Raw genomic sequence first — 228,762 nt, 5'->3', positions numbered from 1 at the left:
GGACCCCGCCGACCTGCCGGCGGACGTCGACCACTTCACCTCCCTGGCACGGGAGCAGGCAGGTGCGAACACCGAGGTCCTGCGCACCGAGCACCTGAGGGACAAGGGCGAGTACCGGCTGCGGGCCTGCGAGGTCGAGCCCGGTGTGGTGCTGGTCAGCGCCGCGCCCATGGACGACATCGAGGACACCGTCGGCCAGCTGGTCACCATCCAGGCCGTCACCTTCGGGCTCGCGCTGCTGGCCCTCGTGGTGCTGGGTCGGGGGATGCTGCGGCGGGGCCTGAAGCCGCTCAGCGAGATGGCGCACACCGCCCGCGGCATCACCTCGCACGACCTGACCGACTCGGGGCGCCTGCCGGTACGGCACGACGGGCGCGGCGGCGGGCCCGAGGTGGAGGAGCTGCGCACCGCGTTCAACACGATGCTGGAGCACATCGACGACTCCCTCGCGGTGCGCGCGGAGGCGGAACAGCGGCTGCGCCGCTTCGTGGCGGACGCCTCGCACGAGCTGCGGACGCCGCTGATGTCGGTCCGCGGGTACGCGGACCTCTTCCAGTACGCCGCCGCCAACGCCCCCGAGGAACGCGACAAGCACCTGGCCCGCCTGCGCGCCGAGGCCGCGCGCATGGGGTTCCTCCTGGACGACCTGCTGCTGCTCGCCCGGCTGGACGCCGCCGAGGTCGAGACGCCTCTGCGCCCGCAGGAGGCGGACCTGGTCGAACTGGTCGAGCAGGCGGCGGACGCGTTCCGGGTCACGCACGGCGACCATCCCCTGACGGTGGCCCCCGGACCCGGCTCCCTGAAGCTGCGCCTGGACCCCCAGCGCATCCGCCAGGTCCTCGACAACCTCCTGACCAACGCGGCGATGCACACCCCGGCCGGCACCACGGTGTCCGTGGCGGTGCCGGTGGCCAACGACACCGCCCAGGTCCGGATCGCCGACGCCGGTCCCGGCATCCCGGCGGCCGACCGGGAGCGCGTCTTCGACCGCTTCTACCGCGTCGACAAGGCCCGCAGCCGGGACCGGGGCGGCAGCGGACTGGGGCTCGCGGTCGCGCAGTCGCTGGTCCGGGCCCACGGCGGCCGGATCGACCTGACGAGCGAGCCGGGGGCGACCGTGTTCACGCTGACGATCCCGCTGGTGGCCGGAGCCCTTACGAACCCATGACGTGTCCGGCGGCGAGCGGCCTCAACGCCCCCTCGCGGCCCTAGCGTGAACGCATGCGCGTACTGGTCACCGGCGGTGCCGGCTTCATCGGATCCCATGTCGTCGAGGCGCTCGCCGCGCACGGGCACGAACCCGTCGTGTACGACATCCGCGCCGACCCCGAGTCGGACGTACGGCACGCCGCCGCCGTCCGCCAGGCCCTGACCGGTGTCGACGCCGTGTGCCACCAGGCCGCGATGGTCGGACTCGGTGCCGGTTTCTCCGATGCCGCGGAGTACGTCTCCCGCAACGACCTCGGCACGGCCGTGCTGCTCACCGCGATGGCGGAGTCGGGTGTACGGCGGCTGGTGCTGGCCGGGTCGATGGTGGTGTACGGGGAGGGGCGCTACCGGTGCGAGCGGCACGGCGTCGTACGGCCGGGCCCGCGTGCCGTCGCCGATCTGGAGGCGGGCCGGTTCGAGCCGCCCTGCCCGCAGTGCGGCGCCGACCTCTCGCCCGGACTGGTCGCGGAGGACGCCCCGGCCGATCCGCGCAACGTCTACGCGACGACCAAGCTCGCCCAGGAACACCTCGCGGCGGCATGGGCGCGTGCGACCGGCGGCACCGCGGTGTCGCTGCGCTACCACAACGTGTACGGGCCGGGCATGCCCCGCGACACCCCCTACGCCGGCGTCGCCTCCTTCTTCCGCTCGGCCCTGGCACGGGGTGAGGCGCCGCGGGTCTTCGAGGACGGGCGCCAGCGGCGGGACTTCGTCCATGTACGGGACGTGGCCGCCGCCAACGTGGCGGCGCTCGGGGCGAGTTCGACGGTCGTGGCGCAGGGCGCGCTCACCGCGTACAACACCGGCAGCGGCGACCTGCACACCGTCGGCGAGATGGCCCACGCGCTCGCGGCGGCGTACGGCGGCCCGGAGCCGGTCGTGACCGGCGAGTACCGGCTCGGCGACGTACGGCACATCACGGCCGACTCCTCGCGGCTGCGGGCGGAGTCGGGGTGGAAGGCGGAGGTCGGCTTCGAGGAGGGAATGCGGGAGTTCGCCGAAGCCGGCATGCGAACGGCGTAGTGTGCCCGGGATCGGTGGTGCTGCCCGCGTTCAGGAAGCGGCGGCGGGCAGCACCACCTCGAAGCGGCAGCCGCCGGGAACGTTGCGTACGGTGGCCCGCCCCTGGTGCGCCTCCACGATGCCCCGCACGATGGCGAGGCCGAGCCCGGCGCCCGCCGGGGGTGTACGGGCGTGCGTACCGCGCCAGCCGGTGTCGAAGACGCGGGGGAGGTCCTCCTCGGGAATGCCTCCGCAGCTGTCGGTCACGGACAGCACCACACCGTCGGGCGAGCGTTCGGCGGCCACGGCGACCGTGCCGTCGGCCGGGGTCCGCCGGATGGCGTTGACCAGCAGGTTGCCCAGGACGCGGCTCATCTCCCTGCCGTCCACCTCCACCGGCACCCCCTCGACCCGTTCGCCGACCAGCCGGACGCCGTGCTCGCGGGCCAGCGCGTCCGCTCCCGAGAGGGCGTCGCCGACGAGGTCGTACAGGGACATCCGGGCGAGCGAGAGCGTGAGGGTGCCGGCGTGTATGCGGGAGAGCTCGAACAGGTCGCCGACCATGCCGTTGAGGCGCTCGACCTCCATACGGATCTGCTTGAGGTAGCGGTCCGGGTCGGCGGCCACCCCGTCCTCCAGGGCCTCCGCCATCGCGCGCAGGCCGGCCAGTGGGGTGCGCAGATCGTGGGAGATCCAGGCGACGAGTTCGCGCCGGGAGGTCTCCAGGGCCCGCTCGCGCTCGCGGGACTCGGCGAGTTTCACGCTGGTCGCCTCCAACTCGCGGCTCAGTGCCGAGAGTTCGGCGGTGGCGGGGCCGTCGGGCGAGGTGAAGCCGCCGCCGTCACCGAAGGAACGGGCGGCGAGCGCGATGGCGTGGCTGCGGGCGACGACCCAGCGGCCGAGCAGCAGGGCGGTGGCCAGGGAGACCACGGCGGCCATGGCGACGACGGTCGTGACGACGCTCAGGTCGTGCCCGGACAGGAACATCGCCTGGGCGACCGCGAGCGTGCCCGCGAGCATGGCGGTGACACCGACGCCCGCGACCACGGTGAGGTGCGCGATCAGTGAGCGGCGCCGGATCATCAGCAGCGCGCACGCGCCGAGTACGCCCGCCGCGGCGGCGCCGAGGAAGGCGAAGAGGGCGATGAGGAGGGTGTCGCGCACGGTCAGGCCTCCGGGTCGGGGGAGGGGCCGGCGCTGTCGAAGCGGTAGCCGACGCCCCACACGGTCTGGATCAGCCGCGGCCTGGCCGGGTCGTCCTCGACCTTTCCGCGCAGGCGGCGGACATGGACCGTCACGGTCGACAGATCGCCGAAGTCCCAGCCCCACACCTCACGCATCAGGTCTTCGCGGCTGAAGGCCCGCCCGGGGTGGCGCAGGAAGAAGGCGAGGAGGTCGAACTCACGGATGGTGAGGGCGAGTTCGGCATCGTCCTTGAGGGCGCGGCGGGCCGCCGGGTCGACCGAGAGCCCGGCCGCGCGGAGCGTGCCCGCCGGGTGGGCCACGGGAGTGCCGCCCGCGCGAGCGGGGAGGGTGCGGCGCAGTACCGACTGGACGCGCAGGACGAGTTCACGCGGGCTGAAGGGCTTGGTGACGTAGTCGTCGGCGCCGACCTCCAGGCCGAGGATGCGGTCGTCCTCGTCGCCGCGCGCGGTGAGCATGATGACCGGGACGGGGGCCTCGCCGCGGATCCGCCGGCACACCTCCAGGCCGTCCATGCCGGGCAGCATCAGGTCCAGGACGACGAGGTCCGGCCGGTGCGCGGCGGCGCGGGCGAGGGCGTCGGGGCCGTCGCCGGCCCGGTCCACGACGTAGCCGGCGCGGTCGAGGTAACCGGAGACGACCTCGGCGACGGTGGGGTCGTCGTCGACGACCAGGACCCGGGCACCTGCCTGCGGGTACGGCTGTTGCTGCTGCTCCATGCCGCCAGCCTCGCACCCCGCGCGCGCGTGTGCGGCGGCCGGCTCCCGACGTCCGTGTTTCGTAAGGAGCCATGGACCGATATGTCCGTTCCTCGTTCGTAGGGTGAAAGCCGTGACGACCCCATCCGCAGATACGAACGCACCGTTCACGGCGTCCGTCGACGTCGTGCTTCCCTGTCTCGACGAGGCCGAGGCACTGCCCTGGGTGCTGGAACGCATCCCGCCCGGCTGGCGGGCGCTCGTGGTGGACAACGGCTCCACGGACGGTTCGGCCGCCGTCGCAACCGCGCTCGGGGCGACCGTCGTCCATGAGGAGCGGCGCGGGTTCGGCGCCGCCTGCCACGCGGGACTGACCGCCGCGACGGCCGACATCGTCTGCTTCTGCGACTGCGACGCCACACTCGACCCCGGCGATCTGGTGCCCTTCGTCCGGCGGATCGCCGCGGGCGAGGCCGACCTGGTCCTGGGCCGGCGACGACCCGGCACCCGTGCCGCATGGCCGCCGCACGCCCGAGCCGGCAACCTCGCCCTCACCCGCCTCCTCCGCCGCCGCACCGGTCTGCGCCTGCACGACCTCGGCCCGCTGCGCGCCGCCCGCCGCGAGCCCCTGCTCGCCCTCGAACTGACGGACCGGCGCAGCGGCTACCCGCTCCAGATGGTCGTCCGCGCCGCGGACGCGGGCTGGCGCATCGCCGAGTACGAGGTGCCGTATCTGCCCCGCACCGGCGCGTCGAAGGTGACGGGCACCTGGCGGGGGACGTGGCAGGCGGTGCGCGACATGAGCCGGGTGCTGGCCGAGGGCGGGGGCGGCGCCCCTCGTACGGAGCTCGCCGGTCGCCCGGGTGCCCGGCCGGTCACCCCCGCGCGGAAGGGAACCCGCCCGTGACCACGCTTCTTGTCATCGCCAAGGAGCCCCGGCCGGGCCGGGTGAAGACCAGACTGACGCCGCCCTTCACGCCCGAGGAGGCGGCCACGCTCGCCGAGGCGTCCCTCGCGGACACGCTGGACGTCGTGGCCCGGACACCCGCGCGGCGCCGGGTGCTGGTGCTGGAGGGGACGCCGGGCCCCTGGCTGCCGGCCGGCTTCGAGGTCGTACCGCAGTGCGGGGGCGGCCTCGACGAACGGCTGGCCGAGGCGTTCGCGGGCTGCGACGGCCCGACGCTGCTCATCGGCATGGACACCCCGCAGGTGACGCCGGAGCTGCTGACGGTGGACTGGGCCGGGTGCGACGCCTGCTTCGGCCCCGCCGAGGACGGCGGCTTCTGGGCGCTGGGCCTGGCCGAACCCGACCCGGCCCGCCTGCGGGGCGTCCCGATGTCGACGGCGCGGACCGGCGCCGTACAGCGGGCCCGGCTCGCGGATCTGCGGGTGCGGGACCTGCCGCGCCTGAGAGACGTCGACACGGCGTACGACGCCGATCTGGTCGCCGGGGTGGCACCGGGCGGACGCTTCGCGAAGGCCCTGGCGTCCCTGGCCCCGGCGGCGCAACGATGAGCGGGCTGCGGGAGCTGACGGCGGCGCTGATCGCCCGCCAGGCGGGCCCGCTGGACTCCGGCACTCGTCCAGCGGCACCGGTCGGCACCGGCCTCCGCCCCTCCGGCACCCGCCCCACGACCGACCGCACCTGGTCCGCCGACCCCTACTCCCACGCCCTGCGCACCGGCCATGGGCCGCTGTTCCTGCGCCGGACCGACGGCTGGCTGCTGCCGCTGGAGGTGGAGCGCTGGTGTGCGGACGCCGACGCCGCCGATCTGGAGGTGCTGCGGCGCTGCGAGGGCGTGGTGCTCGACGTCGGGTGCGGGCCGGGGCGGCTCGTGGCGGAGCTCGGCCGGCAGGGGCGACGGGTGCTCGGCGTCGACGTCAGCGCGGCGGCCGTGGCCCGCACCCAGCGGCTCGGGGGACCGGCGCTGCGTCGCTCCGTCTTCGAACCGCTCCCCGGCGAGGGCCGCTGGGGCACCGCGCTGCTGATCGACGGCAATGTCGGCATCGGCGGCGACCCTGCGACCCTGCTCGCCCGGATGGCCCAACTCCTCGCCCCCGGCGGCCTGTTGATCGCCGAGACGGTGCCCGGACCGGACCTCGACGAGCGTGTCCGGGTCCATGTCACCGACGCCCGCGGCACCACCGGCACCCCCTTCCCCTGGGCCCGCCTCGGCACCCCCGCCCTGCTGCGGTACGCGGAACGCGCCGGCTGGAGTGCCGCCGAACTGTGGACGACCCACGGCCGTTCCTTCGCCGCCCTGCGGACCGGCTGAGAATCGACGGACCCACAGGTCGGTCCCGGTGTACGCGTCACACACCGACAGGAGCCCCGCAACACAAGCGGTCTAGACTCGGGCGTCAACGGCCCGGGCCCGTGGTCGAAAGCGGGCGAAATCTGCCAGACCCGAAGGGTATTCGGCGTTTTGATACGGATAGATTCAGTCACCAAGCGGTACCCGGACGGCACGGTGGCGGTCGACCAACTCTCGTTGGAGATACCCGACCGCTCCATCACCGTTCTCGTGGGGCCCTCGGGCTGTGGCAAGACGACCACGTTGCGGATGATCAACCGGATGGTCGAGCCCAGCGAGGGCACGATCCTCCTCGACGGCGTGGACATCCAGCAGCAGCCCGTCAACACCCTGCGCCGGTCCATGGGATACGTCATCCAGAACGCCGGTCTCTTCCAGCACCGCACGATCCTCGACAACATCGCCACCGTGCCCCGGATGCTGGGCTGGGGCAAGGAGAAGTCGCGGGCACGGGCGCGGGAGCTGATGGAGCGGGTGGGCCTGGACGGGGCGCTCGCCAAGCGGTACCCGTACCAGCTCTCCGGCGGTCAGCAGCAGCGCGTCGGCGTGGCACGCGCGCTCGCGGCGGATCCGCCGGTGCTGCTGATGGACGAGCCGTTCTCGGCCGTCGACCCCGTGGTCCGCAAGGGACTCCAGGACGAACTCCTGCGCATCCAGGAGGAGCTGGGCAAGACCATCGTCTTCGTCACCCATGACATCGACGAGGCCGTCAAGCTCGGCACGATGGTCGCGGTGATGCGAACCGGCGGTCACCTCGCCCAGTTCGCCCCGCCCGCCGAGCTGCTCTCCCACCCCGCCGACGCGTTCGTGGAGGACTTCCTCGGCGCCGACCGCGGCATCCGGCGGCTGTCCTTCTTCGCCTCCGCCGGACTGGAGCTGCTGACCGAGCCGATCGTCGCCGTGGACGCCACCGCCGAGCAGATGACGGACGCGAGCGCGGGCGACGTCCCCTATCTCCTCGTCACCGACCCGGACGGCAAGCCCCTCGGCTGGAGCGAGCCACGGGAACTGGTCGCGGGCGAGATCGAGACGGGCCGACTGCTGTCGTACGGGCGGCCGTTCGTCGCCGGTACCGACTCGCTGCGGGCGGCCCTCGACTGTGCCGTGCTCTCGCCCACCGGATGGGCCGTGGCCGTGGACGCCGACGGCCGGGCCGCCGGCGTCGTCTCGCAGCAGACCATCGGCGAGGCCATCCGCGGCGCGCACGCCGAGGGGCACGGGGACGGCGGACGCCCTGAGGGCCGTACGGACGTGAAGGTCGCCGGATGAACTGGGACCGCTTCTTCGACATACCCAGCGACCTCCAGCACAGCTGGCTCGGCCTGATCGGGCTGCATCTGCGCGAGGCCCTGCTGCCGGTGCTGGCCGGACTGGTGGTCTCGCTGCCGCTGGCCCAGCTGTGCGTGCGGTTCCGCTGGCTGTACCCGCCGGTGCTGTGGGTGACGACCGTGCTGTACGCCGTCCCCTCGCTGGCCTTCTTCGTCCTCCTCATCGACTACACCGGCCAGACCGAGCTCACGGTGATGATCCCGCTCACCGTCTACAGCCTCGTCGTCCTGGTCCCGGCGATCGTCGACGGCGTCCGCTCGGTCCCGCAGGAGACCCTCGCCGCCGCGACGGCCATGGGCTTCGGTCCCGTACGCCGTTACGTCCAGGTGCAGTTGCCGATCGCCGTACCCGCGATCATCGCCGGGCTGCGGGTGGCGACGGTGTCCAGCATCAGCCTCGTCAGCGTCGGCGCCCTGATCGGCAACCAGGGCGCGCTCGGCAATCTGATCAACGACGCCAACATCTACAACCGGCCCGAGCTCGCGATGAACGCCGTGCTCACCATGGCCGTCCTCGCGATCCTCGCCGACGGTCTGCTGGTCGCCGTACGCCTGCTGCTGACGCCCTGGATGCCGCGCCGGGCGCGCACGAAACCGAAGGCCGACCGGCCCGATCCGGCCGCCGCAGCCCTGGAGGACGCAGCCCGGTGAACCTGCTCAGCTTCATCAGTGACTTCTTCCGCGACAGCGCGCACTGGCAGGGCTACGACAGCATCCCCACCCGCCTGGGCGAGCACATCCAGTACACCCTCCAGGCGCTCGGCATCGCCGCCCTGATCGCCCTGCCGGTCGGCCTGGTCACCGGCCACTACGGACGCGGCGGCAACGCCCTCGCCTTCATCGCGGTCGCCGGGCGGGCCCTGCCCACCTTCGGCCTGCTGGTGCTGATGACCCTGCTGGTCGGCTTCGGCATGGTGAACGTGATGACCCCGCTGGTCGTCCTCGCCGTCCCGCCGATCCTGGTCACCACCTACGAGGCGATGCGCTCCGTCGACCCGTCCCCGGTGGACGCCGCGCGAGGCATGGGCATGAGCGAGTTCGGAGTCCTCTTCCAGGTCGAGGTCCCGGCGGCGCTCCCCCTGATCCTCAGCGGCCTGCGCTCCGCGGCCATTCAGATCGTCTCGACGGCCACCATCGCCGCGTACGTCGCCCTGGGCGGGCTCGGTAGGTACATCGTCGATGGGCTCTACCAGCGCGACTACGAGAAGGTCGTCGGCGGCGCCACCCTGGTGGCGGGGCTGGCACTGGTGACGCTGGGGGTGTTCTGGGCGGCGGGGCGGTACGCGGTGTCGCCGGGGGTGCGAGGGCGGGTCTGAGTGCGCCGTTGAGGGTGCCGCAGTGTGTCGTACGGCGTCTGCGGGCTCGTCGGGGCTGGTCGCGCAGTTCCCCGCGCCCCTGGCGGCGCTGCTGGAACCGCACCTGAATCAGCCCTCCGTACGGGCCAGCGCCAGTTCCAGTACGACCAGCAGCGCGTCCCGTACCGAGCCGCGTTCCCGGGCGTCGAAGACGACGACCGGGACGCCCTCGGTGACGTCGAGGGCCCAGCGGATCTCCTCCAGGGTGTGCTCGACCTCGCCGTCGAAGGCGTTGGCGGCCACCGCGAAGGGGATTCCCTTGTGCTCGAAGTAGTCGACGGCGGCGTAGCAGTCGTCCAGGCGCCGGGTGTCGACGATGACGAGGCCGCCGACCGCGCCCTCCACGATGTCGTCCCACATGAACCCGAACCGCTCCTGGCCGGGCGTGCCGAACAGATACAGCTTCAGCGTCGGGTCGATGGTGAGGCAGCCGAAGTCCATGGCCACGGTGGTCGTGGTCTTGCGCGGGGTGTGCGTGAGGTCGTCCACGCCCGCCGCGACCTCGGTGATGGCGGCCTCGGTGGTCAGCGGCTCGATCTCCGATATCGAGCCCACGGCGGTGGTCTTGCCCACGCCGAAGCCACCCGAGATCACCATCTTGACCGGCAACGGCGGTCGTACGGTCGCCGGTTCAGTCGCTGTCACTGAGTATCCCTTGTGCGTCGGGGATGGCGCGCAGGCCGTCGATGACCCTGCGCAGGACGGATGCGTCTTGGACGACGCCGGAGTCGGGCACGTGCACCGTCAACTGGCCGGCGGCGCGCAGGTCCTCGGCGAGGACGCGCACCACGTTCAGGTGCAGCCGCAGCCGGGCCGCGACCTCCGCGAGGGACTGCGGCAGCCGGCACACGGCGACGATGTCGCGCTGCTCGAAGGAGAGCCGGTCGAGCGCGTCGATCCCCTCGGCCGTGGCCACCACCTGGGTCTCGACGGGCAGCGACGGGCCGTCGCCGCCGTCCGCCACCCGGCCGGCGGTGAGCAAAAACGGCCGTACGGCGGACGCGAAGCCGACCGGGTCCGGGCCGCTCGGTTCCGATGGTGGAGTGCCGTCCGCCATGGCCATGTCCGTTCCCGGGTCAGCGACCCGACGTGGCGCCGACGCTGTTCTTCAGCTCCAGCACGAGCTGCGGGCTGAGCGCGCTACCGGCGCGGTTGGCGAACACGGTCATCTCGTAGGCGATGTTGCCCAGCTTGGCCTCCTTGTCGGTGACCACGCCGAGCACGGCGCCGCTGCCGATCGCGGAGACCAGGACATGGCCGCCGTCCAGGTCGATGATGACCTTGTTCAGGCCGCCGAGGCCGTAGTTGCCGGAGGCTCCGGCGGCGAGGCTGGTGATGCCGGAGACGATGGCGGCGAGCCGCTCGGAGTCGGCCTGCTCACGCAGCTCGGACACGGCGATGAGCAGTCCGTCGGACGAGACGGCGATGGCGTCCACGACGCCCGCGGTCTCGGTCGCGAAGCGGTTGAGCAGCCAGGTGAAGTCGGCTGCGGCGGCCTTCAGTTCGGCCGGCGTGGCGCTTTCCGCCGGGGTGCCACCTGTCGACGTGCTCACTGCTGCGCTCCTTCCGGGAGGTCGTTCTGGTCGTGCGAGTGGGGGGTCGCGGGTGCGGCGGACCGTTCTCCGTCGCCGGGTCGGCTGTCGCGGTGTGCGCGTTCCACAGCCGCCTCGAATTCGTCGAGCGCCGCCCGCACCGCCTCCGCGTCGAGGGCCGGCACGCTCTGCGGCGCAACCGCCTGCCGTTCGGCGGCGTGGGGCGTGCGCAGGGTCGCACCACGGACACGGCGACGCAGGGGACGGGCTGCGGGAGCCTCATCGGTGGCCGCGGGAACGGTGGGCTTCCCGGCGGGCCGGGTCGCGGTCGACGGCGCCGGCCGGTCGGCCCGGGAGTGGTCTGCGGGGGCGGGGTCTGCGGGGGACGAGTCGCGGGCGTGGACCTCGGGGGCCTGCGGCTGCGCGTCCGACGCGGACCCGCGCTGTGCGACCCGGCGCGGGAGCGACCGCAGCCCGTCCTCGTCCGCCCCTACGGCGTCCTCCTGCGCGGCGGGCGACGGCACCGGGCCGGTGGCCCCGGCGGCATGGGCACTGTCGTCCGCCCCCGGCGTCCCCGAACGGCCGGCGATCGCGGCCAGCGCCGCCGTCGTCGTGGACCCCGTGGTGCTCCCTGTGACCAGCAGCGACGCCGGCACCGTCACCTCGGCCGTCACACCGCCGCCCGGCGTCCGCGACAGCGTGACCGCGATCTCCCAGCGGCGCGCCAGGGTGCCGACCACGAACAGGCCCAGCACCTTCGTCGGTACGACGTCCAGCCGCTCACGGCGGATCAGACGGGCGTTCTCCTCGTCGAGCCGCTCGGGGCTCATGCCCAGGCCGTGGTCGGCGACGACGATCACCGCGTCGTCCCCGGCGGCCGACACCGCCACCTCCACCGGACTGCCCTCCGGCGAGAACGACACCGCGTTCTCCAGGAGTTCGGCCATCATCAGCGTCAGGTCGCCGATGACCTCCGGCTCCACCACGGCCTCGGTCCGCGCGCGCAGCTCCACGCGCCGGTAGCCCTCGATCTGGCCGAGCGCGGCGCGTACGACGTTGGTGAGCGAGGTGGGACCGGCGTCCAGGTAGGCCTCGTGGATACCGGCGAGCAGCATCAGGCTGTCGGCGTTGCGGCGCAGCCGGACCGCGATGTGGTCGATGGAGTAGAGACGCTCCAGCAGCGCGGGGTCCGTCTCGCCCCGCTCCACCGCGTCGATCAACGCGAGCTGACGTGTCGTCAGGTTGCTGACCCGGCGGCCCACGTTGCCGAACATCTCGGCGACGTTGCGCCGGCTGAGCACCTGCCGCTCCAGCAGCGCGGCCGCCGTGGTCTGCACCTGGTTGAACGCCTCGGCGAGTTCGCCGATCTCGTCGCGTGCCGTCACCGGCATCTCGCGCAGCCTCGGCGGACCGTCGTCCTCGGCGTCGTCGTCGGCCACCCGTGCCAGTTCCCGCTCGGCGACGACGGCGACCTGCCGCGCGGCACCCGTGAGGGCCGTGACCGGGCGCACCACCGAGCGGCGCACCAGCATCGCCAGCACCAGCCAGAGGGTGAAGCCGAACACGGCGCACCCCAGCAGCAGGACCGCCCGCCATGCCGCCGTGTCGGAGGCGCTGTCCGCCTGGTCGGCGATCTGGTGGATGAGCGAGGTGGTGATCGCCAGCCGTGTCTTCGCCTGGTCGCGGTAGGCGCCGTAGGAGTCGAGCGCAGCCGCGAGCGACTGACGGATCTCCGCGGGCGAGTCGGCCTGCACGGAGCCGGGGTCGATCTGGAGGTCGGCGTACTGCCGGCTGATGACGCTCTGTGCCGCGGTGTACTTGATCCCGGCGAGCTGGGCGGCCTGCGCCTCGCTCGCGAACCTGGCGAAACGTTCGGCCTGACGGCTGTACTCCTCGTAGGAGCCGATCGCGCCGATGAACTCGAGGAGTGCGTTGGAGTCACCGGTCGACGCGGAGAAGACGCTGGTCTCGAAGGCGCTGTGGGCGGCGCCCGCGCGCAGCAGCGAGTCGAGCAGATTGCCGGTGAAGGTGGTCGCGAGATCGGGGTTGCGGTCCAGGCCCAGGCCGTCGATCAGCAGCTGGGCGGCGTGGGTGTAGGCGGGGTCGATGTTGCTGGCGGGCAGATAGTCCTGCTCGACGGTGTCCCGCAGGCTGCTCAGGCCCTCGACGCCCTTGAGCGCCTGCTCCTCGGTCTCCGGCAGCCGGTCCTCGAAGGCGTCGCGCACCCGCTGGACCTGGGCGTTCACCATGGACTGCGAGGTGCGGTAGGCGGCGGTCGAGGGCTCGTGGCCGGCCGCGGACTCATGCCGTACGGAGAGCAGGACGGCCTGCTGGTGCTCGGCGGCCAGCCGGTCTACGAGGGTGGCGACCTCTCCGCTCTCCCGCACCAACTGCGCGGCGTCCGCCGCGTCGCGCGACTGCGCGGTCTGGTCGGATATGAGGTAGGCGAGCAGGAGCGCGACCACGGCCAGCGGCACCCGGACGAGGAGATTGAGCTTGCGCCGGAAAGGCCAGCGGTCGGCGAAATCGCGTATGCGACGCGGGCGGGGCGCGCTCTCCTCGTTCGTGGACACCGAGTGGCCTCCTTCTTGGCGTCGCACGGTGCGCAAGGTCTCACGTGACCGTTGTTGTTCGGGTATGGAACGACTTCGTCCGGGGGACAGTACCGCCGTTTGAACGCGGTGACCGGAACTGTACGTCAAGAATCCGTTACAGCCCCCTGCACCCCAACCGTCCCGCCTTCACGCCGGAAGCAACTGTCCGTTACCTTCCGATTTTTGAGGCCAATCGGTGACCTGACCGGTCTTGACTGACCGAGAACCGGCTGGATTGGATCAGTGGAAGAGCTCTCCCACCCCCCTGAATCCAGATCGGGAACCGTGACTTCCACCCCTTCACGCAGCAGGTCCCTCAGGAACCATCCCGGCGCGGCCGCCGTCGCGCTCGCCGCCACGGCGGCGCTGCTGGCGGGATGTTCCTCCTCCGACGACAAGTCCGACCCTCTGGCCGGGGACGGGGCGAGCGGCGACACCGTCGTCGTGGGCTCCAACAACTTCGCCGAGAGCATCCTCCTCGCCGACATCTACGGTGAGGCTCTGAAGGCCAAGGGCATCAAGGTCACCTACAAGCCCAACATCGGCAGCCGCGAGACGACGTACGGTCTGCTCAAGAACGGCTCCATCACCGTCCTGCCGGAGTACAACGGGTCGCTGCTCGCCTACCTCGACTCGAAGGCGGAGCAGAAGTCGGCCGACGCCGTGAACGCAGCGGTGAAGGGCAAGCTGGACGCCAAGCTGACGCTGCTGGAGTCCTCGCCGGCCGAGGACAAGGACTCCGTCAGCGTCAACGCCGAGACGGCGAAGAAGTACAAGCTGACCGCGGACTCGAGCCTTGAGGACCTCAAGGACGCCGCACCCGACCTGGTGATCGGCGGTTCGCCGGAGTTCCAGACCCGGCACCAGGGCCTGACGGGCCTGGAGTCCGAGTACGGCCTGAAGTTCAAGTCGTTCAAGGCGTTGGACGCGGGCGGTCCGCTGACCCAGGCGGCGCTGACGAAGAACACCGTGCAGGCCGCGGACATCTTCACCACGGACCCGACCATCACCAAGGAGGGCTTCGTCGTCCTGAAGGACCCGAAGAACCTCTTCGGCTTCGCCAACGTGACCCCGCTCGTCTACAAGAGCGGTCTCTCGCAGGAGGGCGTGGAAGCGCTCGACGCGGTTTCGGCCAAGCTGGACACCAAGACGCTCCTCGACCTGGACTCGCAGGTCCAGCTGGAGAACAAGGACCCGCTCGACGTGGCCAAGGCCTGGCTGAAGTCGGCCGGTCTGGGCTGACGTACGACAGGCCTTCTCGCGGGGTTGTGACGGGTGCCCGTCACAACCCCGCTGTGCTTTTCAGTGGCCGACCTGGAAGGTGGCGTCCTGGCGCTCGGTGCTCGTGGAGACCGGATCGATGCGCAGGGCGTAGTCCGCGTGCCGGATGTAGCGCGTGGGGTTGTTGTACGAACGGAACGACGCCCAGGCGGCGTCGGCGAGCCCGGCCGTCCGGTAGTAGGTGGCGTCGGCGGCGAACGTCGACGTGCCGTCGTTCTCGTCGAGGCGCAGCGCGTAGTTGTAGTGCCGCAGATACCGGGTCGGGTAGTTGACCGACTGGAACGAGACGCCGGAGGAGTCGGCGAGCCCCGGCACCAGCTTCCACTGCGAGTCGGGGAACGGGTCGAAGGGGTACGCGTCGATCCGGCCGGCGAAGCCGCTGTGCCGGACATAGCGCGCCGGGTAGTTGTACGACTTGAGCCGGTTCCAGGCGGGGGTGCCCCACTTGGCCGTCAGGTTGCTGTACTCGCCCGACGTGATCGGGTGGATGCCGCAATGCTTGGAGTTGAGGGGCTGGGTGTACAGCTTCTGGTCCAGGGGCGTCCAGGTCCCGGAAGCCAGGTCGCTCGTCTGCCAGACGTAGAAGACACCGTTCGGTGTGTACGTGTCTCCCCAGAGGTACCACGTGTTTGCGGTCAGGGACTTGACCACCGTGGGGGCCTCGGTGCCGCCGTGGTTCACCGCCGTGCTGAACGGGGTGAAGCTGCCCGGGTTCAGGCTCGTCGAGCGGGCGCCCACCAGGGTGCCCTCGCGCTTGAAGTAGAGGTAGTTGACGCCGTTCACACCGACGGTGAGGTTGCCGTCGATGACGTCGTACCCGGGGTCGAAGAAGACCTGGGGGCCGGTCGTCGTACGGAAGTCGGTCGTGTAGCTGACCATGATGACGTTGTGGCCGCTGCTGTTCACCGACGAGTAGAGGATGCCGTACTGACCGCGTGAGGCGTCCCAGAAGGCCTCCGGCGCCCAGCTGTGCGTGGAGGTCATGTCGTGCAGCTTCAGCAGCCGGTAGCCGGTGAAGGTGCGCAGGTCGGTGGAGTCCCAGACGTGGATGTAGACGCTGGTGCGGGTCCAGTCCGTGCCGCTCAGGTCGGTCGCGAGGACGACGAACGTGCCGTCCTGCTTGCGCAGCAGGAACGGGTCGCGCAGACCGCCGGCGCCGAGGGTCGGGGTGGCGACGGGGTTGTTCTGGTTGAGCGGCGTCCAGCGCAGACCGTCGGTGCTGACGGCGAGGTGGAGGTTGTAGTTCGCCTCCAGCATGGTGTTGGACTCGGTGAAGTAGACCATCGCGTACGCCGAGTCGGCGGCATGGGCGGTCCCCGAGCCGAGGGTCAGGGCGCCGGTGGCCGCGAGGGGGACGCTCGCGGCCATGCCGAGGAAGTGTCTGCGGGAGGGGTGCGTCATGCGGCTCTCCAAGGGGTGCGGGGGGCTTTCCGTGCGGCTCTTTGGTCGATATGCCGAACGGAGTTCGGTGAATCGACCAGAAAGTAGGAGAGTGTTGATGGCGCGTCAATCACATGGTCACCCTTGGCGGATTCCCGCCACCCGGTCCACCAGGGGCCCCAGTTCCGCACGTGCGCGTGCCGCCGCCCCGATCGCCACCGCGTCGGCGCCGAGCCCGGTCGGCAGCACGCGGACAGGATGGCCGCTGACGGGCGGCTCGGCCGTCAGCACGGCCTGGACCGCGCGCTCCAGCAGGGCCCAGGAGCGACTCACACCGCCACCGACCACCACCGTGGTGACGTCCAGCAGACCCGCCGTGACGAGCAGGGCGCGGGCCACGGCGGCACCCGCCTCCTGGTACACGGCGCCCGCGTTCCCGTCGCCGACGACGCGGAGGCCGACCTGCGCACCCGTATCCGTGAGGTCATCGGCCCGGACGTCCTCGTGTCGACGTCCATGGACCTGCACGGCAACGTCTCCCGGCCGCTCGTCCACCTCAGCGACCTGATCACCTGCTACCGCATGGCCCCGCACGAGGACGCCATGGAGACCAAGGAGCGGGCCGCGCGCAACCTGGTGGACCTCCTGGCGAGCGGCGCGCCCCGCCCGGTCAAGGCGTGGGTCCCGGTGCCGGTGCTGCTGGCCGGGGAGCAGACCTCCACCCGGATCGAACCGGCGAGGAGCGTGTACGCGGCCGTGGCGGAGGTGGAGGCGGCCGACGGCGTGACCGACGCCGCGATCTGGGTCGGGTACGCCTGGGCGGACGAGCCCCGCAACCGCGCCGCGGTCGTGGTCACCGGGCCCGAAGAGGCCGCCGTCGCCGCGGGTGCCGAGGCGGCTCGCGCGCGGATTCTGCGACGCCCGGCACGACTTCGCCTTCGTCGCCCCGACCGGCACCCTCGACGACTGCCTCGACGAGGCCCTCGTCGCCGGCGCCCGCCGCCCCTACTTCATCAGCGACACCGGCGACAATCCGACGGCGGGCGGAGCCGGTGATGTCACCTGGGGGCTCCAACACGTCCTGAACCGCCCCGAGTTCAAGGATCCCTCCGGCCCGGTCGTCGTCTACGCCTCGCTGCCGGGGCCATCCGCCGTCGACGCGGCGGTGCGGGCCGGCGTCGGTGCGAGGGTCACCGTCACCGCGGGCGCCGAGGTGGACGACCGGCACGCCGGGCCGCTCACGATGACGGGCGTGGTGCACTCGGTCCGGCACGGCGACCGGGACGCGGAGACGGAGGCCGTGCTGCGGGTCGGGAGCGTGCATGTGATCCTGACCCGGCTGCGCAAGCCGTACCACCTCGAACGCGACTTCACCGACCTGGAGTTGGACCCGCGTGGGGCCGACGTCGTGATCGTGAAGATCGGCTACCTGGAGCCCGAGCTCTTCGCCATGGCCGCCGACTGGAAGATGGCGCTCACCCCGGGCGGTGTCGACCAGGACCTCGTCCGGCTCGGCCACCGTCGCATCCGCCGGCCGATGTTCCCCTTCGACCCCGCGATGCCCGCCCCGGACCTCACGGCCCGGATCGTCGCGCCCGCGAACCGGCCGCCGGCTCAGCTCGCCTGACGGGCGTCCGCGATCAGCTGGTCGATCAGGGCGATCAGCACGTCCCGGCACGACTCGCGCTCCCGCGCGTCGCACAACAGCACCCGCACATGCTCCGGCAGGGCGAGGGCGTCCCGGATGTCCTCGGCCGAGTAGGGGTGTTCACCGTGGAAGCCGTTGACGCCGACGACGAAGGGGATCTCCCGGCGCTCGAAGAAGTCGATCGCCGCGAAGCTGGACTCCGGCCGGCGGACGTCGACCAGCACGACCGCGCCCAGCGCGCCGATCGCCAGGTCGTTCCACATGAACCAGAACCGCTGCTGTCCGGGCGTACCGAACAGATACAGCACCAGCTCGCGGCTGATGGTGATCCGGCCGAAGTCCAGCGCCACGGTCGTGGCGCGCTTCTGCTCGATGCCGTCGAGGTCGTCGATGCCCAGGCCCGCGGTGGTCAACGGCTCCTCGGTACGCAGCGGGGCGATCTCGCTGACCGACCCGACCATGGTGGTCTTGCCGACGCCGAAGCCGCCGGCTATGAGGATCTTGACCGTGTCGGGCGGCGCGACCGCCTCCACGGTGGTGTCAGAGCCGGCCAAGGCCGTCCCTCACTTTCTGCAGCAGGTCCAGGTCCGGGGTGCGGGGGGTGACGGGATGCGGTGGGTGGACGCTGATCAGGCCCGCCTCCAGCAGATCGCAGAGCATGATGGCGACCACGCTCACCGGCAGGTCGAGATGGGCCGCGAGCTCCGCGACCGCGATCGGCCGGGCGCAGCGCCGCAGGATCCGCGTCTGCTCGGGCTGGGGGCGGGGCGCCCGCTCCGGCGGCGGATCCACCGCCGTCACCGTCGTGATCAGCGTGAAGTCGGTGCGACTGGGCCGGGTCCGGCCCCCGGTCAGGGTGAAGGGACGGACCAGCCGACCCGCCGTATCGTCTCCGCCCACCTCACGCGCCAGGGCCGACATGGGCCCGCGGTGCCGCCGAGAGGTGCTCGCCGATCTTCTTCACCAGCATGTTCATCTGGTACGCCACGACCCCTACGTCCGCGCCCTGATTGGTGAGGACGACGAGGTGGGCGCCGGGTCCGGCGGAGGTGAGGATCAGATAGCTGTTGGCCATCTCGATGAGCGCCTGGCGCACCGGTCCGCCCCGGAAGTCCATGCTGACGCCCTTGCTGAGGCTCATCAGACCGGACGCGGTCGCCGCGAGCCGCTCGGCGTCGTCACGCAGGAACCCGATGGACTTGCTCACCACCAGCCCGTCCTCGGAGAGCACCACCGCGTGGTTGACGTCGGCGACCCGCTCCACGAGGCCGGTGAGCAACTGGTCGAGCTGGGTGTCCGTGGCTGGGGTGGGGCGTGTCATGGCGATGTCCTTCATGAGCGGTCGGCGGGCGGAGTGGAGGACGTGGGAGCGGCGGCCGGGGAGGAGGCGTCAGTGCCGGGCGGCTCGTCGGGGGCGGCGTCGTCACGCGCCCGGCGCGCGGCCGGAACTCGCTGGTCCCTGGCCACGGGCGCGTCCGCGGCCGGGTCGTCGGCGTCGTCGCGGGCCTGGAGTGTGCCGCGCTGGAATCGGGCGAGGGCCGGGTCCTGGTGGTCCGCGGTGTCGAGCGGGTCCCGTGTCTCGTCGTCGGCGTCGTCGCGGGCCCGGAGTGTGCCGCGCTGGAAGCCCGCAAGGGAGGACGCGGCCTGCTCCGCGGTGAAGTCGTCGGTGTGGCCGTTCTGTTCGGCAGGCGGGGACTCCTCGCGCAGCTCGGCCGCGAGGCTGGTCTGCGGCACCCGGCGCGGCAACGGGGAGAGACCTCCCGCACCTTCGGCTCCGCCGGAGCCGGAGGCCCCCGATCGGCCGGCGGTGGGCGCGGGGGCCGGGTCGGTCGCGGTACGGGCCGGCACGACAGGGCGGGACTCCCGTACCGGCTCGTCCGGTTCGGCGGCCCCGGCGTGCTCCACCGACTCGTCCCGGTCCGGCGCGGGCACGTCCCGTACCACCACGTCGTGGGGGATCAGCACGATCGCCGTCGTGCCGCCGTACGGCGACGAACGCAGCGTGACCGCGATGCCGTGCCGCCGGGCGAGCCGGCCGATCACGAACATGCCGAGCCGCAGGTCGTCGGCGAGGGCCACCACGTCGAACTGCGGGGGCTCGGCCAACTGGGCGTTGAACGAGGCGTAGTCCTCCTCGGACATGCCGAGGCCACGGTCCTCGACCTCCACGGCCAGCCCCTTGGCCACCATCGCGGCCCGCACCCCGACCGGCGCCGGAGCGGGGGAGTACAGCGTGGCGTTCTCGATCAGCTCGGCCAGCAGATGGATGACGTCGGCCACCGCGGGCGGCGCGAGATGTACCTCCTCCTCGGTGTGCACCTCCACCCGCCGGTACTCGGCGACCTCGCCGACGGCACTGCGCAGGATGTCGATCAGCGCGACCGGCTCGCTCCAGCTGCGGCCCGGCCGCTCACCGCTGATGATGACGAGGTTCTCCTCGTAGCGGCGCAACTGGCTGGCGGTGGAGTCCAGTTCGTACAGGCCCTTGAGGACCTCGGGGTCCTGGTGCGCGCGCTCGAGCGCGTCCAGCTTGGTGAGCTGCAGATTGACCAGGTTCTGGCTCTGCCGCGCGATGCCCAGGATGATCTTCTGGAAGCCGCGCCGGGTGTCGGCGAGCTCGACGGCGGTGTGCACGGCGGTGCGCTGCGCGGTGTTGAACGCCTTGGCCACCTGGCCGAGTTCGTCATGGCCGTAGTCCAGCGGCGGCGTCGCCAGCTCCACATCGACCTTCTCGCCCCGCTCCAGCCGGGCCACCACATCGGGCAGCCGCTCCTGGGCGAGACCGAGGGTGGCCTCGCGCAGGCCGCGCAGCCGCCGGGACAGCGAGCGGGTGATCCGCCAGGACATCCCGACGCACAGCAGCAGGGCGATCAGCCCGCCCGCGCTCAGGGAGGCGGCCGTGATCAGCAGATTGCGCGCGTTGTCGGCGCTGCGCTGCAGCAGTCCGTTCGTCTGCTGCCGGATCAGCACCTCGTACTCGTCGGAGACCTTGACCAGCGCGGCCCGCCACTCCTTCTGCGCGTCCGGAACAGTGATCTTCCCGTTCCCGCGGGCCCCGGCCCGGGCCGCGAGCACCTGGTCCTCGACGGTCTCCAGGGTCTGCCACTGCGCACTGCCCAGGATCCGCTCGGTCTCCGCCTTCGCGCTCCCCGCGAGCGCGGGCAGGATCTGGTCCTCGACCAGCCAGCGGCGGGTGTTCACCAGCTCCGCGAACTCGTTCCAGGTCTTCTCGTCCATCTTCCGCGCGGGGGAGGCCAGCGTCAGCAGCGCGTCCTCCCGCGACACCAGTTCCGCCGCGTGCTCCAGCGAGACGAGCGGACCGGCCTGCGAGGTCAGGTCGCCGTCGTCGACCTGGGACAGCTCCTGGAAGGCGTGGATCTGGTCGTCGATGATCGACGTGTACTGGCCGAGTGCCTGTACGGCGGAGATGTCGGTGGGGTTGTCCACCTGGCCCCGGTAGTACTCCAGGCTGCTCGCGGACGCGACGACCGAGTACAGCCGGTCCTTGATCCGGGAAGGGGCCCGCTGGATCGCGTCCGACTGGGCGAGCAGCTTGGCGACCGCCTTGTCGGTCTTGGTGCGCTGCGCGTCGAGCGCCGTGCGGGCGGCCTCCTGACGTGTGGCGAGCCATACGGCGGAGTAGCTGCGCTCCTGCTGGAGTGCGAGCGTGGCCTCGGTGCCCATGGCCCCGGTCGACCTGCTCAGCCCGGTCTGCGACCGCAGCCCCAGGCCCTCCGAGAACATCTGGATCGTCGTCACGCTCCAGACGGCGGCGAGCGTGACGCCGGGCACCAGCGCCAGCAGGATCAGGGAGAGACGGATGGAGCCGAGGCGGCGCCGGGGACCTGTCCGTGGAGACATTGTCGTCCTAGGGCGATCAGCGGAGGGCGGGCGGGATCAGCGCGGAGGGGGAAAGGAGCGGGGGACGAACGCCAGGGGTGACTGCGTGTCCGGTACGTCACAGGGGGTGCGCAGGATGCTATCCGTACAAGTGAGCGTACGCGTCATGCGTGACCGAATCTTTGGCGACACCGTGGAGAGAACTGTCCGGTCAGCGGGTTCCGTTGGCGGCGAACCGCGCGACCGAGGCGACGTTCGCCTTCGTGACGAACGCGGGCCCGGTGAGCACGGGGGCCTCGCCGCCGCCGAGGGTGTTGCCGTTCTTCCGGTAGAGCCAGAGCGAGTCCACCGCGAGGTAGCCCTGGAGATACGGCTGCTGGTCCACGGCGAACTGCACATCCCCGTCCTGGACCGCCTTGACCAGGTCCTTGTTGAGATCGAAGGTCGCGACATGGGCCTTGGCGCGGGCCTGCTCGACCGACTTCACGGCGGCCAGCGCGAACTGCGCGCCGTTGGTGACGACTTCGTCGATGGCCGGGTTCTGCGTCAGCCGCGCGGCGACGGTCGCGGTCACCGCGTCCATGTCGGTGCCGTCCACGTAGAGGTTGTCCGTCTCGCCGCCGAACGCCTTCTTCACGCCCGCGCAGCGCGCCTCCAGGGCGACGTTGCCGCGCTCGTGGATCACGCACAGCGTGTGCTTGGCCTTGAGGTCGTCCAGCTTGTCGCCGACGGCACGGCCCGCGACGCTCTCGTCCTGCCCGAAGTACTCGAGGAGTCCGGCGGGCCGCCAGTCGTCTATACCTGAGTTGATGCCGACCACCGGTATACCGGCCGCGCGTGCCTCGGTGACGGGACCGGCCATCGCCGTCGGCTTGGCCAGGGTCACCGCGATGCCGTCGACTTTCTGCCGGATCGCGTCCCGCATCAGCCCGGCCTGACCCGCCGGGTCGTCGTCGTCGGCGTAGGTCAGATCGATGTCGTCCTTGGCGGCCGCGACCTGGGCGCCCTTCTGTACCAGCTCCCAGAAGGCGTCGCCCTCGCCGCCGTGGGTGATCAGGGCGACCTTCAGCCGTGCGCCGCCCGCCGTGTCCGCGCCGGACGCGTCGTCCTTCGCACCGAGGCCGGAACAGCCGGCCAGCAGCAGACAGCCGGCGGTCGCGAGGACCGCGACGCGAGTGTGGGCGGAGGAGGGGGGTGGAGTCTTCATGAGGGTGCGGCACCTCGCTGTGCGGCCGAGCCTGAGGAACGAACGAGAGTACGGCCGGCGCCGAACGGGGGAGTTCGCCGAGCTGGTGAACTCTCGCTCTGGCGGAGCCAATCGCGTGTGACCATCGGTAGTCAAGTGTGCAACCACAAGGGGTGAGTTGTTGCTGCCACATCGTGATGAACCGCTGGCGGGAGGGCAGACCGGCGTCCAGCCGGCCCAGACCGATTGCGCGCGCAAACCACGTCAACTCGGCTTGCGTGCGACCGCCCCGTACATCGCTATGTCCTCGTCCCGGATGACCTCGGTGCCCGTGCCGTCCGGACGCCACCTGTGCACCTGGACGATGCCCGGCTCGACGAGGTCCAGACCGGTGAAGAATTCCTCGGCCTCACCCCTGGTGCGCAGCCGCATCGGCATGCCCCGCGCCGCGTACTCCCGCGCCACCCGGCCGACCTCGTCCGGCGCGAACTCGGCGGTGCCGATGGACATCGCCAGGTAGCTGCCCGCGGGCAGCGGTTCGAGCAGCCGCCGTACGATCCCCACGGCGTCGTGCTCGTCCAGCATGAAGTGCACGATCGCGATCACCGCGAGCGCGACCGGCCGACCGAGATCGAGGGTCTCGCGGAACGCCGGGGCGTCGAGAATGCTCGCCGGCTCGCGCATATCGGCCTCGATGTACGCCGTCCTGCCCTCGGGTGTGCCGGACATCAGCCCCTGGGACAGATCGAGCACGAGCGGGTCGTTGTCGACGTACACGACCCGGGACGCGGGGGCGACCGACTGGGCGATCTCATGGATGTTGGGCGACGTGGGAATCCCGGTCCCGATGTCGAGGAACTGCCGCATCCCGGCCTCCGCGGCGAGATACCGCACGGCCCGGTTCATGAAGTCCCGGTTGGCCCGCATGTGCACGGGCAGCGCGGGCCACTCACGCACCATGGCGTCGGCGGCTTCCCGGTCGGCCGGGTAGTGGTCCTTGCCGCCGATGATGTAGTCGTAGATGCGGGCGGAGTGGGGGTGTCCGGTGTCGATGTCGTCGGCGGGCATGGGGCCTCCTGGGGGCGGCGTCGGCGTCGCCAACTACACACGTTCACCGGGTAGTTGGCGTTCACGGTGCCAACCTATTAGGGGCGCGGGGCTGTATCTACATGCGGCTTCGCCGCGCGGGCGCGACCAGCCCCGCCCAACCCGCACCCGCCGAACACCTTCAAGCCCCTACGGCGCGGTCGCTGCTTCCTTCCTCCGCTCACGCCGACGCCGCCGAGGCTCCTGATCAGGCAGCCACCCGAAGGCGAGACAACTCCCCACCACGCCCAGCAGCAACCCCACGAAGAACCCGCCGAGGTTCGACGTGAGCCAGGTCCCCAACGAGACCAGCACCCCGGTGATCGAGTAGAAGAGCCGCTGCGCCGGATTGACCAGGACCAGCAACCCGAGCAGCAGCATCAGCGCCGGCAGCAGATACCCCGCCAGCCCCTGCATGCCGACATGCAGAATGACCTTCAGCGAGGCCTTCATGGTGAGCAGAATCCACGCCCCGCCCAGCGCGAGCAGCAGCCCGCCCCAGAACGGCCGGTCGGCCCGCCAACGACGGAAGGCCGACCGGAATCCATCCAGGCCGCTCATCAGCACCCCGTGCTGCTGAAGCTGAGTTTCAGCCCGGGCAGCTTGAACACCCCGGCGGTCGTCGCGTAGTTGGTCTGCCGCAGATTGGCGATGCGCACGGTGTCCGCCTGCTGGCTGAAGACGCCGATCGGCCCCTTCACGCCGGCCTTGGTCAGGGTGCTCGCGTCGTTGCCGATCTCGATGTTGTTGAACGACGCGTCACCCGACAGCTCGGTCGAGTCGGTGGTGAGATCGCTCGCGGTCACCTTCTCCGCGCCGCTGCCCGCGGTGATCAGCAGATTCGTGCCGCCGAGGTCGACGCTCTGGCACAGCTTGGTGAGCGTCGCGTTCTTGATCGCGGACGTGATGACCAGGACCTGGCCGCCGGTGTCCCCCTCGTTGGGGCTGCCCGGCGCCATTTGGTCGAGGCCGCCGAACTGCTCGAAGCCGGTGCCGTTGAGCTCGGTGGCGGTGACCGTGAAGGGCATGCCGGAGATGGCGAACTGCACGCCCAGCGCACCCTCGGCGGTCAGCACCGCGAGGGCGCCGGCGACCAGGGTGGCCGGCACCGCCATCACGGCCGCGCGACGCGCCCGGACCCGCCCGCGTCTCGCGGGACCGTCTGGGGTTTCGGACGCTTCGGACAGGGAACCGCTTTCCGGGTTCTCAGGGGTGTTGCCGGCGGACGGGGTGACGTCCGGGGACGAGGCCATAACTGCTCCCAGGTACAGAAAAAGTGCGGGTAGGGCATCAGTGGCACGTTGTCCTGGCGCGGACAGCGCCCACGGCGCACGTCTCCTCGCAACTCCCGGCGGATGCAAGGGCTTTCTCGTACTCCGCAGTAGCCAAGCCCGGAAGTTACCGGGGGTTACAGCCGAGGGTCAAGATGGTTGTGTAAAAAGAGTGTCGGTTGTGTGTCACCTGTGGGTCATGAGCATCCAAGGATCTCGAAATCCTTCCGCGTCGACATCAACTCCCTTGTGATGCCTTGACGTTGACTGACTCTCAGGTCTACAACTCTCCCTGGTTCCCCCCTTGGATCCGTGGCGCCGGATCCGCCGCCGCGTGGCCTCTGCCCGCGTTCCCGGCCTTGATGTCCTTCACATTTCCTTTTCGCGAGATCACACCACGGCGCCGTCACGGTCGCTTCCCCCTCGGTCCGTGCCGGCCGCACCCCCGACCGGTCCGTCCGGAGCCCTCCCCACGGGCTCCGGCAGGACACCGGCCGGGCTGCCGTTGCCGGTCCGTGCCGTACGGAGAAGGCGTCACGGACCGGCGACGGCGCACGCCGACTCGCGCCTCAACAACCCCCACTCACACCCCCGCAACGAAAGCCGAGGTACACCCGCATGCGTGCACGCACCCTCCTCACCCTCGCCGGCACCGTCGCCGCCCTCACCCTCCCCATGGCCGTCCCGGCGTCCGCGGCCGACGGCGCCGTCCTGACCACCGGCTCCGTCGGCGGTACGGCGGTGGCGGCCGGCGAGGTCCTCACCGCGCCGCTGGCCAGCGGCACCGCCGCCACGTTCTACTCCAGCGCGACCGGCACCAGCGGCATCTCCTGCACCTCTTCGCAGTTCACGGCAGCCGTTACGGACAACCCGAGCGCGCCCGGGACCGCGACGGAGTCGGTCTCCGCGCACACCTTCGACGCCGCCAGCTGCACCACCAACGTGGTCGGCGTGCTCGGCGTCACCAGCATCACGGTCAACAACCTGCCGTACAGCGCCGCCGTGTCCTCGGACGGCACCGTCAACGTCACCCCGGCCGCGGGCTCGACCATCCAGACGACGGTCGTGCTGCGCACCCTGCTGGGCAGCATCAACTGCGTCTACCAGGCCCCCAGCCTGGCCGGCACGGCGAGCAATGACGACAACAGCATCAACTTCACCAGGGCGCAGTTCGCCAAGGTCTCCGGCTCGTCCCTCTGCTTCGCCAACGGCTACTTCACCGCCAAGTACGCCCCGGTGACCGGCAGCGGCGAGGCGGTCTACGTCAACTAACCCTCAGAGCACCGGAGTTCACCTCCGACGCAGCCGCAGCGCCAGGGCGGCGCCCCCGGTGAGCAGCAGCACCGCGGCGGCGCCGCCCGCCAGCAACGGCGTGGACGGTCCGGTGTCGGCGACCCCGGTGGATGCCACCGGAGTGCTGTCGTCCTTGGCGCGCGGGTTCTCCGCGCCGGTCGGCGCGGACGGCGTGGGCGAGGCGGTCGCGGGCTGCTCGCTCGCCCGCGGCTTGTCGCTCGGCGAAGGGGCGGCGGTCGTACGGCCGTTGCCGCGCTCCTTGTTCGCAGGCGCGGACGCCGTGCTCCCGCCGCCACCGCTCTCGGCACTCGCGCTTGCGGGGAACACCACGTCCGAGCACGAGTAGTACGTGTCCGGCGTGCTGCTGTTCTGCCAGATCGTGAACAGCACATGCCGCCCGGAGCGATCGGAGGGCAGTGTCCCCCTGATCCGGTACGCCCCGTCGGTCAGCGCCGGGTCCTTCACCTCGGCGAACGGCCGCTCCGGGAGATCGGACCAGGTGAGCGGCTTCGTGGGGTCGTAGCCGGGCTTGGTGAGGTAGAGCCGGAACGTGCCGGTGTGCGGGATCGTCGAGACGTACCGCATGGTCAGGGCGGCACCCGGGCTCAGCCGGGTCGACGGCCAGTCGGCGCGGGCGAGGTCGAGGCCGCGGTAGGCGGGCAGCCCTCCGCTGCACAGCCGGCCGTCGGGGACGACCTGCCGGTCGCGGCCGTTCACGTTCGCGATCCGCAGATTGTCCCAGGCCGTGAAGGGCGCGCCGTTCGAGGCGACCGCCGCGCGGCACGCCGCCGACCTCGAGGCGCTGCCGCCGTCGGGCGAGCAGGCGTACACCCTGCTCGTCGGATCCGTCGGAGCGCCGTGCGCACGGGCCGGGCCGGCCGCCCACACCGTGAGCAGCAAGGGCGTGACGGCGGCGGCCGCCAGGGCGGAGCGGTGCGATCTCATCCAGGGCATCCGGGACATCCGGAACGTCTCCTCGGCCGACGGGGGAAGGGTCCTCGTCCAGTACGGGGGAGAGGCCCGGCGCGTTCACTGCGCGACGAACCGGGCAGAGCCCGTCATTACCGGTCAACCAGCCGACGTAGAGGGTGGGTTTCCGGCCGGATCGAGGGTTTCCCCTGTATCCCGATGACCTTTTCTTTGCCTATCGTTCGACCACAGCCGACCCACAGGTAACCCCGAACGGGTCGGCGACCGCGCCCGGCCGGCCACAGCGCCCCCGCACTTTCGAAATACCCCCCGCCGCTTCGAGGACGAAGCGAAAACGTCCGCCGCTCCGCGCTGCCCGGAGAACGGCCGGCCCCGAAAGGCACTCCCCATGCGTACCTCCACACCCCTCAGACGGAAGCTGATATCCGTCGCCGCGGTCTCCGCCGCGTTGTTCACGGCCGCCACCACCGTCGCCGTGGCCGAGGAGACCGCTTCCCAGGAAGCCGCCGTACCCGCGGCACAGGCCGAGGCCGCACCCGGCACCCCGGCCGAGCGGCTGATCGTCGGCTACAAGTCCGGCGCCGCCGAGGCCAAGTCGAACAAGGCCGCCGAGGCCGACGCCGCCGCCAAGGGCAAGGAGGCCGGCGAGGACCTCGACTTCCGGCGCCGCCTCGGCTCCGGCGCCGCCCTCGTCGACCTCGGCGCTCACCTGACCAGGACGGACGTCGCCGACGTCGTCGCGGAGTACCAGGCGGACCCGCAGGTCGCCTACGTCGTACCGGACCGGCTGAACAAGCCGCTGGCCACCCCCAACGACACCGAGTACACCAAGCAGTGGGACCTCTTCGAGACCACCGCGGGTATGAACGTGCCGGGCGCCTGGGACGTCGCCACCGGCAGCGGCGTGACCGTGGCCGTCATCGACACCGGTTACGTCACCCACTCCGATGTCGCCGCCAACATCGTCGGGGGCTACGACTTCATCTCCGACGCCACCGTGGCCAACGACGGCAACGGCCGCGACAGCAACCCGGCCGACCCGGGCGACTGGACCGCCGCCAACGAGTGCCAGTCGGGCGACCCGGCGTACGGCTCCTCCTGGCACGGCACCCACGTCGCGGGCACGATCGCCGCCGCCACCAACAACGGCAAGGGTGTCGCGGGCATCGCGTACGGTGCGAAGGTCTCCCCGCTGCGGGTGCTCGGCAAGTGCGGCGGTTACGACTCCGACATCATCGACGCCATCACCTGGGCGTCCGGCGGTACGGTCTCCGGCGTCCCGGCCAACACCAATGTCGCCAAGGTCATCAACATGAGCCTCGGCGGTGGCGGCGCCTGCACCAGCGCCACGCAGAGCGCGATCAACGCCGCCGTGGGCCGTGGCACCACGGTCGTCGTCGCGGCGGGCAACAGCAACGCCAACGCGGCCGACTACTCGCCGGCCAGCTGCGGCAACGTCATCAGCGTGGCGGCCGCCGACCGCCAGGGGAACCGCTCCTACTACTCCAACTACGGCTCGGTCGTCGACATCGCAGCGCCCGGCGGCGAGACCAACTCCGTGACGGCCAACGGCATCCTGTCCACGCTGAACTCCGGCGCGCAGGGTCCGTCCTCGGAGAGCTACGAGTACTACCAGGGCACCAGCATGGCCGCCCCGCACGTCGCGGGTCTGGTCGCGTTGATGAAGTCGGCGAACTCCGCGCTGACCCCGGCCCAGATCGAGTCCGCGATCAAGACCAACTCGCGTACTGTGCCCGGTACTTGCTCGGGCGGCTGCGGTGCGGGCCTCGCGGACGCGACCAAGACGGTGCAGGCGGTGAGCGGCTCCGGCGGCTCCACGGGGGGCACCACCTTCACCAGCACCACCGCGGTCTCCGTCCCGGACAACGGCTCCGCGATCGAGTCCCCGATCACGGTCAGCGGCCGCACCGGCAACGCCCCCTCGGCCCTCCAGGTCGGCGTGGACATCACCCACACCTACCGCGGTGACCTGGTCGTCGATCTGGTCGCCCCGGACGGCTCGACGTACCGCCTGAAGGCCGCCAGCTCCTCGGACTCCGCGGACAACGTCAACACCACCTACACGGTGAACGCCTCCAGCGAGACCGCCAACGGCACCTGGAAGCTGCGCGTGCAGGATACGGCGGCCCAGGACACGGGCCGGCTCAACAGCTGGAAGCTGACCTTCTGAGCGCGGCCGACCACTGAACACGCGCCCTGCACGGGTGCGTACCACAAGCGGGCGGGCCGGCCGGTGCGGATGGGGCATCGGCCGGCCCGCCGTTCGTTGCGATCATCGACCGGAGTGGCGGAAACCGTCACTCCGGTCGGTGATCGTTCACTCAGCGTAGGGACAGGTCCATGTCGGCCTGGTCGACACCGGCTTCCTCGATGGCCGCCAGTACGCGTAGCCCTCGGTCCGGTTCCCGGTCGATGTCGGTGAGCAGGGCCGGCACCGCGATGCTCGGCAGAAGGTGTCCCCACAGGACCGAGATCCGCTCCGCCAGATCGCTCCGGTCGGTCAGCGCCCTGGACATCAGCTGGATGCCCGCGAAGGCGCCGACCAGTAGCTCAATCGTCTGCCGCGGCTCCACGGTGGGCAGTAACTCGCCCTGGTCACGGGCCTGTTCCAGCACCCCGACCAGATGGTCCGCCCACTGCCGGAACGGTCCGGAGTGGTCGACGCCGGGCGGCGCGCACTGATCCACCGCCAGCCGCACACTGCCCTTGAGCAGGGAGTTGGTGAGCAGTCGCCACCCGAACACGAAGGTGACGTCGACCAGTTCCTGGAGCTTGCAGGGCTGCGGTGGCACGGCGCCGAGCGACAACTGCTCGTCCAGCACGGCCTGGGCGAGAGACTCCTTCGAGGGGAAGTGGAAATACAGGGCGCCCTTGGTAACATCGGCGCGCTCGAGGACCATCGCGATGGTGGTCGAGGTGTATCCGTGCTCGTCGAAGACCGCGCCCGCGGCCTCCAGGATCACCTTCCGCGTTCTGATGGCGCGCTCCTGCCTCGCCATGACAGCCCCTCCGTATTTCCGCCGCGCCGAGTCGATCCGTGCGCCCGGCGTGCGCCGGAGCGGTTCCGGCCATGGCCGAGCAAGCCTCGCGACCGCATTGAAAACAAACCGGTCGGCTCGTACTCTAACGCTCGCGGCACGGGCACCTCGCCGTCTGTCAGCGCACATACGGGGGACCCAGGGAGGGGACATGTCTGATCCGTGGCGGCCCGCCACGAGCCCGCTCGCCGAAACCCCCGAGGCGCCACAGGACCTGACGGCCACCGTACCGCGCCAACTGGTGCACCGAGCTTCGGTGGCGGAAACGTTTCTGACCGGTGTGACCAGCACTGACACCCACCAGTTCACGGTCTTTGCCGAGTGGCCGCGCGCCCACCAGTTACACGTGTCGTCAGACCGGTCGGCGTACGAACCGCTGCTCGTCGCGGAGACCGTCCGCCAGGCCGGCGCACTTCTCGCGCACACCGCCTACGAGGTCCCGCTGGGCCACCAGTTCGTGCTCAGGGAACTCGCAATCACCACGTATCCAGGGCAGTTGGCCCTCGGCGCGACTCCTGCCGAGCCGGTACTGCACCTCACCGTCACCGACATCGATCACCGTGGCGGCCGTCCCGCCGGATTCCGCTACGCGGCCGATGTACGGCTCGACGGCGCGCGCGTCGCGACCGCGCACCTGGCCGTCACCTGGACCGACGCGGCCGTCTACCACCGGCTGCGCGGCGGCCGTACCGCCGCCTCCGTGTCCGCGCTGCCGGCTCCGCCCGGTCTGCCGCCCGCCGTCGTGGACCGCGCCCTGCCCGCGGATGTGGTGCTGAGTCCAACCGGCCACTCGGACCGCTGGCGGCTGCGAGTCGATACCGCACATGCCGTTTTCTTCGATCATCCGCTGGACCATGTGCCCGGCATGCTGCTGCTGGAAGCCGCCCGCCAGGCCGTGCGCGCACGAACGCGGAACGGCCGGCGAACACCGGTCTCCTTCCATGCCGTCTTCCACCGGTACACCGAACTCGACCTGCCCGCCTGGATAGAGACGGTCGATCGACCGGGTGCGGACGGAGCCGACGTACAAGTCGTGGGACGGCAGGGAAAGTCGACTGTCTTCGAGTGCGTGGTGGGCACCGTGGACGGGTGAGTTATCGTGTACAGGGAGTAAGAAACAAACGGCACGACCCGTTCTTTTCCCGGTCCCAGGAGAGTCCAGCCGATGGCGAGGCAGTTACGCGCGGAACACACGCGCACCACGATCCTCACGGCCGCCGCCGAGTTGTTCGACCGTCACGGCTATGAGTCGACCAGCCTCAGCGACATCGTCGAGCACGCCCAGGTCACCAAGGGCGCGCTGTATTTCCACTTCGCCGCCAAGGAGGACCTGGCCCAGGCGATCATGGAGCTGCAGTCCAGAGCGTCCCGGCAGATGGCGAGCGAGATGGAGGCCCGGGGCCACACCTCGCTGGAGGCGCTGATACGCACGACGTTCGGCATCACGCGCCTCGCCGTCGAGGGCCCGATCACCCGGGCCGGCCTGCGCCTGGCCACCGGGTCGGTGATGATACGGCCGCCGCTGCGGCACCCCTTCACCGAGCTGCTGGACATCGCCAACCGCAAACTCCACGCCGCCGCCAAGGAGTCCGACATCCACCCGGACATCGACGCCGAGGCCGCGGCCCACGCCCTGGTCTGCTTCTACGTCGGCACCCGCGTCGTCGGCCGATCCCTCGAACCCGTCGCGCGCCAGCCCCGCAGAGTGGCCGAGATGTGGCACATCATGATCCGCGGTCTGGTCCCGGTGCCCCGCCGGGCCCGATATCTCGCCCTCGCGACACAGCTGGAGCGGGAGATCAAAGCCATATGACGCGGGCGGTACGGTGAGGCGCATGCCCGAGAGGTCCGACATCCCGCCCGCGCCCGTGCTGCTCGGGAACGAACCCGGCTCGTTCCCGCACAGCGTGCTCGCCGAACGGCATCCCGCGATCATCCGACAGGTGCGGGAGTCCTTCCCGTACGACCCGGAGCGGCAGCGCGCCCTGGACGCACTCCTCGCGAGCTGCGCCGAGGGCGTGATCGAGCCGCTCCCCGCCGACGCGCACGACGCGCACCGCTGGACGGAGTGGGGCGCCGAGGCGTACACCGGCAGATCCTGGTTCGACGTACCGTGGCTGTGGTCGGAGAGCTATTTCTACCGCCAACTGCTCCAAGCCGTCGGCTACTTCACCCCCGGCCCCTGGCAGGGCATCGACCCCTTCCGCCCGTCCAAGCTGGCCGAACTCGACGCGCCGGAGACCGACGAGGAGCTGTCCGCCCTCGACGACCTCGCGCACCGGGCGGCCGACGAACAGGACCGGGCGCTGCTGCACGGCTCCCTGTGGGGCAACCGCGCCGACCTCGGCTTCCGGCTGTCGGCCGAGCACGACGAGACCGCCACGGACACCCCGCCGCTGGTCGCCGACGACAGTGAGACCCTCTGGTCCCTGCTCCCGCCCACCGGCTCGGCCACCCTGTGCCTCATCGCCGACAACGCCGGCCGTGAACTCGTCCCCGACCTGCTCCTCATCGCCCACCTCCTCACCCAGGGGCGGATCGGACGGGCCGTCCTGCACGTCAAGCCGTATCCGTACTACGTCTCCGACGCCACGCACGCCGATGTGCTCGACGCCCTGCGCCGGCTGACCTCGGCACCGGGCGCGGCCACGGCATACGGCCGTACTCTCTGGTCGGCGATGTCGGACGGCCGCCTCACCGTCCGTGCCCATCCCTTCTCCGGCGGGCCCCTGCCCTATGCGGCGATGCCCGCCGACCTCCGCGAGGAGCTGGCCGCCGCCACCCTCACCGTCGTCAAGGGCGACCTGAACTACCGGCGCCTCGTGGGCGACCGGCTCTGGCCGCCGACCACACCGTTCACCGACGTCACCGCCTACTTCCCCGGCCCGGTCGCCGCGCTGCGCACCCTGAAGTCCGATGTGATCACCGGCTTGGACGCCCGTACGGAGGAGGCGCTGGTGGCGGCGGAGGGCCAGAAGTGGCGGACGGGCGGGACGCATGCGCTGATCCAGGTGCGGACCTGACGGCTCGTCCCGCTCAAGGGAGGCGCATCGGCAGCGACTTGAGCCCGTTGATGAAGTTCGACACCAGCCGCTTCGGCGGCCTTGCCGGATGCAGTGCGGGCAGCGCGCGCAGGGTCTCCCGGTAGAGCACCCGCAGCTGGAGCCGCGCGAAGTGCGCGCCCAGGCAGACGTGCGGGCCGTCCCCGAAGGACACATGCGGGTTGGGCGCACGGGACAGGTCCAGGCGGTCCGGGTCGGCGAAGACCCGTTCGTCGCGGTTGGCCGAGGCGTGGAAGACGACCACCTTGTCGCCGGCGTGGAGGCGCCGCCCGGCCAGCTCGGTGTCTTCGGCCGCGGTCCGGCGGAAGGTGAGGACCGGCGGGTGCCAGCGCAGCAACTCGTCCACGGCGCAGGAGAGTTGCACCCGGCCTTCGCGGAGGCGCGCGTACTCCTCCGGGTGCTCGGCGAGGGCGAGGAGTCCGCCCGGCGCGGCGCTGCGGACGGTGTCGTTGCCCGCGACGGTGAGCAGGAAGAAGAACATCTCCAGCTCGGGACCGGCGAGTTCGGCGTCATGGGCGAGCGTGGTCATCACGTCGTCCTGGGGGAACCGCCTTTTGTGTGCGGCGAGTTGGCGGGCGTAGTCGAACATGTCCCGCAGCATCGCGGGCGACCGCGGATTGACCGGCCTGCCCTGGGCGTCCCGCACCTGGGGACCTGCCTCGTCCGGGTCCTGGTAGCCGATGACCCGCTGCGTCCAGTGCAGCAGCAGCTTGCGGTCCGCCTCCGGCACACCGAGCAGGTCGGCGAGGTTGAGCAGGGCGTAGTCGTCGGTCACGGCCGTGACCAGATCCACGGTGCCGTCCGCCGCGCGGGCCGTGTCCCGGGCGCGGGCGAGCAGCGTACGGGCTCGCTCCTCCGCCACCCTGGCGAAACGGTCGACCCGGCCGGGCGTGAAGGCCCTGCTGACCAGCCGCCGCAACCGACCGTGCCCCGGGGGATCCTGATTGAGCATCATGCGCCGGATGAACGGCAGGTCCTCCGGATCGGGATCGCGGATCTGGGTCGCGCCGATGTACGAGGAGTAGGTCGCCGAGTCCTTGAGCACCCGCACGACGTCCGCGTGCCGGGTCACCGCCCAGAATCCGGGCCCGGCCGGCCAGTCCAGCACCTCGTGCTCGTCCTGCCGGACGACGGGGTGGTGGTCGCGCAGGACGCGGTAGGCGCTGTAGGGCACGCCCGCGGCGTACTGCCGGGGGTCGAACACGTCGGGGACGGGGGGAGCGGCGTGGGTCCCCGGGCGCCCGGTCACGCCTGCTCGCTCTTGCCGTCGACGTCGAGCCGGTGCGGGTGGATGGAGGAAGTCATGTGACCAAGGTGACGTATGTCGGTGAAGACGGACAGACGGAATCGTCCGGCGCGTGTGCTGACCGTCCGCGTCATCCACTGGTCCTGCTCGGCGCCCTCGGCTTCGTCCTCAACACCGCCCTGCTGGCCGCCGAGAAGCGGCTCGTCGGCCGAGGGAGGACGACGACCGTATGACCCCTACAGACCCCATCACCTCCGCCCAGGGACAGCCATGCTCCGCCTAGACGCGGTCGGCCGGCACTACGGCGACCACCAGGTCCTGCACGACATCACCCTCACCGTCCCGGACGGCCAACTCCTGTGCGTCGTGGGTCCATCCGGCTGCGGCAAGTCCACCCTGCTGCGCACCATCGCGGGACTGCTGCCGGTCCACGACGGCACGATCACCCTGGACGGCACGCCGGTACGGGGTGTCCCCGACCACCTGGCCGTGGTCTTCCAGGACTACGCCCGCTCCCTGTACCCCTGGCTCACGGTCCGCGAGAACGTGGCCCTTCCGCTGCGCCGCAGGGGACTGCCGAGAGCGGAACGCCGGGCCGAGGCCGACCGCATCCTGCACCGGGTCGGCCTCACCGACACGGCCCGCCGCCACCCCTGGCAGCTCTCGGGCGGCATGCAGCAACGCGTGGCGATCGCCCGCGCCCTGGTCTGCCGCCCCTCCCTGCTCCTCATGGACGAACCCTTCGGCTCCCTGGACGCCCAGACCCGCGAGGACCTGGAGGACCTCCTCCTGGAGGTCCACAACACGGACGGCACGACGATCGTCTTCGTCACCCACGACATCGACGAGAGCGTGTACCTGGGCGACCGCGTCGTAGTCCTCTCCCCGGGCCCCGGCGCCGAGGTCGTCCTGGACCTCCCGGTCGAACTCCCGGGCACCCGCGACCAGATCACCACCCGGGGTCTGGCGGAGTTCGTGGCGCTGAGGTCGCAGGTGGGGCGGGCGGTGCGCAAGCGGTAGCGCGGGTTACCAGGAGGGTGTGGCCACGGCCGGTTCAGCCCACCCGCACGTCCTGCCACACCATCCGGTGATCCGACGTCGGCACGGTCGTCCCGTCACCCACCAGCCGGTACAGCGGATCGTTCGACGTCGGCCAGAAGACACCGTTCCCACCCGGTGTCAGCCCCTTGGACGGCAGTACATAGTCGACCCGCAGATTCCCGGGCGCGCTGTCCCCGAAGTCGGACGTGTCGTACGCCGGGTCCCCGAGATGCGAGGCATTGGCGCCACCCTGGAGCCGCGCCGCCTCCACACCCCCCGCACTGGCCGGAGGAGCGGCCGGCAGCCTCACCGCCGGGTGGTCGAGCAGCTGCAGGATGGCGTGGTCGTAGCTGTCCCCGTCGTACGGGTCGGCATTGTTGTCCCCCGCGATCACGAACCGGGCCCCGGCCCGCAACCCTCCCCGCCGCCCCTTGTCGTCGTACAGATAGGAACTGCGCCGACGCCCACCGACGTAGTCGGCCCACAGCCGGATCTCGTCGTGATTGCGCCGCCCGTTGCGGTCCTCGGTGCCGTCGAAGGTGGGCGGCGTCGGGTGCGAGACCAGGAAGTGCACGGTGTCGTGCCCGATGCACACCGGCACGTCCCAGTGACTCTTCGACGACAGCCGCAGGATCGCGCTCGCCTCGTCGCTGTAGTAACCCGGCGGCATGAAGTGGCCCGGCATGTCCTTCCACAGAAAGCGCTGGAAGGTGCGCACCGCGCGCGTGTCGATCGGGAACTTCGACAGGACGAGCATGCCGTACTGCCCCGGGAACCAGCCGTATCCGTACGCGTCCTGGCCGTACGCGTCCGAACCGGGCGTCGTGACCGCGCCGTTCTTGCCGTCGAGGTCCACACCGGTGGCGACGCCCGTGTTCACCGGACCGGTGAAGTGGTACGGGAAGCGGACCGGCTCGGCGCCGCGCTGTCCCACGGCCAGGTAGTTGCGCAGGAACAGACGGGCCGCTCTGCCCTGGTCGTCGTAGTCGAACTCGTTGATGAGCAGGACGTCCGGGTCGACCCGCTGGATGGTCTCGGCGACATTGCGCGCCTGGGCGTTGTCCGGCGTGGACAGATCGGTGATCAGCGCGCCCTGCGTGGAGCGGTTCAGGGAGGCGTTGAAGGTGGCGAACCGCACGGACCGGCGGCCGTGCCGCTCGGTCGCCGAGGCCGGGAGCGCCGCGGTCGTGGCCAGCGCAGCTCCCGCGAGGGAGACCAGCGCGGTGCGGCGGGAGAGGGATCCGGTGTGGTTCATCGCGACTCCGGTGCGGGAGGGGACACGGGCAGAGACATGGAGCTGGAAAAGTCTGCGCGCGTAGAGATGAACGCCACAAGGCCCGGCGAGAACTCCCGGATTCACCCCTGATTCACGCGATGGTGTGATCATGTCCCGCGCGGCGGATGCCCGTTGAAGGCCGGGGGTAGGGCCCGGCCATGACGCAGCAGCCCTTCGAACTCCCGCACTTCTACATGCCGTATCCCGCGCGGCTGAACCCACATGTCGACGAGGCGCGTGCCCACTCGACCGAGTGGGCACGCGAGATGGGCATGCTTGAGGGATCCGGGATCTGGGAGCAGGCCGACCTCGACGCGCACGACTACGGCCTGCTCTGCGCCTACACCCACCCCGAGTGCGACGGCCCCGCGCTGTCCCTGATCACCGACTGGTACGTGTGGGTCTTCTTCTTCGACGACCACTTCCTGGAGATCTTCAAGCGCACCCAGGACCGCGCCGGTGGCAAGGCCTACCTGGACCGGCTGCCCCTGTTCATGCCGATGGACCTCTCGACGCCGATGCCCGAGCCGCAGAACCCGGTCGAGGCGGGCCTCGCCGACCTGTGGACGCGCACGGTGCCCAAGATGTCCGCCGACTGGCGCCGACGCTTCTCCGTGGCGACCGAGCACCTCCTCAACGAGTCCCTCTGGGAGCTCTCCAACATCAACGAGGGCCGCGTCGCCAACCCCGTCGAGTACATCGAGATGCGCCGCAAGGTCGGCGGCGCGCCCTGGTCGTCGGGCCTGGTGGAGTACGCGAGGGCCGAAGTCCCCGCGTCCGTCGCCGAGTCGAGGCCGCTCAGGGTGCTGATGGAGACTTTCTCCGACGCGGTGCACCTGCGCAACGACCTGTTCTCCTATCAACGCGAGGTCGAGGACGAGGGCGAACTCAGCAACGGCGTCCTGGTGCTGGAGACCTTCTTCGGCTGCACCACCCAGGAAGCCGCCGACACCGTCAACGACGTCCTCACCTCCCGGCTCCACCAGTTCGAGCACACCGCCCTCACCGAAGTGCCCGCCGTGGCACTGGAGAACGGGCTCACGCCCGACGAGGTCGCCGCGGTCGCCGCGTACACCCAGGGACTGCAGGACTGGCAGTCCGGCGGCCACGAATGGCACATGCGCTCCAGCCGGTACATGAACGCGCGCGCCGAACGCACCACGCCCTGGGACGGCCTGACCGGTCGCGGCACCTCCGCCGCCGACATCGGCGCGCTGCTCGCGGCGGCCGGCGCCGAGCGCCGGCGTGCCTACACGCATGTGCCGTACCAGAAGGTCGGCCCGTCCCTGCTGCCCGACTTCCACATGCCCTTCGCGGTCGAGCTCAGCCCGCACCTGGCCGCCACCCGCGGGCGCCTGACCGAGTGGATGCACCGCATGGGCATGCTTCAGGAGGGCGTCTGGGACGAGGACAAGCTCGCCGCCTACGACCTCCCGCTGTGTTCGGCGGGCCTGGACCCCGACGCCACACCCGAGGCCCTCGACCTCAGCGCCCAGTGGCTCGCCTGGGGCACCTACGGCGACGACTACTACCCCCTCGTCTTCGGACAGCGCCGCGACCTGGCGGCCGCCCGGCTCACCACCCTTCGCCTGTCGGACTGCATGCCCGTCGACGGCGGGCCGGCGCTGGTCCCCGTGAACGGTATGGAACGCGGCCTGATCGATCTGTGGGCGCGCACGACGGCGGAGATGACGCCCGACGAGCGCCGCACGCTGAGGGACTCGGTCGACGTCATGACCGAGAGCTGGGTGTGGGAGCTGTCCAACCAGCTTCAGAACCGCATCCCCGACCCGGTCGACTACCTGGAGATGCGTCGCGCCACCTTCGGCTCCGACCTCACCCTCGGCCTGTGCCGCATGGGCCACGGCCCCGCCGTACCGCCGGAGGTATACCGCAGCGGGCCCGTCCGCTCGCTGGAGAACGCCGCCATCGACTACGCCTGCCTGGTCAACGACGTCTTCTCGTACCAGAAGGAGATCGAGTACGAGGGCGAGATCCACAACGCGATCCTCGTCGTCCAGAACTTCTTCGGCATCGACTACCCCACCGCGCTCAATGTCGTCCACGACCTGATGACCCAGCGCATGCAGCAGTTCGAGCACGTCGCCGCTCATGAACTGCCCGTCGTGTACGAGGACTTCGACCTCTCGGAAGAGGGCAGGGAAGTCATGCGGAACTATGTGCTCGACCTGCAGAACTGGCTTGCGGGCATCCTGAACTGGCACCAGAGGGTGGACCGCTACAAGGCCGGGTACCTGGCCCGCCGCGCCCACGGCTTCCTGCCGGACCGCGGGCCCGCCGTGCCCGTTCTCAGCTGACCTTCCGCACCCGCGCCGCGGTCTCCTCGGCGAGCTCCCGGACGCCTCTCGCGGCGTTCTCCGAGAGTTCGCCGAGTATCGCGTCGGCGGACGCGAGGAGTGCGGACGCTTCCTTCGGCCGGTCCGCGTCGGCCAGGGCGCCGGTGAGCAGATAGTGCTCCTCGGCGATGAAACGCCCCAGGTTCACCTGCTGCCAGTGGTGCAGCGAGTTGTCACCGGGGGCCAGGGCGTCCCGCACGGCGGCCAGAGCCCTTGCGGCGTCGGACAGCCGACCCGCTTCCCGTTCGAGCCGGGCCTGGGTGTGCCGTGCCGAGACCCGGTCCCATGCCGTCTCCTGAAGCGCGGCGTACAGCCGCTGGGCGCGCAGCGCCTGGGGCAGGTCGCCCAGTTCCTCGAAGTCACGGGCCAAGGCGCGCAAGGGGGCCGTGGTCAGCGTGCGCGGTGCGTCGGGGCGGCGGAGTCTGCTCTGGTCCATGACGATCTCGTCGAGTTCGCGGATCAGCGTCACCCGGGCGAGCTCGGTCATGCCCTGGTCGCGGGCCAGGTCGGTCCAGGTGCTCACGGGCTCGTCCGAGGGGTCCGTGCCGAACAGCGAGTCGTCGAGCTCTCGCGCCCACTCCCGCAACTCCTGCGCGCTCGCCCCGGGCTCCGGTATGCCGCCGAGGCCGCACGCGGTGTCGAAGTCCGTCTCCCGCACCTCGTGCAGCAGCGGCAGGTCCGCCGTGTCCCCGCGCGACCCCACCAGCACGGCGGCCAGCCGCAGTTCGTCCGTCATCGAGGACCGCGTCTCGTGCCGCAGCAGATGCCGCAACAGCTCCAGATCGCCCTCGGAGCGGTCGAACTGCGCGGCCCGCAGCGTGAGCCGACGCCGTACGGCGTCCTCGGCGACCTCCTCCCACGCCGTGCGGTCGCCTGCCCGCAGCAGGGCGAGGTCGGCGCGACCGCTCGCGAGCACCGGCTCCCACAGGGGCGGGCGCGGATAGGTGTCGAGCAGCTGATAGGCGTTGTGCTCCCCGTCGTTCAGCAGGACGAAGTCGGGCTCGGTGCGCAGCAGCGCGGCTCGGAGCATGGCTTCGAGCTCCGCCCGAGAGCGGTCCGGAAAGCCGAGCGCGGCGCGCAGTTCGCCCCGCGCCTGCTCGAGTTCTTCCTGCTGCTCGGGCTCCTCCTCGTCGTCCTCGGCTTCCGCCAGACCGATCCTGATCTCGAGCGCCTCGTCGACGCTGGAGCCGATGATCCCGGCCGAGCCCTCCGAGTCGGCGTACAGCATGGAGCCGTCCGCGCACACGAAGTACGTACCCCCGGTGGCGTCCCCCGCCACTATGCCGAGCGGGCCGCCCGAGGCGAGGCGGACCTCCTCCACATGGCCGTGGGCCGCGCGGTCGATGTCGAAGTCGAAGGCGAAGGCCGCCAGTTCGGCCAGGCGGCGGTTCTCTCGGAGCGCCCGCAGCGCTTGATCGGTCATGTCACAGAACGTAACAGCCACCACTGACAACGGACTTCCCGCCTCCGGATGCCGTTTCCGAAACTTTCCGTGCGGAACGGGATATTCAGGGAACTTCGCCGGTGTGCAGAGAGTCTTCTGGGGTGAGGGGAACAGACAGACAACGAGAACACGGGGGTGTTCGACCTTGACCGACATCATCGAGAGGCTCACGGACAGCGACAGGAAGACCGAGACGGGGGAACAGCGCCTCGACGCCGGCGAACTCACGCCCTACGCGGCCCCGCTGCCCGTCCCTCCCGTCCTGCGCCCGGCCTCCGACGACGTCCTGCGCGAGACCGAGATCGCCTTACGCCCGACCTGGGTGCGCCTGCACCCGCAACTGCCGCCGACCCTGATGTGGGGGTACGACGGCCAGGTACCGGGCCCGACCATCGAGGTGCGGCGCGGACAGCGCGTGCGCATCGCCTGGACCAACCGCATTCCCAAGGACAGCGAGTACCCGGTGACCTCGGTGGAGGTGCCGCTGCGTACCGACGGCCGCCCGCAGTCCACCACCGAGCCCGGCCGCGAGGGCGTCGAGCCCGACAAGGACGTCGCCGCCCTGCCCGCCTGGTCGGTGACCCATCTGCACGGCGCCCAGACGGGCGGCGGCAACGACGGCTGGGCGGACAACGCGGTCGGCTTCGGCGACGCCCAGCTCTCCGAGTACCCGAACGACCACCAGGCGGTGCAGTGGTGGTACCACGACCACGCGATGAACATCACCCGGTGGAATGTGATGACGGGCCTGTACGGCACCTACCTCGTCCATGACGACGAGGAGGACGCCCTTCATCTGCCCTGCGGGGAGCGGGAGATCCCGCTGCTGCTCGCCGACCGCAACCTCGACACCGACGAGGACGGCAGGCTCAACGGCCGGCTGCTGCACAAGACGGTGATCGTCCAGGAGAAGAACCCGGAGACGGGCAAGCCGGTCTCCATCCCGTTCACCGGCCCGTACACCACGGTCAACGGCCGTATCTGGCCCTACGCCGACGTGGACGACGCCTGGTACCGCTTCCGGCTGGTCAACGCGTCCAACGCGCGCATCTACGACCTCGTCCTGGTCGACGAGGACGACAACCCGGTCCCGGGCGTCGTCCACCAGATCGGCAGTGACGGCGGGCTGCTGCCGCGGCCGGTCCCGGTCGACTTCGACGGCGCGCTGCCCACGCTGACCGCGGCGCCGGCCGAGCGTTTCGATCTGCTCGTGGACTTCCGCGGTCTCGGGGGCAGGCGACTGCGCCTGGTCAACAAGGGCCGCAACCAGCCGCCCGGGGTGTCCGACCCGGCGGGTGACGTGCGCTATCCGGCGGTCATGGAGTTCCGGATCCGGGAGAGCTGCGAGACGGACACCTTCGAACTGCCCGAGGTGCTCTCCGGCTCCTTCCGCCGGCTCACGCACGACATCGAGCACGGCCACCGGCTGATCGTCCTCACCCCGCCCGCCACCAAGGGCGGCGGTGGTCACCCGGAGATCTGGGAGATGACGGAGGTCGAGGACGCGGGTGACATCCAGGTCCCCACCGAGGGCGTCATCCAGGTCACCGGTCCGGACGGGAAGACCAAGACCTACCGGCGCACGGCCCGCACGTTCAACGACGGCCTGGGCTTCACCATCGCCGAGGGCAGCCACGAGCAGTGGAGCTTCCTCAACCTCGCGCCGATCGTGCACCCCATGCACATCCACCTGGCCGACTTCCAGTTGCTCGGCCGGGACGCCTACGACGTCTCCGGCTTCGACCCGGCGGTCGGCGGCACCCGCAGCCCGATCCGCCACAACGCCGGCAGCACGATCCCGCTCGCTCCCAACGAGCGTGGCTACAAGGACGTCTTCCGGGTCCCGGGGAACCAGCTGCTGCGCGTGATGGGCAAGTTCGACGGCGCGTACGGACGGTTCATGTACCACTGCCACCTTCTCGAGCACGAGGACATGGGCATGATGCGGCCCTTCGTCGTCATGCCCGCGGAGGCCCTGAAGTTCGACCACGGCGGTGGGCACGGCGGCCATGGGGAGGGACACACCGGCTGAGGTACGCGCGCGTGGCGGCTTGCGCGCGTCACGCGCGTGCGTCGGCCTTCCGCGTCGCGTGCTCCACCGCGGCTCTCGCCAGCGCCCGCACGAGGGGGTGCGGGCGTGAGCCGTCGCCGGACAGCTCGGGCTGGAAGAGCGAGGCCAGGAAGAAGGGATGGCCGGGCAGTTCGGCGATCCGCACGTGAGCGTCCTCGTCGTGCCCGGTGAAGCGCAGTCCGCGGGCACGCAGGATGTCGAGGTGACGCGAGGGTCCGTAGGCACAGAAGTACCGCTCGACGGTCCGCTCCGAGCCGATCGCGGCCTGGGCGAGCGAACCGGGCTCGATCCGGACGACCGCCTCGTGACCGACCAGTGAGCAGGCGAGGGGTTCGATGAGGAAGTCGTCGGCGCCGGGGTCGTTCTCGGCGTGGGCGACCTCGGTCAGCCCGCACACATGGCGCGCGTACTCGAGGAGTGCGTGCTGGAAGCCGCCGCAGGTGCCGAGGAACGGGATCCCGTTCTCGCGCGCGACGCGGATGGCCGACAGCACACCCGCCTCGCTGCGGTACGGGCTGCCCGGCAGCACCCACACGGCGTCGAAGCCGCGCACCGCGTCGTCGGCCTCCGCGTCCTGCGAGGGGATCCAGTAGGCGTCGAGGACGAGCCGGTCGCGTTCGGCTAGGGCCTCCAGCAGAAGCGGCACGCGCGTGTGCGAAGCGACGTTGGGGGAGCGGTCCCCGACCAGGGCGAGCTTGGCCGTCCGAGCGGCGGTGTTGGTCATGGGCTCATCCTGGGCGCGGCTTCGAGTTCACGTCCAACGATGATTTCTGCACGCTCGATAAGCACGGCTGATGCGGTGCGGGATGCTGCAGCCCATGGACCCGCATCTGCTGCGCACCTATGTCACCGTCGCCCGTCTCGCCTCCTTCTCCGAGGCAGCGCGCGAACTGGGCTACACCCAGTCGGCGGTGTCCCAGCACATCGCCGCGCTCGAACAGGACCTCGGCGCGCCCCTGCTCACCCGCCGCCCCGTGGCGCCCACGGCGGCCGGTGAGCGGCTCCTGGAACACGCGGGTCCGTTGCTGCTGCGTCTGGAGGCGGCCCGCGCGGACGTCGTCCGGATGGCGGCCGCGCCCGGCCACGGACTGACGCTCGCGACCGCGCCGACCGCGCTCGGCCCCCAAGTCCTCGCCGCGCTCCCGGCATCCGGGGTGACGCTGCGCGTGCTTCCCCGCGCCGAGGTCCCCGCGGCCGTCGCCGCCGGCACCGCGGACCTCGGCCTCGTCGACGGACTGGCCGCCCCCAGTGACCCCCTGCGTCTGCCCGACGTGGCACCGCTGACCACCCATGGCGTGGCGGAGGAGCCGGTCCGCGTACTCCTGCCCGCCACCCATCCGCTCGCCCGGCGCTCCGGTCTGCGCCTCGGTGATCTGGCCGACGCCCGGTGGCTCGACGCCCCCGACACAGGGCTGCCGCTCGCCCACCTCCGCGCCGCGAACGGCGGCCACGGCTTCCGCGCCGCCCTGCGCTACGACGGCACCGACGTCCGCACCCTCACCGCCCTCGCGGCCGCCGGCCACGGCCTGACCCTGCTGCCGCACTCGGCGGCCACCGGAGTGCCCGGCACGGTCGCGGTACCGGTCACGGAACCGCGTGTCGTGCACCGCACCGAACTGGTGTACGCGGGGGCGCCCGGGGGAGCGGCGGCGGTCGTCGCGGGGGCGCTGGCCGGGCGGGCGTGAGGCGGGCCGGGAATCCTCTGCGACGTGGTGTTCTCGCCGTGACGGCGATGGCTTCCCGCTCCTGACCGCCGGTCAGTCTCACTCGTTCGTGGCTCGTTGTGCGCCGGTGCGCAGGGTAGTCACCAGCCGGAGGCGATCCGATGGAACAGACCGCGTTGCGACCCAAGCCCATGCCTGGTCAGGGGCCAGGTGACGAGGCCACGTCCGGCCCCGGCGCACGGCGTCCGCACGCCGCGCCCCGGCGGCGCGGCCGGCGGCTGGCGACCCTGCTGTGCGCCCTGCTGGCCGCGCTGGTCCTGGTTCTGACCGGGGTCGGACTCGGCACACTGGGCGCCACGGTGATCGGCATGAGCAGACTCGCCGAGATGCAGCGGCAGGCCGGACAGGGCGCCCCCGGCGGCCCCGCGAAGTCGACACTCCCGGAGTCCCCGACCTCGGCCCCCTCCCCGTCGCCCGCCCTCGTCGCGACCCTCGGGGTGGAGGCCGTGGACGCCGAGGAGTCGGGTGCCCGGGTCGTCGGCGTCCACGTCCCGGGCCCGGGGTACACGGCCGGGCTGGTCCGGGGCGACGTGCTCCTCGCGTTCGGCCGGACCCGCATCGACTCGGCCGCCGACCTCGCGCGAGCCGTGGCCGGATCCCGTCCGGGCGACGAGGTCACCCTGACGGTGCGCCACCGCGGCGGCGGCCACCAGCGGCTGACGGTGGTCCCCGGCGTCGTCACCTGAAGCGCCCCGCAGCCCTGAGGGCGTCCGCGAAAACCACTGGTCACCTTCCGCGGACCGGGCCACGATGACCCCATGCCGACCACGCTCTTCGCCTTCCTGGGTGCCTGCACCCTCGTCGCCGCCTCGCCCGGCCCGAGCACCGTGCTGATCATCAAGCAGTCCCTGCACAGCAGACGGTCCGGCTTCCTGACCGTGCTGGGCAACGAGACCGGTGTCTTCGTCTGGGGCCTCGTCGCGGCATTCGGCCTGACCGCGCTGCTGACGGCCTCCGAGGTGGCGTACGACGTGATCCGCATCGTGGGCGCGGTCGTGCTCGTCGGCTTCGGCATCCAGGCCCTGCGGCAGGCGCGCCGCGCCAAGGGCGCCGAGGAGGGCGCATGGGAGGCCACCCACAAGAGCGGCTGGGCCTCCTACCGCGGCGGACTGCTCCTCAACCTCGCCAACCCCAAGGCCGCCGTCTTCGCCATGTCCTTCCTGCCGCAGTTCGTGCCGGAGGGCGCCCCGCACCTGCCGGCCATGGTCGGCCTGGCCGCGCTCTGGGCGGTCTACGAAGTCGGCTACTACGGCCTGTACGTCTGGTTCGTCGGCCGGCTGAAGTCCGTGCTGTCCCGCGCGGGTGTGCGCCGGCGCCTGGAACAGGTGTCCGGAGGGGTGCTGCTGCTCCTGGGCGTCCGCATGGCGCTGGAGGGCTGAGCCGTGCCGGAGCCGTCCGAAAGACCCGCCGATCGGCTCGCGCCGCCCCCTCCGTCCGGGCAGGATGCTGCCCGTAGTCCTTTCACGCGCCCAGGGAGGCCCGGATGACCGGCACCGCACCCGCGCCCTTCACCGCCGACGACTACCGGGCCCGTATGGAGCGTGCCGCGCGGACCGCCGCCGACGCGGGCCTGGCCGGACTTCTGGTGGCACCCGGCCCGGACCTGGTCTGGCTCACCGGCTACGCACCCAGCGCCGAGACCGAGCGGCTCACCCTGCTGGTCCTCGTCCCCGGCAGGGACCCCGTGCTCGTGGTCCCCGCTCTGGAGGCCCCGGACGCCGCGAAGGCCACCGGCGCGCCCGGACTGACCCTGCGCGACTGGATCGACGGCAAGGACCCCTATGCCGCCACCGCCGCCCTCCTCGACGGCAGCGGCCGCTTCGGCATCAGCGACAACGCCTGGGCGATGCACCTGCTGGCCCTGCAGAAGGCGCTGCCCGGGACCTCGTACGCCTCCCTCACCGACGCCCTGCCGATGCTGCGTGCCGTCAAGGACACCGCCGAGCTGGAGCTGCTGACGGCCGCGGGCGCGGCCGCCGACGCGACGTTCGAGGAGATCCGCAACGTTCCCTTCGGCGGCCGCCGAGAGTCCGAGGTCGCCGCCGACCTCGCCCATCTGCTGCGCCGCTTCGGACACTCCCAGGTCGACTTCACCATCGTCGCCTCCGGCCCGAACGGCGCAAATCCGCACCACGAGGTCGGCGACCGGGTGATCGAACGCGGCGACATGGTCGTCCTCGACTTCGGCGGCCTCAAGGACGGCTACGGCTCCGACACCTCCCGCACGGTCCACGTCGGCGAACCCACCGACGAGGAGCGCCGGGTCCACGACCTGGTGCGCGAGGCCCAAGAGGCGGGGTTCCGCGCCGTACGGCCCGGCGTCGCGTGTCAGGAGGTCGACCGGGCGGCCCGCGCGATCATCGCGGACGCCGGGTTCGGCGAGTACTTCATCCACCGCACCGGGCACGGCATCGGCGTCACCACGCACGAGCCGCCGTACATGATCGAAGGCGAGGAGCAGCCCCTTGTGCCCGGCATGTGCTTCTCCGTGGAGCCCGGCGTCTATCTGCCCGGCCGTTTCGGTGTGCGGATCGAGGACATCGTGACCGTCACCGAGGACGGCGGCAGGCGCCTGAACGACACGACCCGCGAGCTGGTCATAGTCGACTGACCGCTCACCGACCCGGCGCAAGGAGCCCTCGCAGACCCCGACGCAGACCCCCGAGTGACAACGGCGCGACCATGACCCAGGCACCGACACCCACCGCGGACACCGTCCGCCGACTGGTCCGTTCCCTGCTCAAGGACGGCGTGGCCGACTCGGCCGGACCCGAGGTCAGGCCCGCCGCCCCGGGTGCCGACCCCGCCACCTGGTGGGTCGGCGCCCGCCATGTGCTGCGCCTGGCCCCCGACCGCGAGGCCGCCGCCCGCCAGCGCCGCGAACTGCGCCTGCGCGACCTCGTCCGGACGCACGTCCCGGTCGCGGTGCCGACGAGCGTGGCGTACGGCGAGTGGGCGCCGGGGCTGACCTACACCCTGGACACCAAGGTCCCCGGCGGATCGGGCGCGCAGCACGACGTCTCCGCCGTCGGCGAGGCAGACGTGGCCGGACTGCTCTCAGGGCTGCGCGAGGTCCCGGTACGGCAGGCCGAGACCCTCGGCGTGCCGCGCGCCGCCCCGCGCTCCCTCGAAGCCCTGCGCCGGACCGCCGAGAGTGCCGCCGCCCGCCTCGCCGACGCGGACGAGTTCGACGCCGCCCGGCTGCGCCAGCTCACCCAGCCGGCCGCCGTCCAGCTCGCGGCCCAGCCCGGCACCGCCGTCCTCGTGCACCACGGCCTCACCGCCGATCACCTCGTGGTCAGCGCCGACGGCCGGGTGCGCGGCGTCCTCGGCTGGGCCGACACCGTCGTCGGCGACCCCGCCGAGGACATCGCCGGCCTCGCCCGTGCCGTCGGCTCCCCGGCCGCCGTCCGGGCCGCCACCCTCGCCGGCTACGGCGCCCGCCCCTGTCTGCGCGGCCTCTGGCTCGCCCGCTGCGACGCGCTCATCCACCTCGCGGACCGCCTCGACGGCGAGGGCGGGACGCCGCTTCCGGCACTGAGAGGACAGCTCCGCCACGCGTGGGAGGCGATCCTGCTGGAGCGCGTGACGGAACTGAGGGAGCACGACGAGGACGGGGACGAGGAACTCCCATAGCTCCCCACGTCACTCCTGGGCTCCCGCCGTCACCCTTGGGCTCCGCGGATCTCACCCCTGCAAGAGCACCACAGCCGACTCCCCGGGCACCTGCAGCACCCCGTCGGCCCCCGGCGACTCCACGGGCTCCCACGCCGCCAGTACGGCCGCCTTGCGCGGCCCCAGCGGGATCGACGCCGGTTCCCCGGCGAGGTTGACGGCCACGCGTACGTCGCCGCGGCGGAAGGCGAGCCAGCGCTCCCGCTCGTCGTAGGCCACCTTGGTGTCGGCGAGGTCGGGATCGGTGAGGTCGGGCTGCTCGTGCCGCAGGGCGATGAGGCGGCGGTACCAGGCGAGCACGCGCGCGTGGGGCTCGCCGTCGAGCTCGGTCCAGTCGAGACAGGAGCGGTCCCGGGTCGCCGGGTCCTGCGGGTCGGGCACATCCTCCTCGGCCCAGCCGTGCGCCGCGAACTCCCGCCGTCTGCCCCGCCGTACCGCGTCGGCCAGCTCCGGGTCGGTGTGGTCGGTGAAGAACTGCCAGGGCGTGCCCGCGGCCCACTCCTCGCCCATGAACAGCATCGGTGTGAAGGGGGCGGTCAGCATCAGCGTGGCCGCGCAGGCCAGCAGACCGGGGGAGAGGGTGGCCGCGAGCCGGTCGCCCTGGGCCCGGTTGCCCACCTGATCGTGGGTCTGGCCGTACCCGAGGAGGCGGTGCGCCGCCACGCGCGTACGGTCCAGGGGGCGCCCGTGGCTTCGGCCCCGGAAGGTCGCGTACGTGCCGTCGTGGAAGTAGCCGCCGGTGAGGGTCTTGGCGAGGCCCGCCATGGGGGCGCGCGCGAAGTCGGCGTAGTAGCCCTGGGACTCGCCGGTCAGCGCGGTGTGCAGGGTGTGGTGGAAGTCGTCGTTCCACTGCGCGTGCACACCGAGGCCGCCCTCCGCGCGCGCGGTGATGAGCCGAGGGTCGTTCAGGTCCGACTCCGCGATCAGGGACAGCGGCCGGCCGAGCTCGGCGGAGAGGGCGTCGACGGCCGTCGACAGCTCCTCCAGGAAGTGGCACGCGCGCGTGTCCACCAGAGCGTGCACAGCGTCCAGGCGCAGGCCGTCGATCCGGTAGTCCCGCAGCCAGGCCAGCGAGCTCTGCACGAGAAACGCGCGGACCTCGTCCGAGCCGGGCGCGTCCAGGTTGACGGCGGCACCCCAGGGCGTCTGATGCGTGTCCGTGAGATAGGGGCCGAAGGCCGGCAGATAGTTCCCGGAGGGACCGAAGTGGTTGTGCACCACGTCGAGGACCACGCCCAGGCCCAGCTCGTGCGCCCGGCCGACGAAGCGTTTCAGCGCCTCGGGCCCGCCGTACGGCTCGTGCACGGCCCACAGCGAGACGCCCTCGTACCCCCAGCCGTGCCGCCCCGGGAAGGGGTTCACGGGCATCAACTCGACGTGAGTGACCCCCAGTTCGGCCAGATGCCCGAGCCGCTCGGCGGCCGCGTCCAGCGTGCCCTCACGCGTGTACGTGCCCACGTGCAGCTCGTACAGCACCGCACCGGGCAGCGGCCTGCCCGCCCACTCCGTACGCCACTCGTGGCTCCCGTGGTCGACGACCGCGCTCAGCCCGTCCGGGCCGTCCGGTTGCCGGCGCGAGCGCGGATCGGGCAGCACGGGGCCGTCGTCGAGCGCGAAGCCGTACCGGGTGCCGTCGCGCGCCTCCGCCTCCCCCCACCACCATCCCGCGCGATCGCGATCGCGCTCCAACGCGCGCGTGGCGCCCTCGCAATGGAGCGTCACACGGTCGGCCTGCGGTGCCCACACCTCGAACTGCACGGACGGTTCCCCTTCGTCTGCTCACCGTGATGTAGCCCGTCCATGGTGCGTCAAACGAGATCAATCCGCTTTTGAATCTTCCCTTTTGCGGCGGGTGTCGCCGGGAGTTCCGTCGATCACGTGCGCGTGGTGGCCGTTCCGCCGTTTTCTGGACACCCGGGGTCCACTGACCGACAATCAGCACCGTGACGTCGTCCTTCGAGTTCAACACGTACCCCGCGCGGCTCTCCGACGCGGAGCGCGACAAGGCGCTGAAGGTGCTGCGTGACGGCGTCGCCATGGGCCGGCTGTCACACGACACGTTCGTGCGCCGCATGGAACTCGCCCTCATCGCCCGCCGCGCGGACGAGCTCGCCGTCCTCACCGCCGACCTGCCCTCCGAGAGCAGGCTGTCGCGTGTGGTGTTCGGCACCGTCGAGGCGGTCTCCGGCTTCACCGTACGGCTGCGCAGGGCGTGGCAGGCCGAGCGGCTGCCCAAGCTGCTGCTGCCGCATCCCGCGTCCGGGCATCCGCTGCGCATAGGCCGCGACCCCGCCAACGGGCTGCGGCTGACCCACGAGACGGTGTCCCGGGTGCATGCCGAGCTCAGTCACCAGGCCGGTCTGTGGGTCCTGCGCGACCTCGGCTCCACCAACGGCACCACGGTGAACGGCCGACGCGTCGTCGGCGCCGTCGTGGTCCGCGAGGGCGACCAGGTCGGCTTCGGCCGGATGTCGTTCCGGCTCGCCGCGCACTGAACCGAATCCCGGATTCCGCCCCGGCCTTATGTGAAAGGCCGGCGCAAGTCCCTTTGCCTTTCGCGGTGTTGACGTACTGGTCAACTCGTGACTGACTGTGCGTACACCATGCACACCAGGTGAATCGACGGCACCACATTGTGGAGGTGTGCCCTGCCGCCACTCCTCCGCTATCCGACCGTCGACGAGCTGGGCGCCCGGGCGGCCGCGCTCGTCGCCCGCCGCCCCCGCGAGACTCGACTGCGCCGTGTCGGGACGTCCCGCGCGGGTACGCCCCTGTGGCTGCTGTCCATCGGTCACGGCAGCCGCCAGGCCCTCGTCGTGGCCGGCCCGCACGCCAACGAGCCGGTGGGCGGCGGCACCGTGCTGCGGCTGGCCGAGCGGGTGCTCGCCGACCCGCGTCTGCACGAGGGCGCCGACGCCACCTGGAACCTGCTGCTGTGCCTCGACCCCGACGGCCTGCGCCGCAACGAGGGCTGGCTGCGCGGCCCGTACGCCCTCGGCGGCTACTTCCGGCACTTCTTCCGGCCCGGCTTCCTGGAACAGCCCGAATGGCTGCCCGACGGCGCGGACGCGGCCACGCTGCCCGAGACCCGGGCGCTGCTCGAACTCCAGGACGAACTGCGGCCCTTTCTCCAGTGCTCCCTGCACGGCGTCGACGTCGGCGGCGGCTTCGTCGAGCTGACCCACGACCTGCCCGGCCTCGCCCAGCGTGTCGCGCACTCCGCCGCCCGCCTCGGCATCCCGCGCGAACTCGGCCCCTACGACACCCTGTACTGGCCGGAACTGGGGCCCGCCGTCTACCGGATCCCCAGGCCGCGCAGGGGCGACCTGGCCGCCGCCATCACCGAGGCGGCCGTCGAGTCGACCTGGTTCCATCCGCACCGGCACGGCACGGTCACGGCGGTCGTCGAGGCGCCCATGTGGGGTGTGGCGGCCGTGGAGGACGCTGCCCGGCACCCAGATGAGGAAACGGTCCTGCGCAGGGTGAGCCACACCCTGCGGCACGACGCCCGCCTCCTGGAACGGCTGCTGGAGCGCCTGCGGCCACACCTTCCCGCCGGACCGGAGACGGCCCGGCTGCTCGCCCCGGTCGACGACTATTTACTGGTCTGCCCTGGGCTCGCCGACACCTGGGACCCCGATGTCGAGGACCCCGTCGGTGCCCACCTCCTCCCTCCGCTCAGCACCGCCCACCTGGCCGCCCTGCGGATAGCCGGACGGCGTCTCGCCCTGCGGACCGCCGGCCTGCTCCATCAGCTCGTGACCACCGACGGGCGCGATCCGGCCGGGGTGCTGCCGGAGCTGGACCGTCGGCTCGACGAGTGGTGCGACGACTACCGCGACGGCTGCGGGGCCCGCTGGATCCCGGTCGCGCGTCAGGTGGAGTACCAGGCGCGGGTGGTGCTCGCCGCGTTCGAACTCGCCGGACGGCACGCGCCCGCGTGCTCCCGTTCGGGTGAGTCGGGGTGGAATGCCGGTGCCGCCGTGCCGATACACCGGGAATGACCCGACGCATCACAACGGTACGAGGGGGCCTGCTAGCGGCGACCGCCGTCCTCGCCCTCGGCATGACCACGCCCTCGGCGACGGCACACGACCCCGACCCCGCCAACTGGCTCTTCGTCACGGTCACCCGCGGCGACGGCGAGCGCACCGAAGCGCCCGGCAGACTGCTGCTGTGCGACCCGCCGACGGGCCACACCAAGGCGGCCGAGGCCTGCGCGGACCTCGACCGGGTGGGCGGTGACATCAGCCGGCTCCAGCGGAAGGACGCCTTCTGCCCGATGGTCTACGCGCCGGTGACCGCCCACGCGCGCGGGGAGTGGAACGGCCACCCGGTCGAGTACCGGGAGACGTTCTCCAACGGGTGCGGGATGGCGGCACGGACGGGAGCGGTGTTCGCGCTGGACGGCTGATGCCGTGCGGCAGACACACGGTTCACGCCACGCGGCCGTACGCGCGGGTGCATCTCATGAGGTGCACCCGCGCGTACGGCCGCGCCGGCTCAGGCCGCCCGTTCGCGTGCGTGCAGCGCCGCCGCGACCACCGTGCGGGACTGGTGCTCGACCTGGTGCTCCAGAGGCACCCAGCGGGCGCGGAAGCGTTCGGCGAAGGCGTCGCTCCAGGTCGCCACGAGGTGTTCGAGGCGCGGGGCCCCGCGGTCCTCGGTCTCCCGCAGGACGCGCAGCAGCATGGCCGCGGCCCGCAGCGGCAGTCGGCGCCCGAAGGCGTCCACGCTCCCGACGTAGGCCATGGTGTTGTCGGCCGGCGGCGTGTGCGTCCAGTCGGCGGCCAGCCCCGGCACCACCTCCAGCGCCCACTTCGCGGCCCGCAGCAGGGGCCCGTCGACGCCGTCCAGCCGGGGGAGCGCCTCGGTGAGCACCCGCTCCACCTCCAGCGCGTCCCGCAGCAGCCTGGCCCCCAGCCGTCGCATCGCCCTGGCCGGGTCCGGATGCGGAGCCGGATCGTCCACCAGGTCGCTCGCCCACATCGGCACCTCGACGACCGCGGTCAGACCGCCGTACCGGTGCGCGTGGTACCAGGTGCTGCTGCGCGCGTCGTCCGGCATGCTCGGATACGCCGCTCCCGCGCCCGGTGCCGGCATCACATGCACCCCGGGTCCCGACGCGGGCCAGCCCGCCGCGTCCGAGGCGCCGGTCTCCACCGGGATGTGCAGCTCGGCCGCGGACTTCGCGAACGGTTCGGCGAGTCCGGGGACGTCCTTCGTCAACTGCACCCAGCTGCCGCCCAGATCGGTGCCGTGCAGGGTCACCTGCAGGTAGGGGCGCACCTCGTCGATGACCCGGGTCAGCGCGCGTGTCTCGGGCGGCAGCCGGTCCGGCGGCAGCGCGGCAGGTGCCCACTCGGGCTGCTCGGGGGCGGCGGGCCGGAAGAAGCCGAGGTGGTAGTCGAGCAGGCTGCGGGGCGCCGGGGTGACATGCAGGCTCGCCCCGTCGGGGTCCGCGCACAGCAGGAAGTGCCAGGAGATGTCGGCCCGTAACTCCCGCCCGCGCAGAACCCTTTCGGCGACCGCGAGGAGGGTGGACCCGCCCGTCGGCTCGTTGGAGTGCGCGCCCGCGACCACCAGGACGGCCCTTCGGGCGTGGCCGATGGACAGCAGGTGGAGGGGTCTGCCCGCCCGGGAGGCGCCCACCTGTCTCAGTGTGCACAGTCCGGGTCGGTGAGCCGCCAGCGCACGGGCGGACAGCACCAGTTCGGCAAGGGTGGGGTAGCGCAGCTCCGGCAGAAGACTCACCCCCGTCACATCCGCCCGGCTTCGCAATCCGCAGTACCCCATGCTCTCGTTGACGTGTCAAGGACTTGGCGGGGGAGGCTCCCGGGGGCGCCCAGGTGCATTGACCGCAGGCCGGTCGCCGCGGTCGGCACCGGCCGGGGGGCCGGGCCGGTCCTGCCGGGGCACCGCACGCCGTTGTCCTGCGCCGATGGACCCCGGAAGACCAGGGCCCGAAGCGGACCGGGCCGCTCGTCACCACGCGCCGGCCGTCGTGCACGAGCCCCGGGAGCGTGCGCGGGTCCGAGCCGGTCGCGGGCGTGACCGGACGGCGCGCGGGAAGGCCGCGGGCGCCGGGAGCGCGCTCGGCTCACCCCGCTTCCGCCCCGCCGACCCGCTCCAGCAACACCACCGGCAGCCGCGCGAAGAGCTCCTCCACACGCGCATGGCCGGTGAACTCCCGCTCCGGAGCGAGCACATCGGCCCACCGCCCCGGCGGCAGCGGCAACAGCGTCCCGCGCCAGCCGCCCGCCCGCGCCAGCCGCAGCGACAGCCGCGTCACGGCGGTCACCACCTCCCCGGACCGCACGAAGGCCACACAGTGGGCGCCCGCGGGACCCGCGGCGGTCAAGGGCGTGTACGACGCCGAGTCGCCGAACACCTCGGGCCGCCGCCTGCGCAGCCGCAGCGCCGCCGCCGTCAGCGCCCCCTTCTCGCCCGGGTCCGGGTGCGGGAGGCCCACCACCCGGCGGTTGTCCGGGTCCACCAGCGCGCGGTACTCGCCCTCCGTGCCCTGATAGACGTCCGGTACGCCCGGCATGGTCAGCTGGGCCAGGGCCATGCCCAGCACGTTGGCCCGGATGTGCGGCTCCAGACCGCCCCGGAAGGCGGCCACCCGCTCACCCGGCGCCCCGCACGGCCCCGCGGCGACGAACGCCGCCACCGCCTCCTCGTACGGCGGCTCCTGCTCGGTCCAGCCGGTGAACAGCCCGGCCTCGCGGATGTGCTTCAGCAGGGCCCCCTGGACGCGCTCCACGTCCGCTTCGCCCAGCCCGAACACCGTCTGCCAGGCGGCCCACGCCAGTTGCGCGTCCGGTACGCCCTCGCCGTCGAGGGTCGCCTCGGCCAGGACGTCGGCCCAGCGCTCCGGGCACTCGGTCAGCACGGCCAGCGCGGCCCGTACGTCGGCACTGCGTTTGGTGTCGTGCGTCGACGCGACCGTGCCGCTCGCGGGCCAGTCGCGCTGCACGCGCGCGCAGTACGCGTGGAAGTCGTCCGGCGAGATCGCGGGGCTCCCCGGATTCCCGCCCACCTCGGTCGCCGACAGCAGCGGCACATAGCGGTAGAACGCCGTGTCCTCCACCGACTTGGCCCGCAGCGCCGACGCGGTCTGCGCGAACCGGGTCCGGAACTCCACATGTTCCGGCCCGTCCCCGGCTCGCCCGAGCACCAGCGCGCGCACCACGTCGACCGCACCGGCCTCCTCGGGCACCGCGAAGGCGAGCCGGGCCTGGGCCGCGGCGTCCTCGGTGACCACGCGGGCCGCGTCACCGGAGGCGTACGGCCGGTAGACCTCCAGTCGGACGAGGAGTTCCTGGAGCGCCGTGCGCAGCGCCCAGGGGGCCCGGTCACGCAGCGCGGGCTCCGGGGACGTGGCGCACACGCGGCTCGCGACCCGCGTCAGCCGGTCGGTCTCCGCGGCCAGCTCGTGGGTGAGCACCTTGTACGCCGCCCGCCGCACCGTCGCCTCCCAGTCGCCGCCCCGGTCCGTCTGCGGGGCCGCGAACCGCCGGTACTGGCCGAGGAGTTCGCCGAATCCCGCCGGGTCGGTGAAGAGGCCGTCGATGTGCCGCAGGGCGTCGTAGCCGGTGGTGCCCGCGACGGGCCAGGAGGCCGGCAGATGCTCCCCGTCCGACAGGATCTTCTCCACGACCGTCCAGCGCCCCCCGGTCGCCTCATGGAGGCGTTGGAGATAGCCGTCGGGGTCGGCGAGGCCGTCGGGATGGTCGACGCGCAGCCCGTCGATCACACCCTCGTGGAGAAGCCGGAGGATCTTCGCGTGCGTGGCCTCGAACACCTCCGGGTCCTCGACCCGCAGGCCGATCAGCTCCGAGATGCTGAAGAACCGCCGGTAGTTGAGTTCCGTACGGGCCAGCCGCCACCACACCGGCCGGTACCACTGCGCGTCCAGGAGCTGCGGCAGCGGCAGTTCCCCGGTTCCCTCGCGCAGCGGGAAGACATGGTCGTAGTAGCGCAGGACGTCGCCGTCCACCTCCAGGCCGCCGAGCTCCTCGCCCAGCGGGCCCCCGAGCACCGGCAGCAGCACCTGGCCGCCCTGCGCCTCCCAGTCGATGTCGAACCAGCGCGCGTACGGCGACTTGGGGCCCTCGCGCAGCACGTCCCACAGGGCGCGGTTGTGGCGCGGGGCCATGGCCATGTGGTTCGGCACGATGTCCACCACCAGACCCAGACCGTGCTCCCGCGCGGTGCGCGCCAGCGCGCGCAGCCCCTCCTCGCCGCCCAGTTCCTCACGCACGCGCGCGTGATCCACGACGTCATAGCCATGGCCCGATCCTGGAACCGCCTCCAGGACGGGGGACAGATGCAGATGCGAGACGCCGAGCGAGGCCAGGTACGGCACGGCCGCCGCGGCGGCCCCGAACGGGAACGCGGGCTGCAGCTGGAGTCGGTAGGTGGCGGTCGGCACCATCGGGTCGGGTCGCTCAGGTGTCATGGAAACCTACGTACCCGCCACGGCGTCCTTCGTGTCATCGTCCCCTCCACGTGGGCCCACGCGCGCGCCTAGCTTCGAGCGATGAGGAAGAGGGGGACCACGGCACGACGCGGCGCGTCGGCGACCTACCGCGAGGTCATCGGCCTGACCGGGCCGCTGCTGCCGGTCATGTCCTTCCTGGCGCGGCTGCCGACCGCCACGATCCAGTTCGGCAGCCTGCTGCTGGTCGCGCGGACCAGTGGCTCGCTCACGGCGGCCGGGCTGACCGGCGGCGCGCTCGCCCTCGGGCAGGTGGCCTGCGGCCCGCTGGTGGGCCGACTCGCCGACCGCCGTGGCCAGCGGGCGGTCGTGCTCGTCTTCTGTCTCGCCAACGCCCTTGCGATCGCCGGGCTGGTGGCGGGGGCGCTCGCGGGGCTGCCGACGCCGGCGCTGGCCGTGCTCGGGGCGTCGGCCGGAGCCACCGTGCCGCAGATCGGGCCCATGGCACGGGCACGGCTGGTCGCTCTCTCCCGCCGGGCGGGTGCTCGCGAGAGCACGGTGGGCGCCGCGCTCTCCTTCGAGGGCACCCTGGACGAGATCTCCTTCGTCCTGGGACCGGCGCTGGTCGGCCTTGCGGCGGTGACGGCGCATCCGGGGTACGCCCTGGGCGGTGCGGCGGTACTGGTCGCCGTGTGCGGAACCGGCTTCGCGCTGCATCGAACCGGTGCGGTCCCGACGACGGAGCAGCAACGACGATCCGCCCGCGGCCCGGCGTCGCAGGAACGACACGCCACACCCGCCCCGACCTGCATGCCCCGCGCCGTCCACCCCCTGAGAGCCGCCCTCGCCCTCCAGGGCGCCATGTTCGGTGCCTGTCAGGCCGGGATCACCGCCCTGACCGAGCGACTCGGACAGCCGGACCAGGCGGGGCTCGTCTACGCCGCCATGGGAGTGATGAGCGCCGTCGCGGGCCTCTCCATGGCCGCCCTGCCGACCCGCCTCGGACTGACCTCACGCTGGCGGGCGGCCACCGCCGCCGCGTTCGCGCTGTCCCTGCCCCTGCTGTGGACCGACGGCCTCCCCGCCCTCTACGCCACCGTCACCGTCCTCGGCGTCGCCTACGCCCCGCACCTCATCACGGTGTTCGGGCTCACCGAGCGCGTGGTGCCGCCCGCGCGGCTCGCCGAGGCGATGGCGGTGGCCACGAGCGCGCTGGTCGGCGGACAGGCGCTGGGGGTCGCCGGCACCGGCCGCCTCGCCGAGTCCTACGGCCCGGCGGCGGCCTTCGGGGCGGCGAGCCTCGCCGCGGCGCTCGCCTGTCTGATCGCGCTGACGGCGCGCCCGGAGTCGTACACCGGACGCGCCGCCGAAAGCCACCGTCACGCGCGGGTGCCCGAGCAGCCACCCAGCCCGTCGCGTTAGACCGGCCGTTGCAGCACCGTCATGCTCCGGTCCACCAGCGTCAGCCGGTCTCCGCCGGTCACCTTCTGGCCCTCGCCGGGCGGTACGCCGTCCGCGCGGGCGGTGTCGACCACGACCTGCCACTGCCGTCCGTGGTTGACGGGCACCACGAAGTCCAGTGTCTTCGGCGAGGCGTTGAACATCAGCAGGAACGAGTCGTCGCTGATCCGCTCCCCGCGCGCGCCCGGTTCGGAGATCGCGTTGCCGTTGAGGAACACGGTCAGGGCCGAAGCCCGCGCCGAGTCCCAGTCGTCCTGGATCATCTCAAGGCCCTCCGGAGTGAACCAGGAGATGTCCGACAGCTCGTCGTGGGTGCCCTCCACGGGCCGTCCGTGGAAGAAGCGGCGCCTGCGGAAGACGGGATGGTCCTTGCGCAGCCACACCATCGCGCGTGCGAAGGCCGGCAGCCCGCCGTCGTCCGCGTCGGCGGCCGGCCAGTTCACCCAGGCGAGTTCGTTGTCCTGGCAGTACGCGTTGTTGTTGCCGCGCTGGGTGCGCGCGAACTCGTCGCCGTGGCTGATCATCGGCACGCCCTGGGACAGCATCAGCGTGGCGACGAAGTTACGCATCTGGCGGGCGCGCAGCTCCAGAATGTCCGGGTCCTCGGTCTCGCCCTCCGCGCCGCAGTTCCAGGACCGGTTGTGGCTCTCGCCGTCGCGGTTGTCCTCGCCGTTGGCGTGATTGCGCTTGTCGTTGTACGACACCAGGTCGTGCAGGGTGAACCCGTCGTGGCAGGTGACGAAGTTGATGGAGGCGAGCGGGCGCCGCCCGTCGTCCTGGTACAGGTCGGACGAGCCGGTCAGCCGGGAGGCGAACTCCGCCAGCGCGCGCGGCTCGCCGCGCCACAGATCCCGCACGGTGTCGCGGTACTTGCCGTTCCACTCGGTCCACAGCGGTGGGAAGTTGCCCACCTGGTAGCCGCCCTCGCCCACGTCCCACGGCTCGGCGATCAGCTTCACCTGGGAGACCACCGGATCCTGCTGCACCAGGTCGAAGAACGACGACAGCCGGTCCACCTCGTGGAACTGCCGGGCCAGGGTGGCCGCGAGGTCGAAGCGGAACCCGTCGACGTGCATCTCGGTGACCCAGTACCGCAGCGAGTCCATGATCAGCTGGAGGACGTGCGGGGACCGCATCAGCAGCGAGTTGCCGGTCCCGGTGGTGTCCATGTAGTAGCGGGGGTCGTCCGTGAGGCGGTAGTACTGCGCGTTGTCCAGGCCCCGGAAGGACAGCGTGGGGCCCAGGTGGTTGCCCTCGGCGGTGTGGTTGTAGACCACGTCGAGGATGACCTCGATGCCGGCCTCGTGCAGCGCCCGCACCGCCGACTTGAACTCCAGGACCTGCTGGCCGCGGTCGCCCCAGGAGGCGTAGGCGTTGTGCGGGGCGAAGAAGCCGATGGTGTTGTAGCCCCAGTAGTTGTTCAGGCCCATGTCGACCAGGCGGTGGTCGTTGACGAACTGGTGGACCGGCATCAGCTCCAGTGCCGTCACGCCCAGCTCGGTGAGGTGCTCGATGATCGCCGGGTGGGCGAGGGCCGCGTACGTGCCGCGCAGTTCCTCGGGCAGCCCCGGATGCCGCATCGTCAGGCCCTTCACATGGGCCTCGTAGATCACCGTGTGGTGGTACTCGGTGCGCGGTCGCCGGTCGTCGCCCCAGTCGAAGTACGGGTTGACCACGACCGACGACATCGTGTGCGGTGCCGAGTCGAGGTCGTTGCGCCGGTCGGGTTCGTCGAAGTGGTAGCCGTACACCTCCTCGCCCCAGTGGATCGAGCCGCTGATCGCCTTGGCGTACGGGTCGAGCAGCAGCTTCGCGGAGTTGCAGCGCGGCCCGCGCTCGGGGGTGTACGGGCCGTGCACCCGGAAGCCGTAGCGCTGTCCCGGCATGACACCCGGCACATACGCGTGCCGCACGAAGGCGTCGCTCTCACGCAGTTCCACCGCCGTCTCCGAGCCGTCGTCGTGCAGCAGACACAGCTCTACTCGGTCCGCGGCCTCCGAGAAGACCGCGAAATTGGTGCCGGCGCCGTCGTAGGTGGCACCGAGTGGATATGCCTCTCCAGGCCAGACCTGCATGGACACGACTCTTTCAGCTGGAGCGCGCCGCCGGGGGCGCCTTGGAGTCGAGTCTCCCCGAAAGTGATGGAACCACCTATGACTTACGTCCCTCTTAGGGGTCGACCAGTGCATACGCGGTATGCCGAAACCAGTGGGGCCAACACGTACTCCCGGGGACATACGGGGAGTAGGGGGAAGATGTGCGCAAGATAGTGCACCGCCATCTGGGCAAGGTGGTGGCCGGTGCGGCCATCGCGGTGGCAGGAACGGCCGTGATGGTCGGGATCACCCTGCCGGGGACGGCGGGGGCCGACGAAGCAGGGGGCAACGGCAGCGGTCAGTCGGCCCAGCAGGCGGGCCAGGGGCAGGGGGCCGGCGCGGTGCCGCCGGGCGTCGTCGAGCAGGCCCCGAGCGAGGGGGACAAGGGCACGGGCAACGACCCGCTGACCGACGACGAGATGGACCGGGCCGCCAAGCTCGCGGCGAGCCCGCAGATGCGCAGCGCCGGCGAGGACGTCGACGGCGACCGCGGCCCGCAGCGCGTCAGTGTCGACTTCGCCGAGCCGGAGTCCGGCGAGCTGGACGACCCGAGCGCGCCGCGCCGCGCCGAGGTGACGTTCTACGACTACAAGACCGACGCGCTCGTCAGCAGGACCGTGAACCTGGACACCGGCAAGGTCGAGCAGACCACCACCGAGAACGGCGTCCAGCCGCCGCTGAGCCGCGCCGAGTACGCGGAGGCGGCGAAGATCCTGATCGCCGACCCGCTCGGCGCGGACATGAAGGCGGACTTCAAGGACGCCACCGCCAAGGAGCTCACCTCCCCGGACCAGCTGCTGCTCAACGGCGCCGTGTACCGGGCAGCTCCGGGCGCCCAGCCCGCCGTGCTCGACAAGTGCGGTGAACACCGGTGCGTGCGGCTGTTCCCGAAGGTCAAGAACGGGCCCTGGATCGATGCCCGGTCCTTCGTGATCGACCTGAGTGCCCGCAAGGTCGCCAAGCTCGACATGGGCTGAGCCGCCGGCCGTTCCGGCTGAGCCGCGGTCCGTTCACTTTTCCAACCCGTACTTCTCGTACCTGGACCTCACGTACCTGCATCTCCTGTAAGGGAGTCACTTCTTCATGCGCGTGAACAGAAACAGCCGTGCCCGCAGGGGTGCCGCCGTCGGCCTGTCCGTGGCCGCGCTGGCCGCCGGGGCGACGACCGGCGCGGGCCCCGCCTCCGCCCAGCCGAAGAACGCCCCGGCGCCGGCCGCGGAGTGCAGCGCGGCCTACCGCATCGAGCAGAAGCTCACCGGCGGCACCACCTGGCGGATGTGCTGGCGCTACGACGGCAAGGCCGGGCTCGTCCTGGAGAACATCTCCTACCAGCCCAAGGGCGAGACCAAGCCGATCAAGGTCCTCAACAGCGCCCGCCTCGGCCAGATCCACGTCCCGTACGACGACGGAAGCGTCGAGTACGACGACCTGACGGGCTTCGGCTTCGCCCAGGGGCTGATGAACCTCGCGCCCAGCGAGTGCCCCGGCGGCACCATCAAGACCGTCAAGGTCCCGGAGGCCTGGCAGGACCCGAACGTCAAGGGCCTGTGCACCACGACCCGCTCGCGCGGACACGCCTACCGCATGCAGGGCGACACCGCGAACAAGGTCTACCAGGCCCAGAGCAAGGACCTGCTCGTCTACTCGGTCAACCAGGTCGGCTGGTACGAGTACATGACCGAGTGGCGCTTCCAGGACGACGGCACGGTCACCATGAACGTCGGTGCGACCGGAAGCCTGTCGTACGACGACTACGACGCCGGTGACGGCCGCGGCTGGCCCATCGGCAAGGGCGACCGGGCCAAGGCCACCAGCCACAGCCACAACGTCTTCTGGCGCCTCGACTTCGGCCTGGACGGCTCCACCAAGAACCGTGTCGAGCAGTACGACTCGACCGTGACCGCGCCCGCCGCCGGTGACCGCGCCCCGAAGACCAAGACCAGCGTCACCAAGGTCGGCAAGGAGCTCTCCGGCGACGCCAAGGCCTACCGCTGGTGGCGCATGGTCAGCGCGACCGGCAAGAACAAGGACGGCCACGCGCGCTCGTACGAGATCGTCCCCGGCGCCACCACCAAGTACCCGGGCCGCAGCTTCACCAAGCACGACGTGTACTTCACCGAGTACAACAAGTGCGAGAAGTTCGCCAACAACAACCCCGGTTGCGGCAACGGCCACCCGAAGACGGTCGACAAGTGGGTCGGCGGCCAGAACCTCACGCACCCGATCACCTGGGTGAACGTGGGCTTCCACCACATAGCCCGGGACGAGGACCAGCAGCCCATGCCGGTCCACTGGCAGGGATTCTCCATCGTCCCGCGGGATGTGACGGCTATGAATCCGCTCACTCCGAGTGAGCTCGCCTGGCAGAACGGGCACTGGAATCCGCGCAGTTGAGAAACGACCCGTCCATCCGGCTGCACCGCCCGCCGCTCCCGGAGTACCCTTCCTTGATCGTTGGGACGGGGAGTGCTCGGGGGAGCGGAAGGCGGTGCGCGGGTGGGCTCGGGAGGGCTGGAGCTGCCCCCTGGTGACGAGGGTCACGAGGGGAACTCCACAGAGGTCCCGCCCGGCACGGTGTCCCTGGCGAGGCCGATGGAGACCAACTCCATCGGCCCGGAGCTGGACTGGGACACCGACGCCTGGCGCGAGGTGCGTACGCGCGCCCAACGAGCCGGACGGGCCTACATCTGGCTGAACCTGGTCGAACAGCGGCTGCGCGCGGTCGTGGCCGCTGTGCTGCGCCCCATCTACGAACCCGTCCACGGCGACGAGTGGGTGGTCGCGGCGGCCGGGCCGGCCGGCCAGGAGTGGGTGCAGCGCGCGGTCGCCGTACGCGAAGTGAGCCGCCGCAAGGGCTACTTGCTGGACCCCGCCGACGACAACGTCCTCAGCTTCCTGACGCTGCCGCAGCTGCGCGAGCTGATGGTGCAGCACTGGCCGTGCTTCGAGCCCTACTTCGACGACCGCCGTGACGTCGAACTCGCCCTGGACGAGCTCGAGGTGACCCGGAACGTCGTCTCGCGCAACCGGGCCCTGTCCGAGGCCGTCCTCAACCAGGCCGAACGGGCCTCCGCACGCCTGCTGGAGATCCTCGGCACGGGCGGCGACGTACCGTCGGCGCGCCGGCTGCCCATCGACGCCGTCGAGGACCTGGTCGGCGACCGCTACGCCGACGTGGTCGCCGTGCACCCCGACCGGGTACGGCTGCTGCGCCAGTTCCCGGCCGAGGACATCTTCGGCGGCGCACGCCGGCTCGACGCCATCGGCATCGGGCTCAACCTGCTGGTGCAGAACTTCTCCGGGCGGCGCCTGGTGCGCCTCGCCGAATCCGGGTGCCGGGTGCGGCTGCTGTTCCTGAACCCGGCCTCCAGCGCGGTCAAGCGGCGCGAACGCGAACTCGGCATCAAGCGGGGCGAGCTGAGCCGCGCGGTCGAGATGAACATCCTGCACATGCGGCGGGTGCGGTCCCGGCTGCGCGATCCCGGCGCCTTCGAGATCCAGGTCTTCGACGAGACTCCCCGCTTCACGGCGTATCTGGTGGACGGCGACGGCGCGGACGGCATCGCGGTCATACAGACCTATCTGCGGCGGATGCGAGGTCTGGAGGCGCCGGTCCTGGTGCTGCGCAACGGCAGCAAGGTGGTCAAGTCGGACGAGATCGACGAGAGCGGGCTGTTCCCGACGTATCGCGAGGAGTTCGAGCTGATGTGGGCGGATTCGCGGCCGGTGTCCTGAACCGTCCAATGAGGTAAGCGGAATGCGGTCCTCTGATTGTCAGTGGCCCATGGGAAGGTGGAGACCACTGGGGGAACGCACCACAAGAAGGGGGACCGCCCATGGGCTGGCACCGTGAGCTGCTGATCGGCTTCGACCTGGAGACGACCGGCACCGATCCGCGCGAGGCGCGCATCGTGACGGGGGCCGTGATCGAGGTCAGGGACGGGCAGCCCATAGGGCACAAGGAGTGGCTGGCGGATCCCGGCGTGGAGATCCCGGCGGACGCGGTCGCGGTCCATGGCATCAGCAACGAGCGCGCGGCCGCCGAAGGCCGCCCGGCCGATCAAGTGGCGGACGCCATCGCGGACGTCCTCGTCGGCTACTGGAAGACGGGCGTGCCGGTCGTCGCCTACAACGCGGCCTTCGACCTGAGCCTGCTCTCCGCAGAACTGCGGCGCCACGGACTGCCGTCGCTGCGCGACCGCCTCGGCGGCTCGGAACCCGCTCCGGTCATCGACCCGTACACCATCGACCGCTGGGCCGACCGCTACCGCCGCGGCAAGCGCAACCTCGAAGCGGTCTGCCGGGAGTACGGCATCGTCCTCGACTCCGCGCACGACGCCTCCGCCGACGCCCTCGCCGCCGCCCGGCTCGCGGGCGCGATAGCCGCCCGCCACCCCAAGATCGCGGCCCTCGGCCCGGCGGAGCTGCACCGCCGTCAGATCGAGTGGTACGCCGAGTGGGCGGCGGACTTCCAGAACTTCCTGCGCCGCAAGGGCGACGCGACGGCGGTGGTCGACGGGACGTGGCCGCTCAGGGAGCCCGCGGGGGAGACGGTGGCGGGCGAGACGGTCTGAGGCCGGCGAGGTCCGCCGAGCCCTGCGTCACACCTGCGCCGGCGCCGCGATGCCCTCGATCCGCGGCTTCGCCAGCCGTTCGTAGTCGGCGCCCGAGACGAGCAGCGAGCGGTCGAGCCGGGCGGCGTTGAAGTACAGCTTCGACTGGGCCACGACGTCCGGATCGGCGACGACTTCGAGGTCGGGATCAAAGCTGAAGGGCAGGACGGTGCCGGGGACGGACCGGGCCAGCCGCTCGGCGGTCTCCGCGTCGCTGAAGCCGGCATAGCGCGCGTCGAACAGCGCCCGGACGGCGTCCAGGTCGACCCGCCGGTCCCCGGGGACGACCGCGAGGACGTGGCGTGTGATGCGGCGGTCCACCTTGACCCGCAGCACGATGCACTTCGCGGCCTCGGAGGCCGGGTGGCCGCGCAGGGCGCAGACGGCTTCCGTGCTGCCCTCGGGTTCGTGGTCGATGAGGCGGTAGTCGACGGAGGAGGAGTCGAGCAGGGAGATCAGCCGCTCGTAAGTGTCGTGGGTGCCGTCGGTGTGGTCTGACATGCGGGGTCCTTAATGAGGGCGGGCGTTGCGGCGTGGGCCTCGGCATGGACTGAGGGGAGTGGGAGTTCTGGTGTGCTGCGATGCGCCCGCTCCACCGCCTGCCCCCAGTAGGTGCCGGCGACAATAAGGGCCGCCCCGAGGCCGGTGAGCGGGGTGAGGTGCTCGCCGCCGAGGGCCACGCCCACCGCGACGGCCCACACCGGTTCGGTGCCCAGCAGCAGGCTGGCCCGGCTGGCGGAGGTGCGCTGCACGGCCCAGGTCTGGGCCAGGAAGGCGAACACGCTGCAGAACAGGGCGAGATAGAGGAGCTGGGCCCAGGTCGCCGGGTCCGCACGGACCAGCGTCGGCAGGTCGAGGGCCGCGACCGGCAGGAACAGGACGGTGCCGACGAGGGTCTGCACGGTCGTCAGATGCAGCGGCCGGATCGCCCGCCCCGAGGTGAAGCGGCCGACGAGGGCGACATGCACGGCACGGATCAGCGCGGCGCCGAGCATCAGCAGGTCGCCGAGCCGGGGCGCGTGGAAGCCGTTGCCGGACATCAGCAGTCCGACGGCCAGGACGCACACACCGGTCGCGGCGAAGAAGGAGGGAGGCAGCGTGCCGCGGTGGCCGCCGCGGTCGAGGAACGGAGTGAGGACGATGGTCAGGCTGATGATGAGGCCGGCGTTGGCGGCGCTGGTGTGGGCGACGCCGGAGGTCTCCACGACCAGGACCGCGGCCTGCGTCAGTCCGAGGGGCACACCGGTCCGTAGTTCGTCACGCGTCCACAACCGCGTACCGCGCCGCCGGGACGCGATCAGGCCGAGGCAGGCGACAGCCGACAGGGCGTAGCGGGCGAACAGCACGAGCAGGACGGGCAGCGCGGCCGTGGCCGTCTGGGCGGACAGATAGCTGGAACCCCAGACGAGCGCGACAAGGAGGAGTACCGCATCGGTACGGCGGACGTCGGACACACGCCTACGGTGCACCTAAGGGGTTCATGAAGCCCAGTACCACTTTCTAAAACGATCATTTAGCGAAGCTACATCGTCCCTACACTGGGGGAATGGACGAACGCCAGCTGAGGATCCTGCGGGAGCTCGGCGAACTGGGCAGCGTCACGGCGGTCGCCGAGGCGCTGCTGGTGACGCCGTCGGCGATCTCCCAGCAGCTACGGCTGCTCCAGCGCGCGATCCCGGTGCCGCTCACCGAGCGCCAGGGCCGCCGGCTGGTGCTCACCGACGCCGGTCAGGCGCTGGCAGGCGCGGCGGTCGAGGTGGAGACGGCGCTGGCCCGCGCACGGCACACCGTGGAGGAATTCGTCGAGCGGCCGGACGGGGAGGTGTCGGTGGCGGCCTTCCACAGCGCGGGCGCCGCGTTCTTCCCGCTGCTGCTGCGCGCGCTGGCGGTCCCGGGCAGACCACTGCCGAGGCTGGCCGACGAGGACGTACCGCAGGATGACTTCCCCCGGCTCACCCGGGAGTACGACATCGTCCTCGCCCACCGCCTGGAGCACGCCCCGCCGTGGCCGGACACGGTGGCCGCGACGACCCTGTTGCGCGAGCCGCTGGACGTGGCGATGCCCGCCGACCACCCGTTGGCCGCGAAGCGCCGCGTCACCCCGCGCGACGTGGCCGGCGAGCCATGGATCACCGTGCACGACGGCTTCCCGGTCCTGGCGGTCATCGAGGCCATCGCCGCGGCGGCCGGGCGTCGCCTCCGACTGACGCACCGCATCAACGAGTTCGCGGTGGTCGCCGAGGTGGTGGCGGCCGGCGGTGGCATCGCCCTGATGCCCCGCCTGACGATGCGCCCGCATCCGGCGCTGGTCCTCCGGCCGCTCAGCGGAGTGCAGGCACGACGTCACATCGATGCCCTCTACCGCCCCGAGCGGACGGCCAGGGCGGCGGTTCGCACGGTCCTGACCGAGCTGCGCAGGGCCGCGAGAACGATTCAGGAACGGGACGTCGACGACCCGGGGACGTGGGGCACCGCGCGCCCGGACACCTGACCCCCGCAGCCGCCGTGCCCCCACGCGGCCCCCTGTGAGCGGGCGTTCAGAACGAGTACCACCGTACGGTCTCGTCCCCGTCCCGCAAGGACGCCACCCTGCGCTCGAACTCCGCCAACGCCTTCGGATTGCTTGCCGCGTGCTGGGAGACCCAGGCACAACTGGCGGTCTCCCGGGCCCCCCGCAGCACCGAACACCCCTCCCACTCCCGCACATCCCAGCCGTACGCCTCGACGAACGACCGGTAGGCCGCCGCCGGCACCCCGTACCGATCCCGGGAAAGCACCATCACCACCAGATCGTGCTCCCGCAGATCGAAGGAGAAGGTCTCCAGATCGACCAGCACCGGCCCATCCGCCCCCACATGGACATTGCGCGGCAGCGCATCCCCATGAATCGGCCCCGGCGCCAGGCGCGGCGTCAGCCCGGCCGCGGTCGCGGCGAACCCGTCCCGCCGCTCCCGCAGATACGCCGCGTCCGCCGGATCGATCGCGTCCCCCGCCAGCCGCAGCCACCGCTCCACCCCGCCCAGCAACTCCCGCGGCGGCAACTCGAAGGAGGGCGCGGGCAGGGCGTGCACGACCCGTAGCAGTTCGGCCAAATCCCGGGGCTCGGCAGGCCGTAGTGAATCCGGCAGCCGGTGCCACACGGTCACCGGGTGCCCCTGAACCAGCCGTGCCTCGGGCTCGGCCGCCCGCACCGCCGGCACGCCCGCTTCGGCCAGCCACACGGCGATGTCGAGTTCGCGTCGCGCCCGGTCGAAGAGCTCCGCGTCCCGGCCCACCTTGACGACCAGGTCACCGGCGGCGAACACCGCGTTCTCGCCCAGGGCGAGCAGTCGGGCGTCCCGTGCCGGTCCGGGCAGTACCCCCGCCGCGGCCAGTACGTCCCGCGCCCGTGCCTCGTCCATCGTCCGCCTCCGTGTGGTCGTACGCCTCCATGAACGGCGTCGGATTCCCGCCATCGCCGCTCAGTCTCGCATTTCCACAGGTCGGACCGCGTGCGCGCGGTCTTGACGGGGTACGGCGCCTTCACGACCATGACGAGGCCCACCCGAGCCGCGCAAAGGGGCTGATTCCGTGACAACGGTGACCGAGGCGCAGCGGCCGGTGAAGCCCGCGCCGGGCGGCAAGGGGCGACGGCGCGTCACGGATCACGGCGCCTGGTTCCTCGTACTCCCCGCGCTGATCCCCATCCTGATCCTGAGCGTCGGACCGCTGCTCTACGGCACCCTGCTGGCCTTCACCGACGCCCAGTCCGGACGGACCCGGCCCACCCAGTGGATCGGCGCCCTCAACTTCCGGGATCTGCTGCACGACACGCTGTTCTGGGAGTCGTTCCGGATCGGTCTGGTCTGGGCCGTCGGCGTCACCGTGCCGCAGTTCCTGCTCGCGCTGGGTCTCGCCCTGCTGCTCAACCAGGACCTGCGGCTGCGCTGGCTGGCCCGTGCCCTCGCGATCGTCCCGTGGGCCATGCCCGAGGTCGTCGTCGGTGTCATGTGGCGTCTGGTCTACAACCCCGACGCGGGCATCCTCAACGAGACCCTCCGCGACCTGGGCCTCGGCGACGGCCGCGACTGGCTCAGCGGGCTGGGCACGGCCCTGCCCGCCGTGATCGTCGTGGGCATCTGGGCGGGGATGCCGACGACGACGGTCGCCCTGCTCGCGGGCCTGCAGAACACCCCGCGCGAACTGCACGAGGCGGCGGCCGTGGACGGCGCCGGCGCCTGGCGCCGCTTCCGCACGGTCACCTGGCCCGCGCTCAGACCGGTGGCGCTCTCCATCACGGCACTCAACCTGATCTGGAACTTCAACTCCTTCGCCCTGGTCTACGTGCTCACCAGCGGCGGGCCGGGCGGCCGTACCCGGCTGCCGATGCTCTTCGCCTACGAAGAGGCCTTCCGCTACGGCCAGTTCGGCTATGCGGCGGCGATGGGATGTGTGATGGTCGCGGTGATCTCGATACTCCTCGCCGTGTTCCTGGTCGGCCGTCTCAAGGGAGGTGACGAGCGTTGAGGACCAGCCGAACCGGCCGCGCCGGACAGTACCTCGCCCTGCTCGCCTACCTCCTCTTCCTCGCGTTCCCCTTCCTGTGGCTGCTCTCCACCGCCTTCAAACCCCCGCGCGAACTGGGCAGTCTGCACCCCACCTGGATCCCGAAGGACCCCACCCTCGCCAACTTCCGCCAGGCCTTCGACGAGCAGCCCCTGCTGCACGCCGCGCTCAACTCCCTGATCGCCGCGCTCGGCGCCGCCCTGATCGCCGTACTCCTCGCGACCCCGATGGCGTACGCCATGGCCCGCCGCCACCGCACCCCGCTCGCGCGGGCGGCGACCGGGTGGGTGGTCGTCAGCCAGGCGTTCCCGCTGGTGCTGGTGATCATCCCGCTGTTCCTGGTGCTCAAGAACCTGGGGCTGATCAACTCGATGCCGGGGCTGATCATGGTGTACGTGGTGTGGGCGCTGCCGTTCGCGCTGTGGATGCTGGTCGGATACGTCCGTGCGGTGCCGCCCGAGCTGGAGGAGGCCGCGGCGGTCGACGGGGCCGGGCGGGTGCGGACGCTGGTGTCGGTGACCGCGCCGCTGCTGGCGCCGGGGATCGTGGCGACGGCACTGTTCGCGTTCGTCACGGCGTGGAACGAGTTCTTCTTCGCGCTCGTACTGCTGAAGACCCCCGAGAAACAGACCCTGCCGGTCGTCCTCACGCACTTCATCGGCGCGGAAGGGGTCGCGGACCTGGGCCCGCTGGCCGCCGCCGCGTTCCTCGCGACACTGCCCTCGCTGGTCGTGTTCGCGGTCCTCCAGCGACGGATCACGGGCGGCATGCTCGCCGGGGCGGTGAAGAGCTGATGCGTACGAGACTGCTGTCGGCCCCGGTCCTGGCCCTCGCCCTGCTGCTCGCCGGATGCAGCGGCGACGAGGGTGACACCGCGGACGGCCGGATCACCCTGCGCTTTGAGTCCCTGGCCTGGCAGGAGGAGTCGGTCGAGGCCAACAAGGAGCTGGTGAAGGAGTGGAACGCGGCCCATCGGGACGTCAAGGTCGAGTATGTCCAGGGCAGTTGGGACGGCGTCCACGACCAGTTGCTCACCTCCTTCGAGGGCGGTGAGGCGCCGGACATCATCCATGACGCCTCGGACGACCTCGCGGACTTCGCCTACGGCGGCTACCTCGCCGATCTGACCGACCTGCTGCCCGGGCGCCTCAAGTCGGACATACCGCGGCGCAGTTGGGAGACGACGACCTTCGGGGACGGGATCTACGGCGTCCCCTTCCTCCAGGAGCCGCGCGTGCTCATCGCCAACGCGAAGTGGCTGAAGGAGGCCGGCGTACGGATCCCCACCCCCGAACGGCCCTGGAGCTGGGCGGAGTTCCGGGAGATCACCGAGCGGCTGAGCGGTGACGGGAAGTACGGCGTCGCCTGGCCGCTCAAGGAACCCGTCTCCGCCACGCTCAACCTGTCGCTGTCGTCCGGCGGACAGCTCTTCCACCGGGGCGCCGACGGCAAGGTGACCGTCCGCTTCGAGGCGGCCGACGAGGTCATGCCGCGCACCGTCCACGACCAGGTCAACGCCGACGACAGCGCATCGCCCACGACCCTGGGCAGCGGCGGCTCGGACACCCTGCCGGGCTTCTTCGGCGGCCGGTACGCGATGGTCCCGCTCGGCTTCTCGTACCGCCAGCAGATCGTGCAGCAGGCGCCGAAGGGCTTCGACTGGCAGGTGCTGCCGGCCCCGGCGGGCGCCGACGGTCTCGCCCAGGGCGTCAGCCCGCAGACCTTGTCCATCGCCGAGGACAGCCCGCACCAGCGGGAGGCGGCCCGGTTCATCGACTTCCTGCTCCGCCCCGAGAACATGGTGCGCCTGGCGCTCGGTGACTGGATGCTGCCCACCGGGGCCGAGGCGCTGAGGGACCCGGCCCTGCACACCGCCGAGAACGACTGGGCCACCGGCACCGCCCTCGCCGAACACCTGCGCTCGGCGCCCGCGCAGTTGGTACGCGGCTACCCGGAATGGAAGGACAAGGTCGCCACGCCGGCCTTCCAGGAGTACTACAGCGGCGCCATCGACGGCGACGAGCTGCGCGAGCGTCTGGAGGAGGACGGGAACCTGGTGCTCGCCCGCTACCAGCGCTGACGTAATCCGGTTGTCCGCGTCGCCCGGCCACGCCTAACGTGCCGTCCGTGGCAGCGAACAACGCGATCATCATCTCCGGTCTCGGCCGGGGCTACGCGCACTCCGTACGGAGACGCCGCGGCCCCGGAGCCCTGACCGGCCCGGGGAGCCACGCCCGCTGATCCGTCGCGGACCCGCATCTCCTTTCTCCTCCTGTCTTCCGGTCAGGGCCTTCGTCTGCCCTCTCCCTCTCCACGGAAGACAAGGACCGCAGGCCATGGCCCGCCCCAGTCGCGCATCCCGCGCGCTCTCGCAGAACTTCCTCGCCGACCGCGCAGCCGCCGGACGGCTCGCCCGCCTCGCCGTACCGCAGGGACTCAGGGCGCCCCTGCTGCTCGAAGTCGGCGCCGGGAAAGGCGCGTTGACCGAGCTGCTCGCCCCGCACTGTCAGCACCTCCTCGCCTACGAGATCGACCTCCGGCTCATCCCCGCGCTGCGCTCACGCTTCTCGGACACACCCGGGGTCCGGGTCGTGGGCGAGGACTTCCTCACCGCCCGGCCGCCGTGCACGCCGTTCTCGGTCGCCGGGAACGTGCCCTTCTCCCGCACCGCGGCCATCGTCGACTGGTGCCTGCGGGCACCCGCCCTCACCGACGCCACCCTCCTCACTCAGCTCGAGTACGCCCGCAAACGCACCGGCCACTACGGCCGTTGGACGCGGCTGACGATCCTGACCTGGCCCCGCCACGAGTGGCGGCTGGTGGGCCGGGTCGGGCGGCACAGCTTCCGGCCGGTGCCACGGGTGGACGCGGGGATCGTACGGATCGAGCGACGCCGCACCCCACTCACCGCCGGTGCCCGTGACAGCTGGCGGGACCTGATCGAGCTCGGCTTCACCGGGGTCGGCGGCTCGCTGCACGCCTCGCTTTGCCGGGCGCACGCGCGACGGCGGGTCGACGCGGCTTTCCGCGCGGCGCGCCTCGACACACGGGTCCTCGTGGGCGAGGTGCCGCCGGAGGCTTGGCTGAAGCTGCACGAGGTGCTGACATCATGAAACCGAGTTGTACGAGACGTATCGTCTCGATTAGGTTCTTCGGCATGACCAGTCCCGCTCACATCGCCATGTTCTCCATCGCCGCCCACGGCCACGTGAACCCCAGCCTCGAGGTGATCCGCGAGCTGGTGGCACGCGGGCACCGGGTCACGTACGCGATTCCGCCGGCCTTCGCCGAGAAGGTGGCCGCGACGGGCGCCGAGCCCAAGCTCTGGAACTCCACGCTGCCCGGGCCGGACGCAGACCCGGAAGCCTGGGGGAGCACCCTGCTGGACAACGTAGAGCCGTTCCTTGCTGACGCGATCCAGGCCCTCCCCCAGCTCATCGAGGCGTACGAGGGAGACGAGCCGGACCTCGTCCTGCACGACATCACCTCGTACCCGGCACGCGTCCTCGCCCACCGATGGGGCGTGCCCGCGATCTCGCTCTCGCCGAACCTCGTCGCCTGGGAGGGGTACGAGGAGGAGGTCGCCGAGCCGATGTGGGCGGAGCCGAAGCAGACCGAGCGCGGGCAGGCCTACTACCGCCGCTTCCACACATGGCTGGAGGAGAACGGCATCACCCAGCACCCGGACCCGTTCGCCGGCCGGCCCGACCGCTCGCTCGTCCTCATCCCGCGGGCCTTGCAGCCCAACGCCGACCGCGTCGACGAGACGGCGTACACCTTCGTCGGCGCCTGCCAGGGCGACCGGGCGGCCGAGGGCGGCTGGCAGCGGCCCGACGGCGCCGAGAAGGTCGTACTCGTCTCCCTCGGGTCGTCGTTCACCAAGCAGCCCGCCTTCTACCGGGAGTGCGTGCGCGCCTTCGGTGAACTGCCGGGCTGGCACCTGGTGCTCCAGGTCGGCACGCACGTCGACCCGGCCGGGCTGGGAGACCTGCCGCCGAACGTCGAAGTGCACTCCTGGGTCCCGCAGTTGGCGATCCTGAAGCAGGCCGACCTGTTCGTCACCCACGCCGGCGCCGGCGGCAGCCAGGAGGGCCTGGCCACCGGCACCCCGATGATCGCCGTACCGCAGGCCGTGGACCAGTTCGGCAACGCGGACATGCTCCAGACGCTGGGCGTCGCCCGGCACGTACCGACCGAGGAGGCCACCGCTGAGACCCTGCGCGAGACCGCGCTCACGCTCGTCGACAACCCCGAGGTCGCCCGGCGGCTGAAGGACATTCAGGCGGAGATGGCCCAGGAGGGCGGCACGGGGCGTGCGGCCGACCTCATCGAGGCCGAACTGCGGGCGGCCGGGGCATGAGCGAGGGCCCGCTGGTTCCCCCGGAACCAACGGGCCCTCTGTCGGGCAGGCGGGGTCAGACCGGCACCCGCTCGCCCTCGTCGTCCCGAGCGGACCCCCGAGTCACCGTCTCCGGTGCCTCGTCATGGGTCAGGTCGGGAAGGCGGTGCAGCCACTTCGGCAGGTACCAGTTGCGCTCGCCCAGCAGTGCCATGACCGCCGGGAGCAGGACGCCCCGGATGATCGTCGCGTCGATCAGGACGGCCGCCGCGAGGCCGACGCCCATCTGCTTCATGGACTGCATGGACAGCGTGCCGAAGATCGCGAACACGGCGACCATGATGACCGCGGCGCTGGTGACGACGCCGGCCGTGGTGACCACGCCGTGCTGGATCGCGTCCTTCGTCGTACGGCCGCGCAGACGTGCCTCGCGGATCCGCGAGACCACGAAGACGTGGTAGTCCATCGACAGACCGAAGAGGATCACGAAGAGGAACAGCGGCAGCCAGGTGATGATGGCGCCGACGCCCTCCGCACCCACCAGGGACGCCCCCCAGCCGTGCTGGAAGACGGCGACGAGGATGCCGTAGGCCGCGCCCACCGACAGCAGGTTCAGCACGATCGACGTGGCGGCGATCGTCAGCGAGCGGAACGACAGCAGCATCAGCCCGAAGGCGAAGACCACGACGAAGGCGAAGACCGGGATGACGGATCCCGCCAGCTGGTCGTTGAAGTCCTTCGAACCCGCGACCTGCCCGGTGATCGGGGCCTCGACGCCGTCCACCTTGCCCAGCGTGGCCGGCCGTACGTCGTCACGCAGCGTGTCCAGGCTCACGCCCGCCTTGTCCAGGTCGGAGCCGCCGACCAGCGGGACGTACACGAAGGCGACGTTCTGCTCGTCGTGCAGCTTGATCTCGACCGGGCCGCGCGAGGCACCCGAACTGATCGCCCGGTCACGGAAGTCGGCGAGCGCGGACTTGACCTCGGGTGCGTTGATGTCGTTCGCCTTGACGACCACCTCGGCCGGCTCGGAGCCGCCCGGGAAGGCCTCGTTGACCCGGTTGTACGTCTGCACGATGGGCAGCGAGTCGCCGAACTCCTGGTCCAGCGTGAGGTTCTGCGTCTTCATGCCGACCGCGGGAGCCGCGATGGCCAGCAGGGCGCCGCCCGCGACGACGACCGAGATGACCGGCCGGGCGAGCACGCCCTTGAGCACGGCGGTCCAGAACCGGCTCTCGCGGTTGCCCTGCCCCCGGTTGCGGCGCAGCTTGCTGTCCGGGTGCAGGAAGGGGATCTTGCCCTTCTCGACCCGCTCACCCAGCAGCGACAGCAGCGCCGGCAGCACGGTGACCGAGCCGACCATGGCGACCGCCACGACCATCAGCGAGGCCAGGCCCATCGCCTCGAACTCGGCGAGACCGGTGAACAGCATGCCCGCCATCGCCACGCACACCGTGACGCCGGAGACGATGATCGCGCGGCCGCTGGTGGCGGCGGCGACTCGCAGCGCGGTCTGCGCGTCCCGGCCGGCCTGGCGCTCCTCACGCTCACGGCGCAGATAGAACAGGCAGTAGTCGACACCGACGGCCAGTCCGACCAGCAGCATCACGGAGTTGGCGGTGTCGCTCATCGGCATCACATGGCTGACGATGCCCATCAGGCCCATCGTCGCCATGATCGCGGTGACCGCCAGCAGCACCGGCAGCAGGGCCGCCACCAGCGCGCCGAAGGCGATGAGCAGAATGCCGAGGGCCACCGGCACCGCGGAGTACTCGGCCTTCTGGAAGTCGTCCCCGAACGCGTCGTCGAACGTCTTCATCATGCTCGCGCCGCCGATCTCCTCGATCCGCAGCGAGCCGTGATCCTGCTGGACGTCCTCGACCGCCTTCAGCACGGGCTCCACCCGCTCGCCCGCGGTCTCCGAGTCGCCGCGCATGTCGAACTGCACGAGCGCGCTGCGACCGTCCTTGGAGATCGTCTGTGTGTCGTACGGCGACGTCACGTCCGTGACCTTGCCGGTGCCCTCGACCGCCTTGACGACCGCGGTGACGGCGCTTCGGAACTCGCTGTCGGTGGCCTTGACCGAGCCGCCCTTGGCCTGAATCAGAACGGTCTCACTGGCCGGCTCCTCGATGCCGGCGTTCTCGATGATCTTGGCGGCGGTGTGTGTCTCGCCCTTCAGCTGGTCGCTGTCCTTGACGTCGACCCGGCCGGCCGCCGAGCCGAGCCCCATCGCCAGGACGACGAACAGCACCCAGATGCCGACGGCGGCCCATCGGTGCCGGGCGCTCCAGCCGCCGGCGCGAGCGGCGAGACCCCGCACCCGCGTATCTCCGTTCACCATGACGGGCTTGCCCCCTTGTTTCGCGGTGGCGGCCCCCTGCCGCCCCCTTTCGTTTCGAAGGTATGGGCCGGATAAGGGCGTCTCGTCGTGCTCTTCGGTGAAGTGCGGCCGCCGCAACTCATCCCCTCGGCCCGTGGGCCCTCCCCACTGGGGAGGATGGCGGTCCCTTACATCTATCCGGCCCGGTCGGGGGTGGAGATCAGGGGAGGAGTGCGCGGATCGGGCGGAGGAGGTTGTGCTTCGCGCTGACCGGTAAGTAACTTACGGGTTCCGGCCGTCGTGCCCGCCCCCACGGGGCACGACGGCCACCCGCGGCCGCTCATGTCGCCTTAAGGTGGCCGAATGACGACGTATGCGGCGCTGCTGCGCGGAATCAACGTGGGCGGCAGCAGAAAAGTCCCGATGGCCGATCTGCGCACCCTGATGACCGGCCTCGGCCTCGACGGCGTACGCACCTACCTCCAGAGCGGTCAGGCGGTGTTCGCCTCCGGCCACGGCGACGAGGAGTCCCTGGCGGCGGAGCTCGCGACGGCGATCGAGAAGCACTTCGGCTTCGCCGTGGACGTGATCGTGCGCGACCACGCCTACCTCAAGGCGATCATGGACAACTGCCCCTTCCCCGCAGCGGAGTTGGAGCCCAAGCAGCTCCATGTCACCTACTTCTCCGCCCCGGTGGACGCCGAGCGCTTCGCGGAGATCGACCAGCCCACCTACCTCCCGGAGGAGTTCCGGCTCGGCGACCGCGCGCTGTATCTGTACGCCCCGAACGGCCTCGGCCGCTCCAAGCTCGCCGAAATCCTGTCGCGGCCCCGGCTCAACAAGGGTTTGATCGCCACCAGCCGCAACTGGAACACCGTCGTGAAACTCATGGAGATGACCGGTGACTGAGCACGATTCCGCCGTGACGGCCGCCATCGAGGGCGAACTGAGACTGCTCGACCCCGACGTCCGCCGCTCGCCCGAACTGCTCGGGTCACTGTTGCACCCCGAGTTCCACGAGTTCGGTGCGTCGGGGCGGCGCTGGGACCGGGCCTCGACCATGGCCCGGCTGCCCGCGGACACCGGTCCCGCCGGACGTTACGTCGTCACCTCCGGGATCGAGGGCGTCCGGCTCGCCCCGGACCTCGTCCACCTCACCTTCGACACGGAGTGCAACGGCAGCCGCGCGCACCGCAGTTCGCTGTGGCGGCGGACGGACGACGGGTGGCAGATGTACTTCCATCAGGGGACGCCCTTCAGCGCCGAGGGGGAGTGACCTTGAGGTACGTCATCATCGGGGCCGGAGCGGTCGGCGGCATCATCGGCGGACGGCTCGCTGGCTCGGGGCACGAGGTCGTCCTGGTCGCCCGGGGCGCCCACTTCGAGGCCCTACGGGATCAAGGACTGCGGCTCAGGGTGCCGGAAGGGGAGCTGACCCACCGGCTGCCGGTCGTCGACGGACCCGCCGCGCTCGGGGAGCTGCGCCCCGACGACGTCCTCGTCCTCGCCGTGAAGACGCAGGACAGCGCCGCCGCACTGCGGACCTGGGGCCCGGTCCCGGTCGCGGGCGGGGGTACGGCCGCCGAGCGGCTGCCGCTGGTCTGCGCGCAGAACGGCGTCGAGAGCCAGCGCCTCGCCCTGCGGCTCTTCCGGCGGGTCTACGGCGTCTGCGTCTGGCTGCCGTCGACCTACGTCGAGCCCGGCGTCGTCTCCGCCGCCGGCAGCCCTCTCACCGGCATCCTGCACCTCGGCCGCCATCCGCACGGCACCGACGAGACCGCCCGCCGTATCGCCGCCGGCCTGGAGAAGTCGCACTTCGAGGCACCGGTCGTGGCGGACGTGGCGCGCTGGCAGTACGCCAAGCTGCTGTCCAACCTCGGCAACGCGCTGGAGGCGGTGACCGGGCCCGTCGGCAGCGAGGAGGCCGGGGCCCTGTTCCGGCGGGTGCGGGCCGAGGGTGCGGCCGTGCTCGACGCCGCCGGGATCGCCTACGCGAGCGCCGAGGAACAGCACGCGGCACGGGGCGACAAGGTCACCCTCGTCCCGCTCGACGGTGCCCCGCGCGGCGGTGGCTCCTCCTGGCAGTCCCTCACCCGTGGCACCGGCACCATCGAGGCCGACTACCTCAACGGCGAGATCGCCCTCCTGGGCCGCCTGCACGGCGTACCGACCCCGCTGAACGAGCTCCTCCAGCACCTTGCCGACACCTTCGCGCGCGAGCGGCGGGCGCCGGGATCGATGCCGGTGGGGGAGCTGATACGGCTGGCCGAAGAGGCCGTTGTCAACCCGAGCTGATCATCTCACCGCCGCTCGGCGCAACTGCAGGACAAGGGGCGGGTGTTGTCCCTAGGGTGATCGGCGCGAACCAGTGGAGGCGGGACAGTGAGCAGCTACAACATCCGTGACATCGACGGTCCGTCGGACAACGGCGCCGACCCCGCCGCGGTGTTGCGCCTCGCGGAGCGGCTCGTGGAGTTGCTGCGCATCGAGAACCCGGCGCTCGTCCCGAAGGGAGAGCTCGTCCGGGACGAGCTGCGCCACGCCGCGCATGACGGCCTGCCCGCCAACCGAGGCATCATCCGCTTCGCCCTGGAGGCCATCCGCACCCGCGTGGCGGCGGGCAGCGGCAGCCTTGCCCTGGTCCAGCAGCTGGACCGCGTGCTCGGAGTGTGACACCGGGCCTCGCGCGGAGGCGCGCCTCGGAGCCCCGGCCGCCGAGGGCGGTCTCAGGCCCCGACCGCCGCCAGCACCGGCATCCGCGCGGCCTCGTACCGCTCCAGCAGCACCCGTGCCACCTCGGGCGCCGGCCCGAGCACGTCCGCGAGCACGTCCGCCTCGGCCGCGCCCCGCGCGATGCGGTCCGGGAGGAAGCCGGGGGCCAGGACGTAGGGCGCCACGGCCACCCGCTCGCAGCCGAGATCCCGGAGCTGACGCACCGCGTCCTCGGTGCGCGGAAGGGATGCGGAGGCGAACGCAGGTCGCACGGCGCACCAACCGGTGTGCCGCCACTCCCGCGCGATTTCTGCGATCACTGCGATCGCCTCCGGGTCGGTGGACCCCGCCGAGGCCAGCACGACCCCGGTCGAGGACTTGTCGGCGGGTGTCAGTCCCGCCTCGTACAGACGCCGTTCCAGGGCCGACACCAGCAGCGGTGACGGGCCCAGTACCTCCGCCTGCCGGATCCGCAGCCGGCGCGGCGCGTCGCGCAGCACCGCCGGGATGTCGGCCTTCGCGTGGAAGGCGCGCGTCAGCAGCAGCGGCAGCGCCACGACGTCCCGGACGCCCTCCGCCGCCAGGGACTCCAGCACCCCCTGCGCCGACGGGATGTTGAAGTCCAGGAAGCCGGTCTCCACCCGTACGTCCGGGCGCAGCGAACGGACCCGCCGTACGAGGGCGTGCACGGTCGCGGCGTGCCGCGGGTCGCGGCTGCCGTGGGCGATGACGAGAAGGACCGGTTTCACGGACATCGGACTCTCAGCTCCTTGCCAGCAGACCGCGGCTGCGCAGCACCCACCGCTCCAGCGGGCTGAAGATCAGCAGGTCGATGGCGATGCCGACGATCAGGATGAGCAGGATGGCGAAGAACACCATGGACATGGAACTCGTGTTGCGGCCGTTCTCCAGGAGCTGGCCGAGGCCCACCCCCAGGTCGGGGGAGGACGCGATGATCTCCGCCGCCATCAGCGAACGCCAGGAGAAGGCCCAGCCCTGCTTCAGACCCGCCAGATAGCCGGGCAGCGCGGCCGGCATCACGATGTGCCAGGTGCCCTTCAGGCCCGTCGCCCCCATCGTCCGGCCCGCCCGCAGGAACAGCGGCGGCACCTGGTCGACGCCGGACACCAGGCCGTTGGCGATCGAGGGGACCGCGCCCAGCAGGATCACCGCGAACATCATCCGGTCGTTCAGGCCCAGCCAGATCACGGCCGGCGGCACCCACGCCACCGACGGCAGGGACTGCAGGCCGGACAGGATCGGGCCGATCGCCGCGCGCACGAACTTCACGCGCGCCACCAGCAGGCCCAGCGGCGTACCGATCGCCAGCGCCAGCAGGAAGCCGAGCAGGCCGCGCGACACGGACGTCCAGATGTACTCGTGGAGCGTGCCCTGCAGCCACGACTCGCGCAGCTCGCCCCACACGTCGGCCGGCGCGGGCAGCTTGGTCGGGTCGCCGGCGACGCCGGTCGACACCAGCAGCTGCCAGATGCCCAGGACCAGGGCGACGGCGACGATCGGCGGCAGGATCTTCTGGGTCAGCGTCCTGCGGAACGGCGTACGGCTCGTCTGGACCGTGTCCAGGGCGTCCAGGCCTGCCTCGAGTCCGTCGAGATCGTTGCCGTCCTTGACGGTCGTCTCAGTGCTGGCCATGGCGGCGGATCTCCCCACGCAGTTCTTCGGTGATCTCCCGGGACAGCTCCGCGACCGCGGCGTCCTCGATCCGGCGCGGCTGCGGGATGTCGACCGTCCACTCGCGCGCGATCCGGCCCGGGCGGGAGGACAGCAGGACGACGCGCTGGGCCAGCCGGACCGCCTCGCGCACGTTGTGCGTGACGAACAGGACGGAGACCTCGGTCTCGCGCCAGATGCGGGTCAGCTCGTCGTGCAGCACGTCACGGGTGATCGCGTCCAGCGCGGCGAACGGCTCGTCCATCAGCAGCAGCCGGCTGTCCTGGGCGAGCGCGCGGGCCAGGGCGACCCGCTGGCGCATACCGCCGGACAGCTCGTGCACCCGCTTGCCGTACGCGCCCTTCAGCCGGACGAGTCCGAGGAGCTCCTCGGCACGCTCGCGCCGCTCCGCCTTCGCGACCCCGCGCAGCTTCAGGGCGAGTTCGATGTTCCTGCCCGCGGTCAGCCAAGGGAAGAGGGCGTGCTCCTGGAACATCAGCGCCGGGCGCCCGTCGGTCGTGATGCCGCCCGCGGTCGGCTTGTCCAGCCCGGCCACCAGGTTCAGCAGCGTCGACTTGCCGCAGCCGGACGCCCCGAGGAGGGTGACGAACTCGCCGGGTGCGACATCGAGCGTGATGTCGTCGAGGACGAGCTGCTGCCCGGCGGGTCCGGCGAAGGACTTCGAGACGTGCTCGATGCGCGCGGCGTGCTCCACGGACGTATCCGTGTCAGCGGCCTTGGCGAGGGCTGTTGCCATGGTCGTCACCTCCTGGGAAGTCTCGGAACGGGATGGTCACTGGGCGCCGAGACCGGCGTCGTCGACCTCGGGTTCGCCCTCGGCCTCGAGGACCTTGTTCAGCGGCGTCAGGTCGTAGATGCCGGTCAGGTCCGGCTGCTGCAGCAGCCCGGCCTTGACCGCGTGCTCGGCCTCGGTGTTCAGCGTGGCCGCCAGCGGATCATCGGTGACCTGGATGGACTGCCACGCCGGGTCGAGCACATCGGCCGGCAGCGGCTTGCCGGTGTCGGCCTTGAGCTGCGCGTTCGCCGCCGCCTTGGCCTGGTCCGGGTTGGCGTCGATCCACTCGTTGGTCTTCACCGAGGCACGCAGCACTGCCTGAACGGCCTTCGGGTGCCCCTTCAGGAAGCTCTGCGACACGATCACGTTCGTGATCACGAACTTCTTGTCGGGCCACAGGTCGGCCTCGTCGAGCAGTACCTTGCCGCCCTCGGCGACCAGCTTGGAGGCGGTCGGCTCCGGCACCCACGCGCCGTCGATCGAGCCGGACCTGTAGGCGTCCGGCGTGATCTTGTTGTCGGTGCGGACCACCGAGACGTCACCCTGGCCGCTCTCCGCGTCGACCTTCCAGCCCTGCTCGGAGACCCAGTTGAGGAACGCCACGTCCTGGGTGTTGCCGAGCTGAGGCGTGGCGATCTTCTTGCCCTTGACGTCCTTGAGGGACTTGATCTTCTCCGGGTCGACGACCAGCTTCACGCCGCCCGACGCCGAACCGGAGACGATGCGCAGGTTCTTGCCGCCCGACTTCATATAGCCGTTGACGGCGGGGGAGGGGCCGATCCAGCCGATGTCGATGGACCCGGAGTTCAGCGCCTCGATCTCCGAAGGACCGGCGTTGAACGTGGCGTACTCCGCCGTCGTGCCGCCCAGCTCCTTCTGGAACAACCCCTTCTGCCGGCCGACCAGCGCGGTGGCGTGGGTGAGGTTCCCGAAGTAGCCGATCTTCACCGAGTCCAGTCCGTCGACCTTGGCCGCCCCGGCGATGGCCTGCTCGGTGTTCTCCTTGGCCTGCGAGCCGTAGCCGCAGGCCGCGAGGGCCAGCAGCGGCAGCGCGGCCAGAACGGCGAGGGTCCGTCGCAGGGCGGGGGTGACAGGCACGGGAGGAGTTCCTCTCGGTGGCCCGGTCTCACGCCCGTGTCAGGTCGTGGCCGGGAGGTCGGCGGGTTCGTCCGGAGCGGCGCGGAGCGCGCGGGTCAGCGCACACATCGCGGTACGCCGCCCCCGCCGCTCCCGAGGGCGCCGCTGCCGACGCGACCGCCCTCCTTCGCGAACGTGGAGTAGACGTCGTGGGGCTTCATGTCAGAAGTCCCAGCCGTCGTCGTCGGCCTCGTCCTTGACCGGTTCCGGCGAGGCGAACGACTCGCCGACCATGCCCGCGGTGAGCGTGGTGCCGTCGCTGGGGTCGATCAGGATGAACGAGCCGGTGCGGCGCGAGTCGGCGTAGGAGTCGACCGGCAGCGGCTCGGCGGTACGGATCTTCACCCGGCCGATGTCGTTGGCGACGAGATGGCCCGGGTGCGGGTGCAGGGACAGGTCGTCCAGCGTGAGCCGGGACGGGATGTCCTTGACGATCGCCTTGACCGTGCGGGTGCCGTGCTTGAGCAGCACCCGGTGGCCGACGGTCAGCGGGGCGTCGGCGACATGGCAGACGGTCGCCTCGATGTCCTGCGTGGTCGCGGGGGCGTCCTTGGTGGGCACGATCAGGTCGCCGCGCGAGATGTCGATGTCGTCCTCCAGCAGGACGGTCACCGACTGGGTGGTCCACGCGACGCGGACCGGCTCGCCCAGCAGGTCGATGCCGGAGATCTTCGACGTACGGCCCGACGGCAGCACGGTCACCGACTCGCCGACGCGGAACGAACCGGCGGCGATCTGGCCGGCGTAACCCCGGTAGTCCGGGTGCTCCGCGGTCTGCGGCCGGATCACGTACTGCACGGGCAGCCGCGCGTGGCAGTGGCTCAGGTCGTGGGTGACCGGGACCGTCTCCAGGTGCTCCAGGAAGGTCGGCCCGCCGTACCAGTCCATGTTCGCGGACGGGTCCACCACGTTGTCGCCGGCCAGCGCCGAGATCGGGATCGCGGTGATCTCCGGGACGCCGAGTTCGAGCGCGTACGCCGTGAACTCCTCGGCGATCGCGGCGAACACGGACTCCTGGTAGTCGACCAGGTCCATCTTGTTGACGGCGAGCACGACGTGCGGCACGCGCAGCAGCGCGGCGATCGCCGCGTGCCGGCGGGTCTGCTCGACGACGCCGTTGCGGGCGTCGACCAGGATCACCGTCAGCTCGGCCGTCGAGGCACCCGTGACCATGTTGCGGGTGTACTGCACATGGCCGGGGGTGTCGGCGAGGATGAACCGGCGCCGGGGCGTGGCGAAGTAACGGTACGCCACGTCGATCGTGATGCCTTGCTCCCGCTCGGCACGCAGACCGTCGGTCAGCAGCGCGAGGTCCGGGGCGTCCTGCCCGCGTGAGGCCGACGCGCGCTCCACGGCCTCCAGCTGGTCGACGAGGACCGACTTGGAGTCGTGCAGCAGCCGCCCGACGAGGGTGGACTTGCCGTCGTCGACGGAGCCGGCGGTGGCGAACCGCAGCAGGGTCGTCTCGGAGAGTTCCGTGGTCGTGCTCATGCTTAGAAGTACCCCTCGCGCTTACGGTCTTCCATCGCGGCCTCGGACATCTTGTCGTCGGCGCGGGTCGCGCCGCGCTCGGTGAGCCGGGAGGCGGCGATCTCGGTGATGACCTGCTCCAGGGTCACGGCATCGGAGTCGACGGCGCCCGTGCAGGACATGTCACCGACGGTCCGGTAGCGCACGAGACGCTTCTCGACCCTCTCGCCGTCCTTCGCGCCGCCCCACTCGCCGGCGGTCAGCCACATACCGCTGCGCGCGAAGACCTCGCGCTCGTGCGCGAAGTAGATCTCCGGCAGCTCGATGCCCTCGCGGGCGATGTACTGCCACACGTCCAGCTCGGTCCAGTTGGACAGCGGGAACACTCGGACGTGCTCACCGGGGGCGTGCCGGCCGTTGTACAGGTTCCACAGCTCGGGCCGCTGCCGGCGCGGGTCCCACTGCGAGAACTCGTCGCGCAGCGAGAAGACGCGCTCCTTGGCCCGCGCCTTCTCCTCGTCCCGGCGGCCACCGCCGAACACCGCGTCGAACTTCTCGCTCTGGATCTTCTCCGTCAGCGGCACCGTCTGCAGCGGGTTGCGGGTGCCGTCCGGGCGCTCCTTGAGCACGCCCCGGTCGATGTAGTCCTGCACGGAGGCGACATGCAGCCGCAGCCCGTGCTTGTCGACCGTGCGGTCGCGGTACTCCAGGACCTCGGGGAAGTTGTGCCCGGTGTCGACGTGCAGCAGCGAGAAGGGGATCGCCGCGGGGGCGAACGCCTTCAGCGCCAGGTGCAGCATGACGATGGAGTCCTTGCCGCCGGAGAACAGGATCACCGGCCGCTCGAACTCGCCCGCGACCTCGCGGAAGATGTGCACCGCCTCGGACTCCAGCGCGTCCAGGTGCGAGAGGGCGTACGGAGAGTCCGTGCCCTCCTCCACCTTGGCGACGGTCGTCGTCATGCCAGTCCCCTTTCGGTGAGCAGCGCGTGGACCGCGGCCGCGGACTCCTGGACGGTCTGGTGCTGCGACTCGATGCGCAGGTCGGGGGTCTCGGGCTCCTCGTAGGGGTCGTCGACCCCGGTGAGCCCGGACAGCTCGCCCGCCGCCTGCTTGGCGTACAGACCCTTCACATCACGTACGGAGCACACCTCGACCGGAGTGGCCACGTGCACCTCGATGTAGGGCGCCCCGGCCTCCTGGTGGCGCCCCCGCACCGCCTCGCGGCTGTCCGTGTAGGGGGCGATCACCGGGACGAGCGCCTTGACGCCGTTGCGGGCGAGCAGTTCGGCGAGGAAGCCGATGCGCTGCACGTTGGTGTGCCGGTCCTCGCGGCTGAAGCCGAGGCCCGCCGAGATGAACTCGCGGATCTCGTCGCCGTCGAGCACCTCGACGAGGTGGCCCTCCGCGCGCAGCCGGCCGGCCAGTTCGTACGCGATGGTGGTCTTGCCGGCGCTCGGCAGACCCGTGAGCCAGACGGTGGCTCCGGTCGTCACTTGGTTCTCCTGAGTCAGATTCGTCTGGGTGATCGTCATCCGTGCAGCCCGCACTCGGTCTTGGCCCGTCCGGCCCAGCGGCCGGCCCGCGCGTCCTCGCCCTCCAGCACCCGGCGGGTGCAGGGGGCGCAGCCGACGGAGGCGTAGCCGTCCATCAGCAGCGGGTTCGTCAGCACACCGTGCTCGGCGACATACGCGTCCACCTCGTCCTGGGTCCAGCGGGCGATCGGGGAGATCTTCACCTTCCGGCGCTTCTCGTCCCAGCCGACGACCGGGGTGTTCGCCCGGGTCGGGGACTCGTCGCGGCGCAGCCCCGTCGCCCAGGCCACATACCCCTTGAGGCCCCGCTCCAGCGGCTCGACCTTGCGCAGCTTGCAGCACAGGTCCGGGTCGCGGTCGTGCAGCCTGGGGCCGTACTCGGCGTCCTGCTCGGCGACCGTCCGGCGCGGGGTGAGGGTGATGACGTTGACGTCCATCACGGCCTCCACCGCGTCGCGGGTGCCGATGGTCTCCTCGAAGTGGTAACCGGTGTCGAGGAACACGACGTCCACGCCGGGCATGGCGCGGGAGGCGAGGTGGGCGACCACCGCGTCCTCCATCGACGAGGTCACACAGAAGCGCTTGCCGAAGGTGTCCACCGCCCACTGGAGGATCTCCAGCGCGGAAGCGTCCTCCAGATCACGGCCCGCCTGCTCGGCGAGCGCCTTCAGATCCTCTGTCGCGCGCTCTTCCTGAATCGCGGTCATATCTCGTCTCCCCCGGCGTCGTTGGGCTGAAGGCCCCGGGAGAGCAGCCCGAGGAACTTCAACTGGAATGCGCGGTTGCACGCCGCGCATTCCCACGCGCCGTGGCCCTGCTCGCTGGGACGGAGGTCCTCGTCGCCGCAGTAGGGGCAGTAGAAGGGGGCGGCCCGCTCGCTCATGAGAGGGCCTCCTCGGACGCGCGGGTGACCCAGGCGGCGAAGCGCTCGCCGTCCTCACGCTCGTCCTGGAACCGCTTGAGGACACGCTCGACGTAGTCGGGCAGCTCATCGGAGGTGACCTTCAGGCCACGCACCTTGCGTCCGAACCCGGCCTCCAGGCCGAGCGCGCCGCCGAGGTGCACCTGGTAGCCCTCGACCTGTTCGCCCTTGTCGTCGATGACCAGCTGGCCCTTGAGACCGATGTCCGCCACCTGGATACGGGCGCAGGCGTTCGGGCAGCCGTTGAGGTTGATGGTGAGCGGCTCGTCGAAGTCCGGGATACGGCGCTCCAGTTCGTCGATCAGCGCGGCGCCGCGCGCCTTGGTCTCGACGATGGCGAGCTTGCAGTACTCGATGCCGGTGCAGGCCATGGTGCCGCGCCGGAAGGGGGAGGGCTTGGCGGTGAGGTCCAGCGCCTCCAGGGCCTCGACCAGCGGCTCGACCTGAGCCTCCTCGACATCGAGGACGATCATCTTCTGCTCGACGGTGGTGCGGACCCGGTTCGAGCCGTGGGCCTCCGCGACCTCCGCGATCTTCGTCAGCGTGGCCCCGTCGACACGGCCGACACGCGGCGCGAAACCGACGTAGAAGCGGCCGTCCTTCTGCCGGTGCACACCGACGTGGTCGCGCCAGCGCTCCGTGGGCTCAGCGGGCGCGGGACCGTCGGTCAGCTTCCGCTGGAGGTACTCGTCCTCCAGGATCTGGCGGAACTTCTCCGGGCCCCAGTCCGCGACCAGGAACTTCAGGCGGGCCCGGGTACGAAGGCGCCGGTAGCCGTAGTCACGGAAGATGCCGATCACGCCCGCCCAGACGTCCGGAACCTCGTCCAGAGGCACCCAGGCGCCGAGCCGGACACCGATCTTCGGGTTGGTGGACAGCCCGCCGCCGACCCACAGGTCGAAGCCGGGGCCGTGCTCGGGGTGGTCGACACCGACGAAGGCGACGTCGTTGATCTCGTGGACCACGTCGAGCAGCGGGGAGCCGGAGATCGCCGTCTTGAACTTGCGCGGCAGGTTGGAGAACTCCTTGCTGCCGATGTACCGGTCGTGGATCTCGTCGATCGCCCAGGTGCCGTCGATGATCTCGTCCTCGGCGATACCGGCGACCGGCGAGCCGATGACGACGCGCGGGCAGTCGCCGCAGGCCTCGGTGGTGGACAGCCCGACGGCCTCGAGCCTGTCCCAGATCTCCGGCACGTCCTCGATCCGGATCCAGTGCAGCTGGATGTTCTGCCGGTCGGTGATGTCCGCACTGCCGCGCGCGAACTCCTGCGAGATCTCGCCGATCACCCGCAGCTGCTGGGTGGTCAGCCGGCCGCCGTCGATGCGCACCCGCAGCATGAAGTACTTGTCGTCCAGCTCCTCCGGCTCCAGGATCGCGGTCTTGCCGCCGTCGATCCCGGGCTTGCGCTGGGTGTAGAGCCCCCACCAGCGCATCCGGCCGCGAAGATCGTTGGGGTCGATCGAGTCGAAGCCACGCTTGGAGTAGATCGTCTCAATGCGTGTCCGCACATTGAGACCGTCGTCATCCTTCTTGAACTGCTCGTTGCCGTTGAGCGGGGTGAAGTGTCCCGCGGCCCACTGGCCCTCACCGCGGTGACGGCTCACCTTGCGGCGGGGAGTCGCGGCGGCAGGCTTCTGCGGGTTGGCGGCCATGGTTGATACGTCCTTCGGGACAGGCGGGAAAGCGGCTCTGACCTGCGCATACGGGCGCATGGGCATACGTGCGCGTCATTGCGCGGGAATGAAGCGAAAAGAGAGAGATGTCGGGCGCTGCGGAGCTGTCAGCGCACCGGACAGATGGCGCTGGACATGCGGCCGAGGTCGACGTGCCGCCGACTCACCAAGGCAATCCCAGTTCCAGACATGACGGAAGCGTGGCATGGCGATCTGGACAGAGTCCAGCTTTGTCCATCATGCGGACACTCGTGTCCCGTAGCGTGAGACGAGAGTGTCGTCGGTCACATGACTGTATTGCGCCGTTTCTGCCCAGGTCAGGCTGGGTACGCCGCCGGCCACGGTCCGGGCGTGGTCACCTGGGTCTCCTCCTCGACCTTGGTGTCGAAGAGCTTGAAGCCCCGGCGCTGGTAATTGTCCATGGCGTGCTCGCCGTCCTTGCTGCACGTGTGCAGCCATACCCGCTTCGTCGGCGGCAGCCCCGGCCAGCGGTCCGCCAGATCCCAGGCGCGCGCGGCGCCGTACGCCAGCAGATGCCCGCCGATCCGGCGGCCGCGGAAGGCCGGGATCAGGCCGAAGTACTCGATCTCCACGACCCCGTCGTCCTGCGGGCTCAGCTCCACATACCCCGCGGGCGTCCCCCGGTCGTAGGCCACCCACGTCTCGACCCCCGGACGCTCCAGATGCTCCTGCCACCGCGGGTACGTCCAGCTCAGCCGGTCGATCCACAGGATGTCCCCGCCGACCGAGGCGTACAGGAACCGGCTGAACTCGGGCGAGGGCACCTCGGACCGGATGATCCTCACGTCCCCCTCCGGCGCGGCGGCCGGGAGGAGGTCGGTGGGCGAGGTCTGCTCCAGGGACCAGGTGGTCACGGGGATGTTGGTCATGACGGCCAGGGAATCACCCGAGTGGCCGATCTGTCGATCGGCGTCCACGCGGGCGACCCCTCGGCCGCCCGCGGCTACCCGAGCGCCCGGTCGATCGACGTCAGCGGCATGGCGAACAGCATCCGGCCCGACTGGGACCAGACCTCACCGGTCGCCTCCCAGTACGACAGAGGGCCGACCTGGATGCCCCAGCACCGGGGCGCGTTCTCCTCGCCGCAGCGGGTGGCCTCGGCGCCCTCGGTGTCCTGGCGCCACAGACTGCCGTGCCGGTCCGTGCTGCCCGGGGCGCGGCCCACGTACCAGTCGGGGCGGTCGGCCCCGCTCGCCCGGTGCGACAGGACGCCCTCGATGCCGGACGCCTCCGTCTCGTACGCCTCGACCACGGACGCGGATCCGGTGGCGTCGGTGGCGAGCAGGCCGGGGCGGGCCGGGTCACTGTCGAAGTCGTAGCGCCACAGGCGGGCGGGCCGGTCGCTGTCGGCCGCCGTCGACTCGCCGGCGACCAGGCTGTCGGGCGCGGTGCTGCGGTCGAGAGAGATGCCGCCGGTGCGGGGAGCGGCGCTCCCGCCGGTCAGACGGTACGAGCCGACGGCCGGCAGTACGAAGCGGTCGCCGTGCGCCGACCAGCCCTTGTCCACGCGGCCCACCGCGGCGCTGTCGACCGTGGTGCGCTGGACGCGGTTCATGTCGTACACGTACAGGCCGTCGGCGGCGGTGACCAGCAGCTTGTTCTGGTACCAGACCATGCCCGAGAGCCGGGAGGGCAGGGCGCGGTAGTCGCGGCCGCCGTCCACCGGGACGACCAGGAGGGCCGACGCGTAGCGGAGGTGGGCCAGGTCGTTCGCGTCGACGAAGGCGACCCGGGCGAGTCCCCGGTCGGCGGTGCCCTGGCTCCAGCCGGAGAGGATCACCCGATTGTCGTTCCACCAGCCGTCGTCGTCGGCGTCACCCGAGGTGGTGACGGCCCCCGCCCGCCAGCCCCGGGTGTCGGCGGCGTCCCAGCAGTACGCGCGCGTGGCCGCCGGAGAGACCGGCAGCGCGGTGCGCTCGACGGCCGTACAGCCGCTCGCCCCGCGCAGACTGCGGTCGGCGGTCTCCAGGACGGCACGGACGCCGACCGGCTTGCCCATCCCGGCGGAGAGTTCGTCGAGGGTGGCCTGCGGGACCAGTTGCTCCTGGAGGCGCAGCGCGCCGGTGTCGGCGGCCCGGGTGAGGGGCTCGAGCGCCCCGGGGTTGTCGCCGACCGTGGCCTGTGAGGCGCTGATCATCGTGGCGGCGGCGGTGAGCGCGAGGGCGGTCCCGGCGAGGAACGCCCGAACGGCCCGGCCCTGCCTGCGTCTACGGTGTCTGCCGCGGTGCTTCATCAAACCTCCCGAGGCGAGCCAACTGCGGCCATTGGTTTGTGCGTTGACCAAAGGAGCAGGTGGGGTGGCCCGTAGAGGGATGCTACGGCAGTTGAGCACGTCTGCGGACTAAGACCCGCAAATATGCGCGCCAAGACGGCGTATATATGGGTGTACATACGGGGAAACGGGTCTCAACTCAGGACATCCCGGTCGAGATCCGGCCCCGCAGCACCGCGGGCGCCGTCGAGTGCGGCAGCAGATCGCACGGGTCGTCCGGCAGCAGCACCTCGACCTCCGCGTCCTCGCGGAAGCGGTACGGCCGGTGCTCCAGGAAGGCCCCGAGATAGCGCCGGACCCGCGACATCTCGGCGCGCACCGTCACGGTGCGGCCCGGGTCGCCGAACATGTCCTCGGCCAGCCCCGCCGCGCTGCGGCCCGCCGGATGCAGGGCCAGCAGATACACCAACTCGGCGTGCCGGGGACTGAGTTCATGGCTCCAGGAGCCCGCGCCACCGGACACCGTCACCGACCAGCGGCGCGGCTGCGTCAGATCCAGCGCGATCCGCATCGCCCCGGTCGGCGCCGGCTCGTCGGCGGCCCGCAGCAGCCAGCCGCCCGCCAGCGGCTCCACCGAGCACGGCCCCAGCGTCGGCAGCCAGCGCCGCCCCGGCGACAACGCCTTGGGCAGCGCGATCCGGTTCGGGTACGGCATCCCGGTCACCGCGGCGGTCCAGCCGTCCCGGTCCACCACCAGCGCCCACCCGGTCAGCCGCGCCAGCACCGGCGCCGCCACCGCGCGCAGCCGCTCCAGCGAGCTCAGATGCAGCTCCCGCAGCCGGGCCTCCGCCAGCTTGGCCACCGAGTCGACCCAGGCGAGCGTGGCCGGGTGCATGGTCTCCAGCGGCCCGCTGACATCGACCACGCCGAGCAGCCGGCCGTCCCGCGGATCCGTGATGGGCGCGCCCGTGCAGGTCCAGGAGGTCTGTGAGCGCTGGAAGTGCTCGGAGGCGAAGACCTGTACGGGCCGGCGCACCACGACCGGGGTGCCGATGCCGTTCGTGCCGACGACGTCCTCCCGCCAGTCGGCGCCGAGTTCGAATCCGAGGCCGTCGGCCTTGCGCAGCACGGAGGAATTGCCCTCCCGCCACAGCACCCGGCCCTCGTCGTCGGCGACCACCATGATGTGGTGGGCGACGTCGGCGACCGAGAGCAGTCCCTCGCGCAGCACCGGCAGCACATGTCGCAGCGCGGTGGTCTCCCGGCGCCGCTGCACCTCCTCGCGGGACAGCAGCCCCGACCGGAAGTCGTGGTCCGGGTCGACACCGCTGCGCAGCATCCGCTCCCAGGACCGCTCGATCACCGGGCGCGGCGCGACGGGCGCGCGCTGTCCGGAAAGCGCGGCGGCGCGGACCTCACTGAGTACTCGCGCCGCCCGCGCCGAGTCCACGGTGGCCAGCTGCGTCACGTCCGTCGGCGAGAGCGCCAAGGGTCCTCCCGGGGGAAGCGGTCTCATCCTGACTGGGTGTCTCATTTCTGCGCGTCCGAGGGTGCATGTCTCATAGTGCCGCCCCGCCGCTCGCGGTGGGACACAGTCCGCACACAGTCGCCAACAAGTTGCAACCCCTTGCAACCCTGGTGGACCGCCTTGGCCTGATTGAAACTTGAGCGACGCCGTCCCGAGCGGCGTTCGGGCCCTCGAACGGGCCAAGCGCGGGGGTGGTGCCGTGTCGGCGCAGCACCACCCCCGTCTCCCGCCGTCTCAGGCCTCCGGCCTCGAACGATCCACCACCGACGTCAGGTTCATGGTCGACGGCAGGGTCCCGAAGGCCGCACCCCCGTCGCCGCCCAGCCGGGACGCGCAGAACGCGTCGGCCACCTCCGATGGCGCGAACCTGACCAGCAGCGAGCCCTGCAGCACCAGCGCGAGCCGCTCCGTCAGGCGCCGGGCGCGTGCCTCGATGCCCTCCAGATCGGCCAGTTCCGTCAGCAGCCCCTTGATCGCCCCGTCCAGCCGGTGATCGGCACCGCGTGCCAGGCCGACCTCCCGCAGATACGCGTCGAGCGCGGCGGGCTCCCGCTGCAACGCCCGCACCACGTCCAGCGCCTGGACGTTGCCCGCGCCCTCCCAGATCGAGTTCAGCGGCGACTCGCGCACCAGCCGGGGCATCCCGGACTCCTCGACATAGCCGTTGCCGCCCAGGCACTCGGACGCCTCGACCGTCACCGGCGTACACCGCTTGGTCACCCAGTACTTGGCGGCCGGCACCGCGATCCGCAGCAGCGCCCGTTCCTGCTCGCCGCCGTCGTCGTAGGCAGCCGCGAGCCGCAGCGCGAGCGTGGTCGCCGCCTCCGACTCGACGGCCAGATCGGCCAGGACGTTGCGCATGAGCGGCTTGTCGACGAGCCTGCCGCCGAACGCCTCCCGATGGGAGCAGTGATGGACCGCCTGCGCCACGGCCTGCCGCATCAGCCCCGCCGAACCGAGCACACAGTCCAGCCGGGTCGCCGCCACCATTTCGATGATGGTGCGCACCCCGTGCCCCTCCTCACCGACCCGGTGCGCCCACGTCCCGTCGAACTCGACCTCGGCCGACGCGTTCGACCGGTTGCCCAGCTTGTCCTTCAGCCGCTGGATCAGGAAGACGTTGCGGCTGCCGTCCTGCAGCACCCGCGGCACGAGGAAACAGGTGAGCCCGCCCGGCGCCTGGGCCAGCACCAGGAAGCCGTCCGACATGGGTGCCGAGCAGAACCACTTGTGGCCGGTCAGCTCGTACGACTCGCCGTCGGGGAGGGGGCGTGCGGCCGTCGTGCCCGCGCGCACGTCGCTGCCACCCTGCTTCTCGGTCATGCCCATACCGAACAGGGCCCCGGGCTTCTGCCCGGCGGGCCGCAGCGCGGGGTCGTAGATCATGGATGTCAGCCGCGGTTCCCACTCGGCGGCCAGGTCGGGGTCGGTGCGCAGCGCGGGGACCGCCGCGTGGGTCATGGACAGCGGGCAGCCGTTGCCGGCCTCGACCTGCGTCCACAGCAGAAAGGCCGCCGCCCGCCGCACATGCCCGCCCGGCCGTACCCAGGCCGAGGTGAGACCCGCCGAGACGCCCTTGCCGAGCAGCCGGTGCCAGGACGGATGGAACTCGACCTCGTCGATCCGGTGGCCGTAGCGGTCGTGCGTACGCAGTCGCGGTGGGTTCTCGTTCGCCAGCATCCCCCACTCCTGCACCTGCGCCGACCCACAGGTCCGCCCGAAGGCGGCCAGTTCCTCGCTGCCCTCCTCCAGCAGGTCCGGGGCGAGGTGACGCTCGACTGCCGAGGTCAGGGCCCGGTCGGCGGTGTAGACGTCGTAGCCGATCAGGGGCGGGGGCTGGTTGGTCACCGTGTGCGTGCTGCCTGCCATGCCTGTGAACCTATCCCTGCGGTGGGCGGTGGACTCCACCCTGACACGGCGGCTGCGCGGGGGACCTGGCAGGTGGCGCCGGGTGTGCATCGGGCGCCGCGATGAGTCTCACCCCGTACGGCGGATACCTTTAGGTCGTGCAGTCAGCAAGTGAATCGTCCCCCCAGCAGCCCTCCGGGCGTCTCCACCGGGCGCGTGCCCTCTACCGGAACGTCTCGAAGCGCAGGACCGCCTGGCTGTTGCTCAAGGACACCGTGAACTCGTGCATCGAGTACCGCATCCTCGGCCTCGCCGCCGAAGCCGCGTTCTTCACGCTGCTGTCCGTGCCCCCGCTCCTCCTCAGCCTCATCGGCCTCCTCGGTTACGTCGACGACTGGACCGGCACCGACACCATCAACAGCCTGGAGACCAACCTCCTGGAGGCCTCCCGCACCGTCCTGTCCGACAAGGGCGTGCGGCAGATCGCCCAGCCGATCCTGGACGACGTGATGAACGGCGGCCGCCCCGACGTGATCTCCGTCGGCTTCCTGTTCGCCCTGTGGTCGGGCTCCCGCGCGGTGAACGTCTTCATAGACACCATCACCGTGATGTACGGCCTCGACGGTGTCCGGGGCATCGTCAAGACGCGGCTCGTGGCGTTCCTGCTGTTCCTCGCGGCACTGCTGATCGGCTCGGTGGCGCTGCCCCTGATGGTGGCGGGGCCGGACGCTGTGGTGCGGATCGTGCCCTGGTCGGAGACCCTGGTGCAGGTCCTGTACTGGCCGGTCGTGATCATCCTGTCGATCGCGTTCCTGACCACGCTGTACCACGTGTCCGTGCCGGTGCGCTCACCCTGGATCGAGGATGTGCCGGGCGCGCTGGTCGCCCTCGGGATGTGGGTGCTGGGCAGCTTCCTGCTGCGGATCTACCTGACGAACACCATCGAGGGAGCCACGATCTACGGCTCCCTCGCGGCCGCCGTCGCCGTACTGCTGTGGATCGGTGTGTCCGCGTTCGCCGTGCTCGTCGGGGCCGCGGTCAACGCCGCGATCGACCGGGTGTGGCCGGCCGCCGCGACGGCCGCGGCCCGCGCCGCGAACGAGCGGATGCGCGAGGCCCAGGTCGCCGAGTACGTGGCCCGCGCCGCCGCGGGCCGCGAGCCGGACCCGGACGACCCGGACATGCCGTCGGAGTTCCCCGAACGCTGGTCGCGCTTCCTGCCGCCGGAGGACGTGACGTCGAGGCTGCGGACCCATGTGAAGAGCACACACCACCACCCGCACAAGCCGGAGGACTCCTAGGGCCTGTTCTTTCGTCCGGACTCACGCCTTCCACACGCCCGCCGCCGCGGCCTCCCGCACGAAGTCGGTGAAGTCGCGCGGCTCACGGCCCAGCACCTGGCGGACGTCGTCCGTGACGTGGGCGTTGCGGCCGTCCATGAGGGTCTCGAAGACCTCCACCAGGAGCTCGACCTCCTCGGGCGGAACCCCGAACCCGGCCAGGGCCTCGCCGTACGAACGGGTCGGCACCGGTGTGTAGGTGATCGTGCCGCCCGTCGCCGCGGAGATCTCCGCGACCGCCTCCCGCCACGAGAGCAGCCGCGGCCCGGTCAGCTCCACCGTCCGCCCGACATGACGATCGCCGGACGTCAGCACGGCCGTCACGACGTCCGCGATGTCCCGCACGTCGACGAACGGCTCCTTCACCTCGCCGGCCGGGAAGACCAGCTCCCCGTGGACCATGCCCTCCACCAGCGGGCCCTCGCTGAAGTTCTGGGCGAACCAGGTGGCCCGTACGACCGTCCAGTCCGCGCCGGACGACTTCAGCGCCTCCTCGGTCGGCAGCGCCTGGTCCTCACCGCGCGCCGACAGCAGCACCAGCCGCCGCACCCCGAGCCCGACCGCTTCCCGGGCGAGCGCGCCGACACCCTCGGCCGCCGCCGGGGAGCCGACGTCGGACGGGTACATCAGGTACGCCGCGTCCGCGCCGCGCAGGGTCTGGGCCCAGGTCGTCGGGTCCTCCCAGTCGAAGCCCTGCGCCCGGGACGCGGCCCGTACCGTGAGCCCCGCCGCGCGCGCCGCTTCCGCCACCCGGCTCCCGGTACGACCCGAGGCACCGGTCACCACTACCGTCATCGCTTGCGTGTTCGCCGTTTCGGCTGCGTTCTGCGTCATGCCTCCAGTCAACGGCCGCGGGCCCCAACAGCCCATCGCTGAACGGCTCATTCCCATGTTCGGGCGTCTACGCTGGCGGCATGGACGCCCTTGCAGGACTGCTGGAGGGTCCACGTGCGCGTGGCGCCTTCATGATCCGCGCGTGTTTCGAGCCGCCATGGTCCATCCGCGTCGAGGACCGAGCCCCGCTGACCGTCATGGTCATGGTCCGCGGCGAGGCCTGGGTGATCCCGGACCGTGGGGAAAGGCTCCGGCTGCGCCCCGGCGACCTCGCCATCGCCCGCGGCCCCGACCCGTACGTCTGCGCCGACGACCCCGGCACCGCGCCCCAGGCCCTGATCCTGCCGGGCGCCGAGTGCCGCTACCCCGACGGGCGCTCCCTGAACGGCTCGATGGACCTGGGCGTGCGTACCTGGGGCGACCGGCTCGACGGCTCGGCCGTGATGCTGATCGGCACCTATCTGTGGGAGGGCGAGATCAGCGGGCGGCTGCTGAAGGCGTTGCCGCCGCTGCTGTCGCTCCCGGCCGAGGTGTGGGACTGCCCGCTCACCCCGTACCTGATGGAGGAGATCGTCCGCGAAGAACCCGGCCAGGAGGTCGTCCTGGACCGGCTGCTCGACCTGCTGGTCATCGCCGCGCTCCGGGCCTGGTTCTCCCGCCCGGAGGCGGCGGCGCCGGCCTGGTACGCGGCGCTGGCCGACCCCGTGGTCGGCCGGGTGCTGCGGCTCGTCCAGGACGACCCGGCACACCCGTGGACGGTCGCCACGCTGGCCGCCAAGGCGGGGGTGTCGCGGGCGGCGCTGGCTCGCCGGTTCACCGAGCTGGTGGGGGAGCCGCCGATGACGTACCTCACGGAGTGGCGGATGGCGCTTGCGGCGGATGCGTTGCGTGATACGGACGACACGCTGGATTCCATTGCGCGGCATGTCGGTTATGGCAGCGCCTTTGCTCTGTCCAGCGCGTTCAAGCGGGTCTACGGGGTGAGTCCGCAGGAGCATCGGACGCGGGTGGTCTAGAGAGCGCGATTCGCCGTCGGGGTGCGGCCGTTCTGCGGGCTGCGGGAGGTGCGTGGCCGGTCGCGCAGTTCCCCGCGCCCCCAGGAGTGCCGGGGCGTAGCCTCGCCTGTATGTACGCGGAGCGGGTGTCCCGGCTGCAGGGTGCCGTGGTGTGGACGAACACCCCCGATGCGCACGGCGCCGGGCGGGTCCTGCCCGACGGGTGTATGGATCTGCTCTGGAACGACGGGCGGCTGCTCGTCGCAGGGCCCGATACGCGGGCGTATGTCACCGAGGGCGAGCGGAGCAGCTGGGCGGGTGTCCGGTTCTTTCCCGGGACCGCGCCCGGCTTCCTGGGCGTCCCCGCGCACGAGCTGCGTGATCTGCGTGTCGACCTCGCCGATCTGTGGCCGGTCTCGGAGGTACGGCGGCTGTGCGGGCGTATCGAGGCGGCCGACGACCCCGTGAGTGCGCTCGAGGACGTGGCCGTGGAGTGCGCCGTCGGCGCGGAGCCGCCCGATCCGGTGCTACGAGGGGTGGTCGCCGCACTCGATTCGGGGCGCCCCGTCGCCGCCACCGCCGACGAGCTCGGGCTCGGCGCCCGTCAGCTGCACCGCCGGTGTCTGACCGCCTTCGGCTACGGTCCCAAGACGCTGGCCCGGATCCTGCGGCTGCAGCGCGCGCTCGTCCTGGTGCGAGGCGGTATCGGCTTCGCGGACACGGCCGTGCGCGCCGGGTTCGCCGATCAGGCCCATCTGGCGCGGGACGTCAAGGAGTTGGCGGGACTACCGCTCGGTGAGCTACTCGGCCGGCGCGGCGGCTAGCGGCGCGAACAGGTCGACACCGGTTCCGTCCGGGTCGTGCACGGTGGCGTACCGCTGGCCCCAGAAGGCGTCCCATGGCTTGAGCTCGCCGTGGTGACCGGCGTCCACCAGCTCCTCGTACACCCTGTCCACCTCGCCCGGATCCGCGCACCGCAGGGCCAGCCCGGCCCTGCTGCCGCCCGTGGGCGATCGCCACTGGGGATGGAACGACCGCACGGTCTGCTCGGTGTCGAGCAACAGACGCAGCCCGCCCGGCAGTTCGGCTTCCACGTGCGGCTCGCTCTCGGCGCCGTCCGGGAAGGCGAAGCCGAGGCGGCGGTAGAACGCGACGGAGGCTGCCATGTCGCTGACGACGAGGCCGATGGCATCGAATCGTGGAGTCATGCGGCCAACGTAGACAGCCGGGTGCCGGGCTGTCTTGAAGGAATCGGACGCCTAGTGAAAGGTCACCGGGCCCAGCGGCGTGTCCACCGTGAACGAGATGCCCACCGGGCCCGTCGTGAGGTCGAGGTCGGTGTCGAGGGCCGCCAGCAGGGGCCGGATCTCGTCGGGCTCGGGGGCGCTCGCGGACAGGGACAACAGGGGTGTGGTGGGCAGGCCGGAGGCGGTGGGGTGGAGGGACGTGCCCCAGTCGATGAGGAAGGGCACGAGCCCGGACGGGTGGGCGTCGTCGCCGTCGGTGAGGCGCCACTGGAGCAGGGTGCCGTCCGGCTTGCGGCGGCTCATCGACTGCGCCGGGCCGGGGTCGTAGCCCTGGGCGCGGGCGGTCGCGATGGCCGCGTCCAGGTCGGGCGGGCTGATCGCCCAGGTGACCGTGCGCGGGCCGGTGAGGCCGTCGACCTCGAAGGGGCGCGGCCGGCCGGGCTCGGACTGCTCGGGATCCGGGCCGATGATCTCCAGATAGCGGGTACCGCCCAGCGACACCAGGTGGTTACGGGTGCCGAGCCCGACGTGCACGCCGCCCGGGGCCGGGGGCACACCGGTGCGCCGGGTGAAGTCGGTGACGGTGGCGGCCAGGTCCGGGGTCGCGAGGACGAGATGATCCAGGTGTGCGGGAATGGCGTTCATCGCAGCCGAGGCTACGCAGGGCGGGTCGCGATATGGAACACCTGTGCGCCAGGCCGGTGTTGTGTCACTCGTCGTGGACGAGGGTGCCGTCCGGGAGCAGCGTCGGATGGATCTTCATCGGGCCGTACTCGTCCACATCCGAGGGGCGAGGTGTCTCCGGGCCGTCGGGTCCCATGCGGAGCACGCGCTCGACACGGCAGATCCGGAACACCCGGCCCGCCGTCCTGGCCTCGTCGGCGCGCTCCCGCGCCCGGAACTCCTCGGCCGCCCGCGCGTACTCGGCCTTCTGCGCGTCGTCGAACCGGTACAGCATGGGCCACGTCTCGGTCAGCGCGTCGTGCAGCACTCGCCGGGCGTCGTGCGGGGTGGACTGGAGGGCGAGGGCCGGCTCCCAGCCCCCTCGCTGCCGCTCGACCACGCCGAAACAGGTGGGCAGCAGCACGACCTCCGGATGCGAGTCCACGGCCCGCTCCGAGTCGCCGCGCACTTCGGCGGGGAAGCGCGCGCCCCGGTACGCGAAGTCCCGCAGCCACGCTCGCAGGGCGCCCGCCATCGGACCGCCGTCCGCGCGCCCCGGGTCGAGGACGAGGTCCGGATCGGGGGAGGGGGTGTGGTCGTCGCGTAGGTTCCAGGTCCGTTCGGCGGGCTCCGGGTCGGTGGGCCGGGGCGGCTCCAGCCCCTCTTCGTCGCAGCGCGTGAACTCGTCCCCGCGCACGATCCGGTACCGCACCCCGCACACCTCGACCTCGTTGACCGGCTCCCGGTCCAACACGTCCACGGCGGCGAGGAGTTCACGCCGTACGCCCGGATCGTCGGTGTCGTCCTTCGCGCGGAACCACAGGTGGGAGTTCAGCGAATCCCGGCACATCTGCGGCATCCCGTTCACGACCGGCGTCCGCACCCGCCACCTCGGCCCCACCGCCGGATCCCGCACGGCCACCCCGAACACCGGCCCGCGCAGGGCGACCCCGGGATAGCGCAGGGCGGCGTCCATCGCGTCGGCCTCCCGCACCCAGGCGGCCGGGTCGTCCCGCCGGACCAACTCCTCGTGGAGGGCGTGGATCTGCTGCTGCCAGTCATGGGCCATGCACGCATTGTCGCGAGGGCGCCGTCGCGCCCGGGGGTGAACGGACCCAACATCCCTGGATGTTGGACGGCGAATGCCGGACGGCGTGACGAAGGGCCGAGCCGAAATTTTCGGATCACCGTCAGGAGTGGGAAGCAATCCCCGGCTCACCTAGGCTCGGTCGCATGTCCGTACGACTCCTCGTCCACACCCGCACCACCGCCTACCGGCATGAATCCATCCCGGCCGGCGTCGAGGCCGTCCGTACGGTCGGTGACTTCGAGGTGGAGCACACCGAGGATCCACGGGCCTTCGAGCAGCCCCTCGACGGATACTCGGCCATAGTCTTCCTCTCCACCAGCGGCGAGGTCCTCACCCCCGCCGGGCGCGGGCGTCTCGCCGCGTACATCGAGTCGGGCGGTGGTTTCGTCGGGGTGCACGCGGCCGCCTGCACCGAGTACGACTGGCCGTACTACGGCGAACTGCTGGGCGCCCGGTTCGACCGGCACCCCGAGTACCAGCCGGGCAAGGCGATCGTCGAGGACCGCGACCACCCGGCCACCCGGCACCTTCCCGCCGTATGGGACTTCGTCGACGAGTGGTACGACTTCCGCACCAACCCCCGGGGCGCGGTACGCGTGTTGGCCCGCGCCGACGAATCGTCCTACGAGGGCGGCCGCATGGGCGAGGACCATCCGCTGGTGTGGTGCCGGGAGCACGGCGAGGGGCGCGTCTTCTACACGGCCCTGGGCCACGCCTCCGAGGCCTACGAGGACCCCGACTTCCGTGCCCATCTCCTCGGCGGGATCGAGTGGGCACGGACTCGGCGGTCGTTGTAGAACCGTTCGCGCACTCCCGCGCGAACTCGACGACGCGGCGACCGTTCCTATGCGCCGCGCGGCCTGCGCATCGCGCGGAACTGGGGGCCATAGGTGCCCCGGGTGCCGGGGATCCCTGTCTCCATCAGCTCCACGGCGGGCCGCTCCAGTCCCCGCATGGTGTGGATGCCGGCGCCCAGACTGCGCGAACCGCCCCCGGCCCAGGCCGCGTCCAGGGAGTCCAGCACCGTGCTGTACATGGCGTCGAAGCGGAACAGGAGCCCCCCGACATGGGCCGACGTGTTGCGCCAGCCGCCGACCGGGACCGGGGCCATGGGCCGCACGTCCGGGAAGGGCACGGGCGGGCCGACATATCTCCAGCCGTCGTCGGTCCGGCGCAGCTCACGGCCGTGGTAGATCTCGCCGAAGGCGTAGTAGTGCGCCGGACGGTCGTCCGAGAAGGAGTCGATCGGGGAACTGGCGGTGCCCTCGCCCTGTTCCCTGATGATCTCGATGGCGTGCTCGACGTCGTCGAGGTCACGCACCGGCCGCAGTTCGTCGGAGTCGATGTGCTGGGTCACCTGACCGCGCACCGAGAGATCCGGCCGCACGGTCCTGAACGCCCGCAGCATGCCGTCGTAGAACTCGCCGACGGTGGGGGAGGCCGCGCTGCGGGCGAGAGACACCTCGGGGGCCTCGATCGCCATCATCACATCACGCACGAAGGGCCTGGTGAGGCCCGACAGATAGACGTTCACCCCGGCACGCACCCCGCCCGGCAGCGGGCCGGGGTAGACGGGTGCGGCGGCCTTGATCTGCGGCCTGCCGCCCACGGCCACCAGCAGATTGCAGACGATGCCCAGGTGGTACATCTCGTCGCCGACGATGCGCCGGATCATCCGCGCGACCTCGCTGCGGTGGTCCTTCACCGACCACCAGCCGCACAAGTACGGCGGGATGGTGGCCAGTTCGAGCCCTACGGCGACCTGAAGGGCCGACCGGAGCCAGGCGACCCCGCGGCCGTCCTCGGCAACGGCCATCAGACGCGCGACCGACCCGAGGCCGGCCGCGGCGAGCGGCGCGCCCTCCGGCGCCGCTGCCGCCTGCGCGGGACCGGCGACCGCGGTCGGTGTCCCCGCCGCCACCGCGGCCGACGCCAGGAAACTCCTGCGCCTGAACGGACCAACCGCCGATTCGTCCGGCTCTTCGCTCATACCCGTCTACCTCGCCTCAGCTCATAGGGACGGCCCCGCCTCGGCTCGACGCACCGCACCCGGGACCCCTCCGACAGCTCGCGAAGCTAGCAGCGATCACCGCCGCGACCAGGGCACACGTGCCGAGCGGCGCATCGACCACCCTGTCGGTCCAACGTGGGCGGGCCGGGTGGGCAGGTCCCTCACGAAAGGTGGGTTCACGGGCTCAGCGAGCCATCCCGTCAGGCGGGCCGGCCGTGCTCGACCGCTCCACCAACCGCGTCGACAGCTCCGTCCGCGTGCTCTCCGGCCGGTCCCCGTCCATCATCCGCACCAGCAGATGCAGGGCCGTCGCCGCCATCTCCGACAGCGGCTGGCGGACCGTGCTGAGGGCGGGGGAGAGCCAGCGGGCCTCCGGCAGATCGTCGAACCCCACCACGCTCATGCCGTCCGGCACGCTCAAGTCCCGTTCCGCCAGCGCTTCGTAGACCCCGAGGGCCATCCGGTCCGAGCAGACGAAGACGGCGGTCGGCGGTTCGGGCAGATCGAGGAGTTCCAGCATCCGGCGGTGGGCGACCCCCTCGTCGAAGCCCGCGTGCCGGACGTACTCGGGGCGCAGCCGGACCCCTGCCGAGGCGAGCGCCGAGCGGTAGCCGGCCACCCGGGCGGTGCTGCACATCTTGCGCTGATGACCCGCGATCACGGCGATCCGCTCATGTCCCAGTGCCAGCAGATGCTCGGTCGCCGTCACCCCGCCCTGCCAGTTCGCCGCGCCCACCGACACCACACCGGGCGGCGGTTCCAGCACCGGGTCGATCATGACGAACGGGATGCGATGCTGCTCCAGCCACGCGTACTGCGACGCCGTCAGCTCGGCCAGGTTGAACAGCACCCCCGAGGAGCCGCGTGCGATGAGTTTGTCCAGCCAGCCCCGTTCCGGACGGGCGCCCCGGGTGCGGGTCAGTCCGGCCGAGACCACCACCTCCAGGCCCGCGTCGTGGGCCGCCGCCTCCACCCCGTGCAGCACCGCGCCCGACCAGGAGGTGTCCAGCGAATGCACGACGAGGTCGACCAGGCCCGGTGTCTTCGCCGCGTCGAAGCGGGGTCTGCGGACATAGCCGAGCCGGTCCAGCGCCTCGGTGACCCGGCGACGGGTCTCGGGGGCCACGTCCTCCCGGCCGTTGACCACCTTGGAGGCGGTCGGCACGGACACCCCGGCCTCGCGGGCCACGACCGCGAGGGTCGGCCCGGCAGCCACGCTCGCACCGCCCGTACGGACCATCGGGAACCACCTCTCCGGCCCGCCCCAGGGCCATGAAAAGTTTCGACCAGCGCGAAACAGTAAGCGCTTCCTACGCTTCCTACCCTAGGTTCGCCGCGCTGAGTCCGGAAGAGGCAGGACTTCGCGGGAGGCCACGGATCGCGATCTTCGAAACCTCGAACGGGCCCTGGGCTAGCGGCAGATGAGGCGGAATCCCGTGAAGTCGGCGGTGAACGACGCGTCGACGAGGTCCACGGCGTGGATGCCGGCCATCGACCCGGTGAACCGCAGCCTGGAGCCGTGGTCGTCGGACAGCCGGGTGAAGTCCAGTGCCGGCCCGACCGGTGTCCGCTCGCCTGCGCGGACGTACCAGAACCGGGCCCGCCCCTCCTCGACGCTCACGCCCAGGGTCAGCGGCGCGCTCGCGTCCACCTCCACCACGGCCGCCTCCCGGGTGCCGGACTCCGCACGCTCCACGAGCCGGAGCACCGTACGGCCCCCGCCTGCCCACTGCTGCCCGCGCTGCCCCTCACCCGAGGGCTCGGCCCAGGTCAGGTCCAGGCTCAGATACGCCTCCGAGTCGTATCGCAGAACCAGCCCGGCGGCCTGCGTGAAGGTGCTCGGACGGGCCTGGACGGTGACCTCTGCCTCCGCGCGGTGCTCGGTGATCCGCCGGGCGAGCAGACTGTGCGCCCACCGCGACTCGGGACCGTGCCGGCCACGCAGCCGGATCCAGCCCGGCCGGGTGGTGGCGTCGGCCCAGCTCGGGTCGGCGTATCCACGCAGGGTGCTCCAGGGCCAACCCAACGCGTCGACCGGGGCGCCGAGTCGGGGCTCGGGTGCGAGGGCCGGCGTCGCCACCTCCACCTCGACCGCGGGATGCGCACCCCCGTGGCGCAACCTCGGCCACCCCTGTGCGTCCCACGTCACCGCCTGGACGGCCGTCTCGCGCCCGAGTGTGCAGCGCGGACCGTCCGGCGTACGCAGCGGACGGGCCACGAGGTGACTCAACACCCAGTCCCCGCCCGGCATTTGGACCAACTCACCGTGGCCGGCCTTCTGCAACGGCAGCGACGGATCGTCGCGGGACGTCAGCAACGGGCGGTCGTCGAGCTCGTACGGCCCGCTGAGGGAACGGCTGCGCGCCATGCGGACCCCGTGCTCGAACCCCGTGCCGCCCTCCGCCAGGACCAGGTGGTACCAGCCGTCCCGGCGCACCAATTTCGGCCCCTCGATGAGCCGTTCGTGCTGGAGCAGCAGATGCGTGCCGCCGACCGGGCTCAGTGTCTCCCGGTCCAGCTCCGTCAGCACGATCCCGGCGAACCGCCGGCCGCCCGGGCGGTGGTCGTTCTGGAGGTTGAGCAGCCACAACCGGCCTTCGTCATGGAAGAGCGCGGGGTCGAAGCCGTGGCTCGGCAGGCTGCGCGGCGGCGCCCACTCGCCGCCGATCTCCGCGGCCGTGGTGACGTACGTGTCCGCGTCGAAGTACGGCGTGCCCACCGAGCGCACGACCGAGTAGACCATCCAGAACCGCTCACCGTCCCAGCTCAGCGACGGCGCCCAGATGCCGCCCGAGTCGGGGACCCCGGCCAGCGAGTCGCCGGGGACCGCCCCTTGGACATGGCCCGCGTACTCCCAGTGGGCCAGGTCCTGGGAGCGGTGGATCGGGATCGTCGGGAACCACTCGAACGAACTCGTCGCCACGTAGTACCAGTCGCCCACCCTGACCAGGGAGGGGTCCGGGGCGAAACCGCGGATGACGGGGTTGTGCAGCAAGGTCACGTGAGGGCTCCCGGTGCGGCGGTCACTTCAGGGCCCCCAGCGTCACGCCGGTCCGCCAGTAGCGCCGCATCGCGACCATCATGATCGCCATCGGCACGATGGACAGCAGCGCGCCCGTCAGTACGAGACTGGTCACATCGATGCCCGACTCCAGGCGTTTGCCGGTCCAGTTGTACAGGCCCAGATTGAGGGTCCAGTTCTCCTCGCCGCGCAGCACGGTCAGCGGGAGGAAGAAGGCGTTCCAGGTGTTGACGAAGGCGAGCAGGAACACCGTGGCGCCGCCCGTGGTCATCATCCGCAGCACGATGCTGAAGAAGATCCGCACCTCGCCGGCGCCGTCGATCCGCGCCGCCTCCAGCAACTCGAAGGGGATCGCGGCCTCGGTGTACACCTTGGCCAGATACACACTGAACGGGTTGATCAGACAGGGGATCAGCATCGCCCAGGGCGTGTCGACCAGCCCGATCGCCGAGAACAGCAGATACAGCGGCAGGGTGAGCAGCGCGATCGGGATCAGGAACGACCCCACCACGCACGCGAAGACGACACCCCGCCCGGGAAAGTCGAACCGGGCGAGCCCGTACCCCGTCGCCAGCGCGATCAGCGTGCCGCCGAGGGAGCCGACACCGGCGTACAGGAACGAGTTGGCGGTCCAGCGCAGGAAGATGCCGTCCTCGTAGGTGAACACCTGCTGGAGGTTGTCCCACAGATGCCAGCCGGAGAACCACAGTCCGTTGCTCTGGTACAGCCCCACCCGGTCCTTGGTCGCGGCGATCATCAGCCAGTACACCGGGAACAGGCTGTAGGCGCTCGCCAGAACCAGCCCGACCAGCACGAACCGCTGCCCGCCCCGGGACCGCGCGGCCGCGTCCGGGCGACCGAGCCGCCGCACGCCCCGCCCCCCGCCCGAGGGCCGGCCACCGCCCTCCGGTTCCGTCTCCCGCTGCTTGCGATGCACGGTCAGTGCCATCAGTCCGCCTCCCTCGAGGTCAGCCGGTAGAAGAGGAAGGACGCCACCCCGAGGATCAGGGCGAGCAGCACCGAAAGGGTCGCGGCGTAGTGGTAGTTGCCTGCGTTGAACGCCTGGTTGTAGATGATCATGATCGGGGTGAAGCTGTCGCTGACGGTCTGCGGCGTCACGTTCCTGAACAACGCCGGTTCATTGAAGATCTGGAGCATCTGGATGATCGACAGCAGGGCGGTCAGGACGAGCGCCCCGCGCACGAACGGGATCTTGATGCTCAGCGCGATCCGCAACTCGGAGGCACCGTCCAGCCGCGCGGCCTCGAACAGCTCGCGCGGCACGCCCTGGAGCGCCGCGTAGATGATCACCATGTTGTAGCCGATGCCGTGCCAGGTCAGCAGATTGCCGATGGCCGGCCACACCATGGAGGGCGCGAAGAAGTTCCAGTCGAGTCCGAACAGTCCGGCGAGCGGCGTGAGCGGTCCCACCTCGGGGCTGTACAGATTGATCCACACGATCGCGGCGACGACACCTGGGATCATGTACGGCACCAGCAGCAGAATCCGGAACCGCCCGGCCGCCCTGGCGCCGACCGCGTCCAGGAACAGCGCCAGGACCAGGCTGACGAGCAGCATGAACGGGATCTGCACACAGGCGAACAGCACCACCCGCAGGACGGAGCCGATGAACGCCGAGTCGGTGAGCCCGTCGCGGTAGTTGTCCAGGCCCACGAACTCGGTGGTCGCGCCGCCGAGGCCCAGCCCGGACTGCTTCTGGAGAAACAGCGACTGGTAGACCGCGTAGCCGATCGGGAGCAGATACAGAAAGGCGAAGCCGAGCTGGAAGGGCACCGTGAAAGCGGCGCCCTTCCAGCGCTGGGAGCGAATCATCGAGTCCGCCTCAGCCCTTGACGCTGATGCCGCGCTGCTTCAGGTCGTCGACCGTCCACTTCTGCATGTGCGCCAGCAGATCGGTGACCTTCTGCTGCTTGCTGACGACCTTCGCCCACTCGTCCTGCATCTGCGTGAACATCGCCGTCCAGTTCGGCCCGAAGGTCCAGTCGGTGGCGACAGTGCCCAGGCTGTCCGTCACGACCTTCTTCGCGGGCTCGTAGTTCTTCCCGAGCAGCTTCTCGGAGATCGCCTCCGAGACATACGCGTCGCTGTCGGCCAGCGCCGGCATCACACCGCTGCCGGTCTCCGGACTCGCCATCGTCTTGACGGCACCGGCGTCGGTCGACATCCACAGCGCCGCCTCGGCGGCCTGCTCCTTGGCCTCGCAGTCCTCGGTCACCAGCGTCAGATTGCCGCTCTGGTTGGTCCCGGCCGGTGTCCTGGCCGCCTCCCCCTGGAAAGCGGGCCAAGGCGACAGCGCCCACTTGCCGAAGGACTTGGTGAAGTTCTGCACCATGCCGGACATCTGCCAGGTGGAGACCTGCCGGGTCGCGGTGCCGCCGTTGTCGTAGTTGCGCTGCACGGCCGCGTAGTCCGCGAAGGAGAGCTTGGAGTTGAGGTCGTTGTCGACGATCTCCTGGATCACCTTCGCGGCCTTGAGCGAGCCCTCGTCCTGGAAGTTCACCACCCATGAGTCGCCGTCGATGGCGTACCAGTGCGCCCCGGCCTGCATCGCCAGCACCTCCAGGGTGCTGGGGTCCTCACCGGCGTAGTTGGTGATCTTGATGTCGTGCTTCTTCAGTTCCTTGCCCGCGGCGATGAAGTCGTCCCAGGTCGCCGGGGCCTTGAGCCCGTACTTCTGGAAGAGGTCGGTGCGGTAGATGGTGAAGGCGGGCGCCGAGGCGGTCGGCACCCCGTACACCTTCCCCTGCACCTGACCGGTCGCCCACGAGCCGGCGTTGAACTTGTCCTTGTCGGCCTCGACATAGCGGGTGATGTCGGCGAGCGCGCCCTGCGAGACCCAACTCGTCACGTATTCGCCGGTGTTCTGGAGCAGGCAGGGCGCGTTGCCCGCCTTGACCGCGTTGGTCAGTTGCTTCTGCATGGTCAACTGGTCGGTGACCTTCGTGTACTTGAGCTGCACGTCCTTGTGCGAGGCGTTGAACGCCTCGACGACCGCCTGCTGCCCGTTGGCCCAGCCCCAGAAGTCCAGGGTGACCGGGCCGGAGCCCTTGGACCCCGACCCGGAGTCCTGTGAGTCGTTTCCGCCGCAGGCGGTGAGCAGACCTGTCAGTGCGATTCCCGCGACGGCGGCGGAGGCGAACCTTCTCCGGGGGCTGGTGATGTTCATCAGACCGTGATCCTTCGGAATGGGAGAGGACGTGCTTGCTTCGAGGCGGCTGCGACAAGGAGGCGCCGATCGGGAACGGCGGCCGGAATCCATCGGCTCGCGGTAGCGGAGCGGCGGCCAAGCGGAAGCGGTAGTAAGCGGTTGCAGGGAAGGTAGGCCGAGAGCTGAGCACATAGCAAGAGGTGCGCGGAAATTCGTTACGGCGGATTGTCGCGGACGTCAGCGCGGGAGGCGTCGCGACTCTGCCCGTACATGCGTCCGTAACTCCAGCTCAGCGCCCCTGACATGACGTCGGCAGGAGGGCGCGACGGCCCTCGGCCGGACCGCTCGCCCGCCTGCGAAGAAACCGAGAAACCGATTACGAAACGATCGCTTCCTGCGGCTCTCACGCCACTGCGATGCTCAGCCGCGCCGAGTGGTGGGCGGCCGCACGGAGTTGCGTACGACGACATGGGTGCCCAGCACCAGATGGTCCCCGTCACCGCCCTTGCGGCGCCCGGAGGCGCCCTCCCGCCGGTCGGCGACTGCGCGCAGCGCCACCCGCCCCATCTCCTCGTACGGCACGTGCACGGTGGTGAGTTGCGGGGTGAGCTGAGAGGCGAGCGGGATGTCGTCGTACCCCACGATCGACACGTCCTCCGGCACCCGCAGTCCCGCCGCACGCAGGGCCTGCATGGCTCCGGCCGCGACGACATCGGTCCCGGCGAGAACGGCGGTGAAGCCGGGAGTCTCCTCCAACGCGGCCTCGACGGCGTCGTACCCGTGCTCGTAGTCGTAGGGTCCGTGCCGCACCAGGGCCGGGTCGAAGGGCACGCCGTACGCCTCGAAAGCGCGCTGGGCGCCCTTCAACCTCCCCTGTGCGGTGGTGAGTTCGGAGTGTCCCGGCAGGACGAGCACCTCGCGGTGCCCGGCGGACAGCAGATGGCTGGCCATGGCGTAGGCGCCGCCCTCGTTGTCGTAGTCCACGGTCGTCGCCGGCACGTCGCCCTCCAGCGGCGGCCTGCCCACCAGGACCAGGTGCGACCCCGCGGCATCCAGCGAGCGCGCGAACCGGGCCATGCGTAGCTGGTACTCGTCGTAGTCGTAGGCGCCGCCCAGCAGCACCACGGCCGCGACGCCCTGCTGGCGCATGAGGTTGACCAGCGCCAGCTCCCGCTCGGGATCGTCCCCGGTGGTCCCCACCAACGAAAGCCAGCCCCGCAGTGTGGCCGCGCCCTCGACGCCCTTGGCCACATGGGCGAACGCGGCGCCGGTGATGTTGTTGATCAGGATGGCCACGGTGGGTGTACCGCCGCCGGCCAGGGAGCGGGCGTGGGCGTTGGTGACGTAGTCCAGGTCCCGGACGACCTTCATCACCCGGCGGCGCAGGTCCTCCGACACCGGGTAGTTGCCGGACAGCACACGCGACACGCTGGCGACGGAGACGCCGGCGCGTTCCGCCACGTCCCGGATGGTGGCCCGACCGGCATCGCCGGCCGCCTTGCGCTGACTCACCCTCGAGGCTCCTTCACCCTTGCGCCCACCGGGCCTTGAGCCCGGAAAACGCGCCCCCACAGATACAGAAACCGTATCCCATGACTCCTCCATCGCTCCCGGGCACGGTGTCGCGCCGGGTGCCGGACCACTTGCGGTCGCGGGACTGAGCGCCGGTCCACTTCAGCCCGGCGGATCGGATGCCGGCCCCCTACGCGCCCCTGTTCCCGCACCCCGACCATCAAGCCACCCGCACCAGATCGACCTCCCGCACCTCATGCACCAACGCCACTCCATCCACCACCCGCTCCAACTCCTCCACCACAATCCGCCCCAGCCGCTCCAGCTCATTGCCGAGCGACCCGGCGATATGGGGCGTCAGGAACACATTGGGCAGGTGATACAGCGGCGAACCCGCAGGCAACGGCTCCGGTTCGGTCACGTCGAGCACCGCGTGCAACCGCCCCGAGACCAGTTCGTCCGTCAGCGCCTCGGGGTCGACCAGCGCGCCTCGCGAGGTGTTGATCAGCACCCCGCCGTCCCGGATCAGCGCGAGCCGGTCCCCGTCGAGCATCCGGTACGTCTCGGGGATGTCCGGCGCGTGCAGGCTGACGATGTCGCTGTGCCGCAGCAGGTCCTCCAGCGACAGCAACTCCGCCCCGAACGCGGCGGCTTCGGCGGCGCTGACGTACGGATCGTGCAGCAGCACCGTGAAGTCGAACGGCCGCAGCAGCTCCAGCAGCCGGCGGCCGACCCGCGACGCGCCGATGACGCCGACGCGGCGGCCGACGTTGCCGGTGGCGGCGGTCTCGGCGGCGGACGGGTAGGTGTGCGAGGCGCGGAAGCGCTCCCGGTGGGTGAAGGTGTCCTTGCCGGCGAGCAGGATCATGGCGAGCGTGTACTCGGCGACGGGCAGCGCGTTGCCGGTCACGGCGCTGGAGACGGCGACACCCGCCTTCCACAGTGCGTCGCCGACCAGCGAGCGGACCGAGCCGGCCGCGTGCAGGACAGCGCGCAGCGCGGGTGCGGCGGCGAGGGCGTCGGCGTCGAGGCGGGGGCAGCCCCAGCCGGTGATGAGCACCTCGGCGCCGGCGAGGGCCTCGGCGGTCGCCGGGTCGGCGAAGTCGCGTACGACGAGCGCGGGGTCGATGGCGGCCGTCTGCATGAGCCGGGCCATCAGCGGCGGCGGGAAGAGCAGGGGGAGGTGCACCGGATCCATCGCGAACACGGCCCTCGGCAGGTGGGGGCGGCTGGGCATGGCTCTCCTGAGACACTCAGCGGAAACATTTTCTGAAAGCGCCTTCTACCGTAGATCCACCAAGTGAAGCGGTCAATCGATGCGGTGGGAAGTGGGGGTTGTGTGGCCTGGGTGAGGTGGGTGGTGGGCCGCACTCATGTCTTGCGCGTCCCATGGGAATCGCATACCGAAACCGGTTACTCACTCTTTTCGAAAGTTCGCCGAGCCTCTTGACGCCGTATCCGATCCGGAAAGAAGCTCTGGCCCAGCACCTACGGCAACCGGTTGCTACGGGTTTCTCCGCGTCGTCACGTCATCACCCGCAGCCGGAAATGACCGCCTGTGCGACCAGTGATCGAGATTTCGCACAAGCTGAGCAGGAGGTGGTGCGCCCATGCGCCCACAGGCCGGTGCCCGTCCCGGCGCCTCACCAAGTCGCCGCCGTTTCCTCGCCCTTTCCGCGGGTGCCGCCGGTGCGACCGCGCTGAGCGGCTGCGCGTTGCAGGTGTCGACCGGCGTCGGCGGTTCGGGCGAGACCGTCACCGTGATGGTGAATTCCGGCGACATCCTCCCGGAGCAGGTCCGGCAGGCGAAGAAGGACCTCGGCATCAAGATCGTCCTGGTGAAGTACGACATCACCAAGCTGATCGCGATGCTCACCAGCGGCAACCCGCCCGACCTTGTGCGCGGCGTCGGCGCCGTCGACCTTCCGTACTTCGCGGCGCGTGACGTGGCCGAGGAGCTGGACCCCTACTTCGCCCGCAGCGACGTCCTCGCGCTCGACGACCTGGACCCCGTCAACGACCTGTGGCGGTACGACGGCCGCACCCAGGGCAGGGGCCCGCGCTACGGCATGGCGAAGGACTTCTCCCAGGACTCCATGTACTGGTACAACACCTCGGCCTTCGACAGGGCCGGGGTCGACCGCCCGCCGGAGACCGATCCCGTCACCTACGAGGAGTGGCTGGATGCCGCCCGGCGTCTGGTCCGACGGAAGAACGGCCAGACCACTGTCTTCGGCGGCAGCTACGGCGGGCTGACCCGGGCCGGCCTCCTGGCGACGATGACCGCGTCCGCCGGTGGCCGCCTCTTCGACGACGGCTTCTCCCGCGTCGACTTCACCACTCCCGAGGCCCGCAAGGCACTCGCCTGGTACATCGACTACTGCCGGGCCAAGGTCGGGCCGAGCCTCGTCCAGCCCGACCCCAACGGCTGGGACGGGCCCACGTACCAGGCCGGACGGCTGGCCATGTCGAACTCCGGCTACTGGATGGGCGGCATGATCGGCACCGACCCGAAGCTGGCGCGGGTGTCCCGGCTGGCGCCTGCCCCGATGTTCGCGGGCGGTGAGCGGATCAGCGCCTGCCAGGGCGGCACCGGAGTGTGGATGCCGCGCGCGGCGCGGAACAAGGACGCCGCGTGGCGGGTCTTCGAGTGGTTCTTCGGCGAGGAGCCGGCGAAGGCACGCGCCTCGGGCGGCTGGGGCATCCCGTCGCTGAGGTCGTTGCGCCCTCTGATGCCCGCGAAGGAGGAGTACCAGAAGCGGGCGCTTGAGGTGCAGGAGAACGAGCTGAGGCATTTCTCGGTCGTCTCCTTCACGCCCTACACCCGTGCCGACGCGATCGACGCCCTCTTCAACCAGATCGCCCCCGCGGCGATGAACGGCCAGATCTCCGTCGACACCCTCGCCGGGCGCCTGAACTCCGCCATCAACGAGCAGCTCAAGCGCGGTAAGGAGCAGGTGGGATGACGGCCGACCAGATGCCCTCCGCCGCGGATCGCCGGTTCACTTCCGCCGCCGACCGTCGGGGGTCGCCTCCGCCGCCGGTCGTCCCCGTACCTCCATGACCGCGCGCAGACACCGCGCGTTCTACCTGTTCACCTCGCCCTGGATCATCGGATTCCTGCTGCTGACCGTGGCGCCGATGGCGTACGCGCTGTGGCTGAGCTTCACCACCTTCGACGGCATCTCGCCCAACTGGCACTACGTCGGCCTCGGCAACTACCGCGAGTTGCTCGACGACCCGGTCACCTGGGACGCGCTGGGCCGCGCCGGTCTGTTCGCCGTGACCTCCGTACCGCTGTCGATCGCCGCCGGTCTCGCCCTCGCCGTCCTGGTCAACCGGCCCCTCAAGGCGCGCGGGGTGTTCCGCACGCTGCTGTATCTGCCCGCCGTGGTGCCGCCGGTCGGCGCGGGTCTCGCCTTCAAGCTGCTCTTCGACCAGAACTCCGGTGCCGCCAACGGCGCGCTGACCTTCTTCGGTATCGACGCCGTGGGCTGGCTCGCCGACCCCTACGCCCGCCACGTCCTGTTGATGACGGTCCTCTGGGCAGCCGGCAACGTCATGATCATCTCGCTGGCCGGGCTCCAGGACGTGCCCCGGGAGCTGCACGAGGCGGCCCGGATCGACGGGGCGAGCGCCTGGCGGACCTTTTGCAGCATCACCGTGCCGCTGCTGTCGCCCGTCCTGCTCTTCCAGACGGTTACGGGGATGATCGCCTCGGTGCAGACCATCATGCCGCTGCTGCTGGCGCCCCTCGGCGACACGAGCGGCATCACCACGGTCCCGCAGTCCAACTACCTCTACATGATGCACGTGTTCGCGCAGTACTTCGCGCTCGGCCGCTACGGCTACGCCTCCGCGCTGCTGTGGGTGCTCTTCGTCCTGATCCTCGTCGTGACCGGCCTCATCTTCAAACTCACGTCCGGCGCGGTGTTCTACAACGTCGACCCGGAGGCGAAGAAGTGACCACCGTGACCGCCACGAGCGGTACGACCACCACGGCCGGCTCCGGCCCGGCACCCGAGGCGTCCCCGGCCGGCACACGTGTACGGGTCCGCGTCCGGCGCCTCGCCCTCTACACCGTCCTCGTCTCCGTCACCGGACTGTTCCTCGGCCCTTTCGGCTGGCTGATCCTCTCCGGCCTCAAGACCCAGGGTGAGCTGGCCGCCTCTCCCGTGCACTGGTTGCCGGAGCTCTTCCAGTGGCACAACTTCGCCGACGCCTTCCAGGAGATCGACTTCCTCGGCTACGCCCGCAACTCCCTGATCATCGCGCTCCTCTACGCCTCGCTCGTCACCCTCAGCTCCGCCTGGGTCGGCTTCGGCTTCGCCCGGCTCGACGCGCCCGGCAAGAAGGTGCTGTTCGGTGTGCTGCTCGGCTCGATGATGCTGCCCCAGATGGTCACCCTGCTGCCCACGTACCTGATCTTCGCCAGGCTCGGCATGGTCGACACGTACTGGCCGTGGGTGCTGTGGGGCCTGTCCGCGGCGCCCTATCTGGTCTTCCTCTTCCGGCAGTTCTTCGCGGGTCTGCCGCGCGAGCTGGAGGAGGCCGCGATCGTAGACGGCTGCGGATACACGTCGATCTTCTGGCGGATCTTCCTGCCGCAGTCCTGGCCCGTGCTGTCCGCGAGCTTCATCATCGCCTTCACCTGGACCTGGGGCGACTACATCGCGCCGCAGCTCCTGCTGTCCACCGACCGCACCACCCTCGCCGTCGCGGTCATGACCGCCTACATCAACGAGGCCGGCACGCCGGTCCCCGAACTCCAGGCCGCCGCCTCCGTGATGTACGTCGTCCCCATCCTGCTGATTTTCCTCGTGGCACAGCGCGGCTTCATCGCCGGGACGTCCACGTCCGGGCTCAAGTAGCCCCTCTTTCCCACCTGTTGATCAAGGAGTCCCGTATGAACACGCCCCTGTCCCGCCGCACCGCCCTCCAGGCCGCGGGCGCCACCGTCCTCGCCGCCGGCCTCACCTCGATGACAGCCACGACGGCCGGCGCCGCGGACGGCGCCGACGCGGCGCCGAAACTGGTGACCTACCCCCGGCCGTCCGCCATGCCGGCCAACACCAGCTTCAAGGTGCGGGTCCGTACCGCCCCGGACGGCGAGTGGCAGACCCTGGACATCTGGCGCCCGCAGCTCTCGGAGATCAACCCGACCACCGGGGGGAGCAAGACGTACAACTCGTCGCTGGCGTACTTCGACTTCCAGGGCTCCGTCGAGATCGAGGTCACCTACCTCAAGGGCGGCACCACCAAGGCCCGGGTCCGACCGGACTCCTACGGCATCAAGCCCGAGGTCCTCGGTGACACCCTGCGGCTCACGCTCGACCAGCCGCGCAACATCGTCGTCCAGATCAACGACGACATCTTCGACTGCCTCCACCTGTTCGCCCGCACGATCGAGAAGAAGGTGCCGAAGCCGGACGACCCGAACGTCCTCTACTACGGCCCCGGTGTCCACACCACCGCCGACGGCTACCTCACCGTCCCCTCCGGCAAAACCGTCTACCTCGACGGCGGCGCCGTCCTCAAGGCCACCGTCCTCTTCCGGAACGTCGAGCACGCCGGGCTCGCCGGCCGTGGGGTGCTCGCCGGGACGGTCGACGGCGGTGTCCTGATCGAGAACTCCAGAAACATCTCCGTCGGCGCCGTCACGGTGCTCAACCCGAACGGCTACGCCGTCAAGCTCGGCGAAGCCACCGGCGTCACCATCAAGGGCCTCGGCTCCTTCAGCTCCAAGGGCTGGGGCGACGGCATCGACGTCTTCTGCAGCAGCAACGTCGTCATCGACGGCGTCTTCATGCGCAACTCCGACGACTGCATAGCCCTCTACACCCACCGCTGGGAGTACTACGGCGACACCACGAACATCACGGTCCGCAACTCCACCCTCTGGGCGGACGTGGCCCACCCCATCAACGTCGGCACCCACGGCAACACCGACAACCCCGAGGCCCTGAAGAACCTCACCTTCAAGAACCTCGACATCTGCGACCACCGCGAACCCCAGATGGGCTACCAGGGCTGCATCGCCCTCAACCCCGGCGACAGCAACTTGATCAAGAACGTGAAGGTCGACGACGTACGCGTCGAGGACTTCCGCTGGGGCCAGCTCGTCCACATGCGGATCGCCTACAACACGAAGTACAACACCTCGGTCGGCCGCGGCATCCAGAACGTCTACATCAAGGACCTCTCCTACACCGGCAAGCCGCTCGCCACCTGCCTGCTGCTCGGGTACGACGCCAAGCACCCCATCAAGGACGTCACCTTCGAGAACCTCGTGATCAACGGCAAGGTGATCGCCGACTCGATGAAGAAGCCGGGCTGGTACCTCACCACCGACACCATCCCGATGCACGCCAACGAGCACGTGCTGAACCTGAAGTTCCTCACCACCGCCGAGGCCGAGGCGGCCGCCGCGTCATGAGCACCCTGGACACCACCCCCGCCCCGAGCCGCCGGGGCTTCCTCGGCGTCGCCGCGACCCTGCTGCTGGCGTCGGGCACGAGCGGACTGCTCCTGCCCGGCACGGCCAGGGCGGCGGCGCAGGGCACGACCGACTCCAGCCCGTTCACCCACCCTGGGCTGCTGCACACCGCCGACGACCTCGCCCGGATGAAGGCCGCGGTCGCCGCTCAGGAGTCCCCGGTCCACGACGGCTACCTCGCGTTCGCGGCCCACGCCCGCTCGAAGGCGACGTACGCCGTGAAGAACACCGGCCAGATCACCTCCTGGGGCCGCGGCCCAAGCAACTTCCAGAACCAGGCCGTCGCCGACTCGGCCGCCGCCTACCAGAACGCCCTCATGTGGTGCGTCACCGGCGAGCGCGCCCACGCCGACAAGGCACGGGACATCCTGAACGCCTGGTCGGCCTCGCTGACCATGGTCACGGGGGCCGACGGTCCGCTGGGTGCCGGCCTTCAGGTCTTCAAGTTCGTCAACGCGGCCGAGCTGCTCCGCCACGGCGGCTACGACGGGTGGGCGGACGCGGACATCGCCCGCTGCGAGCGGTCCTTCCTCGACGTCTGGTATCCGGCGATCTCCGGCTACATGCTCTACGCCAACGGCAATTGGGACCTGACGTCCCTTCAGTCCATCCTGGCCATCGGCGTGTTCTGCGAGGAACGCACCCTCTTCGAGGACGCCCTGCGCTTCGCCGCGGCCGGCGCAGGCAACGGCAGTGTGCGCAGCCGCGTGGTCACCGACGCCGGCCAGGGGCAGGAGAGCGGCCGCGACCAGGGACACGAGCAGCTCGCCGTCGGCCTGATGGGCGACGCCGCCCAGGTCGCCTGGAACCAGGGCGTCGACCTGTGGGGCTTCGACAAAAGCCGCATCCTCGCGAACGCCGAGTACGCCGCCCGCTACAACCTCGGCGGCGACGTCCCCTTCACCCCCGACCTCGACCGCACCGGCAAGTACATCAAGACGACCGTCTCCGACAAGGTCCGCGGCAGCCTGCCGCCGGTCTACGAGATGTACTACGCCCACTACGCCGGCGTCCGCGGCCTCGACACCCCGTACACCAAGGCGGCCGTCTTCCGCGGCGCCGGCGGTGCCCGCCTCGTCGAGGGCGGCAACGACGACCTGCCGGGCTTCGGCACCTTCGCCTACGCCGGGACCAGGGCCCCTTCACCGACCGCGCCGACGGCCCCGGCGGGCGTCACCGCCCTCGGCGACTCGGACGCCGTGACGGTGTCCTGGCTGCCGTCCGCGTGGGCGACGACGTACACCGTCCGCCGGGCGAGCCGCCCCGAAGGACCGTACGAGAAGATCGCCGCCCAGAACGCCGAGCCGGAGTACACGGACACCGACGTACACGCGGGACGGACGTACCACTACACCGTCACCGCCGCCAACTCACATGGCAGCAGCGCCGGTTCGGGTTCGGTGGCCGCCACCGCCGGTCTTCCTCACCCCTGGTCCACCCGGGACGTCGGCGACGTGCGGATCCCCGGTTCCGCCGCCTTCGACGGCGAGCGGTTCCTGCTGGAGGCGTCCGGCACCGCCCACACCTACCGCTGCGTCCATCTCCCGTTGCGTGGCGACGGCACGATCACCGCACGGGTCGTGTTCCCGCTCAGCTCGCAGTACGCCAAGATCGGCGTCACCCTGCGCGACTCCCTCGACGCGGACGCCGCCCACGCCTCGATGCTGATCCAGGGGCTGCCGCTGCACACCTTCAGCGGCGTGTGGACCGTACGCCCCGAGGCGGGCGCGACCGTCTCCGCCACCGGCAGCACGCCCGTCCCGCCCACCCAGCGGCAGGCCATCACCACGTCCGCCGCCTTCCCGATCTCCGACCTCGGCGAACTGCCCGAGTCGGCGACCCCGCTGCAGGCGCGGTACGTCGAGGGCGCGGGCGACGGCTACCGGCTGCGGGCGCCCTACTGGGTACGGGTGACCCGCAGGGGCCGCCGGTGCACGGGCGCGATCTCCCCGGACGGCATCCGCTGGACCCAAGTCGGCGCCAGTGACGTCGAGTTGGGCCGTACGGCGTACGCGGGTCTCGTCCTCACCTCCTGCCTGGGCGTCGACGCGGACTACGCCGAGACCGGAACGGGCGCCTTCGACAACGTCAGCGTGACGTCCGCGAGCTCCGGCGAGGTCTGGTCCGCGCCCCGCCCCACCCGCACCGCCACCGGCCTGACGGCGTCCCCCGGCGCCGACGCCGTGGAGCTGGCCTGGACCGACCAGGATCTCTCCGCCCGCTACAAAGTGCTGCGCTCCACGACCGCCGACGGCCGCTACGAGACGATCGCGAGCGGCATCGGCCCGATCGGCTTCGGCACCCGGATCCGGTACGCGGACGCCACGGGGATCCCCGGGCGGACGTACCACTACGTCGTCGCGAAGACCAGCCACGGCGGCCGCGGACCGCTCTCCACGCCTGTGTCCGCCCGGATGCCGACTCCGGGCCTACCCCGACTCACCTCCGCCACCCAGGCGTTCGCGAACAAGGGTGTTGCCTTCCGTCATCTCCTGCGTGGCTCGCATGAGCCCGTACGGTTCGGCGCGGCCGGGCTGCCCGACGGTCTCCGCCTCGACAAGCGCACCGGCCTGGTGTCCGGAACGCCCACCGAGAGCGGGGTGTTCACGGTCACCACCACCGCGGGCAACGCCTCCGGCGACGGCACCGACACGCTCACCCTCACGGTCGGCACACCCCCGCCGGCCCCCTGGACATACGGCGACCTCGGTGACCCGGTGCTCGACGAGCGCGCCTTCGGGACGCTCGGTGTGGTCGCGATCCGTACCCCGGGCAGCACGTCGTACGACGGCGGGACCTTCACCGTGCGCGGTGCCGGTGTCGATCTGAGCGTCAACAACCAGGCGATGACGGGGCAGTTCGTACGACACACCGTCACCGGCGACTGTGAGATCACCGCCCGGCTCGGCTCCCGCACGGGCGCGAGTGCCGACCAGGTGGGACTGCTGATGGCCAAGTCGCTGTCGCCGTTCGACCAGGCCGCCGGAGTCGTCGTCACCGGCGGGACCACCGCGCAGCTCATGCTGCGCACGACCGTCGCCGGAAAGTCGGCCTTCACCGGAAACGCCACCGCCACCCTCCCCGGCCTGCTGCGGCTGAAGCGCGTCGGGACCGCCTTCACCGCAGCCCTCTCCACCGATGACGGCACCACCTGGACCACTCTCGCCACCGGCGAGATCCCAGGGTTCGGTGACGCCCCCTACCACGTGGGCCTCGTGGTCTGCTCCCGCAACCAACTGGCCCGCTGCACCACCGAGTTCAACGAGGTGAGCATCACCACCGACTGATCCCCCCACGGATTGGAGTCGCACCAATGAGCCGCACTTCCCCCCACCAGCACCTCCCCACAGGTCGGTTGAGCCGTCGCGGTCTGTTCAAGACAGCGGGCGGTCTCACCGCGGCCGTCGCCCTGGGCACCGCATCCGTCGCCTCCACGGCGGACGCGGCGCCCGCGGCCTTCACACACCCCGGCATGCTGCACAACGCCGGTGACATCAACCGGGCCAAGGTCAGGGTCGCCGCGGGCAACGACCCCTGGCTGTCCGGCTGGAAGCGGCTGACCGCCAACTCCCACTCCCAGTCCACCTGGACCAACCGGGCCACCGAAACGATCATCCGGGGAGGTACCGGACAGAACTACCCCGTGCTTTACAACGACATCGCCGCCGCCTACCAGAACGCCCTGCGCTGGCGGGTCGGCGGCACCGAGGCCAACGCCCAGTGCGCGGCCACCATCCTCAACGCGTGGTCGAGGACCCTGAAGACGGTCACCGGCAACGCGGACCGGTTCCTCGCCGCCGGCATCTACGGCTGGCAGTTCGCCAACGCCTGCGAACTCATGCGCGGCTACGGCGGGTTCGACCTCGCCGCTGCCCGGGAGATGATGGTCAGGGTCTTCTACCCGCTCAACAACCAGTTCCTCACCGACCACAACGGCGCCTGCATCACCAACTACTGGGCCAACTGGGACCTGTGCAACATCGCCTCGGTGATGGCCATCGGGATCCTCACCGACAATGCGGCCAAGTACGACCAGGCCGTCGACTACTTCAAGAACGGCGCCGGAAACGGTGCCATCCGCAAGGCGGTGCCCTTCCTGTACTCAGGCGTCGAGGGATACGACCTCGGCCAGTGGCAGGAGTCCGGCCGCGACCAGGGCCACAGCCTGATGGGCATGGGCCAGATGGGTGCCATCTGCGAGATGGCCTGGAACCAGGGCGACGACCTCTACTCCTACGACGGCCGCCGCTTCATGAAGGCCGCCCAGTACGTAGCCAAGTACAACCTGGGCAACAACGTCCCGTACACGACCTACAATTGGGGGACCGGCCAGAACTGCGCCCCGCAGTCACAGACCGTGATCAGCGACTCCGGCCGCGGCCAGGTCCGCCCCGTCTGGGCCATGCTCCACTACCACTACAACCGGCGCGTGAACCTCGACGACAAGTACATCGGCCAGATGTGCTTCTCGGTCGCTCCCGAGGGCGGCGGCGGTGACTACGGCACGACCAGCGGAGGCTTTGACCAGCTCGGCTTCGGCACACTTATGTACGCCAAGTAACCGGGTACGCCGAACAGCCCTCTCATCCGCTCGTGCGCCGGAATACCGGGCCACAATGAGTTGCTCTGATCTTCACGGTGCACGAGCGCGGTGAGGAGGGTGGTGGACGTATGACGGCAGTCCAGGCAGACCCCGTGGTGAGCACGCCCTACGGTTCGGTACGGGGCCGGTACGAGAACGGCGTCGCGGTGTTCCGGGGCATCCCCTACGCGGCGCCCCCCTTCGGCCCGCTCCGGTTCCGGCCGCCCGTGCCGCCCGAACCCTGGGACGGTGTGCGCGACGCCGGGGACTTCGGGCCGACGCCGCCGAAACCTCCGTACTCCGAGGCGTTCGCGCAGTATCTGTTCGACCCGGTCGTGCCCGGCGACGACTGCCTCAACCTCAATGTCTGGACGCCCGAACCGGGCCCCGGCGCCCGGCTCCCGGTCATGGTGTGGCTGCACGGCGGCGCCCTGACCCGCGGCTCCTCGGGCATGCCCGTGTACGACGGGCAGGCCTTCGCCCGGGACGGCGTCGTCCTCGTCTCGGTCAACTACCGGCTCGGCGTCGAGGGCTACGGCTACTTCCCGGACGCCCCCGCCAATCCCGGCCTGCGCGACCAGCTCGCCGCCCTGAAGTGGGTCCACGAGTCCATCGCGGCCTTCGGCGGCGACCCGGACCGCGTCACCCTGTTCGGCCAGTCCGCCGGCGCCATCAGCATCGGCGCGCTGCTCGCCGCCCCGCAGGCCCAGGGCCTGGTCCGGCGGGCGATCCTCCAGAGCGGGCCGCCCGAGGTGGCCGAGCGGGACAAGGTACGGCGCATGGTGCGCCGGATGGCGACCCGGCTGAAGATCCCCGCCACCGCCGCGGCCTTCGCCGAGGTCGACCGTGAGGTGCTGCTGCGCACCCAGGCCGAGGTGGGCCGGCTGAGCAGCCCCGTGGTGGGCGGGCCCGCCTTCGGGATCGTCGTCGACGGCGACCTCGTGCCCCGCCACCCGATGGAGGCGCTGACGGCGGGGGACGCCGCGGCCGGCGTCGAGCTGATGCTGGGCTGGACCCGCGACGAGTACCGGCTGTGGCTGGTGCCCGGCGGGCTGCTGGAGCGCGTCGACCGGCTCGGGGCGGTCGCCCTGGCCGGCGCCATGGCCCGCTGCCGCGTCGGCGCCGACGTGCCCCGCGGCTACCGCGCCCTGCACCCGGAGGCCGGCACCGCGGAGATCGTCGGCCAGATGCTCACCGACCACCTGTTGCGCGTCCCCCTGCACCGCCTGGCCGACGCCCGCCCCGGTTCGTCGTACGTGTACGAGTTCGCCTGGCCCTCCACCCTCCCCGACCTCGGCGCCTGCCACGCGCTGGAGCTCGGCTTCGTCTTCGACACCGGGGACGTGCCCGAGTCCCGCAAGCTGGCCGGCGAGGGGGCCCCGGCGGAACTGGCCCACGAGATGCACGGGGCCTGGGTGCGGTTCGCGGTGGACGGCGACCCCGGGTGGCAGGCCTGGGACGACACGCGTCCGGTACGGATCTTCGGCGACGGCGACACCCGCACCGCGCACGGCCCGCACGACGCCGAGCTCGACCTGTGGGCCGCCGCCCAGCCCCGGGAGCCCGGCCCCGCGACGGACCTGGCCGACGGCTCGCCCGCGCGCGGTACCGAGCTGCGGTCGGTCGTACGGCGGCTGCGGCTGCCGGGCGCGGTCCGCCGGAACTGACCGCCGACGCGCTACCCCGGGGCAACCCCGAGCGGGGAACTACGTCGTTGCCCCCAGTGTCCGTGCGATGGATCCGATCGCCTCGGGACCCACCCGGCAGCACCCGCCGATCAGCCGTGCCCCGGACGCCCGCCACCCCTGGACCTCCGCGGGCGTGAAGGTGGACCGGCCGTCCCAGGCGCGCGCCTCGGCGTTCCAGGACTCGCCGCTGTTGGGGTAGACGACGACGGGCTTGCCCGTGACGCGGGCGGCGGTTTCCACGGCGGCCTCGACGTCCTCGGGCGCACAGCAGTTCACGCCGACCGCGATCACCTCGTCGGCCTCGGCGGCCAGGGCGAACGCCGCCTCCAGCGGCTGCCCGGCGCGGGTGCGGCCACCGGCCACGGAGTACGACAGCCAGGCCGGGACCCCGAGCCCGCGCACCGCCCGCAGCAGCGCCTCGGCCTCGTCGGCGTCCGGGACCGTCTCCAGCGCCAGCACGTCGGGGCGAGCCCCGGCCAGCACCTCCAGACGGGGCCGGTGGAAGCGCTCCAGCTCCGCCACGCTCAGCCCGTACCTTCCCCGGTACTCGGAGCCGTCCGCCAGCATCGCCCCGTACGGTCCGACCGACGCGGCCACCCACAGTGGCCGGGTGACGCCTCCGGCGTGCGCCCTTCGTGCCGCCTCACGCGCCAACTCCACGCTCAGGGTGAGGAGTTCGGCCGCCCGCTCGGGTCCGATGCCGCGCTTGGCGAAGCCCTCGAAGGTGGCCTGGTAGCTGGACGTGATCGCCACGTCCGCGCCCGCCTCGAAGTACCCGAGATGCGCCTCGGTGATCGCCTCCGGCAGCTCGGCGAGCAGCCGTGCCGACCACAGCTCGTCACTCAGGTCGTGCCCGGCCGACTCCAGCTGGTTGGACATGCCGCCGTCGAGCACGACGGTCCCGGCGGTGAGGGCTTCGGCGAGGGTGATGGTGCTGGTCATGGGAACGACGGTAGTCGAGGCCGGAGCCGCCCGCCGGAGCGGCTCCGGCCCTACGCCGCGTGCCGCCCGCCCCGTCGTCGCCCTCGCGAACGCCCACGCCTCGTCACCGGCACCACGAGCCCCACGAGCAGCCCGGCGGCCAGCACGTAGGGCCACCAGCCCAGCCCGTTGCCGGCGGCGCTCGCGGCGCGGGTGCCGGGGGAGGCGACCGGGTCGGCTGCCGTGCGAGGGGTGACCGAGCCGGGGGAGGGGGTCGTGGTGACGGCGGTCAGGACCACGTCGTTGCCGTCGCCGCCCCGGTAGGAGATGCGGTAGGCGGTGTCGCCGAGCTGGAGCTTCCCGCCCTCCTCGAGGCCGGTGAAGGTGCCGGTCGTCCTCGCCCGGCCCCGGTGGTCCAGGACCGTGATCCGCCGGGCGGGTGCCTTCGCCTGGGCGACGGACGCGAGGTCCAGGTCCCCGGCCAGACGGACCGCGCCCGTCACCTTCAACGGGCCGTCGCGCAGGACCAGTTCACCCTTCGCCGACTGCGTGTAGCCGCCGGAGACGGTGAGGCCGCCCGCGACCACGCCGTCGTTCGTCACCGTGCCCTTCACGGTGCCCCTGCCGGACAGGGCCGTCACCACGCGCAGTCCCGAAGTGCCCGCGTCCAGACGGGAGTCGGCGGAGCCGAGCGTGATGGCCTTGCTGCGGGCGAGTGCGGCGCCGCCGCGCAGGGCCAGTGTGCCCCTCTTGACCGTCGTCCTGCCGGTGTACGTCACCGCCGCGCCCGTCAGCGTCGTCGTAGCGGACCCCGTCTGGGTGAGCGACCCGCTGCCGCCGATCCGGGACAGGACCAGCGGCCTGCCGACGTTGTTCAGTACCAGCGAGCCGTTGTTCACGACCTTGTGGAGCGCACCCCGTGTGTACAGCCCGCCGTCGCCGCCCGGCTTGCCGCTGCCCAGCCGCAGCACCGCGCCCTTCTCGACCGTCGTCGAGCCGTCGTAGTACTGCACGGCGGCGAAGGTGACGTCGTTGCCCCGTGTGCCCTTGATGACGATGTCGCCGGCGCCGGGCGCGGACAGTGTGTCGTGGAATCTGCCGCCGCCGATGGGCGCGCCCAGTGTCACGGGGCCGTTGTAGTCGAAGGTGAGCCGCGAACGGGAGCGTGCCGCCAGCAAATTGATGTAGACGGTCTCGGCGGTCCCTGGCATGAAGATCTCGTTCGTCGTGCCGTCGCCCCACTGGACGTCTGCGCCCTTGATGTTGGTGCCGCGCTTGTTGACGTTCTTCCGCGCGGGCGTCCAGTTCAGGGCGGGGTCGCTGAGCGAGGGGTCGGTGTCGCCGCCCTGGTCGGACCAGCTGTACCGGCCGGTGAGCACGACCTTGCCGCCGGGCCGGGACTGGACGTTGATGTCGCTGCCGTACTCGCGCTGGTAGAAGTCCATGCCCAGGGTGACGGTGCGGCTGAGCGGGGTGTCCACGGTCCAGGTGCCCTGGTTGAGGACCTTGCGCGCGTTCGGCAGCGAGGTCGCGAACTCCGGCCGCCCGGCGTTCGCCTGGGTGCCGTTGTCGATCACCCCGGAGAAGGGGCCGGACGTGAGGTCCCAGGTGCCCCACAGGAACCGCGGCTGGGTGATGAGCCCGGAGCCGCTGATCGTGCCCAGGTTGTAGGCGCTTCTCAGCGACAGCCGCAGGGTGCCGTCGACCCGGATGTTGTCCTGGTTGAGCCGGAACGCCGGGGTGTTGTACGGGAAGTGGCCGATCAGCCCGGTCGTACCGCCGTCGCCGTACTGGAGGGTCGCCCCGCGCTCGACCGTGATCGCGGGCGGGTCGGGGTCTGTCGTGGTGACGTACGGGTGGTTGCCGCCGAGGACGTTCACCTTCTGCCGCTGCCGGGACCCGGGCAGCGTGAAGTCACTGTCCCTGGTCAGGATCAGCGTCCCGGTGCCCCGCACGGTGAGCGTGCCCTCGCCGCGGAGGACGCCGTCGTACGTCGTCGTCCCGGACGGCACGGACACCACCGTGTCGCCGCCGAGCGTCACGTCCCGGCCCGCGAGAACGTCGGCGGTGACGTCTCGCGGGCCGGCGGCCACCGCGGGGGGAGCGGTGACGGTGAGGGCGGCGGCCGTCGCGAGGGCGCCGAGGGCCGCTGCTGTCTTGTGGGTGAGGCTGCGCACGTCATGGGAGACGGAGAAGTAGGGGGCCGATAACAAAAAAATCGCGCGTCGGGAGAAAGCGCTCTCCCCCGTCCCGTCGAACCCGTTGACCTCCCGGTTGCACACCCTTACCTTTTCGGCGTTCGTAATGACAGATCATGTCCGCTATTTCGAACACTTCCCCCATGAGAACCCCGAGAGGCAGTCCGTATGAGCCGCGAAGACGACCTGCCCGAAGCCCCCAGCCGCAGACTGCTGTTGAAGGGCGCCGCGGCCGCCGGCGCCTTGACCGCCGCCTCGGCCGTCCCCGGTGTCGCCCACGCCGCACTCCCGAGGACGGCCCCCTTCGTGAACCCCCTCGTCCAGCAGCGCGCCGACCCCCACATCCACCGCCACACCGACGGCCGCTACTACTTCACGGCCACCGCCCCCGAGTACGACCGCATCGTCCTGCGCCGCTCCCGCACCCTGAACGGCCTGTCCACGGCGGCCGAGTCGGTCGTCTGGCGGGCCCACCCCACCGGTGACATGGCCGCGCACATCTGGGCGCCGGAACTCCATCGCATCGGCGGCAAGTGGTACCTCTACTTCGCCGCGGCGCCCGCCGAGGACATCTGGCGCATCCGCATCTGGGTCCTGGAGAACGCCCACCCCGACCCGTTCAAGGGCACCTGGGTGGAGAAGGGCCAGATCAGAACCGCCTGGGAGACCTTCTCCTTGGACGCCACCACCTTCACCCACCGAGGCACCCGCTACCTCTGCTGGGCGCAGCACGAACCCGGAATGGACAACAACACCGGCCTGTTCCTGTCCGAGATGGCGAACCCATGGACCCTGACGGGACCTCAGATCCGGCTGTCCACACCGGAGTACGACTGGGAGTGCGTCGGCTACAAGGTCAACGAGGGTCCGTACGTCCTCAAGCGCAACGGCCGGATCTTCCTCACCTATTCGGCCTCCGCCACCGACCACCACTACTGCGTGGGCATGCTCACCGCCGACGCCGACGGCAATCTCATGGACCCGGCCGGCTGGTCCAAATCCCCGACCCCGGTCTTCACCGGCAACGACACCACGAAGCAGTACGGCCCCGGCCACAACTGCTTCACCGTCGCCGAGGACGGCCGCACCGACGTCCTCGTCTACCACGCCCGCCAGTACAAGGAGATCGCCGGCGACCCCCTGAACGACCCGAACCGCCACACCCGCGTCCAGCGGCTCGGCTGGAACCCGGACGGCACCCCGAACTTCGGCATACCCGTGGCAGACACGGCGGCGGACACTACCGCCGCAACCGTGAAGGAGAGTGCGTGAGATGAGACGTGCGTACGCGGCCCTGCTCGCCCTCTGTCTGGCCCTGGCCGGCGCGCTGGTCACCGCGGGACCCGCCCAGGCGGCACCCCAGACCGTCACCACCGGCACACGGTTCACCGACACCTCGGGCAACCCGGTGCACGCCCACGGCGGCGGTGTCCTCAAGGTCGGCTCGTACTACTACTGGTTCGGCGAGCACCGCAACGCCGACAACACCTTCCGCTATGTGGACGCCTACCGCTCCACCGACCTGAAGAGCTGGGAGTTCAGGAACCACGTCCTGACCCAGTCCAGCGCCGCCGAGCTGGCCACCGCCAACATCGAGCGCCCGAAGGTCATGTACAACGCCGCCACCGGCAAGTTCGTCATGTGGATGCACAAGGAGAACGGCACCGACTACAGCGAGGCCCGCGCCGCCGTCGCCGTCTCCGACACCGTGGATGGGAACTACACCTGGCAGGGCAGCTTCCGCCCGCTCGGCGAGCACATGTCCCGCGACATCACGGTGTTCGTCGACACCGACGGCACCGGCTACATGATCTCCGCCGCCCGTGAGAACTACGACCTCCAGATCTACCGCCTGACCAGCGACTACACGGGCATCGCCGCCCTGGTCGCGGACCCCTGGCACGGCGGCCACCGCGAAGCTCCGGCCCTGTTCAAGCGGGGCGGCGTCTACTTCATGCTGACCTCGGGCGCCACCGGCTGGAGCCCCAACCAGCAGCAGTACGCCACCGCCACGAACATCGCCGGCCCCTGGACCGCGATGACGAACGTCGGCGACTCCACGACCTACGGCTCGCAGACCGCGTACGTCCTTCCCGTGCAGGGCACTTCGACCACGTCGTACCTCTACCTGGGCGACCGCTGGGGCAACTCCTTCGGCGGCACCGTCAACGACTCCCGCTACGTCTGGCTGCCGCTGACCTTCCCCTCCTCGACGTCGATGTCGATGTCCTGGTCCCCGGAGGTCACCCTCGACACGGCCACCGGCTCGATCACCGGCACCGGCGCCACCTACAACACCCTCGTCGCCCGGCACAGCGGCCGCTGCGCCGATGTCACCGGCCAGTCGCAGTGGGCGGGCGCCCAGCTCAAGCAGTACGACTGCAACGGCGGCGCCAACCAGAAGTACTGGTTCAAGTCCGTAGGAAGCGGCTACTACCAGCTGATGACCCGGCACAGCTCCCTGTGCGTCCAGGAGAACGCGAGCACGGTGACCCAGGAGAACTGCAACTCCTCCGCCACCGCCCAGCAGTGGTCGCTCAGCACCACCGGCTCCTACGTCAACGTCGTCTCCCGCGCGAGCGGCGAGTGCCTGGACGTGAACGGCGCGTCCACCGCCAACTCCGCCGCGATCATCACCTACACCTGCAACGGCGGAACCAACCAGCAGTGGTCGCGCGGTACATGAGGTGCCGTCAGGTGAGCAGGTCGATCGCGTCGATCGCCGTGCCCGCGCTGAGATAGCCGGTCGTCCCCGAACCGCTCACCACATCGATCCGCAGCACGTTGTACTGGCCGGTGTCCGTCTTCCAGGCGGACGCCGGCACGCTGTACGTGAACGTGTGGTTGTTGCCCCGGTACGAGCCGTTGGTCAGCGACCGGGTGCCCGGCTGGGTCGGCGGGGAGGGGATGGCCGACGTCCAGGTGTCGTTGACGGTCACCTGGGGGCGACCGTTGGCGTACGCCGTCGTCACCCCGATCCGCAGGGTGTGCGCGGCCGCGGCCTGGGCCGCCGTCAGCTTGAAGTACACCAGGATCCCGCTGTTGACGTCCTTCCAGAGGTAGCAGGGGAAGGATGCCGTCTCGTTGTTGCCGACGACCACGTTGCCGGTCCAGGCGGCGGCCCGGACGTCGGAAGGATGCGCGTACGTCATCAGATCGGCGTTCTTGAAGCCGCTCGGGGTGCCGTTCCAGTCGCCGATCCGCCAGATCGCGCTCGCGTTGCCCGGGTCGTTCGAGGACGGGATCGCGATCGTGTTGAGGGTGGTCGTGCCCCCGGCCGTGACCGTCACCGACCCCGTGTACACGGCGAGTTCGCCCTTGAAGACGGTCAGGGTGTACGTCCCCGGCAGCACACCCCCGATCGAGAAGTAGCCGTCCGACGCGCGCGCCGAACCCCAGTACTGTGCCGCCGAGTTGGCGAGCCCGACCGTGTACGGATACGCCGTGTTCCGCCCGGAGATCCCGACCCCGGCCACCTTGCCGCGCCCGTTCGCGCCGACGTACCCGGACATGCCGAGCGAGTCCGCCCACGAGGTGGTGAGGGTGCCCGGGAACAGCGACGAGGAGGGCGCTCCGCCGTCCGTGAGGGCGATGACGTATGGGCCCTGGAGGCCGAAGCGCTGGGCCTCGGTCTGGTTCTGGCCGTAGTACAGAATCTCGTACAGACCGCCGCCGTCCGCGCTCTGGTGGCGCAGCAGCGAGCGGTAGAACGGGCCGCCGGACGCCTTCTCGTGGTTGCTGCGCACGATCCACAGGCCGACGCCGCCGGCCGACCAGCCGACGTAGTCGTAGTCCGTCACCCGGCGCTTCGCGTAGTGCTTCGAGCGGGTCTGGCCGTCGGACTTCGCGAAGACGTCCGAGGCCTCGATGGTGCTGTTCGTGTACGTGTAGGAGTCGGGCTCGTCGTTGAGGAACAGGCCCTTCTTCACACGCAGGATGTAGCGGGTCGCCGAGACGGACGTGTCGGCCTTGTCGGTCCACAGGTAGATGTTGTTCTCGCCGCTGCGGGCCGCGTAGTAGTGCCGCAGCGTGCCGTAGGCCACCGAGATCAGGATCGTCGAACCCGACTGCCTGACGGTCACGGTGGAGGTGCCGAGGCCGGACTCGATGTGCGAGTTCATGCCGCCGTAGCCCTGGTACTCCGTGCCGCGGTAGACGAGCGAGGTCAGGTCGCCGTTGGTCTTGCTGACCTTGAAGACGAGGTTGGCGCCGGTGTCGACGACATAGTTCGAGCCGTCGTCGCTCCAGCCGAAGGCCGCGGCGCGCGCCGTGCCGGCGAGGGCCGCGGTGCCGGCGGCGGCCGTGGCGCCGAGGACGAAGGTGCGGCGGGGAACGGATCTGCCGTGGGATCTGGACATGGGGGGTGCCTCCTTCGGAGTGTGGGGTGCGGGTGTTGTGCAGAGTGACAGTTGAATCGATTTCGCGAAAGGGCTTGCGCCAGCTCGGTGCTGGGGCATTCATGAAGCGGTGGCGAACCATCTAGAAAGCGCTTGTCGAAACGGGTACGGTCCAGGCGCACGCCGGGTCCATCCGAGCGAGGAGTCGCGTATGAGACGTTTCAGCGTCGCCGTACTGGTGGCGGCCACCCTGGGCACCGTGCTGACGGCGGTACCGGCCCAGGCCCAGGCCCAGGCCCAGGCCCATGCGCAGGCCCAGGCACACGGCAACTGCACCGCCACCGCCTGCCACTTCGACGTCCCGCCCGGCACCTACGACGTCAAGGTCCTCCTGGGCGGCGATGCGGCGTCGAGCACGAGCGTCACCGGCGAGACCCGGCGCGCCCTGCTCCCCGAGACGGCCGTCCCGGCAGGTGAGCGGGTCGCGCGTGGCTTCACCGTGAATGTCCGCACGCCGGAGGGCGAGCCGACGGGCGCCGAAGGCACCCCGGGCCTCAACGTGCAACTCGGCGGTATCGCACCCGCATTGGCCGACATCGAGGTCACCCCGGCCCGACGCGCCCGCCAGATCTTCCTCGTCGGCGACTCCACGGTCTGCGACCAGCCCGGCGACCCCTACTCCGGCTGGGGCCAGCAGCTCCCCCAGTACCTGCGCAAGGGCCTGTCCGTCGCCAACTACGCCGACTCCGGCGAGAGCACGGTCAGCTATCTCGCCGACTCGCGTCTGTGGGCCACCGTCCGGCCGCGGATCCGCCGTGGCGACCTGGTCCTGATCCAGCTCGCCCACAACGACAAGACGACCGACGGGGCGACGTATCGAGCGAATCTGGAGACACTGGTGGCGGGCGTGCGCGAGAAGGGAGGCGAGCCGGTCCTCGTCACCCCGATCGTCCGCCGCTGGTTCAACTCCGACGGCACGCTGAACAACAACACCGCTCTGCTCGTGAACGGCCTGGGCGTGGACCACCCCGCGGTCGTCCGGTCGGTCGCCGCCGCCCAGGACGTCCCCCTGATCGACCTGACGGCGAAGACCAAGTCCCTGGTGGAGTCGCTCGGCGTCGAGGCCTCCAAAGCGCTGTACCTGTACAACGAGAAGCGGGACAACACCCACACCTCCGTGCACGGCGCCACGGTGTACGCGAGTCTGGTCCGCGACGAACTCGTCGCCCGGCATCTGGTGCCCCAGGGCCTGGTGCGGGTGAGATGAACCCCTGGGGCGCCTCGACCGGAACCGGGGCGCCCCAGGCCTGACCTTCCCAGAGCAGAGCAGAGCAGAGCAGAGCAGAGCAGAGCAGAGCAGAGCAGAGCAGAGCACAGCAGGAAAGAGCCCCGATGCAGCTCCCTCCCGAGGACCGCACCCTCAGCCCGCGCACCGGCTACACCCGTGCCCACTGGGAGGCCGCCGCCGACGCCCTGCTCGCCGCCGTGGAGCCGTACGCCACCGAGGACCGCGCCCTCTACCACTTCCCCGGCGGCCACCAGAGCTGGTCGGGCCGCCTCTCCGACGGCCTGGAGGGCTACGCCCGTACGCTCCTGCTGGCGGGGTTCCGCCGGGACGAGACGGCGTTGGAGCGCTACGCCGACGGACTCGCGGCGGGTACGTCCGGTGTCTGGCCCCGTATCCAGGACCGCGGCCAGCCCCTGGTCGAGGCGGCGTCGATCGCGCTCGCGCTGCGACTGACCCGGCCACTGCTGTGGGACCGGCTGGACGACGCGGTACGGCAGCGGGCCGCGGCCTGGCTGGGGGACGCGCTGACCGCCGAAGCCTGGCCCTGCAACTGGGAGTTGTTCCCGGTGACGGTGGGCGGCTTCCTCCAGGAGATCGGTCACCAGACCGAGGAGTCCCGCAAGGCGATCGACCGCGGTCTGGAGCGCATCGAGGACTGGTACGTCGGCGACGGCTGGTACACGGACGGCGACGGCCGGAAGTACGACTACTACAACGGCTGGGCGATGCACCTGTACCCGGTGCTGCACGCCTGGCTGGCGCAGGACGAACGGCTCCTGGACCTGTACGGCGGCAGGCTCTCCCGCCATCTGGAGGACTACGCCCGCCTGTTCGGCGGCGACGGCGCCCCCATGCACCAGGGCCGCTCCCTGACCTACCGCTTCGCGACCACGGCCCCCCTGTGGCTGGGCGCGCTGACCGGCCGCACGCCCTTGTCGCCGGGCGAGACCAGACGGCTGGCCTCCGGCGCGCTGAAGTACTTCCTGGAGCGCGGCGCCGTGGACGCGAACGGCCTGCTCACCCTCGGCTGGCACGGCCCCGACGAGACGGTCCTGCAGGGCTATTCGGGCCCCGCGTCCCCGTACTGGGCGAGCAAGGCCTTCCTCGCCCTGCTCCTGCCGGCCGGGCACGAGGTCTGGACGTCCGCCGAGGAGGCCGCCCCGGCCGAGCGCACGGACGCGGTGACCGCGGTGGCGGCCCCCAACTGGCTGCTGCAGTCCACGAGTTCGGACGGCATGGTCCGCCTCCACAACCACGGCAGCGAGGACGTCCGCTACGACCCGTACTACACGCGCCTGGCCTACTCGACGGCGACGGCGCCCTCACCGTGGTACGACAACAGCGTGATCGTCGGCCACGACCCGGGCCGTAGGGACATCGTGCCGCTGGGCGTGGGGGAGGGCTGGGTGGCGTCGCGGCACTCGGCGGGCGGGGGAGCGCGGGTGACCAGTCTCGTGCTCGCGCAGGGGGCCGTGGAGGTGCGGGCTCATGTGGTGGCGGGGGCGGAGCCGGGGACGCCGGTGCGGATCACCGGCTGGGCCTGCCGGGACGGTGTGCGTGCGGAGATCCGACCGGTCGCCGGCCTGGGCCACGATCTCTTAGGCGCCACCGGGGACGGGGCCACGCTCTTCGTCGCCCTCGCCCGGCTCACCGCCGAACGGGACCCCGTACCGCTGGACGAGCTGGTGACGGTACGCGTGGACGGCGAAGACGCGATCCACGTGCGCTGGAGCGACGGTCGGGAGGTCCGCGCGCGGCTGGTGGACGGTGAGGGCGTCAGCGTGGGGGCCTGAGCGACCGACGGAGTCCGCGCCGGGGAAGATGGGGATCATGGGTGGGAGAGCCGAGTCGGCACAAGCGCTGGCAAGATCCGGGCTGTTGATCGTGGGGGACCAGCAGGTCGAGGAGGTGCTGCCGCCGTTCCTCGCCCGGTGCCATGTCGTCGCGGGGGAGGCCGGGCCGACCATGGCCGTCGCGACGGACCGGCCGGACCTCGTGACCGAGGTCAATGAGCAGTGGCACCGGCTGGCTTCCGGGACGGGGATCTTCGGCGAGGACGGGGAGTTCCTCATCGACTTCTCCGGCAACCACACCGGGCGCTGGTTCAGGGTCCGGCTCGCCGACGGCTGGGATCTGGCCGGAGTGCTGGGGGAGCGGCCCGGGCGGCCGGAGTTCGTCACGCTGTCGCCGGCCGGGGACGCCCTGGTGGGGGCCGCGACGGAGGAGTACGAGGTCCGGCTCGTCGCCGTCGACCGGCTGTGCGAGCGGCAGGAGGAAGCCGCGCGGGCGGCGGCCGAGGAGACGCCCCAGGAGCGGGCGGCCGCCTGGGAGTCGCTGCTCGAGGGGCCGAAGCCCACGCACAGGCTGCTGGATGCCTGGGCACGCGGACTGTCGCTCAACGCGTCCACCCCGGCGGACCTGCGGCCCATGCTGCTGGAGAGATCCCACTACGCCATGTACCAGCCCATGCCTCCGGAGATCGTGGACGCGATGCTGGTCCACCCGAACTGGAAACTGCGGGCGATGGCGGCCGAGGTCCAGCCGAACATCACCTCCGAGCAGTGGTCCCGGGTGATCCTCGGCGAGCAGGACGAGCGCCACCGCTGGATCTTCACCCTGCTGGCCGCGGAGCGCCGGGCGGAACTGGACGAGGCCACCTGCCGAAAGGTCGCCGCCGATCCGTCCCCGCGGATCCGCGCCGAGGCCGCCGGTCTTATGGACCTGCCCACCCCCGTGGCGGTCGAACTGGCCGCCGACCCCGACGCCGGAGTGCGGTACGCGGCCTGCCATGCCGCCTGGCCGTATCTCGACGCCGACGCTCGCGAGGCGCTGATGGCCGACGCCGACGGCAAGGTGCGTACGGCGGCCCGGCTGCTCCATCACCGGGAACACCCGATGCCCCGCTCGGTGTACGAGACGCTGGAGGTCAAGGCCCGCGCGCTGGAGTCCTGCCGACTGGAGCGCGACCTCGCCGCGTACCTGGTACGCCACGGGGACCACGACGAGCGCCGCGCCCTCGCCGGCAACCCGCGACTCGACGCCGACCTGGTCGCCCTCCTCGGCGCCGATCCCGACGCCGGCGTCCGCTTCGCGGTGTCGACGCGCGCCGATCTGACGGAAAATCAACGTGCGGGCGTCCGGATCGACTTCGACCCCGGCGTCCACTACCACGAGCTCGACTGGATCGTCGCGCTGCACGACGACCAGGACGCGATGCGCCGCCTGGCCGCCTCCACCCACCCTCTCGTCCGCAGAAGCGTGGCCCGCGCCCGGCACCTCCCGCCGGACGTCGTCGAACGCCTCGCCCGGGACGAGGACCGGGTCGTCCAGCTCTTCCTCGCCGAGTCCTGCGACGACGCGCCCGCCGACATGCTCATGCGGGTGTGGCAGTGGTGGACCGGCAGCCTGAGCACCCCCGACCGCCCGCGCAGCCACCCGAACTTCCCCCGCCAGAACCTCGTGCGGTACGCCGATGACCCGACCCCGCGCCTGCGCAGACTCGCCCTGGACGACCCGGAGTCCACGCCCGAACTGGTGGAGCGGCTCAGCAGGGACCCGAGCAAGGAGGTGCGGTACCGGGCCGCCACCGACCCGCGCCTGTCACCGGTGGCCGCCGCACTGCTGCTGGAGGACCCGCACGACAGCGTCCGTCACGCCGCCGCCCTGCAACCCGGGCTGCCGGTCCGGTTCCTGACAAGGCTGCTGCAAGACGCCGACAGGGCGGAGACCGCCGCCCGGAATCCGACGCTGCCCGTCGAGGTCGTGCGCCGCATGGTCGAGCGGATCAGCGTTCCCGTCGCGGAAGACGGGTGAGAGCGACGAAGGTCGCCAAGGCCGCCAGAGTCGTCGACGCGAAAACGGCATACTCGCCCCACGACCCGTCCGGGGCGTGCAACGAGGCATGCGCGAGTCTGTTGACGGCCCAGCCCACCGCCAGTCCGGCCGCGAAGGCGGGCCAGCGGTGCCGTACGCCGTCGATCACGTCGTCGAGCATGGACCACACCGTGGCGAGCGTCATCACGATCGGTCCTTCGTCCCGGCCGGCCCAGGCGGCAAGGGCTCCGACGGCCAGGCAGAACCCCCAGATCCGCAGCGTCGGCACCACCGGTGAGGGGTGGCGCGGCGTCCCCCGGGGCAGCCGGAAGAACCGCCGTACGCTCTGCTCGACGCCGTGCAGCATCTTGCCGGACATCGCACCGACCTCCCCCGTCCGCGCTTGCATCGCACCCGTGAGACGCGTCGGACAGGTCGGTGGTTGTACGTCCCGTACGCCGTCAGGGCGTCAGCCGAGCGATCCTCAGCGTCGTCGTGGTCGGGGACGCGCCCGTGAGCGGAGTTGTGTACGACGGGGTGCCGGGCACGGACGCCCAGGCCAGGGTGCCGTCCTTCTGGACCGCGATGTCGCCGGTGATGCGGGTGCTCACGACCTTCGTGGCGCTCTGGAACTTGCCGTTCCAGTCGATGAGGCGGAAGTTCGTGCCCGTGAAGGTGCCGGTGCAGGTGCCGTTCTTGCACTTGGCGTTCGTCAGGGACTCCCAGGACAGCAGCAGCCGGTCCTTGCCGTAGGGGGCGAGGCGGACGTTGACGTGTTCCGTGCCGTTGCCGGCGGAGAGGCGGATCGCCTTGCCGGGCGCGGAGTTGCGGTTCCTGAGGAAGGCGACGGCCACCTGGTGGGTGCTGGTCCTCGGGGTGACGGTCCAGCCGCGGCCGGACGCGTCGGCCGGGTTCTTCTTCGCCGACGCGGCGCCGCGTGAGGCGAAGGCGGTGGCGTAGCGGCCCGTCGACGACTTGACGAGGTCGCCGGTACGGCCCGCGAACGTGCCGCCGCAGTAGCCCGCCCAGCACTGCTCACGCTGGACGACCGGTGCGTTGTCGGGCGCACCGATTCCCGTCGACACGAACAGGCCCGAGCGCCAGTCGTCGAAGCAGAGGGAGGTGAAGGACCCGGTCGGCTCGGCGTGCAGGGCGATGCCCTCGTTGTGGCTGCAACCCCAGCCCCAACCACCGCTCAGCTTGCCGCCCTTGGCGCTCACGTACGACAGCTTGTCGCCGAAGTGTCCGTCGGCGAAGCCGCCCGCGCCGTGCACGACGAAGTAGGCCCCGTACTTGGTGCCGTTCCAGCTGAGCTGCCCGTCAAGGGTCGGGGACGTGTCGTGGGAGGACGTGCCGGTCAGCTTTGTGCGGAAGGTCTGCCTGCCGTTCGTGTAGCGGATCAGCGCGGCCGCCGTCTCCTTCCACTTGTTGGTGTCCGCGACCCGGGTCAGCAGTGCGAAGCCGTCGTTGTGCGCGACGAGGCCGCCGACCTCCTTGGCGCCCTTGACGACGGTGTCCGCGCCCGAGCGCTTGCCCCCGCCGGTCAGCGGGGTGACATGGATGCCGTCGGAGGCGGGCCAGGCCACGCGCAGGGTGCCGTTCGGGGCCACCGCGGTCGCCGTGCGCGTCCACTCGCGGGTGTTGTTGTAGCCGGCGGACAGGTAGGGGAACTTGGCCGACAGGGTGACCGCGCTGGTCGTGGGGGTGAGGTTCGGTGCGGTGGACGGGGCCGCGCCCGCGCTGGCGTACCACGCGCCGACCAGCGCCGCCGTGGCGGCGAGGCCCGCGATGACGGGCCTGCGGGCGGCGCGGACCCGGCGGTGGCCGCCCGTGCCCGCGGCGGAGGAAGAGCGCCTCGACGTGCGTCTTGCGGAAGTCATGTCCCCCGGTCGCCGCCCTGGGATGGGAAGGTTGCCGGAGACAGGGGAGTGTGCGCTGGATCACTTCGGTCCGGACCGAAGCGACCCGGGCCTAGCCTTCCTCGTGGGACGGATACCGCCCGGAGGACCGTCACCCGACGCCGTAGGGAGACTGCCGTGACCACCGCCTTCGCCGAACTCCACCACGGCGACGAGCCGCTCCTCCTGCCCAACGCCTGGGACCACGCCTCCGCACGGGCCCTGGCCGCCGAGGGCTTCCCCGCGATCGGCACGACCAGCCTCGGTGTCGCGGCGGCCGTCGGCCTGCCCGACGGGGCCTCGGAAACCCGCGACGAGACCCTTCGCCTCGCCCTCGCCCTCGGCTCGGGACCGTACCTCCTCTCGATCGACGCGGAGGACGGCTACAGCGACGACCCGGAAGAGGTGGGTGAGTTCGCCCAGCAGCTCGCGGCCGTCGGAGCCGTCGGCATCAATCTGGAGGACCGGATCGGGTCACCGGCGCTGCACGCCGCGAAGATCGCCGCCGTCAAGGCCGCGGCGCCGGGCCTCTTCGTCAACGCCCGCACCGACACGTACTGGCTGGGCGGCGCGGAGGCGGACACCCTGGACCGGCTCGACGTCTACCAACGGGCGGGCGCCGACGGCGTGTTCGTGCCGGGGCTCACCGAACCCCGGGACATCGCCGCCCTGGTGAAGCACCTCGATGTCCCCCTCAACATCCTCTACACCCCGGCCGGCCCCACCCTCCCCCACCTCGCCGACCTCGGTGTCCGCCGCGTCAGCCTCGGCTCACTGCTCTACCGGCGGGCGCTGGGCGCGGCACTGGAGACGGTCGGGGAGATCCGGGCGGGACGGACGCCGGGCGGGGCCGCCCCGTCGTACGGCGAGGTGGACGCGCTCAGCCGGGGGAGCGACGCGACTCACAGCGACGGGGCATAGGTTCCTGTTAGCCTTGACTCTTTCCCGGGTATCAGACTCTTTGGACTCATCACCGGCGAGGGACCGAGGAACCATGGCCATGGACATCCCCGGCGACAGGCGACTGGCTGCCGCCGTCGTGATGGACGACAGTCAGCGGGTGCTTCTGGTGCGCCGCAGCGAGAAGGAGCGGTTCCTGCCCCGGGTGTGGGGCGTTCCCTGCGGAAAGCTCGAGCCCGGTGAGAGTCCCGAGGACGGTGCCCTGCGCGAGCTGAAGGAGGAGACCGGGCTGCTCGGCGAGATCGTGCGCAAGGTCGGTGAGTCCTCCTTCCTCAGCGACTACCGCGGGCACGAGATCAAGAACTGGCAGGAGAACTTCCTGGTCAGGCCGTTGACCGGGGCGATCACCCTGCCCGAGCCCGATCAGGACTCCGCCTGGCTCGCGTGGGCCGAGCTGACCACCGTCGACATCGACGAGTACAACCTCGACATCGTCCGGCAGGCCTTCACAGAGTTCTGAGCCGCTCCGCCAGCTTCCGCAGCGCCTGCAGATACTCCTCCACCGTCAAGGGCACCTTCGCCACCGCGCCCGGATGCGGGCCCGCCGCCGTGAACACATCGGTGTGGCGGCGCCGTTCGGCACCCGTCTCCAGGAACAGCGTCACCGTCGGCTCATCCGTGTCGCACCAGGCCCGGTGCAGGGTGTGCGCGGGCAGGGCGTAGGAGCTGCCCGCCGCGTACTGCCCCACATGCGTCAGCCGCAGCCGCGCCGGACCGGCCGGTTTCAGCACCCAGTCGGCCGAGCGCTCGGCCAGCGACTCGGCGTAGCGCGCCGCCGCGATACCGTCGCCGCCCGTCTCGGCGACCTCGTACAGCTCCATGGCCAGCCTGCCCTGGACGACATAGGAGGCCAGCGGCGAACGGTGGTTGTGGATGTCCTCCTCGCCGATCGCGCTCGCGCCCGGATGCCACACATGCGCGCGTAGCATCCGGCGCGGGCCGCCGTCGATCAGCAGCAGTTTGTCGAAGCCGAGGACATGCCGGTACGACAGCCGCGCACACGCCTCGGGATCCCCTTCGCCCGACGCGAGTTCGCAGACCAGCTCCAACAGCCGCTCGGGGGTGCCCAGTTCGGTGACGGCCGAGCGGGCCGCGTTCACCAGCTGGTGCTCGGGCGGTTCACCGTCCAGCGATCCGGCCAGCAGCCGCCGTGCCGCCAGGACCTGCCGACCGCCCATGCACTCCACTCATCCTCCAACGCCCGCTCGCCACCGCCGGCTTCAGCCACCCGGCTGGTACATCCATACGGCATGCGCGCGCAGTGCCGAAAGACCTTGATAGGTCATCCACATGGGCCGCCGCAGCTCGGTGCTCTCGCCCCGCCCCCACAGCCAGATGCCGTCCGTCTGCCCCGCCCACACCGCGGCGACGGCCCCCTCCAGCCGTACCCGCAGCTCGTCCTCAAGACCCTCCGCGCGAGCGATCTCCAGGGCGCCCGGTGAGAGCAGGGCACGGGCCAGCCAGGAGGCGGTGAAGTGCCGTACGTTCAGCACCTCGTGGCGGGTGGGGTCGTCCGTACGGGGGCGGCGCACCTCCTCGTGGAGGTTCACCAGGTCCGGGCAGGTGTCGTGCGGGGCGTCCGGGCAGGACAGCAGCCAGCGGATGCCGTCCTCGCGGGCGGCACGGGCGCGTGCGGCGCGCGCGTCGCCCTCCTCGCCCAGGACCCGGGCGGCCCGGTCCAGGGCGACGACCGCCTGCGCGGTGTGCAGCGGGGACGGCCTGCCGTACGGCGGCTGGAGGCGATAGCCCCAGCAGCGCACATGGTCGCGGCGCGGGTCGCTGATCGCGCCGTCCGCGAGGGCCTCGCGCAGCACGGGCAGGATCTCGGAGCGAGGCGCGGCACGCAGCAGCCCGCGCAGCACCGTCGTCACGACATGGGTGGACTCCCGCCCGGCGCGGTCGAGTTGACGGGTGAACCCGTCGGTGCACCGGTCCACCTCGGCCGTCAGCCGCTCGGCGGACGCGCCCGCCCGGGCCAGCGCCCCCAGCACCAGCGCGGTGACCTCGGGACGGGCCTCGGACCCCTGCGAGCGCGCCGACCAGCCGCCGTCCGGCAGGCGCAGCCGCCACAGCGTGTCCACCAGCTCGCCGGTGCTCAGTCTCCCCTCGGGCACGCCGAGGTCGAGCATGATGTGCAGGCCGTACGCGGTGCCGACGGGAGTGGGCCGGGACGGGGTGTCCTCGCCGAGGGAGTGCGGCCAGCCGGTCAGCCGCCCGCGCTCCGGGTCGGAGACGACGGACACCTGGTCCACGAGGGCGTCGTAGGCGGAGGCGAAGACCCCGGGGAGCGGCCCGGGTGCTCCGGGAGCGATGGCGGCCGGCCCGACGGGGGCGACCCGCCCGCGGTCGGGGCCCGCCGCTGTCCGGGCCCGCAGCAGCGCCGCCGCGAGCCAGGCCGCGACGAAGGTGCCGAGCCCGCTGACACCGGAGATCACATACCGGGCGGCGGAGCCGTCGAGGGAGTCGGGCAGCACACTGAACAGGAACTGGAACACGCCGTATCCGGCGGCCGCCGCGCCCAGGCCGCCGAGCCAGCCGACGAAGCGCGCCGGGGGCGAGGTGGCCGGGGGTTCCCCGTCGGGAGCGGGAGGTGCGGGACCGGGCCGACGGGGCCTCAAGGGGCCGCGTCCGAGCTGCTGTTGGGACAAGACGCGCTCCCTCCCCCGTGGTCGCGGCGTGTGACCTCCGCGAAGTTCCCAGTCTAAGTGGTCAGGGTGACAACTGGGGCGGTCGCCCGTCGTGCTCCTTGCGTGGCCAGTTGGCGAGGGCCACGTGCAGGGCGTCGACAGCGCGCTCCCAGGACTCGCGCACATCACGGGGGGCGCCGAAGGCACCGGTGGACTCCAGGGCGCAGTAGCCGTGGAAGGTGCTGCGCAGCAGGCGGACGGCGTCGGTGAGGTCGGGTTCGTCGAGGCCGTAGGCGCGGAGCATGCCGTAGGTGATCTCGGCGGTGCGGCGCATGGCGGGGGAGTCGGCGACGAGGGCCTGGTCGATCTGGATCTGGGTCGCCGCGTACCGTCCCGGGTGCCGCAGGGCGTACTCCCGGTAGGCGTCCGCGAAGGCGGCTAGCGCGTCCTTGCCGGCCCGTCCCGCCACGGCCGCGGCGATCCGGTCGATCATCTCGCCACCGGCCAGCAGGGCGACCCGTGTCCGCAGGTCCTGAAGGTTCTTCACATGCGAGTACAGGCTCGCGTCCTTCACCCCGAAGCGCCGTGCCAGCGCGGACAGGCTCACGTTCTCGAACCCCACCTCGTCGGCGAGCTCGGCGGCGGCCGCGGCGAGCCGGTCGGCGGTGAGTCCTGCGCGGGCCATGGCGGTGTGTCCTCCGACTACGGAAACCTAGGGCATCTAGGCACGATGCTAGTGCTCACCCGCTCGGCCCGGCCGGACCAACCCCGTCTCATACGCCAGTACGACGGCCTGGGCGCGGTCGCGCAGGGACAGCTTGGCGAAGATACGGGCCACATGGGACTTCACCGTGGCCTCGCTCAGGGTGAGCCGGACCGCGAGTTCCGTGTTGGACAGACCTCGTCCCAGCAGGCTCAGGACCTCCAGTTCGCGAGGGGTGAGGGGGGTCAGGTCGGCCGGGACGGTGGCGGCGTGGACCTCGGGGTCGGTGGCGAAGCGCTCCACCAGACGTCGGGTGATGGAGGGGGCGAGCAGGGCGTCGCCCGTGCTGACCAGCCGTACCGCCGCCGCCAGATGCTCGGGGGTGACGTCCTTGAGGAGGAATCCGCTCGCCCCGATCGACAGGGCCGTGTAGACGTAGCGGTCCAGGTCGAACGTCGTCAGCATCAGCACCTGGCAGTGCGGGGCGTGCCGGAGGATGCGACGGGTGGCGTCCAGGCCGTCCAGGTTCGGCATGCGGATGTCCATCAGCACGACGTCCGGGTCGAGTTCGCGGGCCATCGTCACCGCCTCCACGCCGTCCGCGGCCTCGCCGACCACCTCGATGCCGCGCACGGTCAGGATCAGCCGGAAGCCGGTACGGATCAGCGTCTGGTCGTCGACGATGAGGACGCGGGGCGCCGGTTCGGGCACCGGTGTCGTCATGGCCGGTCCAGAGGGATGCGGGCCCGGACGCGGTACCCACCGCCGAGCCGCCGTCGGGCGTCGAGGTCGCCGCCGTACACCGCGACCCGCTCCCGCAGCCCCAGCAGGCCACGGCCGGTTCCTTCCCCGTACCGCACGACCGGGCGCGGCTGCTGCGGTGCCCCGCCGGTCAGCACGCTCGGCCCGGTGCTCAGCACCTCCACCCGCAGCGCGTGGTCCGCGTACCGCACCGTGACCTCGGCCTTTCCTCCGTCGCCGTGCCTGAGCGCGTTCGTCAGCGCCTCCTGCACGATGCGGTACGCCGTCACGGCGATCCCCTGCGGGAGGGGGCGGGGTTCGCCCGAGATCCGGACCTCGACGGGCAGTCCCGCGAAGGAGACACGGTCGACGAGTTGGCCGAGCCGGTCCAGGCCGGGCTGCGGGGCGAGGTCGGCGGCGGTGGTGTCGTGCGCGTCCCGGCCCTCGTCCGTGTCGTCGTCCTCGCCGCTGGGTGACGGTGCCAGCAGCCCGAGCAGATGCCGTAGATCCGTCATCGCGCCCCGCCCCGCGTCCTCCACCGCGCGCAGCGCCGCCGCGGCCTCGTCCGGCATCGTGCCCAGCACCTCGCGGGCGGCGCCGGCCTGGACGACCATGAGGCTGACGTTGTGGCTGACGATGTCGTGCAACTCGCGGGCGATACGGTCCCGTTCGGCCGTGACCGCCGCGCGGGCCGCGCTCTCCCGCTCCCGCTCCAGCAGCCAGCCGCGCTCTCCGACGGCCTGCCGCCAGCGGCGCCGCGTCCGCAGCAGCGCGACGGTCAGCACGAGCACGGCCGCACCCGCCACCGCCGCGGTGACCCAGTCCGGTTCCCAGTCCCCCATGGGGTTCACCCTGGCAGACGATCACCGCGCACGCATCGGCCCGGAGATGCAGGCCCTGCATCCGGAGGATGAGGGGCCCGGCGATGTGCCATCCGGGGAGGGATGTCCGGGCGCGGGCCCGCCTCGTAGCGTCGTGTCCATGAGCGGTGAAGACAGCAGGGGAGAGACCGTCGTTCGGCTCGACGGCGTGCGCAAGGAGTACGGCGAGACGACGGCGCTGGCCGGGGTGTCGCTGGAGATCCGGGCGGGGGAGGCGGTCGCGGTGATGGGTCCCTCGGGGTGCGGGAAGTCCACGCTCCTCAACATGATCGCCGGTCTCGACCGGCCGACCGGCGGCACGGTCGTCGTGCACGGGGAGAACGTGGGGGAGCTGAGCGAGAAGGGGCTCGCCCTGTACCGGCGGCGCCGGATCGGCATGATCTTCCAGTTCTTCAATCTGATCGACGACCTGTCGGCCCTCGACAATGTCGCGCTGGCCGCGCAGTTGACCGGAACCCCGGCCCGGCAGGCCCGCCGCCGCGCCCTGGAGCTCTTCGACGAACTCGGCATCGCCGACCGGCGAGGCGCCTATCCCGCTGTCCTGAGCGGCGGGGAACGCCAACGCGTCGCCGTGGCACGGGCGTTGATGAACCGCCCCGCCCTGCTGCTGGCCGACGAGCCGACCGGGGCCCTGGACAGCCGCTCCGGGGAGCAGGTGATGGATCTGCTGCTCGACCTCAACCAGATCGGCCAGACGCTGATCCTGGTCACCCACGACGAGCATCTCGCCCGCCGCTGCGCCAGCCGGTTGATCGAGTGCGCCGACGGCCGGGTGACCGGCGAGCACGCCCTGGAGCCGTCCGCATGAGGGCCGTGTGGCGCGCCGCCCGTGCGGCGGTACGGCGGCGCAGACTCCAGACCCTCGTCATCGCGCTGGTCACCCTGACGTCCACGGTGGCCATGGTGGTGGCACTCGGGCTGCTCGACGCGGCCTCCGCTCCCTTCGACAAGGCCTTCGGCAAGCAGCGCGGCCCTCATGTGGTCGCCGTGTTCGACCCGGAGAGGGTCTCCGACGCACGGCTCGCCCAGGCCGCCCGGCGGCCCGGCCTCGAGGCCGCCGCGGGCCCCTACGCGCAGGCCACGGTCGAACTGCCGGACGGCAGCATGGGCTTCGGCCTCGGCAGCGAGATCACGGTCGTCGGACGCGCCGACCCCGACGCCCCCGTGGACCGGCTCGACCTGTGGGCGGGCCGCTGGGCCACCCGGCCCGGCGAGGTCGTACTGAACCGGCAGTCCGACTGGACCCCGGACGACCTCGGCAAGCGGCTGCCGATGCCCTCGGGTGGTCCGGCCCTCACCGTCGTCGGGTTCGCCTTCGACCTGAGCCGGACGGCGGACGCCTGGGTCGCTCCCGAGCAGATCGACGCGCTGCGTCCGACGGCCACCCAGATGCTGCTCCGTTTCCCGGACGCGTCCTCGGACGACCGGCTGCGCGCACAGCTGGGCGCCGTCACCGAAGGGCTGCCGGCGGACGCGCTCATCGCCTCCCGGACGTATCTCACCCTCAAGCACCAGGTGAGCAGCTCGGCACGGGCGTACACCCCGTATCTGATGGCCTTCGGCATCCTCGGGATCGCGGTCGCGGTGCTCATCATCGCCAACGTGGTCAGCGGCGCGGTGATCTCCGGGTTCCGGCACATCGGCGTGCTCAAGGCGCTCGGCTTCACCCCGGGGCAGGTGGTCGCCGTCTACCTCCTGATGATCTCCGTGCCGGCGGTGGCCGGGTGCGTGCTCGGGACGGTCCTCGGCAACACGCTGGCGAGCTTCTTCTTCGAGTTCGTGTTCTCGGGGCCCGACGCGGGGGTGTTCCACGGCAGCGTCTCCGTCTCCGCCTGGGTGAACGCGGCCACCCTGCTCGGCATGCCCGCCGTATGTCTCCTCGCCGCTCTGGCCCCGGCACTGCGCGCGCACCGCATGTCGGCGGCACGGGCGATCAGCGCGGGCAGCGCCCCACGCGCCGGACGGGCCCTGAGCATCCAGCGTCGCCTGGCCGGCAGCCGGCTGCCGCGCTCGGTGAGCCTGGGCGTCGGCCTGCCCTTCGCCCGGCCCGGACGCAGTGCGCTGACGCTGGCCGCGGTGGTCCTGGGCGTGACCACGGTGACGTTCGCGACGGGGCTCGCGACGACGATGGACCGGTTCGGGAACGCGGGGCGCGACGCCTATCAAGTGACCGTGTACGCCTCCAACTTCAAGAACGGCAAGGAGATCCGCCCGAAGCACGGCGACGCCGAACTCCAGTCGCTGCTCGGCGGGTTGCCCGGCGCCACCGGAATCACCGCCAGGGCCCCCGCCGACGTACGCCTCGCGGGCAGCGCGCATCCGGTGATCCTCGAAGGACGCCGCGGCGACCGGCTCGCACTGGACGGGGTGCTCACCGGCGGCCGGTGGATGCGCGCGAGCGGCGAGATCGTGGCCGGGTCGGCCTTCCTGCGTCAGAACGGCGTACGCGTCGGCGACCGGGTCGGTCTGGAGAAGGGCGGTCGGACCGAACGGGTTCTGGTCGTGGGGGAGGTCATGGAGAGCAACGCGCGGTTGGTGGTCTCCGACTGGCCGACACTGGTGGCGCTGGCCCCGGACGAGAAGCCCATCGCCTATCACGTCAGGCTCCGGGACGGCACCAACCCGGCCGCCTACGCCCGCGCCGCGCGGGCCGCCGACCCCGGGATCAGTCCGGATGTGCGCGGCTCCAACTCCGTCACGCAGACCGTCGTCGGCTCCGCAACCGCCCTCACCGTCATGCTCGCCGTGGTCGCCTCCCTGGGCGTCTTCAACACGGTCGTCCTCAACACCCGTGACCGCAGGCGGGACTTGGGCATGCTGAAGTCGATCGGCATGACACCGAGGCAGGTCACGGTGATGTCGGTGACGTCGATGGCGGTGCTCGGCGCGATCGGCTCGCTGCTCGGCATCCCGCTGGGCGTGGCCGGCTATGAGCTGGTGGTTCCCCGGATGGCGGACGCGGTGGACATCGCCCTGCCCTCCTACATGACGGACGTCTGGCGGGCCCCCGCCCTGACCGGGCTCGCCTTCGCGGGGCTGCTGATCGCGGTGCTGGGGGCGTATGTGCCGGCGCGCAGGGCCGGGCGGCTGACGATCGGGGAGGTACTGCGCAGCGAGTGAGACGGCGGCGTCAGCAGCGTCGGCCGTCGGCCACCACCAGCTCCACGTCCTCGGCCCGCACCCGCAGGGCGTGGCGCTCGGTGTCGTCGCCCCGGGACGGAGAGGGGTCCCAGAGCCAGACCGTGTCGCCGCTCGGCTGGAAGGACAGGACCGGGTGGCCGGTCGGGACCGGTCCGTTGACCACGGGTGTCCCGTCGCCCAGGGGCCGGACGCAGACGAGTTCGGCCCGCAGGCCGAAGTAGCCGGGCGGCCGGTGGCCCGCGCCGGCCGCCTCCATCGCGCGATCGGCGGCCTTCTCCACGTCGTCGAGCGCGATCTGCACCACGGTCAGGACGGCGATCAGCCCCGTCAGAACCAGCGAGAGGCGGAAGAATCCGCTCACGGGAGCCTGCACATTGAAGTGCCGGGCCCAGCCGGCCACCGCGATGAGCCCCAGGACGAACAGCACGGCCACGGCCAGGGGGCGGAAGGCCACGAGGTACTGCCAGTAGAAGCCGACATGCACCGCGTCGGCCGGGATCCCGAACATGTCCTCCAGATAGACGGCGTGCAGGAACGCCCCGACCCACGGCATGACGAACGGCAGCGGCGCGGCGAGGACGGGCAGGAACCACTGCACGTTGCGGCTGAACCAGGACGCGCTCAGCGCGTACCACAGCCCGAAAGCCGTGAGTCCGAGGCCGAGGGTCATACCCAGCCCGGCGAGCAGCCCGGACAGCCCCGTGTCCTCGGAGCGCCCCCACATCCACCCGGCGAACGTCCCGCTGCCGGTCAGGATCAGGCCGCAGCCCAGCCGGACGAGCTTCGGACGGGGTGCGTTCGAGGTCATCCACACGCCCGTCGGCCACGAGATGGCCGCGGGGACGAGCAGCGCGGTGAAGCGCCACGCGGAGCCGAACGCCCCGAGGGCGCTGCCGCTCGCGACGCAGACCAGCACGATGGCACCGATCACCGCTGCCCGGCCGGCATCTCGACGCCACTGCGTGGACCCTGCCTCGGGCCGGGGCCCGATCGCCCGGCGTATGTCGTGCGCGTCGGGGTCGAACGGCGGGCCGCCGATGTTGCGTGCCCCCAACTCCGCGAGCGCCCGTTCGCGTTGCTCGTCGGAGTACTCGCCGCGCAGCTGGAGCGTGTGGCGTACGTCCAGGCCGCCGACGGCCGCCCAGTGCTCGGCCAGCCACCGCAGGACGGGTCCCGCGTCGTCCGGCACCTTGCGGTGCACGTGGTAGATCGTCTGCGTCTCACCGGACTTGGGCGGGATCAGCTTGCTCTCGCGCACCCACAGGTCGAGCTTGCGCCGCTTGGCGAGCGTGGTGAGCTGCTCGACGGCCGTCGCCCTCGCCGTCCAACGGGAACCATGGACGGGGATCTCGACGATCAGTCCGGCGTACCCGTCGTCGACGGTGACCGAGTCGCCGTCCCGCGCGGGTCGTACTCCCCATCCCTGAGCGTCGAACACCCCGCTCGCCAGCTCCAGTTCGTCCTGGTCGTCGCGGACCTCGACGACCAGGCGAACCCTGCGGTTGTACGGTCCCTGCGGCTCCGGTGTCACCAGGGGAGTTTCGCACCGTCAGCCGATCGGCGCGTACAGCACCCCCAGCTTGTCGATCTCGTCGCCGGAGCGCCCGGTGAACCCGACGATCTGCCACCCGGACGGTGCCGTGAAGGTCTTCGTGTCCGACGTCGCCGTACCGGCGGACAGCGTGCGGCCCCTGTCCGTGGTGAAGGCCGCCGAGAAGATCCGCGTACGCCCGTCCTTCTGGCCCTGCGTCAGCTTTGCGGTGGTGAGGTGCTCGCCGGAGGCGAGGGTCAGGGAGGTCGTCGTGCCGCCCGTGCCGCCGTGGGTGAGGGCCGTACCGCCGTCGTGGGCCAGGGACACCGCGTCCAGGCGGGAGCCGCCGCGCAGGGTCAGGGTGCGGGGCGACGGGGTGGCCGGGAGGTTGTCGGCGTCATTGAAGGCCGTGCCGTGCGGGCCGCCGAAGAAGTCGCTCGCCTTCAGCGACGAGTTGAGGGTGTAGGAGAAGTCGACCGTGTGCGGGAAGTGGTCGGAGAGGTGCTCGCCGTCCTCGCGCAGGAACTTCGCCCAGTCGTTGTTGTAGCGGGTGGCGTTCAGGCTCAGCAGCTCGCTGCCCCGGTACAGGACCTTGTCCACGACCTCGCAGTCGTCGGCCGGGGCCGTCGCGTCGCACAGCAGGGCGTCACTGCCCGCCGCCGGGGGCGTGCCGCCCTTGACCAGCCGCACCCAGGCGTCCGTGAGGCCGTTCTCGTCGACCAGCGTGCGGATGTTGTCGCCGGTGCGGGTGTAGCGGGTGTTGGTGTCGCCCATGACGATCACCGCGTTGCCGGACGAGTTGGCCTGGATGAAGTCCGACAGCTGCTCGACGTTGGCGCGCCGGGCGGCGAGCGCCGCGTCGTCGGAGTCGGCGTTGGTGTGGACGTTGTAGAGGTCCACGAACACGCCCTCGGCGAGCCGCACCCGGGACAGCGTGAAGCCTTTCGGTGTCAGGCAGTTGGTGCCGGTGCAGTCGTTCCACCGCACCCGCTCGAAGTCCTCGAAGGGGTGGTCCGAGAGGGTGTTGAGGCCGTCGCCGAAGGCCGCTCCACCGCTGGTCGCCGTGCGGTAGGGGTGGGTGTCGTTGGCGTACAGCGAGGCGTGGTAGTTGAAGTCCTCCTGGACGTTGGCGATGTCGTAGGGGGCCAGCCGCTGTCCGATGAGCGGGGTGTTGGTCTCGGGATCGCTGTCGCCGAGGCCGAGGGGGAGGCCCGCGATGTTGTACGTCAGGACGTTGAAGGAGCCGGAGGTGGCGGCCGTCGCGGGCGTGGCCGCGGTGGCGGTGAGGCCGGTCAGGGCGAGCGCGGCCGCTGCGAGCGTGCCGATCAGTCTTCTCATGGTGGGGGCGTCTCCGGTCGGTGACGAAGAAGATGAACGTTGAAAGGTGAGCGCTGCTCAGGTTCGGTGTCAACCAGGCCGACGTACAAGGGTCGTTGGGGAAACTGTGAGAGACGGGGCGTTCCGCCGTGTCGGTGGCACCCGGCGGCCACACGTCGCTTGTTCAATGTTCATGTTTCGCCTTGATCCTCCACAGGCGGCGCAACAGCGCCGTAGAAGGCAGCCGCTGGGAGCCAGCGGCATCCCAGGAGGCGTTCATGGGACACGGGCACACGCACGGCCATCACCATCACCACGGACACGACCACGACCACTCGCACGACGCGGCCGCCGCGCTGCCCGCCGCCTTCGACCCCGCCGTGCCCGACGAGGCGCTGTCCCCCGAGCAGCAGTCGCGCCGCACGCTGCTGCGCCGGGCGGGCCTGCTGGGCGCGGGTCTGGCCGCCGCGAGCGTCGTCGCCCCGGCCGCGGCCGCCGCCGCGACGCCCGCGTCCGCCGCCTCCTCCGCCCCGGCCTCCGGCGGCCGCCGGTCGAACGGCTTCCTGTGGCTGTCCGGTGACCACCACATCCACACCCAGTACAGCAGCGACGGCAAGTACCGCGTCGTCGACCAGGTCCGCCAGGGCGCCAGGCACGGCATGGACTGGCTGGTCATCACCGACCACGGCAGCACGACCCACGCCAAGATCGGCGTCGACAAGGTCAACCCGGACATCAAGGCGGCCCGGGCGGCCTACGAGGACACCCTCGTCTTCCAGGGCCTGGAGTGGAACATCCCGGGCGCCGAGCACGGCACCGTCTTCGTGCACCCCGGCAGCAACGAGGTCTCCGTCCTCAAGCAGTTCGAGACCGACTACGACGGCAGCGTCAAGGGTGCCTCCGACTCGACGCCCGCCAACGAGGCCCTCGCCGTCGCCGGCCTGAACTTCCTCGCCGAGCAGGTCGAGCGGCGCAAGGTCAAGGACGCGCTGATGCTCGCCAACCACCCGGCGCGGCGCGGTGTCGACTCCCCGCACGAGATCCGCGGCTGGCGCGACGCGAGCCCCAAGCGGCAGATCGCCATCGGCTTCGAGGGCGCCCCCGGCCACCAGGCCGCCGGCCTGCCCGCGCCCATGGGCCCCGGCCGCGCCCGCGGCATCTACGACAACAACCCCAGCGCCAACTCCTTCGCCGGCTACCCGCTGGAGAGCTACCGCACCTGGGGCGGCTTCGACTGGATGACGGCGACCGTCGGCGGTCTGTGGGACAGCCTCCTCGCCGAGGGCAAGCCGTGGTGGATCACCGCCAACTCCGACTCCCACCAGGTCTACGCCGACACCGCCGCGCGCGGCGGCGGCAACTTCGACGCCAACGGCCGCTACGACGACCCGGTCTACGGCGGCCAGATCGACATCGCCCAGGGCGACTACTGGCCCGGCCAGTACAGCCGTACCCACGTCGGCTCCGACGGTTTCTCCTACGCCGCCGTCATGGAGGGCATCCGCGCCGGCCGCATCTGGGTCGACCACGGCCAGCTGCTCAGCGCCCTCGACGTCCGCGTGAGCGGCGGCCACCGCTGGGCCACGCTCGGCGGCGCGCTGCACGTCCGCAAGGGCACCAACGTCACGCTGACGGTCGACGTGGCGATGGCCGGCGGCGCCAACTGGGCCGGGTTCGTGCCGAAGCTGGCCCGCGTCGACGTCATCCAGGGCGATGTGACCGGCCCGGTCGCGGACAAGGACACCTTCACCGCACCGACGGCCAAGGTGGTCAAGTCCTACGAGGTGAACAAGTTGTCCGGCACGGTCCGCCTCACCTACGACCTCGGCAAGGTCGACCGCCCCGTGTACGTCCGCGTGCGCGGCACCGACGGAAACCGCAACGCGGTCGGCCCGATGGGCGCCGCGGTCGACCCGGCCGGCCCCGCCATCGACGTCGTCGGCGACGCCGACCCGTGGCGCGACCTGTGGTTCTACTCCAACCCGGTGTGGGTCCTGCCCTCGTGACACCGTACGTTCTGACTGTGGACGCGGGTGTCAGGGACCTCCGCAGTGCCGACCACCTGCTCCACGCCCTGGCGGCCGAACTCACCCTCCCCGAGGGCACGTTCGGCTGTACCCACCTGGTGCGGGGAGAGCGCCCACGCGTGGCGCTGTCCCTCACCCTCCCGTCCGAGTCGCTCCTGCGTACCGCCCAGGAGCGGCTCGCGGCCGGGGGACACGAGGTGTCACCAGGGGCGCCGGACGCGGTGGGCCGGGCGGTCCTCTACCCGGGCGTCACGGCACTGACCGGCACACTGACGATCGCCGAGGTGCTGTCCCGCTCGGCCATCGACCGGGTGACGGTCCTGGGCACTCCCGGGCAACCGGCCCCGGACGCCCTGCTGATGACGGGCGATCACATGCGCCCGACCTGGCAGGACAGCGAACTCGTCCTGACCACCATGCCGGCGGTGGGCGGGACGCTCGTGCCGTTCGAGGTACCGGATCCCACGCCGTGCTGCGCTGACCACTGAGGGCGCTGTTCCTCGGTGGCCGCCGCCCCCCGTAGGGTTGCCGTTCGATTCATGTACGGGGCTTCGAATCGACGGGGGGCGGATGACGTACGAGGCAGAACGCGCGAGGGAAGCCGACGACCCACCCATCCCTCCCGCGCCCCCGACGGACCACCCCGAACGACCCCTGTGGCGGCAACGGGACTTCGGGACCTTCTGGGTCGCGCAGACCCTCTCCGTCCTCGGTGACTCCTTCGCGCTGATCGCCCTGCCCCTGCTGGTGCTCCAGGCGACCGGCTCGCTCGCCCGCATGGGGCTGCTCACGGCGGTCGGCGGGGCGGCGGCGGTCGTCGCCGCGGTCTTCGCCGGGGCCGTCGTGGACCGTGTCGACCGGCGCAGACTGCTCATCGTCTGCGATCTCGTGCGCCTGGTCCTGTACGGACTCGTCCCGCTGGTCTGGCTGTTCGGGCCGCAGATCTGGCTGCTGTACGTCGTCCTGCCGCTGTGCGAGGCCGTCGGCATGCTCTTCGCCGTCGGGTACGTCACCGTGGTGCGCGGTCTGGTCGGTACCGAGCGGCTCACCGAGGCCAACGGCCGGCTGAACGCCACCGCCGCCGCGGCCGGCGTGCTCGGGCCGCTGTGCGCCGGACTGGTCGCCGCCTGGTCCGGCCCGGCCACGGCCATCGGTGTGGACGCGGCGAGCTTCGGTGTCTCCGCCGCCTGCCTGGCCTTCGTACGGGTGCGCGGACGGCAGGGGAAGTCCACCGAGCGGTCGGGACTGTGGCGGGATCTGCGCACCGGCATCGACTTTCTCCGCGGTCACCCGGTGCTGCGCGCCCTGACGGCCCTGCTGTTCGTCTTCAGCTTCCTCACCCTCGGCCTGAACGACCTCGTCATCTACCACCTCAAGCACGACCTCGGCCACGACGACGGCACGGTCGGCACCGTCATGGCGATCGGCGCGCTCGGCACGATCGCCGGCGCCCTGCTGGTGGCCGGGGTCCGCAGGCGTCTCGGCTTCGGGCCGACCTGGACCGGCGCGGTCGCGGTGTGCGGGCTCTCCTTCGCCGGGCTCGGCTGGGCGCGGGACGTCCCCGTCGTCGCGGCCCTGGCCGCCGCCTTCCTGGCCTGCGTCGGCATGGCCGGCACCTGCTCCATGTCGCTGCGCCAGGAGGTCACTCCGGAACCGCTCCTCGGCCGGGTCACCTCCGCCTTCTGGACCTTGCAGTACTCCGCGGCCCCGATCGGAGCGGCCGTCCTCACCTGGGCCGCGGAACACCACGGCACCGCCCCGGTCGCCCTGCTGGCGGGAGCGTGCTGCGTACTGATCGCGGTCTGCGCGCTCTTCACGCCGATACGACACTCGGGTCACCGGACCTGACCGGCCGGCCTCGCGTTTCATATCGTCGGAACGGTTACCCCGCAGGGTGGAACTCTGCGGTCCAGTAAGCCGATTCGCTGGCCAGCCGTCGATCGGCGCCGTCTCCGCATCCGGACGCTGGCGCCATGTCCATCATTGATTCCCTACGGGGAGCCTCACGTGCCCTGGCCTTGCTGGCCATGGCGCTGGCGTTCGTCGTCGCCGTACCGCACGGTGCGTTCGCCGCACCCGGTGACCTGGACACCACGTTCGGCACCGGGGGCCGGGTCAGCATCCCCACCGCCACCTACGCCGAGGGCGAGGACGTGGCCGTCCAGCCCGACGGAAAGATCGTTTCGGTCGGGTGGGAGCAGGGCCCGGCCGCTGCCGACTTCGTCCTGACGCGGCACAACCCTGACGGCAGCCTCGACACCTCCTTCGGCGGGGGCGACGGTGAGGTGCTGACCGACTTCGAGAGCGGCGACGACGTGGCCCAGGGGGTGGCGGTCCAGCCCGACGGGAAGATCGTCGTGGTCGGCCGGCACCAGGAGACCGACGACGAGTTCGCGGGCTGCTGCTGGTTCACGGTGGCCCGCTACAACTCCGACGGCAGCGTCGACACGTCGTTCGGCGGCGGTGACGGCTGGGTCAGCCCCGGTCTGGCCGGCGGGGCCGAGGACGCGGCCGGAGTCGCGGTGCAGCCCGACGGGAAGATCGTCGCCGGAGCCTTCGCCGGCGGCTGGTTCGCGGTCGTCCGATACCTGCCCGACGGAAGCCCGGACGGCGCCTTCGGCGGCGGTGACGGTGTGACCCTGACCTCGTTCTCCGAGTCGGGCGGCGCGGTCGCGCACGACCTGGCGCTGCAGCCCGACGGGAAGATCGTCATGGCCGGCTACGCGGGCGAGACCGCCTTCGACTTCGCCGTGGCGCGCTACAACCCCGACGGCAGCCCGGACACCACCTTCAGCGGCGACGGCAAGGTCACCACGGACCTCGGCGGATACAACTGGGCCGAGAGCGTGGCCGTGCAGTCGACCGGCAGGATCATCGTCGGCGGACAGAGCGCGGACCGCTTCGCCCTCGTGCGCTACAACGTCGACGGCAGCCGCGACACCACCTTCGGCACCGGCGGAGTCGCGACCACGGACTTCGGCGGCACAGCCCGGGTGAGCGACCTCGTGGTCCAGCCCGACGACCGGATCGTCGCGGCCGGCAGCGGGTCGCCCGGCGACTTCCTGCTCGCCCGCTTCAACGCCGACGGCACGCTCGACACCGGCTTCGGCACGGGCGGCCGCACCACGACCGACTTCGGCTCCAGTGAGGGGGCGAAAGCCCTTGCCCTCCAGCCCGACGGCAAGGTCATCGCCTTCGGCAACGACATCAACGGCCGACGCCTCATGGCCCGTTACCTCGGCGGCGTCGGCACCCCGCCTCCGCCGCCCGCCGGAGTCGACCTGTCGGTCACCAAGACCGGCACCGGCGCGGTCGGCATCGGCGATCGTGCCACCTTCACCGTGACGGTCGCCAACAACAGCACCACCACCTCGGCGACCGGAGTCACCCTCACCGACACGGTCACCGGACCCGCCGCCACCGTCATCTCGGCCACCCCGGCCCAGGGCACCTGCACCACCTCCGCCACCGGCGCGACCTGCGCCCTCGGCACCCTCGCCGCCGGCGCCCGCACCACCGTGACGGTCGTCGTCGAACCCAGGGCCACGGGAACCCTCACCGACCGGGCCACCGTGAGCGCGGCCCAGTCCGACCCGGACACCGCCAACAACACGGCCACGGCTCCCACCACGGTCAACAACTCCCGCGGCTGCACCCGCATCGGCACCAGCGGCAACGACACCATGACCGGCACCAGCGGCACCGACGTCATGTGCGGCCTCGGCGGCGACGACACGATCAACGCCGGCTCCGGCACCGACACGGTGTACGGCGACTTCGGCAACGACCGCGCCGACGGCGGCCTGAACAACGACACCCTCACCGGCGGACCGGGCAACGACACCCTGCTCGGCAACTCCGGCAACGACCGCCTCGACACCGTCGACAACGTCCCCGCCAACGACACCGCCAACGGCGGCCTGGGCCTGGACATCTGCACGACGGACACGGGGGACGCGCGCATCAGCTGCCCGTAGACACCCCACCGGCCGGCACCCCTCGGGCTGCCGGCCGGCTCCGTCATCCGTTCACCCCCGTGTAGTGCCCGAGCGCCCACCGCCACAGCCCCCGCGCCCCCAGATACGCCACCAGCCCCAGCAGCGGCGACGACGCTGCCAGCCAGTACGGAACGGCGGTGTCGTGGCCCGTGAGGACCGCCGCCGGGAAGTACGCGACGAACGCGAGCGGGAGGGCGAAGGTGAGGAAGCCGCCCACCGCCTTCGGAAGGACGTTCAGGGGGTAGCTGCCGAAGGTGCCGAGGAGTTCCTCCAGCCAGCGGCCCCAGTGGTCGGCGGCCGGGTAGCGCAGGCACGCGGCGGCCACGGCCGTGAACAGGGCCGCCTCCAGGAGCATGCCGCCGATGATCGCGGCGATCAGATACAGGACACGGTCCGCCGACCAGTCCAGCGTGCTGCGGCCGAGCGCGCCCGCCATCAGGCCCGCCGCGACCGTCAGGTCGCCGATCGCGTTGGTGGGGAAGTAGTCGAGCTGGACCTGGCGGTGCACCGGCATCGGGCGCAGCAGATAGATGTCGATCCGCCCTTCCTGGACCTGCCGGCCGATGAAGTGCATGCGGCCCAGGAACAGCACGAACAGACCATGGGCGAGCATCCGGATCGCCGGGATCAGCAGTACGTCCGAGCTGTCCCAGCCGCCCATCCCCGTGAACCGGGCCAGCAGCACCGTCGCGAACACGATCACCGACATCTGCCAGATCGCGCCGATCGCGATGTTCAGCAGGAACTCGGTGCGGTACTCCATCGCGGCACGGATGTTGAGCAGCGAGATGCGCCACACGATGCGCAGGGATTTCACGGTCTTCGACGACATCTCAGCCTCCCTGCGAGATCACGCGCCGCGCCGCCCGCCGCCACACCCACCGGGTGCACAGCGCCAGCACCACCACCCAGGCCGCCTGGACGGCCAACTGCGCCCCCGCGTCGGACACTTCGATCCGGCCGACGTAGATCGACAGCGGCACGCTCAGCGTCGCCTGGAAGGGAAGGAAGCCGCTCACCGTGATGAACCAGTCCGGGAAGAACCACAGCGGCGCGTACACCCCGGACAGCAGGTTCTGCGCGAAGATCAGGATCAGCATCGCGGAGTTGTTGCGGATGGTGAAGAAGCACATCTGGTCCAGGAGAAGCATGACGTAGTACAGGACCCATTGGCCCAGCAGCATGCTCAGCGCGAACACCCCTGCCACCACGGCGGACCGGGGCGGCTCGACCACCCCCGCGGCCAGGCAGATCACATATCCGAACAGCGCCCACGCGAGGCCGTACAGCTGCTCTCCCAGCGCGCGCACGGCGTAGTACCGCTGGGGCGGCAGCGGGCGCAGGTACCAGTAGACGATCGTGCCGAAGTGCATGTGCTGGATGACCGTGTCCCGGCCCGCGTACTGGTCCAACTCGCGCAGCCGGGAGGCCAGTACGGCCAGGACGGCGTACGTGACCGCCTGGTCGCGGGTCAGTCCGGCGGTCGTACCGGTGTGGGCGTACAGGCCGCGCCACAGCGACGCCACCAGGACCACCTGGACGGTCAGTCGCAGCAGGACGGCCGTCATCCGGGGCGGTGTGTGCAACTCGCCGAGCGGGGTGACACGGGCCGCCCGCCAGCCGTGCAGGACGGAGGCCATCAGGCTCCCTCCGCGGCGGGCCCGGCATGGACGTACGCGGCCCGCATCACGTCCTCCAGGTCCGCCTCGTGGAGCGCGAGGTCGGTCACCTCGTACCGCTCGATGACCTGCTTCAGCGCCTGGTGCACGGTCGGGGCGTCGGGGCCGTCCGGTCCGAACACGGCCTCCGGGCCTTCGCGGCGCAGCAGCGCGATGCCCGGCAGCGGGCCGACCTCGGTGTGCGGGTCGGCCAGCGTCACCCGCACCTGCCAGGTCGAGCCGAACTTGCGGCGGATCTCGTCGAGCGTGCCGTCCAGGACGAGCCGCCCGTGGTTGATCAGCACCACCCGCTCGGCGAGCCGCTCGACCTCCGTCATGTCATGGGTGGTGAGCAGGACCGTACGGCCGCGCTCCTCGACCTGGTGCCGCAGGAACTCCCGCACCTGTTCCTTCACCACCACGTCCATGCCGATGGTCGGCTCGTCGAGGAAGACCACCGGCGGGTCGTGCAGCAGGGCGGCGGCCAGGTCGGAGCGCACCCGCTGGCCGAGGGAGAGATGACGGACGCGGGTGTCCCAGAAGGAGGAGAGGTCGAGGATGTCGTCGAACTCCGCCAGTCGCGCCGCGTGTTCGGCCTTCGGCACCTCGTAGATGTCCCGCAGGATCGCGAACGACTCGCGCACCGGCAGGTCCCACCACAGCTGGGTGCGCTGCCCGAACACCGTGCCGATGTTGCGGGCGTTGCGCTCACGCTCCTCGTACGGCACCACGCCCGCGACCCGGGCCTCGCCGGCGGTGGGCGTGAGGATGCCGGTGAGCATCTTGATGGTGGTGGACTTGCCGGCGCCGTTCGGGCCCAGCAGGGCGAGGAGTTCGCCGGGGGCGACGGAGAAGGTCACGTCGCAGACGGCGTGTTTGGCGACCTTCTCCGGGTTGACGAGAGAGCGCAGCGCGCCGGCGAAGCCGGGGCGGCGGACGGTGGTGTGGAAGGTTCGGGACAGACCGCGAACCTCGATATTGCCAATCAAGTGGCATCAACTCCCTTGCCGTGAACGCAAGTCGCGGCCGGTCGGCATGGCTGCCGACCGGCCGCTGGTGACCTTCCGACGGTCCCGGAAAGTCGATCAATCGGTCAATCGATTTACAGCATTCTCACCGAGGTGTCTCACTCGGTGGACTCGGCGGTCGAGAACACGAACGAGAACCTGGCAGGCTCGGCCTTGAGGAAGTACTGCGGCAGCGGACCCGGCCCGCACGACTGCGAGCCGATGCCGTGCTGGCCGTGGTCGAGGTTGACCCAGACCGTGTCGCCCGGCGTGAGGTCGGTCAGATGCCGCGCCGCGTCCAGCTGCTCGCTGGTCCAGGGCCGCGCGCTGAACCAGAACTCCGGGTCGCCGTCGATCCGCAGGCCGCCGAGCTGCGCCCAGCGGACGTCGGACCGGGCACCGTTCTCCTGCGGGCGGACGTACGGCGTCTGGAGTTCGTCGATGCTCGCGTCCCACAGCAGGAGCTGCGCCGCGGCCTTGGTGTCCGGGTACGCCTCGCCGCCACTGCCGAACCAGGACGCGAACCCGACGGAGTCCGCAGGCAGCCCGAACCGTACGCCGAGCCGGGGCAGCGGCACCTTCCAGTCGCCCTCGGGGACGACCGAGACGGTCAGGCGCAGCCGGGTGCCGTCGGACGTCCAGCGGTAGTCCGTGCGCAGGCCCACCTCACGGGCGGCGGGCGCCACCCGGGTGCGTACCGTCAGCGCGTCCGCATCCGTCTCCACGCCGTCCAGCCGGTGCCGCATACGGTGCAGGCCCAGCTTCCGCCACAGCACGCCGTACCGGGTGTCGTCCTGCCAGGACGCGCCCTCGTCGTTGTCGGTGGGGGCGCGCCACACGTCCAGGCGCAGACCGGTGATGTCCACCCCGCCGAGCGACCGCAGGGCGCCCGTGCGGGCGTCGAAGACGGCCGGGCCGAGCAGGATCCGGTCGCCTTCGGCCGAGGGCGCGGCGCCGGTGGCCGGTGCGAGGGGCGCGCGCGGTGCGACGGTCCGCTGCGCCCAGGCCACCTCGTGGCGCTTGTCCGCCCACAGGGTGTCCTCGGCGAGCAGCGCGCGGACCGTCCACTGGACCTCGTCGCCGTTGCCGTCGGGGGCGGGTGCCGGCAGCTTGACCTCCGCCGACTCACCCGGCGCGAGCGGCGGCACGGTGAGCGTGTGTGCGCCCGTGGGCATTCCGTCCACCTGGTACGAGAACTCGAACTCCAGGTGCGAGAGGTCGGCGAAGTCGTACGCGTTGGTCACCCGCACCGTGCCGTCCGCGCCCTCGATGCGGACCGGTTCGATGACCTTCTTGTACTCGACGAGCCCGGGGGAGGGCCGCCGGTCCGGGAAGATCAGCCCGTCGCAGACGAAGTTGCCGTCGTGCAGTTCCTCGCCGAAGTCGCCGCCGTAGGCGAAGCCCAGCTCGGGGTGCTTGACGCCGTGGTCGATCCACTCCCAGATGAAGCCGCCCTGGATCCGGTCGTGGGCCCCGAACAGCCGCTGGTAGTCGGCGAGTCCGCCGGGTCCGTTGCCCATCGCGTGCCCGTACTCGCACTGGATGAAGGGCAGTTCGCGCCGCTTGCCGGGACCGCCGTCCAAGCCCTGCCCGATCCGTTCGACCTCGGCGTGGGAGGCGTACATCCGCGAGTACACGTCGGTGTCGCGGCAGTTCCAGTCGCCCTCGTAGTGCACGAGCCGCGAGGAATCCCGGCCGTGGATCCACTCGGCCATCGCGGTCAGCCCGCGACCGGTGCCGGCTTCGTTGCCGAGCGACCAGAAGACGATCGACGGGTGGTTCTTGTCGCGTTCGACCATGCGGGCCGCGCGGTCCAGCAGGGCCGGTGTCCAGCGGTCGTCGTCGACGGGGTTGTCGCGCCAGCCCTGCTCGGTGAACCCGTGGGTCTCCAGGTCGCACTCGTCGATGACCCACAGGCCGTACTCGTCGCACAGGTCCAGGAAGGCGGGGTGCGGCGGGTAGTGCGAGGTGCGCACCGCGTTGAGGTTGTGCCGCTTCATCAGCAGCACGTCCTCGCGCATGGTCTCCAGATCGAGGGCGCGGCCCTTCTCGGGGTGCCACTCGTGCCGGTTGACGCCCTTGAACAGGATCGCCCTGCCGTTGACCTTGATCAGGCCGTCCTCCAGGACGACCGTACGGAAGCCGATGCGCAGCGGCACGCGCTCACCCGCGGTGATCAGCTCGCCGTCGTACAGCCTCGGCGTCTCCGCCGACCACGGCTCGACCGTGACCGTGACCGGCTCGCCGGTCGCGACATCGATGTCGAGGGCGGGCACGGACACCCGCCCGTCGACGTCGGAGTCGACGCGCAGGGTGCCCTCGCCCGTGTCGTGGTCGTAGGAGGCGTGCACGAAGAAGTCGCCCGCGCCGCCCGCCGGGCGGTGCAGCAGGGTGACATCACGGAAGATGCCGGGCAGCCACCACTGGTCCTGGTCCTCCAGGTAGGAGCCCGCCGACCACTGGTGCACCCGCACGGCGAGCACATTGCCGGACGGCTTCAGCAGCTCCCCGACCGCGAACTCGTGCGGCAGACGCGAGCCCTTGAACTCACCGAGTTCCGTGCCGTTCAGCCAGATACGGGCACAGGACTCCACGCCGTCGAAGCGCAGCACCACGGCGCCGTCGTCCAGGGCGGGCCAGTCGTCCGGCAGGTCGAAGACCCGCAGGTGGTCGCCGGTCGGGTTCTCCGTCGGGACATGCGGCGGGTCCACCGGGAAGGGGTAGAGATGGTTGGTGTAGATGGGTGAGCCGAACGCGCCGTCGCCCTGGAGGACCCAGTGGCCGGGGACCGTGACCTCGGCCCAGTCCCCGGCGTCGTACCCCTGCGCGGCGAAGGAGTCGTCCTCGGCATCGGCGGTCGCCGACAGACGGAAGCGCCAGTCACCGTTCAGCGACAGGGACTTCGCGTCCGAGGTGGCGTACCAGGCGCGGGGCGGGAGGGCCCCGGTGCCGGGCGAGACGTCCTCGACGTATGCGACGGAGCGGGTGGTGCGGAAAGACATCGGTCTCCTTGCTCAGCCCTTGATGCCGGTCTGTGCGATCCCCTGTACCAGCCAGCGCTGAAGGAAGAGGAACACGAACACCAGGGGCAGGATGGAAATGGCCGTGGCCATGAAGATCAGGTGGTAGTTGACGGTCTGGTTCGTCATGTACGACGAGAGCGCGACCTGGACCGTCCAGGCGCTGGGGTCCTGGCCGATGACCAGCGGCCACAGGAAGGCGTTCCAGCCGTTGATGAACGTGATCGTGGCGATCGCCGCGAAGAAGTTCAGCGAGTTCGGTACGACGACACGCCAGTACGCACCCCAGTAGCCGAGCCCGTCCACGCGTGCCGCCTCCTCCAGCTCCTTGGGGAACCCCAGGAAGTACTGCCGGAACAGGAAGCAGGTGAAACCACTGAAGAGGCCCGGAATGATGAGACCCCGGTAACTGTCCACCCAGCCGAGGGACGACACGAGGACGAAGCTCGGCACGAAGGTGACCGCCGTGGGAACCATCAGGGTCACCAGGACGGCGTAGAAGACCTTGTTGGCGTGCCTGTACGGGATACGGGCCAGGCCGTAGCCGGCCATCGAGCAGATCAGCAGGATGCCCGTGGTGTGCAGGACGGCCACGACCACGGAGTTCCACAGGGACCGGGCGAAGTCGACGGTGACGTCGTCGAACGGCTCGGTGATGTTGCCCCACTGGATGTCCGTGGGGAACCATTTCCAGTTCTCGCCCGTGATCTCCGGGTCCGTCATCAGCGCGTTGCGGACGATCAGATAGAAGGGGATCAGGAAGAGGAGCGCCGCGAGGCCGGCCGCGATGTACAGGCCGGTGTTGCCGATGACGCCGCCGCCGCGCCTGGCCTTGGCCGGCTTCGTCGCCTTCCCGAGGTCGGGTGCCGTGGTGGTCACTTGGACTCCTCACCCCTTCCGAAGCCCATGATCTTGCCCTGGAACAGCGTGACGACGCAGATCAGCAGGGTCAGGACGACCGCGCCCGCGCTGCCCACGCCGTAGTTCTGGTTCTCTCCCAGGGCCATCTTGTACAGCTCGACCAGCGGCGGCTGGCCCCAGGTGGCCTTGGAGAGCAGGTTGAAGAACTCGTCGAACGCCTGGTAGGCGGCGATGAGCAGCAGCAGGATCACCGCGGTCGAGGTCGCCCGCAGCTGCGGCAGCGTGATGTACCGGAAGGTCTGCCAGCCCGGCTTGGCGCCGTCGATGGCGGCCGCCTCGTACAGCTCCCGTGGGATGTTCTGCAGCGCCGCCAGGAACAGGATCATGTAGAAACCCGACTGGAGCCACAGGCGTACGGTCACGATGACCAGCCAGTACCAGGGTGGGTCGGGAACCGCGAGCCAGGCGATGTTGTCGATGCCGAACCAGCTGAGGACGGTGTTCGCCAGGCCGAAGCGGACGCCGTTGAAGAGCGACATCTTCCAGATCAGCGCGGCCGCGACATAGCTGACCGCGGTCGGCAGGAAGAACACCGACCGGAAGAACGCCCGCATGAACCGCAGCCGGTTGACCAGCAGCGCCAGGCCCAGCGACATGGCCCAGGTGGCGGGCACGATGAACGCCGCGAACACGGTGAAGGTGACCAGGGAGTTCAGGAAGTCCGTGTCGGTCAGGATCTGCCGGTAGTTGTCGAGGCCGACGAACTCGCTCGGCGTGACGGTGAAGCGTGCCTCGAAGAAGCTGAGCCAGATGCTCCAGCCGATGGGCACGAAGACGAAGATCACCAGGCCGATCAGGAACGGACCGGTGAAGAGCCAGAAGTTGAGGGTGCTGCTCGCCCTGAGGCCCCGCCGCGGCCGGTCCTTGGAGACCTTGGCCGGGGCGGGGGAGGCGACCCCTTGTTCGGTGGTGGTCGACATGTCGAGATCCGTCCGGTGGTCTATCCGAAGAGCTTCTTGAGCTCGGCGTCGACCTTCTTCTCACACGCGTCGAGCTGGGCCTTCGGGTCGTCGTCCTTGCGGACGGAGTTCGCCATCACGTCGTTCAACGCGGCGATCATGGCCTGGGTCCAGCCGATGTTGTCGAAGTGGCCGAACTCGTTGAACAGCTTCACGCCCTCGGCCGGCAGACCGGACTTCAGCTTGGTCGCGGACTCGGCGAGGGAGGTGCGCGGCGGGATGTGGAAGCCGTAGGAGGTGGCGAAGTCCTCCTGGTACTTCTTCTGGTCGATCCACAGCCACTTCACGTATTCCTTGGCCGCGTCGACGTTCTTGCCCTTGGCGTTGACGAACATCGACCAGCCGCCGTTGTAGACCGATTCCTTGCCGGCCGAACCGACCTTCGGGAAGGGGAAGACGCCGATGTCGTCGCCGAGGGCCTGCTGCATGGCCGGCATGGCCCACATGCCGCACCACTGGATCGCCGTCAGGCCCTGGGTGAAGGCCGAGGGGTCCCACCACTCGGTCGGGGCGCCGAGTAGCAGGTTGCCGCTGGTGAACAGAGAGCGCAGCTGCCCCAGGCCGTCCGCGACGGCGTCGGTGTTGAACGCGGGCTTGTTGTCCGCGGTGAGGGTCTCGGCGCCGGCCGACCAGATCAGGTTGTGCTGGACGGGGGTCAGGTCGCTGCCGAGGAAGGCGCCCTTGACCTTGCTGGTGGTGAGCTTGTCGGCGGCCTCGATCAGCTCTTCCAGCGTGGTCGGCACCTCGACCTTCGCCTTCTCGAAGAGTGATGGCCGGTAGAAGAAGAACTGCGGGTCGTCGATCATCCGGACGCCGTATATCTTGCCGTCGACCGTGTGCGAGGTGATGTCGGCCTGGTTGAAGTCGTCCTTGACCGGGTCGATGATGTCGGTCAGGTCGGCCACCTGACCGCTCTTGATGAGCTGGATCTGCGGGTGGAACTCGAAGACGTCCGGCGCGTTCTTGGTCAGCAGCGCGGCGAAGAGCTTCTGCTCGAAGTTGCTGCCGGTGATCCACTGGGTGGTCACGCCGGCCTTGTCGTAGGCCTTCGCGTACTTCTTGACCGCCTGCTCGACACCCGCCTCGCCGTACGCGTGGAAGTACTGGTTCAGATCGACGCCCGAACCGGAGCCGCCGCCACGGCCGTTGTTGCCGCCGCACGCGGCGAGCCCGCCGGCCGCGGCCAGGCCCATCGCGGCTCGCAGAACGGTTCGGCGGTCCCAGTTGCTGTTGCTCAGTGCCGACATGGTGACGTCCTTGTCTCGAGTACGGCTGCGGCGATGCGCCATGGCTGATGCGGCTCAGCGCCAGATGGCTCAAATGGGGGTGTGGTGCGGGACGTTAACCTTCGACTAAGGCTTCGGCAAGGGGTTGGACGAAGTCTGCACGAAGCGTTGCGCAACGTTCGGGATACCGGACGTGAGGGGGTTGCGAGCCGACGCACCAGTGGCCCGCAACCCCCTTGCGGGAGAGGGGAGTTACTCCCGGAACCAGGCCTGGTTGGTGCCGCCGTTGCAGGTGTGGACGCCCACCTTGCTGCCGTCGGCGGTCGCCTGCCCGCCGACGTCGAGGCACTTGCCCGAAGCCTCGCTGACGATCTGCCCGTTGGAGTTCAGCAGCCACCGCTGCCCGGCGTCACCGGTGAAGTCGGCGGCCGCCGCCAGTCCCGAACTCCCCACGGTCAGATAGCCGTCGGCGCCCTTCAGCGCACCCCGCCGGTCGTACGACCACGACTGCTCGGCCCCGCCCGTGCAGGTGCCGATCACCGCACCCGAGGCGTCCGCGGTCAGGCACTTGCCGGACTGCTCGCCCTGCCAGGCACCGGTCACCGCCGAGGTGCCGCCGAACGGCTTCTGGTCGAGGACGTACGTCGTGATGGAGCGGGCCGGCAGCGCCGCGGACACCGTGCCGCCCTTCACCGAGGGCCTCGCGACGTTCGCCCAGTTCTCGTCGGCCGAGGTGCGGACCGCCTTGGCCGCCCGCATCGGCGACCTGCTGTTGAAGTGCAGGTTCAGGTCGGTGTCGGTGGTGTTGTGGTTGTTGACCACGACCACCCATTTGCCGTTCCGGTCGTACGCCGAGGCCTCTACGCCCTCCGGCAGCCCCGTCACGTCGTGCATGACCGAGCCCGGCTTCACGAACTTGCTGTACTGGCCGAGCGCGTAGTACCGCTTGGTGAAGTACAGCGTCTGGTTGCCGTTGGCGGCGTAGTTCGGGTCGTAGTAGATCAGGCCGTCGTTCCAGCCCTGGTCGTTCTTGGCGAGCGGGTCGGAGCCGATCATCTCCGACAGGGCGACCCACCAGTGGAACGCCGAGTCGTGCGCGGTCGCGAAGTCCTTGTAGATGATCCGCGACAGGCTCAGACCGCCGTCGATGGTCGGGTCGTACTCCTGCGCCCAGCCGGTGCCGCCCTTGCCGAAGCAGCAGATCTCGGTGGACCAGGACGTCTTGCCGACCGACTTCGACGTCTCGTACACCTTCGCGCGGTTGGCGTCGGACGGGTTGTCGTAGGTGTGATGGGCCAGCTTGTCGACGTACTGGGCGGTGCCCGGCTCGTTGATCCAGCGCGGGACCTCGTCGTTGAACTTCACCGTGCTGGTCGACTCGTCGGCGATGATGCCGGTCTTCTGCTTGCGGGCCTGCAGTTCGGCGCCCAGCGTCCGCACGATGTCGTCGCGCTGCGGCACGTCGACGAGCATGCCCTCCTGGCCGCAGGAGTCGAAGCTGTTCGTCGGCTCGTTGAACGGGCTGATGTAGTCGATCTTCACGCCCTGCTTGGCGAAGTGACCGGTGACGTCCGCGACGTACTTCGCGAAGTCCTGCTCGTTCTCCGCCTTCAGGTAGCCGCCACAGCTCTTGCCGTTGGTCTTCCACCGGGCGGGCGCGCTGTTGACGAAGGCGATCAGGTCCTCGACGCCGTACTCGGCGGCGGCGTACAGGAACGCACGGCCCGCCTTGTCCTTGCTCCAGTCGTATGTGCCGTCGGCGCCCAGGAAGTCCTCGGGGGCGCGCGGGGCGTAGGTCACGTCGGTGCCGCCACCGCCGATGTTGTAGCGGTAGGCGCTCAGGTCCAGGCCGCCGGAGGAGAACAGCAGCTTGGCGACCCGGGCCTGGATCTTGGGGTCGAAGTTCTTCAGGTCGTTGACCCACCAGGCGCCGGAGGCCCCGATGTTGTCGATGGCCTGGGCGGCGTGCGGCGAGACCTCGGCCGCCGGGGTGCCGGCGGCGCCCGCGGCCGGGGCGGATATGAGGGGGCCCGCGACGGCCAGCGCGGCCGCGGCCGTCAGCAGGACCGATCTGCGGGGGTGGGGGTGGGGGTTCGTGCGGGGCAGAGTCACGTGCATCCCTTCCGTCGTCATGAAGGCGGTGCGGTACGGCTCCTTGCGGGGGTGGTGCGTTTTGCTGCGGTCCTCTGCCCCACGGACTGCAGTGCGCCCTCCAGCGCGAACGTCGCCGCGCCCAGGCAGACCGGGTCGGTGGGGATGGGGGAGAGGACGATCCGGGTGGCGGCGAGCGGCCGCCTGAGCGCGTGCCGGGCCACGGCCTCGCGCACCTCGTGCAGCAGCGGTTCGCCGAGGGTCGCGGCGACCCAGCTGCTCAGCACGACGACTTCGGGGTTGAAGAGGTTCACCAGATCGGCGATCCCGGCGCCCAGGTAACGGGCGGTGTCCCGGACCACCTTCAGCGCCACCGGATCGTGCGCCGCGACCCCGCGGGCCAGCGCGTCGATCGTCGCCGTCTGGTCCTCCGGGTGCAGCAGGGGGCTGTCGGCGGCCAGCTCGCGCAGGTTCACCATGATCCCGGGCGCGCCGACATACGTCTCGACGCAGCCGTGGTTGCCGCAGTGGCACAGCCGACCGTCCAGCACGAGCGTCGTATGGCCCCACTCGCCGGCGCTGTTGCTCACGCCCCGGTGCAGCCCGCCGCCGAGCACGAGCCCGGCGCCCACACCGGTGCCGAGGTTGACCACCACGGCGTCCCCGCGACCGCGCGCGGCACCGAACCACAGCTCGGCCACCGCGCTGGCGCGCAGCGGGTTGTCCATGTAGAGCGGGTAGGCGACATGCTCGGCGAGCAGATCGAGCAGCGGCACGTCGTGCCAGTCCCAGTTGGGCGCGTACTCGGAGACACCGGTGTCCCGGTCCACCTGACCCGGCACGCTCACGCCCACGCCGAGCACCCGCGCGCCCTCCACGCCGGCCTGCGCGACCACCGAGCCGACGGCGGCGGCTACATGGCCGACGACCTGCTCGGGGCGGCTCTCGCCGGGGCGCATGTCCTCGTCGGCGCGGGCCAGGACGTTCAGCGCGAGATCGAAGAGCTCGACCCGGACGTACGTCTCCGCGATGTCGACGCCGATCAGCGCGCCCCCGGAGGCGTTGACGGCCACGAGCCCGCGCGGGCGGCCGCCGGCCGAGTCCTCGAACCCGACTTCCGTGATCATCCGGAGGTCGAGCAGCTCGCCCACGAGCGTGGCGACCGTGGCGAGGGACAGACCGGTGGAGGCCGCCAGTTCCTGCCGGGAGGTGGGTGACGAGGCGATGATCTGGCGCAGCACCTCGTAGCGGTTCGCGGTGCGGATGTCACGTGAGGTGCGCTTCACCGGAGGTGCCCCCGTCCCTTCACAGTCCAGGCCGGGTCGTCGTAGGCACCGGCGCGGCGCAAGGCTATGGCGTGCGCGGACTTTCTACAAGGGGTTAGGAAAGGGGCTGTAGAAAGTCTTTCCGCTGGAAGCGCCCGGTGTGGGGGTACTGGCGAGTATCAGTCGTCGAGGATATCGCGCACAAACGCGTTGGCGAACTTCCCGGCCGGGTCCAGCTCCCGCGCCAGCGCCCGGAAGTCGGCCAGCCTCGGATACCGCCCGCGCACGACCTGGGCCGGCAGCGCGAACACCTTGCCCCAGTGCGGCCGCGGCGCGAAGGCGTCCAGCGCCTCCTCCAGCCGCCGCACCGCCGGGAGCACGGCGGCGGTGTCCTCGATCCAGGTGAAGTGCAGGGCCACGGTGTCCCGTCCGTGGGCGGGGCTGAGCCACTGCCCGTCGGCCGCGACCAGACGCACCTCGCAGGTCTGGAGCACAGGAGCGAGCGTGCCCCGGATCCCGTCGATCGCACGCAGCGCCGCCACGGCGTGCTCGCGCGGCAGCAGATACTCCGACTGGAGCTCGGCCCCGCTGCTCGGCGTGAACTCCGCACGGAAGTGCGGCAGTCGCTCGTGCCACGGCCCCGGCACCCCGAACTGTTCGGTGCAGTTGACCGCGGGCATCCCCGGCACCGGGTGCAGCTTCTCGGTGGCGGGCGCGGCCCAGGGGAAGTCGGGCAGCGCCTGGTCGGTGCGCCGCTTGAGCCACACCTGCCGGAAGCCCGGCTCGCGCCAGTCGGTGAACAGACTCACGCTGTACGCCGACGACATCACCGTCTCGAACGACGCCGAGTCCAGCCCGTCCAGCGGGAGTTCGGTGAAGACGTGCTGCTCGACGTCGAAGGACGGCTCCAGGTCGAGGGTGAGCGCGGTGACGACGCCGAGGGCGCCCAGTGAGGTGACGGCGCCGCCGAACCGCCGGTCGTCCCGGCCGACGGTCACCACCGAACCGTCCGCCGTGACGAGCTCCACCTCCCGCACGGACGTGGCCAGCGAGCCGTTGCCGATCCCCGACCCATGGGTGCCGGTGGCGACCGAGCCGGCCACCGAGATGTGCGGCAGGGACGCCATGTTGGGCAGCGCGAGGCCGTGCGCGTACACCGTGCGGGCGAGTTCGGCATACCGCACGCCGCCCGCGACCCGTACCGTACGGGCCGCGCGGTCCACGTCGATCACCGGCGGCAGGTCGGCGATCGACAGCAGGACGCCGTCGGGGCCGGGCTCGGCGATCCGGTTGAAGGAATGCCCGCTGCCCAGCACCCGCACCTTCGCGCTGCCCGCCACCAGGGCGCTGATCGCGTCGACCGAGTACGGCCGGTGCAGTTCCTTGGCGGTGTAGGTGATGTTGCCCGCCCAGTTGGTGATCGTGTCGGTCATCCTCGCCGTCCTTCCAGGTGAGTGCCTGTGCGCTGACCCTCTCATCCGCGGCTGCCCACGGTGGAGACCGCTTTCCCAAGTCATCTCCGTCACTTTGCCTGAGGCGCGGGGACGGGAGGCTCAGGGCCGCCCGCCCACCGCCGCCGGGCGGAAGACCGGACCCTTGCCTCCAGCCCCTGGGCAGGCCGCGCGGCCGCGACCCGCCCCGAGGGGGACCCGGCGCCGCGGACGGCCGGGCGGGGGCATACCGTGAGGAGTCGTACGCCTGAGCCGGGAGGAGATTACGGATGGGCAGCCGCACCGCACTGGTCGAGGACCTGATGGAGCGATTCCCGCACGTTCCGCGGGAAGCCGTCTTCAAGGAGGATCTGCTCCGTGGCGGGGTGGCCTTCGACCCGTCCGCCCTCAGCGACAACGAGAACGGCGAGGTCAAGCCGAAGTCGTACTTCATCTTCTCCTTCGACCACGGCACGCTGCCCGAGCTGGGCGAGGCCGCGCTGCGCCGCCCGCCGGAGGAGATCATCCTCACCGGCGGCCCGTACGACCTGCGCCGCACCGTCGTCTCGGTGCGCGTGAACCCGTCGTCGCCGTATCGGGTCGCGGCCGACGAGGACGGCGTGCTCGGGCTCTACCTCGACGGCAAGCGGATCTCCGACGTCGGCGTACCGCCCATGCCGGAGTACTACCGGCACACCCTCGCCAACGGGAAGTCGGTGATGGAGGTCGCCCCCACCATCCAGTGGGGCTACCTGATCTACCTCACGGTCTTCCGGGTCTGCCAGTACTTCGGCGCCAAGGAGGAGTGCCAGTACTGCGACATCAACCACAACTGGCGCCAGCACAAGGCGGCCGGGCGGCCGTACACCGGTGTTAAGGACGTCGACGAGGTCCTGGAGGCGCTGGAGATCATCAACCGGTACGACACCGCCAAGGCGTCGACCGCGTACACGCTCACCGGCGGAGCCATCACTTCCAAGCTGCAGGGCCGCGACGAGGCCGACTTCTACGGCATGTACGCCAAGGCCATCGAGGAGCACTTCCCGGGCCGCTGGATCGGCAAGGTCGTCGCCCAGGCGCTGCCCAAGGACGACGTCCAGCGCTTCAAGGACTACGGCGTGCAGATCTACCACCCCAACTACGAGGTGTGGGACGAGTACCTGTTCAAGATGTACTGCCCCGGCAAGGAGCGCTACGTCGGCCGCGACGAGTGGCACAAGCGCATCCTCGACTCGGCCGAGATCTTCGGCGCCCGCAATGTCATCCCCAACTTCGTGGCCGGCGTGGAGATGGCGCAGCCCTTCGGTTTCAACACCGTCGACGAGGCCATCGCGTCCACCACCGAGGGCCTGCGCTTCTTCATGTCCCACGGCATCACGCCCCGCTTCACCACCTGGTGCCCCGAGCCGACGACCCCGCTCGGCAAGGCCAATCCGCAGGGCGCGCCGCTGGAGTACCACATCCGGCTGCTCCAGGCCTATCGCCAGACGATGGAGGACTTCGGCCTGTCCTCGCCCCCCGGCTACGGTCAGCCCGGCCCCGGCCGCGCGGTGTTCTCCGTGAGCTCCTTCATGGACAGCCTGCCCGCCGAGGAGTCCACGACCGCCTAGGCGGCGGTACGGGTGAGACAGACGGGGCTCGCGTGCGTACAACTGGGTGTGGTTGTGGGGGCGCGACGGTCTGTCATGACATTTGAACACGGCGCTTGTCAGTTGTGTTGAATACGTGAAAGGCTCATGCCCTGCCGCGAGGTTCCCCCCAACTCCATTGCCAATATGGCGAGTTGACCTCGCACGTCATGCAGGAGACTCATGCCTGACCTGCCGACCCCCCAGGACGCCACCGAGGCAGCGCTGTTCTCCGAGTGCTGGGACGCCGTGCTGTCGTACGCCGATCTGTGCACGGCCGGGTCCTCGGCCGCCAACCAGCTGGCCGCGGAGGCGTTTTCCGCCGGTATACGCGAGGCCCGTGAGGCCGAGACCGCAACCCTCCGCAGCGCCGGCCGCCGCCCGGCCCGGCTGCCGCGGATCCCCCTCCTCCTGACCGCCGTACGCACCGCGGCGGCCGCCTGGGAGCAGAACGGCCAGGGCCACGAACTCGACCCCGACCTGCGCCTGTGGCTCAACTCCGACAAGGCCGCCCGCTACACCGGCCTCCCGCTCCAGCGCCCGCTCGCGCTGCGCGGACTGCGCGACATGCAGGAGCCGGACGCCGCGCTGCTGTGGCTGGCCGAGGTGGAGGCGCTGCCGCAGACCGTCGTGGCCCGGCGGCTCGGCCTCGACCCGGCCACCGTCGCCGATGAACTCGCCCAGGTCCGCGGCCTGTTCCGGGACCGCTGCCAGCGCAACCACCTCGACACGCCGATGGACGCGCGGTGCCGCAGCTACGCCCGCCTCCTCGACGCCGTCACCCGCTCGCACGGCGCCGACACTCCCGACGACCTCTCCCGGCACCTCGCCACCTGTGTCCAGTGCGCCGAGGCCGCCGCCTGTCTGCGGCTGCACGGCGGCGGGCTGCCCGGCGCTCTCGCCGGCGGAGTGATCGGCTGGGGCGGCCTCGCCTATCTGGAGCGCCGCCGCCGGGCCGCCGAAGTGCGCCTCGGTGCCGGGCGCCCCGGCTCGGCGGACGCCGACGCGGGCCCGCCGAACCCCGGTGGGAACAAGGCGCGCGTCGTGCGCAGCGGCCTGCTCGTCGCGGCCGTCCTCGTCTCCGCGCTCGCCCTCGCGGTGTCGATGATGCCGGGCGGCTCCACCGGCGACGGCGCCACGGCGGGCGGTGACCCGTCCGACCGCCAGCCGGTCGCCGACCCCGGCTTCACCCTGCCGGTCACCGCCGCCACACAGCCGTCCGCGAACTCCCCGGACCCCTCGGAGAGCGTCACCCGGGACGACTCGCCCGAGCCGAAGAACCCCGAACCGGAACCCCAGGGCACCCAGTCCTCCACGGCCCGTGAGGACGACCCGGAACCCTCCCCGAGCGCCGCGCCGACCTGCGAGGTCGACTACGACCTCGTCAACGAGTGGCCCGACGGTTTCCAGGCCACCGTCACGGTCACCACCGAACAGGCCCTCGACGACTGGCGCGTCGCCTGGACCTTCAGGGACGGCCAGCAGGTCGGCCAGATGTGGGACGCGAGCTTCGCCCAGAACGGCTCCCGGGTCAGCGCCGAGGCCGCCGACTACAACCGGACGGTCCAGGCGAACGGCGCCCTCTCCTTCGGGTTCATCGCCTCCTGGGAGGGTGAGAACTCGGCCGGGGCCGACTTCACGCTGAACGGGCACCACTGCGCGTAAACCGGTTGACGGGCCTTCCGGGGGCCGGGCTAGAGTGACGGAAGATCAGGGCGGTGGCCGATGGCCGCCGCCGTCGAGCGGACGTGTGTGAGGAGGTGTCGACCGATGGCTGTCTTTGCGATGAGCACTGCCCGCATCCAGTTCGTCAAGTCCACCTCCGTGGCCGCCGGCTGACCTCACCTGATCTTTCCGCGTCATGGGTACGCGGCTGCCGGGGCCACCCTTGTGAAGGGTCACCCGTTGACTTCCACCTCTGTTTTCTCCGCGTTGGCTCCCTACGGCTGGGACACCGGCTGGGCCGACGCTTTCACCCCGTACGACGCCGAGGGGCTGCTGCCCGGGCGCGTCGTGCGGGTCGACCGCGGGCAGTGCGACGTCGTCACCGCCGACGGTCTGGTACGCGCCGACACGGCGTTCGTCACCCCGCACGATCCGATGCGGGTCGTGTGCACCGGTGACTGGGTCGCCGTCGAACCCGCGGGCAACCCGCGCTACGTACGGACGTATCTGCCGCGCCGTACCGCCTTCGTGCGCTCCACCTCCTCCAAGCGGTCCGAGGGGCAGATCCTCGCCGCCAACGTCGACCACGCCATCGTCGCCGTGTCGTTGGCGGTCGAACTCGACCTCGGTCGTATCGAGCGCTTCCTCGCCCTCGCGTGGGAGTCGGGCGCACAGCCGGTCGTGGTCCTCACCAAGGCCGACCTCGTGCCCGACGCGGTGACGCTCTCGCACCTGGTCGAGGACGTGGAGACCGCGGCGCCGGGTGTGCCCGTGCTGACCGCCAGCGCGACCCTGGGGGAGGGGCTCGACGTCCTCACCGCGGTCGTCGGCGGCGGTACGTCCGTGCTGCTCGGGCAGTCCGGCGCGGGCAAGTCCACACTGGCCAACGCGCTGCTCGGCGAGGACGTGATGGAGGTCCAGGCCGCGCGCGACGTCGACGGCAAGGGCCGCCACACCACCACCACGCGCAACCTCCTCGCCCTGCCGGGCGGCGGCGTCCTGATCGACACGCCGGGGCTGCGCGGCGTCGGGCTGTGGGACGCCGAGACCGGTGTCGGCCAGGTCTTCTCGGAGATCGAGGAGCTGGGCGGGCGGTGCCGCTTCCACGACTGTGCGCACGAGAGCGAGCCGGGTTGCGCGGTGCTGGCCGCGATCGACGAGGGTTCGCTGCCGCTGCGTCGGCTGGAGAGCTACCGCAAGCTGATGCGGGAGAACCAGTGGATCGTGGCCAAGACGGACGCTCGGCTCAGGGCCGAGATCAAGAAGGACTGGAAGCGGAAGGGGGCGGAAGGGCGCGCGGCGATGGAGGCGAAGCGGGGGCGGGCGCGATGACGGTTCCGGTGCCCGCGGGGCGGGTCGGCTAGATGTCCGTTTTCCGCTAGCCCCGACCCGTGGCACGGCGGACACTGGACAGCATGACGGACGAAGACACCAGGTACGAGGCGGTGCGCAGCCGGGACGGGCGGTTCGACGGCGAGTTCTTCTTCGCCGTCGAAACGACCGGCATCTACTGCCGCCCCAGCTGCCCGGCGGTCACCCCGAAGCGGCACAACGTGCGGTTCTTCCCGACGGCCGCCGCCGCGCAGGGCTCGGGTTTCCGGGCCTGCCGGCGGTGCCGGCCGGACGCCGTGCCCGGGTCGGCCGCGTGGAACGTGCGGGCCGACGTGGTCGGCCGTGCCGTGCGCCTGATCGGCGACGGGATCGTCGACCGGGAGGGCGTCGCCGGGCTCGCGACACGGCTCGGGTACAGCGCCCGCCAGGTGCAGCGCCAGCTCACCGCCGAGCTCGGCGCGGGCCCGGTCGCGCTCGCCCGTGCGCAGCGGGCGCACACCGCGCGCGTGCTGCTCCAGACCACCGACCTGCCGATCACGGAGATCGCGTTCGCGGCCGGGTTCGCCAGTGTGCGGCAGTTCAACGACACGATCCGGGAGGTGTACGCCTCGACGCCGAGCGAGCTGAGGGCGGCCGCCGCACCGAGGGGCGGACGGGACGCTCGGCGCACGGGCACCCCGTCGGCCGGGATACCGCTGCGGCTTGCCCACCGGGGCCCCTACCGGAGCGGCGCCGTCTTCGACCAGCTGGAGCGCGAGTCCGTTCCCGGCGTCGAGGTGGTGTCCGGGCCGCCCGGGCGTCGCACCTACCGGCGCACCCTCCGCCTTCCCCACGGCACCGGAATCGTCGCCGTGGACGAGCGGACGGGAGCCTCCCGGGCATCGGGCGGCGCCCACCCGGGCGGCTGGCTCGACGCCCGCCTCCACCTCACCGACCCCCGCGACCTGACCACCGCCGTCCACCGGCTGCGGCGCCTGTTCGATCTCGACGCCGATCCCTACGCCGTGGACGAGCGGCTCGGCGCCGACCCCCGGCTCGGACCGATGGTCGCCGCCCGGCCGGGGCTGCGGTCACCCGGTGCCGCCGACGCGGAGGAACTGGCCGTTCGGGCACTGGTCGGCCCGGTGGAGGCGGAGCGGCTGGTGGCGCGGTACGGCAAGGCGCTCGACGCGCCCTGCGGCGCCCTCACCCATCTGTTCCCCGAGGCCGGCGTCCTCGCCGAAGCCGAGCCGCACGGCCCCCTCGGCGCGCTCACCGCCGCCCTCGCCGACGGTGCCCTACGGCTGGACCCGGGCGCCGACCGGGACGAGGCACAGGGCGCGCTGCTGGCCCTGCCCGGCATCGACGCCCGTACGGTCGCCGTCATCCGCACCCGTGCCCTCGGCGACCCCGATGTCGCCCCGCCCGGCGTCGACACCCCCGACAGCTGGCGCCCCTGGCGCTCCTACGCTTTGCAACACCTGCGTGCAGCAGGGGAGTTGGAGTAATCATGATGGTCACGACCCCCGTTCACTGGACCGAGCTCGACAGCCCGCTCGGCCCCCTCCTCCTCACCGCCGACCCCGCCACCGGCGCCCTGACCTCCGTCTCCGTGCCCGGCCAGAAGGGCGGCCGGACCGTCCAGGACGGCTGGCGGCGCGACCCCGCACTCTTCGGTGCGGCCGAGGAACAGCTCGCCGCCTACTTCGCCGGTGAACTGAAGGACTTCCAGCTGCGGTTGAGCACGGCCGGCAGTGAGTTCCGGGAGCGGGTCTGGGCCGCCCTCGACGACGTTCCCTACGGGTCCACCACGACATACGGCGAGATCGCCGCGCGTATCGGCGCCTCCCGTCCCGCGGTGCGGGCCGTCGGCGGCGCGATCGGTGCCAACCCGCTGCTGATCGTGCGCCCCTGCCACCGGGTGATCGGGGCCGACGGGTCACTGACCGGATACGCGGGCGGCCTCGAACGGAAGGTGCGGCTGCTCACGCTGGAGGGCACACTCCAGTCCGCACCGTGACGTCAGTCGTCCGTCAGCCCCCAGCTGCGGACCCACCGCGGATGGATGCGGATGACCTCCTCGCTGAAGTACGGGCCCAGCCCGTGCGGGCCGGTGAGGAGCTCCGCGTCCCCGCGGACCTCGATCCCGCGCACCCGCCACGGCCGTACGCTGACGAGGTCGTCGACGACGAGGGCGACCTTGGGGTTTTCGCGCAGGTTGCGCCACTTCTTGGTGGTGCCCATGGCGCGTCCGCCGATCAGGATCGTCCCGTCGTCCTGCGGGAAGAAGCCGACCGGATTCGCCTGGGGCCGGCCCGTCGGGTCCACGGTGGCCAGCCGCCCCAGTCGCTGGGACGTCAGGTATGCGCGTTCGGCCTCGCTGAAACCGGTCATACGGCCAGCGAAGCACGCCCGCACCGGCGGCGCATCGGCCGCTCGCCCTACTGCCCTGGGCCTACTCCGCCGGCAGCCCCCATCGCGGCGCCTCCGCGTTCGGCCGTACCGGCGCGATCGTCAGGTCCGGACGGGTGCCCCGGGGCGTGATCAGCGCCGCGTCGCCCTTGCGCAGGGCGATGCGGATCGCTCCGTCCCCGGCGTCGGAGTACCGCAGCGGTCGGCCTCGCCCGTCCCGCACCTCGACCGGCCCCGTGATGCCGTGCCTTACGACGCAGGGCGCGCCCGCCTCGCTGGCCAGCCGTACCCAGCGCGTGGCCCCGCCCTCGCGGACCGCCGACACCAGGAAGGCGCCCTGGGTGCGGAAGTCGTGCACCGTCACGTCCGCCCAGGCGGCCGGGAGGGCGGGAAAGACGCGGATCGTCCCGCCCCAGGACTGGCAGATCATGTCGTGCAGTGACTGCGCCGCCGACAGCGGTGTCTCGATGACCGGGCCCGACTCCTTGTACATGGTGTTGGGCTGGACGAAGCGGGACATCAGCTCACCCAGGTACTTCAGGGCGTCCTCGCCCTTGCCCAGCAGGGCCGACATCGATGCCGCGCCCGTGAAGGTGTAGCCCTGAAGAGCGCCCTCGAAGCCCACCCAGTGGGCCAACGACCGCTCGATCAGGGCCCGTTCGTCGGCCGTGCGGCCGGTCAGCTCGTACAGCGGGTACACCGCGAGCAGATGCGAGTAGTGCCGGTGCGACTTCGCGAAGGGGATGTCCGCACCGATCATGAAGCCGTTGGAGTCGGTCGGGTAGGCCGCCCTCCGTGCCAGGACCTCCCGCCAGCGCGGTGCCAGCGCGTCGTCGATGCCCAGGACTTCGGCCGAGTCGAGCAGGGTGCGGCAGCCCCAGGTCAGCAGCATCAGGTCGTAGTTGCAGTCCCGTGAGTCGCCGCCGTACTCCGGGGAGAAGGTGGCCGGCAGATGCAGCTTTCCGTCCGGGCCGGGCTCCAGGAAGTGCAGGTAGTAGTTGATCGCCTTGCGCAGCAACGGGTGGAGGACGTCCCTGAGGATCGACTCGTCCATCGTGTGGCGGTAGCTGAGCCAGACGTTGTGCAGCGCCCAGGTGAGATTGCCGACCTCGGGGGTCGGCGGGTCCTGGCCGGGGACGCCGACGCCGTAGCCGGTCAGCGGGTCGGTGGCCCCGTTGATCAGGGTCGGGTCCGTGGTGCGCGGGATACCGAGGGAGTCCGCGCGGTACGGGGCCGGCGTCTCCGTGGCCAGATTGTCGCGGAACACGCTCAACGACCGGGTGATCGCGTCGAGTTCGAGGTGGTTGGAGCCGTGGATCAGCCAGTACTCCAGCTGCGCGTTGAGGTTCCACCAGGTGTTCGGCCACGGGGTGGGCTCCAGCCAGGGGCCGCTCGTCGCCATCACGGGGGCGTCGCGGCGCGCGGCCGAGGCGGTCTTGTAGAGCTGGATCCAGTAGAAACGCTGCATCCGGGCGTCGGGCAGGGACAGGAAGCTCTTGCGGTAGTAGGCGTGCCACCAGGCCCGGTGCGTCACCGCCAGCGCGGAGTAGGGCAGCGGGCTGGTGCGGCGTACGGCCTTCAGCGCCCGGTCCAGCGCCGTCGTCCCGGGGTGGGAGTGCGCGACATGGACGTACAGCGTCCGTGCCCGGCCCGTGCTCCGCTCCCGCCACGCCGTCACATGCTGCCCGCCCGCCAGCAGGGGCTGTACGGCCGCCGACACGCCGTCGTGCTCGGCGACCTCGGCGGGCGGGTTGCCCCGGTAGCCGGCGGGGAGGGGCTTGAAGGCCGCCCGGGGGCTGATCGCCTCCGCCGGGTGGAAGACCCAGCGGAAGCCGCGCTCGCCCGCGCTCGGGGTGACCTCGACGGCCAGCACCGAGCGGTCGTTGTGCACGAGGGCGCGCAGCGCGAGGGTGCCCCGGTCCGTGGTGAGCGTGCCGGTGAGTTCCGCGTCGCGCAGGCCCAGCCGCCAGTCCAGGCCGGTGATCGTGCCCACCGGCTCCAGCGTGAAGTGGCCGATGGGCAGGCGGGCCAGCCCGAAGAGCGAGCCGAATTCGGGACGGTGGTCCTGGACCTCGGAGTGCTGGACGTTGAAGCGCACGGCCCGGGTCCCGGCACCCGGCTCGGCGTAGATGCCGGAACCGAGGAATCCGTTGCCGAGGAAGGGACCCTCGTACCAGGTGGCCGGCATGCGCCGCCAGACGAGGTCGGCGTCGTCGAGGACGGTGCGCCAGGGGTCGGAGCGGGTCGGGGCGTCGGATTCCGGGGTGGTCGCGCTCGCCTGTGCGGGCAGTGCGCCGGCGAGGAGGGTCCCGCCGAGAGCTGGTCCGGTGGCGAGCACGGTACGTCTGGACGGGCTGGGCATGGCGCCTCCCGGCGGCTCGTACAGCTGCGTGGAGATTCATCGGAGCTATCCCGGGACGCAACGTAGGGAATGCGCCATCCGCCGTCAATAGCGAAGCGGCGAGATGAGAGAGACCCGATGTATCAACCCCAGATCACCGCCCCCAACCACGCCCCCGCGATCAACTGGCAGGTGAACAGCTCCGCCAGCACACTCGACCCGCCCGACCGCATCGCCGTCCGCAGCGCGGCCCGCGCCTCGCCGCTGCGGCCGAGGCGGAGCCGTTCCTCCAGGTAGACGCCGGCCATGAAGCCGGGGATCGAGCCGAGCACGGGGATCAGGAAGAAGCCCAGGAACGACCCCACACCGGCGTACACCGTCATACGGCGGTCGGCCCAGTTCGGGCGCAGTCGGCGGGGTGGCAGCGCCCAGCGCACCACCTGGGAGAGGAACAGCACGACGGTGGCCCCCACGAGCACCCACCACGCGACGGGCTGCGGATCCTTCACCGCCCACCACATGACCGCGGCCCACACGAGCCACGACCCCGGCACGCCGGGCACCAGAACTCCGCACAGGCCGAGCAGGAGGACCAGACCGACCAGTAGGAGGTCCCAAAGTCCCATCTGACCAGAGTGCCGGAGCCCGGGAGAACGCGCAGATCAGCGATCACACCGTGGGCGCGGTCCCGTCACCCCTGCCGCCCCCGCGCCACCCATCCACGCTCGTAGACGTGCCACCCCAGCTGCAGCCTCGTCGTCACCCCGGTCAGCTCCATCAGCCGCTTCACCCGGCGCTGCACGGTCCTGAGCCCCAGGTCCAGCTGCTTGGCCACGCTCGCGTCGGTCAGCCCCGCCAGCAGCAGCGAGAGCACCTCCAGATCCGTGTCGTCGGGGCCGTCCGGCTGCTGCTCGGTGAGACCGGAGTGGCCGAAGCTCACCGGCAGCGCCTCCCGCCACACCGACTCGAACAGCCCGAACAGCAGCTCCAGCAGCCCGCTCGCGTGGACCACCAGCGCGGCCGGTTCCGCGGTGTGCGAGGTCAGCGGCACCAGGGCGAGCGTCCGGTCGGCTATCACCAGCTTGGTCGGGACCCGCTCCACCACCCGGACCTGCTCCTCACGGCCGAGGGCGGCGGACAGCTCGGTGATGCCGTGCGGCTGGTCGAGAACCGACCGCTCCAGGACCACGCGGTAGCTCACACCGCGATCGGCGGCCTGCTCCTCCGCGTCGTTCTCGGTCCCGGTGACGGCGACCGGGCTGCCGGTGACCAGCGCACACACCTCCTCGCTCGCGCCGAGCTGCAGCTGGAGGAAGCGCTGGGACACCGCGGCCGCGCCGATCACCACCTCGACCAGGTCGTGCACGGCGGGTTCGGTGGCCCCCGCCCGGTACTCCTCGGCGAGCATCGCCGCCGCCAGCTCCGCCTGCTCCAGCTCGTGCCGCTGCTGGGTGAGCAGCGCGCCCAGCGCCACCCCGGGCGGCGCGGCGACCCAGCGGCCGGGCCGGGCGGAGGACTGCGCCGCGAGCCCGTGCCGCTCGAGCCGGCGCAGGGCACGCTCGGTGTCCTGCTCGCCGAGGGTCAGCCGTCGCGCGAGATCCGGTACGTCGGCGGCGCCCACGGACACCAGGGCCCGGTACGCCGACTCGTGCGTCTCGTCGAGACCGATGGCTCCCAGCATCTGGCCGCGCCCTTCCCCAAGCGAACACCCGCGTCCGGTCCGTGGCGGAAAACGGCCACGGCGCAAAACCGCCTCCGCACATCATCGCGGTACCACCCGTCACTCTGCCAAGGTGTCGCCACCGCAGCATCAACCACCGCCCGCATTGCCCGACTTGGGCCTTCTTGGCCTGTGCTTTCGCGTCTCCGGGCAGGCGGCAGGACGGGAAGAGGCGATCTTGGGGAGAGCGATATCGCGTACGGCACTGGGCGCGGCGACCGCCGCGATCCTGGCCGTGACGCCGGCCGTACCCACGCACGCGGCCGACACCGCACCGAGACCGCTGACCGGCGCCCGGGCCACCCCCGGCGCCGGCTCGGTCGTCACCCTGGTCACCGGCGACCGGGTCCTCGTCACCCGGGACGGGGCCGTCGCCCTGCCGGGCCCGGACGGTACGACCCCCTTCACACAGACCCGCCGCTCCGGCGACGACCTTTACGTCTACCCCGAGCGTGCGGTCGAGGCCCTCGCCGCGGGCCGGGTCGACGAGGAACTGTTCAACGTCACCGGCCTGGTCCGCCAGGGCTACGACGACACGCACCGCGCGACCCTCCCGCTGATCGCCACCTACGACCGCTCCGTCGCCCGCTCCGTCCCGCCCGCCCCGCGCGGCGCCGAACGCGGCATCGTCCTCGACCCGATCGACGGCGTGGCCCTGGAGGCCGACAAGAAGAAGGCAGCCGACTTCTGGTCGGATGTCACCGGCCCCCGCTCCCGCGCGGCCGGCGACCTCGAGAAGCTGTGGCTCGACGCCAAGGTCAAGGCCACCCTCGACCGTTCGACCCGTCAGGTGCACGCCCCCGAGGCGTGGGCCGCCGGCTACGACGGCAAGGGCACGAAGGTCGCCGTCCTGGACACCGGCGTCGACGCCGAACACCCCGACCTCAAGGACCGCGTCACCGCGTCGAGGAACTTCACCGACTCCCCGGACGCCGGCGACCGCCAGGGCCACGGCACCCACACCACCTCCACCGTCGGCGGCACGGGCGCCGCGAGCGACGGCAGCAAGAAGGGCGTCGCCCCCGGCACGGCCCTCCTCAACGGCAAGGTCCTCGACGACTACGGCTACGGCGAGACCTCGTGGATCATCGCCGGCATGCAGTGGGCCGTCGACCAGGGCGCCGACGTCGTCTCGATGAGCCTCGGCAACCCGGCCCGCACCGACTGCACCGACCCGATGGCCCAGGCCACTCAGGAGCTCGCCCGGTCGAGCGAGAACACCCTCTTCGTCATCGCGGCGGGCAACACCGGCCCCGGCAACAACACGGTCTCGTCCCCGGGCTGCGCCCCGAGCGTCCTCACCGTCGGCGCCGTCGACCGCGACGACTCCACGGCCTCCTTCTCCAGCCGCGGCCCGGCGTACGGCTCGCACACCCTCAAGCCGGAGATCACCGCACCCGGCGTCGACATCTCCGCCGCGCAGGCGGGTGGTCGCGGCGTGTACGCGTACCGGTCCATGAGCGGTACGTCGATGGCGACCCCGCATGTCGCGGGCGCGGCGGCCCTCGTCAAGCAGCGTCACCCCGACTGGAGTGCCCGGCGGATCAAGGCGGCCCTCGTCTCCTCCGCTGACGCGGGCATCCCCGGCGACGTGCGCGAGACGGGCGGCGGGCGCCTCGACGTCGGCGCCGCGATCGGCCAGAAGGTGCTGGGCGCACCCGCGCTGCAGGCCGGCACCTTCAACTGGCCGCAGGACACGAGCGACCGCACGAGTGTCGCCGTGCCCTACACCAACACCACGGACAGGGCGGTGGAGTTGAGGCTGACGGTGCCCGCCGTCACCGGCAACGACGGCTCCACCGTCCGCTCACCCCTCGCCCGCCTCGCCGCCCGCACGGTCACCGTCCCGGCGGGCGCGACGGCCGAGGTGCCGCTGCGGATCGACCCGACCGCGACCCTCACACGGGCGCAGTACGGCGACGTCACCGGCCGGGTCCTCGCCACGGCGAACGGCGTCACCGTCTCCACCCCCTTCGCGCTGTACGTCCAGCCGGAGACCGTCACCTTGCGCGTGAAGCTGATCGACCGGCTCGGCGAGCCCGCCGCCGGCGCCTCCTCCGTCGACCTCATCGGCACCGACGACGCGACCGGCCAGCGCCGCTTCAACGAAGGGGCCACGGACCAGACGTACGAGATCCGCCCAGGCGCCTACTTCCTGTCCAGCTTCATCACGACCCCCGAGACCGAGGGCACGCTCCTGGACTCCCTCACCCACCTCGGCCGTCCCCAGCTGGAGATCCGCGACGACACGACCGTCGTCCTCGACGCGCGCAGGGCCCACCGCCTCACCATCAAGGCCGACCGGCCGACCGAACTGCGGGGCGCCACCCTCGGGTTCGCCCGCAGCTGGGACGGTACCTGGCTGCACGCGGGCACGGCGGCGGGCGGACGCGCACTGCGCGGCTACTACGCCGCCGTCACCGGTCGGGCCTTGGACGGGGACTTCGAGTTCGACAGCTTCTGGCGTGCGACGGCCCCGCAGATCGGCGAACTCGCCGTCGTCGGCGGCAAGTCGCTGCATCCGACCACCGCGTCCTACAGCTCAGCCAACCTCGACGGCACCGGCCGCGCCTCCCTGTTCGACGCCAAGTCCGGTACGGAGGAGGAGCTTTCGGGGGCCGCGGGAAAGATCGCGCTGGTCGGGATCCCGGACGGCGGCAGCGCCTACGAGGTCGCGACGCGCGCCAAGCAGGCAGGTGCGCTGGCCGTCCTCGTCCACCGGGACGCCCCGGGCCGCTGGTACCCGTCGGCCGGCTTCACCGGCGGCCCGCTGCCGGTCCTCGCCATCCCGGCCGAGGAGGCGAGGGCCCTGCTCTCGGACGGGGACGTCACCCTGCGCTGGACGGCCACCGCCAAGAGCCCGTACGTCTACAACCTGGCCTTCCCGGAGCAGGGCCCGATCGACGGCGATCGCACCTACCGCGTCCGGGACCGGGAGCTGGCGGCGACCACCGCGACGTACAACTCGATGGCGGGCGGCGCCACCGACCACGTCGACCTGACGTCCATGTCCCGCCCGAACGGACTGACCGGCTACTTCAGCGGGTTGGAGACGGTGCCCGCCCCCTTCCGGCGCACCGAGTACCACTCGCCGGGGACGACCGGCTGGGAGCACGAGGTGTCCAGCAGCTTCCCCTGGGGCGAGTTCATGATCGACCCGATGCGGACGTACGCGAAGGGGGAGCGGCGCACCGAGGAGTGGTACGGCGGCGTCCTCGCCCCCGCCACCCCGCGCGACGACAACGGCCGGCCGGCCCTCGCCGCCGAACGGCAGGGCGATCTGATCGGCGTGGCGCCCGGCTTCTGGGGAGACGGGCAGCACCAGGGCGTGCGGGGCAGCTTCGGCGACATCGGCAGCATGACGCTGAGCCGGGGCGGCGAGACGATCGGCGAAAGCCCCTACCCCTTCGGGGTGTTCACCGTCCCGGCCGAGGAGTCCACGTACGAACTCACCCTCACCACAGCGAAGATCGGACCCCCGGCCCGCGCCTGGAACCGTTCGACGAGCACGAGGACGACCTGGACCTTCCGCTCCGCACTGGACGAGGACGCGTACTCGCAGGGCATACCGCTGCTGTTCCCGCGGTACACGCTGCCGGAGGACGGCCTGAAGACGCTCCCCGCCGAGGACGGTCAGACGATCACTCTCACGGCGACCGGCCACGCGGGCTACGAGCCCGGTGAGCTGACGCGGGCCGAGCTCGCGTACTCGTACGACGAGGGCGAGACCTGGACCGAGGCGCGGACCGCGCCGAAGGACGACGGGAACTGGACGGCGGTGGTGAACCACAGAGGAACGACAGGAAGGGCGGTCACACTCAAGGCCGTCCTGACCGACGCCGACGGCGCCTCGGTCACCCAGATCGTGACCCGGGCCTACGACGTGCGCTGACGCGCGCGAAGGGGATCTGGGCCCGGGTCACCCGGCAGTCGCCGGGCGGTTCTCCCGTGGGGGGTGGGGCCGCCCGGCGACCTGTTTTCGCCCGGCGTTCCTCCGGTGTTTCGCAAGCCTGTTCAAGGCCTCACCCGACGAGCCGTCAGAGGTGGCCCGGCGGGGCCGGATTTTCCTGATGCCCCGTTTTCATCCGGGCCGAGCGGTGGACAATTGGGGGCATGAACCAGCAGGGGGGTAGGCCCACCGGCCGCGAGGACGACTGGTGGGGGCAGCTGTATGGAGACCTCACCGAGGACACGGGCCCGACGGCGGCCCCCGACTCACTGGACGACCGCTTCGCCTCGGCCGCGGGGGCGGTGAACCAGCGGTCGGGGACGGGCGCCCCGGTCCCGTCACCGAGGGCGGGGGCGGATCCCGTGGAGCGTCCGCCGGCGTTTCCGCCCGGTCTGCCGAAACCGCCGGGATTCACGGTCGAGACACCTCCGGCCGATGCCGGACCGCCCCCGGCCCGGGTCCCCGAGCAGCCGACACCGGCATTGCCCGCACCCACCACACCTCCAGCCCGCTCCCTCGACTACGTGGGCGACGGTCCTCCCACCTACGCCGCCGAGCCCACCGCCCTGCCGCCCGCAGACCCGGACGACCTCGACGACCTGGTCGCCGACACCGTGCTCGACGGCGCCCACTACGGCACCTGCACCCTGCGGGCCGTCTCCCTGCGCGGCGACTCCGCCCGCTACCGGGGCGAACCCCGCCGCGACTCCCTGCTCACCGCCCGCTTCGGCACCGGCGACCACGCCCTGCTCCTGGTGGCCATGGCGACCGGCGCCCGAGCCACCCCGGGCGCGCACCGCGCCGCCGCCGAGGCCTGCCACTGGATCGGCCGTGCCGTCGGCCGCAGTCACGCGAGGCTCGCGGAGGACATAAGGGCCGCGCGGCGCGGTGACCTCAAGTCGGGCCTGCACCGGCTCACCGACCGCAGCCTCGGCAAACTCCGCGCCAGCGCCGCCGAACAGGGCATCGAACCCGAGGAGTACGCGGCGACCCTGCGCTGTCTCCTGCTCCCCGCCGACCCCGAGTGCCGTACGCGCGTCTTCTTCGGCGTCGGCGAGGGCGGACTCTTCCGGCTGCGGAACGGCGAATGGCAGGACATCGAGCCCCGCGTCACCGATGCCAGCGGCGAACCCGTCGTCGGCTTCGGCTCGCTGCCCGCCGAGACCCCCGAGGGCGACCGCCTCACCATGGACCTCGGCATCACCACCCCGCCGAGTCCCTACGAGCCGGCCCCCGAGCCGCTCCGCGAACCCTTCCGCTTCCGCGCCTCCGTCGCCCGCGCCGGTGACACCCTGCTGATGTGCACCGGCGGCCTCGCCGACCCGCTGCGCGGCGAACCCGAACTCGCCGCCCACCTGACCGGACGGTGGTCCGGCCTCGAACCGCCCGGACTCGCCGAGTTCCTCGCCGACACCCAGGTCCGGGTGAAGGGCTACGCCGACGACCGTACGGCGGCCGCCGTGTGGGAGGCGCAGTGAGCCCCGGGCCCTCCTACTCCTCCCACGGCACCCAGGCGCGGGCCGAGGTGTCGTACGCGTAGTTCGCCAGCCCCTTGGTGCTCGTCGTACGGAACGGGCGGCCGTGGTCGTCGATGCGGACCGTGCCGCTGCGGCCCTGGGACGACCAGTCCAGTTCCAGGTACCAGCTGCAGTCGCAGGTCACCGTCCGCGCGTCGACCAGCAGCACCTCGGGGTCCTCGGCGGACACGCGGTACGGCAGGCGCATCGCCGGGATGGTGACGCCCGTGTCGTTGCCGTCGGCCGGGCGGGCGATGGGCCGGTCCTTGTCCAGGTCGACCTCGAAGTAGCGCGGCGTCAGCGCTCCGCCACAGCCTTGGTCCATGGCGTAGTTGGTGCCCTCCATGGGCGCCGAACGGCCGACGACACGGACGCGCAGTGCGTCCAGGACGACGGCCGTGGACGACCGGCCCTGCACCGTGATCTCCACCAGGGTCTGCCGGCCGTGCACGGCGTTCTGCGTCGCCGCCCAGGTCGCGGCGTCCTGCGGGGCCGGGGGCGGCGGGACCTGCCCCGGCGGCTTGGCGATGACGTAGTCGTGACCGCAGCCGGCCTGCCAGACATGGGAGTCGGTGCTCCAGGTGAGGGGCACGCCGGTCGGGGGCTGCTGCTGTCCGGCCTTCTTCTCCAGCCCGTCGGCGGTTTCGCCGGGCTTCGCCGGGGACTCCTTCGACGCGCCGGCCGAGGGTGTGGGCGAGGTGGCGGACGGGCTGGGGGACTCGGCCTGCTTCGGGCGCGAGGTGCCCGGCTCCGTCGTCCGGGGCGGATCGACGGCCTGGACGGAGTCGCTGTCCTTGCGGCGGTCGTGCGGGAGGGCGGTGAGGCTGCCGAGCGTGGCGAGGAGAGCGGTGGCCACGGCCGCGGAGACCAGCAGGCGCCGGCGGCGGTACCAGGGGCGAGGGGGAGGGTCGGCCGATGCCGGGTCCTGGGCGGGTTCCCGGGCCGGGTGCGAGAGGGCCCTGTCCGAGGGGGCCTTGTCCGCCGAGTCGGCAGCAGCCGCGCCGGCAACCGCCGTACGCGAACGTTGTCGTGCCGCCACCGCCAGGATCCAGCGGCGGTGCAGCTCCAGTCGCTCCTCCGGCGTCGCCCCGCACAGCGCGGCGAAGCGCTCCACGCGGGCGAAGTCCACGGGCACCGCATCGCCGGTGCAGTAGCGGTGCAACGTGGAGGTGTTCATGTTCAGGCGGCGGGCCAGCTGACCGTAGCTGCGGTCGGTGCGTTCCTTCAGGCGTCTGAGTAAGCCGGCGAACTCCTGGACGTCGGCGTCCTGTGCTTCCGACACTGTTCTCCCGTGTCCTCCCCGTCCCGGGACGGCATCCCAGGGACTCCATATACCTGCACGTCAGAAGGGCTGGGATGGTTCCACCGTCGCGGATCGGGCGAGGACGCTTGCGACCGCCCGCTGTGACGGCTGATGCTTCTGGTGTCGCACCGACCGGGGGCCGGACGGACCAACCGGCGTCGGTGACGACCCACTTCCGCACGTTCACGCACTGATGCGTTCAGCACTCATCTCATCCACGGGGGGATACCCATGTCCAAGCGCACCCGAGCCGGCGTGCTCGCCGCACTCGCCGTCGCCGGCCTCACCGCAGGCACCGCGCTGTCCGCCGCACCGGCGGGCGCCGCTACGAGGGCGCCCGCGCCGAAGTTCCTCGCGGCGTCCGAACTGCCGCCGCACTCCTCCTCCGCCTGGACCGCCGGCAAGGTCACCGACGGCGTCCCGGAGGAGATGCAGTACTGCTTCGGCGACGCGCTGCTCGCCTACGACTCCCGCTACCGCACCTTCCGCACCGACCTCGACACCGGCGCCGAGCAGCTGAACATCGTCGTCGGTGACAGCGCGAAGGCCAAGGCCCTCGCCAACCGGCTCGACAAGGAGGTCAAGCGCTGCGTCACGCGGATGGACGCCGCCCCGGACGTCGAGGCCGACTACAAGAGCTACGGCAGCCTGTCCGTCGAGGAGGGCGCCCGTGTCCACGGCTTCGCGACGCGCGCTTCGTGGGGCGCCATGGACATCCACCTCGTCTCGGTCGGCCGGGACGGCGGCACCGTCACCGTCGTGCAGTGGGGGCAGATGGGCGACTTCGCGGACGCGCCGGTGAAGGCATTCAAGAAGACGACCACCACCGCGGTCGACAAGCTCTACTGACCGACGCGTCACGCGACCACCACACCAGCGGGGCCGCCCTTCCGGACGGGGGTCGGGCGGGCGGCCCCGCATTCATCGAGCGCGAATTCCGGCCAGATTCCCAGGTTGCGGGAAAGTGGCCGGAGGCGTGCCGTCGCCTCACCGCGGGACACGCCGGTGTCCACTGAACGCACCGCCCCACCGCCGCGCCGGGTACGACCGGATCGGCAGCGCGCGATGAGCGGTCGATACGATCCGCTGCGGTACAGGCGCCCGCAGGGCAGTCGGCCCGTTGCCGTGCGGGACCGCACTGGTCGGCGGTCTCCCTCCGGGATCGGATGCATCGCCCCGCCTCCCCTCGCCGCGAACGGCCCATCGCTCCGGAAGCCGGGCCGTGGCCGGTGACGGACGCGGCCCGGCCGCCGCGTAGGGCGGTCTCCGGGCGGCCGACGAGTGACGTTCCAGGTTTCATCCAACGGTGTGGACCGCCCCAACCGTGGCCGAACACCTGGTCGTTGACGATTCGACATGACTGCCGCCGGTTCGACTGGGAATGGTTCCCGTGAACGTGTTCGAGCCAGGAGGGGAACCGACATCGGCACGCGGGCGGGGGTCATGAAAAGGCATGCGCGAGGAGGCGGTCCCACAGTGGTCGGGGCCTCCTCGGTGGAGACAGTGGAGGACAGGGCCGCGAGCGCCGGGGATCACGCGCAGCCGCCTCAGCTCAGGCGCAGACTCGGTCGGGCGGACCTGCGGGCCGTACCGGAGACACGCCGGGCACTGCGCGAGCTGTTACGGCACTGGGGGAGGCCCGGACGATCGGACATAGCCGAACTGCTCACCAGCGAGCTCGTCACCAACGCGCTCGTGCACACCGACCGGGACGCCGTGTTCACGGCGACCGTCGGACCGGACGGACTCCGGGTGGAGGTACGGGACTTCGTGGCCCGGCTGCCCAGACCGCGCGTACCGAACGCCGACGACGGTACGAACGGCAGGGGCCTGATCCTGGTCCAGTCCCTCGCGGACGCCTGGGGCGTGCGGACGCACGGGGTGGGGAAGGCGGTGTGGTTCGAGCTCGATGGGAACGCCGTGTGACGACCTGCGCGGATGGCGTGTGACGACGGGAAGGGTCGCGACCCGAGTCCCGGGTCGCGCCCCTTCCCGTCGATGAGACGCGGGCTCAGCCGAACTGCTGCTCAAGGTCCTTGAGCTTGCGCTCCAGCGAGTCGAGCCGCGGCAGCGCCATGGTGTCGTCCTCCGCGGTGAGGTCGACCTTCACCGGATCAGAACCGGTGCGTACGGGCTGCAACGAGGGACGCGAACGCACGGGCAGCTGTTCCGGCGTGGATATGGCAGGCTCCGCGGAGACCGACGCGGAGGCGCGCTCCAGGGCCTGCGGCTCCGTCTGCCGTGCGTTGCCGCGGCCGATGAAGCCGCGGTGGCCGCGGCTGATGGCCTTCAGCTGGGCGCGCTCCATGCGCTGCTGGTCGCGCCGGCGCAGCCGGCTCTCGTCCTTCTGCCGCTTGTCCTCCCGGACCTCGTCGACCGCCTCGTCCAGGCTGCGCACGCCCTCCAGGAGCATCAGCGACCAGGCCTTGTAGGTCTCGCGGGGCGCCCGCAGCCAGCGGACGATCCGGATCTGGGGGAGGGGCCTGGGCACCAGACCCTGCTCGCGCAGGGCGGCCCGGCGGGTCTGCTTCAGCGCCCGGTCGAACAGCACGGCCGCGGAGAGGGACATACCTGCGAAGAAGTGCGGGGCGCCGTCATGGCCGAGGCCCCTGGGCGCGTGCACCCAGTTGAACCAGGCCGCGGCGGCCGCGAACGTCCATACGAGTATCCGGGAGCCGAGGGCCGCGTCACCGTGGCTGGCCTCGCGCACCGCGAGGACGGAGCAGAACATCGCGGCGCCGTCCAGACCGAACGGCACGAGGTACTGCCAGCCGTTGTGGAGGTTGAGGTTCTGCTCGCCGAAGCCGACCAGGCCGTGGAAGGAGAGGGCTGCGGCCACGGCCGCACAGCAGAACAGGAGCACATAGGAGGCGGTGCCGTATATGGCCTCCTTGCGCCTACGGCGCTCTTCGCTGCGCTCCCACGAGTCGTCCGCGCCTGCGTCCTTCCCCGAGGTCTTCCCGCGCCGAAGCACCGCTATCGCCGCCAGCAGGCCCAGGAGCAGGACGGCGCCCGGAAGCAGCCAGTTCAGCGATATGTCGGTCAATCTCATCTGGGGTCCCTTGCATTGGGATAGGGCGTAACGCCCGCCATAGTGGCCCAATCCCGCTGGCCCTCAGGGGGTTTCGGGGCAAGAGGCCGCCAAGGAAGTGCAAGGGGATGCCCACGGCGGCGTTCTGCTCGAACTGCCGCTTGAGGGGCAGGAGTTGAGTTCGAACAAGACTACCCGTGCGGGTGGTTCCACGGAAAGTTCCTGCGCTAAGTGAGGAATTTGTGAAACGCCTGTAACCGAAACGAGTGTCCCGCTCTCGGGTGATCTTACGGCACGGAAGGTTACGGCCGTGTCTGACGGAGCCTCAACTCGCCGCGGCCAGAAGCTTGGTGACCCGGTCCGCGTCGCAGGTGCGGGGGCAGGTGGCGCAGGTGTCCTCGGGGCGCACCGTGTAGAACATGCAGCAGCTCGCCCGGTCCCGGGTGGGCAGTGACTCGCCGTTCGGTCCGGTCAGTTCACGGAAGGCGGCAGAGCCCACGTACGGCTTCGTCGCGCCCGGCAGGAGCAGTTCGAGTTCGCGCCGGGCACGGTCCTGCTCCCCGTCGCCGAGCAGATGGGCGACGTACCACAGGCCCTCGACGACCTCGTCGGTCGCCATGCCCCACAGCGCGCGGCCGCGGCGGCGCATGCGCGGGCCGAAGCCGGTGAGCACCGGTTGGAGGTGCTCGGCGACGGCGGTGCGCACCTCGTCGCGCAGTGCCTCCTCGTCGGGGACCACCCTCGCGCCGGGCAGGCCAGCGGCCGGGTCGTCGGGGAGGCAGGCGAAGGTGGTGGGGCGGGCGGCCAGGCGGCCTATGGCGAAACCGGGGGCCGTGCGGTCGTACGAGACATGTGTCACGGGGAAGCGGGGGACGCGGCGGAGCAGGAACCACGGCACGGTGATCAGCAGACAGGCGGGCCAGGCGTAGCGGTGCAGGCCGAAGCTGGCGACTACGTCCGGGCGGGCGGGCTCTCCGTAGTCGCGTCGTACCTGTGCGTCGTCCCAGGACAGGAAGGTGTCGAGGTCGGTGCCGCCCTCTGCCAGGGCGGTCGCGGTGATCCATCCGGCGTGCCGCGGGAGCTGTTCCCGGGTGGGCGGCTGGGTGATGTCGAGCCCCGGGAGGACCTCGGTGAGACGGGTGTAGGCGTCTGCGAGGACCACGGGGGGCACGGACATGGGGACCGCCGATTCGGGAGGCTTCAAAGGTAAGGCTTACCTTACCCAAGATCGCTGCGGTTTGAACTGTCGCGTTCTGGGCCTATGGTGCTTGACGGGTGAGTAACAACCCGCCGTAATGACCCCAAGTACCGACACGTCCGGAGGAGGACCCGTGAGTCAGGGTGCGCAGGGCTCCGCGGTGTCGGGAAGTCAGGGGGGCTCTCAGGTGCGCGCGGATGCGCTGCGGGTGCCGCCGCAAGGGCGTGGTGTGGAGGGGGAGCGGGCCGCCGAAGCCGCCGAGCGTCTTCGGGGTGATTCCTCGGTGCCGACCGCTCGGGGTGAGCACACGCACAGCGAGGTGCCGATTCCGCGGCCGCGGCCGCTGGTGCAGCGGGCCTCGGTGCGGGGGCAGATCCTCGACGCGCTGAGGACCGCGCTGGTCAGCGGTGAGCTGACGCCCGGGGCGGTGTATTCGGCGCCTGCGCTTGGGGAGCGGTTCGGGGTTTCCGCGACGCCCGTGCGTGAGGCGATGCAGCAGCTCGCGTTGGAGGGGGCCGTCGAGGTCGTGCCCAACCGGGGGTTCCGGGTGGTCGAGCGGGGGGCTCGGGAGCTGGCGGAGCTGGTCGAGGTCCGGGCGCTGATCGAGGTGCCGGTGATGTTGCGGCTCGCGCGTACGGTGGCTGCCGAACGGTGGGTGGAGATGCGGCCGTTGGCCGAGGCGACGGTGCGGGCGGCGTCGACCGGGTGCCGGGCTACGTACGCGGAGTCGGACCGTACCTTCCATCGTGCGGTGCTGTCGCTGTGCGGCAACGAACAGCTGGTTCAGATCGCCGACGACCTTCATCGGCGGGCTCAGTGGCCTCTGGTGAGTCCTGTGCGGGGTTCGGGGCGGGGGCATGCCGATCTGATCGCCGACGCGGCTGAGCACACTGCGCTGCTGGATGCGCTGATCGGTCGGGATCTGGATGTGGTGCGGGCGTTGGTGGGGGAGCATTTCGCCGGCGCGCATTGAGTTGCGCGGGGTGCCTGCGGCGCCTGTGCGGGGTCGGTGGGGGTGCGTGTAGCGCCTGCGGTGTGGTGGGTGGGTCGGGGCCGTGCCGGGGGGTGTCCGTCCTCGGTCGGGCGGTTGCCGTCGGGCAGAGAGGTGCTCTTCGTTGACGCCCGCCGCTGCGGGCGGACACCCGCCGGCACGGCCCCTTGCCGCCGTACGCGGGTGCCGGGCCGGTGGGGCAGCCCGCCTACGCGCTTCTACGGTGACTCTCAGCGCCGGTGTGCATCTCTCAGCCCGTCCGGCGTTTGAGGACGAGGCCCCTTCAGGGCCGACGGGGGTCCAGGGGGGCGGAGCCCCCTGGTAGGGCGAGCCGCTACGCCGTTGCCGCTCCTGTTGCCGGTGGTGTCGGGGTCAGTTGGCGGGCCAGCCAGGTGGGGACGCCGCCCAGGAGGCGGAACAGGCGGCGGGCCTCCTCGCGGAGGCGGGCCGCTTCCGGTTCGGTCTCCGCGTCGGCCAGGGACGCCAGCGCGGGGGCCGTGCCCACCAGGTAGCCGAGTTCCTCCCGGATGCGCAGGGACTCGGCGAAACCGTGGCGGGCCTCCGCCAACTCGCCGTCGCGGAGGGCCAGTCCGGCCAGGTGGCGCCAGGTGAAGGAGAGCAGGAGCGGGTCGGCGTGGGCCGTCGCGCCTGCGTGGGCGCGGCGGTAGGCCGCCCGGGCGGACTGCGGAGAGCGGGCCAGGTTCTCTGCCAGGAGGCCTCGGCGGAAGTCGAGGAGGGCCCTGCCCGCCGCTCCCGGAGGGATCAGCGCCGCCGCCCGGCCCAGCGCCGCCCGCGCCTCGTCGGCCCGGTCGCGCACTCCGTGCAGTGTCGCGGCGTAGGCAAGTTGCCCTCTTTCACAAGCGGCCGCGCCCCGCTCGTCGTCACCGTGGGCGAGCGCCTCGGCCGTGCGGAGGGCGTCCTCGGCCTCCTCCCAGCCCTGTTCGGTGTAGAGACAGCGCTCCACCAGCAGTGACGCCCGCTGCAGCGCTGCCGGTGCGGTGACCGGCTGGAGCAGGGCCGCCGCGTCCGCCCAGCAGGCGCGTGAACGCAGCCGCCATACCGCGGTCTGGAGTGGATCGTCACCAGCGGTCGTTCCGTTACCAGACATGGCGGTATACGCCACCTCGCCCTCCCCGAGCACGCCATCGAGCTGTTGAGTGGTTGCGGCATCTCAGCACGAATCTTCGCGCTCGGCCAAGAGGGTGGGTGAAGGATTTCACAAAGTCGTGGGACAGCGACGGCACTTGGTGCCATCGGGCGCGGGGTCCCGATGAGGTCAACTCATCCGCAATGCCAAGAAGAAATCCAGCTTGTCCTCCAGCCGGGAGAGGTCCCGGCTCGTCAACTGCTCGATCCTCCCCACTCGGTAGCGCAGTGTGTTGACGTGCAGGTGGAGCCGGGTCGCGCAGCGGGTCCAGGAGCCGTCGCAGTCCAGGAAGGCTTCGAGGGTGGGGATCAGCTCGGCCCGGTGTCGGCGGTCGTAGTCGCGCAGCGGGTCGAGGAGGCGGGCGGTGAAGGCGCGCCGGACGTCGTCCGGGACGAAGGGCAGGAGCAGGACATGGGACGCCAGCTCCTGGTGACCCGCCGCGCAGACCCTCCCCGGCCGGGCCGCCGCCACCCGGCGGGCGTGCCGGGCCTCCTCCAGGGCGCCGCGCAGCCCCTCCGCCGAGTGCACCGCCGCGCTGACGCCGAGCGTCACCCGGCCGTCGCCGTCGAGGCCCGCGGCGAGCGGGTCGCGGACCGACTCCAGGAGCGCGTCGGCGAGGATGCCGGCCTCCGAGCCGTCGTGCTCCGCGGACACCGCCGGCAGCGGGACCAGCGCGATGGCCTCGTCGCCGGTGTGGGCCACCGCGATGCGGTCGGACGGCTCGGGGCCCGTGGCCAGCGGGTCGACGAGGATCTCCTCGAGCAGGGACTGGGCGACCGGGCCCGCCTCGATGTCACCCTCCTCCCATTCGACCCGGGCCACCACGATCTGCCAGTGCGGGGCCGCGCCCAGACCGGGCAGCAGGACCGGTGCGGCGACCCTCAGACGTGCGGCGATCTCGCCGGGTGCCGCGCCCGTCTGGACCAGTTCGAGGATCTCCTGCGCGAGACGGCGGCGGACGGTGCGTGCCGCGTCCCGGCGGTCCCGTTCCACCGCGATCAGCTGTGTGACGCCCTGGAGGAGGTCGAGCCGCTCCTCGGGCCAGTCGCTCGCGTCCGCCGCCACCGCCAGCAGCCAGTCCGACAGCACCGTCTCGCGCACATCCCGCGAGGCCTGCGGGGAGCGTCCGCTGCTGCGGATCGGGAAGAGGGAGTACGTCGTGCCGCCCAGGCTCAGCCGGTGCGGGCCGCGGCGGCCCGTCCGGGCGGCCGTCAGATGCTCCGCCGCCAGCTTCGCGTACACGTCGGCGGGCAGCGCCGGGCCGGCGACCTTCGAGCCCGCGATGAGCCGGCCCGCCGGCGACAGCACCCACGCGCGCAGGTCCAGGTCGGAGCCCAGGAGGTCCAGGACCACGTCCGGGCCGCCGCCCGCCGGGCCCGAGGTCATCATCCGGCGGTGCCGGTCGACGACGGCCGCGAGGTCCCCGGCCCGCTCGCCGCTCACCTGCCGTACGACATGCTCGGTCACCGTCGCGAACGCCACCGACTCGTGCACCGCGAAGAGCGGCAGACGATGCCGGGCGCAGGCCACGACCAGGTCGTCGGGGATGTCGCCCAGCTCGGCCTCACCGGCCGCCAGGGCCGCCACACCGGCCTGCGCGAGGAGGCGCACGAAAGGGTCGGAGTCCGCGGCGTTCCGACGCCAGGCCAGTCCCGTGAGCACCAGCTCACCGCCCGAGAGATAGCGGCTGGGGTCCCTGAGGTCGGTGGTCATCACACCACGCACGGTGCGGTCCAGCTCATCCTCGCCGCCGAGCAGCTTGAGGCCCAGCGCGTCCGTGTCCAGCAGTGCGCGCAGCCGCATTTCGTCGCCGCCGTTCTTTGTCTCGAAACCTACGATGAATCTTGAAGGGTCTGTCGGGCGGCCCGCTCCGCGGGCCGATGAGCGGCGCCGGGGGCGGTGCTCGTCGTCTTTCGGACGGTGTCCCAGGTCACAGGGCTGTGCCCGAAGTTTCCAGAGGAAGACGTGGAGGTTACTGGTGACCTCCGTTCATACGAATCTACAAGATGCCCACCCTGGCCAGCCAACTCCTTCATGGTTTCCGTGACTGACCCTGGTGGAGCACAGCGCTGTGTACTGACGTCAATGCGCGTTAACAGCACATGAACGAGCCGGGCTCGCCGCACCTGATCTGGCTCAAACCGTACGACCCCACGAGACGAAGAAGAGAGCCGGTCATGGACTTCCTTCGCCCCGCCAGCTGGGAGGAGGCGCTCGCCGCGAAGGCCGAGCACCCCACCGCTGTGCCGATTGCGGGTGGCACCGATGTGATGGTCGAGATCAACTTCGACCACCGTCGGCCCGAGTACCTTCTCGACCTGAACCGCATCGGTGACCTCTACGAGTGGGAGGTCGGCGAGGAGACGGTGCGGCTCGGCGCCTCCGTCCCGTACACCAAGATCATGGAGAGCCTGCGCGCCGAGCTGCCGGGCCTCGCCCTCGCCTCGCACACGGTCGCCTCCCCGCAGATCCGCAACCGCGGCGGCGTCGGCGGCAACCTCGGCACCGCCTCCCCGGCCGGCGACGCCCACCCCGCCCTCCTCGCGGCCGGCGCCGAGGTCGAGGTCGAGTCGGTGCGCGGCAGCCGCCGTATCCCGATCGACGAGTTCTACACCGGCGTGAAGCGCAACGCGCTCGCCGCCGACGAGCTGATCAGGGCCGTGCATGTGAAGAAGGCCGACGGGCCCCAGCAGTACTCCAAGGTCGGCACCCGCAACGCCATGGTCATCGCCGTGTGTGCCTTCGGGCTCGCGCTGCATCCCGAGACGCGGACCGTGCGTACGGGGATCGGCTCGGCCGCCCCCACGCCGGTGCGGGCCAAGGCCGCCGAGGAGTTCCTGAACGCGGCGCTCGAAGAGGGCGGCTTCTGGGACAACGGCAAGATCATCACCCCGTCGGTCGCCAAGCAGTTCGCCGAGCTGTGCTCGGGCGCCTGCAACCCGATCGACGACGTCCGGGGCACGGCGAGCTACCGCCGGCACGCGGTCGGCGTCATGGCCCGCCGCACGCTGACCTGGACCTGGGAGTCGTACCGCGGCGACCGCCGCCTCACGGAGGGAGCCGCGTAATGCGAGTCAACTTCACTGTCAACGGACGTCCGCAGGAAGCCGACGACGTGTGGGAGGGCGAGTCCCTGCTGTACGTGCTGCGCGAGCGGATGGGGCTTCCGGGTTCCAAGAACGCCTGTGAGCAGGGCGAGTGCGGATCCTGCACCGTCCGCCTCGACGGCGTGCCCGTGTGTTCGTGTCTGGTCGCCGCCGGGCAGGTCGAGGGCCGCGAGGTCGTCACCGTCGAGGGCCTGGCGGACTTCGCCAAGCAGCGCGACGAGCACGGCGGCTGCGCCACCGGCGCCTGCGGTACGTCCCTCCAGGACGCCCAGCAGTGGGGGGCCAAGGGGCAGGACTCGCAGACCGGCGAGGGCACCGAACTCTCCACGATCCAGCAGGCGTTCATCGACGCCGGCGCCGTCCAGTGCGGCTTCTGCACGCCGGGTCTGCTGGTCGCCGCCGACGAGATGCTGGAGCACAACCCCAACCCGACCGACGCGGACATCCGCGAGGCGCTGTCGGGCAACCTGTGCCGCTGCACGGGCTACGAGAAGATCATGGACGCGGTCCGCCTCGCGGCCGCCCGGCAGGGAGAGGCGGTCTGAGCAGCATGCCCACCAATGGCGCTCCTACGAAGATCACCCAGGGTTCCCAGACCAAGGGCGGCATCGGCGAGTCCACGCTCCGCCCGGACGGCACCCTCAAGGTCACCGGCGAGTTCGCGTACTCGTCCGACATGTGGCACGAGGACATGCTCTGGGGCCAGATCCTCCGCTCGACCGTCGCGCATGCCGAGATCGTGTCGATCGACACGAGCGAGGCGCTGGCCATGGCGGGTGTCTACGCCGTCATGACGTACGACGACCTGCCGACCGACGTGAAGAACTACGGCCTGGAGATCCAGGACACCCCGGTCCTCGCGCACGGCAAGGTACGTCATCACGGCGAGCCGGTCGCCATCGTCGCCGCCGACCACCCGGAGACCGCGCGTCGTGCCGCGGCGAAGATCAAGGTCGACTACCGCGAGCTGCCCGTCATCACCGACGAGGCCTCAGCGACCGCGCCGGACGCGATCCTCGTCCACGAGGGCCGCGACGACCACCACATCGGTCATGTCCCGCACCCGAACATCGTCCACCGCCAGCCGATCTTCCGCGGTGACGCCGCGACGGCCGCCGAGCGGGCCGACTTCGTGGTCAAGGGCGAGTACACCTTCGGCATGCAGGACCAGGCCTTCCTCGGTCCCGAGTCGGGACTCGCCGTGCCGGACGAGGACGGCGGCGTCCACCTCTACATCGCCACCCAGTGGCTGCACAGCGACCTGAAGCAGATCGCCCCGGTCCTCGGCCTGCCCGAGCGCAAGGTCCGGATGACGCTGTCCGGCGTCGGCGGTGCCTTCGGCGGCCGCGAGGACCTGTCGATGCAGATCCACGCCTGCCTCCTGGCGATGCGCACCGGCAAGCCGGTCAAGATCGTCTACAACCGGTTCGAGTCCTTCTTCGGGCACGTCCACCGCCACCCCGCCAAGCTCCACTACGAGCACGGGGCCACGAAGGACGGCAAGCTCACCCATGTGAAGTGCCGCATCGTGCTGGACGGCGGCGCCTACGCCTCCGCCTCCCCGGCCGTCGTCGGCAACGCCGCCTCGCTGGCGATCGGCCCGTACGTGGTCGAGGACGTCGACATCGAGGCCCTCGCCCTCTACAGCAACAACCCGCCCTGCGGCGCCATGCGCGGCTTCGGCGCGGTCCAGGCGTGCTTCGCCTACGAGGCGCAGATGGACAGGCTGGCCGACGAGGTCGGGATGGACCGGGTGGCGTTCCGGCAGCTGAACGCCATGGAGCAGGGCACGATCATGCCCACCGGCCAGCCGGTCGACTCCCCGGCGCCGGTCGCCGAACTCCTGCGCCGCGTCAAGGCGATGCCCCTGCCGCCGGAGCGCCAGTGGGAGTCCAGCGAGGGCGCGGACGTACGGCAGCTGCCCGGCGGCCTGTCCAACACCACGCACGGCGAAGGCGTCGTACGCGGTGTCGGCTACGCGGTCGGCATCAAGAACGTCGGCTTCTCCGAGGGCTTCGACGACTACTCCACCGCCAAGGTGCGCATGGAGGTCATCGGCGGCGAGCCCGTCGCCACCGTGCACACGGCGATGGCGGAGGTCGGCCAGGGCGGTGTCACCGTCCATGCGCAGATCGCCCGCACCGAGCTGGGCGTCACACAGGTGACCATCCACCCCGCGGACACCCAGGTGGGCAGCGCCGGATCGACGTCCGCGTCGCGTCAGACGTACGTCACGGGCGGCGCCGTCAAGAACTCCTGCGAGCTCGTCCGCGAGAAGGTCCTGGAGATCGGGCGTCGCAAGTTCGGCTCCTACCACCCCGCCTGGGCCACCGCCGAACTGCTCCTGGAGGGCGGCAAGGTCGTCACCGACGGCGGCGAAGTGCTCGCCGACCTGGCGGACGTGCTCGAAGGCGAGACGGTCGAGATCGAGGCCGAGTGGCGGCACCGTCCGACCGAGGCCTTCGACCTGCGCACCGGCCAGGGCAACGGCCACGTCCAGTACTCCTTCGCGGCGCACCGCGCCGTCGTAGAGGTGGACACCGAACTCGGCCTGGTGAAGGTGATCGAGCTGGCCTGCGCCCAGGACGTCGGCAAGGCACTCAATCCGCTGTCCGTCATCGGCCAGATCCAGGGCGGTACCACGCAGGGTCTCGGCGTGGCGGTCATGGAGGAGATCATCGTCGACCCCAAGACCGCGAAGGTGCGCAACCCCTCCTTCACGGACTACCTCATCCCCACGATCCTCGACACACCGACCATCCCCGTCGATGTGCTCGAACTTGCCGACGACCACGCCCCGTACGGGCTGCGGGGCATCGGCGAGGCCCCCACCCTGTCGTCGACCCCGGCCGTCCTCGCGGCGATCCGGAACGCGACCGGGCTGGAGCTGAACCGGACGCCGGTACGGCCGGAACACCTCACCGGCACGGCGTAAGGAAATCAGCGAGGAATCCGCAAGGAATCCAGCAAGGCTCTCCGGGCGGTGCCGGGAACGTCACACTTCGCCGCGCCGCCCGGAGGAACCAAGTACCGCACCGCTCGCGGAACTTGACCAGCAAGTACCAGCACCGCAGATCCTGTTCGTTCGTCTCGGGCCGTCCCCCGGGTCGTGCGGCCGAAGCACCTTCCCAAATCCCGCTGCCGTCAGGGCGGCCGCGCGGGTGCCCCTTTGAACCTTGGGAGTAGGCCCACATGACCCAGCAGTCACTGGAGCCGACGACCACCGCCGAGGACGCGGGTGCAGGAACCCGTATCTCCGCCGGCAGGTCGTGGCTCGACCGGTACTTCCACATATCCCACCGAGGCTCCACGGTCGCGCGCGAGGTGCGCGGCGGCGTCACGACCTTCATGGCGATGGCGTACATCCTTCTGCTCAACCCGTTGATCCTGTCCGGCAAGGACGCGGCCGGGGACACCCTCGCGCAGAAGGCCCTCATCACCGCGACCGCGTTCGCGGCGGCCTTCACCACGCTGCTGATGGGCTTCTTCGGCAAGGTGCCGCTGGCCCTCGCCGCCGGCCTCTCCGTCTCCGGCGTCCTCGCCTCGCAGGTCGCCCCGCAGATGTCCTGGCCGCAGGCCATGGGCATGTGTGTGATGTACGGCGTGGTCATCATGCTGCTGGTCGTCACCGGCCTGCGCGAGATGATCATGAACGCGATCCCGCTCGCGCTGAAGCACGCGATCACCATGGGCATCGGCCTGTTCGTCGCCCTGATCGGCTTCTACAAGGCCGGTTTCGTGCACCAGGGCGAGGCGACCCCGGTCACCCTCGGCCCGGCGGGCGAACTGGCCGGCTGGCCGGTGATGCTCTTCGCGGTCACACTCCTGGCGATCTTCATGCTCCAGGCGCGCGGCGTCCCCGGCGCCATCCTGATCGGCATCGTCGGCGGCACCGTACTCGCCGTCGCCCTCAACGCGTTCGACGTCATCAACCCCAAGCAGTGGGCCAGCGGCGCTCCCGAACTGCACGGCAGCGCGGTGTCCATGCCCGACTTCTCGATCTTCGGCAATGTCGAGTTCGGGGGCTGGGGCGAAGTGGGCGCGATGACGGTCGGAATGATCGTCTTCACCCTCGTGCTCGCCGGGTTCTTCGACGCGATGGCGACGATCATCGGCGTCGGCACCGAGGCCAAGCTCGCCGACGACAAGGGCCGGATGCCGGGCCTGTCCAAGGCGCTGTTCATCGACGGCGCTGGCGGTGCGATCGGCGGCGTGTCCGGCGCGTCGGGCCAGACCGTGTTCGTCGAGTCGGCCACGGGTGTCGGCGAGGGTGCCCGTACGGGTCTCTCCTCGGTCGTCACCGGCCTGTTCTTCGCGGCCTGTCTGTTCTTCACGCCGCTCACGGCGATCGTGCCGGGCGAGGTCGCGGCGGCGGCCCTGGTGGTGATCGGCGCCATGATGATGATGAACGCGCGGCACGTGGACTGGTCCGACCGGGCCACCGCGATCCCGGTGTTCCTCACGGTCGTGATCATGCCGTTCACGTACTCCATCACGGCCGGTGTCGCGGCCGGTGTCATCTCGTACGTCGCGATCAAGGTCGCGCAGGGCAAGGCACGGGAGATCGGGGCGTTCATGTGGGCCCTGACAGGCATCTTCCTGGTCTATTTCGCCCTCAATCCCATTGAGAGCTGGATGGGCGTGCACTAGCAAGTGCGTGAACCGCCCTCCGCACAACCGCTTTAAGGAGACCGACAGATGCTGGACATCGCCGAAGAGCTGCACCGGTGGGTCGAGCAGGGACGCGACTTCGCCGTGGCCACCGTGGTGGCGGTCGGCGGCAGCGCGCCCCGCCAACCCGGTGCCGCGCTCGCGGTGGACGCCGACGGCACGGCGATCGGGTCGGTCTCCGGCGGCTGTGTGGAGGGCGCGGTGTACGAGCTGTGCCAACAGGCGCTGCAGGACGGCGAGACGGTCCTGGAGCGCTTCGGGTACAGCGACGAGGACGCCTTCGCCGTCGGTCTGACGTGCGGGGGCATCATCGACATCCTGGTCACCCCGGTACGTTCCACCGACCCGGCCCGCCCCGTGCTCGCGGCCGCGCTGCGGGCGGCCGCGAGCGGGGAGGCGGCGGCGGTGGCACGGATCGTGTCGGGGCCGCAGGACCTGATGGGCCTCGCCCTTGTGGTCGGCCCCGACGGCACGTACGAGGGCGGCTTCGGCGCCCACCCCGAACTGGACCGCACCGTCGCCGCGGAGGCGGTCGCCTTCCTCGACGTCGGCCGCACCGCGACCCTGGAGATCGGCGAACAGGGCTCGCGCTGCGGAGCGCCGCTCACGGTGCTCGTCGAGTCCTCGGTCCCGCCGCCCCGGATGATCGTCTTCGGCGCGATCGACTTCGCGTCTGCGCTGGTGCGGATCGGCAAGTTCCTGAACTACCGCGTGACCGTGTGCGACGCCCGCCCGGTCTTCGCGACCAGGGCCCGCTTCCCGGAGGCCGACGAGATCGTCGTGGAATGGCCGCACCGGTACCTGGAGCGGACGTCCGTCGACGCCCGGACGGTCCTGTGCGTGCTCACCCACGACGCCAAGTTCGACGTACCCCTGCTCCAGCTGGCGCTGCGGCTGCCGGTGGCGTACGTGGGCGCGATGGGGTCGCGCCGGACCCACCTGGACCGCAACGAGCGGCTCAGGCAGGTCGGCGTCACCGAACTGGAGTTGGCCCGGCTGCGCTCCCCGATCGGCCTGGACCTGGGCGCCCGTACGCCCGAGGAGACGGCCCTGTCGATCGCCTCGGAGATCGTCGCCAACCGGCGGGGCGGGAGCGGGGTCTCACTGACGGGTGCGCACACGCCGATCCATCACGACGCGACGTCGACGTCCTCGCCCGCCGGGCGGATCGGGTCGGTGGCCTGAGCCCTCGGCACCGGCTGGTCGGGCCAGGCGAAGGTGTACCCCGGGTCACCGCCCCGGCCGATCCTGACGTGGCGCAGGAGTTCGCGGACGATGCCCGCGTTGCCCATCGCCCACCCGGTCTGCGGTTCGAGCTCGCTCGGGCTCGCCCGGTGCTCGACGTTGGACCAGCGGGCGCCGTCGGCGTCGCGGGTGGCGTGCGCGGCGATGTCGGCGACGAGGATCCGGGCGAAGCCGGGGGAGTCGCCCTGCTCGGCGATCCGGTCGCCGGCCAGGGCCAGCACGCCCGCCGTGCCGCAGCAGCGGCCGTTGTTGTCCCAGAAGCCGGGGCGCAGCCGGTTCGGCAGGCCGGAGTGCGTGACGCTGTGCCAGCAGCGGTCGGCGAGCGCCGGCCAGACGGGGTCGCCGGTGACGTCCCGCAGCAGACGGAAGACCTGGGCGTCGCCGGCCGGGCCGTGGCACCAGCCGTAGTTGTGGCGGGCCACGATGTCGGGGCGGTGGTGCGGGTCGGAGTGGGGTGCGAGGAAACCGCCGGGCTCGGCCTCGTCACGGGACACGACGTCGGCGGCTCCGGCCAGGGCCAGCTCGACCAGGTCGATGCGATCCGCCGCGTGGCCGACGGCGGCCAGGCCGTACACGATGCCCAGCGTGCCGTGCGAGATGTGGTGCAAACGGCCGGGTGCGCCGGGCCGGTGCTGCCACTGCACACCCGCCGCCGTCCGCTCGGCCGTGCGGACATACGGCTCCACCGCCTGTACGGCGAGGTCGTCCGCCCCGGCCAGGAGCGCACCCAGACCGATCCCGGCGTTGCCGCCCATCAGCTCGAACAGCTCGCCCCAACGCGTCCCGTCGAAGCCCGCCCGCACCAGCTCCAGGGCCCGGCCGGCGGCGGTACCGGCGGCCTTGTCGCCCAGGTCGTCGTGGACGGCCCGCAGCGCGAGGGCCATTCCGGTGCGGCCGAAGTACAGGGAGTCGTCCTCCCAGCTCTCGACGGACTCCGCGAGCCCCTGGGCCGCGCGCAGGGCCGCGTCCGCGTAGGAGTCGTCGCCGAAGTGCCGCCATGCTTCGAGGAGAACCGGGACGACTCCGGCCGTACCGCTGTAGAGCATGGGGTTCAGCTCGTCGTCGGAGGGCCTGGTCGGCCAGCCGAGACCGCCGTCCCCGGTCTCCCGCGCGACGGACAGCAGCCACCGCAGCCCGTCCACCGCCAGCGCCTCGACCTCGTCCGGCTTCCAGTCCGTCGCCTCAGTCTCCGTCATGGCGCCCACTCTGGCAGGTCGTATCCGGGGCCTCACGCCCGCAGCACGAAACACCGCACGCCGCCCCCGTCGAGGCCGTACCACTCGCCACGCCCCCACCCTTCCGTCACGACCGCCACGTCCTCTGCCGTCACCCCGATGTACCGCCGCTCCTGAGGCAGTCGCTCGGCCAGCGGCGTCGTCACCACCCACACCCCGCCGGGCGCCAGCAACTCCCGCACCCGCTCCCCGGCCGCCCGCTTGTCCGCCATGAAGGCGAGGACCAGTCGCATCGCCACGAGGTCGAAACCGGCCCGTGGCAGCGCCGCCCGCACCTGCGCCGCGTCCTCGAAGTCCAGGCGGCCCACGCTCAGCCGGGGCTCCAGATCCGCGTACCGGTCACGGGTCGCAGCCACCGCCGCATCCGACCAGTCGACGGCGAGCGTGTCGTAGCCGAGACCGGCGAGTGCGGCGGCGTAGGTGCCCAGCCCGCAGCCGATGTCCAGGGCCCGGGCGCCCGCGCGGGGCCGCACCGCCTCGCCGAGCAGCCGCAGTTCGCGCTCACGGACGCTCCGAAAGCCGCGCCCCCGCGCGAAGTGGTCCTCCCAGCGGGCCCGTTCGACGGGTGTCACGCCTGCCTCAGCAGCCGGTTCACGGCCCGCCCGAACACAAACCGCCCCGTCCGCTCCACCACCCCGTCCATGCCCCCCGGCACGAACCGCAGCCGCAGCTCCTCCCGCCACAGCACCCGCGCACGCCCGCCAGGACCGGGCCGTACCTCGATCTCGGCCCAGCCCGTGATCACCCGGCCCCGCTTCTCCAACCGGCACAGAGCAGGCGTGTCGTCGTCCCGCGGAGGCTGCCACAGGGTCACCTCCATCGGGTCGTCGAAGGAGAGCGGGCCGAGGCCGGAGCGGGCGACGAAGCGGGTGCCCTCGCGGGTCGGCTCGGGGGTCGTGACGCGGACGCGGGTGAGCGGGACGACCTCGCCATGGCGGGGCCACTCCGTCAGGCGGCGCCACGCCTCGGTGAGGGGGAGCGGAACCGTGCGTTCGAGGAGGAAGTTCGCCACGGAAATGATCCTACGGGCCGGTCCTGTGGGATCCGGGCTGGTCAGGGCGCGGGCGTATACGGGTCGTGCAGTGGGTCCAGCCCCCTGTCGGCGCGCAGACGTACGTGAGGTGAACTCGCCCTCGGCCGCCGCCCCCGCCCCGTACCCTTCCTCCCAAGAGCGGGCAATCCGCCCGCCTCCAGGGGGAGTTGGTCGTCATGCCGCTGAAGGCCTACGGCGTACTGATCGGACGAGCCGTCGACACCCGGCGCGAGGGCGGTGACGACTCGCCGCACTACCAGATCCATCTCGCCGATGATCACGGCACCCACTACCGTGCCGCCGTCAACGTCCTGTCCCAGCATCAGCCCTCCGAGCTGCTCTACTTCGTCGGCGAGGACTTCCGGCACCCGATCACGGCCCGCCTGGAGGGACTCGAGAGCGGCTGGACCTCCCTGCCGCCCGGCCCCGGCGGCCCGAACCTCGACTTCGTGCGCGGCAACCTCTTCGACCCGGCCCTGATGCGGAAGCTGCCCCCGGACCTCGCGGGCCCCGACAACGACCTCGCCGACCTCCTCGACCACTCCGTACGCCGCGCGGTCGCCGACCAGGAGGCCCGTGTATACCTGTTCGGCGAGCGCTGGGGGCCCGAGGCCAGGGTCAAGGACAAGATCTTCGACTTCCTGCCCGGCAACGGCGTCCACGACATCCATATGAACCAGGGCAACAGCGGCCGCTTCCGCGGCGACGACGGCGTCTGGCAGGACGGCGGACTGCTCATCCACTTCCGGGCGCAGTCCCGCTGGGTCGGGATCTTCCTCGCCTTCCAGAGCCAGTCCTGGAAGACGGACGACGCCACCGGTCACACCATCGGGGATGTCGACGGTTCGCGTCCGGTGCCCGGCACCCGGCCCGTCCGTATCGTCGCCGCCCTCGTCAACCCGCGGGGCCCCGCCCCCGAGGCCGAGAGCGTCACCCTGCTCAACGCCTCGCCCGACCCCGTCGACCTGACCGGATGGCAGATCCAGGACCGGCTGGGCCGGCACTCCGCCGTGCCCGCCGGCCCGCTCGCGCCCGGGGTCAGTCTCACCGTGCGCCTCGACGCCGGGGCCCAACTCGGCAACCACGGCGGTGAGATCAGCCTCCTCGACGCGGCGAAACTCAAGGTGGACGGCGTCTCGTACACCGCCGATCAGGCAGGGCGCGAGGGCTGGTCCGTCGTCTTCTGACCGCGGCAGGCCAAGGTGCACGGTCCGCGCGACCGCTCACCCGGTGAGACGGCTCACCGGTACACCTTCCCCGGCTCGGCCTGCCCCGGCGCCAGCAACTGCGGCACGGTCACGAACACGAACCCCCGCTCCTTCAGCTCGTCGATGATCCCGGGCACCGCCGGCACGGTCCCGTCGTAGATGTCGTGCAGCAGGATGATGCCGTCCCGTTCGGTCTGGTCCAGGACACGCTGTTCTATGAGCTTGGAGTCATTGGTCGTGTAGTCCTTGGCCGTCACGCTCCACAGGACCTCCGACATCCCCAGCTCGCGGCAGATGTCGTGCACCGTGTCGTTCGTCCGGCCCTGCGGCGGGCGCATCAGTGTGGGGCGACGCCCGATGAGGCGCTCTATCGCCTTGTTCGGGCGGTCTATCTCCTCGCGTATCTCGTCGGCCTCCAGCTCCGTGAGTCTCTTGTGGTCCCAGGTGTGGTTGGCCACCTCATGGCCCTCGTCGGCCATCCGCTCGACCAGCTCCGGGTACTTCTCGATGTGCCGCTTGCCGAGCAGGAAGAAGGTCGCCGGGACCTTCTCGTCCTTCAGGATGTCGAGCAGCCGCGCGGAGTGCTCGCTGGGCCCGGCGTCGAAGGTCAGCGCGACGCACTTGGCCTCGCGGCAGTCGACGCCGCCGGTGCGGGCCTTGGTGGCGGTGGACGTGGCCTGTGCCCGGGCGTCGCCGGGTGACGTGGTGTCCAGGTGCGTGTACTGCGAGAAGGCCACCAAGGAAGCGGCCACCACGAGAACGGCGGCGGCACACAACCAGACCCACGGCTTTTTCATCTTCTTGATCGGAAAAGGCATGTCGCGACTATACATGGCGAGTATACTCGCCATGTATAGTGGAGTGTTTATAGGGTCTGACCTGCGTTTTCCGCTGTCTTACTGAGCGTAGAACGTGGCGTCCGCCCGATCCGTCGCGGTGCTCGGTGCCTGCACCACCAACAGGTAGTCGTAGTGCCGGACGTATCGCCCGGCGTAGTTGTACGACTCGTACGACACCCCGGCCGAGTCCGACAGCCCGGCCCGCTGGCGGAAGGTGGCGTCGGATGCGAAGGCCGCCGTGCCGTCGTTCTTCTCCAGCCACACCTCGAAGTTCTTGTGCCGCAGGTAGTAGCCGGGGAAGTTGGCCGACTCCAGCGACACCGTGCCGCTGCCTGCCAGGCCGGTGACCACGCGGAACTGCGAGTCCGCGAGCGGGGAGACGGCGGCCTCGATACGGGCCCGGTACTCCCAGTGCCGGATGAAGCGGTCGGCGAAGTTGTACGACGAGAAGCGCTGCGGCGTGACCCCGTCGGCCACCGGGATGCCGAAGTCGGGGGTGCTGTCGGCCTTCCAGTACAGCTTCTGGACGCGGGTGCGGCGGTTGGGGTCGCCCAGCGGATCGCCGGTGATGTCCTTGTAGCCGCGGTCGTGATAGACGAGGATGTCGCTCTTGCCGTCCTCGGAGACGGTGAAGGAGTTGTGGCCCGGACCGTACTGGCTGGTCGAGGCGTTGCTGGTGAACACCGGCGTGGAACTCTTGCTCCAGTTCGCCGCGTTGAGCAGGTCGGCGCCCGCGGAGGCGGTCAGCAGCCCCAGGCAGTAGTTGCTGTCGGTGGCACTGGCGGAGTACGACATGAAGACCTTGCCGCCGTGCTGGATCACCGCAGGGCCCTCGTTGACCTTGTAGCCGACGGTCTCCCAGGAGTAGGTGGGCCGTGACAGCATCACCGGAGTGCCGGTGATGGTCCAGGGGTTGGCCATCCTCGCGAGGTAGATGTCCGTGTTGTTGTTCACGGACGGGTCGCGCTGGGCCCAGGCCAGATATCTGACCCCGTTCACGACGAAGGTCGTGGCGTCCAGGGAGAAGCTCTCCCACTGGGTCTTGATCTGCCCCTTCTCCGCCCAGGTGGCGGTCAGCGGGTTGGCGCCGGTGCCTTCCAGGACGTACATCCGGATCGCCCACACGTCGTCGGTCGCGCCGGCGGCGAAGTAGACGTACCACTTGCCGTCGATGAAGTGGATCTCCGGCGCCCAGATGTGCGCGCCCATCACACCGCTGGAGTGCTTGGTCCAGACGGTGACCTCCTGTGCCGTCGACAGGCCCTGGATGGTGGTCGCCCGGCGCAGCACGATGCGGTCGTACGCGGGGACGGTCGCGGTGAAGTAGTAGTAGCCGTCGGTGTGTTTGAAGATGTGCGGGTCGGCCCGCTTCTCCGCGATCGGGTTGGTGTAGGTCACGGCGGGGGAGTCGGGGACGGCGGCCCGGGCGGCGGGCGCCGGCCCCGTCAGGCAGGCCGCTAGGCCGACGAGGACGGCCATGAGCAGCCGTACGGCTATGCGTCTCAAGGGAGTTCTCCAGGTGCGAGGAGGCCGGTCAGGTCGTGGGGACGAGGCGCCACTGCTGGCAGTTGTTGTTCAGCCAGGTCCACTGGCGCACGTCGGCGCCGTTCGCGGCGGAGCAGTCGGCCACGTCCGCGACCTTGCCGGTGGACTCGTTGACGATCCGGACGTGGTCGCCGGAGGCGGTGAACACCAGGCGGTAGCGCTGGCACTTGTTGTTGAGCCACGACCACTGCCGGATGTCGGCGCCGTCGGTCGCGGAGCAGTCGGAGACGTCCATCACCTTGCCGGTCGCGACGTTGACCAGCCGGTTGGTGTCGTCGCCGAGGTCCTCGACCTTCCACCTCTGGTTGGCCCCGCCGGTGCAGGTCCACTGGAAGATGTCGGTGCCGTCCGCGGTGTTGCCGCCGTTCACGTCAAGGCACTTGCCGCTGTTGCGGTTGACGAGGGCGTACGCCGTCGGCGTCGCCGCCGTCTCGCCGGACGGGCCGGGGAGGGTGGTGCCGAGTGCGACAGGGGTGCCGAAGTCCGGGGTGCCGTCGGCGTTCCAGGTGAACTCCTGGGCGCGCGTGGTCCGTCCGTTGCCGCAGCCGCCGTTCGACGCGGAGTTGGCGTGGTAGACGATCCAGTTCTCGGTGCCGTCGGGCGAGGTGAAGAAGCCGTTGTGGCCGGGGCCGTACACGCCGCCCGCGTCACTGCGCTGGAAGACGGGTGTCTGCTTCTTCGTCCAGGACGCCGGGTTGAGGGGATCCGTGCCGGTCAACTCCAGCTGTCCGAGCTTGTAGTCGGCGGTCTGGCAGGAGCTCGCGGAGTACGTCAGGAAGGTGCGGCCGTCGTGGTACAGCGGCTCGGGGCCCTCGTTGACGGGACTGCCGGAGCGCTCCCAGTCCAGGGTCGGGCTGGAGATGACCGTGAAGGTGCTGCTCGCCAGGGTGTACGGATTGCTCAGCGGGGCGATGACCAGGCTCTGCGTGCTGCTGTTGATGAACCCGCTGCCGACCAGGTACAGCCTGTTGTCCGCCTGGAGCACGCTCGCGTCGATCAGCCAGCCGCCCGGCGTGAGATTGGACCCGGTCAGCGAACCCTTGTAGGTGTAGGGCCCCATCGGATCCGTACCGGCGCTCTCCAGCACATGCGTGCGCTGGGAGTCGCAGCAGGCGACGCCGCTCTGGCCGGCGGAGTAGTACACGTACCAGTGGCCGTTGAAGAGGTGCATCTCCGGCGCCCAGAAGTTGGTGTTGCGCGTCGACGTGGTGTCCGACCACACCTGCACGTTGGGCGCGGTGGCGAGGCCCGCGAGCGTCGGTGACTTGCGGATACCGAGGATGCCGGTGAACGTCGTGGTGATCAGGTAGTAGTTGCCGTCGTGGTACTGGAGCCAGGGGTCGGCGCCCTTGAACGACTTCAGCGGGTTGGTGAACGGGCGGCCGTCCGCCGCGGACGCCGGCTGAGTGGTGGCCACCAGGGCCAGCAGCGCGGCGAGCACACACAGGATCAGTGATCTGCGGCGTTTCCTGAGCGGTGGGTGAGACATCCGAGGCATACGAGACCGTCCCTGTCCGTAAGTCATGTCCGTGATTTCGAACGAAGTTCGTGATTCCGATCGTGATTGGGTCAGAAGATAAAAGTGGGTCATGTCGCCGTCAACGGTTTCGCCATGCGCGCTGCACAAACCCGCGTGCGGACGCACATCCGGCGCCGTCGCGTGATGGTGCGCTTGCCCGTTCAGGTGATGAACCGACGGATGGGCCTCCGTCCGTCCAACTGCCCCCGTATCCAGGGCACATGGACAATCACCGTGCCCCTGTCGGCCCAACTTCCCTCTCCCGGCGGCAGTTCACGACGGCATCCGCCACGACGGCCGCCCTGGCCGCGTTGACCCCCACACCGGCGGCCGCCGCACCCGCCGCCCTCCAGCGGCCGAAGTCCACCGCCGACTGGGACACCTGCCTGGCCGTCGCCCGCGCCCTGCTGCTGGTCGACGACCAGGACCGGCCGCTCGCCCCGGCATACCGGAAGATCCTCGACTCCGGGCTGCCGCGCGCGACGACGAGGACCGCCAGGAAGATCATCGTCGTCGGCGCCGGACCCGCCGGGCTGGTCGCCGCCTGGCTGCTCAAGCGGGCCGGGCATCAGGTCACGCTCGTCGAGGCCAACGGCAACCGCGTCGGCGGCCGCATCAAGACCTTCCGCACCGGCGGGCACGAGCAAGCGGCACAGGCCTTCGCCGACCCGGCCCAGTACGCGGAGGCCGGCGCGATGCGCATCCCCGGCAGCCATCCGCTGGTGATGCAGCTGATCGACCAACTCGGCGTGAAGCGCCGCCCGTTCCACCTCGTCGACGTCGACGCGGCCGGCAAGCCCGTCAACAACGCCTGGCTGCACGTCAACGGCATCCGGGTGCGCCGCTCCGAGTACGCGAAGGCACCCGCTCGGATCAACCGCTCCTTCGGCGTCCCGCGCGCCCACTGGGACACACCGTCCTCGACCATCCTGCGCCGCGCCCTGGACCCCGTACGCGACGAGTTCAGCACCGTCGGCCCGGACGGCAAGCGCGTCGACAAGCCGATGCCCGAGCGGGTCAAGGGCTGGGCGCGGGTCGTGCAGAAGTACGGCGACTGGTCGATGTACCGGTTCCTGACCGAGGAGGCGGGCTTCGACGAGCGGACCCTCGACCTGATCGGCACGCTGGAGAATCTCACCTCGCGGCTGCCGCTCTCCTTCATCCACAGCTTCATCAGCCAGTCGCTGATCAGCCCCGACACCGCGTTCTGGGAGCTGGTCGGCGGCACGGCGACCCTCCCGGACGCGCTGCTGAAGGAGGTCGCCGACGTCCTGCGCCTCGACCGGCGCGCGACCCACATCGAGTACTGGGCCCCCGGCCGGCCCGGCGCCGACGACACCTCGCACGTCCACGCCAAGGGCCCGCACGTCTGGATCGACACCGTCTCCGAGGGGCGCGAGGGCAAGGTCGTGCGCGAGCAGTTCACCGCTGACCTCGCGATCGTCACGGTGCCCTTCTCGGGGCTCAGGCAGGTGCAGGTCAGCCCGCTGATGTCGTACAAGAAGCGGCGCGCGGTGGCCGAGCTGCACTACGACAGCGCCACCAAGGTGCTGCTCGAATTCGGCCTGCGCTGGTGGGAGTTCACCGAGGCCGACTGGAAGCGGGAGCTGGATGCCGTACGGCCCGGGCTCTACGACGACTACCGCAAGGGCAAGGCCCCGGCCGACGGCAGCCTCCTGGGCGCCCACCCCTCCGTCCCGGACGGCCACATCGGCGACGCCCAGCGCGCCCACTACGCCGCCAACCGCTGGGCCACCCGCGACCAGCCCGAGGCGGCGCACATCGTCGGCGGCGGCTCGGTCTCGGACAACTCCAACCGCTTCATGATCAACCCCTCCCACCCGATCGAGGGCAGCAAGGGCGGCGTCGTCCTCGCCTCCTACAGCTGGGCCGACGACGCCTCCCGCTGGGACTCCCTGGACGAGGACGCCCGGTACCCGCACGCGCTGCGGGGCCTGCAACAGGTCTACGGCCAGCGCCTTGAGGTCTTCTACACCGGGGCCGGGCGCACCCAGAGCTGGCTGCGCGATCCGTACGCGTACGGCGAGGCGTCCGTGCTCCTCCCCGGCCAGCACACGGAGCTGCTGGAAGCCATCCGGACCTCTGAGGGGCCGCTGTACTTCGCCGGGGACCACACGTCGGTGAAACCGTCGTGGATCGAGGGCGCACTCGAGTCGGGCGTGCGGGCGGCGCTGGAGGCGCACGGCGACTGAGACGCCGTGGCGCTACGCGGCGTCCGCCTCCGCCCTGGCCCGTACCGCGTCGGCCGGATCCCAGCCCCGGCGCGGTACGGAGGCCAGCAGCAGACGGGTGTACGGGTCCTCGGGCGCGCCGAGGACCCGGTCCGTCGGGCCCTGCTCGACCACCTTGCCGTGCCGCATCACCACCGTCTCCTCGGTGATGTGCCGGACGACGGCCAGGTCATGGCTGACGAAGACCAGCGCCACGCCCGTGTCCCGCCGGATCTCGTCGAGCAGCCGCAGGATCTGCGCCTGGATCGACACATCCAGGGCGGCCACCGCCTCGTCCAGGACGAGGACACGGGGATCGACGGCGAGGGCACGGGCGATGGCCAGGCGCTGGCACTGGCCGCCGGACAGCTCGTGCGGGCGCGCGCCGGCTTCCCGGGTGCCGAGGCCCACCTGGTCCAGGAGGGCGGCGATCCGCCCGTCATCGGCGTCGCGGCCGTGCAGACGCAGGACGGTACGCAGACATTGACGGGCCGTCAGCCGGGGGTCGAGGGAGACGTACGGGTCCTGGAAGACCATCTGGATCTCGCGGGCCCTTGCCAGCCGGTGCGCCGCACGCCCCCGGACCGGGGACGGCGGCCGGGCGGCGCGGTCCCGGCCGTCCACCGTGACCGTGCCCGAGTCCGGCCGCACGAGGCCGACCAGCATCCGGGCGACGGTGCTCTTGCCCGAGCCGGACTCGCCGACGATGCCGAGCGAACCGCCGCGCGGGACGGTGAAGGAGACCTGGCCGGCGGCGGTGAGACGGTCGCCGCCCGGCAGCCGGTACGTCTTGGTGAGGCCGTCGGCCACCAGCAAGGGAGCCTCGGGCCGGGCTTCGAACGCGGTCATGCGGGGCTCCTCTTGGCCGGAACGGTGGTGAGCGGCGGCTCTGTGGACTCCCCGGGCAGCTCGGCCAGCCGTCGGCACGCCGCCGTACCGCCACCCGGGACCGCGACGGGCTCCGGCGTCCAGAGGGCGCACTCGGCATCGGCGTGCGGGCAGCGTGCCGCGAACGGGCAGCCGGTGAACGCGTCGGAGAGGGAGGGCGGCCGCCCCGGAATCGGCTCCAATACGCGGTCGAGATCGCCGAGTTCGGGCGAGCAGGCCAGCAGACCGCGCGTGTACGTGTGCCGGGCGTGGCCGAAGAGGCGGTCCGCGTCCTGCTGTTCGAGCACGCGGCCCGCGTACATGACGTACACGCGGTCGCAGAACGCGGCGGCCAGTTGCAGGTCGTGGGTGATGAACAGCATGCCCAGGCCCCGCTGTTCGCGCAGGGTGCGCAGCAGGGCGAGGATCTCCGCCTGGGTGGTGACGTCCAGCGCGCTGGTGGACTCGTCGGCCAGCAGCAGCCGCGGCTCGGCGGCGAGCGCGCCGGCGATGACCACGCGCTGGAGCATGCCCCCGGACATCTCGTGCGGCCGTTGGTTGAAGCGTCGTTCGGGGTCGGACAGGCCCACGGCACCGAGGAGTCCGACGGCCTTGTCGCGTGCCTCCCGGCGGACGCCCGCGCCGCCGGTGCGGACCAGGCGTTCGACGAGGAAGTCGCCGACGCGGCGCACCGGGTTGAGGGCGGAACGCGGGTCCTGGTGGACCATCGCGACCGTACCCGCCCGGTGCCGGCGCAGCCCGGCCCCGCTCAGCGAGAGCACGTCCGTGCCGTCTACCAGGACACGGCCGGCGACCGACGCCTGATCGGGCAGCAGCCGCAGGACCGACTTCGCGGTGGTGGACTTGCCCGAGCCGGACTCGCCGACGAGACCGACGGTCTCCCCGGAGCCGACGCGCAGACTCACGTCCGCGAGCAGGGGACGGGCCGCACCGGGCAGGCCCAGGGTCAGGTTCTGGATGTCGAGCAGCATCGTGGCTTACCTCCTGGCGCCGAGCCGGTCGGCGGCCCAGACCCCGACCACGTTGAAGGCCACCACCACGGCGGCGATGGCGGTGCCGGGCACCAGCGCGGGCAGCAGGGCACCCTGGACGATGGCGGCCTGGCCCTCCTGCACCATCAACCCCCAGTCGGAGCTCGGCGGCTGGGCACCGAACCCCAGATAGCTGAGGGTGGCCAGGCTCATCAGGGCCTCGCCGAACAGCACGACGAGATACCCGACGATCGACCGGGCGAGGCCCGGCACCAGGTGCCGTACGCAGATCCGCAGACCGCCCATGCCCTGGACGCGATAGGCGTCGACGTACGGCTTGGACCGCTCGGCGAGCGCCACGCTGCGGGTGTACTTGGCGATCGTCGGCGCGAAGGCCAGCCCGAGGCCCAGCACGGACGTGGTGATGCCCGCTCCGAACACGGCGATGATCAGCACGACGAACAGCAGCCCCGGAAAGGCGTACATCACGTCGGTGATCCGGGACACCAGTGTGTCCACCCAGCCGCCGCGCCAGGCGGCGACCGTGCCCAGGGTGACGCCGAGCAGCGCGGCGATCGCGAGCAGCGCGAGCGGGGCGATCAGGCTGGTGCGGGCGCCGTGGAGAACGCGCGAGAGCAGGTCCTGTCCGGAGGCGTCGGTGCCGAGCAGGTGGTCGCCCGTCGTGCCGACCAGGGAGGACGACAGGTCGACGGCGTCGGGTGCGTAGGGCGCGAGCAGCGGGGCGAACGCGGCGGCCAGGACCACCAGGCCGAGGAAGACGGCCCCGATGATGACGAGGACGGGACGGCGGCGGGTGCGTTTGCGGCGGGCCGGGAGCAGCACATCGGCGGATACGGCGGTCATGCGGAGCTCCTCACGGACTTCAGACGCGGGTCGAGCAGCGGGTGCACGAGGTCCACGAGGGTGGTGACGAGGATGTAGCCGGCCACCATCAGCAGCAGCACCGCCTGGGCGACCGGGAAGTCATGGCTGTTGACCGCGCCGACCAGCAGGGAGCCGATGCCGCTGAGCCCGAAGACGGTCTCGATCGCCACCGTGCCGGCCAGCATCCCGGCGGTGACCAGGCCGCACATGGTGACGACCGGGCCGAGCGCGTTGCGCAGGACGTGCCGGCGGATGATCTGCCGCTCCGGCAGCCCGGCCGCGCGGGCCACCTCCACATGGTCGGCCGAGCCCGCCTCGACCACCGCCTGCCGGGTGACCCGGGCGATGACGGCCACCGCGCCGAGCGCCATGGCGAGCGCGGGCAGGGTGAGGTGGTGGAGCGTTCCGGCGAAGCCCGCACCACTGCCGGTCACCGGGAACCAGCCCAGCCGCACGCCGAAGAAGGCGACCAGCGCGATCCCGCCGACGAAGGAGGGGACGGACGCGGTGAGCGTGGTGGTCCCCACGACCGTGGAGTCGACCCAGGTGCCGCGCCGGACCGCGGCGAGCACTCCGGCGCCCACCCCCAGCACGACGAACAGGACCGTGGCGTAGCCGACCAGGGCCAGTGTCGTCGGGAAGCGGGACGCCAGCAGGTCGGAGACCTGGTCGCCGTACTGGAAGGAGCGGCCGAGGTCGAGGTGGACGCTGTCCCACAGCCAGCGGCCGTACTGCACGACCAGCGGTTCGTCGAGGTGGTACTGCTCCCGGACGGCGGCCAGTCGCTCCGGGGTGAGCTTGTCGCGGCCCCCCGCCAGGAAGACGGCGGGGTCGCCGGGAGCTGCGTAGACGGCGGCGAAGATGACGAAGGACGAGGCCACCAGGGTGGCCAGCAGTCCCGCCAGCCGCCGTCCGATCGAGACGAACATCGGTGCTCAGCCCTTCTTCGCGCCGAGCTGCGCGGCCCAGGGGTAGTAGAGGTACGCCATCGAGGCGGGCGGACCGGTCAGCTCGTCGTCGATGACGAGCGCGGTCGGCACCTGTGCGACGGGGATCCACACGGCCGCGTCCGCGAACCGCCGCTGCACGTCGATCGCGAGCTCGGCGCGCTTGGCGTCGTCCAGCGTGCGCAGGCCCTCCTCGACCTTGGCGTCGTACGCCGAACTCTTGAAGCCGACCCAGTTGTTGGAACTGTCCGACAGGCCGTTGTCGTAGAAGCCGAGCGGGTCGCTCTTGGAGATGTACCAGTCGGCCACCAGGACGTCGATGTCGGCACGGGCCTCCTTGTCGCCGTAGAACTCGCCGTACTGGGCGGCCGGCACGGTCTTGATCTGGCCCTTGAGCCCGATCTGCGTCAGCGCGGCACGCACGGCGTTGGCGATGACCATGCGGCCCTGGCTGCTGTCGGTGCCGATGACGATCGGCTCGGTGGGGGCGCTCTTGGCGTTGTTCACCAGTTCCTTGGCCTTGGCGAGGTCCTGGGGGCCGGGGCTGGCCGGTGCGTCGGTGAGCTGCTTCTGGGCGGCGGCGAAGGCGTCCTTCGCGTAGCCCCAGGCGCCGGAGCCGACCGGGGTGGCCCAGGGTTCGACCAGGCCGCCGTAGCCGGACTTGGCGATGCCCGACCGGTCGAGGACCAGGGAGAGGGCCTTGCGGATGGCGGGATCGGCGAGGCCGCCGCGCTCGGTCGGGATGAGCGCGAGGGTGGAGGTGCTGGGGCCGAAGTACTCGGCCAGGCCCTTCTTGCCGCGCAGCGCGGCCGCGGTGCCTATGTTGTCGGCGTAGGTGCCGTCGGCCGCTCCGGTGGCCAGCGCGTTCACCATGGCGCTGTCGTCGGCCCAGCGGAAGACGACCTTGCCGGTGAGCGGCTTCTCGCCCCAGTACGAGTCGGCTCGGGTCAGGGTGATCGAGTCGCCGGACTTCCAGCCGGACAGTTCGTACGGCCCGGAACAGGCATCGCCCTCACCGGGTGTGCCGAACTCCTTGCCGGCCTTCTCGACCTGCTCGCGGTTGTAGACGAGCCCGGCGTCGCCGGCCAGCGCCTTGGTGAACAGGGCGTCGGGCTCCTTGAAGGAGATCGTGATCTCGTGGTCGCCGGTCTTGCGCATCGCCGAGACGTTGCCGAACTCGTCCGACTGCTCCATCTCCGGCGCCGCGTGCCGCTTCAGGCTGAACAGCACGTCGTCCGCCGTCATCGGCGACCCGTCGTGGAAGGTGACGTCGTCGCGCAGGGTGAGGACCAGGTGGGTCGCGTCGGGGCGGGCCGCCTGCCGGACGAGGGAGGGGCGTACGGACATGTCGGGCTGGAGCTGGTAGAGGCGCTCGCAGACGTTGGTCAGCACGGTGCGGCCCGCGCTGCCGCCCTGGGTGTCGAGGTCCAGGGAGTCCGGCTCGTCCTCCAGCAGCCAATTGACGGCGGTGAGGGATCCGGTGGCCTGCGGGGTGGTGGGCGTGAGTCTGAGGTCGGCGACGTCGGCGGCCTTGGCGCCGCCCGTGGCGGTGCCGGTGGTGGCACCACTGCACGCGGCGACCAGGGCCATCGCCCCGGCGACACCGGCGGCGGTTGTCACGGTCTTGAGCTTCATTGCTGGGGCTCCTGAACGGGAGGGGAGATCGGAGCGGGGGGTGGGTTCGGGTACCGGTGACGGGCCGTCAGTTCGGGGCGTGGGGGCCGTCGTAGAGGTTCCAGGGCGTGTGCTGGTACTCGTGGTCGCAGGGGGTGCCGGCCGTGACGTGGTAGTCGCCGGCGGTGAGGTCGACGCACGAGGAGACGAGGGTGGTCCAGTGCTTGACCTCGGGCTTGCGCGGGTCGGCATGGGTGCACAGCGACTCGGGGTAGCCGAGGTGGTCCGACATCGTGTCCTTGATGAGCTTGCGGGACTCGTCGGCACCGGGGGAGTCGCGCAGCCGGCGCAGACCCGACTCGGCGCGGGGTACGCGCACCAGGGAGTCGGGGGAGATCGGACGGTAGCCGTCGGCGAGGGCGGCGGGGATGCCCGCCTGGTAGTGGTTGCCGTGCACCAGGAGCCCGTCGTCGGGATACAGCCAGCCGTGGCCGGCGGGGGTGGTCTCCAGGTCGATGGCGAAGCCCTCGCGGCAGGTGAGGAGGGCGTTGCTGGCGATGTGCGCCCGGGTGCGGCACAGCACGTCCAGTGCGTCGCTGATGTTCGTCTGGTCGAGGACGCTGCGCCGGACCACGGTCTGCGGAAGGCCGACGGCCTCGCCGAACCGCCCGCCGAGGCCGTTGGCGTTGAGCGCGATGCCGGCCGAGTTGGCGCCCTGGCGGCCGATCTGGCCGGCCTCGACCTGCATGATCAGGGTGGGCTTCGGCGGCTGGACGATCCGCAGCATCACGACGGTGTCGGCGACGCCGGCCCGCCAGTCCCAGTTCTGCCCGGCCCACACATGCCCGTCGCCGCTGGCCGGTCCGTGCGCGGCGAAGGAGGTGCAGCCCTCGGCGGCTTCCTCCTCCTCGCGCATCCGGACGAAGGAGTCGTCGTAGATGACCTCGCCGCGCGCGTTCAGGGCGAGGACGTCGAGCAGGTCCAGGCCGGAGCCGTCCGCGATGCCCTGCATCTCCTCGAGCAGGTGCGGGGCGTATTCGCGGACGGGTTTCAGCCAGCGGGCGGCCCGGCCGGTGACCTGACTCCAGGTCAGCCCCGAGGACGCGCCGAAGGCCTCCGTGTAGTAGCCGAGCGCGACCCCGAGCTGGGGGGCCACGGCCTCGCCGTACTGGCGTCCCCGTTCGAGGGGGGTTCCCGAGATCTCGATGACCGGCAGGGTCTGTTTCATCAGCGGGACTCCTCGGGGGACATGCCAGTGCTGTAATATCCGTTCCGAAAATTCATTGCCTTGGAACGAGATGCTCAGAACGTAATGGCCGAAACGTGAGAGTCAATACTTGTAATGAAGAATCCAGAATCTGGTAGCGCGGGACCCGGGGGACTCACACGGCTGCGGGCCGCCGTCCGTGACATGTGGGACGAGCTGTCCGCTTCGGAGCGGACCGTGGCCCAGTACCTCGCCAGCGCCCCCGCGGAGCAGTTGATGTTCGCGAGCGCGCAGGAGCTGGGCGCGGCCAGCGGCACCAGCAACGCCACCGTCGTACGCGCCCTCCAGCGCCTCGGATACGCCGGACTGCCCGCGCTCAAGCGGGAGCTCGCCGCCGACTTCACCTCCGCGCTCGCCCCCGAGGTACGGCTCCAGCAGCGCATCGCGCATGTGGGCCAGGACCTGGCGGGCATCTGGAACGACGTCTTCGACGAGACCCAGGAGCGCATCGACCAGTGCCGGCGGCTGACCGGCGCCGACGAGCTGAAGCGGGCGGTGGAGGTCCTCGCGGAGGCGCGCGAGGTGTTCTGTTACGGCGTCGCCGCGTGCGAACTCGCCGCCCGGCACCTGGCGTTGGCCCTCGGCCGGATCGGACGCCGGGCCCGTTTCGTCGGCGAGACCGGCTTCGCCCTCGCCGATCCGCTGCTCACGCTGGGACAGGGCGACGCCGTCGTGGTGTTCCAGCCGGGGCGGCGACTGGCCGAGCTGAACGTCATCGTCGAGCGGGCCCGTGCGGTCGGCGCCAGGATCGTCTTCGTCACCGACGAACTGGGGGAGGTCTTCGAGGACCGGATCGACGCCGTCCTCACCGCGCCCCACACCCCGACCGGCAACACCAACGAGGCCCTGACCGGCCTGGTCGTCGCCGACGCCCTCGTCCTCGCCCTGACCACCCTGGACGAGACCCGGGCGGTGGAGCACTCCCACCAGCTGACGGCGTTGCGCGAACAGCTGCTGGCGCAGAAGGAGCCGCGCGGCCGCAGGACGTGAAGGGGCCATCGCGTCCCGTATCGCGCGTTACGGCCGTTACAGCGCCGTCGCCCCGTTGGGCATGCCCGGCAGCGGCTGCTCCGTCCAGATCACCTTGCCGTCCGGCGTGTACCGCGTGCCCCACCGATCGGCGAACTGCGCCACCAGGAACAGGCCCCGGCCGCCCTCGTCCGTCGTGGCCGCGCTGCGCAGGTGCGGGGCGGTGCTGCTGCCGTCGGAGACCTCGCAGATCAGGGCGCGGTCGCGGATCAGACGGACGCCGATCGGGCCGGTGGCGTGCCGCAGGGCGTTGGTGACCAGCTCGCTGAGGATCAGCTCGGTGGTGAACGCCTCCTCCGCCAGCCCCCAGTCCTCCAGCGTCCGCGCTGCCGCCGCCCGCACGCGGGCCACGGCCGAGGGGTCGTCCGGGACGTCCCAGGACTGGGTGCGGTCGGCCGGGAGCAGCCGGGTCCGGGCGACGACGAGGGCGATGTCGTCGCGCGGCCGCTCGGGCAGCAGTTCCTCCAGCACCGCCTTGCACGTCTCCTCCGGCGTCCGGCCCTGGACCGGCGGCGCCGCGGCGAGCGCCTGACGCAGCCGTTCGAGGCCGTCGTCGATGTCCTTGCCCTGGTCCTCGATCAGCCCGTCCGTGTACAGCACCAGTCCGCTGCCCTCCGGCAGCCGCAGCCCGGTCGCCTCGAAGGGCAGGCTGCCGCCCAGGCCCAGCGGCGCGCCGCCGGGGACGGTCAGGAACTCGACGCTGCCGTCGGGGTGCACGACGGCCGGTTCGAGGTGGCCGGCGCGGGAGAGGGCGCACTGCCCGGACGACGGGTCGTACACCGCGTACAGACAGGTCGCCCCGGTGATCGGCGCTGTCTCGCCGTCGCCCTCGTCCTGGTCGATGCGGGCCACCAACTCGTCCAGGTGGCCGAGGAGTTCGTCGGGCGGGAGGTCCAGGGTGGAAAAGTTGTTCACCGCCGTACGCAGCCGTCCCATCGTGGCCGCCGCATGCAGGCCGTGCCCCACCACGTCCCCCACGACCAGCGCCACCCGGGCGCCCGGCAGCGGGATGACGTCGAACCAGTCGCCGCCGACCCCGCCCTGCGCCGCGTGCGCGGGCAGATAGCGGTAGGCGACGTCCAGGGCGCTCTGCTCGGGCAGGGCCCGGGGCAGCAGGCTGCGCTGGAGCGTGACCGACAGGGTGTGCTCGCGGGTGTAGCGGCGGGCGTTGTCGATGCTGACCGCGGCACGCGCCACCAGTTCCTCGGCGAGGGAGATCTCCTCCTGCTCGAACGGCTCGGGCCGCTCGGCGCGCCAGAAGGTGGCCATGCCCATGATGACGCCGCGGGCGCGCAGCGGAACCGTGAGCATCGCGTGGAGCCCGAAGTCGACGAGTCTGCGGGCGCGGTCAGGATCCTGCTGCTGCCAGCCGGAGAAGGCGGGCATGTCGGCCTCGAGCACCGACTCGCCCGTGCCGAAGCCGAAAGCCTGCGGTGTGTCGGGGCCGAAGCGGATCAGCTCGCCGACCGGATAGAGCGGGCTGCCCGCGCGCACGCCCTGGAAGGCGACCCGGCGCATGTCGGCGCGGCCCTCCTTCGGCTCCTCGCCGCGCAGCACCGGATCCGCCAGGTCGACGGAGACGAAGTCGGCGAACCTCGGCACCGCGAAGTCGGCCAGCTCCTGCGAGGTGCGCGCGACGTCGAGGGTGGTGCCGATCTCCAGGCCCGCGTCGTACAGCAGCTTCAGCCGCTCGCGCGCCACGTCCGCCTGGCCGGTCATGGCCCGCAGCTCGGTGGTGTCCCGCAGCGTCGCCACACTGCCGGGCGGCCCGCCGTCCCGGTCGGTGGAGCGCTGGCTGACCGCCAGCAGCCGGCCCTGCGCGAGGTGCACCTCGTCGGTGGCGTCCCGCCCGGAGGCGAACAGCCGGGCGAGGTCGCTGCCGATGCCCAGGGCGAGACAGGGCCGCCCCTCCGCGTCGGCGGACAGGGCGAGCAGCCGGCGCGCCTCGTCGTTGGCCAGCGCCAGCCGGTGCCGGCCGTCCATGATCAGCACGCCTTCCCGTACGGAATGCAGGACGGCGTCGTGATGCTCGTACATCCGGGTCATCTCGGCGGGCCCCAGCCCGTGCGTCTGCCGCAGCAGCCGTCGGCTGACCAGCGCGGTACCGCCGGTGGCGAGGGCGAGCGCGGCGGCCGCCGCGCCGAACACCCACGGCAGCTGGTGGTTCACGACCCCGCCCACGCTGTCCAGCGTCACTCCGGCGGCCACCAGGCCCACCACCGTGCCGTTGGCTTCGTTCACGGGGACCACGGCCCGCACGGACGGCCCCAGGGTTCCGGTGTACGTCTCCCGCACCACCCCGCCCGCCGCGGCCGGGGCGATGGTGCCGACGAAGTGCTTGCCGATCTGCTCGGGGTTGGGATGCGTGTAGCGGATGCCGTCCTTCGTCATCACGACGATGAAGTCCACGTCGGTGGCCTCGCGCGCCGCCTCGGCACGCGGCTGGAGCACCGCGCTCGGATCCTGGCCCCCCAGGGCGTCGAGGACGCCCGGCGCGTTCGCGAAGGACTCGGCGACGGCGAGGGAGCGATTGCCGGCCTCCCGCCTGATGTCGGTGCGCACCTGGAGCACCAGGGCCACCACGGCGGCGACGACGAGGAGCATGACGATCGCCGCCTGGAACACGAAGACCTGCCGGGCGACGGTACGCGCGCTCAACAGGGAGCGCAGGCGGCCGAGGAATCCGGCCATATCTCTTTTCTAGCACGAGGCGTGCCACTCGGGGACCCGGGCGGGAGGCGGGTGGACGGTGGGTCTACGAGGGGCACGAGCCGACGCGGCCGGGCTCGGGCGCCTCGCTGCGCACGGGGGTTTCGGCGGTGGCCGGCATGCGGAGCAGCAGCAGGGCCGCGTCGTCGTGCAGCCGGCCGCCCACATGGGCCTGCAGTTCGGCGTGCAGCGCGGTGACGGTGTCGACCGGTTCGTCGCAGGTGTGCCGGGCGAGCCCCTCCGCCAGCGGGTAGAACTCCCGGTCGTGGTTGCGGGCCTCGGTGACGCCGTCGGTGTACAGCAGTAGCTGGTCCCCGTCGGTGAACGGGAGCACATGCAGCGCCGGGGCGTCGCCGGACAGGCTGCGCAGGCCGAGCGGCGGGGCGGGACGGTCCGGATCCACCGGCACGACCACGGAGTCACGTACCAGCAGCGGTGCCGCGTGACCGCAGTTGACCATCTCCAGCTGCCCCTCCCGCGGATACCCGGCGACCACGGCGGTGACGAAGTCGTCGCTGCCCAGGTTGCGGGCCAGGCTCCGCTCGATGCGGGCGACGACATCGAGCAGATCGGGCTCGTCATGGGCGGCCTCGCGGAACACACCGAGCACCAGGGCCGCGGTCCCCACGGCCGGCAGCCCCTTGCCGCGCACATCGCCGACGATCAGCCGGACCCCGTAGGGCGTGGACACCAGGGCGTACAGGTCGCCGCCGATCCGGGCCTCCGCCGCGGCGGCGCTGTAGCGGACGGCCACCTGGAACGGCCCGATCGTCGCCGGTACGGGCTGCAGCAGCGCGTGCTGGGCGGCCTCGGCGACCGAGCGGACCGCGGCCAGTACCCGCTCACGCCGCATGCGCAGCGCGCTGCCCGCGCCGCACGCCAGGGTGACGACCAGCAGCGCGGCCAGCGCGACCGCCAGCTCGCTGCCCTCGGCGCCGCCACGGATGCCGAGGGACACACCGAGGACGGCGGCCACCAGCCCCACACACAGGACGCCGCGCGGCCCGCCGGTGGTGGCGGCCAGCGCGGGTCCCGTGGCGAGCAGCGGGACCCAGGTGGTGCCGGAACCGCTGACGAGATCGACGAGTACGAAACCGGAGATGATCAGAATGGGCAGTACGGGCATGGCGGCGACCAATCGCCTCGGCCAGTGGTCGGGGTCGTGGTCAGGGGCCTGGCTCATCGCTTGTCCGCTGTCCTCACTTGTGCGTGGGGGCGTACGCGCCCGGGGGAAATGTCTGCTTTATTCAGGAAATCGTTTCTACCCCGGATGGGACAAGGACAGCGATTTCAGATAGTGAGCGACAGGCCCCGGGTCACACGGTTCGCGGTCGGGAGCAACCGTGCCCTGACCTCCTCCAGGCGGGCGCGCGTCTCCTCCAGCCGGGAGCGCCGGTCGGCCCGCAGCGAGACGCCGAGCGAGCCGAGGGTGGTCCCGCTGTAGACGGGCACCGCGACACAGACCGTGCCGAGGGCGTACTCCTCCATGTCCGTGACCGCCGGGGCCATGGGGGAGGAGTCGAGCCGTCGCAGCAGCTCCGGAGGGTCGGTGATGGTCCTGGGGGTGAGGTCGGGGAGCGCGTGCCGGGACAGATAGTCCTTGCGCGCCTCGTCGTCCAGCTCCCGCAGCACGGACTTGCCCAGCGCCGTCGCATGCCCCGCGTCCTCGAACCCGACCCAGAGGTCGACCCGCGGAGTGCGCGGACCGTCGACGATCTCGGCCACCCGGATCTCGCCCTCCTCGTAGAAGGTGAGGTACGCGGCGCTCGACAGCTCGTCCCGCAGCGCGCCGAGGGTGGGCCGGATCCGGCTGAGCAGGGCCTGCGTCCGGCCCGCCGTGTGCAGGGTCTGCAGCCGCTCACCGAGGATGAATCCGCCGTCGTCGAGCTTGCGGACATAGCCGTCGTGCACCAGCGTCCGCAGCAGGTGGTACGCCGTGGCCAGGGGAAGGCCCGTCTCCCGTGCCAGTTGCTTCGCCGGCGCGCCGTTCTCGTGCGCGCTCACCGCCTCCAGCAGGCGGAAGGCACGCTGCACCGAGCCGATGAGCGTAGGGCCGTCGTTGACACCCATAGGAACAGGGTGCTCCGGGCGCACGTCGTGGGCAAGGCGGGTCCGGTACGGCGGCTACAGCACCCGGGCCACCAGGAGCGCGACGTCGTCGTGGTCGTCGGGATGGCGCAGTCCGTAAAGGAGCAGGTCGCAGGTCTCCTCCAGAGGTCTGCGGGGTTCCTCGAGGAAGCTGAGAAGGACGTTCAGACGGTCGTCGATGGGGTGGAGCCGGGTCTCGACGAGGCCGTCGGTGTAGAGGACCAGCAGATCGCCGGGGCCGAGTTCGACCGTGGTGGTCTCGAAGGGGACTCCGCCGACGCCGAGCGGGGCGCACGCGGGCAGGTCGAGCAGTTCCGGTGGCCGGCCGGGGCGGGCCAGGGCGGGCGGCATGTGGCCGGCGTTGGCGATGTGGCACTGCTTGGTGCGGGGGTCGAACACCGCGTACAGGCAGGTGACGATGTAGTGCTCCAGATCGCAGGTGATCTTGTCCAGGTGCTGGAGCACGGAGCCGGGGTCGAGGTCGAGGTCCGCGTAGGCGACGGTGGCGGTGCGCAGCCGGCCCATGGTGGCGGCGGCGTCGATGCCGTTGCCCATGACGTCGCCGACCACCAGCGTGGTCCGGTCGCCCTCCAGCGGGATGACGTCGTACCAGTCGCCGCCGACCTCGCTGGTGGCCTGGGCCGGCTGGTAGCGGGAGGCGACTTCCAGGCCGGTGTGGTGCGGCGGGTGGTCGGGCAGCAGGCTGCGCTGCAGGGTGAGGGCGGTGTTGCGCACGCTCTGGAACCAGCGGGCGTTGTCGATGGCCACGGCGGCCCGGCTGGCCAGCTCACTGGCCAGGACCACGTCGTCCTCGTCGAACGGCAGCGGGTTGCGGGTCCGCTTGAGGTCGAGGGCGCCCAGGATCTCGCCGTGCGCGATCAACGGCACGGCGAGATACGAGTGGACGCCCGCGCGCGCCAGCAGGGAGGTGGCCTCCTCGTCCCGCGCGATGCGCCGCAGATCGTCCTCGCCGACGTGCCGCACGAGAACCGGCCGGCCCGTGTGGACGCACAGGGTGACCAGCCTGTCCCCGTCGTACGCGGCCAGGTCACCGGGCGGGTCGGCGGCGCGCAGGGCCGCGCTCGGGTACGACGCCTTCAGGGCGAGGGCGCGGAACAGCTCCGGGCCGTTGTCCGGCTGCCGCATGCGCCTGCAGGCCAGGGCGGAGTCCAGGATGTCCACGGCGACCACGTCGGCGAGGTCGGGCGTGGCGACCTCCGCCAGCTCGTCCGCGGTGCGCTCCACCTCCAGCGTGGTGCCGACCCGGGTGGAGGCGTCGGCGATCAGCGCCAGGCGCCGGCGGGCCCGGTCGGCCTCGGCGGCCGCGCGGTGCCGTTCGGTGACGTCGACGAAGGAGATGGCCGCGCCCAGGACCCGTCCTCCGGGGTCCTCCAGCCGGTAGAAGGACAGCGACCACGCGCGCTCATGGTCGACGTCGGCCGGCGGGCGGCCCACGTGGTACTGGTCGAGCAGCGGGGTGCCGGTGGTGAGGACCTGGCGCAGGCAGGACTCGATCGTGTCGATGTCCGGCAGCGGCAGGGTCTCCCGCAGTCGACGGCCCACATGCTCCTCCGCCGGGGTGCCGTCGACACGCTCCAGTGCCGGGTTGACCAGCAGAAAGCGCAGGTCGGGGTCGACGAGGGCGAGACCGATCGGGGACTGGTTGATCAACCGCTCGCACAGCGCCAGGTCGGTCTCGACGCGCTGGAGCAGCGAGTGGTCGGCCGCGATGCCCAGGGCGTAGACGTCCCCGAGATCGTCCAGCAACCGCATGTTGCGGAACTCGGTCAGCCGGGTGCTGCCGTCCTTGTGCCGCACCGGGAAGGTACCGGCCCAGCTGCGGCCTGTCTCCAGCACCTCCGTGAACAGCTGCACCACGGCCGGCAGGTGCTCGGGGTGGATGAACAGCCGCGTGGCAGGCGTGCCGAGGGCCTCCTCGGCGGTGTATCCGAACAGCTCCTCGGCCTGCGGGGTCCAGAACACCACGCGCCCGGCGGCGTCGACGACCACGGCGGCCACGCTCAGCACATCGAGCAGGCCGGTCGGCCGGGTCGGCTCAGTGCCGTACCCGCCCCCGTCGGACTTGAAGGACTCTGCTGTCATCCCAGCTCCTCCACCGGCCGGCACCACTACCGGCCGAGTACCACGCCAGGGCCGAACGGCACCTCCATGCTCCCCCCGGGTCTGTTGCAATGCCCAGTCAGCGGGCGGAGCGCTCTTGGGCCATTGCGCCAAGCCGTCGGCCCGTGCACAACCGGCGGACTAGCAGGAACATGGTCGTGTAGAGGACGGGACCCCCAGGGACGCTGCGTGAGGACCCATGGATGCTCCGCGAGAAAGGCCCGACGCGCCCACGTCCGCAGGACCGCGCGCGCTCTTCGACGCGTCCACCGACGCGGCGGCGGTCGTCTCCGGACGCGGTGTGGTGCTCGGCTGGACCCGGGCCGCGGAGGAACTCCTCGGCCTCGCGGCGTCGGAGGCCGTCGGCGCCTCCGCCGCGCGTCTGCTCGCGATGCCCGGTGACCCGGCCCGCGCGACCGGTGTCGCCGAGCGCTGCCGGGCCGGCATGGGATGGAGCGGGCACATCCCGCTGCGCCACCGCGACGGCCGCCGTATCGACGTGGACCTGCGCGTCTCCGCGTCCTTCCGCATCGGCGCCGACGAGTGCTTCCTGGTCTCCGCACGTGAGCAGCGGCAGCAGTGGGAGGTGGGCCAGTCCGTCCTCGACGGCTTTCTGACCCGCTCTCCGGTCGGCATGGCCGTGATGGACACCCAGCTGCGCTACGTCTGGCTCAACGACACCCTGGAACGCTTCGGCGGCGTACCCCGCGAGCAGCGGCTCGGCCGCCGGCTGAGCGAACTGCTGCCCGGGCTCCAGGCGGACACCATCGAGGGCCTGATGCGCAAGGTCCTGGACACGGGCGTCGCCGTCACCGACTACGAGTACGTGGGCTGGAGCTGGGCCGACCCGCGCCGCCAGCACGCCTACTCCACGTCGTTCTTTCCGCTCGTGGACGTCGACAACACGATCACCGGGGTCTGCTACATGGTCTCGGACGTCACCGAACGGTGGAACGCCCGCCAACTGCTCTCGCTGGTCAACGAGGCCGGCACACGCATCGGTACGACGCTGGACGTGCTGTGGACGGCCCAGGAGCTGGCCGACTTCGCCGTGCCCCGGTTCGCGGACTTCGTCGTCGTGGACCTGCTGGAGCCCGTGCTCAGCACCGAGGGGCACGGTACCTGGCTGACCGACGCCGGCCCGGCCCCCGCCAGGCCGGTGATGCGCCGGGCCGGCCTGAGCTCGGTGCGCGACGGCGCCCCGGAAGCCGTGGCGCGGATCGGGGAACGGGTCGACTTCGTCCCCCCGCCGCACGACGCGCATCTGCTCATCGGCGGCGACCCGATCCTCATCCCGGTCCTCGACCCGTCCGACGAGGTGTGGGTCAGCGAACAGCCCGCGCGAGCGGCCAGCATCCGCGAGTTCGGCCTGCACTCCCTGATCTCCGTGCCGATGCGCGCACGCAACACCGTGCTCGGCCTCGCCACGTTCATCCGCTCGCTCAACCCCGTCTCGTTCCAGTCCGACGACGTCCTGGTCGCCCAGGAACTGGTGGCCCGCGCGGCCCTCTGCGTCGACAACGCCCGCCGCTACACCCGGGAACACACCGCGGCGGTCACCCTCCAGCGCAGTCTGCTGCCCCAGGCCCTGAGCGGCGGTACGGCGCTGGAGGTCGCTTCCTCCTACCGGCCGGCGGACCCGACCGGCGGCGTGGGCGGCGACTGGTTCGACGTGATCCCGCTCTCCGGCGCCCGGGTCGGTCTCGTCGTCGGCGACGTGGTCGGCCACGGCATCACCGCGGCGGCGACCATGGGCCGGCTGCGCACCGCCGTACAGACCCTCGCCGACATGGAGATGCCGCCCGACGAACTGCTGGCCCACCTCGACGACCTGGTGCTCCGGCTCAGCGAGGAACGGGACGGCGACGCGGGCGACGTGGCGCAGCGCGGCACGGCGGGCTTCCTCGGCGCGACCTGTCTGTACGCCGTCTACGACCCGGTCACCCGGCACTGCACGATGGCCCGCGCCGGGCACCCGCCCCCGGTCGTCGTCACGCCCGACGGGCAGGTCTCCTTCCCCGAACCCCCGCCCGGGCCACCGCTCGGACTCGGCGGGATCGCGTTCGAGTCCACCGAGATCGAGCTGGCCGAGAACAGCCTGCTGGGCCTCTACACCGACGGCCTCGTGGAGGCGGCCGACCGCGACATGGAGCACGGCATGTCCCGGCTGGGCGAGTTGCTCTCGCAGCGGGACCTCGACCTCGACACCCTGTGCTCGTCGGCGGTGCGACAGCTCGTGCCCGCACCGCAGCCCGACGACATCGCCCTGCTCCTGGCCCGCACCCATGCCCTGGGCGTCGAGCACGTCGTCTCGTGGGAGGTGCCCGTGGACCCGGCCGCCGTCGCCGAAGTCCGGGCCCGGGCGACCCGCCAGGTCGAGGCGTGGGGCTACGGCGAACTGGCCATGACCACCGAGCTGATCGTGAGCGAGCTGGTCACCAACGCCATCCGCTACGCCGAACCCCCCATCCGCCTACGACTGCTCCGCGACTCCCGACTGACCTGCGAGGTCGCCGACGCCAGCAGCACCGCGCCACGGCTGCGCCACGCCCGGAGCACGGACGAGGGCGGCCGCGGCCTGTTCCTGGTCGCCCAGCTCGCCCACCGCTGGGGCGCCCGCTACACCGCCGACGGAAAGATCATCTGGGCCGAACAGGAGATCCCGTAGGCGAGACGCCTCCGGCACCTCGGCGGCTCCCGGCCCCGGTACCGGAGCGGTGGGGTGTCTATGTCTCCGGGCGTCTTGAGCGCCGACGGCTCCTGACGACCGCGCACACCCCAGAGCTGTGCGCCGCGACAGCGGTGATGCCGGGCCCGGATCATCCGGGCCCGGCATCACCTGGGCTGCACCAGCGAGGATCAGGCGCTCCTGGTCACCACTCCTTCTCCTGGTGCTTGGTGTGGGTGGGCTTGCTCGGGTAGTCAGGCTTGTCCGGGTGGACGGGCTTTGAGGGGTAGTCAGGCTTGTCCGGGTGGACGGGCTTTGAGGGGTAGTCGGGCTTGTCCGGGTGGACGGGCTTCGACGGGTAGTCGGGCTTGCTCGGGTAGTCAGGCTTTACGGGCTTGGTCGGGTACGCCGGCTTCGAGGGAAGCTCAGGCTTGGCCGGGTACGCAGGCTTGCTCGGGTAGTCGGGCTTGACCGGCTTGGCCGGGTACGCCGGCTTGGACGGGAGCTCAGGCTTGGCCGGGTAGGCGGGCTTGCTCGGGTAGTCGGGCTTGACGGGCTTGGTCGGGTACGCGGGCTTGGACGGGAGCTCAGGCTTGGCCGGGTAGGCGGGCTTGCTCGGGTAGTCGGGCTTGACGGGCTTGGTCGGGTACGCGGGCTTGGACGGGAGCT

Annotated in this window: 188 protein-coding genes and 2 pseudogenes (1 of these 190 cut by a window edge); 85 read left to right on the top strand and 105 right to left on the bottom strand. The window is 71.3% G+C overall.

What is annotated here, in order from left to right:
- Both ACFQ6S_RS14975 and ACFQ6S_RS14970 read left to right on the top strand, forming a co-directional pair.
- Nucleotides 1-1,168, top strand: partial view of an ATP-binding protein gene (locus ACFQ6S_RS14975; RefSeq protein WP_383408350.1) — the 3' portion only. The gene continues 287 nt to the left of window position 1, outside the view; the window shows 1,168 of its 1,455 coding nt (coding positions 288-1,455); the start codon falls outside the window, past its left edge; its stop codon occupies nucleotides 1,166-1,168.
- A gap of 53 nt (nucleotides 1,169-1,221) precedes the next feature.
- On the top strand, nucleotides 1,222-2,232 hold the full coding sequence (locus ACFQ6S_RS14970; protein ID WP_383408347.1) for an NAD-dependent epimerase/dehydratase family protein: 1,011 nt from the start codon (nucleotides 1,222-1,224) through the stop codon (nucleotides 2,230-2,232).
- Between the two features lie 30 nt (nucleotides 2,233-2,262).
- Here ACFQ6S_RS14970 and ACFQ6S_RS14965 read toward each other — a convergent pair whose 3' ends face one another.
- Both ACFQ6S_RS14965 and ACFQ6S_RS14960 read right to left on the bottom strand, forming a co-directional pair.
- Nucleotides 2,263-3,375, bottom strand: a complete 1,113-nt coding sequence (locus ACFQ6S_RS14965; RefSeq protein ID WP_383408344.1) for a sensor histidine kinase — start codon at nucleotides 3,373-3,375, stop codon at nucleotides 2,263-2,265.
- 2 nt (nucleotides 3,376-3,377) lie between these two features.
- Nucleotides 3,378-4,133, bottom strand: a complete 756-nt coding sequence (locus ACFQ6S_RS14960) for a response regulator (protein WP_383408342.1) — start codon at nucleotides 4,131-4,133, stop codon at nucleotides 3,378-3,380.
- Nucleotides 4,134-4,236: 103 nt separating this feature from the next.
- Here ACFQ6S_RS14960 and ACFQ6S_RS14955 point away from each other — a divergent pair, with 103 nt between their 5' ends.
- The 6 genes from ACFQ6S_RS14955 (at nucleotide 4,237) to ACFQ6S_RS14930 (ending at nucleotide 9,071) form a co-directional block, all read left to right on the top strand.
- On the top strand, nucleotides 4,237-5,019 hold the full coding sequence (locus ACFQ6S_RS14955) for a glycosyltransferase family 2 protein (RefSeq protein ID WP_383408339.1): 783 nt from the start codon (nucleotides 4,237-4,239) through the stop codon (nucleotides 5,017-5,019).
- Nucleotides 5,016-5,627: a DUF2064 domain-containing protein gene (locus tag ACFQ6S_RS14950; RefSeq protein WP_383408336.1), complete on the top strand. Its 612-nt coding sequence runs from the start codon at nucleotides 5,016-5,018 to the stop codon at nucleotides 5,625-5,627. The genes ACFQ6S_RS14955 and ACFQ6S_RS14950 overlap by 4 nt, the downstream gene beginning before the upstream one ends.
- Nucleotides 5,624-6,388, top strand: coding sequence for a class I SAM-dependent methyltransferase (locus ACFQ6S_RS14945; protein WP_383408333.1), 765 nt, complete (start codon nucleotides 5,624-5,626; stop codon nucleotides 6,386-6,388). The genes ACFQ6S_RS14950 and ACFQ6S_RS14945 overlap by 4 nt, the downstream gene beginning before the upstream one ends.
- A 150-nt stretch (nucleotides 6,389-6,538) precedes the next feature.
- Nucleotides 6,539-7,696 (top strand): ABC transporter ATP-binding protein, encoded by a 1,158-nt coding sequence (locus ACFQ6S_RS14940; protein WP_383408330.1) that lies wholly within the window; start codon nucleotides 6,539-6,541, stop codon nucleotides 7,694-7,696.
- Nucleotides 7,693-8,406, top strand: coding sequence for an ABC transporter permease (locus ACFQ6S_RS14935; protein WP_383408328.1), 714 nt, complete (start codon nucleotides 7,693-7,695; stop codon nucleotides 8,404-8,406). The genes ACFQ6S_RS14940 and ACFQ6S_RS14935 overlap by 4 nt, the downstream gene beginning before the upstream one ends.
- The gene (locus ACFQ6S_RS14930; RefSeq protein WP_383408326.1) at nucleotides 8,403-9,071 is read left to right on the top strand and encodes an ABC transporter permease; all 669 of its coding nucleotides are present in this window, start codon (nucleotides 8,403-8,405) and stop codon (nucleotides 9,069-9,071) included. Before ACFQ6S_RS14935 ends, ACFQ6S_RS14930 begins: the two co-directional genes overlap by 4 nt.
- A gap of 108 nt (nucleotides 9,072-9,179) precedes the next feature.
- Here the strand turns inward: ACFQ6S_RS14930 and ACFQ6S_RS14925 are convergent, their stop codons facing one another.
- From ACFQ6S_RS14925 to ACFQ6S_RS14910, 4 genes are read right to left on the bottom strand one after another with little or no spacing between them, the layout of a single operon-like run.
- Nucleotides 9,180-9,755: an ATP/GTP-binding protein gene (locus tag ACFQ6S_RS14925; protein ID WP_383408323.1), complete on the bottom strand. Its 576-nt coding sequence runs from the start codon at nucleotides 9,753-9,755 to the stop codon at nucleotides 9,180-9,182.
- Nucleotides 9,742-10,167, bottom strand: a complete 426-nt coding sequence (locus tag ACFQ6S_RS14920; RefSeq protein WP_383409268.1) for a DUF742 domain-containing protein — start codon at nucleotides 10,165-10,167, stop codon at nucleotides 9,742-9,744. Before ACFQ6S_RS14920 ends, ACFQ6S_RS14925 begins: the two co-directional genes overlap by 14 nt.
- A gap of 19 nt (nucleotides 10,168-10,186) precedes the next feature.
- Nucleotides 10,187-10,663: a roadblock/LC7 domain-containing protein gene (locus ACFQ6S_RS14915; RefSeq protein WP_383408320.1), complete on the bottom strand. Its 477-nt coding sequence runs from the start codon at nucleotides 10,661-10,663 to the stop codon at nucleotides 10,187-10,189.
- Complete coding sequence (locus ACFQ6S_RS14910; protein WP_383408317.1) at nucleotides 10,660-13,215, bottom strand: ATP-binding protein; 2,556 nt, start codon at nucleotides 13,213-13,215, stop codon at nucleotides 10,660-10,662. Before ACFQ6S_RS14910 ends, ACFQ6S_RS14915 begins: the two co-directional genes overlap by 4 nt.
- A gap of 306 nt (nucleotides 13,216-13,521) precedes the next feature.
- Between ACFQ6S_RS14910 and ACFQ6S_RS14905 the strand changes: the two genes are divergently transcribed.
- Nucleotides 13,522-14,478 (top strand): ABC transporter substrate-binding protein, encoded by a 957-nt coding sequence (locus tag ACFQ6S_RS14905; RefSeq protein WP_383408314.1) that lies wholly within the window; start codon nucleotides 13,522-13,524, stop codon nucleotides 14,476-14,478.
- Between the two features lie 60 nt (nucleotides 14,479-14,538).
- On the opposite strand, the gene ACFQ6S_RS14900 is transcribed toward ACFQ6S_RS14905, so the two are convergent.
- Together ACFQ6S_RS14900 and ACFQ6S_RS14895 are read right to left on the bottom strand one after the other, a co-directional pair.
- On the bottom strand, nucleotides 14,539-15,918 hold the full coding sequence (locus tag ACFQ6S_RS14900; protein ID WP_383408312.1) for a glycoside hydrolase family 43 protein: 1,380 nt from the start codon (nucleotides 15,916-15,918) through the stop codon (nucleotides 14,539-14,541).
- Between the two features lie 117 nt (nucleotides 15,919-16,035).
- A complete protein-coding gene (locus ACFQ6S_RS14895; RefSeq protein WP_383408310.1) occupies nucleotides 16,036-16,296 on the bottom strand; it encodes a hypothetical protein in 261 nt (86 codons plus the stop codon).
- 18 nt (nucleotides 16,297-16,314) lie between these two features.
- Here ACFQ6S_RS14895 and ACFQ6S_RS14890 point away from each other — a divergent pair.
- Nucleotides 16,315-17,524 (top strand): annotated as a pseudogene (locus tag ACFQ6S_RS14890) (M81 family metallopeptidase); the annotation flags it as partial.
- Here the strand turns inward: ACFQ6S_RS14890 and ACFQ6S_RS14885 are convergent.
- The 8 genes from ACFQ6S_RS14885 to ACFQ6S_RS14850 all read right to left on the bottom strand — a co-directional run bounded on the left by ACFQ6S_RS14885 (nucleotide 17,512) and on the right by ACFQ6S_RS14850 (nucleotide 24,910).
- Nucleotides 17,512-18,099 carry an ATP/GTP-binding protein gene (locus ACFQ6S_RS14885; RefSeq protein ID WP_383408308.1) on the bottom strand — a complete coding sequence of 196 codons (588 nt, stop codon included), beginning with the start codon at nucleotides 18,097-18,099 and terminating at the stop codon, nucleotides 17,512-17,514. The pseudogene ACFQ6S_RS14890 and the gene ACFQ6S_RS14885 overlap by 13 nt on opposite strands.
- Nucleotides 18,086-18,466, bottom strand: coding sequence for a DUF742 domain-containing protein (locus ACFQ6S_RS14880; protein ID WP_383408305.1), 381 nt, complete (start codon nucleotides 18,464-18,466; stop codon nucleotides 18,086-18,088). The genes ACFQ6S_RS14885 and ACFQ6S_RS14880 overlap by 14 nt, the downstream gene beginning before the upstream one ends.
- Nucleotides 18,447-18,866 (bottom strand): roadblock/LC7 domain-containing protein, encoded by a 420-nt coding sequence (locus tag ACFQ6S_RS14875; protein ID WP_030961072.1) that lies wholly within the window; start codon nucleotides 18,864-18,866, stop codon nucleotides 18,447-18,449. The genes ACFQ6S_RS14880 and ACFQ6S_RS14875 overlap by 20 nt, the downstream gene beginning before the upstream one ends.
- 11 nt (nucleotides 18,867-18,877) lie before the next feature.
- Complete coding sequence (locus ACFQ6S_RS14870; protein ID WP_383408301.1) at nucleotides 18,878-21,406, bottom strand: nitrate- and nitrite sensing domain-containing protein; 2,529 nt, start codon at nucleotides 21,404-21,406, stop codon at nucleotides 18,878-18,880.
- Between the two features lie 190 nt (nucleotides 21,407-21,596).
- The gene (locus tag ACFQ6S_RS14865; RefSeq protein ID WP_383408298.1) at nucleotides 21,597-22,592 is read right to left on the bottom strand and encodes a substrate-binding domain-containing protein; all 996 of its coding nucleotides are present in this window, start codon (nucleotides 22,590-22,592) and stop codon (nucleotides 21,597-21,599) included.
- A 243-nt stretch (nucleotides 22,593-22,835) separates the two neighbouring features.
- A complete protein-coding gene (locus ACFQ6S_RS14860; RefSeq protein ID WP_383408295.1) occupies nucleotides 22,836-23,639 on the bottom strand; it encodes an SAM-dependent methyltransferase in 804 nt (267 codons plus the stop codon).
- 168 nt (nucleotides 23,640-23,807) lie between these two features.
- Entirely contained in the window at nucleotides 23,808-24,218 is a 411-nt protein-coding gene (locus tag ACFQ6S_RS14855) for a DUF6114 domain-containing protein (protein ID WP_383408292.1), read from the bottom strand.
- Nucleotides 24,218-24,910, bottom strand: coding sequence for a DUF6230 family protein (locus tag ACFQ6S_RS14850; RefSeq protein ID WP_383408289.1), 693 nt, complete (start codon nucleotides 24,908-24,910; stop codon nucleotides 24,218-24,220). Before ACFQ6S_RS14850 ends, ACFQ6S_RS14855 begins: the two co-directional genes overlap by 1 nt.
- 636 nt (nucleotides 24,911-25,546) lie before the next feature.
- Between ACFQ6S_RS14850 and ACFQ6S_RS14845 the strand changes: the two genes are divergently transcribed.
- Nucleotides 25,547-26,200 carry a Tat pathway signal sequence domain protein gene (locus tag ACFQ6S_RS14845; protein WP_383408286.1) on the top strand — a complete coding sequence of 218 codons (654 nt, stop codon included), beginning with the start codon at nucleotides 25,547-25,549 and terminating at the stop codon, nucleotides 26,198-26,200.
- 18 nt (nucleotides 26,201-26,218) lie between these two features.
- On the opposite strand, the gene ACFQ6S_RS14840 is transcribed toward ACFQ6S_RS14845, so the two are convergent.
- Nucleotides 26,219-27,175, bottom strand: coding sequence for a lytic polysaccharide monooxygenase (locus ACFQ6S_RS14840; protein ID WP_383408283.1), 957 nt, complete (start codon nucleotides 27,173-27,175; stop codon nucleotides 26,219-26,221).
- A 364-nt stretch (nucleotides 27,176-27,539) separates the two neighbouring features.
- Between ACFQ6S_RS14840 and ACFQ6S_RS14835 the strand changes: the two genes are divergently transcribed.
- Nucleotides 27,540-29,342 (top strand): S8 family serine peptidase, encoded by a 1,803-nt coding sequence (locus ACFQ6S_RS14835; RefSeq protein ID WP_383408280.1) that lies wholly within the window; start codon nucleotides 27,540-27,542, stop codon nucleotides 29,340-29,342.
- Nucleotides 29,343-29,493: 151 nt separating this feature from the next.
- Here ACFQ6S_RS14835 and ACFQ6S_RS14830 read toward each other — a convergent pair whose 3' ends face one another.
- Nucleotides 29,494-30,171, bottom strand: coding sequence for a ScbR family autoregulator-binding transcription factor (locus ACFQ6S_RS14830; RefSeq protein WP_383408277.1), 678 nt, complete (start codon nucleotides 30,169-30,171; stop codon nucleotides 29,494-29,496).
- A gap of 190 nt (nucleotides 30,172-30,361) precedes the next feature.
- Between ACFQ6S_RS14830 and ACFQ6S_RS14825 the strand changes: the two genes are divergently transcribed.
- From ACFQ6S_RS14825 to ACFQ6S_RS14815, 3 genes are all read left to right on the top strand, one after another.
- On the top strand, nucleotides 30,362-31,303 hold the full coding sequence (locus ACFQ6S_RS14825; protein WP_383408274.1) for a ScbA/BarX family gamma-butyrolactone biosynthesis protein: 942 nt from the start codon (nucleotides 30,362-30,364) through the stop codon (nucleotides 31,301-31,303).
- A gap of 72 nt (nucleotides 31,304-31,375) precedes the next feature.
- Nucleotides 31,376-32,023: a ScbR family autoregulator-binding transcription factor gene (locus tag ACFQ6S_RS14820; RefSeq protein ID WP_383408271.1), complete on the top strand. Its 648-nt coding sequence runs from the start codon at nucleotides 31,376-31,378 to the stop codon at nucleotides 32,021-32,023.
- A gap of 22 nt (nucleotides 32,024-32,045) precedes the next feature.
- Entirely contained in the window at nucleotides 32,046-33,233 is a 1,188-nt protein-coding gene (locus tag ACFQ6S_RS14815; protein ID WP_383408268.1) for a damage-control phosphatase ARMT1 family protein, read from the top strand.
- A gap of 13 nt (nucleotides 33,234-33,246) precedes the next feature.
- Here the strand turns inward: ACFQ6S_RS14815 and ACFQ6S_RS14810 are convergent, their stop codons facing one another.
- On the bottom strand, nucleotides 33,247-34,521 hold the full coding sequence (locus ACFQ6S_RS14810; RefSeq protein ID WP_383408265.1) for a cytochrome P450: 1,275 nt from the start codon (nucleotides 34,519-34,521) through the stop codon (nucleotides 33,247-33,249).
- A 56-nt stretch (nucleotides 34,522-34,577) separates the two neighbouring features.
- Between ACFQ6S_RS14810 and ACFQ6S_RS14805 the strand changes: the two genes are divergently transcribed.
- Both ACFQ6S_RS14805 and ACFQ6S_RS14800 read left to right on the top strand, forming a co-directional pair.
- On the top strand, nucleotides 34,578-34,751 hold the full coding sequence (locus tag ACFQ6S_RS14805; protein WP_383408262.1) for a hypothetical protein: 174 nt from the start codon (nucleotides 34,578-34,580) through the stop codon (nucleotides 34,749-34,751).
- Between the two features lie 37 nt (nucleotides 34,752-34,788).
- A complete protein-coding gene (locus ACFQ6S_RS14800) occupies nucleotides 34,789-35,538 on the top strand; it encodes an ABC transporter ATP-binding protein (protein ID WP_383408259.1) in 750 nt (249 codons plus the stop codon).
- 34 nt (nucleotides 35,539-35,572) lie between these two features.
- Here the strand turns inward: ACFQ6S_RS14800 and ACFQ6S_RS14795 are convergent, their stop codons facing one another.
- Nucleotides 35,573-36,814 (bottom strand): endonuclease/exonuclease/phosphatase family protein, encoded by a 1,242-nt coding sequence (locus tag ACFQ6S_RS14795; protein WP_383408256.1) that lies wholly within the window; start codon nucleotides 36,812-36,814, stop codon nucleotides 35,573-35,575.
- 179 nt (nucleotides 36,815-36,993) lie between these two features.
- Between ACFQ6S_RS14795 and cyc2 the strand changes: the two genes are divergently transcribed.
- Nucleotides 36,994-39,153 (top strand): germacradienol/geosmin synthase Cyc2, encoded by a 2,160-nt coding sequence (gene cyc2 / locus ACFQ6S_RS14790; protein WP_383408253.1) that lies wholly within the window; start codon nucleotides 36,994-36,996, stop codon nucleotides 39,151-39,153.
- On the opposite strand, the gene ACFQ6S_RS14785 is transcribed toward cyc2, so the two are convergent.
- Nucleotides 39,146-40,615, bottom strand: a complete 1,470-nt coding sequence (locus tag ACFQ6S_RS14785; RefSeq protein ID WP_383408251.1) for a hypothetical protein — start codon at nucleotides 40,613-40,615, stop codon at nucleotides 39,146-39,148. The genes cyc2 and ACFQ6S_RS14785 overlap by 8 nt on opposite strands.
- A 166-nt stretch (nucleotides 40,616-40,781) precedes the next feature.
- On the opposite strand from ACFQ6S_RS14785, the gene phsA reads away from it, so the two are divergent.
- Nucleotides 40,782-42,668: an O-aminophenol oxidase PhsA gene (gene phsA / locus ACFQ6S_RS14780; RefSeq protein WP_383408248.1), complete on the top strand. Its 1,887-nt coding sequence runs from the start codon at nucleotides 40,782-40,784 to the stop codon at nucleotides 42,666-42,668.
- 28 nt (nucleotides 42,669-42,696) lie between these two features.
- Here the strand turns inward: phsA and ACFQ6S_RS14775 are convergent, their stop codons facing one another.
- Complete coding sequence (locus ACFQ6S_RS14775; RefSeq protein ID WP_383408245.1) at nucleotides 42,697-43,431, bottom strand: hypothetical protein; 735 nt, start codon at nucleotides 43,429-43,431, stop codon at nucleotides 42,697-42,699.
- A 94-nt stretch (nucleotides 43,432-43,525) separates the two neighbouring features.
- Here ACFQ6S_RS14775 and ACFQ6S_RS14770 point away from each other — a divergent pair, with 94 nt between their 5' ends.
- From ACFQ6S_RS14770 to ACFQ6S_RS14750, 5 genes are all read left to right on the top strand, one after another.
- Complete coding sequence (locus ACFQ6S_RS14770; protein WP_383408242.1) at nucleotides 43,526-44,392, top strand: LysR family transcriptional regulator; 867 nt, start codon at nucleotides 43,526-43,528, stop codon at nucleotides 44,390-44,392.
- Between the two features lie 140 nt (nucleotides 44,393-44,532).
- On the top strand, nucleotides 44,533-45,117 hold the full coding sequence (locus ACFQ6S_RS14765; RefSeq protein ID WP_383408239.1) for a PDZ domain-containing protein: 585 nt from the start codon (nucleotides 44,533-44,535) through the stop codon (nucleotides 45,115-45,117).
- A 72-nt stretch (nucleotides 45,118-45,189) separates the two neighbouring features.
- On the top strand, nucleotides 45,190-45,810 hold the full coding sequence (locus tag ACFQ6S_RS14760; protein ID WP_383408236.1) for a LysE family translocator: 621 nt from the start codon (nucleotides 45,190-45,192) through the stop codon (nucleotides 45,808-45,810).
- A gap of 104 nt (nucleotides 45,811-45,914) precedes the next feature.
- Nucleotides 45,915-47,042, top strand: a complete 1,128-nt coding sequence (locus ACFQ6S_RS14755; RefSeq protein WP_383408233.1) for a M24 family metallopeptidase — start codon at nucleotides 45,915-45,917, stop codon at nucleotides 47,040-47,042.
- 71 nt (nucleotides 47,043-47,113) lie between these two features.
- Nucleotides 47,114-48,067, top strand: a complete 954-nt coding sequence (locus ACFQ6S_RS14750; protein WP_383408231.1) for an aminoglycoside phosphotransferase family protein — start codon at nucleotides 47,114-47,116, stop codon at nucleotides 48,065-48,067.
- A 51-nt stretch (nucleotides 48,068-48,118) separates the two neighbouring features.
- Here the strand turns inward: ACFQ6S_RS14750 and treZ are convergent, their stop codons facing one another.
- A complete protein-coding gene (gene treZ / locus ACFQ6S_RS14745; protein WP_383408228.1) occupies nucleotides 48,119-49,864 on the bottom strand; it encodes a malto-oligosyltrehalose trehalohydrolase in 1,746 nt (581 codons plus the stop codon).
- A gap of 185 nt (nucleotides 49,865-50,049) precedes the next feature.
- Here treZ and ACFQ6S_RS14740 point away from each other — a divergent pair, with 185 nt between their 5' ends.
- From ACFQ6S_RS14740 to ACFQ6S_RS14730, 3 genes are all read left to right on the top strand, one after another.
- Nucleotides 50,050-50,601: an FHA domain-containing protein gene (locus tag ACFQ6S_RS14740; protein WP_383408225.1), complete on the top strand. Its 552-nt coding sequence runs from the start codon at nucleotides 50,050-50,052 to the stop codon at nucleotides 50,599-50,601.
- Between the two features lie 138 nt (nucleotides 50,602-50,739).
- Complete coding sequence (locus ACFQ6S_RS14735) at nucleotides 50,740-52,110, top strand: M14 family zinc carboxypeptidase (protein WP_383408222.1); 1,371 nt, start codon at nucleotides 50,740-50,742, stop codon at nucleotides 52,108-52,110.
- On the top strand, nucleotides 52,107-52,520 hold the full coding sequence (locus ACFQ6S_RS14730; RefSeq protein ID WP_383408219.1) for an SSI family serine proteinase inhibitor: 414 nt from the start codon (nucleotides 52,107-52,109) through the stop codon (nucleotides 52,518-52,520). Before ACFQ6S_RS14735 ends, ACFQ6S_RS14730 begins: the two co-directional genes overlap by 4 nt.
- Nucleotides 52,521-52,609: 89 nt before the next feature.
- Here ACFQ6S_RS14730 and ACFQ6S_RS14725 read toward each other — a convergent pair whose 3' ends face one another.
- Together ACFQ6S_RS14725 and treY are read right to left on the bottom strand one after the other, a co-directional pair.
- A complete protein-coding gene (locus ACFQ6S_RS14725; protein ID WP_383408216.1) occupies nucleotides 52,610-53,860 on the bottom strand; it encodes a M14 family zinc carboxypeptidase in 1,251 nt (416 codons plus the stop codon).
- A gap of 346 nt (nucleotides 53,861-54,206) precedes the next feature.
- Nucleotides 54,207-56,570: a malto-oligosyltrehalose synthase gene (gene treY, locus ACFQ6S_RS14720; protein WP_383408213.1), complete on the bottom strand. Its 2,364-nt coding sequence runs from the start codon at nucleotides 56,568-56,570 to the stop codon at nucleotides 54,207-54,209.
- A gap of 81 nt (nucleotides 56,571-56,651) precedes the next feature.
- Between treY and ACFQ6S_RS14715 the strand changes: the two genes are divergently transcribed.
- Nucleotides 56,652-57,971, top strand: coding sequence for an MFS transporter (locus tag ACFQ6S_RS14715; protein WP_383408210.1), 1,320 nt, complete (start codon nucleotides 56,652-56,654; stop codon nucleotides 57,969-57,971).
- On the opposite strand, the gene glgX is transcribed toward ACFQ6S_RS14715, so the two are convergent.
- A complete protein-coding gene (gene glgX, locus ACFQ6S_RS14710; protein ID WP_383408208.1) occupies nucleotides 57,968-60,085 on the bottom strand; it encodes a glycogen debranching protein GlgX in 2,118 nt (705 codons plus the stop codon). The two genes, ACFQ6S_RS14715 and glgX, sit on opposite strands and share 4 nt — an antisense overlap.
- A 182-nt stretch (nucleotides 60,086-60,267) precedes the next feature.
- Here glgX and ACFQ6S_RS14705 point away from each other — a divergent pair, with 182 nt between their 5' ends.
- The 4 genes from ACFQ6S_RS14705 (at nucleotide 60,268) to ACFQ6S_RS14690 (ending at nucleotide 64,680) form a co-directional block, all read left to right on the top strand.
- Nucleotides 60,268-61,083: a Tat pathway signal sequence domain protein gene (locus ACFQ6S_RS14705; RefSeq protein WP_383408205.1), complete on the top strand. Its 816-nt coding sequence runs from the start codon at nucleotides 60,268-60,270 to the stop codon at nucleotides 61,081-61,083.
- A gap of 106 nt (nucleotides 61,084-61,189) precedes the next feature.
- Nucleotides 61,190-62,500 carry a copper amine oxidase gene (locus tag ACFQ6S_RS14700; protein ID WP_383408203.1) on the top strand — a complete coding sequence of 437 codons (1,311 nt, stop codon included), beginning with the start codon at nucleotides 61,190-61,192 and terminating at the stop codon, nucleotides 62,498-62,500.
- 102 nt (nucleotides 62,501-62,602) lie between these two features.
- Nucleotides 62,603-63,841 carry an SAV2148 family HEPN domain-containing protein gene (locus ACFQ6S_RS14695; protein ID WP_383408201.1) on the top strand — a complete coding sequence of 413 codons (1,239 nt, stop codon included), beginning with the start codon at nucleotides 62,603-62,605 and terminating at the stop codon, nucleotides 63,839-63,841.
- 101 nt (nucleotides 63,842-63,942) lie between these two features.
- Complete coding sequence (locus ACFQ6S_RS14690) at nucleotides 63,943-64,680, top strand: 3'-5' exonuclease (RefSeq protein WP_383408198.1); 738 nt, start codon at nucleotides 63,943-63,945, stop codon at nucleotides 64,678-64,680.
- A 27-nt stretch (nucleotides 64,681-64,707) separates the two neighbouring features.
- Here ACFQ6S_RS14690 and ACFQ6S_RS14685 read toward each other — a convergent pair whose 3' ends face one another.
- Entirely contained in the window at nucleotides 64,708-65,220 is a 513-nt protein-coding gene (locus tag ACFQ6S_RS14685) for a YbaK/EbsC family protein (RefSeq protein WP_383408195.1), read from the bottom strand.
- A complete protein-coding gene (locus ACFQ6S_RS14680; RefSeq protein WP_383408192.1) occupies nucleotides 65,175-66,173 on the bottom strand; it encodes a DMT family transporter in 999 nt (332 codons plus the stop codon). Before ACFQ6S_RS14680 ends, ACFQ6S_RS14685 begins: the two co-directional genes overlap by 46 nt.
- Before the next feature lie 92 nt (nucleotides 66,174-66,265).
- Between ACFQ6S_RS14680 and ACFQ6S_RS14675 the strand changes: the two genes are divergently transcribed.
- Complete coding sequence (locus ACFQ6S_RS14675; RefSeq protein WP_383408189.1) at nucleotides 66,266-67,210, top strand: LysR family transcriptional regulator; 945 nt, start codon at nucleotides 66,266-66,268, stop codon at nucleotides 67,208-67,210.
- Between the two features lie 46 nt (nucleotides 67,211-67,256).
- On the opposite strand, the gene ACFQ6S_RS14670 is transcribed toward ACFQ6S_RS14675, so the two are convergent.
- The gene (locus tag ACFQ6S_RS14670) at nucleotides 67,257-68,120 is read right to left on the bottom strand and encodes a phosphotransferase enzyme family protein (RefSeq protein WP_383408187.1); all 864 of its coding nucleotides are present in this window, start codon (nucleotides 68,118-68,120) and stop codon (nucleotides 67,257-67,259) included.
- 169 nt (nucleotides 68,121-68,289) lie between these two features.
- Between ACFQ6S_RS14670 and ACFQ6S_RS14665 the strand changes: the two genes are divergently transcribed.
- From ACFQ6S_RS14665 to ACFQ6S_RS14645, 5 genes are all read left to right on the top strand, one after another.
- Complete coding sequence (locus tag ACFQ6S_RS14665) at nucleotides 68,290-69,225, top strand: carbohydrate ABC transporter permease (protein ID WP_383408186.1); 936 nt, start codon at nucleotides 68,290-68,292, stop codon at nucleotides 69,223-69,225.
- Complete coding sequence (locus ACFQ6S_RS14660) at nucleotides 69,222-70,058, top strand: carbohydrate ABC transporter permease (protein WP_383408183.1); 837 nt, start codon at nucleotides 69,222-69,224, stop codon at nucleotides 70,056-70,058. Before ACFQ6S_RS14665 ends, ACFQ6S_RS14660 begins: the two co-directional genes overlap by 4 nt.
- A complete protein-coding gene (locus tag ACFQ6S_RS14655; protein ID WP_383408180.1) occupies nucleotides 70,058-71,344 on the top strand; it encodes an ABC transporter substrate-binding protein in 1,287 nt (428 codons plus the stop codon). Before ACFQ6S_RS14660 ends, ACFQ6S_RS14655 begins: the two co-directional genes overlap by 1 nt.
- Before the next feature lie 256 nt (nucleotides 71,345-71,600).
- The gene (gene erm / locus ACFQ6S_RS14650) at nucleotides 71,601-72,377 is read left to right on the top strand and encodes an ErmE/ErmH/ErmO/ErmR family 23S rRNA (adenine(2058)-N(6))-methyltransferase (RefSeq protein ID WP_383408177.1); all 777 of its coding nucleotides are present in this window, start codon (nucleotides 71,601-71,603) and stop codon (nucleotides 72,375-72,377) included.
- Nucleotides 72,374-73,624 (top strand): glycosyltransferase, encoded by a 1,251-nt coding sequence (locus tag ACFQ6S_RS14645; protein WP_383408175.1) that lies wholly within the window; start codon nucleotides 72,374-72,376, stop codon nucleotides 73,622-73,624. Before erm ends, ACFQ6S_RS14645 begins: the two co-directional genes overlap by 4 nt.
- Before the next feature lie 55 nt (nucleotides 73,625-73,679).
- On the opposite strand, the gene ACFQ6S_RS14640 is transcribed toward ACFQ6S_RS14645, so the two are convergent.
- A complete protein-coding gene (locus ACFQ6S_RS14640; protein WP_383408172.1) occupies nucleotides 73,680-75,947 on the bottom strand; it encodes an MMPL family transporter in 2,268 nt (755 codons plus the stop codon).
- Between the two features lie 342 nt (nucleotides 75,948-76,289).
- Between ACFQ6S_RS14640 and ACFQ6S_RS14635 the strand changes: the two genes are divergently transcribed.
- The 4 genes from ACFQ6S_RS14635 (at nucleotide 76,290) to ACFQ6S_RS14620 (ending at nucleotide 78,599) form a co-directional block, all read left to right on the top strand.
- Nucleotides 76,290-76,835 (top strand): DUF1697 domain-containing protein, encoded by a 546-nt coding sequence (locus ACFQ6S_RS14635; protein ID WP_383408169.1) that lies wholly within the window; start codon nucleotides 76,290-76,292, stop codon nucleotides 76,833-76,835.
- On the top strand, nucleotides 76,828-77,202 hold the full coding sequence (locus ACFQ6S_RS14630) for a DUF4440 domain-containing protein (RefSeq protein ID WP_383408166.1): 375 nt from the start codon (nucleotides 76,828-76,830) through the stop codon (nucleotides 77,200-77,202). Before ACFQ6S_RS14635 ends, ACFQ6S_RS14630 begins: the two co-directional genes overlap by 8 nt.
- A gap of 2 nt (nucleotides 77,203-77,204) precedes the next feature.
- On the top strand, nucleotides 77,205-78,221 hold the full coding sequence (locus tag ACFQ6S_RS14625) for a ketopantoate reductase family protein (RefSeq protein WP_383408163.1): 1,017 nt from the start codon (nucleotides 77,205-77,207) through the stop codon (nucleotides 78,219-78,221).
- 87 nt (nucleotides 78,222-78,308) lie between these two features.
- Complete coding sequence (locus tag ACFQ6S_RS14620) at nucleotides 78,309-78,599, top strand: hypothetical protein (protein WP_383408160.1); 291 nt, start codon at nucleotides 78,309-78,311, stop codon at nucleotides 78,597-78,599.
- A gap of 53 nt (nucleotides 78,600-78,652) precedes the next feature.
- Here ACFQ6S_RS14620 and ACFQ6S_RS14615 read toward each other — a convergent pair whose 3' ends face one another.
- From ACFQ6S_RS14615 to ACFQ6S_RS14545, 15 genes are all read right to left on the bottom strand, one after another.
- Entirely contained in the window at nucleotides 78,653-79,393 is a 741-nt protein-coding gene (locus ACFQ6S_RS14615) for a sirohydrochlorin chelatase (protein WP_383408158.1), read from the bottom strand.
- A 7-nt stretch (nucleotides 79,394-79,400) separates the two neighbouring features.
- Nucleotides 79,401-80,291, bottom strand: a complete 891-nt coding sequence (locus ACFQ6S_RS14610) for an ABC transporter permease (RefSeq protein WP_383408155.1) — start codon at nucleotides 80,289-80,291, stop codon at nucleotides 79,401-79,403.
- On the bottom strand, nucleotides 80,278-81,066 hold the full coding sequence (locus tag ACFQ6S_RS14605) for an ABC transporter ATP-binding protein (RefSeq protein ID WP_383408152.1): 789 nt from the start codon (nucleotides 81,064-81,066) through the stop codon (nucleotides 80,278-80,280). Before ACFQ6S_RS14605 ends, ACFQ6S_RS14610 begins: the two co-directional genes overlap by 14 nt.
- A gap of 36 nt (nucleotides 81,067-81,102) precedes the next feature.
- Complete coding sequence (locus ACFQ6S_RS14600; RefSeq protein ID WP_383408149.1) at nucleotides 81,103-82,203, bottom strand: aliphatic sulfonate ABC transporter substrate-binding protein; 1,101 nt, start codon at nucleotides 82,201-82,203, stop codon at nucleotides 81,103-81,105.
- Nucleotides 82,204-82,404: 201 nt separating this feature from the next.
- A complete protein-coding gene (locus ACFQ6S_RS14595) occupies nucleotides 82,405-83,733 on the bottom strand; it encodes a sulfate adenylyltransferase subunit 1 (RefSeq protein ID WP_383408146.1) in 1,329 nt (442 codons plus the stop codon).
- A gap of 2 nt (nucleotides 83,734-83,735) precedes the next feature.
- On the bottom strand, nucleotides 83,736-84,674 hold the full coding sequence (gene cysD, locus ACFQ6S_RS14590; RefSeq protein WP_383408144.1) for a sulfate adenylyltransferase subunit CysD: 939 nt from the start codon (nucleotides 84,672-84,674) through the stop codon (nucleotides 83,736-83,738).
- Complete coding sequence (gene cysC / locus ACFQ6S_RS14585; RefSeq protein WP_383408141.1) at nucleotides 84,671-85,246, bottom strand: adenylyl-sulfate kinase; 576 nt, start codon at nucleotides 85,244-85,246, stop codon at nucleotides 84,671-84,673. Before cysC ends, cysD begins: the two co-directional genes overlap by 4 nt.
- Nucleotides 85,243-85,953 carry a phosphoadenylyl-sulfate reductase gene (locus ACFQ6S_RS14580; RefSeq protein WP_383408138.1) on the bottom strand — a complete coding sequence of 237 codons (711 nt, stop codon included), beginning with the start codon at nucleotides 85,951-85,953 and terminating at the stop codon, nucleotides 85,243-85,245. The genes cysC and ACFQ6S_RS14580 overlap by 4 nt, the downstream gene beginning before the upstream one ends.
- Complete coding sequence (locus tag ACFQ6S_RS14575) at nucleotides 85,950-86,129, bottom strand: hypothetical protein (protein ID WP_383408135.1); 180 nt, start codon at nucleotides 86,127-86,129, stop codon at nucleotides 85,950-85,952. The genes ACFQ6S_RS14580 and ACFQ6S_RS14575 overlap by 4 nt, the downstream gene beginning before the upstream one ends.
- A complete protein-coding gene (locus tag ACFQ6S_RS14570) occupies nucleotides 86,126-87,823 on the bottom strand; it encodes a nitrite/sulfite reductase (RefSeq protein ID WP_383408132.1) in 1,698 nt (565 codons plus the stop codon). Before ACFQ6S_RS14570 ends, ACFQ6S_RS14575 begins: the two co-directional genes overlap by 4 nt.
- 128 nt (nucleotides 87,824-87,951) lie before the next feature.
- Nucleotides 87,952-88,035, bottom strand: coding sequence for a putative leader peptide (locus ACFQ6S_RS14565; protein ID WP_349817346.1), 84 nt, complete (start codon nucleotides 88,033-88,035; stop codon nucleotides 87,952-87,954).
- A 126-nt stretch (nucleotides 88,036-88,161) separates the two neighbouring features.
- A complete protein-coding gene (locus tag ACFQ6S_RS14560) occupies nucleotides 88,162-88,734 on the bottom strand; it encodes a GNAT family N-acetyltransferase (RefSeq protein WP_383408129.1) in 573 nt (190 codons plus the stop codon).
- A gap of 74 nt (nucleotides 88,735-88,808) precedes the next feature.
- Nucleotides 88,809-90,098 carry a hypothetical protein gene (locus tag ACFQ6S_RS14555; protein ID WP_383408126.1) on the bottom strand — a complete coding sequence of 430 codons (1,290 nt, stop codon included), beginning with the start codon at nucleotides 90,096-90,098 and terminating at the stop codon, nucleotides 88,809-88,811.
- Nucleotides 90,099-90,276: 178 nt separating this feature from the next.
- Complete coding sequence (locus ACFQ6S_RS14550) at nucleotides 90,277-91,566, bottom strand: GAF domain-containing protein (RefSeq protein WP_383408123.1); 1,290 nt, start codon at nucleotides 91,564-91,566, stop codon at nucleotides 90,277-90,279.
- A gap of 273 nt (nucleotides 91,567-91,839) precedes the next feature.
- Complete coding sequence (locus ACFQ6S_RS14545) at nucleotides 91,840-93,474, bottom strand: acyl-CoA dehydrogenase family protein (RefSeq protein ID WP_383408120.1); 1,635 nt, start codon at nucleotides 93,472-93,474, stop codon at nucleotides 91,840-91,842.
- Between the two features lie 137 nt (nucleotides 93,475-93,611).
- On the opposite strand from ACFQ6S_RS14545, the gene ACFQ6S_RS14540 reads away from it, so the two are divergent.
- Nucleotides 93,612-94,754 carry a YihY/virulence factor BrkB family protein gene (locus ACFQ6S_RS14540; RefSeq protein WP_383408118.1) on the top strand — a complete coding sequence of 381 codons (1,143 nt, stop codon included), beginning with the start codon at nucleotides 93,612-93,614 and terminating at the stop codon, nucleotides 94,752-94,754.
- A 21-nt stretch (nucleotides 94,755-94,775) separates the two neighbouring features.
- Here ACFQ6S_RS14540 and ACFQ6S_RS14535 read toward each other — a convergent pair whose 3' ends face one another.
- Nucleotides 94,776-95,627 carry an NAD(P)H-binding protein gene (locus ACFQ6S_RS14535; RefSeq protein ID WP_383408115.1) on the bottom strand — a complete coding sequence of 284 codons (852 nt, stop codon included), beginning with the start codon at nucleotides 95,625-95,627 and terminating at the stop codon, nucleotides 94,776-94,778.
- Nucleotides 95,628-95,707: 80 nt separating this feature from the next.
- On the opposite strand from ACFQ6S_RS14535, the gene ACFQ6S_RS14530 reads away from it, so the two are divergent.
- Nucleotides 95,708-96,643 carry an AraC family transcriptional regulator gene (locus ACFQ6S_RS14530; protein WP_383408112.1) on the top strand — a complete coding sequence of 312 codons (936 nt, stop codon included), beginning with the start codon at nucleotides 95,708-95,710 and terminating at the stop codon, nucleotides 96,641-96,643.
- 110 nt (nucleotides 96,644-96,753) lie between these two features.
- Complete coding sequence (locus ACFQ6S_RS14525) at nucleotides 96,754-97,446, top strand: helix-turn-helix domain-containing protein (RefSeq protein ID WP_383408109.1); 693 nt, start codon at nucleotides 96,754-96,756, stop codon at nucleotides 97,444-97,446.
- Here the strand turns inward: ACFQ6S_RS14525 and ACFQ6S_RS14520 are convergent.
- The 3 genes from ACFQ6S_RS14520 to ACFQ6S_RS14510 all read right to left on the bottom strand — a co-directional run bounded on the left by ACFQ6S_RS14520 (nucleotide 97,423) and on the right by ACFQ6S_RS14510 (nucleotide 99,601).
- Nucleotides 97,423-97,830 (bottom strand): VOC family protein, encoded by a 408-nt coding sequence (locus ACFQ6S_RS14520; protein WP_383408107.1) that lies wholly within the window; start codon nucleotides 97,828-97,830, stop codon nucleotides 97,423-97,425. The two genes, ACFQ6S_RS14525 and ACFQ6S_RS14520, sit on opposite strands and share 24 nt — an antisense overlap.
- A 51-nt stretch (nucleotides 97,831-97,881) precedes the next feature.
- The gene (locus tag ACFQ6S_RS14515; protein WP_383408104.1) at nucleotides 97,882-98,514 is read right to left on the bottom strand and encodes a VOC family protein; all 633 of its coding nucleotides are present in this window, start codon (nucleotides 98,512-98,514) and stop codon (nucleotides 97,882-97,884) included.
- 64 nt (nucleotides 98,515-98,578) lie between these two features.
- The gene (locus ACFQ6S_RS14510) at nucleotides 98,579-99,601 is read right to left on the bottom strand and encodes a DUF5954 family protein (protein ID WP_383408101.1); all 1,023 of its coding nucleotides are present in this window, start codon (nucleotides 99,599-99,601) and stop codon (nucleotides 98,579-98,581) included.
- Nucleotides 99,602-99,765: 164 nt separating this feature from the next.
- On the opposite strand from ACFQ6S_RS14510, the gene ACFQ6S_RS14505 reads away from it, so the two are divergent.
- Nucleotides 99,766-100,419 (top strand): ThuA domain-containing protein, encoded by a 654-nt coding sequence (locus tag ACFQ6S_RS14505; protein ID WP_383408098.1) that lies wholly within the window; start codon nucleotides 99,766-99,768, stop codon nucleotides 100,417-100,419.
- 47 nt (nucleotides 100,420-100,466) lie between these two features.
- Here ACFQ6S_RS14505 and ACFQ6S_RS14500 read toward each other — a convergent pair whose 3' ends face one another.
- From ACFQ6S_RS14500 to ACFQ6S_RS14465, 8 genes are all read right to left on the bottom strand, one after another.
- Complete coding sequence (locus tag ACFQ6S_RS14500; RefSeq protein WP_383408095.1) at nucleotides 100,467-101,612, bottom strand: ferritin-like protein; 1,146 nt, start codon at nucleotides 101,610-101,612, stop codon at nucleotides 100,467-100,469.
- Between the two features lie 205 nt (nucleotides 101,613-101,817).
- Nucleotides 101,818-102,873: a LacI family DNA-binding transcriptional regulator gene (locus tag ACFQ6S_RS14495; RefSeq protein WP_383408092.1), complete on the bottom strand. Its 1,056-nt coding sequence runs from the start codon at nucleotides 102,871-102,873 to the stop codon at nucleotides 101,818-101,820.
- 171 nt (nucleotides 102,874-103,044) lie between these two features.
- Nucleotides 103,045-104,634 (bottom strand): family 43 glycosylhydrolase, encoded by a 1,590-nt coding sequence (locus ACFQ6S_RS14490; RefSeq protein ID WP_383408089.1) that lies wholly within the window; start codon nucleotides 104,632-104,634, stop codon nucleotides 103,045-103,047.
- 22 nt (nucleotides 104,635-104,656) lie between these two features.
- Nucleotides 104,657-105,604, bottom strand: a complete 948-nt coding sequence (locus ACFQ6S_RS14485; RefSeq protein WP_383408086.1) for a carbohydrate ABC transporter permease — start codon at nucleotides 105,602-105,604, stop codon at nucleotides 104,657-104,659.
- Nucleotides 105,604-106,488 carry a carbohydrate ABC transporter permease gene (locus ACFQ6S_RS14480; protein ID WP_383408083.1) on the bottom strand — a complete coding sequence of 295 codons (885 nt, stop codon included), beginning with the start codon at nucleotides 106,486-106,488 and terminating at the stop codon, nucleotides 105,604-105,606. The genes ACFQ6S_RS14485 and ACFQ6S_RS14480 overlap by 1 nt, the downstream gene beginning before the upstream one ends.
- Before the next feature lie 10 nt (nucleotides 106,489-106,498).
- Complete coding sequence (locus tag ACFQ6S_RS14475) at nucleotides 106,499-107,842, bottom strand: ABC transporter substrate-binding protein (protein ID WP_383408080.1); 1,344 nt, start codon at nucleotides 107,840-107,842, stop codon at nucleotides 106,499-106,501.
- Nucleotides 107,843-108,244: 402 nt separating this feature from the next.
- Nucleotides 108,245-109,336: a LacI family DNA-binding transcriptional regulator gene (locus ACFQ6S_RS14470; protein WP_383408077.1), complete on the bottom strand. Its 1,092-nt coding sequence runs from the start codon at nucleotides 109,334-109,336 to the stop codon at nucleotides 108,245-108,247.
- 220 nt (nucleotides 109,337-109,556) lie between these two features.
- Nucleotides 109,557-110,573 carry a hydroxyacid dehydrogenase gene (locus ACFQ6S_RS14465; protein WP_383408073.1) on the bottom strand — a complete coding sequence of 339 codons (1,017 nt, stop codon included), beginning with the start codon at nucleotides 110,571-110,573 and terminating at the stop codon, nucleotides 109,557-109,559.
- A gap of 373 nt (nucleotides 110,574-110,946) precedes the next feature.
- Between ACFQ6S_RS14465 and ACFQ6S_RS14460 the strand changes: the two genes are divergently transcribed.
- From ACFQ6S_RS14460 to ACFQ6S_RS14430, 7 genes are all read left to right on the top strand, one after another.
- Nucleotides 110,947-112,302 (top strand): extracellular solute-binding protein, encoded by a 1,356-nt coding sequence (locus ACFQ6S_RS14460; protein ID WP_383408070.1) that lies wholly within the window; start codon nucleotides 110,947-110,949, stop codon nucleotides 112,300-112,302.
- Between the two features lie 94 nt (nucleotides 112,303-112,396).
- Nucleotides 112,397-113,302, top strand: coding sequence for a carbohydrate ABC transporter permease (locus tag ACFQ6S_RS14455; RefSeq protein WP_383408067.1), 906 nt, complete (start codon nucleotides 112,397-112,399; stop codon nucleotides 113,300-113,302).
- A gap of 5 nt (nucleotides 113,303-113,307) precedes the next feature.
- The gene (locus tag ACFQ6S_RS14450; RefSeq protein WP_383408065.1) at nucleotides 113,308-114,207 is read left to right on the top strand and encodes a carbohydrate ABC transporter permease; all 900 of its coding nucleotides are present in this window, start codon (nucleotides 113,308-113,310) and stop codon (nucleotides 114,205-114,207) included.
- A gap of 35 nt (nucleotides 114,208-114,242) precedes the next feature.
- Nucleotides 114,243-115,772: a glycosyl hydrolase family 28 protein gene (locus tag ACFQ6S_RS14445; protein ID WP_383408063.1), complete on the top strand. Its 1,530-nt coding sequence runs from the start codon at nucleotides 114,243-114,245 to the stop codon at nucleotides 115,770-115,772.
- Entirely contained in the window at nucleotides 115,769-119,119 is a 3,351-nt protein-coding gene (locus ACFQ6S_RS14440) for an alginate lyase family protein (RefSeq protein WP_383408060.1), read from the top strand. Before ACFQ6S_RS14445 ends, ACFQ6S_RS14440 begins: the two co-directional genes overlap by 4 nt.
- A gap of 26 nt (nucleotides 119,120-119,145) precedes the next feature.
- Nucleotides 119,146-120,393: an alginate lyase family protein gene (locus ACFQ6S_RS14435; protein ID WP_383408057.1), complete on the top strand. Its 1,248-nt coding sequence runs from the start codon at nucleotides 119,146-119,148 to the stop codon at nucleotides 120,391-120,393.
- A gap of 110 nt (nucleotides 120,394-120,503) precedes the next feature.
- A complete protein-coding gene (locus tag ACFQ6S_RS14430) occupies nucleotides 120,504-122,081 on the top strand; it encodes a carboxylesterase/lipase family protein (RefSeq protein ID WP_383408054.1) in 1,578 nt (525 codons plus the stop codon).
- A 39-nt stretch (nucleotides 122,082-122,120) separates the two neighbouring features.
- Here ACFQ6S_RS14430 and mmuM read toward each other — a convergent pair whose 3' ends face one another.
- Both mmuM and ACFQ6S_RS14420 read right to left on the bottom strand, forming a co-directional pair.
- Nucleotides 122,121-123,044, bottom strand: a complete 924-nt coding sequence (mmuM, locus tag ACFQ6S_RS14425; RefSeq protein WP_383408051.1) for a homocysteine S-methyltransferase — start codon at nucleotides 123,042-123,044, stop codon at nucleotides 122,121-122,123.
- Between the two features lie 50 nt (nucleotides 123,045-123,094).
- Nucleotides 123,095-125,200, bottom strand: coding sequence for an autotransporter (locus ACFQ6S_RS14420; RefSeq protein ID WP_383408048.1), 2,106 nt, complete (start codon nucleotides 125,198-125,200; stop codon nucleotides 123,095-123,097).
- A 189-nt stretch (nucleotides 125,201-125,389) separates the two neighbouring features.
- Between ACFQ6S_RS14420 and ACFQ6S_RS14415 the strand changes: the two genes are divergently transcribed.
- Nucleotides 125,390-126,493: a family 43 glycosylhydrolase gene (locus ACFQ6S_RS14415; RefSeq protein WP_383408045.1), complete on the top strand. Its 1,104-nt coding sequence runs from the start codon at nucleotides 125,390-125,392 to the stop codon at nucleotides 126,491-126,493.
- 1 nt (nucleotide 126,494) lies between these two features.
- On the top strand, nucleotides 126,495-127,907 hold the full coding sequence (locus tag ACFQ6S_RS14410) for an RICIN domain-containing protein (RefSeq protein WP_383408042.1): 1,413 nt from the start codon (nucleotides 126,495-126,497) through the stop codon (nucleotides 127,905-127,907).
- Nucleotides 127,908-127,914: 7 nt separating this feature from the next.
- Here ACFQ6S_RS14410 and ACFQ6S_RS14405 read toward each other — a convergent pair whose 3' ends face one another.
- Nucleotides 127,915-129,579: a rhamnogalacturonan lyase B N-terminal domain-containing protein gene (locus tag ACFQ6S_RS14405; protein WP_383408039.1), complete on the bottom strand. Its 1,665-nt coding sequence runs from the start codon at nucleotides 129,577-129,579 to the stop codon at nucleotides 127,915-127,917.
- A 190-nt stretch (nucleotides 129,580-129,769) separates the two neighbouring features.
- On the opposite strand from ACFQ6S_RS14405, the gene ACFQ6S_RS14400 reads away from it, so the two are divergent.
- The 3 genes from ACFQ6S_RS14400 to ACFQ6S_RS14390 all read left to right on the top strand — a co-directional run bounded on the left by ACFQ6S_RS14400 (nucleotide 129,770) and on the right by ACFQ6S_RS14390 (nucleotide 134,659).
- Complete coding sequence (locus tag ACFQ6S_RS14400) at nucleotides 129,770-130,825, top strand: rhamnogalacturonan acetylesterase (protein ID WP_383408036.1); 1,056 nt, start codon at nucleotides 129,770-129,772, stop codon at nucleotides 130,823-130,825.
- 125 nt (nucleotides 130,826-130,950) lie between these two features.
- Nucleotides 130,951-132,639 (top strand): DUF2264 domain-containing protein, encoded by a 1,689-nt coding sequence (locus ACFQ6S_RS14395; RefSeq protein ID WP_383408033.1) that lies wholly within the window; start codon nucleotides 130,951-130,953, stop codon nucleotides 132,637-132,639.
- 37 nt (nucleotides 132,640-132,676) lie between these two features.
- On the top strand, nucleotides 132,677-134,659 hold the full coding sequence (locus tag ACFQ6S_RS14390; protein WP_383408030.1) for a HEAT repeat domain-containing protein: 1,983 nt from the start codon (nucleotides 132,677-132,679) through the stop codon (nucleotides 134,657-134,659).
- On the opposite strand, the gene ACFQ6S_RS14385 is transcribed toward ACFQ6S_RS14390, so the two are convergent.
- Both ACFQ6S_RS14385 and ACFQ6S_RS14380 read right to left on the bottom strand, forming a co-directional pair.
- Nucleotides 134,631-135,038: a hypothetical protein gene (locus ACFQ6S_RS14385; RefSeq protein ID WP_383408027.1), complete on the bottom strand. Its 408-nt coding sequence runs from the start codon at nucleotides 135,036-135,038 to the stop codon at nucleotides 134,631-134,633. The genes ACFQ6S_RS14390 and ACFQ6S_RS14385 overlap by 29 nt on opposite strands.
- An 82-nt stretch (nucleotides 135,039-135,120) precedes the next feature.
- Complete coding sequence (locus ACFQ6S_RS14380) at nucleotides 135,121-136,539, bottom strand: hypothetical protein (RefSeq protein ID WP_383408024.1); 1,419 nt, start codon at nucleotides 136,537-136,539, stop codon at nucleotides 135,121-135,123.
- Between the two features lie 156 nt (nucleotides 136,540-136,695).
- On the opposite strand from ACFQ6S_RS14380, the gene ACFQ6S_RS14375 reads away from it, so the two are divergent.
- Nucleotides 136,696-137,478: an isocitrate lyase/phosphoenolpyruvate mutase family protein gene (locus tag ACFQ6S_RS14375; protein WP_383408021.1), complete on the top strand. Its 783-nt coding sequence runs from the start codon at nucleotides 136,696-136,698 to the stop codon at nucleotides 137,476-137,478.
- Between the two features lie 73 nt (nucleotides 137,479-137,551).
- Entirely contained in the window at nucleotides 137,552-137,977 is a 426-nt protein-coding gene (locus ACFQ6S_RS14370) for an NUDIX hydrolase (RefSeq protein WP_383408018.1), read from the top strand.
- On the opposite strand, the gene ACFQ6S_RS14365 is transcribed toward ACFQ6S_RS14370, so the two are convergent.
- From ACFQ6S_RS14365 to ACFQ6S_RS14345, 5 genes are all read right to left on the bottom strand, one after another.
- Nucleotides 137,964-138,695 carry a hypothetical protein gene (locus tag ACFQ6S_RS14365; RefSeq protein WP_383408015.1) on the bottom strand — a complete coding sequence of 244 codons (732 nt, stop codon included), beginning with the start codon at nucleotides 138,693-138,695 and terminating at the stop codon, nucleotides 137,964-137,966. The genes ACFQ6S_RS14370 and ACFQ6S_RS14365 overlap by 14 nt on opposite strands.
- A gap of 42 nt (nucleotides 138,696-138,737) precedes the next feature.
- Nucleotides 138,738-140,165, bottom strand: coding sequence for a hypothetical protein (locus tag ACFQ6S_RS14360; RefSeq protein ID WP_383408012.1), 1,428 nt, complete (start codon nucleotides 140,163-140,165; stop codon nucleotides 138,738-138,740).
- 61 nt (nucleotides 140,166-140,226) lie between these two features.
- Complete coding sequence (locus ACFQ6S_RS14355) at nucleotides 140,227-140,829, bottom strand: TetR-like C-terminal domain-containing protein (protein WP_383408009.1); 603 nt, start codon at nucleotides 140,827-140,829, stop codon at nucleotides 140,227-140,229.
- A gap of 48 nt (nucleotides 140,830-140,877) precedes the next feature.
- Complete coding sequence (locus ACFQ6S_RS14350) at nucleotides 140,878-141,570, bottom strand: response regulator (protein WP_383408006.1); 693 nt, start codon at nucleotides 141,568-141,570, stop codon at nucleotides 140,878-140,880.
- A complete protein-coding gene (locus tag ACFQ6S_RS14345) occupies nucleotides 141,567-142,430 on the bottom strand; it encodes a sensor histidine kinase (RefSeq protein WP_383408003.1) in 864 nt (287 codons plus the stop codon). Before ACFQ6S_RS14345 ends, ACFQ6S_RS14350 begins: the two co-directional genes overlap by 4 nt.
- A gap of 139 nt (nucleotides 142,431-142,569) precedes the next feature.
- Here ACFQ6S_RS14345 and ACFQ6S_RS14340 point away from each other — a divergent pair, with 139 nt between their 5' ends.
- Entirely contained in the window at nucleotides 142,570-143,277 is a 708-nt protein-coding gene (locus ACFQ6S_RS14340) for an ABC transporter ATP-binding protein (RefSeq protein WP_383408000.1), read from the top strand.
- The gene (locus tag ACFQ6S_RS14335; protein WP_383407997.1) at nucleotides 143,274-145,589 is read left to right on the top strand and encodes an FtsX-like permease family protein; all 2,316 of its coding nucleotides are present in this window, start codon (nucleotides 143,274-143,276) and stop codon (nucleotides 145,587-145,589) included. The genes ACFQ6S_RS14340 and ACFQ6S_RS14335 overlap by 4 nt, the downstream gene beginning before the upstream one ends.
- Before the next feature lie 10 nt (nucleotides 145,590-145,599).
- Here the strand turns inward: ACFQ6S_RS14335 and ACFQ6S_RS14330 are convergent, their stop codons facing one another.
- Both ACFQ6S_RS14330 and ACFQ6S_RS14325 read right to left on the bottom strand, forming a co-directional pair.
- Nucleotides 145,600-147,141, bottom strand: a complete 1,542-nt coding sequence (locus ACFQ6S_RS14330; protein WP_383407994.1) for a hypothetical protein — start codon at nucleotides 147,139-147,141, stop codon at nucleotides 145,600-145,602.
- A gap of 18 nt (nucleotides 147,142-147,159) precedes the next feature.
- On the bottom strand, nucleotides 147,160-148,479 hold the full coding sequence (locus tag ACFQ6S_RS14325) for a jacalin-like lectin (protein WP_383407991.1): 1,320 nt from the start codon (nucleotides 148,477-148,479) through the stop codon (nucleotides 147,160-147,162).
- A 257-nt stretch (nucleotides 148,480-148,736) separates the two neighbouring features.
- On the opposite strand from ACFQ6S_RS14325, the gene ACFQ6S_RS14320 reads away from it, so the two are divergent.
- The 4 genes from ACFQ6S_RS14320 to ACFQ6S_RS14305 all read left to right on the top strand — a co-directional run bounded on the left by ACFQ6S_RS14320 (nucleotide 148,737) and on the right by ACFQ6S_RS14305 (nucleotide 154,462).
- Entirely contained in the window at nucleotides 148,737-150,464 is a 1,728-nt protein-coding gene (locus tag ACFQ6S_RS14320; protein WP_383407988.1) for a PHP domain-containing protein, read from the top strand.
- A 17-nt stretch (nucleotides 150,465-150,481) separates the two neighbouring features.
- Nucleotides 150,482-150,973, top strand: a complete 492-nt coding sequence (locus ACFQ6S_RS14315; RefSeq protein ID WP_383407985.1) for a hypothetical protein — start codon at nucleotides 150,482-150,484, stop codon at nucleotides 150,971-150,973.
- A gap of 82 nt (nucleotides 150,974-151,055) precedes the next feature.
- Nucleotides 151,056-152,333, top strand: coding sequence for an MFS transporter (locus ACFQ6S_RS14310; RefSeq protein WP_383407982.1), 1,278 nt, complete (start codon nucleotides 151,056-151,058; stop codon nucleotides 152,331-152,333).
- Between the two features lie 125 nt (nucleotides 152,334-152,458).
- Complete coding sequence (locus ACFQ6S_RS14305; RefSeq protein ID WP_383407979.1) at nucleotides 152,459-154,462, top strand: calcium-binding protein; 2,004 nt, start codon at nucleotides 152,459-152,461, stop codon at nucleotides 154,460-154,462.
- 43 nt (nucleotides 154,463-154,505) lie between these two features.
- Here the strand turns inward: ACFQ6S_RS14305 and ACFQ6S_RS14300 are convergent, their stop codons facing one another.
- The 10 genes from ACFQ6S_RS14300 to ACFQ6S_RS14255 form a co-directional block, all read right to left on the bottom strand.
- Nucleotides 154,506-155,315, bottom strand: coding sequence for an ABC transporter permease (locus tag ACFQ6S_RS14300; protein WP_383407976.1), 810 nt, complete (start codon nucleotides 155,313-155,315; stop codon nucleotides 154,506-154,508).
- A 1-nt stretch (nucleotide 155,316) separates the two neighbouring features.
- A complete protein-coding gene (locus ACFQ6S_RS14295; protein WP_383407973.1) occupies nucleotides 155,317-156,123 on the bottom strand; it encodes an ABC-2 family transporter protein in 807 nt (268 codons plus the stop codon).
- On the bottom strand, nucleotides 156,123-157,130 hold the full coding sequence (locus ACFQ6S_RS14290) for an ATP-binding cassette domain-containing protein (RefSeq protein WP_383407970.1): 1,008 nt from the start codon (nucleotides 157,128-157,130) through the stop codon (nucleotides 156,123-156,125). Before ACFQ6S_RS14290 ends, ACFQ6S_RS14295 begins: the two co-directional genes overlap by 1 nt.
- 137 nt (nucleotides 157,131-157,267) lie before the next feature.
- Nucleotides 157,268-160,150 carry a glycoside hydrolase family 2 TIM barrel-domain containing protein gene (locus ACFQ6S_RS14285; protein ID WP_383407967.1) on the bottom strand — a complete coding sequence of 961 codons (2,883 nt, stop codon included), beginning with the start codon at nucleotides 160,148-160,150 and terminating at the stop codon, nucleotides 157,268-157,270.
- A gap of 12 nt (nucleotides 160,151-160,162) precedes the next feature.
- Nucleotides 160,163-161,047, bottom strand: coding sequence for a carbohydrate ABC transporter permease (locus ACFQ6S_RS14280; RefSeq protein WP_383407964.1), 885 nt, complete (start codon nucleotides 161,045-161,047; stop codon nucleotides 160,163-160,165).
- Nucleotides 161,044-162,009, bottom strand: coding sequence for a carbohydrate ABC transporter permease (locus tag ACFQ6S_RS14275; RefSeq protein ID WP_383407961.1), 966 nt, complete (start codon nucleotides 162,007-162,009; stop codon nucleotides 161,044-161,046). Before ACFQ6S_RS14275 ends, ACFQ6S_RS14280 begins: the two co-directional genes overlap by 4 nt.
- Nucleotides 162,010-162,029: 20 nt before the next feature.
- Nucleotides 162,030-163,295: an ABC transporter substrate-binding protein gene (locus ACFQ6S_RS14270; protein WP_383407958.1), complete on the bottom strand. Its 1,266-nt coding sequence runs from the start codon at nucleotides 163,293-163,295 to the stop codon at nucleotides 162,030-162,032.
- Nucleotides 163,296-163,526: 231 nt separating this feature from the next.
- The gene (locus tag ACFQ6S_RS14265) at nucleotides 163,527-165,392 is read right to left on the bottom strand and encodes a glycoside hydrolase (RefSeq protein ID WP_383407957.1); all 1,866 of its coding nucleotides are present in this window, start codon (nucleotides 165,390-165,392) and stop codon (nucleotides 163,527-163,529) included.
- Between the two features lie 11 nt (nucleotides 165,393-165,403).
- Nucleotides 165,404-166,651 (bottom strand): ROK family protein, encoded by a 1,248-nt coding sequence (locus ACFQ6S_RS14260; RefSeq protein WP_383407956.1) that lies wholly within the window; start codon nucleotides 166,649-166,651, stop codon nucleotides 165,404-165,406.
- Between the two features lie 158 nt (nucleotides 166,652-166,809).
- Nucleotides 166,810-168,063 (bottom strand): FAD-binding protein, encoded by a 1,254-nt coding sequence (locus ACFQ6S_RS14255; protein ID WP_383407954.1) that lies wholly within the window; start codon nucleotides 168,061-168,063, stop codon nucleotides 166,810-166,812.
- 287 nt (nucleotides 168,064-168,350) lie between these two features.
- Here ACFQ6S_RS14255 and ACFQ6S_RS14250 point away from each other — a divergent pair, with 287 nt between their 5' ends.
- The 5 genes from ACFQ6S_RS14250 (at nucleotide 168,351) to ACFQ6S_RS14230 (ending at nucleotide 174,684) form a co-directional block, all read left to right on the top strand.
- Nucleotides 168,351-169,670 (top strand): radical SAM protein, encoded by a 1,320-nt coding sequence (locus ACFQ6S_RS14250; protein ID WP_383407951.1) that lies wholly within the window; start codon nucleotides 168,351-168,353, stop codon nucleotides 169,668-169,670.
- 201 nt (nucleotides 169,671-169,871) lie between these two features.
- Nucleotides 169,872-171,353 carry a cellulose binding domain-containing protein gene (locus ACFQ6S_RS14245; RefSeq protein WP_383407948.1) on the top strand — a complete coding sequence of 494 codons (1,482 nt, stop codon included), beginning with the start codon at nucleotides 169,872-169,874 and terminating at the stop codon, nucleotides 171,351-171,353.
- A gap of 240 nt (nucleotides 171,354-171,593) precedes the next feature.
- Nucleotides 171,594-172,685 (top strand): ribosome small subunit-dependent GTPase A, encoded by a 1,092-nt coding sequence (gene rsgA / locus ACFQ6S_RS14240; RefSeq protein ID WP_383407945.1) that lies wholly within the window; start codon nucleotides 171,594-171,596, stop codon nucleotides 172,683-172,685.
- Nucleotides 172,686-172,768: 83 nt separating this feature from the next.
- Entirely contained in the window at nucleotides 172,769-174,172 is a 1,404-nt protein-coding gene (locus ACFQ6S_RS14235) for a DNA-3-methyladenine glycosylase 2 family protein (RefSeq protein ID WP_383407942.1), read from the top strand.
- A 2-nt stretch (nucleotides 174,173-174,174) separates the two neighbouring features.
- Nucleotides 174,175-174,684, top strand: a complete 510-nt coding sequence (locus tag ACFQ6S_RS14230; RefSeq protein ID WP_383407939.1) for a methylated-DNA--[protein]-cysteine S-methyltransferase — start codon at nucleotides 174,175-174,177, stop codon at nucleotides 174,682-174,684.
- Nucleotides 174,685-174,686: 2 nt separating this feature from the next.
- Here the strand turns inward: ACFQ6S_RS14230 and ACFQ6S_RS14225 are convergent, their stop codons facing one another.
- From ACFQ6S_RS14225 to ACFQ6S_RS14210, 4 genes are all read right to left on the bottom strand, one after another.
- The gene (locus ACFQ6S_RS14225; RefSeq protein WP_383407936.1) at nucleotides 174,687-175,058 is read right to left on the bottom strand and encodes a PPOX class F420-dependent oxidoreductase; all 372 of its coding nucleotides are present in this window, start codon (nucleotides 175,056-175,058) and stop codon (nucleotides 174,687-174,689) included.
- A gap of 61 nt (nucleotides 175,059-175,119) precedes the next feature.
- Entirely contained in the window at nucleotides 175,120-177,438 is a 2,319-nt protein-coding gene (locus ACFQ6S_RS14220) for a glycoside hydrolase family 95-like protein (RefSeq protein WP_383407933.1), read from the bottom strand.
- 122 nt (nucleotides 177,439-177,560) lie between these two features.
- Entirely contained in the window at nucleotides 177,561-178,043 is a 483-nt protein-coding gene (locus ACFQ6S_RS14215) for a DUF456 domain-containing protein (RefSeq protein ID WP_383407930.1), read from the bottom strand.
- Between the two features lie 65 nt (nucleotides 178,044-178,108).
- Complete coding sequence (locus ACFQ6S_RS14210) at nucleotides 178,109-179,098, bottom strand: helix-turn-helix domain-containing protein (protein ID WP_383407927.1); 990 nt, start codon at nucleotides 179,096-179,098, stop codon at nucleotides 178,109-178,111.
- A 217-nt stretch (nucleotides 179,099-179,315) separates the two neighbouring features.
- On the opposite strand from ACFQ6S_RS14210, the gene ACFQ6S_RS14205 reads away from it, so the two are divergent.
- Together ACFQ6S_RS14205 and ACFQ6S_RS14200 are read left to right on the top strand one after the other, a co-directional pair.
- The gene (locus ACFQ6S_RS14205) at nucleotides 179,316-183,029 is read left to right on the top strand and encodes a S8 family serine peptidase (protein ID WP_383407924.1); all 3,714 of its coding nucleotides are present in this window, start codon (nucleotides 179,316-179,318) and stop codon (nucleotides 183,027-183,029) included.
- Nucleotides 183,030-183,250: 221 nt separating this feature from the next.
- The gene (locus ACFQ6S_RS14200) at nucleotides 183,251-184,564 is read left to right on the top strand and encodes a PP2C family serine/threonine-protein phosphatase (protein ID WP_383407921.1); all 1,314 of its coding nucleotides are present in this window, start codon (nucleotides 183,251-183,253) and stop codon (nucleotides 184,562-184,564) included.
- A 13-nt stretch (nucleotides 184,565-184,577) separates the two neighbouring features.
- Here ACFQ6S_RS14200 and ACFQ6S_RS14195 read toward each other — a convergent pair whose 3' ends face one another.
- On the bottom strand, nucleotides 184,578-185,885 hold the full coding sequence (locus tag ACFQ6S_RS14195; protein WP_383407919.1) for a helix-turn-helix domain-containing protein: 1,308 nt from the start codon (nucleotides 185,883-185,885) through the stop codon (nucleotides 184,578-184,580).
- Between the two features lie 252 nt (nucleotides 185,886-186,137).
- Between ACFQ6S_RS14195 and ACFQ6S_RS14190 the strand changes: the two genes are divergently transcribed.
- A complete protein-coding gene (locus tag ACFQ6S_RS14190; RefSeq protein ID WP_383407916.1) occupies nucleotides 186,138-186,755 on the top strand; it encodes a hypothetical protein in 618 nt (205 codons plus the stop codon).
- 654 nt (nucleotides 186,756-187,409) lie between these two features.
- A complete protein-coding gene (locus ACFQ6S_RS14185) occupies nucleotides 187,410-187,832 on the top strand; it encodes an ATP-binding protein (RefSeq protein ID WP_383409264.1) in 423 nt (140 codons plus the stop codon).
- An 85-nt stretch (nucleotides 187,833-187,917) separates the two neighbouring features.
- Here the strand turns inward: ACFQ6S_RS14185 and ACFQ6S_RS14180 are convergent, their stop codons facing one another.
- Together ACFQ6S_RS14180 and ACFQ6S_RS14175 are read right to left on the bottom strand one after the other, a co-directional pair.
- Nucleotides 187,918-188,958, bottom strand: a complete 1,041-nt coding sequence (locus tag ACFQ6S_RS14180; RefSeq protein WP_383407913.1) for a DUF2637 domain-containing protein — start codon at nucleotides 188,956-188,958, stop codon at nucleotides 187,918-187,920.
- A gap of 304 nt (nucleotides 188,959-189,262) precedes the next feature.
- Nucleotides 189,263-190,114, bottom strand: a complete 852-nt coding sequence (locus ACFQ6S_RS14175) for a (2Fe-2S)-binding protein (RefSeq protein ID WP_383407910.1) — start codon at nucleotides 190,112-190,114, stop codon at nucleotides 189,263-189,265.
- 154 nt (nucleotides 190,115-190,268) lie between these two features.
- On the opposite strand from ACFQ6S_RS14175, the gene ACFQ6S_RS14170 reads away from it, so the two are divergent.
- Nucleotides 190,269-191,108, top strand: a complete 840-nt coding sequence (locus ACFQ6S_RS14170; protein WP_383407907.1) for a GntR family transcriptional regulator — start codon at nucleotides 190,269-190,271, stop codon at nucleotides 191,106-191,108.
- A 352-nt stretch (nucleotides 191,109-191,460) separates the two neighbouring features.
- Here ACFQ6S_RS14170 and ACFQ6S_RS14165 read toward each other — a convergent pair whose 3' ends face one another.
- Entirely contained in the window at nucleotides 191,461-192,249 is a 789-nt protein-coding gene (locus ACFQ6S_RS14165; protein ID WP_383407905.1) for a hypothetical protein, read from the bottom strand.
- A gap of 153 nt (nucleotides 192,250-192,402) precedes the next feature.
- Complete coding sequence (locus tag ACFQ6S_RS14160) at nucleotides 192,403-194,076, bottom strand: PucR family transcriptional regulator (RefSeq protein ID WP_383407902.1); 1,674 nt, start codon at nucleotides 194,074-194,076, stop codon at nucleotides 192,403-192,405.
- Nucleotides 194,077-194,450: 374 nt separating this feature from the next.
- On the opposite strand from ACFQ6S_RS14160, the gene ACFQ6S_RS14155 reads away from it, so the two are divergent.
- From ACFQ6S_RS14155 to ACFQ6S_RS14135, 5 genes are all read left to right on the top strand, one after another.
- Complete coding sequence (locus tag ACFQ6S_RS14155; RefSeq protein WP_383407899.1) at nucleotides 194,451-195,341, top strand: FAD binding domain-containing protein; 891 nt, start codon at nucleotides 194,451-194,453, stop codon at nucleotides 195,339-195,341.
- On the top strand, nucleotides 195,341-195,925 hold the full coding sequence (locus ACFQ6S_RS14150) for a (2Fe-2S)-binding protein (RefSeq protein WP_383407896.1): 585 nt from the start codon (nucleotides 195,341-195,343) through the stop codon (nucleotides 195,923-195,925). Before ACFQ6S_RS14155 ends, ACFQ6S_RS14150 begins: the two co-directional genes overlap by 1 nt.
- A 5-nt stretch (nucleotides 195,926-195,930) precedes the next feature.
- Nucleotides 195,931-198,315 (top strand): xanthine dehydrogenase family protein molybdopterin-binding subunit, encoded by a 2,385-nt coding sequence (locus tag ACFQ6S_RS14145; RefSeq protein WP_383407893.1) that lies wholly within the window; start codon nucleotides 195,931-195,933, stop codon nucleotides 198,313-198,315.
- Between the two features lie 257 nt (nucleotides 198,316-198,572).
- Nucleotides 198,573-200,030 (top strand): NCS2 family permease, encoded by a 1,458-nt coding sequence (locus ACFQ6S_RS14140; protein ID WP_383407890.1) that lies wholly within the window; start codon nucleotides 198,573-198,575, stop codon nucleotides 200,028-200,030.
- Nucleotides 200,031-200,078: 48 nt separating this feature from the next.
- The gene (locus tag ACFQ6S_RS14135; protein ID WP_383407887.1) at nucleotides 200,079-201,236 is read left to right on the top strand and encodes an XdhC family protein; all 1,158 of its coding nucleotides are present in this window, start codon (nucleotides 200,079-200,081) and stop codon (nucleotides 201,234-201,236) included.
- Here ACFQ6S_RS14135 and ACFQ6S_RS14130 read toward each other — a convergent pair.
- From ACFQ6S_RS14130 to ACFQ6S_RS14120, 3 genes are read right to left on the bottom strand one after another with little or no spacing between them, the layout of a single operon-like run.
- Complete coding sequence (locus ACFQ6S_RS14130) at nucleotides 201,182-202,492, bottom strand: lanthionine synthetase LanC family protein (RefSeq protein WP_383407885.1); 1,311 nt, start codon at nucleotides 202,490-202,492, stop codon at nucleotides 201,182-201,184. The two genes, ACFQ6S_RS14135 and ACFQ6S_RS14130, sit on opposite strands and share 55 nt — an antisense overlap.
- Before the next feature lie 32 nt (nucleotides 202,493-202,524).
- On the bottom strand, nucleotides 202,525-203,103 hold the full coding sequence (locus ACFQ6S_RS14125) for a class I SAM-dependent methyltransferase (RefSeq protein WP_383407882.1): 579 nt from the start codon (nucleotides 203,101-203,103) through the stop codon (nucleotides 202,525-202,527).
- On the bottom strand, nucleotides 203,100-203,543 hold the full coding sequence (locus ACFQ6S_RS14120) for an SRPBCC family protein (RefSeq protein ID WP_383407880.1): 444 nt from the start codon (nucleotides 203,541-203,543) through the stop codon (nucleotides 203,100-203,102). Before ACFQ6S_RS14120 ends, ACFQ6S_RS14125 begins: the two co-directional genes overlap by 4 nt.
- A gap of 197 nt (nucleotides 203,544-203,740) precedes the next feature.
- On the opposite strand from ACFQ6S_RS14120, the gene ACFQ6S_RS14115 reads away from it, so the two are divergent.
- A complete protein-coding gene (locus tag ACFQ6S_RS14115; protein WP_383407877.1) occupies nucleotides 203,741-204,751 on the top strand; it encodes a DUF2278 family protein in 1,011 nt (336 codons plus the stop codon).
- A 53-nt stretch (nucleotides 204,752-204,804) separates the two neighbouring features.
- Here ACFQ6S_RS14115 and ACFQ6S_RS14110 read toward each other — a convergent pair whose 3' ends face one another.
- The 3 genes from ACFQ6S_RS14110 to ACFQ6S_RS14100 all read right to left on the bottom strand — a co-directional run bounded on the left by ACFQ6S_RS14110 (nucleotide 204,805) and on the right by ACFQ6S_RS14100 (nucleotide 208,645).
- The gene (locus tag ACFQ6S_RS14110; RefSeq protein WP_383407875.1) at nucleotides 204,805-205,590 is read right to left on the bottom strand and encodes a polysaccharide deacetylase family protein; all 786 of its coding nucleotides are present in this window, start codon (nucleotides 205,588-205,590) and stop codon (nucleotides 204,805-204,807) included.
- 78 nt (nucleotides 205,591-205,668) lie between these two features.
- The gene (locus ACFQ6S_RS14105) at nucleotides 205,669-207,090 is read right to left on the bottom strand and encodes a family 43 glycosylhydrolase (RefSeq protein WP_383409262.1); all 1,422 of its coding nucleotides are present in this window, start codon (nucleotides 207,088-207,090) and stop codon (nucleotides 205,669-205,671) included.
- Between the two features lie 55 nt (nucleotides 207,091-207,145).
- Nucleotides 207,146-208,645, bottom strand: a complete 1,500-nt coding sequence (locus ACFQ6S_RS14100; RefSeq protein WP_383407872.1) for a family 43 glycosylhydrolase — start codon at nucleotides 208,643-208,645, stop codon at nucleotides 207,146-207,148.
- Between the two features lie 251 nt (nucleotides 208,646-208,896).
- Here ACFQ6S_RS14100 and ACFQ6S_RS14095 point away from each other — a divergent pair, with 251 nt between their 5' ends.
- A complete protein-coding gene (locus ACFQ6S_RS14095; protein WP_383407869.1) occupies nucleotides 208,897-210,888 on the top strand; it encodes a flavin monoamine oxidase family protein in 1,992 nt (663 codons plus the stop codon).
- Between the two features lie 12 nt (nucleotides 210,889-210,900).
- Here the strand turns inward: ACFQ6S_RS14095 and ACFQ6S_RS14090 are convergent, their stop codons facing one another.
- The 6 genes from ACFQ6S_RS14090 to ACFQ6S_RS14065 form a co-directional block, all read right to left on the bottom strand.
- Complete coding sequence (locus ACFQ6S_RS14090) at nucleotides 210,901-211,755, bottom strand: ABC transporter ATP-binding protein (RefSeq protein ID WP_383407866.1); 855 nt, start codon at nucleotides 211,753-211,755, stop codon at nucleotides 210,901-210,903.
- Nucleotides 211,752-212,765 (bottom strand): ABC transporter ATP-binding protein, encoded by a 1,014-nt coding sequence (locus tag ACFQ6S_RS14085; RefSeq protein WP_383407863.1) that lies wholly within the window; start codon nucleotides 212,763-212,765, stop codon nucleotides 211,752-211,754. Before ACFQ6S_RS14085 ends, ACFQ6S_RS14090 begins: the two co-directional genes overlap by 4 nt.
- 6 nt (nucleotides 212,766-212,771) lie before the next feature.
- Nucleotides 212,772-213,629 (bottom strand): ABC transporter permease, encoded by an 858-nt coding sequence (locus tag ACFQ6S_RS14080; RefSeq protein ID WP_383407860.1) that lies wholly within the window; start codon nucleotides 213,627-213,629, stop codon nucleotides 212,772-212,774.
- Nucleotides 213,626-214,579, bottom strand: a complete 954-nt coding sequence (locus tag ACFQ6S_RS14075; RefSeq protein WP_383407857.1) for an ABC transporter permease — start codon at nucleotides 214,577-214,579, stop codon at nucleotides 213,626-213,628. The genes ACFQ6S_RS14080 and ACFQ6S_RS14075 overlap by 4 nt, the downstream gene beginning before the upstream one ends.
- Nucleotides 214,580-214,585: 6 nt before the next feature.
- Nucleotides 214,586-216,232, bottom strand: a complete 1,647-nt coding sequence (locus ACFQ6S_RS14070; RefSeq protein WP_383407853.1) for an ABC transporter substrate-binding protein — start codon at nucleotides 216,230-216,232, stop codon at nucleotides 214,586-214,588.
- A 67-nt stretch (nucleotides 216,233-216,299) separates the two neighbouring features.
- Nucleotides 216,300-217,439, bottom strand: a complete 1,140-nt coding sequence (locus ACFQ6S_RS14065; RefSeq protein WP_383407850.1) for a C45 family autoproteolytic acyltransferase/hydolase — start codon at nucleotides 217,437-217,439, stop codon at nucleotides 216,300-216,302.
- Between the two features lie 114 nt (nucleotides 217,440-217,553).
- On the opposite strand from ACFQ6S_RS14065, the gene ACFQ6S_RS14060 reads away from it, so the two are divergent.
- A complete protein-coding gene (locus tag ACFQ6S_RS14060) occupies nucleotides 217,554-218,468 on the top strand; it encodes a MurR/RpiR family transcriptional regulator (RefSeq protein WP_383407847.1) in 915 nt (304 codons plus the stop codon).
- 36 nt (nucleotides 218,469-218,504) lie between these two features.
- Here ACFQ6S_RS14060 and ACFQ6S_RS14055 read toward each other — a convergent pair whose 3' ends face one another.
- The 4 genes from ACFQ6S_RS14055 to ACFQ6S_RS14040 form a co-directional block, all read right to left on the bottom strand.
- Entirely contained in the window at nucleotides 218,505-221,198 is a 2,694-nt protein-coding gene (locus tag ACFQ6S_RS14055; RefSeq protein WP_383407844.1) for a SpoIIE family protein phosphatase, read from the bottom strand.
- Between the two features lie 64 nt (nucleotides 221,199-221,262).
- Entirely contained in the window at nucleotides 221,263-222,399 is a 1,137-nt protein-coding gene (locus ACFQ6S_RS14050; RefSeq protein WP_383407841.1) for a PP2C family protein-serine/threonine phosphatase, read from the bottom strand.
- A 107-nt stretch (nucleotides 222,400-222,506) separates the two neighbouring features.
- The gene (locus tag ACFQ6S_RS14045; RefSeq protein ID WP_383407838.1) at nucleotides 222,507-223,286 is read right to left on the bottom strand and encodes an IclR family transcriptional regulator; all 780 of its coding nucleotides are present in this window, start codon (nucleotides 223,284-223,286) and stop codon (nucleotides 222,507-222,509) included.
- 54 nt (nucleotides 223,287-223,340) lie between these two features.
- A complete protein-coding gene (locus ACFQ6S_RS14040; protein ID WP_383407835.1) occupies nucleotides 223,341-225,407 on the bottom strand; it encodes a SpoIIE family protein phosphatase in 2,067 nt (688 codons plus the stop codon).
- A gap of 217 nt (nucleotides 225,408-225,624) precedes the next feature.
- Between ACFQ6S_RS14040 and ACFQ6S_RS14035 the strand changes: the two genes are divergently transcribed.
- Nucleotides 225,625-228,093, top strand: coding sequence for a SpoIIE family protein phosphatase (locus ACFQ6S_RS14035; protein WP_383407833.1), 2,469 nt, complete (start codon nucleotides 225,625-225,627; stop codon nucleotides 228,091-228,093).
- A gap of 205 nt (nucleotides 228,094-228,298) precedes the next feature.
- On the opposite strand, the pseudogene ACFQ6S_RS14030 reads toward ACFQ6S_RS14035, so the two are convergent.
- Nucleotides 228,299-228,762: pseudogene (locus ACFQ6S_RS14030) on the bottom strand (hypothetical protein); the annotation flags it as partial.

Origin of the sequence: Streptomyces sp. NPDC056479, from assembly GCF_042795335.1 — a bacterium.
Taxonomy (GTDB): domain Bacteria; phylum Actinomycetota; class Actinomycetes; order Streptomycetales; family Streptomycetaceae; genus Streptomyces.
The sequence above is the reverse complement of the archived record's forward strand: the minus strand, read 5'-3'. Positions and strand labels throughout refer to the sequence as shown.

Coding starts and splice junctions, on each gene's coding strand:
- ACFQ6S_RS14970 (WP_383408347.1), top strand. CDS start 1,222: ATGCGCGTACTGGTCACCGGCGGTGCCGGCTTCATCGGATCCCATGTC.
- ACFQ6S_RS14960 (WP_383408342.1), bottom strand. CDS start 4,133: ATGGAGCAGCAGCAACAGCCGTACCCGCAGGCAGGTGCCCGGGTCCTG.
- ACFQ6S_RS14945 (WP_383408333.1), top strand. CDS start 5,624: ATGAGCGGGCTGCGGGAGCTGACGGCGGCGCTGATCGCCCGCCAGGCG.
- ACFQ6S_RS14935 (WP_383408328.1), top strand. CDS start 7,693: ATGAACTGGGACCGCTTCTTCGACATACCCAGCGACCTCCAGCACAGC.
- ACFQ6S_RS14920 (WP_383409268.1), bottom strand. CDS start 10,167: ATGGCGGACGGCACTCCACCATCGGAACCGAGCGGCCCGGACCCGGTC.
- ACFQ6S_RS14900 (WP_383408312.1), bottom strand. CDS start 15,918: ATGACGCACCCCTCCCGCAGACACTTCCTCGGCATGGCCGCGAGCGTC.
- ACFQ6S_RS14880 (WP_383408305.1), bottom strand. CDS start 18,466: ATGTCGGCCCTGGCGCGTGAGGTGGGCGGAGACGATACGGCGGGTCGG.
- ACFQ6S_RS14875 (WP_030961072.1), bottom strand. CDS start 18,866: ATGACACGCCCCACCCCAGCCACGGACACCCAGCTCGACCAGTTGCTC.
- ACFQ6S_RS14870 (WP_383408301.1), bottom strand. CDS start 21,406: ATGTCTCCACGGACAGGTCCCCGGCGCCGCCTCGGCTCCATCCGTCTC.
- ACFQ6S_RS14865 (WP_383408298.1), bottom strand. CDS start 22,592: ATGAAGACTCCACCCCCCTCCTCCGCCCACACTCGCGTCGCGGTCCTC.
- ACFQ6S_RS14860 (WP_383408295.1), bottom strand. CDS start 23,639: ATGCCCGCCGACGACATCGACACCGGACACCCCCACTCCGCCCGCATC.
- ACFQ6S_RS14855 (WP_383408292.1), bottom strand. CDS start 24,218: ATGAGCGGCCTGGATGGATTCCGGTCGGCCTTCCGTCGTTGGCGGGCC.
- ACFQ6S_RS14850 (WP_383408289.1), bottom strand. CDS start 24,910: ATGGCCTCGTCCCCGGACGTCACCCCGTCCGCCGGCAACACCCCTGAG.
- ACFQ6S_RS14845 (WP_383408286.1), top strand. CDS start 25,547: ATGCGTGCACGCACCCTCCTCACCCTCGCCGGCACCGTCGCCGCCCTC.
- ACFQ6S_RS14840 (WP_383408283.1), bottom strand. CDS start 27,175: ATGCCCTGGATGAGATCGCACCGCTCCGCCCTGGCGGCCGCCGCCGTC.
- ACFQ6S_RS14835 (WP_383408280.1), top strand. CDS start 27,540: ATGCGTACCTCCACACCCCTCAGACGGAAGCTGATATCCGTCGCCGCG.
- ACFQ6S_RS14830 (WP_383408277.1), bottom strand. CDS start 30,171: ATGGCGAGGCAGGAGCGCGCCATCAGAACGCGGAAGGTGATCCTGGAG.
- ACFQ6S_RS14825 (WP_383408274.1), top strand. CDS start 30,362: ATGTCTGATCCGTGGCGGCCCGCCACGAGCCCGCTCGCCGAAACCCCC.
- ACFQ6S_RS14820 (WP_383408271.1), top strand. CDS start 31,376: ATGGCGAGGCAGTTACGCGCGGAACACACGCGCACCACGATCCTCACG.
- ACFQ6S_RS14815 (WP_383408268.1), top strand. CDS start 32,046: ATGCCCGAGAGGTCCGACATCCCGCCCGCGCCCGTGCTGCTCGGGAAC.
- ACFQ6S_RS14800 (WP_383408259.1), top strand. CDS start 34,789: ATGCTCCGCCTAGACGCGGTCGGCCGGCACTACGGCGACCACCAGGTC.
- ACFQ6S_RS14795 (WP_383408256.1), bottom strand. CDS start 36,814: ATGAACCACACCGGATCCCTCTCCCGCCGCACCGCGCTGGTCTCCCTC.
- cyc2 (WP_383408253.1), top strand. CDS start 36,994: ATGACGCAGCAGCCCTTCGAACTCCCGCACTTCTACATGCCGTATCCC.
- ACFQ6S_RS14785 (WP_383408251.1), bottom strand. CDS start 40,615: ATGACCGATCAAGCGCTGCGGGCGCTCCGAGAGAACCGCCGCCTGGCC.
- ACFQ6S_RS14775 (WP_383408245.1), bottom strand. CDS start 43,431: ATGACCAACACCGCCGCTCGGACGGCCAAGCTCGCCCTGGTCGGGGAC.
- ACFQ6S_RS14770 (WP_383408242.1), top strand. CDS start 43,526: ATGGACCCGCATCTGCTGCGCACCTATGTCACCGTCGCCCGTCTCGCC.
- ACFQ6S_RS14765 (WP_383408239.1), top strand. CDS start 44,533: ATGGAACAGACCGCGTTGCGACCCAAGCCCATGCCTGGTCAGGGGCCA.
- ACFQ6S_RS14760 (WP_383408236.1), top strand. CDS start 45,190: ATGCCGACCACGCTCTTCGCCTTCCTGGGTGCCTGCACCCTCGTCGCC.
- ACFQ6S_RS14755 (WP_383408233.1), top strand. CDS start 45,915: ATGACCGGCACCGCACCCGCGCCCTTCACCGCCGACGACTACCGGGCC.
- ACFQ6S_RS14750 (WP_383408231.1), top strand. CDS start 47,114: ATGACCCAGGCACCGACACCCACCGCGGACACCGTCCGCCGACTGGTC.
- ACFQ6S_RS14730 (WP_383408219.1), top strand. CDS start 52,107: ATGACCCGACGCATCACAACGGTACGAGGGGGCCTGCTAGCGGCGACC.
- treY (WP_383408213.1), bottom strand. CDS start 56,570: ATGACACCTGAGCGACCCGACCCGATGGTGCCGACCGCCACCTACCGA.
- ACFQ6S_RS14715 (WP_383408210.1), top strand. CDS start 56,652: ATGAGGAAGAGGGGGACCACGGCACGACGCGGCGCGTCGGCGACCTAC.
- glgX (WP_383408208.1), bottom strand. CDS start 60,085: ATGCAGGTCTGGCCTGGAGAGGCATATCCACTCGGTGCCACCTACGAC.
- ACFQ6S_RS14700 (WP_383408203.1), top strand. CDS start 61,190: ATGCGCGTGAACAGAAACAGCCGTGCCCGCAGGGGTGCCGCCGTCGGC.
- ACFQ6S_RS14690 (WP_383408198.1), top strand. CDS start 63,943: ATGGGCTGGCACCGTGAGCTGCTGATCGGCTTCGACCTGGAGACGACC.
- ACFQ6S_RS14685 (WP_383408195.1), bottom strand. CDS start 65,220: ATGTCAGACCACACCGACGGCACCCACGACACTTACGAGCGGCTGATC.
- ACFQ6S_RS14675 (WP_383408189.1), top strand. CDS start 66,266: ATGGACGAACGCCAGCTGAGGATCCTGCGGGAGCTCGGCGAACTGGGC.
- ACFQ6S_RS14670 (WP_383408187.1), bottom strand. CDS start 68,120: ATGGACGAGGCACGGGCGCGGGACGTACTGGCCGCGGCGGGGGTACTG.
- ACFQ6S_RS14655 (WP_383408180.1), top strand. CDS start 70,058: ATGCGTACGAGACTGCTGTCGGCCCCGGTCCTGGCCCTCGCCCTGCTG.
- erm (WP_383408177.1), top strand. CDS start 71,601: ATGGCCCGCCCCAGTCGCGCATCCCGCGCGCTCTCGCAGAACTTCCTC.
- ACFQ6S_RS14645 (WP_383408175.1), top strand. CDS start 72,374: ATGAAACCGAGTTGTACGAGACGTATCGTCTCGATTAGGTTCTTCGGC.
- ACFQ6S_RS14640 (WP_383408172.1), bottom strand. CDS start 75,947: ATGGTGAACGGAGATACGCGGGTGCGGGGTCTCGCCGCTCGCGCCGGC.
- ACFQ6S_RS14635 (WP_383408169.1), top strand. CDS start 76,290: ATGACGACGTATGCGGCGCTGCTGCGCGGAATCAACGTGGGCGGCAGC.
- ACFQ6S_RS14615 (WP_383408158.1), bottom strand. CDS start 79,393: ATGTCCGTGAAACCGGTCCTTCTCGTCATCGCCCACGGCAGCCGCGAC.
- ACFQ6S_RS14610 (WP_383408155.1), bottom strand. CDS start 80,291: ATGGCCAGCACTGAGACGACCGTCAAGGACGGCAACGATCTCGACGGA.
- ACFQ6S_RS14605 (WP_383408152.1), bottom strand. CDS start 81,066: ATGGCAACAGCCCTCGCCAAGGCCGCTGACACGGATACGTCCGTGGAG.
- ACFQ6S_RS14595 (WP_383408146.1), bottom strand. CDS start 83,733: ATGAGCACGACCACGGAACTCTCCGAGACGACCCTGCTGCGGTTCGCC.
- cysD (WP_383408144.1), bottom strand. CDS start 84,674: ATGACGACGACCGTCGCCAAGGTGGAGGAGGGCACGGACTCTCCGTAC.
- cysC (WP_383408141.1), bottom strand. CDS start 85,246: ATGACGATCACCCAGACGAATCTGACTCAGGAGAACCAAGTGACGACC.
- ACFQ6S_RS14580 (WP_383408138.1), bottom strand. CDS start 85,953: ATGACCGCGATTCAGGAAGAGCGCGCGACAGAGGATCTGAAGGCGCTC.
- ACFQ6S_RS14575 (WP_383408135.1), bottom strand. CDS start 86,129: ATGAGCGAGCGGGCCGCCCCCTTCTACTGCCCCTACTGCGGCGACGAG.
- ACFQ6S_RS14570 (WP_383408132.1), bottom strand. CDS start 87,823: ATGGCCGCCAACCCGCAGAAGCCTGCCGCCGCGACTCCCCGCCGCAAG.
- ACFQ6S_RS14565 (WP_349817346.1), bottom strand. CDS start 88,035: ATGTCTGGAACTGGGATTGCCTTGGTGAGTCGGCGGCACGTCGACCTC.
- ACFQ6S_RS14560 (WP_383408129.1), bottom strand. CDS start 88,734: ATGACCAACATCCCCGTGACCACCTGGTCCCTGGAGCAGACCTCGCCC.
- ACFQ6S_RS14555 (WP_383408126.1), bottom strand. CDS start 90,098: ATGAAGCACCGCGGCAGACACCGTAGACGCAGGCAGGGCCGGGCCGTT.
- ACFQ6S_RS14545 (WP_383408120.1), bottom strand. CDS start 93,474: ATGGCAGGCAGCACGCACACGGTGACCAACCAGCCCCCGCCCCTGATC.
- ACFQ6S_RS14535 (WP_383408115.1), bottom strand. CDS start 95,627: ATGACGCAGAACGCAGCCGAAACGGCGAACACGCAAGCGATGACGGTA.
- ACFQ6S_RS14530 (WP_383408112.1), top strand. CDS start 95,708: ATGGACGCCCTTGCAGGACTGCTGGAGGGTCCACGTGCGCGTGGCGCC.
- ACFQ6S_RS14525 (WP_383408109.1), top strand. CDS start 96,754: ATGTACGCGGAGCGGGTGTCCCGGCTGCAGGGTGCCGTGGTGTGGACG.
- ACFQ6S_RS14520 (WP_383408107.1), bottom strand. CDS start 97,830: ATGACTCCACGATTCGATGCCATCGGCCTCGTCGTCAGCGACATGGCA.
- ACFQ6S_RS14515 (WP_383408104.1), bottom strand. CDS start 98,514: ATGAACGCCATTCCCGCACACCTGGATCATCTCGTCCTCGCGACCCCG.
- ACFQ6S_RS14510 (WP_383408101.1), bottom strand. CDS start 99,601: ATGGCCCATGACTGGCAGCAGCAGATCCACGCCCTCCACGAGGAGTTG.
- ACFQ6S_RS14505 (WP_383408098.1), top strand. CDS start 99,766: ATGTCCGTACGACTCCTCGTCCACACCCGCACCACCGCCTACCGGCAT.
- ACFQ6S_RS14500 (WP_383408095.1), bottom strand. CDS start 101,612: ATGAGCGAAGAGCCGGACGAATCGGCGGTTGGTCCGTTCAGGCGCAGG.
- ACFQ6S_RS14495 (WP_383408092.1), bottom strand. CDS start 102,873: ATGGTCCGTACGGGCGGTGCGAGCGTGGCTGCCGGGCCGACCCTCGCG.
- ACFQ6S_RS14485 (WP_383408086.1), bottom strand. CDS start 105,604: ATGGCACTGACCGTGCATCGCAAGCAGCGGGAGACGGAACCGGAGGGC.
- ACFQ6S_RS14480 (WP_383408083.1), bottom strand. CDS start 106,488: ATGATTCGCTCCCAGCGCTGGAAGGGCGCCGCTTTCACGGTGCCCTTC.
- ACFQ6S_RS14475 (WP_383408080.1), bottom strand. CDS start 107,842: ATGAACATCACCAGCCCCCGGAGAAGGTTCGCCTCCGCCGCCGTCGCG.
- ACFQ6S_RS14465 (WP_383408073.1), bottom strand. CDS start 110,573: ATGCCCAGCCGCCCCCACCTGCCGAGGGCCGTGTTCGCGATGGATCCG.
- ACFQ6S_RS14460 (WP_383408070.1), top strand. CDS start 110,947: ATGCGCCCACAGGCCGGTGCCCGTCCCGGCGCCTCACCAAGTCGCCGC.
- ACFQ6S_RS14455 (WP_383408067.1), top strand. CDS start 112,397: ATGACCGCGCGCAGACACCGCGCGTTCTACCTGTTCACCTCGCCCTGG.
- ACFQ6S_RS14445 (WP_383408063.1), top strand. CDS start 114,243: ATGAACACGCCCCTGTCCCGCCGCACCGCCCTCCAGGCCGCGGGCGCC.
- ACFQ6S_RS14440 (WP_383408060.1), top strand. CDS start 115,769: ATGAGCACCCTGGACACCACCCCCGCCCCGAGCCGCCGGGGCTTCCTC.
- ACFQ6S_RS14435 (WP_383408057.1), top strand. CDS start 119,146: ATGAGCCGCACTTCCCCCCACCAGCACCTCCCCACAGGTCGGTTGAGC.
- ACFQ6S_RS14430 (WP_383408054.1), top strand. CDS start 120,504: ATGACGGCAGTCCAGGCAGACCCCGTGGTGAGCACGCCCTACGGTTCG.
- mmuM (WP_383408051.1), bottom strand. CDS start 123,044: ATGACCAGCACCATCACCCTCGCCGAAGCCCTCACCGCCGGGACCGTC.
- ACFQ6S_RS14415 (WP_383408045.1), top strand. CDS start 125,390: ATGAGCCGCGAAGACGACCTGCCCGAAGCCCCCAGCCGCAGACTGCTG.
- ACFQ6S_RS14410 (WP_383408042.1), top strand. CDS start 126,495: ATGAGACGTGCGTACGCGGCCCTGCTCGCCCTCTGTCTGGCCCTGGCC.
- ACFQ6S_RS14405 (WP_383408039.1), bottom strand. CDS start 129,579: ATGTCCAGATCCCACGGCAGATCCGTTCCCCGCCGCACCTTCGTCCTC.
- ACFQ6S_RS14400 (WP_383408036.1), top strand. CDS start 129,770: ATGAGACGTTTCAGCGTCGCCGTACTGGTGGCGGCCACCCTGGGCACC.
- ACFQ6S_RS14395 (WP_383408033.1), top strand. CDS start 130,951: ATGCAGCTCCCTCCCGAGGACCGCACCCTCAGCCCGCGCACCGGCTAC.
- ACFQ6S_RS14390 (WP_383408030.1), top strand. CDS start 132,677: ATGGGTGGGAGAGCCGAGTCGGCACAAGCGCTGGCAAGATCCGGGCTG.
- ACFQ6S_RS14385 (WP_383408027.1), bottom strand. CDS start 135,038: ATGTCCGGCAAGATGCTGCACGGCGTCGAGCAGAGCGTACGGCGGTTC.
- ACFQ6S_RS14380 (WP_383408024.1), bottom strand. CDS start 136,539: ATGACTTCCGCAAGACGCACGTCGAGGCGCTCTTCCTCCGCCGCGGGC.
- ACFQ6S_RS14370 (WP_383408018.1), top strand. CDS start 137,552: ATGGCCATGGACATCCCCGGCGACAGGCGACTGGCTGCCGCCGTCGTG.
- ACFQ6S_RS14365 (WP_383408015.1), bottom strand. CDS start 138,695: ATGGGCGGTCGGCAGGTCCTGGCGGCACGGCGGCTGCTGGCCGGATCG.
- ACFQ6S_RS14355 (WP_383408009.1), bottom strand. CDS start 140,829: ATGGCCCGCGCAGGACTCACCGCCGACCGGCTCGCCGCGGCCGCCGCC.
- ACFQ6S_RS14350 (WP_383408006.1), bottom strand. CDS start 141,570: ATGACGACACCGGTGCCCGAACCGGCGCCCCGCGTCCTCATCGTCGAC.
- ACFQ6S_RS14345 (WP_383408003.1), bottom strand. CDS start 142,430: ATGGGGGACTGGGAACCGGACTGGGTCACCGCGGCGGTGGCGGGTGCG.
- ACFQ6S_RS14340 (WP_383408000.1), top strand. CDS start 142,570: ATGAGCGGTGAAGACAGCAGGGGAGAGACCGTCGTTCGGCTCGACGGC.
- ACFQ6S_RS14335 (WP_383407997.1), top strand. CDS start 143,274: ATGAGGGCCGTGTGGCGCGCCGCCCGTGCGGCGGTACGGCGGCGCAGA.
- ACFQ6S_RS14325 (WP_383407991.1), bottom strand. CDS start 148,479: ATGAGAAGACTGATCGGCACGCTCGCAGCGGCCGCGCTCGCCCTGACC.
- ACFQ6S_RS14320 (WP_383407988.1), top strand. CDS start 148,737: ATGGGACACGGGCACACGCACGGCCATCACCATCACCACGGACACGAC.
- ACFQ6S_RS14310 (WP_383407982.1), top strand. CDS start 151,056: ATGACGTACGAGGCAGAACGCGCGAGGGAAGCCGACGACCCACCCATC.
- ACFQ6S_RS14305 (WP_383407979.1), top strand. CDS start 152,459: ATGTCCATCATTGATTCCCTACGGGGAGCCTCACGTGCCCTGGCCTTG.
- ACFQ6S_RS14300 (WP_383407976.1), bottom strand. CDS start 155,315: ATGTCGTCGAAGACCGTGAAATCCCTGCGCATCGTGTGGCGCATCTCG.
- ACFQ6S_RS14295 (WP_383407973.1), bottom strand. CDS start 156,123: ATGGCCTCCGTCCTGCACGGCTGGCGGGCGGCCCGTGTCACCCCGCTC.
- ACFQ6S_RS14285 (WP_383407967.1), bottom strand. CDS start 160,150: ATGTCTTTCCGCACCACCCGCTCCGTCGCATACGTCGAGGACGTCTCG.
- ACFQ6S_RS14275 (WP_383407961.1), bottom strand. CDS start 162,009: ATGTCGACCACCACCGAACAAGGGGTCGCCTCCCCCGCCCCGGCCAAG.
- ACFQ6S_RS14270 (WP_383407958.1), bottom strand. CDS start 163,295: ATGTCGGCACTGAGCAACAGCAACTGGGACCGCCGAACCGTTCTGCGA.
- ACFQ6S_RS14265 (WP_383407957.1), bottom strand. CDS start 165,392: ATGCACGTGACTCTGCCCCGCACGAACCCCCACCCCCACCCCCGCAGA.
- ACFQ6S_RS14255 (WP_383407954.1), bottom strand. CDS start 168,063: ATGACCGACACGATCACCAACTGGGCGGGCAACATCACCTACACCGCC.
- ACFQ6S_RS14250 (WP_383407951.1), top strand. CDS start 168,351: ATGGGCAGCCGCACCGCACTGGTCGAGGACCTGATGGAGCGATTCCCG.
- ACFQ6S_RS14245 (WP_383407948.1), top strand. CDS start 169,872: ATGCCTGACCTGCCGACCCCCCAGGACGCCACCGAGGCAGCGCTGTTC.
- ACFQ6S_RS14235 (WP_383407942.1), top strand. CDS start 172,769: ATGACGGACGAAGACACCAGGTACGAGGCGGTGCGCAGCCGGGACGGG.
- ACFQ6S_RS14230 (WP_383407939.1), top strand. CDS start 174,175: ATGATGGTCACGACCCCCGTTCACTGGACCGAGCTCGACAGCCCGCTC.
- ACFQ6S_RS14225 (WP_383407936.1), bottom strand. CDS start 175,058: ATGACCGGTTTCAGCGAGGCCGAACGCGCATACCTGACGTCCCAGCGA.
- ACFQ6S_RS14220 (WP_383407933.1), bottom strand. CDS start 177,438: ATGCCCAGCCCGTCCAGACGTACCGTGCTCGCCACCGGACCAGCTCTC.
- ACFQ6S_RS14215 (WP_383407930.1), bottom strand. CDS start 178,043: ATGGGACTTTGGGACCTCCTACTGGTCGGTCTGGTCCTCCTGCTCGGC.
- ACFQ6S_RS14210 (WP_383407927.1), bottom strand. CDS start 179,098: ATGCTGGGAGCCATCGGTCTCGACGAGACGCACGAGTCGGCGTACCGG.
- ACFQ6S_RS14200 (WP_383407921.1), top strand. CDS start 183,251: ATGAACCAGCAGGGGGGTAGGCCCACCGGCCGCGAGGACGACTGGTGG.
- ACFQ6S_RS14190 (WP_383407916.1), top strand. CDS start 186,138: ATGTCCAAGCGCACCCGAGCCGGCGTGCTCGCCGCACTCGCCGTCGCC.
- ACFQ6S_RS14180 (WP_383407913.1), bottom strand. CDS start 188,958: ATGAGATTGACCGACATATCGCTGAACTGGCTGCTTCCGGGCGCCGTC.
- ACFQ6S_RS14175 (WP_383407910.1), bottom strand. CDS start 190,114: ATGTCCGTGCCCCCCGTGGTCCTCGCAGACGCCTACACCCGTCTCACC.
- ACFQ6S_RS14160 (WP_383407902.1), bottom strand. CDS start 194,076: ATGCGGCTGCGCGCACTGCTGGACACGGACGCGCTGGGCCTCAAGCTG.
- ACFQ6S_RS14155 (WP_383407899.1), top strand. CDS start 194,451: ATGGACTTCCTTCGCCCCGCCAGCTGGGAGGAGGCGCTCGCCGCGAAG.
- ACFQ6S_RS14150 (WP_383407896.1), top strand. CDS start 195,341: ATGCGAGTCAACTTCACTGTCAACGGACGTCCGCAGGAAGCCGACGAC.
- ACFQ6S_RS14145 (WP_383407893.1), top strand. CDS start 195,931: ATGCCCACCAATGGCGCTCCTACGAAGATCACCCAGGGTTCCCAGACC.
- ACFQ6S_RS14140 (WP_383407890.1), top strand. CDS start 198,573: ATGACCCAGCAGTCACTGGAGCCGACGACCACCGCCGAGGACGCGGGT.
- ACFQ6S_RS14135 (WP_383407887.1), top strand. CDS start 200,079: ATGCTGGACATCGCCGAAGAGCTGCACCGGTGGGTCGAGCAGGGACGC.
- ACFQ6S_RS14130 (WP_383407885.1), bottom strand. CDS start 202,492: ATGACGGAGACTGAGGCGACGGACTGGAAGCCGGACGAGGTCGAGGCG.
- ACFQ6S_RS14115 (WP_383407877.1), top strand. CDS start 203,741: ATGCCGCTGAAGGCCTACGGCGTACTGATCGGACGAGCCGTCGACACC.
- ACFQ6S_RS14110 (WP_383407875.1), bottom strand. CDS start 205,590: ATGCCTTTTCCGATCAAGAAGATGAAAAAGCCGTGGGTCTGGTTGTGT.
- ACFQ6S_RS14105 (WP_383409262.1), bottom strand. CDS start 207,090: ATGGCCGTCCTCGTCGGCCTAGCGGCCTGCCTGACGGGGCCGGCGCCC.
- ACFQ6S_RS14100 (WP_383407872.1), bottom strand. CDS start 208,645: ATGTCTCACCCACCGCTCAGGAAACGCCGCAGATCACTGATCCTGTGT.
- ACFQ6S_RS14095 (WP_383407869.1), top strand. CDS start 208,897: ATGGACAATCACCGTGCCCCTGTCGGCCCAACTTCCCTCTCCCGGCGG.
- ACFQ6S_RS14090 (WP_383407866.1), bottom strand. CDS start 211,755: ATGACCGCGTTCGAAGCCCGGCCCGAGGCTCCCTTGCTGGTGGCCGAC.
- ACFQ6S_RS14085 (WP_383407863.1), bottom strand. CDS start 212,765: ATGCTGCTCGACATCCAGAACCTGACCCTGGGCCTGCCCGGTGCGGCC.
- ACFQ6S_RS14080 (WP_383407860.1), bottom strand. CDS start 213,629: ATGACCGCCGTATCCGCCGATGTGCTGCTCCCGGCCCGCCGCAAACGC.
- ACFQ6S_RS14075 (WP_383407857.1), bottom strand. CDS start 214,579: ATGTTCGTCTCGATCGGACGGCGGCTGGCGGGACTGCTGGCCACCCTG.
- ACFQ6S_RS14070 (WP_383407853.1), bottom strand. CDS start 216,232: ATGAAGCTCAAGACCGTGACAACCGCCGCCGGTGTCGCCGGGGCGATG.
- ACFQ6S_RS14065 (WP_383407850.1), bottom strand. CDS start 217,439: ATGAAACAGACCCTGCCGGTCATCGAGATCTCGGGAACCCCCCTCGAA.
- ACFQ6S_RS14060 (WP_383407847.1), top strand. CDS start 217,554: ATGAAGAATCCAGAATCTGGTAGCGCGGGACCCGGGGGACTCACACGG.
- ACFQ6S_RS14055 (WP_383407844.1), bottom strand. CDS start 221,198: ATGGCCGGATTCCTCGGCCGCCTGCGCTCCCTGTTGAGCGCGCGTACC.
- ACFQ6S_RS14050 (WP_383407841.1), bottom strand. CDS start 222,399: ATGAGCCAGGCCCCTGACCACGACCCCGACCACTGGCCGAGGCGATTG.
- ACFQ6S_RS14045 (WP_383407838.1), bottom strand. CDS start 223,286: ATGGGTGTCAACGACGGCCCTACGCTCATCGGCTCGGTGCAGCGTGCC.
- ACFQ6S_RS14040 (WP_383407835.1), bottom strand. CDS start 225,407: ATGACAGCAGAGTCCTTCAAGTCCGACGGGGGCGGGTACGGCACTGAG.
- ACFQ6S_RS14035 (WP_383407833.1), top strand. CDS start 225,625: ATGGATGCTCCGCGAGAAAGGCCCGACGCGCCCACGTCCGCAGGACCG.